Origin of the sequence: Endozoicomonas sp. ALD040, from assembly GCF_049275945.1 — a bacterium.
In the GTDB taxonomy this organism is placed as follows: Bacteria; Pseudomonadota; Gammaproteobacteria; order Pseudomonadales; family Endozoicomonadaceae; genus Endozoicomonas_A.
Window position 1 is genome coordinate 6,601,236 of record NZ_CP184829.1, and the last position, 230,686, is coordinate 6,831,921.

General features: G+C 48.1%; 184 protein-coding genes, 10 tRNA genes, 1 other RNA gene, 1 pseudogene and 1 CRISPR repeat array (2 of these 197 only partly in view). Of the genes and pseudogenes, 78 read left to right on the plus strand and 118 right to left on the minus strand.

Going from position 1 to position 230,686, the window contains the following annotated elements:
- Both ACOJUN_RS24255 and ACOJUN_RS24260 read right to left on the minus strand, forming a co-directional pair.
- Positions 1 to 719, minus strand: the 5' end (the start) of a protein-coding gene (locus tag ACOJUN_RS24255; protein ID WP_422134410.1) for an F-box/WD repeat-containing protein. The gene continues 1,093 nt to the left of window position 1, outside the view; only the first 719 of its 1,812 coding nucleotides appear in the window; the start codon lies at positions 717 to 719; its stop codon lies off the left edge, out of view.
- A gap of 262 nt (positions 720 to 981) precedes the next feature.
- A complete protein-coding gene (locus ACOJUN_RS24260) occupies positions 982 to 1,302 on the minus strand; it encodes a WD40 repeat domain-containing protein (protein WP_422134411.1) in 321 nt (106 codons plus the stop codon).
- Between the two features lie 226 nt (positions 1,303 to 1,528).
- Here ACOJUN_RS24260 and ACOJUN_RS24265 point away from each other — a divergent pair, with 226 nt between their 5' ends.
- Positions 1,529 to 2,713: an RING finger domain-containing protein gene (locus ACOJUN_RS24265; RefSeq protein WP_422134412.1), complete on the plus strand. Its 1,185-nt coding sequence runs from the start codon at positions 1,529 to 1,531 to the stop codon at positions 2,711 to 2,713.
- A 78-nt stretch (positions 2,714 to 2,791) separates the two neighbouring features.
- Here the strand turns inward: ACOJUN_RS24265 and ACOJUN_RS24270 are convergent, their stop codons facing one another.
- The 6 genes from ACOJUN_RS24270 to ACOJUN_RS24295 all read right to left on the minus strand — a co-directional run bounded on the left by ACOJUN_RS24270 (position 2,792) and on the right by ACOJUN_RS24295 (position 9,358).
- The gene (locus tag ACOJUN_RS24270) at positions 2,792 to 3,850 is read right to left on the minus strand and encodes a ShET2/EspL2 family type III secretion system effector toxin (RefSeq protein ID WP_422134413.1); all 1,059 of its coding nucleotides are present in this window, start codon (positions 3,848 to 3,850) and stop codon (positions 2,792 to 2,794) included.
- Between the two features lie 415 nt (positions 3,851 to 4,265).
- Positions 4,266 to 4,520 carry a hypothetical protein gene (locus ACOJUN_RS24275; protein ID WP_422134414.1) on the minus strand — a complete coding sequence of 85 codons (255 nt, stop codon included), beginning with the start codon at positions 4,518 to 4,520 and terminating at the stop codon, positions 4,266 to 4,268.
- A complete protein-coding gene (locus ACOJUN_RS24280; RefSeq protein WP_422134415.1) occupies positions 4,495 to 5,367 on the minus strand; it encodes a hypothetical protein in 873 nt (290 codons plus the stop codon). Before ACOJUN_RS24280 ends, ACOJUN_RS24275 begins: the two co-directional genes overlap by 26 nt.
- A 162-nt stretch (positions 5,368 to 5,529) precedes the next feature.
- Positions 5,530 to 8,166 carry an aminopeptidase N gene (pepN, locus tag ACOJUN_RS24285; protein ID WP_422134416.1) on the minus strand — a complete coding sequence of 879 codons (2,637 nt, stop codon included), beginning with the start codon at positions 8,164 to 8,166 and terminating at the stop codon, positions 5,530 to 5,532.
- Positions 8,167 to 8,253: 87 nt separating this feature from the next.
- Positions 8,254 to 9,093, minus strand: coding sequence for a DUF2797 domain-containing protein (locus tag ACOJUN_RS24290; RefSeq protein ID WP_422134417.1), 840 nt, complete (start codon positions 9,091 to 9,093; stop codon positions 8,254 to 8,256).
- A 10-nt stretch (positions 9,094 to 9,103) separates the two neighbouring features.
- Positions 9,104 to 9,358 (minus strand): DUF1315 family protein, encoded by a 255-nt coding sequence (locus ACOJUN_RS24295; RefSeq protein WP_422134418.1) that lies wholly within the window; start codon positions 9,356 to 9,358, stop codon positions 9,104 to 9,106.
- A gap of 269 nt (positions 9,359 to 9,627) precedes the next feature.
- Between ACOJUN_RS24295 and ACOJUN_RS24300 the strand changes: the two genes are divergently transcribed.
- Positions 9,628 to 11,394, plus strand: a complete 1,767-nt coding sequence (locus ACOJUN_RS24300; RefSeq protein ID WP_422134419.1) for a trans-sulfuration enzyme family protein — start codon at positions 9,628 to 9,630, stop codon at positions 11,392 to 11,394.
- A 142-nt stretch (positions 11,395 to 11,536) separates the two neighbouring features.
- Here the strand turns inward: ACOJUN_RS24300 and rhuM are convergent, their stop codons facing one another.
- Both rhuM and ACOJUN_RS24310 read right to left on the minus strand, forming a co-directional pair.
- Positions 11,537 to 12,511 (minus strand): RhuM family protein, encoded by a 975-nt coding sequence (gene rhuM, locus ACOJUN_RS24305; protein WP_422134420.1) that lies wholly within the window; start codon positions 12,509 to 12,511, stop codon positions 11,537 to 11,539.
- A 362-nt stretch (positions 12,512 to 12,873) separates the two neighbouring features.
- Positions 12,874 to 13,113: a hypothetical protein gene (locus ACOJUN_RS24310; protein WP_422134421.1), complete on the minus strand. Its 240-nt coding sequence runs from the start codon at positions 13,111 to 13,113 to the stop codon at positions 12,874 to 12,876.
- Between the two features lie 275 nt (positions 13,114 to 13,388).
- Between ACOJUN_RS24310 and ACOJUN_RS24315 the strand changes: the two genes are divergently transcribed.
- A complete protein-coding gene (locus ACOJUN_RS24315; RefSeq protein ID WP_422134422.1) occupies positions 13,389 to 13,856 on the plus strand; it encodes a hypothetical protein in 468 nt (155 codons plus the stop codon).
- Positions 13,857 to 14,162: 306 nt separating this feature from the next.
- Here ACOJUN_RS24315 and ACOJUN_RS24320 read toward each other — a convergent pair whose 3' ends face one another.
- Both ACOJUN_RS24320 and ACOJUN_RS24325 read right to left on the minus strand, forming a co-directional pair.
- The gene (locus ACOJUN_RS24320) at positions 14,163 to 15,032 is read right to left on the minus strand and encodes a rhomboid family intramembrane serine protease (protein WP_422134423.1); all 870 of its coding nucleotides are present in this window, start codon (positions 15,030 to 15,032) and stop codon (positions 14,163 to 14,165) included.
- A 45-nt stretch (positions 15,033 to 15,077) separates the two neighbouring features.
- Entirely contained in the window at positions 15,078 to 15,962 is an 885-nt protein-coding gene (locus ACOJUN_RS24325; protein WP_422134424.1) for an NAD(+) kinase, read from the minus strand.
- A 208-nt stretch (positions 15,963 to 16,170) separates the two neighbouring features.
- Between ACOJUN_RS24325 and ACOJUN_RS24330 the strand changes: the two genes are divergently transcribed.
- Together ACOJUN_RS24330 and ACOJUN_RS24335 are read left to right on the plus strand one after the other, a co-directional pair.
- Positions 16,171 to 17,100, plus strand: a complete 930-nt coding sequence (locus ACOJUN_RS24330; RefSeq protein WP_422134425.1) for a DUF1853 family protein — start codon at positions 16,171 to 16,173, stop codon at positions 17,098 to 17,100.
- 105 nt (positions 17,101 to 17,205) lie between these two features.
- On the plus strand, positions 17,206 to 17,715 hold the full coding sequence (locus ACOJUN_RS24335) for a DUF2780 domain-containing protein (protein ID WP_422134426.1): 510 nt from the start codon (positions 17,206 to 17,208) through the stop codon (positions 17,713 to 17,715).
- Here the strand turns inward: ACOJUN_RS24335 and ACOJUN_RS24340 are convergent.
- Positions 17,708 to 18,631 carry a 1-aminocyclopropane-1-carboxylate deaminase/D-cysteine desulfhydrase gene (locus tag ACOJUN_RS24340; protein ID WP_422134427.1) on the minus strand — a complete coding sequence of 308 codons (924 nt, stop codon included), beginning with the start codon at positions 18,629 to 18,631 and terminating at the stop codon, positions 17,708 to 17,710. The two genes, ACOJUN_RS24335 and ACOJUN_RS24340, sit on opposite strands and share 8 nt — an antisense overlap.
- A gap of 127 nt (positions 18,632 to 18,758) precedes the next feature.
- On the opposite strand from ACOJUN_RS24340, the gene ACOJUN_RS24345 reads away from it, so the two are divergent.
- The 6 genes from ACOJUN_RS24345 to ACOJUN_RS24370 all read left to right on the plus strand — a co-directional run bounded on the left by ACOJUN_RS24345 (position 18,759) and on the right by ACOJUN_RS24370 (position 23,194).
- Entirely contained in the window at positions 18,759 to 19,193 is a 435-nt protein-coding gene (locus tag ACOJUN_RS24345) for an RNA recognition motif domain-containing protein (protein ID WP_422134428.1), read from the plus strand.
- A 632-nt stretch (positions 19,194 to 19,825) separates the two neighbouring features.
- The gene (locus tag ACOJUN_RS24350; RefSeq protein ID WP_422134429.1) at positions 19,826 to 20,194 is read left to right on the plus strand and encodes a hypothetical protein; all 369 of its coding nucleotides are present in this window, start codon (positions 19,826 to 19,828) and stop codon (positions 20,192 to 20,194) included.
- Between the two features lie 137 nt (positions 20,195 to 20,331).
- On the plus strand, positions 20,332 to 20,544 hold the full coding sequence (locus tag ACOJUN_RS24355; RefSeq protein ID WP_422134430.1) for a hypothetical protein: 213 nt from the start codon (positions 20,332 to 20,334) through the stop codon (positions 20,542 to 20,544).
- A gap of 152 nt (positions 20,545 to 20,696) precedes the next feature.
- Positions 20,697 to 21,596, plus strand: a complete 900-nt coding sequence (locus ACOJUN_RS24360; RefSeq protein WP_422134431.1) for a GIY-YIG nuclease family protein — start codon at positions 20,697 to 20,699, stop codon at positions 21,594 to 21,596.
- Between the two features lie 213 nt (positions 21,597 to 21,809).
- The gene (locus ACOJUN_RS24365) at positions 21,810 to 22,715 is read left to right on the plus strand and encodes a nuclease-related domain-containing protein (protein WP_422134432.1); all 906 of its coding nucleotides are present in this window, start codon (positions 21,810 to 21,812) and stop codon (positions 22,713 to 22,715) included.
- A gap of 14 nt (positions 22,716 to 22,729) precedes the next feature.
- A complete protein-coding gene (locus ACOJUN_RS24370) occupies positions 22,730 to 23,194 on the plus strand; it encodes a hypothetical protein (RefSeq protein WP_422134433.1) in 465 nt (154 codons plus the stop codon).
- 339 nt (positions 23,195 to 23,533) lie between these two features.
- Here the strand turns inward: ACOJUN_RS24370 and ACOJUN_RS24375 are convergent, their stop codons facing one another.
- Entirely contained in the window at positions 23,534 to 23,932 is a 399-nt protein-coding gene (locus ACOJUN_RS24375; protein ID WP_422134434.1) for a hypothetical protein, read from the minus strand.
- A 50-nt stretch (positions 23,933 to 23,982) separates the two neighbouring features.
- On the opposite strand from ACOJUN_RS24375, the gene ACOJUN_RS24380 reads away from it, so the two are divergent.
- Positions 23,983 to 24,366, plus strand: coding sequence for a DUF2237 family protein (locus ACOJUN_RS24380; RefSeq protein ID WP_422134435.1), 384 nt, complete (start codon positions 23,983 to 23,985; stop codon positions 24,364 to 24,366).
- Here ACOJUN_RS24380 and ACOJUN_RS24385 read toward each other — a convergent pair.
- Both ACOJUN_RS24385 and ACOJUN_RS24390 read right to left on the minus strand, forming a co-directional pair.
- Complete coding sequence (locus ACOJUN_RS24385) at positions 24,363 to 24,527, minus strand: hypothetical protein (protein WP_422134436.1); 165 nt, start codon at positions 24,525 to 24,527, stop codon at positions 24,363 to 24,365. The genes ACOJUN_RS24380 and ACOJUN_RS24385 overlap by 4 nt on opposite strands.
- Positions 24,499 to 26,004, minus strand: a pseudogene (locus tag ACOJUN_RS24390) (phage terminase large subunit family protein). Before ACOJUN_RS24390 ends, ACOJUN_RS24385 begins: the two are co-directional and overlap by 29 nt.
- Before the next feature lie 74 nt (positions 26,005 to 26,078).
- On the opposite strand from ACOJUN_RS24390, the gene ACOJUN_RS24395 reads away from it, so the two are divergent.
- Positions 26,079 to 26,333 carry a type II toxin-antitoxin system Phd/YefM family antitoxin gene (locus ACOJUN_RS24395; protein ID WP_422134437.1) on the plus strand — a complete coding sequence of 85 codons (255 nt, stop codon included), beginning with the start codon at positions 26,079 to 26,081 and terminating at the stop codon, positions 26,331 to 26,333.
- A 230-nt stretch (positions 26,334 to 26,563) separates the two neighbouring features.
- On the opposite strand, the gene ACOJUN_RS24400 is transcribed toward ACOJUN_RS24395, so the two are convergent.
- From ACOJUN_RS24400 to ACOJUN_RS24435, 8 genes are all read right to left on the minus strand, one after another.
- Positions 26,564 to 26,640: transfer RNA gene (locus ACOJUN_RS24400), tRNA-Asp, on the minus strand.
- Between the two features lie 49 nt (positions 26,641 to 26,689).
- Positions 26,690 to 26,765: transfer RNA gene (locus ACOJUN_RS24405), tRNA-Val, on the minus strand.
- Between the two features lie 70 nt (positions 26,766 to 26,835).
- Positions 26,836 to 26,912 (minus strand) — tRNA-Asp (locus tag ACOJUN_RS24410).
- 49 nt (positions 26,913 to 26,961) lie between these two features.
- Positions 26,962 to 27,037, minus strand: a tRNA-Val gene (locus ACOJUN_RS24415).
- 70 nt (positions 27,038 to 27,107) lie between these two features.
- Positions 27,108 to 27,184, minus strand: a tRNA-Asp gene (locus ACOJUN_RS24420).
- Positions 27,185 to 27,232: 48 nt separating this feature from the next.
- A tRNA-Val gene (locus tag ACOJUN_RS24425) sits at positions 27,233 to 27,308 on the minus strand.
- 127 nt (positions 27,309 to 27,435) lie between these two features.
- Positions 27,436 to 27,512: transfer RNA gene (locus tag ACOJUN_RS24430), tRNA-Asp, on the minus strand.
- A 47-nt stretch (positions 27,513 to 27,559) separates the two neighbouring features.
- Positions 27,560 to 27,635: transfer RNA gene (locus ACOJUN_RS24435), tRNA-Val, on the minus strand.
- 254 nt (positions 27,636 to 27,889) lie between these two features.
- Between ACOJUN_RS24435 and rdgC the strand changes: the two genes are divergently transcribed.
- On the plus strand, positions 27,890 to 28,813 hold the full coding sequence (gene rdgC / locus ACOJUN_RS24440) for a recombination-associated protein RdgC (RefSeq protein WP_422134438.1): 924 nt from the start codon (positions 27,890 to 27,892) through the stop codon (positions 28,811 to 28,813).
- A 77-nt stretch (positions 28,814 to 28,890) separates the two neighbouring features.
- Here the strand turns inward: rdgC and ACOJUN_RS24445 are convergent, their stop codons facing one another.
- From ACOJUN_RS24445 to dapA, 4 genes are all read right to left on the minus strand, one after another.
- Positions 28,891 to 29,751 (minus strand): tetratricopeptide repeat protein, encoded by an 861-nt coding sequence (locus ACOJUN_RS24445; protein ID WP_422134439.1) that lies wholly within the window; start codon positions 29,749 to 29,751, stop codon positions 28,891 to 28,893.
- Between the two features lie 472 nt (positions 29,752 to 30,223).
- Positions 30,224 to 31,327, minus strand: coding sequence for a phosphoribosylaminoimidazolesuccinocarboxamide synthase (locus tag ACOJUN_RS24450; protein ID WP_422134440.1), 1,104 nt, complete (start codon positions 31,325 to 31,327; stop codon positions 30,224 to 30,226).
- A 135-nt stretch (positions 31,328 to 31,462) separates the two neighbouring features.
- The gene (bamC, locus tag ACOJUN_RS24455) at positions 31,463 to 32,605 is read right to left on the minus strand and encodes an outer membrane protein assembly factor BamC (protein ID WP_422134441.1); all 1,143 of its coding nucleotides are present in this window, start codon (positions 32,603 to 32,605) and stop codon (positions 31,463 to 31,465) included.
- A 113-nt stretch (positions 32,606 to 32,718) separates the two neighbouring features.
- Positions 32,719 to 33,594, minus strand: a complete 876-nt coding sequence (gene dapA / locus ACOJUN_RS24460; protein WP_422134442.1) for a 4-hydroxy-tetrahydrodipicolinate synthase — start codon at positions 33,592 to 33,594, stop codon at positions 32,719 to 32,721.
- A 286-nt stretch (positions 33,595 to 33,880) separates the two neighbouring features.
- Here dapA and ACOJUN_RS24465 point away from each other — a divergent pair, with 286 nt between their 5' ends.
- Positions 33,881 to 34,348, plus strand: coding sequence for a peroxiredoxin (locus ACOJUN_RS24465; protein WP_422134443.1), 468 nt, complete (start codon positions 33,881 to 33,883; stop codon positions 34,346 to 34,348).
- A 90-nt stretch (positions 34,349 to 34,438) separates the two neighbouring features.
- On the opposite strand, the gene ACOJUN_RS24470 is transcribed toward ACOJUN_RS24465, so the two are convergent.
- Positions 34,439 to 35,506, minus strand: a complete 1,068-nt coding sequence (locus ACOJUN_RS24470; RefSeq protein ID WP_422134444.1) for an AI-2E family transporter — start codon at positions 35,504 to 35,506, stop codon at positions 34,439 to 34,441.
- An 80-nt stretch (positions 35,507 to 35,586) separates the two neighbouring features.
- The gene (locus ACOJUN_RS24475; RefSeq protein ID WP_422134445.1) at positions 35,587 to 35,829 is read right to left on the minus strand and encodes a sulfurtransferase TusA family protein; all 243 of its coding nucleotides are present in this window, start codon (positions 35,827 to 35,829) and stop codon (positions 35,587 to 35,589) included.
- Positions 35,830 to 36,216: 387 nt separating this feature from the next.
- Here ACOJUN_RS24475 and ACOJUN_RS24480 point away from each other — a divergent pair, with 387 nt between their 5' ends.
- On the plus strand, positions 36,217 to 37,671 hold the full coding sequence (locus ACOJUN_RS24480) for a M48 family metalloprotease (RefSeq protein ID WP_422134446.1): 1,455 nt from the start codon (positions 36,217 to 36,219) through the stop codon (positions 37,669 to 37,671).
- 33 nt (positions 37,672 to 37,704) lie between these two features.
- Here ACOJUN_RS24480 and nadA read toward each other — a convergent pair whose 3' ends face one another.
- Positions 37,705 to 38,751 (minus strand): quinolinate synthase NadA, encoded by a 1,047-nt coding sequence (gene nadA, locus ACOJUN_RS24485; RefSeq protein ID WP_422134447.1) that lies wholly within the window; start codon positions 38,749 to 38,751, stop codon positions 37,705 to 37,707.
- Between the two features lie 101 nt (positions 38,752 to 38,852).
- Positions 38,853 to 38,928, minus strand: a tRNA-Lys gene (locus ACOJUN_RS24490).
- A gap of 234 nt (positions 38,929 to 39,162) precedes the next feature.
- On the opposite strand from ACOJUN_RS24490, the gene ACOJUN_RS24495 reads away from it, so the two are divergent.
- Positions 39,163 to 40,524, plus strand: a complete 1,362-nt coding sequence (locus ACOJUN_RS24495; protein WP_422134448.1) for an esterase-like activity of phytase family protein — start codon at positions 39,163 to 39,165, stop codon at positions 40,522 to 40,524.
- A gap of 90 nt (positions 40,525 to 40,614) precedes the next feature.
- Here the strand turns inward: ACOJUN_RS24495 and queC are convergent, their stop codons facing one another.
- The 11 genes from queC to ruvB all read right to left on the minus strand — a co-directional run bounded on the left by queC (position 40,615) and on the right by ruvB (position 49,711).
- Entirely contained in the window at positions 40,615 to 41,292 is a 678-nt protein-coding gene (gene queC / locus ACOJUN_RS24500; protein WP_422134449.1) for a 7-cyano-7-deazaguanine synthase QueC, read from the minus strand.
- 171 nt (positions 41,293 to 41,463) lie between these two features.
- A complete protein-coding gene (gene queE / locus ACOJUN_RS24505; RefSeq protein ID WP_422134450.1) occupies positions 41,464 to 42,114 on the minus strand; it encodes a 7-carboxy-7-deazaguanine synthase QueE in 651 nt (216 codons plus the stop codon).
- Positions 42,115 to 42,282: 168 nt separating this feature from the next.
- On the minus strand, positions 42,283 to 43,080 hold the full coding sequence (gene ybgF, locus ACOJUN_RS24510; RefSeq protein ID WP_422134451.1) for a tol-pal system protein YbgF: 798 nt from the start codon (positions 43,078 to 43,080) through the stop codon (positions 42,283 to 42,285).
- 119 nt (positions 43,081 to 43,199) lie between these two features.
- Positions 43,200 to 43,760: an OmpA family protein gene (locus tag ACOJUN_RS24515; protein WP_422134452.1), complete on the minus strand. Its 561-nt coding sequence runs from the start codon at positions 43,758 to 43,760 to the stop codon at positions 43,200 to 43,202.
- A 288-nt stretch (positions 43,761 to 44,048) separates the two neighbouring features.
- Complete coding sequence (gene tolB, locus ACOJUN_RS24520; RefSeq protein ID WP_422134453.1) at positions 44,049 to 45,518, minus strand: Tol-Pal system beta propeller repeat protein TolB; 1,470 nt, start codon at positions 45,516 to 45,518, stop codon at positions 44,049 to 44,051.
- Positions 45,515 to 46,336 carry an energy transducer TonB gene (locus ACOJUN_RS24525; protein ID WP_422134454.1) on the minus strand — a complete coding sequence of 274 codons (822 nt, stop codon included), beginning with the start codon at positions 46,334 to 46,336 and terminating at the stop codon, positions 45,515 to 45,517. The genes tolB and ACOJUN_RS24525 overlap by 4 nt, the downstream gene beginning before the upstream one ends.
- A gap of 79 nt (positions 46,337 to 46,415) precedes the next feature.
- Positions 46,416 to 46,862 carry a protein TolR gene (gene tolR / locus ACOJUN_RS24530; protein WP_422134455.1) on the minus strand — a complete coding sequence of 149 codons (447 nt, stop codon included), beginning with the start codon at positions 46,860 to 46,862 and terminating at the stop codon, positions 46,416 to 46,418.
- Positions 46,863 to 46,881: 19 nt separating this feature from the next.
- Positions 46,882 to 47,556: a protein TolQ gene (gene tolQ, locus ACOJUN_RS24535; RefSeq protein ID WP_422134456.1), complete on the minus strand. Its 675-nt coding sequence runs from the start codon at positions 47,554 to 47,556 to the stop codon at positions 46,882 to 46,884.
- A gap of 142 nt (positions 47,557 to 47,698) precedes the next feature.
- Entirely contained in the window at positions 47,699 to 48,112 is a 414-nt protein-coding gene (gene ybgC / locus ACOJUN_RS24540) for a tol-pal system-associated acyl-CoA thioesterase (protein WP_422134457.1), read from the minus strand.
- A gap of 63 nt (positions 48,113 to 48,175) precedes the next feature.
- A complete protein-coding gene (locus tag ACOJUN_RS24545; RefSeq protein WP_422134458.1) occupies positions 48,176 to 48,634 on the minus strand; it encodes a hypothetical protein in 459 nt (152 codons plus the stop codon).
- 66 nt (positions 48,635 to 48,700) lie between these two features.
- Positions 48,701 to 49,711: a Holliday junction branch migration DNA helicase RuvB gene (gene ruvB / locus ACOJUN_RS24550; RefSeq protein WP_422134459.1), complete on the minus strand. Its 1,011-nt coding sequence runs from the start codon at positions 49,709 to 49,711 to the stop codon at positions 48,701 to 48,703.
- 224 nt (positions 49,712 to 49,935) lie between these two features.
- On the opposite strand from ruvB, the gene rarD reads away from it, so the two are divergent.
- Positions 49,936 to 50,811: an EamA family transporter RarD gene (gene rarD, locus ACOJUN_RS24555; RefSeq protein ID WP_422134460.1), complete on the plus strand. Its 876-nt coding sequence runs from the start codon at positions 49,936 to 49,938 to the stop codon at positions 50,809 to 50,811.
- Positions 50,812 to 50,874: 63 nt separating this feature from the next.
- Here the strand turns inward: rarD and ruvA are convergent, their stop codons facing one another.
- A complete protein-coding gene (gene ruvA / locus ACOJUN_RS24560; RefSeq protein ID WP_422134461.1) occupies positions 50,875 to 51,486 on the minus strand; it encodes a Holliday junction branch migration protein RuvA in 612 nt (203 codons plus the stop codon).
- A 138-nt stretch (positions 51,487 to 51,624) separates the two neighbouring features.
- On the opposite strand from ruvA, the gene ACOJUN_RS24565 reads away from it, so the two are divergent.
- Positions 51,625 to 52,170, plus strand: a complete 546-nt coding sequence (locus ACOJUN_RS24565) for a carboxymuconolactone decarboxylase family protein (protein ID WP_422134462.1) — start codon at positions 51,625 to 51,627, stop codon at positions 52,168 to 52,170.
- On the opposite strand, the gene ruvC is transcribed toward ACOJUN_RS24565, so the two are convergent.
- A complete protein-coding gene (ruvC, locus tag ACOJUN_RS24570; RefSeq protein WP_317142327.1) occupies positions 52,167 to 52,694 on the minus strand; it encodes a crossover junction endodeoxyribonuclease RuvC in 528 nt (175 codons plus the stop codon). The two genes, ACOJUN_RS24565 and ruvC, sit on opposite strands and share 4 nt — an antisense overlap.
- Positions 52,695 to 53,034: 340 nt before the next feature.
- Here ruvC and ACOJUN_RS24575 point away from each other — a divergent pair, with 340 nt between their 5' ends.
- Positions 53,035 to 53,220 carry a hypothetical protein gene (locus ACOJUN_RS24575; RefSeq protein WP_422134463.1) on the plus strand — a complete coding sequence of 62 codons (186 nt, stop codon included), beginning with the start codon at positions 53,035 to 53,037 and terminating at the stop codon, positions 53,218 to 53,220.
- On the opposite strand, the gene ACOJUN_RS24580 is transcribed toward ACOJUN_RS24575, so the two are convergent.
- The 5 genes from ACOJUN_RS24580 to ACOJUN_RS24600 form a co-directional block, all read right to left on the minus strand.
- Positions 53,217 to 53,963 (minus strand): YebC/PmpR family DNA-binding transcriptional regulator, encoded by a 747-nt coding sequence (locus tag ACOJUN_RS24580; protein ID WP_422134464.1) that lies wholly within the window; start codon positions 53,961 to 53,963, stop codon positions 53,217 to 53,219. The genes ACOJUN_RS24575 and ACOJUN_RS24580 overlap by 4 nt on opposite strands.
- Before the next feature lie 98 nt (positions 53,964 to 54,061).
- Positions 54,062 to 55,843, minus strand: coding sequence for an aspartate--tRNA ligase (gene aspS, locus ACOJUN_RS24585; RefSeq protein WP_422134465.1), 1,782 nt, complete (start codon positions 55,841 to 55,843; stop codon positions 54,062 to 54,064).
- A 122-nt stretch (positions 55,844 to 55,965) separates the two neighbouring features.
- On the minus strand, positions 55,966 to 56,226 hold the full coding sequence (locus ACOJUN_RS24590; protein WP_422134466.1) for an FmdB family zinc ribbon protein: 261 nt from the start codon (positions 56,224 to 56,226) through the stop codon (positions 55,966 to 55,968).
- A 177-nt stretch (positions 56,227 to 56,403) separates the two neighbouring features.
- Complete coding sequence (locus ACOJUN_RS24595) at positions 56,404 to 57,900, minus strand: hypothetical protein (RefSeq protein WP_422134467.1); 1,497 nt, start codon at positions 57,898 to 57,900, stop codon at positions 56,404 to 56,406.
- Between the two features lie 2 nt (positions 57,901 to 57,902).
- Positions 57,903 to 58,388 (minus strand): hypothetical protein, encoded by a 486-nt coding sequence (locus tag ACOJUN_RS24600; RefSeq protein ID WP_422134468.1) that lies wholly within the window; start codon positions 58,386 to 58,388, stop codon positions 57,903 to 57,905.
- 687 nt (positions 58,389 to 59,075) lie between these two features.
- Here ACOJUN_RS24600 and ACOJUN_RS24605 point away from each other — a divergent pair.
- Complete coding sequence (locus ACOJUN_RS24605) at positions 59,076 to 60,299, plus strand: OprD family outer membrane porin (RefSeq protein ID WP_422134469.1); 1,224 nt, start codon at positions 59,076 to 59,078, stop codon at positions 60,297 to 60,299.
- Positions 60,300 to 60,497: 198 nt separating this feature from the next.
- On the opposite strand, the gene ACOJUN_RS24610 is transcribed toward ACOJUN_RS24605, so the two are convergent.
- Positions 60,498 to 60,839 (minus strand): HU family DNA-binding protein, encoded by a 342-nt coding sequence (locus ACOJUN_RS24610; protein WP_317142335.1) that lies wholly within the window; start codon positions 60,837 to 60,839, stop codon positions 60,498 to 60,500.
- A 532-nt stretch (positions 60,840 to 61,371) separates the two neighbouring features.
- On the opposite strand from ACOJUN_RS24610, the gene ACOJUN_RS24615 reads away from it, so the two are divergent.
- Entirely contained in the window at positions 61,372 to 61,965 is a 594-nt protein-coding gene (locus ACOJUN_RS24615) for a cold-shock protein (protein WP_422134470.1), read from the plus strand.
- Positions 61,966 to 62,023: 58 nt separating this feature from the next.
- On the opposite strand, the gene ACOJUN_RS24620 is transcribed toward ACOJUN_RS24615, so the two are convergent.
- Positions 62,024 to 62,242: a SlyX family protein gene (locus ACOJUN_RS24620; protein WP_422134471.1), complete on the minus strand. Its 219-nt coding sequence runs from the start codon at positions 62,240 to 62,242 to the stop codon at positions 62,024 to 62,026.
- Positions 62,239 to 62,655: an HIT domain-containing protein gene (locus ACOJUN_RS24625; protein ID WP_422134472.1), complete on the minus strand. Its 417-nt coding sequence runs from the start codon at positions 62,653 to 62,655 to the stop codon at positions 62,239 to 62,241. Before ACOJUN_RS24625 ends, ACOJUN_RS24620 begins: the two co-directional genes overlap by 4 nt.
- A gap of 157 nt (positions 62,656 to 62,812) precedes the next feature.
- Between ACOJUN_RS24625 and ACOJUN_RS24630 the strand changes: the two genes are divergently transcribed.
- A complete protein-coding gene (locus tag ACOJUN_RS24630; RefSeq protein ID WP_422134473.1) occupies positions 62,813 to 64,528 on the plus strand; it encodes a proline--tRNA ligase in 1,716 nt (571 codons plus the stop codon).
- A gap of 103 nt (positions 64,529 to 64,631) precedes the next feature.
- Positions 64,632 to 65,132 carry a lytic transglycosylase domain-containing protein gene (locus tag ACOJUN_RS24635; protein WP_422134474.1) on the plus strand — a complete coding sequence of 167 codons (501 nt, stop codon included), beginning with the start codon at positions 64,632 to 64,634 and terminating at the stop codon, positions 65,130 to 65,132.
- A 32-nt stretch (positions 65,133 to 65,164) separates the two neighbouring features.
- Here ACOJUN_RS24635 and ACOJUN_RS24640 read toward each other — a convergent pair whose 3' ends face one another.
- The 3 genes from ACOJUN_RS24640 to ACOJUN_RS24650 all read right to left on the minus strand — a co-directional run bounded on the left by ACOJUN_RS24640 (position 65,165) and on the right by ACOJUN_RS24650 (position 67,402).
- Positions 65,165 to 65,437: an acylphosphatase gene (locus ACOJUN_RS24640; RefSeq protein ID WP_422134475.1), complete on the minus strand. Its 273-nt coding sequence runs from the start codon at positions 65,435 to 65,437 to the stop codon at positions 65,165 to 65,167.
- On the minus strand, positions 65,430 to 65,903 hold the full coding sequence (locus ACOJUN_RS24645; RefSeq protein WP_422134476.1) for a TlpA family protein disulfide reductase: 474 nt from the start codon (positions 65,901 to 65,903) through the stop codon (positions 65,430 to 65,432). Before ACOJUN_RS24645 ends, ACOJUN_RS24640 begins: the two co-directional genes overlap by 8 nt.
- Before the next feature lie 242 nt (positions 65,904 to 66,145).
- Positions 66,146 to 67,402: a YihY family inner membrane protein gene (locus ACOJUN_RS24650; protein WP_422134477.1), complete on the minus strand. Its 1,257-nt coding sequence runs from the start codon at positions 67,400 to 67,402 to the stop codon at positions 66,146 to 66,148.
- 396 nt (positions 67,403 to 67,798) lie between these two features.
- On the opposite strand from ACOJUN_RS24650, the gene arsC reads away from it, so the two are divergent.
- Positions 67,799 to 68,143, plus strand: a complete 345-nt coding sequence (arsC, locus tag ACOJUN_RS24655; RefSeq protein ID WP_422134478.1) for an arsenate reductase (glutaredoxin) — start codon at positions 67,799 to 67,801, stop codon at positions 68,141 to 68,143.
- A gap of 2 nt (positions 68,144 to 68,145) precedes the next feature.
- Positions 68,146 to 68,514 (plus strand): DUF2069 domain-containing protein, encoded by a 369-nt coding sequence (locus ACOJUN_RS24660; protein ID WP_422134479.1) that lies wholly within the window; start codon positions 68,146 to 68,148, stop codon positions 68,512 to 68,514.
- Between the two features lie 82 nt (positions 68,515 to 68,596).
- Here the strand turns inward: ACOJUN_RS24660 and ACOJUN_RS24665 are convergent, their stop codons facing one another.
- From ACOJUN_RS24665 to ACOJUN_RS24685, 5 genes are all read right to left on the minus strand, one after another.
- A complete protein-coding gene (locus ACOJUN_RS24665) occupies positions 68,597 to 70,654 on the minus strand; it encodes a hypothetical protein (protein ID WP_422134480.1) in 2,058 nt (685 codons plus the stop codon).
- 14 nt (positions 70,655 to 70,668) lie between these two features.
- Complete coding sequence (hda, locus tag ACOJUN_RS24670; RefSeq protein WP_422134481.1) at positions 70,669 to 71,385, minus strand: DnaA regulatory inactivator Hda; 717 nt, start codon at positions 71,383 to 71,385, stop codon at positions 70,669 to 70,671.
- On the minus strand, positions 71,385 to 71,525 hold the full coding sequence (locus ACOJUN_RS24675) for a hypothetical protein (protein ID WP_422134482.1): 141 nt from the start codon (positions 71,523 to 71,525) through the stop codon (positions 71,385 to 71,387). The genes hda and ACOJUN_RS24675 overlap by 1 nt, the downstream gene beginning before the upstream one ends.
- Positions 71,526 to 71,591: 66 nt before the next feature.
- Positions 71,592 to 72,659: an AI-2E family transporter gene (locus tag ACOJUN_RS24680; RefSeq protein ID WP_422134483.1), complete on the minus strand. Its 1,068-nt coding sequence runs from the start codon at positions 72,657 to 72,659 to the stop codon at positions 71,592 to 71,594.
- A gap of 77 nt (positions 72,660 to 72,736) precedes the next feature.
- Positions 72,737 to 73,810 (minus strand): DUF2066 domain-containing protein, encoded by a 1,074-nt coding sequence (locus tag ACOJUN_RS24685; RefSeq protein ID WP_422134484.1) that lies wholly within the window; start codon positions 73,808 to 73,810, stop codon positions 72,737 to 72,739.
- A gap of 327 nt (positions 73,811 to 74,137) precedes the next feature.
- Between ACOJUN_RS24685 and purM the strand changes: the two genes are divergently transcribed.
- The 8 genes from purM (at position 74,138) to ACOJUN_RS24725 (ending at position 84,335) form a co-directional block, all read left to right on the plus strand.
- A complete protein-coding gene (gene purM, locus ACOJUN_RS24690; RefSeq protein WP_422134485.1) occupies positions 74,138 to 75,193 on the plus strand; it encodes a phosphoribosylformylglycinamidine cyclo-ligase in 1,056 nt (351 codons plus the stop codon).
- Positions 75,194 to 75,599: 406 nt separating this feature from the next.
- Positions 75,600 to 76,265 (plus strand): phosphoribosylglycinamide formyltransferase, encoded by a 666-nt coding sequence (gene purN, locus ACOJUN_RS24695; protein WP_422134486.1) that lies wholly within the window; start codon positions 75,600 to 75,602, stop codon positions 76,263 to 76,265.
- 123 nt (positions 76,266 to 76,388) lie between these two features.
- Positions 76,389 to 77,141, plus strand: coding sequence for a DUF3108 domain-containing protein (locus ACOJUN_RS24700; protein WP_422134487.1), 753 nt, complete (start codon positions 76,389 to 76,391; stop codon positions 77,139 to 77,141).
- A 162-nt stretch (positions 77,142 to 77,303) separates the two neighbouring features.
- The gene (gloA, locus tag ACOJUN_RS24705) at positions 77,304 to 77,711 is read left to right on the plus strand and encodes a lactoylglutathione lyase (RefSeq protein ID WP_422134488.1); all 408 of its coding nucleotides are present in this window, start codon (positions 77,304 to 77,306) and stop codon (positions 77,709 to 77,711) included.
- Positions 77,712 to 77,740: 29 nt separating this feature from the next.
- Positions 77,741 to 78,916, plus strand: a complete 1,176-nt coding sequence (mltC, locus tag ACOJUN_RS24710) for a membrane-bound lytic murein transglycosylase MltC (protein ID WP_422134489.1) — start codon at positions 77,741 to 77,743, stop codon at positions 78,914 to 78,916.
- 98 nt (positions 78,917 to 79,014) lie between these two features.
- Positions 79,015 to 80,319 (plus strand): hypothetical protein, encoded by a 1,305-nt coding sequence (locus ACOJUN_RS24715; protein ID WP_422134490.1) that lies wholly within the window; start codon positions 79,015 to 79,017, stop codon positions 80,317 to 80,319.
- Between the two features lie 101 nt (positions 80,320 to 80,420).
- A complete protein-coding gene (locus tag ACOJUN_RS24720) occupies positions 80,421 to 81,716 on the plus strand; it encodes a hypothetical protein (protein ID WP_422134491.1) in 1,296 nt (431 codons plus the stop codon).
- 48 nt (positions 81,717 to 81,764) lie between these two features.
- Positions 81,765 to 84,335, plus strand: coding sequence for a hypothetical protein (locus ACOJUN_RS24725; RefSeq protein WP_422134492.1), 2,571 nt, complete (start codon positions 81,765 to 81,767; stop codon positions 84,333 to 84,335).
- Between the two features lie 256 nt (positions 84,336 to 84,591).
- Here ACOJUN_RS24725 and ACOJUN_RS24730 read toward each other — a convergent pair whose 3' ends face one another.
- Positions 84,592 to 85,806, minus strand: a complete 1,215-nt coding sequence (locus ACOJUN_RS24730) for an argininosuccinate synthase (protein ID WP_422134493.1) — start codon at positions 85,804 to 85,806, stop codon at positions 84,592 to 84,594.
- Between the two features lie 556 nt (positions 85,807 to 86,362).
- Between ACOJUN_RS24730 and pyrC the strand changes: the two genes are divergently transcribed.
- On the plus strand, positions 86,363 to 87,415 hold the full coding sequence (gene pyrC / locus ACOJUN_RS24735) for a dihydroorotase (protein ID WP_422134494.1): 1,053 nt from the start codon (positions 86,363 to 86,365) through the stop codon (positions 87,413 to 87,415).
- Positions 87,416 to 87,507: 92 nt separating this feature from the next.
- Positions 87,508 to 88,107 carry a ribonuclease T gene (gene rnt / locus ACOJUN_RS24740; protein WP_317146564.1) on the plus strand — a complete coding sequence of 200 codons (600 nt, stop codon included), beginning with the start codon at positions 87,508 to 87,510 and terminating at the stop codon, positions 88,105 to 88,107.
- Between the two features lie 127 nt (positions 88,108 to 88,234).
- On the opposite strand, the gene ACOJUN_RS24745 is transcribed toward rnt, so the two are convergent.
- The 5 genes from ACOJUN_RS24745 to clpB form a co-directional block, all read right to left on the minus strand.
- Entirely contained in the window at positions 88,235 to 89,467 is a 1,233-nt protein-coding gene (locus ACOJUN_RS24745; RefSeq protein ID WP_422134495.1) for a hypothetical protein, read from the minus strand.
- Between the two features lie 835 nt (positions 89,468 to 90,302).
- Positions 90,303 to 92,027 carry a hypothetical protein gene (locus tag ACOJUN_RS24750; protein WP_422134496.1) on the minus strand — a complete coding sequence of 575 codons (1,725 nt, stop codon included), beginning with the start codon at positions 92,025 to 92,027 and terminating at the stop codon, positions 90,303 to 90,305.
- 337 nt (positions 92,028 to 92,364) lie between these two features.
- Positions 92,365 to 94,104, minus strand: a complete 1,740-nt coding sequence (locus ACOJUN_RS24755) for a hypothetical protein (RefSeq protein ID WP_422134497.1) — start codon at positions 94,102 to 94,104, stop codon at positions 92,365 to 92,367.
- 284 nt (positions 94,105 to 94,388) lie between these two features.
- The gene (locus ACOJUN_RS24760) at positions 94,389 to 95,192 is read right to left on the minus strand and encodes a Cof-type HAD-IIB family hydrolase (RefSeq protein ID WP_422134498.1); all 804 of its coding nucleotides are present in this window, start codon (positions 95,190 to 95,192) and stop codon (positions 94,389 to 94,391) included.
- Between the two features lie 243 nt (positions 95,193 to 95,435).
- The gene (gene clpB, locus ACOJUN_RS24765) at positions 95,436 to 98,006 is read right to left on the minus strand and encodes an ATP-dependent chaperone ClpB (RefSeq protein ID WP_422134499.1); all 2,571 of its coding nucleotides are present in this window, start codon (positions 98,004 to 98,006) and stop codon (positions 95,436 to 95,438) included.
- Between the two features lie 287 nt (positions 98,007 to 98,293).
- Between clpB and ACOJUN_RS24770 the strand changes: the two genes are divergently transcribed.
- A complete protein-coding gene (locus tag ACOJUN_RS24770; protein WP_422134500.1) occupies positions 98,294 to 98,932 on the plus strand; it encodes a hypothetical protein in 639 nt (212 codons plus the stop codon).
- 100 nt (positions 98,933 to 99,032) lie between these two features.
- Here ACOJUN_RS24770 and ACOJUN_RS24775 read toward each other — a convergent pair whose 3' ends face one another.
- Entirely contained in the window at positions 99,033 to 99,572 is a 540-nt protein-coding gene (locus tag ACOJUN_RS24775; RefSeq protein ID WP_422134501.1) for an MOSC domain-containing protein, read from the minus strand.
- A gap of 215 nt (positions 99,573 to 99,787) precedes the next feature.
- Here ACOJUN_RS24775 and ACOJUN_RS24780 point away from each other — a divergent pair, with 215 nt between their 5' ends.
- The gene (locus tag ACOJUN_RS24780; RefSeq protein WP_422134502.1) at positions 99,788 to 101,428 is read left to right on the plus strand and encodes an alkaline phosphatase D family protein; all 1,641 of its coding nucleotides are present in this window, start codon (positions 99,788 to 99,790) and stop codon (positions 101,426 to 101,428) included.
- Positions 101,429 to 101,470: 42 nt separating this feature from the next.
- Here ACOJUN_RS24780 and pgeF read toward each other — a convergent pair whose 3' ends face one another.
- Complete coding sequence (pgeF, locus tag ACOJUN_RS24785) at positions 101,471 to 102,211, minus strand: peptidoglycan editing factor PgeF (RefSeq protein WP_422134503.1); 741 nt, start codon at positions 102,209 to 102,211, stop codon at positions 101,471 to 101,473.
- A 64-nt stretch (positions 102,212 to 102,275) separates the two neighbouring features.
- A complete protein-coding gene (rluD, locus tag ACOJUN_RS24790) occupies positions 102,276 to 103,232 on the minus strand; it encodes a 23S rRNA pseudouridine(1911/1915/1917) synthase RluD (RefSeq protein WP_422134504.1) in 957 nt (318 codons plus the stop codon).
- A gap of 346 nt (positions 103,233 to 103,578) precedes the next feature.
- On the opposite strand from rluD, the gene ACOJUN_RS24795 reads away from it, so the two are divergent.
- Together ACOJUN_RS24795 and yacG are read left to right on the plus strand one after the other, a co-directional pair.
- Positions 103,579 to 104,499: an outer membrane protein assembly factor BamD gene (locus ACOJUN_RS24795; RefSeq protein WP_422134505.1), complete on the plus strand. Its 921-nt coding sequence runs from the start codon at positions 103,579 to 103,581 to the stop codon at positions 104,497 to 104,499.
- Between the two features lie 52 nt (positions 104,500 to 104,551).
- Positions 104,552 to 104,749: a DNA gyrase inhibitor YacG gene (yacG, locus tag ACOJUN_RS24800; RefSeq protein ID WP_422134506.1), complete on the plus strand. Its 198-nt coding sequence runs from the start codon at positions 104,552 to 104,554 to the stop codon at positions 104,747 to 104,749.
- Here yacG and ACOJUN_RS24805 read toward each other — a convergent pair.
- The 24 genes from ACOJUN_RS24805 to rsmI form a co-directional block, all read right to left on the minus strand.
- Complete coding sequence (locus ACOJUN_RS24805) at positions 104,738 to 105,958, minus strand: hypothetical protein (protein WP_422134507.1); 1,221 nt, start codon at positions 105,956 to 105,958, stop codon at positions 104,738 to 104,740. The two genes, yacG and ACOJUN_RS24805, sit on opposite strands and share 12 nt — an antisense overlap.
- Positions 105,959 to 106,009: 51 nt before the next feature.
- The gene (locus tag ACOJUN_RS24810; protein ID WP_422134508.1) at positions 106,010 to 106,990 is read right to left on the minus strand and encodes a Nudix family hydrolase; all 981 of its coding nucleotides are present in this window, start codon (positions 106,988 to 106,990) and stop codon (positions 106,010 to 106,012) included.
- Positions 106,991 to 107,007: 17 nt separating this feature from the next.
- Positions 107,008 to 108,225 (minus strand): bifunctional glutamate N-acetyltransferase/amino-acid acetyltransferase ArgJ, encoded by a 1,218-nt coding sequence (gene argJ / locus ACOJUN_RS24815; protein ID WP_422134509.1) that lies wholly within the window; start codon positions 108,223 to 108,225, stop codon positions 107,008 to 107,010.
- A 179-nt stretch (positions 108,226 to 108,404) separates the two neighbouring features.
- Positions 108,405 to 109,682, minus strand: a complete 1,278-nt coding sequence (aroA, locus tag ACOJUN_RS24820) for a 3-phosphoshikimate 1-carboxyvinyltransferase (protein WP_422134510.1) — start codon at positions 109,680 to 109,682, stop codon at positions 108,405 to 108,407.
- Between the two features lie 136 nt (positions 109,683 to 109,818).
- Positions 109,819 to 112,548: a preprotein translocase subunit SecA gene (gene secA, locus ACOJUN_RS24825; protein WP_422134511.1), complete on the minus strand. Its 2,730-nt coding sequence runs from the start codon at positions 112,546 to 112,548 to the stop codon at positions 109,819 to 109,821.
- A gap of 448 nt (positions 112,549 to 112,996) precedes the next feature.
- A complete protein-coding gene (locus ACOJUN_RS24830) occupies positions 112,997 to 113,932 on the minus strand; it encodes a M23 family metallopeptidase (RefSeq protein WP_422134512.1) in 936 nt (311 codons plus the stop codon).
- A 348-nt stretch (positions 113,933 to 114,280) separates the two neighbouring features.
- Positions 114,281 to 115,195 carry a UDP-3-O-acyl-N-acetylglucosamine deacetylase gene (gene lpxC / locus ACOJUN_RS24835; protein WP_422134513.1) on the minus strand — a complete coding sequence of 305 codons (915 nt, stop codon included), beginning with the start codon at positions 115,193 to 115,195 and terminating at the stop codon, positions 114,281 to 114,283.
- A gap of 93 nt (positions 115,196 to 115,288) precedes the next feature.
- Positions 115,289 to 116,482: a cell division protein FtsZ gene (gene ftsZ / locus ACOJUN_RS24840; protein ID WP_422134514.1), complete on the minus strand. Its 1,194-nt coding sequence runs from the start codon at positions 116,480 to 116,482 to the stop codon at positions 115,289 to 115,291.
- Positions 116,483 to 116,656: 174 nt separating this feature from the next.
- Positions 116,657 to 117,895, minus strand: coding sequence for a cell division protein FtsA (gene ftsA, locus ACOJUN_RS24845; RefSeq protein ID WP_422137126.1), 1,239 nt, complete (start codon positions 117,893 to 117,895; stop codon positions 116,657 to 116,659).
- 97 nt (positions 117,896 to 117,992) lie between these two features.
- Positions 117,993 to 118,766, minus strand: a complete 774-nt coding sequence (locus ACOJUN_RS24850) for a cell division protein FtsQ/DivIB (protein ID WP_422134515.1) — start codon at positions 118,764 to 118,766, stop codon at positions 117,993 to 117,995.
- Positions 118,738 to 119,763, minus strand: coding sequence for a D-alanine--D-alanine ligase (locus ACOJUN_RS24855; protein ID WP_422134516.1), 1,026 nt, complete (start codon positions 119,761 to 119,763; stop codon positions 118,738 to 118,740). Before ACOJUN_RS24855 ends, ACOJUN_RS24850 begins: the two co-directional genes overlap by 29 nt.
- Positions 119,764 to 119,765: 2 nt before the next feature.
- A complete protein-coding gene (murC, locus tag ACOJUN_RS24860) occupies positions 119,766 to 121,238 on the minus strand; it encodes a UDP-N-acetylmuramate--L-alanine ligase (RefSeq protein ID WP_422134517.1) in 1,473 nt (490 codons plus the stop codon).
- The gene (murG, locus tag ACOJUN_RS24865) at positions 121,228 to 122,316 is read right to left on the minus strand and encodes an undecaprenyldiphospho-muramoylpentapeptide beta-N-acetylglucosaminyltransferase (RefSeq protein WP_422134518.1); all 1,089 of its coding nucleotides are present in this window, start codon (positions 122,314 to 122,316) and stop codon (positions 121,228 to 121,230) included. Before murG ends, murC begins: the two co-directional genes overlap by 11 nt.
- Complete coding sequence (ftsW, locus tag ACOJUN_RS24870; protein WP_422134519.1) at positions 122,313 to 123,500, minus strand: putative lipid II flippase FtsW; 1,188 nt, start codon at positions 123,498 to 123,500, stop codon at positions 122,313 to 122,315. The genes murG and ftsW overlap by 4 nt, the downstream gene beginning before the upstream one ends.
- Positions 123,497 to 124,852: a UDP-N-acetylmuramoyl-L-alanine--D-glutamate ligase gene (gene murD, locus ACOJUN_RS24875; protein ID WP_422134520.1), complete on the minus strand. Its 1,356-nt coding sequence runs from the start codon at positions 124,850 to 124,852 to the stop codon at positions 123,497 to 123,499. Before murD ends, ftsW begins: the two co-directional genes overlap by 4 nt.
- Positions 124,853 to 124,879: 27 nt before the next feature.
- On the minus strand, positions 124,880 to 125,962 hold the full coding sequence (gene mraY / locus ACOJUN_RS24880; RefSeq protein WP_422134521.1) for a phospho-N-acetylmuramoyl-pentapeptide-transferase: 1,083 nt from the start codon (positions 125,960 to 125,962) through the stop codon (positions 124,880 to 124,882).
- Positions 125,962 to 127,419 (minus strand): UDP-N-acetylmuramoyl-tripeptide--D-alanyl-D-alanine ligase, encoded by a 1,458-nt coding sequence (locus ACOJUN_RS24885; RefSeq protein WP_422134522.1) that lies wholly within the window; start codon positions 127,417 to 127,419, stop codon positions 125,962 to 125,964. The genes mraY and ACOJUN_RS24885 overlap by 1 nt, the downstream gene beginning before the upstream one ends.
- Complete coding sequence (locus tag ACOJUN_RS24890) at positions 127,416 to 128,927, minus strand: UDP-N-acetylmuramoyl-L-alanyl-D-glutamate--2,6-diaminopimelate ligase (protein WP_422134523.1); 1,512 nt, start codon at positions 128,925 to 128,927, stop codon at positions 127,416 to 127,418. Before ACOJUN_RS24890 ends, ACOJUN_RS24885 begins: the two co-directional genes overlap by 4 nt.
- Before the next feature lie 11 nt (positions 128,928 to 128,938).
- Positions 128,939 to 130,720, minus strand: a complete 1,782-nt coding sequence (locus ACOJUN_RS24895) for a peptidoglycan D,D-transpeptidase FtsI family protein (protein ID WP_422134524.1) — start codon at positions 130,718 to 130,720, stop codon at positions 128,939 to 128,941.
- On the minus strand, positions 130,717 to 131,013 hold the full coding sequence (ftsL, locus tag ACOJUN_RS24900; RefSeq protein WP_422134525.1) for a cell division protein FtsL: 297 nt from the start codon (positions 131,011 to 131,013) through the stop codon (positions 130,717 to 130,719). The genes ACOJUN_RS24895 and ftsL overlap by 4 nt, the downstream gene beginning before the upstream one ends.
- 13 nt (positions 131,014 to 131,026) lie before the next feature.
- Positions 131,027 to 131,959, minus strand: coding sequence for a 16S rRNA (cytosine(1402)-N(4))-methyltransferase RsmH (rsmH, locus tag ACOJUN_RS24905; RefSeq protein WP_422134526.1), 933 nt, complete (start codon positions 131,957 to 131,959; stop codon positions 131,027 to 131,029).
- Positions 131,960 to 131,983: 24 nt separating this feature from the next.
- Positions 131,984 to 132,439 (minus strand): division/cell wall cluster transcriptional repressor MraZ, encoded by a 456-nt coding sequence (mraZ, locus tag ACOJUN_RS24910; protein WP_422134527.1) that lies wholly within the window; start codon positions 132,437 to 132,439, stop codon positions 131,984 to 131,986.
- A gap of 435 nt (positions 132,440 to 132,874) precedes the next feature.
- An RNA gene (gene rnpB / locus ACOJUN_RS24915) (RNase P RNA component class A) lies at positions 132,875 to 133,253 on the minus strand.
- Between the two features lie 79 nt (positions 133,254 to 133,332).
- Positions 133,333 to 134,169, minus strand: a complete 837-nt coding sequence (rsmI, locus tag ACOJUN_RS24920; RefSeq protein WP_422134528.1) for a 16S rRNA (cytidine(1402)-2'-O)-methyltransferase — start codon at positions 134,167 to 134,169, stop codon at positions 133,333 to 133,335.
- A gap of 210 nt (positions 134,170 to 134,379) precedes the next feature.
- On the opposite strand from rsmI, the gene ACOJUN_RS24925 reads away from it, so the two are divergent.
- From ACOJUN_RS24925 to ACOJUN_RS24945, 5 genes are all read left to right on the plus strand, one after another.
- A complete protein-coding gene (locus tag ACOJUN_RS24925) occupies positions 134,380 to 136,254 on the plus strand; it encodes a penicillin-binding protein activator (RefSeq protein ID WP_422134529.1) in 1,875 nt (624 codons plus the stop codon).
- Positions 136,226 to 136,612: a YraN family protein gene (locus ACOJUN_RS24930; protein WP_422134530.1), complete on the plus strand. Its 387-nt coding sequence runs from the start codon at positions 136,226 to 136,228 to the stop codon at positions 136,610 to 136,612. Before ACOJUN_RS24925 ends, ACOJUN_RS24930 begins: the two co-directional genes overlap by 29 nt.
- Positions 136,613 to 136,848: 236 nt before the next feature.
- Positions 136,849 to 137,433 carry a phosphoheptose isomerase gene (locus ACOJUN_RS24935; protein ID WP_422134531.1) on the plus strand — a complete coding sequence of 195 codons (585 nt, stop codon included), beginning with the start codon at positions 136,849 to 136,851 and terminating at the stop codon, positions 137,431 to 137,433.
- A 71-nt stretch (positions 137,434 to 137,504) separates the two neighbouring features.
- The gene (locus tag ACOJUN_RS24940) at positions 137,505 to 138,077 is read left to right on the plus strand and encodes a BON domain-containing protein (RefSeq protein WP_422134532.1); all 573 of its coding nucleotides are present in this window, start codon (positions 137,505 to 137,507) and stop codon (positions 138,075 to 138,077) included.
- Between the two features lie 137 nt (positions 138,078 to 138,214).
- Complete coding sequence (locus ACOJUN_RS24945) at positions 138,215 to 138,817, plus strand: glutamine amidotransferase-related protein (RefSeq protein WP_422134533.1); 603 nt, start codon at positions 138,215 to 138,217, stop codon at positions 138,815 to 138,817.
- Between the two features lie 326 nt (positions 138,818 to 139,143).
- On the opposite strand, the gene ACOJUN_RS24950 is transcribed toward ACOJUN_RS24945, so the two are convergent.
- The 8 genes from ACOJUN_RS24950 to ACOJUN_RS24985 all read right to left on the minus strand — a co-directional run bounded on the left by ACOJUN_RS24950 (position 139,144) and on the right by ACOJUN_RS24985 (position 147,453).
- Positions 139,144 to 139,746, minus strand: coding sequence for an NADPH-dependent FMN reductase (locus ACOJUN_RS24950; protein ID WP_422134534.1), 603 nt, complete (start codon positions 139,744 to 139,746; stop codon positions 139,144 to 139,146).
- Positions 139,747 to 140,006: 260 nt separating this feature from the next.
- A complete protein-coding gene (locus ACOJUN_RS24955) occupies positions 140,007 to 140,471 on the minus strand; it encodes a ClpXP protease specificity-enhancing factor (RefSeq protein WP_422134535.1) in 465 nt (154 codons plus the stop codon).
- 326 nt (positions 140,472 to 140,797) lie between these two features.
- Complete coding sequence (locus ACOJUN_RS24960; protein ID WP_422134536.1) at positions 140,798 to 141,433, minus strand: glutathione S-transferase N-terminal domain-containing protein; 636 nt, start codon at positions 141,431 to 141,433, stop codon at positions 140,798 to 140,800.
- 286 nt (positions 141,434 to 141,719) lie between these two features.
- Complete coding sequence (locus ACOJUN_RS24965; RefSeq protein WP_422134537.1) at positions 141,720 to 142,538, minus strand: MetQ/NlpA family ABC transporter substrate-binding protein; 819 nt, start codon at positions 142,536 to 142,538, stop codon at positions 141,720 to 141,722.
- 79 nt (positions 142,539 to 142,617) lie between these two features.
- The gene (locus ACOJUN_RS24970; protein WP_422134538.1) at positions 142,618 to 143,274 is read right to left on the minus strand and encodes a methionine ABC transporter permease; all 657 of its coding nucleotides are present in this window, start codon (positions 143,272 to 143,274) and stop codon (positions 142,618 to 142,620) included.
- Positions 143,264 to 144,295, minus strand: coding sequence for a methionine ABC transporter ATP-binding protein (locus tag ACOJUN_RS24975; RefSeq protein WP_422137127.1), 1,032 nt, complete (start codon positions 144,293 to 144,295; stop codon positions 143,264 to 143,266). Before ACOJUN_RS24975 ends, ACOJUN_RS24970 begins: the two co-directional genes overlap by 11 nt.
- Before the next feature lie 382 nt (positions 144,296 to 144,677).
- Entirely contained in the window at positions 144,678 to 145,400 is a 723-nt protein-coding gene (locus ACOJUN_RS24980) for a sulfite exporter TauE/SafE family protein (RefSeq protein WP_422134539.1), read from the minus strand.
- Between the two features lie 268 nt (positions 145,401 to 145,668).
- The gene (locus tag ACOJUN_RS24985) at positions 145,669 to 147,453 is read right to left on the minus strand and encodes a hypothetical protein (protein WP_422134540.1); all 1,785 of its coding nucleotides are present in this window, start codon (positions 147,451 to 147,453) and stop codon (positions 145,669 to 145,671) included.
- A gap of 211 nt (positions 147,454 to 147,664) precedes the next feature.
- On the opposite strand from ACOJUN_RS24985, the gene ACOJUN_RS24990 reads away from it, so the two are divergent.
- Both ACOJUN_RS24990 and ACOJUN_RS24995 read left to right on the plus strand, forming a co-directional pair.
- Positions 147,665 to 148,144 carry a GNAT family N-acetyltransferase gene (locus ACOJUN_RS24990; RefSeq protein WP_422134541.1) on the plus strand — a complete coding sequence of 160 codons (480 nt, stop codon included), beginning with the start codon at positions 147,665 to 147,667 and terminating at the stop codon, positions 148,142 to 148,144.
- Positions 148,145 to 148,173: 29 nt separating this feature from the next.
- Positions 148,174 to 149,025, plus strand: a complete 852-nt coding sequence (locus tag ACOJUN_RS24995; protein WP_422134542.1) for a S1 RNA-binding domain-containing protein — start codon at positions 148,174 to 148,176, stop codon at positions 149,023 to 149,025.
- Here ACOJUN_RS24995 and mmsB read toward each other — a convergent pair whose 3' ends face one another.
- Positions 149,026 to 149,925, minus strand: a complete 900-nt coding sequence (gene mmsB, locus ACOJUN_RS25000; protein WP_422134543.1) for a 3-hydroxyisobutyrate dehydrogenase — start codon at positions 149,923 to 149,925, stop codon at positions 149,026 to 149,028.
- Between the two features lie 422 nt (positions 149,926 to 150,347).
- Between mmsB and hpaR the strand changes: the two genes are divergently transcribed.
- The 9 genes from hpaR to ACOJUN_RS25045 all read left to right on the plus strand — a co-directional run bounded on the left by hpaR (position 150,348) and on the right by ACOJUN_RS25045 (position 166,033).
- On the plus strand, positions 150,348 to 150,770 hold the full coding sequence (gene hpaR / locus ACOJUN_RS25005) for a homoprotocatechuate degradation operon regulator HpaR (protein WP_422134544.1): 423 nt from the start codon (positions 150,348 to 150,350) through the stop codon (positions 150,768 to 150,770).
- 233 nt (positions 150,771 to 151,003) lie between these two features.
- Complete coding sequence (locus tag ACOJUN_RS25010) at positions 151,004 to 151,435, plus strand: cupin domain-containing protein (protein WP_422134545.1); 432 nt, start codon at positions 151,004 to 151,006, stop codon at positions 151,433 to 151,435.
- A 276-nt stretch (positions 151,436 to 151,711) separates the two neighbouring features.
- Positions 151,712 to 153,238: a Na+/H+ antiporter NhaC family protein gene (locus tag ACOJUN_RS25015; protein ID WP_422134546.1), complete on the plus strand. Its 1,527-nt coding sequence runs from the start codon at positions 151,712 to 151,714 to the stop codon at positions 153,236 to 153,238.
- Positions 153,239 to 154,179: 941 nt separating this feature from the next.
- The gene (gene hutG, locus ACOJUN_RS25020; RefSeq protein ID WP_422134547.1) at positions 154,180 to 155,154 is read left to right on the plus strand and encodes a formimidoylglutamase; all 975 of its coding nucleotides are present in this window, start codon (positions 154,180 to 154,182) and stop codon (positions 155,152 to 155,154) included.
- Positions 155,155 to 155,253: 99 nt separating this feature from the next.
- Positions 155,254 to 156,360, plus strand: coding sequence for an acyl-CoA desaturase (locus tag ACOJUN_RS25025; protein ID WP_422134548.1), 1,107 nt, complete (start codon positions 155,254 to 155,256; stop codon positions 156,358 to 156,360).
- Between the two features lie 483 nt (positions 156,361 to 156,843).
- Positions 156,844 to 162,042: a hypothetical protein gene (locus ACOJUN_RS25030; protein ID WP_422134549.1), complete on the plus strand. Its 5,199-nt coding sequence runs from the start codon at positions 156,844 to 156,846 to the stop codon at positions 162,040 to 162,042.
- Between the two features lie 81 nt (positions 162,043 to 162,123).
- Complete coding sequence (locus ACOJUN_RS25035; RefSeq protein ID WP_422134550.1) at positions 162,124 to 165,420, plus strand: PAS domain S-box protein; 3,297 nt, start codon at positions 162,124 to 162,126, stop codon at positions 165,418 to 165,420.
- 71 nt (positions 165,421 to 165,491) lie between these two features.
- Complete coding sequence (locus ACOJUN_RS25040; protein ID WP_422134551.1) at positions 165,492 to 165,830, plus strand: hypothetical protein; 339 nt, start codon at positions 165,492 to 165,494, stop codon at positions 165,828 to 165,830.
- A 126-nt stretch (positions 165,831 to 165,956) separates the two neighbouring features.
- Positions 165,957 to 166,033, plus strand: a tRNA-Pro gene (locus ACOJUN_RS25045).
- 13 nt (positions 166,034 to 166,046) lie between these two features.
- Here the strand turns inward: ACOJUN_RS25045 and ACOJUN_RS25050 are convergent.
- Positions 166,047 to 166,577 (minus strand): hypothetical protein, encoded by a 531-nt coding sequence (locus ACOJUN_RS25050; protein WP_422134552.1) that lies wholly within the window; start codon positions 166,575 to 166,577, stop codon positions 166,047 to 166,049.
- Between the two features lie 661 nt (positions 166,578 to 167,238).
- Between ACOJUN_RS25050 and ACOJUN_RS25055 the strand changes: the two genes are divergently transcribed.
- The 4 genes from ACOJUN_RS25055 (at position 167,239) to ACOJUN_RS25070 (ending at position 175,307) form a co-directional block, all read left to right on the plus strand.
- Positions 167,239 to 169,098: a tetratricopeptide repeat protein gene (locus ACOJUN_RS25055; RefSeq protein WP_422134553.1), complete on the plus strand. Its 1,860-nt coding sequence runs from the start codon at positions 167,239 to 167,241 to the stop codon at positions 169,096 to 169,098.
- Positions 169,099 to 169,288: 190 nt separating this feature from the next.
- A complete protein-coding gene (locus ACOJUN_RS25060) occupies positions 169,289 to 171,526 on the plus strand; it encodes a hypothetical protein (protein ID WP_422134554.1) in 2,238 nt (745 codons plus the stop codon).
- 54 nt (positions 171,527 to 171,580) lie between these two features.
- A complete protein-coding gene (locus ACOJUN_RS25065; RefSeq protein WP_422134555.1) occupies positions 171,581 to 173,824 on the plus strand; it encodes a PABP-interacting PAM2 motif-containing protein in 2,244 nt (747 codons plus the stop codon).
- 223 nt (positions 173,825 to 174,047) lie between these two features.
- Entirely contained in the window at positions 174,048 to 175,307 is a 1,260-nt protein-coding gene (locus tag ACOJUN_RS25070) for a hypothetical protein (protein WP_422134556.1), read from the plus strand.
- A gap of 454 nt (positions 175,308 to 175,761) precedes the next feature.
- Here the strand turns inward: ACOJUN_RS25070 and ACOJUN_RS25075 are convergent, their stop codons facing one another.
- The 9 genes from ACOJUN_RS25075 to casA form a co-directional block, all read right to left on the minus strand.
- Positions 175,762 to 177,279, minus strand: a complete 1,518-nt coding sequence (locus ACOJUN_RS25075) for an IS1182 family transposase (protein ID WP_422132798.1) — start codon at positions 177,277 to 177,279, stop codon at positions 175,762 to 175,764.
- A 208-nt stretch (positions 177,280 to 177,487) separates the two neighbouring features.
- Positions 177,488 to 178,678 carry a Fic family protein gene (locus tag ACOJUN_RS25080; RefSeq protein ID WP_422134557.1) on the minus strand — a complete coding sequence of 397 codons (1,191 nt, stop codon included), beginning with the start codon at positions 178,676 to 178,678 and terminating at the stop codon, positions 177,488 to 177,490.
- A 413-nt stretch (positions 178,679 to 179,091) separates the two neighbouring features.
- Positions 179,092 to 181,744: a CRISPR direct-repeat array (repeat unit 29 nt; unit sequence CGGTTCATCCCTGCGGGCGCAGGGAACAC).
- Between the two features lie 107 nt (positions 181,745 to 181,851).
- Positions 181,852 to 182,139 carry a type I-E CRISPR-associated endoribonuclease Cas2e gene (gene cas2e, locus ACOJUN_RS25085; RefSeq protein ID WP_422134558.1) on the minus strand — a complete coding sequence of 96 codons (288 nt, stop codon included), beginning with the start codon at positions 182,137 to 182,139 and terminating at the stop codon, positions 181,852 to 181,854.
- A gap of 1 nt (position 182,140) precedes the next feature.
- A complete protein-coding gene (cas1e, locus tag ACOJUN_RS25090) occupies positions 182,141 to 183,061 on the minus strand; it encodes a type I-E CRISPR-associated endonuclease Cas1e (RefSeq protein ID WP_422134559.1) in 921 nt (306 codons plus the stop codon).
- Positions 183,062 to 183,092: 31 nt separating this feature from the next.
- Positions 183,093 to 183,713: a type I-E CRISPR-associated protein Cas6/Cse3/CasE gene (cas6e, locus tag ACOJUN_RS25095; protein WP_422134560.1), complete on the minus strand. Its 621-nt coding sequence runs from the start codon at positions 183,711 to 183,713 to the stop codon at positions 183,093 to 183,095.
- The gene (gene cas5e / locus ACOJUN_RS25100; protein WP_422134561.1) at positions 183,700 to 184,365 is read right to left on the minus strand and encodes a type I-E CRISPR-associated protein Cas5/CasD; all 666 of its coding nucleotides are present in this window, start codon (positions 184,363 to 184,365) and stop codon (positions 183,700 to 183,702) included. Before cas5e ends, cas6e begins: the two co-directional genes overlap by 14 nt.
- Positions 184,366 to 184,367: 2 nt before the next feature.
- Entirely contained in the window at positions 184,368 to 185,459 is a 1,092-nt protein-coding gene (gene cas7e, locus ACOJUN_RS25105) for a type I-E CRISPR-associated protein Cas7/Cse4/CasC (RefSeq protein ID WP_422134562.1), read from the minus strand.
- Between the two features lie 39 nt (positions 185,460 to 185,498).
- On the minus strand, positions 185,499 to 185,948 hold the full coding sequence (gene casB / locus ACOJUN_RS25110) for a type I-E CRISPR-associated protein Cse2/CasB (RefSeq protein ID WP_422134563.1): 450 nt from the start codon (positions 185,946 to 185,948) through the stop codon (positions 185,499 to 185,501).
- Positions 185,949 to 187,511: a type I-E CRISPR-associated protein Cse1/CasA gene (gene casA, locus ACOJUN_RS25115; RefSeq protein WP_422134564.1), complete on the minus strand. Its 1,563-nt coding sequence runs from the start codon at positions 187,509 to 187,511 to the stop codon at positions 185,949 to 185,951. It abuts the gene before it with no gap.
- Here casA and ACOJUN_RS25120 point away from each other — a divergent pair.
- Entirely contained in the window at positions 187,436 to 187,648 is a 213-nt protein-coding gene (locus ACOJUN_RS25120; protein WP_422137148.1) for a hypothetical protein, read from the plus strand. The two genes, casA and ACOJUN_RS25120, sit on opposite strands and share 76 nt — an antisense overlap.
- Positions 187,649 to 187,710: 62 nt before the next feature.
- Here ACOJUN_RS25120 and ACOJUN_RS25125 read toward each other — a convergent pair whose 3' ends face one another.
- From ACOJUN_RS25125 to cas3, 3 genes are all read right to left on the minus strand, one after another.
- Positions 187,711 to 188,403: an HNH endonuclease gene (locus ACOJUN_RS25125; RefSeq protein WP_422134565.1), complete on the minus strand. Its 693-nt coding sequence runs from the start codon at positions 188,401 to 188,403 to the stop codon at positions 187,711 to 187,713.
- A 3-nt stretch (positions 188,404 to 188,406) separates the two neighbouring features.
- Positions 188,407 to 189,780 (minus strand): AAA family ATPase, encoded by a 1,374-nt coding sequence (locus tag ACOJUN_RS25130; protein WP_422134566.1) that lies wholly within the window; start codon positions 189,778 to 189,780, stop codon positions 188,407 to 188,409.
- Between the two features lie 368 nt (positions 189,781 to 190,148).
- Complete coding sequence (gene cas3 / locus ACOJUN_RS25135) at positions 190,149 to 192,845, minus strand: CRISPR-associated helicase/endonuclease Cas3 (RefSeq protein WP_422134567.1); 2,697 nt, start codon at positions 192,843 to 192,845, stop codon at positions 190,149 to 190,151.
- A 406-nt stretch (positions 192,846 to 193,251) separates the two neighbouring features.
- Between cas3 and ACOJUN_RS25140 the strand changes: the two genes are divergently transcribed.
- Complete coding sequence (locus tag ACOJUN_RS25140) at positions 193,252 to 194,115, plus strand: hypothetical protein (protein ID WP_422134568.1); 864 nt, start codon at positions 193,252 to 193,254, stop codon at positions 194,113 to 194,115.
- 104 nt (positions 194,116 to 194,219) lie between these two features.
- Here ACOJUN_RS25140 and ACOJUN_RS25145 read toward each other — a convergent pair whose 3' ends face one another.
- Entirely contained in the window at positions 194,220 to 196,118 is a 1,899-nt protein-coding gene (locus tag ACOJUN_RS25145; RefSeq protein WP_422134569.1) for an amidohydrolase, read from the minus strand.
- Between the two features lie 153 nt (positions 196,119 to 196,271).
- On the opposite strand from ACOJUN_RS25145, the gene ACOJUN_RS25150 reads away from it, so the two are divergent.
- From ACOJUN_RS25150 to ACOJUN_RS25205, 12 genes are all read left to right on the plus strand, one after another.
- Positions 196,272 to 197,162, plus strand: coding sequence for a LysR family transcriptional regulator (locus tag ACOJUN_RS25150; protein WP_422134570.1), 891 nt, complete (start codon positions 196,272 to 196,274; stop codon positions 197,160 to 197,162).
- A 119-nt stretch (positions 197,163 to 197,281) separates the two neighbouring features.
- Positions 197,282 to 199,828, plus strand: coding sequence for a hypothetical protein (locus ACOJUN_RS25155; RefSeq protein WP_422134571.1), 2,547 nt, complete (start codon positions 197,282 to 197,284; stop codon positions 199,826 to 199,828).
- A 20-nt stretch (positions 199,829 to 199,848) separates the two neighbouring features.
- Complete coding sequence (locus ACOJUN_RS25160; RefSeq protein WP_422134572.1) at positions 199,849 to 200,010, plus strand: hypothetical protein; 162 nt, start codon at positions 199,849 to 199,851, stop codon at positions 200,008 to 200,010.
- Between the two features lie 7 nt (positions 200,011 to 200,017).
- Positions 200,018 to 202,645, plus strand: a complete 2,628-nt coding sequence (locus ACOJUN_RS25165; protein ID WP_422134573.1) for a PABP-interacting PAM2 motif-containing protein — start codon at positions 200,018 to 200,020, stop codon at positions 202,643 to 202,645.
- 188 nt (positions 202,646 to 202,833) lie between these two features.
- Positions 202,834 to 205,329 (plus strand): PABP-interacting PAM2 motif-containing protein, encoded by a 2,496-nt coding sequence (locus tag ACOJUN_RS25170; protein ID WP_422134574.1) that lies wholly within the window; start codon positions 202,834 to 202,836, stop codon positions 205,327 to 205,329.
- 15 nt (positions 205,330 to 205,344) lie between these two features.
- Entirely contained in the window at positions 205,345 to 205,506 is a 162-nt protein-coding gene (locus tag ACOJUN_RS25175) for a hypothetical protein (protein ID WP_422134575.1), read from the plus strand.
- 7 nt (positions 205,507 to 205,513) lie between these two features.
- Positions 205,514 to 208,333, plus strand: coding sequence for a hypothetical protein (locus tag ACOJUN_RS25180; RefSeq protein ID WP_422134576.1), 2,820 nt, complete (start codon positions 205,514 to 205,516; stop codon positions 208,331 to 208,333).
- 42 nt (positions 208,334 to 208,375) lie between these two features.
- Complete coding sequence (locus ACOJUN_RS25185) at positions 208,376 to 210,634, plus strand: hypothetical protein (RefSeq protein WP_422134577.1); 2,259 nt, start codon at positions 208,376 to 208,378, stop codon at positions 210,632 to 210,634.
- A gap of 235 nt (positions 210,635 to 210,869) precedes the next feature.
- Complete coding sequence (locus ACOJUN_RS25190; protein ID WP_422134578.1) at positions 210,870 to 213,311, plus strand: tetratricopeptide repeat protein; 2,442 nt, start codon at positions 210,870 to 210,872, stop codon at positions 213,309 to 213,311.
- Between the two features lie 78 nt (positions 213,312 to 213,389).
- Positions 213,390 to 215,858 (plus strand): tetratricopeptide repeat protein, encoded by a 2,469-nt coding sequence (locus ACOJUN_RS25195; RefSeq protein ID WP_422134579.1) that lies wholly within the window; start codon positions 213,390 to 213,392, stop codon positions 215,856 to 215,858.
- A gap of 79 nt (positions 215,859 to 215,937) precedes the next feature.
- On the plus strand, positions 215,938 to 218,400 hold the full coding sequence (locus ACOJUN_RS25200; protein WP_422134580.1) for a tetratricopeptide repeat protein: 2,463 nt from the start codon (positions 215,938 to 215,940) through the stop codon (positions 218,398 to 218,400).
- Between the two features lie 233 nt (positions 218,401 to 218,633).
- A complete protein-coding gene (locus ACOJUN_RS25205) occupies positions 218,634 to 221,099 on the plus strand; it encodes a tetratricopeptide repeat protein (RefSeq protein ID WP_422134581.1) in 2,466 nt (821 codons plus the stop codon).
- 45 nt (positions 221,100 to 221,144) lie between these two features.
- Here the strand turns inward: ACOJUN_RS25205 and ACOJUN_RS25210 are convergent, their stop codons facing one another.
- Positions 221,145 to 221,279, minus strand: a complete 135-nt coding sequence (locus tag ACOJUN_RS25210; RefSeq protein WP_422132603.1) for a hypothetical protein — start codon at positions 221,277 to 221,279, stop codon at positions 221,145 to 221,147.
- A gap of 356 nt (positions 221,280 to 221,635) precedes the next feature.
- Between ACOJUN_RS25210 and ACOJUN_RS25215 the strand changes: the two genes are divergently transcribed.
- From ACOJUN_RS25215 to ACOJUN_RS25230, 4 genes are all read left to right on the plus strand, one after another.
- On the plus strand, positions 221,636 to 224,224 hold the full coding sequence (locus ACOJUN_RS25215; protein ID WP_422134582.1) for a tetratricopeptide repeat protein: 2,589 nt from the start codon (positions 221,636 to 221,638) through the stop codon (positions 224,222 to 224,224).
- Between the two features lie 69 nt (positions 224,225 to 224,293).
- Positions 224,294 to 226,759: a hypothetical protein gene (locus ACOJUN_RS25220; RefSeq protein WP_422134583.1), complete on the plus strand. Its 2,466-nt coding sequence runs from the start codon at positions 224,294 to 224,296 to the stop codon at positions 226,757 to 226,759.
- A gap of 234 nt (positions 226,760 to 226,993) precedes the next feature.
- Positions 226,994 to 229,270, plus strand: a complete 2,277-nt coding sequence (locus ACOJUN_RS25225) for a tetratricopeptide repeat protein (protein WP_422134584.1) — start codon at positions 226,994 to 226,996, stop codon at positions 229,268 to 229,270.
- Between the two features lie 67 nt (positions 229,271 to 229,337).
- A protein-coding gene (locus ACOJUN_RS25230; RefSeq protein ID WP_422134585.1) for a hypothetical protein crosses the window boundary here: on the plus strand, positions 229,338 to 230,686 show its 5' portion. 787 nt of this gene lie beyond the right edge of the window; only the first 1,349 of its 2,136 coding nucleotides appear in the window; its start codon is at positions 229,338 to 229,340; its stop codon lies beyond the right edge, outside the window.

Sequence of the window (230,686 nt, forward strand, 5' to 3'; positions counted from 1 at the left end):
GCCGTTTCATCGACACTGATGGTCACCAAGTGCTTGCCATTGGCACTAAAGACGGCTGATATGAGACCGTTTTCATGGGAAAGGGTGAGTCTTTGCTCCCAAGACCCATCGCCCTTCTGAGCAATGATTTTCACCTCGCCATTTATACTGCTGGTGAGCCAATGGCGGCCATCGGTGCTAAATTCGATTCGGTTCGGACTGCCATTATGAGCAATGACCGCTTGTGTATCCAAATAATACTTTTTGTATTGAGACATCAGTCTAGCTTTGTTGAAATGGAACAAAGCAGGAAAATAAACTTTCTCCCGGTGATTGATGAGTGATTCAACTAACGCTTCATCTTTCGTAAAGGGTCGCAGCCAATTACGGAGTTGTTCTTTATCCTTTGTCGGAAGGATTTTCTTTAATTGATCCTGGTGTTGTAAAGAAAACCGGCGATACCATGCCTTTTCCAAGGAATGATCGTCTTTAATAAGATTGTTAAAGTGAGTAGATACCTGTTGTAAACCGATAATATCCCGAAACTCCAACAAACGAAAAATTTTAATTTGTAATTCTTCGGGCAAAGAGTGCAATGAAACTGTTTTCTCAATGTCCTTATCAGGTAGAGCGATGGATCTGCCCGCACTAACACCCGATGGCTCGCTCTCTATTGGAGTGTCCACAGGCTGTAGCGAGAGTGAAGCGACTGTGCTGGAAATGTTAGCGTTAGAGTCCATGCTGGGTTTCTCCTGAGTTACTATCTCCCCGGTTAAAGAGGGCATTCAAAATTGATGCTGTAAATTGGATTCGATTTTGAAATAAAAGTTCCATTAAAAAACTCAAAATACAATCACCACTCCCCCCAAGAAAAATCAGGAAATCTAGTTTCAAGAAGCTTATTATCCAACAGCACAGTTTTTCGCAATAAAGAATATAAGGAAGCACAATATAAAGATTCTGCGTTTACATACGAAAAAGTTGTCTACGCTCATTCAACCATCAATCCTTCTTGCGTAGTTCAGTGATTCTCACCTTGTTATCTCGACTGACGGTCACCACATTGCGGCTATCGGCGCTGAAGCTGGCTGCGGTGAATTCTGTCTTTTTTTGAATGGCGGCTTTTTGCAGCCATGAGCCATTGGCCTGCAGGCCATAAATTTTTACGACACCATCGATACTGGCGGTCACCACATGGCAAGCATCGGCACTGAAGCTGGCAGAGAGAACCTTATCCTGGTGGACAATGTTGGCTTTTAGTTTCCATGATCCATCGGTCTGCAGGCTACTGATTTTCGCCGTGCCATCATCACTGACGATCACAGTCCTTTGGAACCACTTGATGACCTTTTCTTCGACACACTGCCTCAAAAAAGAAAAATTGTATTTTTCATCAACGAAAACAGCCAGTTAGAAGCATTTTGGCTGCATGCCCCCCCCAACTGTCGGCCATACCTCTATTAGAACGAAACCTTCTGTATGCCCGGTTAGGAACTTTTTCTTGTGAAAATAGTCATAAAATTAACCAATTAGATAAGTGAGGTACAACATGAATAACATCAGCACTGGCACAGAGCCCAAATACGCTATGCCTGAGACTAAAGCCCATACTTCGGAATCAACGTCTCCAGCTAATAATGCAAACTTTAAGGGGCACCAACTTCAAGCTACAAAGTCATCTCGGCGAGTAGAAGCTGCTCTTCAAGGTAAGTGCAGTATATGCCTGGATCTTTTCACCAATACTGAAATCAAACCATTATCCTTGTTGCCATGCTTCCATGTGTACCATTCAGAATGCGTTACTAAATTAAACAAACAGTCCTGTCCTGAGTGCAGGGATCATGCCAGTCCTTCAACGATTAAAATTTACCAAAATAGCACATCATTAAGAGAAGATTTGCCACTGGAATGCGCTGAAAACCTTTGTTCTGTGGTAGGTGCCAATGCCTCGATTAGCTCCGGCAAGAAAGCGCTCTGCCCTTATCCTCTTGCAACTTTCCCATATCAAGCGGCAGAAAACTTTCTGGAGAACAACCATGCTCCAATTATTGAATGGCTCCGTGAGTCATTTGCTGAAAAAAAGTACAAAGCCACTCATGTGCATTATGATGAAAAATATTGCGTAACAACCCGATTAGTACACCTTCACGAGAAACCAGCGATTGTGCTTTTTATGCAGCTCAAACCCAACGAGCCCGAGGGCGAATTCTCCTATTGGGCTGAAGATATTAACAAAGCGAAAACTCCAGAAGCTGCTTTCACAAATCTTCTGGAAGACATGCGAACCGATTTATTATTTATCAGCCTGAAAAAAACGCATCCAGCCATTTTTGACCTCAGCACAGATCTATACATCTATCATTATGATTTATGGAAATACAACGCTATTTTCATCAATGACGAACATAACTCCGTGCCTCTTCGCACCATTTTCGATCCATCTACTAAATCTTTTAGCTGGGATAGATTGAAACAGGAGCTGGAAAAAAAGGGTTTTGAATATAAGAAGTTATTCGAAACAACCCCTTCTGAAAAATTTTTAGCATTTAATCAATCATCTCGGATGGGAGCTTTTGAGAGGTGGGAGGTTGATACTGTCGACGATTTTCATTCCAATAGCCGGGGAGAAACTGCAGTCCCAGATTGTATCACGCCCAGCTCTCAACGCCCTGTTAGTGAAAGCAGGTCAGAAATTCCCTCTGGGGATTTGGATACCGATAGTTTCTTATTCTGATCTGAAGAAGCTTAACCGGGTGACACCCGATCACCACGAATTAACTCAGGTGATTGGGTGCATTACCTGCAGAGTGATCTATCTAAAGCCACCCATTTTCCACCGTGGTATTTCGGGATAATGTCCAATTGCTATTTGTATATGACGACTCATCACATTGGGCGAGGCACCAAAGCACTGAACATCACATTGATTAGAAAATCTCTTAAAATCATCAATATTAATCAGTGCTCCGTGAGAGAGGAAGCTGGTTTGAAGATCGTCGCCGGTAATGTGTGCAGCCAAATCTGGCTCCGAGAGAAGGATTGTTCTGTGCATGAGTGTAGCGTTAGGGTCATAAAAAATAACCTTCATGCATCCATCCTGTTTCTTTAATCTCAAGGCCATTGCGTGGTCAATTGTGCCATCGTTTTGTGAACGAAAATAAAAGTTCTTTTCAGCGCCAGCCGACATATTCCAATATTTTTTTACCAGCCCTGTAAGAGCCTCAGAAAACTTTCCCTCAAGGAAATAATATCCATCAGCAAATATTCCATATTTAGAGTAGTTTACTACTTCGTATGGAAAATTAGATGTATTTGCAAAGGTTGACTGTATTTTTTCTGAGGTATTTATTCTTTCAAAAGTATCTTTCCCACGGCCAAATACATTTTTGCCATAAGCCCAGGCAAAATGTCGGCAGACTATTTTTTCTCCAGGTGCTCTAATGTCATTGTCAGACCGGCAGAATTGACCATTGAGGTTTTTTCGAAACCAGGAATCATCAGAGTTATACATAGGAATTGGAACGATAGAACCATTCTGTTTGAAAACAAGTTTAACCTCAAGACTTCGCCCTATTTCATGCAGTTGTTTTATCTTGTTGAAAACATAGCAAGTTGATCTCTCGCAGGCCAGCGGAATGTTAATGTTATAAGCACTTAATGGTTTGTGGAGTGCTTCAGTAAACCATGCATCAGGGTATTCTTTCATCAGCTTTGTGGTGAGACAACCCAAAGCACTGACAGAATAACCACCAAAACATGCCTTAATGCCATTAACAAGGGATGTTATAGCCCTGACTGGCATCAAGGATTCTGAATGTCTGTGCCAGGAATGTGAAAGTGCCGACTGAACACCAAGATTAATCTGATCCATTTCATGATATTCCTTTCATTATCAACAATCATGATCAATTTTCTTAAACCTATAAGTACCTAACCAGTTGGTTTCGCATATTCTGGACGGCGGCTTTTTCCACCCTTCTGCGTTCCAACTCTGGTTGCGTAGCTATGGCTACGCGCCCATCGTTGCGCCTTGAAGGATGAAAAAATCCACTCGCCAGAATATGCGAAACCAACTGACCAGGTACTTAGAGTTCAAACTTGCCAGTAAGTTCAAATTAAATGAAAAATCAAATAACACCCAGTGTTTACCTGAAACCCAACTCAAAACAAACCTCTATAAATCGCCAAAAAATTTATAATTACCTTATAAATCTTTGGATAATATCAAGTGCCTGTATAGTTACTTATCTGAAACAAAAGTACTATTTTCCGAATACTTATTTCCACTATCCCCTTAATACAGCATGAGTCTCATGCCCAGGATCTATCATTAAATGATTACTCTTCAGTGAGCCACCAAAACTCCGGATATCACTTTCATCATAAGATTTCTTCCTATCATCAATATTCATAAGCACTCCATAAGAGAGGAAGCTGGCTTGAAGATCTTCACCGGCGATATATGCAGCCAAACCTGGTTCCGAGAGAAGGAATGTTTTGTGCCTGAGTGTGGCGTTAGGGTCGTAAAAAATAACCTTCATGCATCCATTCTGCTTCTTTAATCTCAGGGCCATTGAGTGAGAAAATCTTCCATGTTCTCGGGAACGGAAAAAAAAAATTCTTTTCATCACTGTCCGACATATTCCAGTACTTTTCTACCAGCCCTGTAAGAGCTTCTGCAAACTTGCCTTTATGAAAATAATACAAGTCAGCAAAACAGGCTCTCTTAGTCATTTGACCATCTGCCAATCTAACTGGAAGATAGTATGACTCTCTTAATGGATCATCAGCTGTATTTGCAAAGGTTAACTGTATTTTTTCTGGGGTATTTATTATTTCAAAATCCTTCCGCCGACCAAAGACTCTTCTGGCATAAGCCCAAGCGAAATGACGGCAGGCTATCTCTTTCCCTGGTGCTATGGTGTCATTATCAGAGCGATGGACTTGAAAATTAAGGTTTGTGGGGAACTGGGAATTGTCGGAGTCATAGATGGGGATTGGAACACTAATACCATCCTCCTGGAAGGCAAGTTTAACCTGAAGACTTCGCCCTTGATCATGCAGCTGATTTACCTTGTTTTTAACATAGTGAGTTGATCCCTCGCAGGCTAGCGGGATGTTAATATTATAAGCACTTAATGGTTTATGGAGTGCTTTAGTAAACCATGCATCAGGATGCTCTTTCATCAGTTTTGTGTTGGTAGAGTGCAAAATGCTGACAGAATAACCACCAAAACATGCCTTGATGCCATTAACAAGGGATGTTATAGCCCTGACTGACATCAAGGATTCTGAATGATTGTGCCACGAATGTGAAAGTGCCGACAGAACACCTAATTTGATTTGATCCATTGCGCGCCCCCCCCCCTTCTTTTTTTTAGTTACCATGATCCATTTGCTCACTATATATATAGAGCACTAAAGTGCTAATAAGTTCCGCAGCTGTTGCTCTGTTCAGGAAAAAGTGAAGATTGTTGTCGCAGGCAGGGTGTCCGTTAAATGGGTTCCACCCTGCTTCCAACTCGGCAGCAGGGTAGAAAGAGGTAGAGATCACAAACTCTTGGTGACTACTTCATAAATATCGGTAGACAGATCAGGTACTGCCTTGATCCGCTCCAGCGCTTTTCTCATGCGTTCCCTTATAGCTGGCTGGTATTTCTTCCAGCGTGTCAATGGCGTCATCAGACGAGAAGCGATTTGCGGGTTCTGTTTATCAAGGGTGATGACCCAGTCTGCCAGGAACTCATAGCCTTCGCCTGTGCCAGAATGAAACTGCTTCATATTCCCGCTGGCAAATCCGCCCAATAAAGCTCTCAGCTTATTCGGGCTGGTGCGGTCAAAAGATTCATGCTCCTGAAGTGACCTTAGATGCTCCAGAGTGCCCAGAGACGGGCTGCTGCTTTGCAGCATAAACCAGCTGTCCATGACCACTGCGTCATCTTTATAACGATCCAGATAGTCATTGAGCAGAGAATCAATGGTTTCCCGACTCTGAAAACTGGAATTAATGACGGCGCCCATGGCTGCACGCAGGTCGGTCATATTGCTGGCATTCTTGTACTGATCTTCAGCCAGTTGTTGCAGACTGTCGTCTTCCAGTTCAACCAGGTAGCCGAGGCAGATATTTCTCAGGGTACGTTTGGCAATATCTCCGGCTTGCGGGCGATACTCACCCTTCAGGTGCAGAGTTTGATAAAGCTCCAGCAGTTTATCTTTGTGAGCCTCGGCAATGGCTTTGCGAACACGACTTCTGGATTCACAGATCTGCAGAGGGTGAATTTCTTCCGCCTGCTCAGCCAGACTCGCTTCAGAGGGCAGTTTCAACATTTCTGCTTTAACCGCCTTGTCCAGCTCTTCATCGGCGAGCACGACACCGAAAGCATCAACCAGTCTTGAGTCAATCGCGGTTTCTTTGTCCTTCAGCAGTCCGTCGACCAGATCTTCAATAACCGCAGTGGCCAGACGCTGACCTGCATCCCAACGATTGTAACTATCGCTGTCGTACTTCATCAGGAAAACCAGATCTTCACGACGGTAATCGTATTTGACACGAACGGGCGCAGAGAAGTTTCTCAGAATAGACGGCAATGGATTTTCAGTCAGTCCTTCGAATGTCCAGGTGTCTTCAGCCGCTGTAACATGCAGAACCCGTTCAGTCTCACCGGCTTCGTTCAGTGGCAGGGCTTTGCCATCCTTGTCCAGCAGGGCAACAGCCACAGGAATATGAAAAGGCAGCTTAGTCTCCTGACCCGGAGTGGCCGGACAACTCTGGGCTATTGTCAGAGTGTACCGACCTGACGCCTGATCAAAGCTGTCGGTCACAGAAACAACCGGCGTTCCCGCCTGGTTATACCAATGACGAAACTGACCGAGGTCAACGCCGGAAGCCTCTTCCATGGCTTTGACAAAGTCTTCACAGGTCGCTGCTTCACCGTCAAAACGGTCAAAGTACAGGTCTGAACCTTTGCGGAAATGGTCTTTACCGACAATGGTCTGAATCATCCGAACCACTTCACAACCCTTTTCGTAAACGGTCAGGGTGTAAAAGTTGGAGATCTCGATAAATGACTGCGGGCGTATAGGATGAGCCATGGGGCCTGCATCTTCAGCAAACTGTGCCGTCTTCATTATCGCAGCGTCTGCAATCCGCTTGACGCCCCGTGAATTCATATCTGCTGAGAATTCAGCGTCACGGAATACAGTGAAGCCTTCTTTAAGGCTCAGCTGAAACCAGTCACGACAGGTGACTCTGTTGCCAGACCAATTATGGAAATACTCATGGGCAACAATCGCTTCTATACGCTGGTAACTGGCGTCAGTGGCCGTATCGGGGCTTGCCAGTACGCAGGAAGAATTGAAAATGTTCAAACCCTTGTTTTCCATCGCCCCCATGTTGAAATGATCTACCGCTACGATCATGAAGATATCCAGATCGTATTCACGACCATACACCTCTTCGTCCCACTTCATGGACTTTTTCAGAGAAAGCATGGCGTGGTCGCATTTGTCGATATTGTGAGACTCGGTGAAAATACGCAGTGCTACTTCCCTGCCGTTCATGGTGGTGAAACTATCTTCCACCATTTCCAGATCACCGCCTACCAGGGCAAACAGATAGCTGGGCTTTTTGAACGGGTCTTTCCAGGTCACCCAGTGTCGTCCACCTTCAAACTCGCCACGGGCAATATCATTACCATTGGACAGCAGTACCGGGTAACGGCCTCTGTCGGCAATCACCTTGGTAGTGAATTTGGACATAACATCCGGACGATCCAGATAGTAGGTAATTTTGCGGAAGCCTTCTGCTTCGCATTGGGTGCAGAACATGCCGTTGGATTTATACAGTCCTTCCAGAGAAGTGTTTTCCTGAGGACGAATACGGGTCACAACCGTCAGAGAGAATGAGAGACGGGTGACCGGTACAGTCAGGCTTTCAGAACCGAGGATGTACTGATCAGAGGTCAGTTCGGAACCGTCAATAAAGACACTGACCAGCTCCAGGTCGATACCAACCAGAGTCAGGTCGGGGGTATCTTGTCCACGATCTTCATTTCGGCGCAAGCCGAGTACCGAGGTCACCAGTGCGTGATCTTCGAACAGGTCGAAGGTCAGGTCGGTGGTATCAATCCAATAATCCGGAGCCTGATAATCTTTCAGGTAAATAGCTCTGGGTTGGGCGTCTTTCATTTTCAACCTTCCTTTACCATGGTCGTGCTTTTGTTGTTAGAGCTTTTGGCTCAATTTGCGCAGAGGTATGTTTCCTCTCCATGCCGATCAGGCTGCAACTGATACGTTGACTTGATAAGAAGTGTGCTTGCGAATATTGATAACACCGGTATCAAGGATCAGGTATTGCCCCTTAATACCCATCAGTACGCCTTCAATAAGCGGTTTTTTATCAAAGGACATGGAAGTCACTTTGACAGGATATTGCTCGACGGGATAGCGAATATCAACGACTTCCGGATCGGCCACCGGTGTTATGGCCTGTAATCCAAACTGTTCCTGAAGCGCTTCCAGCCGTGAAGCGTTCATCTCCAGCAGATCACTGGCCTGTGTTTTGAGATCCAGAGGTTCTGCCGTCCCTTTCAACATGGCACGCCAGTTTGTTCGATCATTCACAAAGGCCTTGAACAGGGTTTCGATTAAACCAGACTGCTGTCGTGTAGAGACTCTGACAAAAGGCAGGGCCTGGGTCGCCCCCTGATCCACCCAGCGGGTGGGTACCTGAGTTGCGCGGGTGATACCGACCTTCAGACCCGAGGAGTTGGCGAGATAGACGACATGATCGGTCATGCAGAACTTTTCACCCCAGGCGGCATCCCGACAGGTGCCTTCATGATAATGACACTTTTCGGGGCTCATAATACAGCTGTCACACTGGGGCAGCTTTTTGAAACAGGGATAACAGAAGCCCTGACTGAAACTTTTCCTGGTCTTGCGGCCACAGTGGCAGCAGTTGATCTCGCCCTGGTATTCAAGGGTCAGTTTTTTTCCCATCAGTTCATTCAGGGGCAGTCGATCATCGCCCAAAGGCAGCTGGTACTCCACCGGCTGGCCTTCTTTCAGTAGCGATTCCATTTTGCGCAGTGCGCCACTCAGAGGTTGAGTCAAGTTCTATACCTCAGTCTTTAAAGCGCAGAATGGTGGTTTCAGACGCATCCTGTCCGGATGCACTTTTGCAATTCACAGGCATGTAACCAATGCGCTCTTCTTCAGGCAGGTTGCCGTGCTCCCAGGCGATCAGAGCCTCCAGGATGCCTTCTCTCTGGTCCGGTGTCAGCATGTCACCATTGGGCCAGCGGCTCAGCTCCAGCGACTGTTTCATGTTCTGGTAAATTTCTGGCGTCATCTGGGCCAGAAAGTCTTTAAGCTGCATCAAATCCACTTATCCTCATCTGAATAGTTCCTGGTGGACAGTTAGCAATCCAGGAAAAGAATTTTGCCTTTCAGGCTTTTTAGCCCGTTACAAGGCAAAACAAATATGGAAGGATAATACTATCAAATCGCCACAAGCGAAAAAACGCAGTCTGCATCACCTTACCGGGATGTTTGCTGTAATTCCCGATAAAAAAAGCCTTAAGTGGAAAGTGCCACTAGCTCTGTATCACGAAGTCGGGGCATTTTCTTAATAAAGAGGACACACTCATGAATAACCAGATTCCTGTTATGCAGCGTTTGTCACCCATTCGCAACACTACCCGGGCTCAGGATGCCGATGCACTGGCCGCTGAGCAGCTTCAACATTTTGGTATTCAACCTGACACGCCCTTTGGCCAATCTTTACTCAGTGCCGCCAGCAGTCTTTACCAGGCAGGTTCCGATATCAGCCAGTTCGAGAGCCTTTGTCAGGCCATAGCCTCACTGCCTGAGTCGGACAAAATCAGCCACTTTAATGCCAAAAAGTTTCTCTGTTTCCAGCTGGCCAAGCTGATCGACATGCTGCAACCCAGCATGAAGCAGGATTATCATGCCCTGGGAATGGATGTCAGCAGCCGGGTTGTCAAAGGTGACTACCCTCTGTTTGCCAATGTCGGCGCCCTGTTCTCGGCCACGCCCGCCGTGGTAAAGACTGCCACTTATCTCTATGCCTGTACCGAGTGGGTCGAAGATGCCTTTAACGGCAAGGAAAGCACTCACCCGATTTACAGCCGCCTGCTCAACCCGACATCGATCTCTCTGGCCAACACCCTGACCGCTCTGGAAGCAGGAGAAAATGCCGGTGACTACATGACCTGGAACTTCAACAGCGGTATGGCTGCGATTGATGCCCTGCTGGCAAACCAGCTCAGGCATGGCGACATTCTGCTCAGTTCCCGCAATGTTTATGGCGGTACTTTCCAGCTGATGCAGGATTTCTATGCCCGCCCTGACCGCATGGCCGTCAAGCTGGAATGGTTTGACGGATTTTCTGGCGAAGCATTCAGTGAGAAACTCAAGCAGGTCGAAGAGAAATATAAGTCAGCCCTGAAAGATGGCAAAAAAATCCTGGTTTATCTGGAATCCCCCTGCAATCCCCACGGCAATGTGATTGATGTCGCCAGCATCTGTAAAAAAAGTCATGAGAAAGGTTATCTGGTGGCTCTCGATTCAACTCTGGCCACGCCCTTCCTTCATCGCCCACTGCGCAATAAGGACAAGAGCAAGCGACCTGACTGGGTCATCCACAGTTACACCAAAGACATCTCCGGCTCTGGCAGCGCCACCGCAGGTGGTATCGTTGCTGAAAGCCGTCGTATGTTCCTGCCCAAGAACACTGAGCATGAAGGCGTAAGCTGGCATGAAACCCTGTTCTGGGACGTGTACTACATCAAGGGCGCTTTCCTGGATGCCGATAAATCTCTGGACATTATCAATGGTCTGAAAACCCTGGAAAACCGAATGCTATCCAAGTGCATTAATACTCTGGTGTTCAGTCACTATCTTAATGCCCACGACCAGATCCAGGTCAACAGCCATGCCCTGAGCAGCCACCCTAACTCAGACTTGCGGGAACAGCAGCTCTATCTCGGCCTGCCCAGCCCGCTGTTCAGTATTGATATGGAGAAAGCCCGGATTCCGAGAGAAGCTTTCATCCGTTTCTTTGATGCCCTGGAACCGGCTTTTGGTCATATGGTCAGCCTTGGTCAGAGCAATACTTTGGTACTCTGTCCGGCCTTAACGTCTCATTCAGAAATGGACGAATCCGCCCAGAGAGAGGCGGGCATTTTTCTGACCACTATTCGTGTCGCCATGGGCGATGAAAACCCGAGAGATCTGATAAGACAGTTCAAGGCGTGTGCAAAACTTCATCTGGACCCGGTGATGCCGGGATTCTCCGAACAGTTTATGTCAGACGAAGAACTGGATAAAACGATACGGGAGACCCATCTGGATGTGCATTCCAGACATCTGGAATTTATGAGCAAAGAATAAAGACGACGATTCACTTATATCTGAAGGAACAGAGAACAAAGCTGGATGAAAGGGCCATAATGGATTCTTTTCATCCTGTTCCTGAACTGTTGAAGCAGCGTGGAGTATTGACAGATTCAGTTGAAAGTGAAGTCATTTATAGTCAGGCTGCCTCAGGAGTCAGCATGTTCATAATCAAGCGTATCAGGATATCTTTTTGTTTCGGGTCTGACTCTGCAACCAACAGAGTCAACGCTGCAAGACCTGTGTCGTTAATCACTGGTTGGTCATCCTCGTTCATAAGGCGACCATTGCGATACAGAAAGTCTACAAACAGGAAAGCACCGCTGCGCTTGTTACCATCCACAAACGGGTGGTTTTTTACCACAAAATAGAGCAAGTGCGCTGCTTTGCTCTCTACGGTTGGGTAGGCAGGTTCACCGAAAGTCGTCTGCTCAAGATTTCCCAGTAATGCGCCCAAACCATCATCCCTGTTTTTTGCAAACAGCTCTGTGGCCTCCCCTCGCTGAATTAATTGCTTTTTCAGTTCATTTAATGATGCCATGGCCTGATGCTCATCGACCAGGGTGCCTCCGGGCTGACCTGCCGGTTCGTTCAACAAGCCCTCATCGTAGCGTTGCAGCCAGAGAAAGGTCTGAGTATACCGGCTGACAATTTCAACCAGCCCCCTGCCCGCCTCTGCTTCCAGTTCCGGCGTTGCTGCTGCTTTGCGAATCAGCGCTAAAGCAGCTTCCAACTCTTTGGCGTTTTCTTCAAAACGTTGCTGGTTGATGGAGAAACCGTGAGTAAGGTGATCATTCAGAGCTTTTGTAGCCCACTGCCTGAACTGAGTGCCTTTTTTAGAGTTGACTCTATAACCAATAGAAATAATGGCATCGAGATTGTAATACTCCACCTGATACGTTTTACCGTCGTTGGCAGTTGTTGCATTTTTTGCAACTACTTGCTCACGTACCAGTTCCTCATCATGAAAAATATTACGCAAATGGCGCGAAATCACCGATTTATCTCTATCAAACAGGTCTGCCATCTGATTCAGGCTTAGCCAGACGGTTTTCTCGGAAAGCTTGACTTGTATATTGCCGTTACCAGCCTGGTAGATTAATAGTTCACTCATTGTTTGTCCCAAATTTATTATTCAATGCGTGATCAAGAATAGCCTTTGATGACGCCAAGGTACCTGCCATTTTATTCTCAACAAACTTTTACCTGCTGCAACCTTTGGTTTTTGACAGAAATAAACACTTGTTCTTGTTGTTAGTCTACTTTGCACAAACAGAAAGAAAAGATGTCTGGATAATGATGGTAAAAACACTTTCTACGGTGCTTCTATTATTGCTGCTTTCGCTGTCTGTTATTTGTCAGGCCGAAAAGCTGACAAGACGTTTTATTGTCGAGTTTGCACCGCATCAGGGGACAGGTTCTCCGGATCGGGTCTTTTCCATAAAGCATAATCTGAATACATTGCCGGTCAGGCTGCTAGTGCAGCCAAGCCTTGATATCCATACAGCCCACTCGTTCCGATACTCTGAGGTCGTCATTCCCGCGAAGGCGGGAATCCAGCGCCAACAGCGGGTCTCTGCCTTCTCGCGGATGAAAAGGCCAGGGGGGCACCGGGCAGTATGGTTCTGGTGGTGAGTCTGTGTGGATTCCCGCCTTCGCGGGAATGACGGGAGTGAGGCCGGAAATGACGGGAGGGGAACCAGGCTTTTGCGACACCCTCTGTTGCGTGGGAACGAGGGGTGTATGGATATCAGAGCTTAGTTGCACTAGGAGCCTGACCGAGAATAGCGCCCGTAGCGAGGACGGCAGAAAATTGAGGATGAAAATTCGGTTTTGTGAGGAGAATAGCGAGCTATTTGACGAACAAAAGCGTATTTTCAGACCAATTTGCTGCCGCCGCAGTAGGGCGGTCTATTCTCGGTCAGGCTGCTAGCAAAAACACCAGAGTGTCCTAGAATACTCACTGTCGTTATACGGCAGTAGGTTCGATTATGTTGAAGCCAAAGACAAGCCAAAGCTTTCTACCCGCGCTATTGGTAGCTGTGTTCTTGCTCTCTGCCCCGGATGCTTCTTCCGATGGTTTCGGGCACATAGAATTCTTACAGAAAATCGGGACCGATAAAGATGTTTACATAGCTAAGCCAGTGCAGGATCCATCGGATGCATGCGTTGATTATGTCTCACCGGCCTCTGTGCAGACGGTTCCGGGTTATGAGAACGGACAAACTATGAATATTCATTACGTTGATACGGGGATCTGTGACAGGTCTTGGGCTTCCGTGCTGTTCAAGGTAAAAAGTGAAAATCATTTTGGAAGATCAGCCCAACTTTTGTGGTTTAAAGATTTGCATCAGGATCCCTATGCAACGATAGGCGAAGATGCAGATCCAGACGGATTGTTATGGATTGACAATAGCGATAGCAGCAAGATTAAAGTCTGGGTCAGTTATGATCACTAGACCGAGAATAGCGCCCGTCTAGGCGACCCCGTAGCGAGGACGGCAGAAACACGATGGTCCTGCCCACTTTGCAGAGGGGACCTGTCATCATTGGCACAATCACCGGATTTTGTAGCGGGCATGGAGGCACAGCAGGACTTGGCAGATTCTTATAACGAGACCCTGGGTATCAGTTCCTCGCAAACGACTTATTTCGGGGAGGTATCAGAAACAATCATCGAACCTGCAGCTTCTTTCACCAGCCTTCTGCATTCGAGCTCTGCCGACGGCAACCGACAGCACCCAGGCCAGCCCCCTCCTTAACCATTAAGTCTTAATTCTGGACTTGAACATCAAAGCGGCCAGCCCACCCAATAAAGCCCCGGATACCAGTCCTCCGAGGTGTGCAGCGTTTGCCATCTGTCCCAGCAATGGCCCCAGAACACCGGTATAACCAATCACCAGCCAGACAAGCATAAAGCCGTAGATCGCCGGTGGCAGTCCCATATAAAAACTTTTGTCAAGCCTTTCACGTACCATGCTGTAACCCATCAGACCGTACACCACACCGGAAAGGCCACCAAACAGCACAGACCCCTCTGACATGGCATATTGGGCAAAATTTGACAGAACCCCGGTCAGCAAAACCAGCCCCAGCAGATGGATACCGCCCTGATGCATTTCGATTCTGCCACCCAGCACATAGAACATCAGGGCATTGAACACCAGATGCAGAATCCCGAAATGAATGAAGATCGGAGTGATCAGACGCCAGTATTGATGACTCTCCAGAGTATGTTCCAGAGTGGCATAATAGATGTAGCCATTAGCTAGCTTGAAGTCTACGAAGGTGAAACTGGAAATAGCCTGAATATTCTCGCCCAGATGAGTCAGGACAGCCACCACCAGACAAATCGCAAGAATCAGGAAGGTGAAGGGAAAGCGTTTCCAGGGAATGTTTTTGAAAAAGTTTCCCACTTCAGGTCCTCTTCGGGGAGGCGCCACTTCCAGCTCAAGTTCTCCGGACTGCCAGTCTCGGTAAAACTTTTCTACCGCTTCTCCCTGCTGCTCATTCTGGGTCCACAGTACCTGTTTCCCGGATTCCTCGGTAATTCTGTGGGGCACTCCCTGCCGGTAAAGAAAGTAGGACAATGCACTCAAATCCTTATGTGCAGAAAGCTCAAGCGCCCTATACATAGTCAACTCTTGTAATGCTCAAACAGGTAATTGTAGACAAAAATGTCACTCTGCATCCTCATTGGGATACCATCTTAATTTGGATCGACAGGCTTCGTAAAAATTGTGATTTAAAGGATGCAACAATCTCAGACTTTGCTTCTTTTTACGAATCAGGATGACATCATCAGGCATCAGCTCGATATCCACCTGCCCGTCAAAGCTGATGCGTGGATGGATTTCATTGCCTTCATGAATCACAAGCTTCAACTGACTGTTACCATCCACAACCAGGGGCCGGTTAGTCAACATATGAGGATACATGGGGACCAGCACAATAGCATCCAGCTTTGGATGCATGATGGGTCCACCACCCGACAGAGCATAAGCTGTTGAGCCTGTAGGCGTTGCCATAATCAGACCGTCAGAACGCTGGCGATAGACAAACTGGTCTTCAATAAACAATTCAAACTCTATGATCTTGGTGGACACCCCCGGATGCAGCACCACATCATTGAGAGCATCGCCACAACCAATGGTTTGACCCTGGCGCTCAACCTTGGCTTCCAGCAGAAACCGCTTCTCCATTCGGTAATGGCCATTGAGCATTTCGCCAATACAGGTTTCCAGCTCATCGGGTGAAACATCGGTCAGAAAGCCCAAACGTCCAAGGTTGACACCCACTACCGGAACATCATGGACAGAAAGCTCTCTGCCTGCTCCTAATAAACTGCCGTCACCTCCGATGACTACCACCAGATCACAGGTTTTACCCATGCTCGCCCGGTCGCAGACCTGAAAACCATGCCCCGGCAAAAGGCCCGACAATTGCTCATCCAGAGATACAGTCACTCCCTGCAACTGCAGAAAATCGGTCAGACGCTTCAAGGTGTCTTCGATATGGGCCTTACCCTGACGCCCGGTAATCCCAACCTGCTTGAATTCTTCCATCGGTCTAAATCACTTATCGTTGGTGAATTTATCCTGCCTGGATGACACCACACCCAGGATTGGGTGACCGTTGTTATCCTTTGAATGTAAACACACTGATTTGAATCTGTTACTCTTATTCATCACCTGTCGGCTTCTCACAGTCGGCAATGATCAGCCATCATTTTATTATTCAAAGCCATCGTTCGGACACCATGAACTGCCAAAAATGATTCGCCTCTCTCATCAGCAGATAGCCCGGGATGTGCAATGGTTACTCAGCAGCCCTTCCATCATTAACCCTGATTATGATGCGAGGTTTATCTGCCCGGCAACCTGCCCGGTGCATAATGCCCAGATTACAGGCTCTGGCTATTCAGAGCTAGTAGAGATTCTGCGTCAGCGACGGAGTCATCTGCTGGGTATCTATTATGAATCACTCTGGCAATACATCCTCAGACATTCAGAAAACTATCAGCTGATTGCCTGCAATCTTCAGATTCAGAATAATCACCAGACACTGGGTGAGTTCGACCTGATTCTCAAGTCCCTCAAGGACGAGGTTTTTATTCACCGGGAACTCGCCGTCAAGTACTACCTGGGTCTTCCCTCCCACACTCACTCGGCCAGCCCATGGCACCACTGGATTGGACCAGGTCTGCACGACCGCATGGACAAGAAGCTCAACCATATGTTGCACCATCAGATTACGCTTTCACAGACGCTGGCTGGACAACGTGCACTCAACGCTCTGGATATCTCAGGGATAGAGACGGAAATACTTTTTCAGGGATACCTTTTTTATCCGGTCACAGGCATCTGCCCACCCCCTGAAGATTGCTCTGTTTATCATCCGAGAGGACACTGGCTACCCTTTAATCAGCTGTCGTCCTGGCTGGAACTCGAGGAAGGCGAAGTCTGCTACCTGCCTCTGCCAAAATCGCTCTGGCTATCGTCCTACAGAGGCCTGTCTGATGCAGCGACTCATCTCTCCGGAGACGAACTGATCAAGCGCATGCAACTGCAACTATCCAACAGTGCCCGCCCTCAAATGGTGGTTCGATGCCATAAAAAAGAGGGTGAACTGTGTGAAAACAGTCGTTTTTTTGTGGTGCCCGATGACTGGGAAGCCAGGGCGAGAATAGCCGCCAAAATATAAACGACTCTTGTTAACCAATCATTTTTATATAACAATTTGTAACAACTATTTATCGGCATTGATAAATAATTAAAAGGATTACTTTTGCTAATAGGGTATTGTTTTATGAAACGCCGGAGCTTCTTCATCAACCGTTTCTGCAGTAAGCTGTTCTTCATTCTTGCCACTCTTTTTGTTCTGCAATCACCGGCAAGTCATGCCATGGGGTTGATTGATACCCTGACCAGCCAACTAAATGTCAGCAAGTTCCAGGCCGAAGGAGGTGCAGGCGCCCTTCTTCAGTTAGCCAACTCCCAATTATCAAAAGAAGACTTCAGTGTAATCAAGGAAGCTCTACCGGAAACATCGGACTTATTAAAGGCAGCTCCGCAAGTGACCCCTGACAAAAACTCATCGTCGCTGTTAGGCAGTACCAGTTTACTGGGCCATTTCGACACCCTGAGTCAGCAGTTTACAAAACTGGGTCTGAAGGACGAGATGATTTCAAAGTTTTCAACCATACTGATCGATTATCTCAAGGCTAGCCCCAGTGGCGAAGCCGCCGGGCTGTTAAGTTCGGCTCTTCCTTCAGGGTTAACCGATACTGTGGGCTCGCTGATTAATAAATTCAAGTAGCCCACTCCCTGAAGCCACGACGCCCCTGGAGGCCGCCGGTATGAATGAGCAGCAGCCTGCTGATCCCCGACAGTCCTCCCGACCGGGCCATCTTTTTCAGAGCGAAAAATAGTTTACCCGTATAAACAGGGTCCAGAGGGACTCCGGTTTCCCGCTCGAATTCCAGAATAAACTGAATAAGACCGGGGGTGGTTTTGCCATAGCCGCCACAATGGTAATCGAGCTCAAGATTCCATCGTGTTGCGACCGGGGAGAGATACTGCTGAATATCATCCTTCAGAAAGCCTGCTCCCCTGAGCACGGCAACCCCCCTCACGCGGGTGTCACTGCCTGCACTGCGAATAATGCCGGCCATGGTGGCTCCGGTACCACAGGCGAGCCAGATCTCATCATATTCCGAAGCCCGGATGGAGCCTGCGTCAAGAATATCCTCACATCCCCTGACACCCTCTTCGCCCGAGCCTCCTTCGGGAACAATCATCAGCTGATCCAGGGAGAGCGACAGTTGTTTTAAAAGCGCCTGCTGATATTCAGTCTCGTATCGCTTCTTATAGTCAGCACGACTGACATAGATCAGTCTCATACCCCAGCATTCTGCATCCTGCAACATGGCAGAAGGTTTAGCCGGTTTCTCACCGCGAATAATGCCTATTGTCTGAAAGCCAAAACGATAACCTGCCGCCGCCATAGCATGAAGATGATTAGACCAGGCGCCACCAAAACTTAAAAGTGTTCTGATCTTTCTTGAATGCGCTTCAATGAGAAAGTATTTAAGCTTGAACCACTTGTTACCGCTGATTAGCGGATCAACTTGATCAAGGCGAAGGATATCAACAGCAATAGGGCAATTACCTACGAGATAAGTATTTATTCTTTCAACAGGTACACTATTACCAATAAGATTTAAAAAACACATAACCCTGTTTGCTCTTCTGGTTTAACTCTGAGTAAACGAAGATGGCGTAATATGCCAGTGATACAAACGATATCAGTAATAAATAATAAATATAACAAGCCTTCATTCCACTGATCTACGTGCTACAATGGAATCTCACTTAAACATTGTACTCTTACCTGATACCCGAAAAGACAGTGTCTCCAACGACACTTGGTGCTTTGAAAGGTCGCAGAAAAGCAGCTACAGCGTCCCCGGAGATAGAGGAAAAATGGCAAACAAACTGTTCGTTGGTAACCTGGCCTTCGCCGCAACAGAACAAGATCTGGAAGAGGCTTTTGGTGCCTTCGGCGAAATCGAGGAGGCGAAAATTATCCTTGATCGTGAAACCGGTCGTTCTCGTGGCTTTGCTTTCGTAACTTTCAGTTCCGCAGATGCTGCAGAAGCAGCTCTTGCTCTGGATGGTCAGGATGTGGCGGGTCGCAGCATCCGCGTCAGTATCGCAACCGAACGTCCCCGCAACAACAACGGCGGCGCTCGTCGTGGCTTTGGTGGTAATCGTGAAGGCGGTCGTCGCTTTTGACAAAAAGCACGTTCCGCTTCCAAAAAAGCTGGTTCAGTACTAGCTTTTTTTTCGCCTGAAACCTGGCCATCTGTGAATAAAAAAAACGACTACCCAAAGATAATCGTTTTTATGTATGGCGGTGGGTGGGGAACCGTTTGCAGAATTTTCTGATAACAGCCATATTTCAAATTTTTATAAATAGATCCACTGAAATATCAGTAGTTGGTGTATAGCGTACCAACGTTCAAAGTTATAAAATCTTCATCCCAGTCAACAACATCAAATGCCACGTCAATGAGCCGAAACGAGCGCAACGTTCAATTTTACGATTTCTATCTCACAGCACGGGATGTGAGCCTGAAAGGTGTTAAGTTCCCCTGCTCTGTTGATTTTTTGACCCTTGCCACCCACTGGCAAGAGTTAAGTGAAAAAAATAGGACGTCCATATAAAGGAAAAAAATAAAAAATGTTAGTTTGTCAAATATAAGGGTGTCCAATTATTTCAGTTAAGAATCATCCATGCAGTATGGCATCACACCAGCTTTCCTATTGTCGCCCCCTTTCTCGATGAAAATAACTGCCTGACACCGGATGCTTATGTTCCAGCTTCTGATAAATCACACCCGCTCTACCATGCAATAGAGTACCTATTGAAAGGGGTAGAGCTGGAACTACCACCAGGCGTTAGTTTCAGAGATAAAAAAGGAAATCTGCGAACCGCTGCCCGCATTCGCTGGTGGGATGAACAAGCGATTCATTGGTCAAATGCAACCATCGGGACAGGACAAGCAGAATTGCCGAACACTCCACTGCCCGAACAAAGTTATCGCTACACGGATACAGTACCGTTATTTGTCGGGCATTACTGGATGAGTGGACAGCCCGGGCCAATGAGTGACCAGGTTGCCTGTGTTGACTACAGCGTTGCACGCCCTGGGGGAAGACTGGTGGCTTATCGTTGGTCGGGTGAGCAGAAGCTTATTCAGGATAACTTTACTTGGATAGACAGAAATCAATAATAACCAAATGTTATGCATGAGCGCTCTTGATATTGCTTACAACCATTGAAAGAAACAGGTCGGGAATCTGTTCTCAGAAATCATATGTGGCGTTATTGAAGAAAAATAACCGTCGGCTGCTGTAAGGAACTTTTATTATGGATTTGGAATTGATGTTTAATTTACTCGCCTGGGGATTCTTTCTCTCTGGGTGTTACTTTGCCTTTAAACTTATCATTGGTGGCATCATCAGGCTTGCCGATCAGGAGCTGACCTTTGGGTATGTCATCAAATACTGTCTTTTGACTGGGTTATTTTTTGTTTTTGGGCTGACCTCGTTTTTTCTGGGTATAGGCTCTGGGAGTTGGTAGCTGAGAATTCTGCTCAAACAACCGCTTGTACGACATATCACGTGCTACCGTGATTGATGACAGTAGAATCCAATTGTTTACTTTTGGTATTGTTACCTCCGGCAAACAAAGACTTGAAATCACCGGTTTAAAATGACCTCTCGATTAAGCTTATGCAACCAGCCACAATCAAACTCTTCCTCGTCAAGGGCAGCCCAACAGGCCTTCGTACCGCAGAGATCTCAAACTGGACCGGCAAGGCCATTGCTGGCCCCCGCAGTGATCTTGATGACTTTCTGAGCCGCCCAGAACTTAAAAGTCCGGGAGTTTATCTGCTCTCTGGTATTGATGCAGATTCAAACGAGCCTGTGATCTACATTGGTGAAGCAGAGGACGTTTCCAGTCGTCTTAAGCAGCACGCCAAAAATGAAAATAAGGACTACTGGGTTCATACATCAGCGTTCGTCAGCAAAGACGATAACCTGACCAAAGCTCATATTCGTTACATTGAAGGAAAGCTGATCCAACAGGCCCACAACAGCAAGCGAGTGGTTGTGATGAACAGTGCCTCCAGTGGTTCTTCACTGCCTGAAGCCGATCGTGCTGAGATGGATGTTTACATAGAAAGGATGCTGCAATTATTACCCGTACTGGGCATTCACCACCTAACATCCACCAGCCTTTCTCCTGAAAAACCCAAGCTTCTTAACCCTGACAAACCTTCTGATGCTTCTAACCAGATACTCTTATGCAAAGTGAAAGGAAAGCTCACAGCAACAGGAAAGCGATCAGAAGGCGGGTTCACTATTTTCCAAGGGTCTCAAGCGGTAGAGCAAGCGGTTGACTCCTGCCCAGAAAGAATAATCAAGTTTAGATCAAAGCTCATTGAAAAAGGCATACTGGCTCTTGATGACAGCTGTTATATTTTTACTGAGGACTATGAATTCACCAGCCCCAGTGCAGCTGCCGCCATAATCAGAGGTCAAAGCACCAATGGTTTAACTGCCTGGAGAACAGATGATAATCGCACGTTGAAAGACTTGGAAAGGGAGCCTGCGTACAAGTCTCTCTAACTGCGCCGGACCCGGCGCAGTATCTTTTATCTCAACATACTAAATAAATACAAAAAGTTTCACGGCAGGCTGACCCTTATTAAGGGCTCTGTTGCATTTATTGCTTGAAGCCAGCGGTTTGAAACTCTACTTGATAAAACAACCTGACTTGATTGATTATGGTTAAGGAGGCTCTGTCAACCAATTCTTATAGGGAGCCTGACGAGGTAGCTTATGAAAGGACTGTTAAAATTTGGCCTGTTCGGCTTTTTGTTTGTTTTATTTGTAGCTGTTATTGCTCAAGACTCTCTAGGCTCTATGCTGCTTACTCTGTACCTTGGCGCCTTCATGTGGCTATTTCTTATTGTTGCTGCGGCAAAAGCCATTGTATCTTTCTTCAGGACATTTTTCTCAAAGATGGACAAGAAAATTGCACCTGACGAGATTGAACAAAACCAAAGCAGTCAGCAAAATTATGATGTTAGTGATTATCATCCTAAGCATGGCTACGATAGAAGTAGCTCAGACTTACCAGCATCACAAGTCACAGTAGAGTCTGAGTTTGAAGAGATTAAAACGCCGTTTAACGATCACAAAGATGCCGGAAACTTTGGCGAGGCCAAAGTAAGAGCAGTGCTCTCGGAGTTAAAGGGAAAAGTGATCTATGGCTTTATTGGTAGCCAGAATATTTTTTATGCTGGTAAGAATTTTGAGATTGATTTTGTCATAAGTGTGCCAGGAGTCGGTTTTATTATGGCAGAGGTCAAATATCACTCTGGCCAGATTTTTTGTGACAACACGCCGATGTGGAGGCAGATCAAAACCAACGGTTCAACCTACGATTATAAAAATGCTTCAAAGCAGGTCATTAGAACCCGGGGGTTATTCAAAAGGTTGCTGACAGATCATGATATGAACAAATGGCCAATAAAAACGGTGGTAATCTATGCCCATAAAAATGCGGTAATCTATCCGGCAATGAGTCCGGACAACCCGCAAACCGACGTGGTTAAGCTGGAAAACCTGGAGTCGTGGATCAAAAATCTGCCAAAAAACGAACAAATCAGCATGACCAGAGATGAACATAAGCAAATAGAGGCACTTATAGAAAGGCATCACCGTGAATACGAAGCAGCGTAGAGGGAAAATAAAAAATGAAAAACAAGAAATTCCTGATTTTGGTGAATGTGGCATTGTTGATCCTTGGCGGACCTGTGGCGCTGATTTTAGGCGGCATTGCCAGTGCGCTGCTCTATAAAATGGCTGATTCACCTACAGAAGGAACTGATTTTTCAGGTAGTAGCAGTGGCTTCGATCGTTCAGTCAGAGACAGTGGTTTTGACGATGACTCGTTTGCTCATAGCAGCTTAGATTCATTGTCGTCTTCTTTGTTTGAGAACGATAACGCCATTGACTCCTCATCCATGCATAGCTTTAATGATGACGTTTTTTCCAGAGGCCCTACCATAAATCCTGCCACGGGTTTACCGATGATGGACGACAGCATTGGCGGCATTGATGTAGGTGGAAGCCTGTATGGTACGGATACGCATGACTCTTTTAGTTCTTCATACGATGACAGTTTCAGTTTGGGGGGAGGAATAAACAATGGCTGGTAATTATAAATTTACGAAAACCTGAGTTGAGCCTTGGTGCCTGATGTGCTCAAACCACCACCTAATGATGCATTAAATCCGGCGCAGACCCCTTTACCTCCTGAATAAAAGCCTTCTGCCCACTAACACAGTCACAATCCACCCCTGAGCTGGGCCTGGCTAGTCCTGTTGCCGTTGTTGGCTGTAATCTATTTATAACCTTGCTACCTTCAGGAATCATTGATTTTAACCGTTACCAGTGTTGATTCGGATGATCCAAAAGTTATATCAAACCGGGGACATGCATAGAAAATATTGAGATACTCGATAATAGAAGACGGCGGCAACTTCTAAGTTGCCATTTTAGAGCCTGCAATGACTTTGATCCCGGCTTTTGGTCAGTGTGTAGTCAACGCCTACTACCAAAGTGGTACTCAGACTGTCCTTAACCGTAATGGTCTTGGTCAGGTCAGGCATTTTATCGAACGGGATCAGTTCATCAGCCACACCAAAAGACGTGTGGGGTTCATCGGTAACTGCCGTAAAGTCGTGGGCAGTGAGGCTGGCAGAAATAGACGAGATCCGGCTGATAGTGTTTCGGTTACCGCCACCGCCCAAGTAGTTTTTCAGTTCCTTTTTATCTTCTTCAAAACTGAACTTGAACTCGCTGACGTTACCAACGGGCAGCAGAGGCGCGCTGCCATCGGCAGGTTTGAGGTAGATGCTTCCGGCACCAATAAAACTACGATCTATCCTAGACATGGTTTTTCTCCTATCTTGTAGGCCATGGGTTAATCACGGGAGGGTTTTACATGTTAGAAATGCTGTTTGAACAGCTCAATGTGCTTGGTAGACAGTTAGAGGTTTGTTGTCAGAGTCCAATGACTGGCTTCTTTCGGAACGGATATTGCCATACCTGTCCACAGGACTCCGGCAGTCATACGGTCTGCGCCCGGATGACCGATGAGTTCCTGCAATTTTCCCTGTCCAAAGGTAACGACCTCATCACACCTAATCCTGCGTTTGGCTTTCCCGGCCTGAAAGCCGGTGACCGTTGGTGTCTGTGCGTAAGTCGCTGGGTGGAGGCTCATAAGGCAGGTGTTGCCCCGCCGGTTTACCTGGCTGCGACCAATATGGCAGCGCTTGAAATGGTTGACTTGGCGACGCTGGAGCAGATGGCATTGGATTGCTATTAAACGACGACTTCAATGTGTAGCTGCAAGTCAGCAAACGAAAGATGGGCATTGCTTGGGGCAATATCAAACCGGGTTTCACTGAAGCTGATATTTCGGGCTTCTGGAGTGAAGCGTTGCCCAGTGGTGAATAGCTCACGGATAGCAGTATCGGTGCCAACCAATGTCAGGTAAACCCCTTTCTTGTTTTTTCGTTTTGGGAAATGTGGCGATAGGTTTGCCAGCCAGAGATGAACCCTTAACTGGAATTGCCCAATCGGCTCCTTGCTTACGACAGAAAGCGTACACCTCATCGGTGTAGTGACCACCAGAGTCTATGCAGAACTGAGCTACATTCATTTTGGTGCCATCCTGCCGGGTGTAAGTTTTATACAGCATATCCGCCAGGGCATCCCATATTGGCTGACGGGATAAGTCACCATAAAGCCGCAAATAATCAATAGACCAGCTTTCCTCTCCAGCTCCCCAACCCGTCACTTCAAACTCAAAACGCTCATCCTGGACATCAAAGCCAACCGTCAGCATCTCCACCCACCAGGACAGCTCTGCCGGGTAATGTTCCCGTCACTGGTAGAGCAAGGTATGCTCTACCGTTCCACCTCTTTCCGTCCATGTCTCACCAAGTACCGTATTGGTCCAGTCCTTGAATTGTACCGAGTTACTTTTGGCGGCAAGAAAGTCCTCTACCGCATTTTGCCAGCTGTACCAGCCATTAGGGCTGTAGAGCGAACTCAGGTGAAAACCGGCTACCTTGCTACTCTTTTCAGTTTCAGCCTGCCAATGGCCATTAGTGAGCAGTTTAGGTTTGTCTTTTTCATAATGCTTGTGGCCACACTGTACACACTCAAACCGAGTGGTTGCCGGGTCATGGTTATCAAAGATGATCTGGGCCCAGACGATCGGTTGGTAGTGTCCACAGCTATTGCAGGGAACCAGATAGCGTCGTTTATCACTGCTTTCATAAGCCGCTTCAATCTTGCTGGTTTCTGCAATATTGGGCGTACTGACCATCAATATTTTACGGTTACGGCTAAAAGTGGCTGTTCGCTTGATCGCCAGATTGATAGGACTGCCTTCGCCATCCACGTCATCGTCGTAGGCATCCACCTCATCCATAAACAGAAAGCGGGCAGGCATCGAGCGCAACCCTGCCGCTGAGTTGGCTCCGGTAAAGATCAGCACACCATTGGGAAACTCTTTGGTCAGCAATGTATTGCCACTGTCACGGCTCCGTGGATCTTTTACCTTCTCCCGAAGATCAGGCATTTCATCGATCATCGGAGCAATGCGCTGCTTGGAGGTTCGCTTTGCCATATCCAGCGTGGGCAGCACATACATCATCGGACCCGGCGTATGGTCAATCACATAGCCCAGCCAGTTATTGCCACATTCAGTGCCGCCCACCTGGGCACCTTTCATAAATACCACCTGCTCAACAGGTGACGATGGTGAGAGACAATCCATGATCTCTTTCAGATACGGTGTGCGGGAAGTTCGCCAGCGTCCTGCTTCTTTGGTGGCTTTTGCTGGAAGAATCCGCTTTTGATCAGCCCGTTCGGAAACGGTCAGGCGATTGTCTGGTCTCAGCCCTTTGAAGAAGCCTTCAAAATATGGGCTTTTGACTGACAGGCTATTAACCATTTAAACAACCTTTGAAGAAACCTATTAATAGGTCTATTATTTGATCTTTTAATGAACCGTAAAAGGAGCTTGCTATGGCCTCAGTCCATCCTATTCTCGCTGACGTCAGTGCCGGGATATCCGAACTAAAAAAGAACCCGATGGCCGTTCTGAAAGAAGCCAATGGTGAAACCGTGGCCATCCTGAATCGCAATCAACCCGTGTTTTATGCGGTACCAGCCCATCTTTATGAAGCCATGCTCGATGCTTTGGACGACCTGGAACTCGCTGCCATCGTCGAAGAACGCAAAAATGATGAGAGGATTCGGGTAAATATTGATGACCTATGAGCTGGATTTTTCTGCACTGGCGTGGAAAGAATGACAGAAACTCAACTCCACGGTGAGAGAACAGTTCAAAGCCAAGCTGCATAAACGCTTGGAGAACCCCAGAGTCCCGAAAGATAAGCTGTCCGGCTAAAGGTGGGGGATGAAAACTCGGGCAGGAGTGAAAAAACCGTATTTTTTAGGGCTAAACAACGAAAAAAACCTAGCGACAAAAATCACTAGGTTCTTGAATATGGCGGACCGGACGGGACTCGAACCCGCGACCTCCGGCGTGACAGGCCGGCATTCTAACCAACTGAACTACCGGTCCGCGTTCTTTTTAATAAAGAACAGTATTTAATCACTGCTCTCTATAAATCTGGTGGGTGATGACGGGATCGAACCGCCGACCCTCTGCTTGTAAGGCAGATGCTCTCCCAGCTGAGCTAATCACCCTGATCTGAAGCTTTTGGCTTCAGAAATCGATTGCGCCTGTCGTGCAATCTTTGCTTTCAATCAAGAAACCTGGCGGACCGGACGGGACTCGAACCCGCGACCTCCGGCGTGACAGGCCGGCATTCTAACCAACTGAACTACCGGTCCGCATTCTCTTTAATAAAGAACAGTATTTAATCACTGTTCTCTATAAATCTGGTGGGTGATGACGGGATCGAACCGCCGACCCTCTGCTTGTAAGGCAGATGCTCTCCCAGCTGAGCTAATCACCCTGATCTGAAGCTTTTCGCTTCAGAGATCGATTGCGCCTGTCGTACAATCTTTGCTTTCAATCAAGAAACCTGGCGGACCGGACGGGACTCGAACCCGCGACCTCCGGCGTGACAGGCCGGCATTCTAACCAACTGAACTACCGGTCCGCATTCATTTAATAAAGAGCACATTTAATCACTGCTCTCTATAAAAACTGGTGGGTGATGACGGGATCGAACCGCCGACCCTCTGCTTGTAAGGCAGATGCTCTCCCAGCTGAGCTAATCACCCAAAGTATTTTTTAACGACCCCTGGCTGACGAGTCGGTACCGACTATACATGAAGACATTTGTCGTTCAAGTCCTGATTGAGAGAAGTAATGAAAAAGAAATCATCGACTACTGCATCCTGAATCAGATGGCGGACCGGACGGGACTCGAACCCGCGACCTCCGGCGTGACAGGCCGGCATTCTAACCAACTGAACTACCGGTCCGCTATACAGCTCAATTAACCTGCCACTTTGCGTCTTAACATTCAAAGTGGTGGGTGATGACGGGATCGAACCGCCGACCCTCTGCTTGTAAGGCAGATGCTCTCCCAGCTGAGCTAATCACCCTTCGGTCATGGCCGTGTGTCTCTCAACAACGCGGCGCATTATAAGCAGCGAACCGAACCTCACGCAACCGCCTTTAGACACTTTTTTTATAAGTATCGATAACATAGCATTGCAAAAGGATATTGAGGCTACGAGAAACCTTCCCGGTTAAAGCAGCTTTATGAATACTCAATACCGAAAACAACACACATTCTCTCACTTAGCGTAAGCCTGATGCGTATAATGCAGGCACTCAATTTTGCATGGACTCAATCATGTGGTTTAAAAACCTGATTTTCTATCGTTTCACCAAACCCATTGCATGGAACAGTGAAGAGCTGGAAGAAAAGCTCTCTGAAAAACGCTTTCGTGGCTGCAACAGTCAGGACATCAGCTCTTATGGCTGGGTGCCACCTTTGGGTCGCCATGGAGATATGCTGACTCACACCAGTGGTGATTTTGTCATGATCTGCGCCAAGAAAGAGGAAAAGATTCTTCCCGCCAGTGTTATCAAAGATGCCCTGGAAGAAAAAATAGAAACGATAGAACAGGAAGAACAACGGGAAGTGTTCAGTAAGGAAAAAAAAGCGCTCAAGGACGACATTATGATGGAGCTGCTGCCCAGAGCTTTCACCAAACATCAGAAAACGTTCGCTTACATAGATACAAGAGAGGGCTGGCTGGTTGTGGACGCTTCTTCTTTCAAGAAAGCAGAAGAACTGACCAGCTGTCTGAGAGAATGCCTCGGTAGCCTGCCGGTTATTAACCCCCCCTTAAAGAACCTGCCCTCAGCGTCCATGACACAATGGCTTTCAGAAAACCCTGCTGTCCCAGCCCCCTTTATTCTGGGTGACGAATGCGACCTGCGAGAGCCTGGTGATGAGGGTGGGCAAATCAATGTCCGTCGGCAGGCATTGATCACAGAAGAAATTCAGGCTCACCTGGAGGGCGGCATGCAGGTGAGCAAATTGTCCCTGCAATGGGATGAAGCACAAACTTTTGTGCTCAGTGATGATCTGATTGTACGAAAGCTGAAGTTCACTGAAGTGATCCAGGATCAACTGGACGAAGTAGAAGCAGAAACTGCGGCGGAACAATTCGATGCCGATTTCGCAGTCATGAGCCTTTCCCTGAGAAAGCTGATCAATGACCTGGCAGAGGCGCTAGGCGGACTTACAGAAGGGACAACTGAATCTTAAGCGACGGTTCAGGTAAGAAAACCCGCCACCGGGCTTCCCTTCACAGGAAGCCCAACTCATACCAACTCACTAATCCGTCAATGCATCAACCCAAACAGCTTGCCACGATAACGCTTGGCCAATGGGTCTCCAGCCCCCAGCTGATCAAAAACCTTTAGCATTAGCAGTCTGGCTCCGTCTTCACGGAAGGTACGGTCTGTTCTGACAATCAACAGAAGGTTTTCCAGGGCCTGCTCATTGTCATCGGCAATCACCTGACGGATAGCAAGCTGATAACGAGCCTCATGATCGTTTTCATCATCATGAAGGCGAGCTTCCAGTTCTGCCATTTGCGGTGCCCGGACCACCATCTCATAGAAAGCCAGCTTCGCCCTGGGCTGGGCAATGCCTGCGGCATCGGCAGGCAGTGCAGCCATCAAGGCTTTGGCATCGTCAACACGATCCAGTTCCAGCAGAAGGTTAACCTGAAGTACCTGAAGCGCCTGATTTTCGGGCTCTTCCTGTAAAATCTGCTGCAACAGCAGCAGCGCCTGCTCGTGCTGCCCCTCGTCAATCAACTGATCGACCTGCAAACGGATACGCTCCACAGGGCTCATTGTCAAAGGATCCAGCACTTCTTTCAGAGCCACCTCAGTCTGTAAACCGGACAACACCTGCACAGGTTGTCCCTGATGGAAGAAAACCAGTGTCGGGACACTGCGGACACCCAGCTGAGCCATTAACTGCTGACCCAGAGGTTGATCTGCATCCAGTTTGGCCAACAAAAACTTACCCTGATAGCTCTCTACCAGATTGGCCAGAATCGGTAGCTGACTTTTGCAGGGCTCACACCACTCAGCCCAGATATCCAGTAGCACCGGTCGCTGGGCCGACTGTTCAACTAATACTTCTCGAACATTTTCTTCTGTCAGATCAACAATATTCGGCAATTCATTCATACTCAGATTCTCTAGCCGCCTCGTCAGGAGCGCAGCATTCTTTAATAAAAAGTTGTCATAAAGGGCATTAAAGGCAGCTCATATGACTTGTTAGTGAAGCATTACTGCAATCTTACCCACAAAATCTGTGGATAACTTTGTGGAAGAACCTGCCAAATCATTCAGAAAGACTGATTCTTACTGCCTCACATACAAATCGATCACTTTTTGATCAATTATTTTTCTTTAATTTTCAACAAGTTACAACTCATCCTTATAAAATCAATTACTTAGACCCGATGCGTTTTTTTGACGTCAAGGGCTTGACATTTGTGCATAAAAAACAGATGACGTAAGCCTTATTCAGATCATCTATTGAAAAAAGAGGGCAAATTACCGTCATACCGCAGGTTTTCGCTAATAACCAATCGCTATTAAGCGGCCAACCCCCGTCAACCGGCTCAAACGACTGAAGAACGCCCGACTAAAACCTTTAATCAATCAAACCATATTGATCCTTGAGAATGGCTACAATTTCGGCTTTGGGGCTGTCTGAGAGTTGAACAGGCTCGCCTGTAATGCGCTCAGCAATATCCAGATAGGTTCTGGATACAGCCATCATAATGGATTGAGGCAGCTCGTTTTCTTCGGCCAGGGCCCGTCGCTCGTGCATCCTGTCCTTGTTGAGCAGAATGTCAGGGTCAGGAAAATAATTCAGCAACTGTTGGCGAAAACCTTCCTTGGAGTTTTCCACCACCTTACCCACTCTGTATGACGCACCGTCCCAGATTCTGGATGAATCCGGTGTTCCTACTTCATCCATGTAAATTAGCCTGTCCTGACCACTGGCAGTGGCGACATACCCAAACTCAAACTTGGTATCCACAAACACCTGATCCAGCTTGCCAAGGGCTTCGGAAATGACATCAAAGCCTTCTTTAAGAAGCCTTTCATAACGATCAATATCTTCAGGCTTGTGAAAGTTAAAAGACCTGTAATTTGCCTCAAGGTCAGCACGAGTGATATTAACATCATCCACCTCCGGCACACCGGGAATCCCTTTCAGAATACCCTTGGTGGAAGGTGTTATCAGCAAATCCGGTAATTTCTGATCCTTCTCAAGACCATCCGGAAGCCGGATACCACAGAAATCACGCTCACCCTTGCTGTAGGCACGCCACATGGATCCTGTAATGTATTGACGACAGATCGCTTCAATCATCACTGGCCGGGCTTTTTGAACGATCCAGACGAAGGGATGGGGAATATCCAGTATGTGGCTGTCAGCCAGCCCCGATTCCCTGAACAATTTGAACCAGTGATTGGAGATCGCATTCAGGGCAGCCCCTTTTCCGGGTACACCCTGCATGTTTCCTTCACCCTTCCAGATGCAGTCAAAGGCACTCATCCGGTCAGAAATCACCATGATAGCCAGAGGCGTATCACCGGCTACATCATAGCCCTTTTCCCTGATCAGACGACGGCTGTCCGCCTCTGTCAACCAATAAACAGAGCGGACCTTACCTGAGTGCACGGGAAGCTCTGTTCGAATAGGAAGGTCGTTATTTACGGCCAGTACTTTATCAGCAAAGCTCATTGCCAACATCCTGCATTCTACTAATGGACAATCAACTGAAGCGAATAAGAGCCGCTCCATGGAACTGTTTCGTTGCCTGGCAAACAAAACAAAAAAGCCAGTCATGGAGACTGGCTTTTACAATGCGATTCTACCCTATTTGAGGTTTTCCTTAACAAGATTCAGCAACTTACGACTGATCTCGGCAGGTGCTGAGGTATTGGCATCCTTTTCTACCGAGACCCTGACGACCCCATTCAATTCTGAAACTCTCATTAACAGAACATCCTTGGGTGCCTCTTTCTTTTCATCGCCGCCAAACCAACCACTGAACCAGCCACTGGATTCTTTGTCTTTTTTGACCACTCCTTCAGGATCTACCTGCAGGTAGAAAATACCTGCGGAGCGGTTCTTATCGGTCACATCCACCCCAGCCTGTTGCAGTGCAGCATCAACAGCAGACCAGCTACGGGCATAGGAGAGCTGATCCATTCTCAGTAGCGGATTACCAGCACCGTCCTGCTCCATAACAGCCAGGTTGCCCAGATTCAGATCCTGAGCCAGATAAGAGACGGATTTTTCACTGCCATCACGCACCATGAACAGCAGCAGTTCATTCAATATACTGTCAACCATCTTCTGACTGCGCCCAGCAAAGTTGTTCCACCCTGGCTCAGTGGTGATTCTCTGGCCTTCTTCAGGAACGGCGCGAGACTTGATCTTCAAACGCACCTCAGAGGAATCTGGTTTCACACCCTGGCGCACTTCGAACTGGAAACGATCTTCAACAGGACCGGTCACCTCAGCACCCATCAACTTACTGAAGGCACGGGAGACATAACCTTTTTCCGGGTCTTTGCCCAGATCAGTCCACTCTGTTTCAAGAACGCCCTGTTTGACATCCCGGGATCTGGCCGGAATGTTGTTTTCTTCCAGGAAAGCCAGAACTTTTGGCCAGACTTCACCGGGCGAATGCCCCACCAGCAACCACTCTTCATCACCTGCCCTTTCGATGGTATAGACGCCACCTGCTTCCTGAGTCAGGCGCTGGTCAGGTCTGGGCACATCAAAATCGGATTCCAGTTGCGAGTGGTCCGCAGAAATGGGCGGAATAGACAAGGATTCCACCATGGGCTCTGCATTCATCTGCTCAGGTATTTCCAGCGACCTGGTCACCCGTGCCTGAGTATAATCACCGGATTTATCCCGGAAATAACCCTCCTTGCCGAATGGATTGGAACAACCTGCCAGTGCCAGAGCACAGGCCATAACCGGCAAGGTTTTCATCACTCGCGACATACGATCTCCATTCTGAAAAGCTCCATAACAATCCCCCGGATGATACCTTCGTTTCCCGGGTTCAGTCATAATCAGGTGCCGGGATCAGGCTCAACGCCTGGTCCCTTGAATAATTAAATCAGTTCAGCCTGCTTCAAGGCTTCACGTAGAACCGGGTGGCAACCTTCGGACAAGGGCGTCAGTGGCAGGCGTATGCCCTCTCCAATCAGTCCCATTTCCGACAACGCCCATTTCACAGGAATCGGATTCGCCTCAACAAACAGATTCTGATGCAATCCGTCCAGTTTAGCGTTAATCGCCTCGGCTGTAGCGCGATCTCCATTAAGAGCCGCTACACACATTTCATGCATTTTCCGAGGAGCCAGATTATTGGTTACAGAAATAACACCGTTAGCGCCCTGCAACATCATCTCCATGCCGGTAGCGTCATCACCGGAGTATATAGCAAAGTCATTACCGCACAGTTCACGAATCTGGATGCCACGCTCGACAATGCCGGTGGCTTCTTTTATACCCACGATATTTTCGTGACCGGAAAGACGCGCCACAGTTTCAGGCAACATATCCACGGCGGTACGACCGGGTACATTATAGAGAATCTGAGGAATGGCCACAGAGTCAGCAATGGTTTTATAATGCAGGTACAAACCTTCCTGGGTTGGCTTGTTGTAATAAGGAGTCACCAGCAGGCAGGCATCAGCTCCCAGGATTTTTGCCTCTGCTGTCAATAAAACAGCTTCCTGGGTAGAATTTCCTCCGGTACCGGCAATCACCGGAATACGGCCACTAACCTGTCTGACAATCCGTTTAATCACTTCGCAGTGTTCTTGCACGGTCAGAGTAGCAGATTCTCCGGTAGTACCCACTGCCACGATGCCATCAGTACCTTCCTCTATATGAAATTCAACCAGTTTCTGGAGACGTTCCCAGTCCGGCTCTCCATCGTCCTGCATCGGGGTCACAAGCGCTACAAGGCTACCGGTAATCATCTATCCACTCCAAGAGATCAGTCATAAGCTGTGCATAATGTTACTGACGCGCACCGGCATTAACAAGAGCAGCGTTGACATTCTGCCCGACTCAGTCCAGCTTTATAGACCATTGTCAGTCATTCGCACTATGCTACAGGCTCGCTGCATCTGAAAACAATCTGTTGATCTGGCCGTTTTTGTGGCTGAATATAAAATTCTGACATCTATTAAAGCCAGCTGAAGCAGAGACAACCGTTTACTATTCAGACTTACTATCAAAGACAAGAGAATCGAAGGAAGAACAATGAGTTTTACCCTAGGCCAACCCGTTACGGAATTCACCGCCCAGGCAACCAATAACACCACCGTCACCCTGTCCGAACTGAAAGGCAAGAAGGTCGTCATCTATTTCTACCCCAAAGACAACACTCCGGGCTGCATCAGTGAAGGCCAGACTTTCCGGGATCTGTTCCAGGAATTTCAGGAAGCTGACACCCTGATTTTCGGTGTCTCCCGTGACAGCCTGAAATCTCACGAAAATTTCAAGGCTAAACATGAGTTCCCGTTCGAGCTGATCTCCGATCCGGACGAAGAACTCTGCAAACTGTTTGATGTCATCAAGTTAAAGAATATGTACGGCAAAGAGTACATGGGAATTGAGCGCAGCACGTTCCTCATTGATCGTGAGGGCACCCTGCAACACGAGTGGCGTAAGGTACGGATCAAAAACCATGTAGAAGACGTTCTACAGGCTACTCAGGCACTGGGTTAATCATCCAAACGGGCCATCTATCCGTGATGGCCCTCAAAGAAATATTCCAATGATAATCAGATGGACCGGTTTCGTTGTATTGATGAAAAGCTAGCTGACCTTTTCCACATCATGCACACTGGGCCAGGCATTCATCACTGCCTTTAGCAGGGTCGCCAGCGGAATAGCAAAGAATATTCCCCAGAAGCCCCAGACTCCCCCAAACACCAGAACCGCAACAATAATAGCAACTGGGTGCAGGTTAACCGCCTCGGAAAACAGCAGGGGAACCAGAACATTGCCATCCAGAGCCTGAATGATGCCGTACACAATCATCAGCATCATGAACTCATGTCCCACACCCCATTGAAACAGACCAATCAGGGCAATAGGAATGGTAACCACAGTGGCACCGATATAGGGAACCACTACTGAAAAGCCCACCAGCACAGACAGCAGAACGGCATAGTTCAACCCCAGCCAGGCAAAAGCCACAAAACTGACTCCACCAACAATCAAAATTTCAATAACCTTACCCCGTATGTAGTTGGCAATCTGGTCATTCATTTCGTCCGCCACCTGAATAATCAGGCGACGCCGCATAGGTAAGCGGTTACCAATCCAGCCGAGCAGTTCAGTTTTATCCTTAAGAAAAAAGAATACCAGGATGGGCACCAGAATCAGATAAACTAGGATACCCAGGGCACCAGGCAACCTGGAGATAGAGAACGACAACGCCCAGGGTCCGAACTTGGCCAGATGCATATTGATAGCACTACTGAGAGCCGCTGTCTGGGATTCCGAAATAAAGGCTGGATAGAGCTCTGGCAATTCTTTCAGAATCATCTGTCCCTGCCTCACCATATTCGGCAGCTCATTCAGTAAGCCGGTGACTTGCTGCCAGATCAATGGAATCAACAGGAATATTGAAATAAGCAGAACCGCCATAAAGAGAGTGAAAATGAGGCTGACGGCCAGGAGATGGGGTACCCCCCATTTTTCGAGTAAGTTCACCACACCTTGCATCAAAAATGCCAATACCATTGCCGCCAGCAGCGGGGCCAACATATTCCCCATAAAGATGATGACCAAAAACCCGGTCACCAGCATCAACAGTAGCACCAGAGCCTCATGATCTGACAGGTAACGGTTCAGCCAATCCCTGATGATATCCAGCATATTTTCTTCCTTATGACTTACTCAGAAAACTGACCAGGTTGTCTATTGTCAGTCAGGCTCGGGATATTAACAATCCGATCTTATTTATGCTCGAGAGTAAAGATAAATACCCCTGAAGCTTCATCACTGGCCAACAGTTTATGACCACTGATGCAGGCAAAGCTGGCAAAATCCCGAACCGAGCCCGGATCTGTGGCCTGAATCCGCAACACTTCGCCCTGATCCATTTTACTGAGCGCCTGCTTGGCTTTGAGCAGAGGGAGCGGACAACTCATTCCCTTCAGATCCAGTTCAACATCCACTTCTATCATAATGAAACTCATTCTCCCTCAGCGAAGCTGAAATTCAGCTGTACAGGAACTCTGCTGCCAATGTTATGCTGCACTGACTGATAATTAATAAACCAGTAAAGCGCTTACAGTGTAAAAATGTTTCCAAGTGCCATGCATACACTTGCCCAAAAACGGCAGGCAAGTTGTTACCACACCCGACTCTCACTAAAAGGCTCTGGTGCAAACGTCGCTGACCTGTAGAATAGAGAGATGACTGCTCTTTCCATCGCCAGAAGTTGCCAGTCATGATAAACGCACTACCGGCCTCACCCGAAAGGTAAGGAGGCCGTAAAATACTATGTTTTTTTTCACGGCTGTTTGAGCCAGCACCTCTATGACGATACAGTGTACCGCAGATTATACGAGTATGGATATTCTATGAAGCAACCGGGTTTCCTGATGGCAGCCCTGCTAAGCACCTGGCTCGGAACTTCTTCCGCAGTGGTAAGCGCGGCCCCAATTGAACTGCCCAGACTGGGGGACAGCACCTCCGCAGTCGTCTCGCCTCAACAGGAGTATGAGCTGGGACAGACTTATCTGAAATATATACGTAGCCGAACCCGTACGGTGAGTGACCCCGAGGTCAAGGAATACCTCGAAAGACTCACCTATCGCCTGGCTGAATTCAGTGAGATTAAAGATCACCGATTAAACACCATAGTGATAGACAGTAGCGTATTGAACGCTTTTGCAGCACCGGGCGGAATCATCGGCGTCAACTCCGGACTGTTCTTCAACGCGGACACAGAAGCTCAATTTGCTGCCGTACTCGCTCACGAATTAGCACACCTGAGCCAGCGCCATTACGCCCGAAATGTTGAAGACGCCAAAAACAAGAGCCTGCCGACCGCTGCCGCTGTTCTTGCATCGGTTGTCCTGATGGCAACAGCAGGAACTGAAGTAGGTGCCGCAGCACTATCAACAACGATGGCCGGCATCCAGTCCAGTCGTTTGCGCTTCAGCAGACAATTTGAGCGCGAAGCAGACAATATTGGCATTCTGACTCTTGCCAGGGCGGGCTTTGATCCTCAGGCCATGCCTGAAATATTTGAGAACATGAACAAGTCCAGGCGTTATCAAAGCAGACCTCCGGAGTTTCTACTGACGCACCCTGTTACCGACAACCGTATTTCAGACTCCAGAGCCAGAGCTGCACAATTGCCTTCCAAGGGTTCCCAGGGCAGCAGCCTTGATTATTCTTTAATTCGAATGAGACTGTTCGTACTCAGCACCGAAGATCCGGCCCGTTACGCACATCAGTTACAGAAGGAGCTGGAGTCCAGTCATACCAGCTCGGAAGACATTACCCGCTATGGTCTTGCACTGGCGAGCATTGAAGCACGAGATTACAAAACAGCAGAAAAAGAACTGACTGCGCTGCTGAAGAAACACCCTCGCAACCTGCATTTGATTATGGCTCAGGCCAGACTCGAATCAGTTACCGGAAAATCCGATGAAGCGATTAAACGACTGGATGCGGCGCTTTCAATTCATCTGGATAACTATCCGTTGATGGCGACCAAAGCGGATATTCTGATTCAGGCAAAAAAATTCAGCGAAGCCAGAGACCTTCTCCTGAAACTGAGTCGCAGTCGACCCGACGACCCGGATATCTGGTATGAACTGGCGGAAGCCCAGGGTCAGTCCGATGACATTCTGGGCTTACACCAGGCTCGGGCAGAGTACTTCTTCTTAACAGGCAATCTTGACGATGCCATCAAGCACCTTCAGTTTGCTCGAAAAATGGTGGGAGATAATTACGCCCTGAGAGCCAAGATCGACAAAAAGTTAAACGACATATTCGAATATCGTAAGAAACTCGAAAAAAGCTGATCAGAAAAGGCCGTCATTGTCGGCGGCCATACCTCAGGCTGATAGTGATGCCGTGAAGTCGAGCATACGATTCAGAGGAATCAGAGACTTCTCTCGCAACTCATCATCGACATTCACCAGATTCAACTTGCCTGGTTTTTCCAGACACTGAACCAGTGCTTCCAGAGAGTTCATTGCCATCCACGGACAATGGGCACAACTCTTGCAGGTAGCACCGCTACCCGCAGTTGGAGCTTCTACAAAAGACTTGTCTGGGGAAGCCTGTTGCATTTTGTAGAAAATACCTCGATCCGTTGCCACGATAAAGGTTGAGTTTGGCATTTCCTGAGAGGCTTTCAGCAATTGGCTGGTAGAACCAACGACGTCTGCCACCTGGACAACAGAGTCTGGTGATTCAGGGTGCACAAGAATCGCAGCATCCGGGTAAACCCGTTTGAGGTCTTCAATACCCCTGGCCTTGAACTCTTCATGAACGATACAGCTACTGTTCCAGAGCAGCATGTCTGCCCCGGTGTTCTTTTGGATGTAACTGCCCAGATATTTATCCGGCCCCCAGATGATTTTTTTACCCTGATCCATCAGATGCTCAACGATGTCCACAGCACAACTGGAAGTCACAACCCAGTCAGCCCGTGCTTTTACCGCCGCAGATGTATTGGCATAGACAACCACTTCACGATCGGGGTGCTGATCACAAAAAGCCGAAAACTCATCGACCGGACAGCCAAGATCAAGAGAGCACTCTGCCTCCAGCGTTGGCATCAGAACACGTTTTTGAGGGCTGAGAATCTTGGAAGTCTCACCCATAAAGCGAACGCCAGCAACGACCAGAGTATCCGCAAAGTGATCACGTCCAAAGCGAGCCATTTCCAGGGAGTCCGCTACATAACCACCGGTTTCTTCGGCCAGCGCCTGAACGACAGGGTCAGTGTAATAATGAGCAACAAGAACAGCGTTTTCCTGTTCCAGAAGCTCTCGCACTTTCTGCTTCAGTGCTTGCTCTTTTGCTTCGTCCAGGCCCTGAACGGGTGCGCTACCGAGATGCTCCTGAACAAATGCTCTATCACTAAGTACACTCATAAAAATTGTTCTGAAAGTCTCTAGAAGACATTATTAGGCAAATCCACGCGATTTTAACACAAATGAAAGATTCAGACAGCCGGGAAAAAGAGAAGAGGAGTTGGTGGGTCGTGTAGGATTCGAACCTACGACCAATTGGTTAAAAGCCAACTGCTCTACCAACTGAGCCAACGACCCGACGCGGCGCCATATTACTCAGTCGGTTAAATCTTCCAAGTTTTTTCTTCAGCCTTCCCTGCCTGTCAGGTATCAGGCGCTAACGCATCTGTTTAGTCACTGAATACTCATCTGCGAATGATTCCAACCCTGAAGTATTCCACTAAAACTGACCAGTTGACCCTCCGGTAACGTCCTGAATTTAGACTAGGATTATACCAGTTTCTATAAACCTCCTTTAACTAAGGTAGCCTCATGTCATCCAAAGGATTATGGCCTCTCTCCCTTTTTTTTACCTACGCTTTGTTATCCTCTGAAGCTGCCATTGCCAGCCAGAACGGAGTAATGCTTCTCGGCAGTAAAAAGCTGGATTACAGTGAAGATCAGCCAATCCTGGGAATTTCTTCCATCCGTTACGACAAAGCCTACAATCAATTCATTCTGCTTTCAGATGATACCGGGGCCATTCCCAACTATTACAACAAAAACGGCTTGCCCCGATACTATCTCATCCCGGAAGAAACCCTGATTACCAGGAAAGGCATTCCAAAAAGCAAAGGTACTTTCTTGCAAGAGTCTGGCAGACGGGTCAGAGAAGTTGTCATTGAACCTAATGACTCTGTTTTTTGGACAACCCATGGGCATATTGATACAGAAGGCTTTGACTTTCTTGGCGACAGTGCTTTTCTGGTCGCTTCGGAACAAAACGCGACCTTTCTGTTCAACCTGGTCTGCCCCTGGATTCGATTCCCTGGATGGAATATTCACAGCTCTCTTCTGAAAGTAGGAAGAGACGGATCTCTTCTGGGCGCATACCAATACCCCAGAGAATTTTCCAATATCGGCTGGCGCTTTGACTGGAAGATACCTCACTGGGTACCCGGCATCTATGACACTCAGTTCAACTGGCACAGTGAAGACCCCAATAAAAAGGGGGTCAAGCGAAACCGGGGCTTCGAAACTGTCATCCATCTTCCGGGAACCCCTGATTATCTTGCTATATCTGAACAGGGGATTCTTCAGGATGAACAACATCATAAAGGCCCTGTACCTGGTCGGGTATTGCGTTTCTCAATGGCTGAAGCGGTCCATCAGGTTTCAGCTTCTGTGAAACCAGACATTCAATACCACTATCAGCCCACTTCTGTTCCTGCAGAGCTTTACAACCCCGAGGTAGACGTCATTGTACAGAGCATCAGCGACGCCCAGGCCGTCAACAATCACCAGTTTCTTGTCATCGAAAAAAATTTCATCAGGAAAGCCGACAGAAAAACCGTAAACTATACATACACGGAAGTTTATCTGGTTGATCTGGATAACCCTCTTCCCCCAACCCAGGGCAATAAATGCACCTGTCCAGAAGAGCAACCGAAAGAGACTGCTAATACGTCTCTGCCTTTACTGAGAAAGAAGCTTCTGCTGAGCACCCGGGATTTTGAAAAAACCTTCCCGGACTTTAAAAGAATCAATATCGAAGGGGTGACGATTGGACCTCACGGGACTGACGACAGCAGGCTACTGGTTCTGGTTGGCGATAATGGTGCCAATTTTCCCAAGCCAAGAAGCACTGATGTTATCTTCTTCAGAGTGCCTGAAAAACTGTTCAAGATGCAATAGATCTCCTGACTGCCGTACTCAGGACTGGCTTGAGAACGGCAGTATGAACTTGAACAGACCTGCAAACGTTCAGCGGTCAGGTTGGATCACTCAAGATTCTACATAAGGCGTTGGGTCGGCGACAGAGGCTTCGGCAAAGCCCTTTTTACGATAGCGGCAGCTGTCACAGACACCACAGGCGCGACCTTGTTCGTCAGCCTGATAACAAGAAACGGTCATCCCGTAATCAACCCCCAGACGACTGCCTTCCTTTATGATCTCAGCCTTGGTCAGCTCCAGCAGTGGAGCGCGGATATGAAAGTGATCCCCTTCAACTCCCGCTTTGGTGGCCAGGTTAGCCATTTTCTCGAAAGCCTCGAGGTACTCAGGACGACAATCCGGATAGCCGGAATAATCTACATCATTAGCGCCAATGAAAATGTCCCGGGCACCGAGAATTTCAGCCCAACCCAGTGCCAGAGAAAGAAATACAGTATTTCGTGCTGGTACATAAGTTACAGGGATACCCTCGCCCAGATCCTCAGGGACATCAATATCATCATCTGTCAAAGCAGAGCCACCAAGATCACGCAAGTCCAGTTTCAGGGTTTTATGATCCCTGGCACCCAATGCCTCAGAAACACGAATAGAGGCTTCGAGTTCTGCTCTGTGTCGCTGACCGTAATCAAAGCTGACGGTATAGCACTCATATCCCTGATCTCTGGCAATGGCGAGTACTGTGGAAGAATCCAGACCACCGGACAGTAAAATGACTGCTTTTTTTGTCATGCTCTTTATTCCTATTTTTCTTCGCTCATGGCCTGCTTTTCTATAAATGCGGCCAAGTCGAGGGTTACAGCGACGCTCGCGACAATCGACGATCCAGCGCTGACCAGACTGTTATAAAACGCTTACGAGTTAACTTAAATAGCTTGCAGCCTACCTGATTAGGATTTTGACTCAAACACCGGCTTTGTCGCCCCAGATCACGCGATGTAATTGCACCTGAAACCGAACCGGAAGCTTGTCTGAGATGATCCAGTCAGCCAGCCGATCAGGAGCCAACTGGTCGTTGACGGGAGAAAACAGTACATCTGACACCCGGCCCGCAAGGTTGTACTGCAACATTTTACTGACCGACCACTCATAATCTTCCCGATTGGCAATGACGAACTTAACCTGGTCATTAGCGGTAAGGTGTTCAATATTCTCGTACAGATTCCTGTGACTTTCACCAGATGCCGGTGGCTTGAGGTCGAGCACTTTGACCACTCGCTCATCCACCAGGGAAACATCCAGAGCACCACTGGTTTCCAATGATACTTCATAGCCTTTGTCTACCAGCTGCTCAAGCAGAGGCAGACAATTTGGCTGCCCAAGAGGTTCACCGCCTGTTACACAGACATATTTAGCGCCATAGTCGTCTACCTCCTTTATGATCTCGTCGAGAGACATACGGGTGCCACCGTGAAATGAGTACTCGGTATCACACCAGACACAACGAAGTGGACAGCCCGTCAGACGGACAAACACTGTAGGCAGGCCCGAGGTACGGGACTCTCCCTGCAGGGAGTGAAAAATTTCAGTAATTCTGAGGGTATCAGCAGTCATTGAGCTCTCACCAGACATTCAGGTCGGCAATACTAGGAGCCCATCCTACTTAAGTCAATTTTGGTTTAACTGCCCGAGCAGAATGCAAGATCCCCTCAAGGGAGAAAACAGGAAATGGATGAAATACCCAAACAGAGTCGACGCCCACCCGGAGGCAGGCAGAATTAATCAGGAATCGGACATATTCCTGAGATAGGTATCTGACAATCGGGCAGCAGCACTGCCGGGGTATTGACTGATCACTGATTCAAGTTGTTTCCTGGCAGCGTCTTTTTCGCCTTGCAAATCAAGAATACGACCCAGCTTGTAGGTAGCGTCAGATACTTTCGGACTGTCCGGATAATTGTCAATCAGAGACTGAAAGTCGCCCAGAGCTTCCTTGTATTTGCCCTGAGCCATCTGAACTTCACCTAACCAGTATTGGGCATTATCCGAAAACTGACCTTTGGGATAGTCTTTCAACAACTTTTTCAAGGCCGTAATAGCCTCATCAAAACGCTTGTCCTTGATCAGGGAGAAAGCAGCCTGATAAGCAGCTTCCTCGCGGGCACCAGTCTCAGACACTGAAGGCTTGTTACCGATAGCAGGTAAAGTCACCGGGGAGTTTGAAGCGCCTCCTGCGGCAGCAGGCGCCTCACCAGAAGAGTCACCCAGACGAGAAATGCGCTGATCAAGATCCAGGTAACGCTCCCGGTTCTCTTTCTGCAGCTGCCTGATCTGATAAGCCTGCTCTTCCAACTGCCCTCTGAGGGTCATGGTCTCCTGACGAAGCTCATCCAACAAGTTCAATAAGTGGGCAGTACCTCCTGCCGATGATGCCACTGAAGTCGATTCACGAGTTTGTGAACTCTTGACAGAATAAGCATTTCCAGAAGGCTGGGAGTCCACCACCGGCACCTCTGCCTGAACATAAGAGGCCAGGCCGACAACAACAAAAGCAGAGCAAACAGATCGTTTCAGAGGCATTCAGTCTCATTCCCTGTCGGGCAGCCATGAGTCTGAAATGCTGCCCACCCAAGGGCTTTGCACCAGTGAATGGGCCATGGCTGCATTATGAAATCAATATTTTTCTAAAACTATGGCCATCAGTTGATCACAATGTGAGCACGACGGTTCATAGCCCAGGCAGTTGCATTGTGAGCCGGGTCCAGAGGCTTCTCAAAACCAAAGCTAATCACTTCAATGCGGCTTGGAGATACACCCTTGCTGACCAGGTAGTTCTTAACTGCATTAGCACGACGCTCGCCCAGAGCCAGGTTATATGTGCGAGTTCCGCGCTCATCCGTATTACCCTGAATGGTGATTTTCTTGCCACGGCCTTCAGAGGAATTCAGATAAATAGCCTGTACGTCCAGAGCCTTATAATCGCTCTCTTTCAGCTTAGAGCTGTCAAAAGCAAAGTGATAAGTTTTATGCGCCAGCAATTGTTCGATCTCTTCAGGGGTAGCCTGAATCTCACCGCTATCAATTACGGCTTGAACAGCAGGGCTATAAGCAGGGAAGGTTTCAATCACAACTTCTTCAGTCGCGAAGTCAGTGTTAGATTCAACATCAGAAGTACTCTGACCACCTGTAGAGGCACAACCAGCCAGCCAGAGTGCAGTGGCAGTGAGTGCGGTGGCTTTGACAAAATTGGCAAAACGCATGACAAGCTCCAATTGTTCGTTCAATGTTGGTAAATCAAAATCAATGTATTGATTGATGCAGTACAGTATCAGAACTGCAGACTCCGGACTAGCCCGAATACCAAGGGGGTCAGCTGAACTTGCAACTTCTTCGGCCTGAAATCCGGAAAGAGCGTCCAGCGCTACAGATGAATTTGATTGAATAAATTAACTATTCGCACAAGACCATTTGAAGAGCTGGCTCACTCTACTGAATTTTATGCTCGAATGCCAAGTTCGACTGACTCCAGCGAACCAATCCAACCCGATTTAGCGCTGTGTAGCTATTGATGGCCCCCAAACCGGCTCTCTGACATCTCCCTCCGCCGATGGCAAGCGATATTTTACCCGACCATCCGCTGTAACAATGCCAAGCTCCCCGTTTTTGCCTCCCGATACCGCATAGATTAGACGACGGCCCCCAGGGGAAACACTGGGCGAATCTTCCAACCGGGCAGACGTAAGCTGACGCAGTCGTCCAGTATCAAGATCCAGAATGGCGATGTTAAATTCTGTGGCTCCCTGACCTTTATGGACTAGTGCCAGAGATTTACCATCAGGGAATACTTTAGCACGGGCATTGAATTTACCAGTAAACGTCAGCCGTTTAGGTTTGCCTTCAGCAACCACAGTACCGTTCGACAACCTGTCAAGACCGATCTGATAAATCTGGGCACTGCCTCCCCGGTTAGATGTAAAGATCAGACTTTTCCCATCTGGCATCCAGTCTGGCTCAGTATCAATCGAGAAATGTGATGTAATCTGACTGAGTTTGTCAGTGGCCAGATCCATCACATAAATGTCCGGATTCTGCTCCTTGGACAGAACCAGTGCCAACTGCCTGCCATCAGGAGAAAATACCGGAGAGCTGTTCAACCCTTTGAAGTCAGTTATCTTCTGACGTTTACCGGTAGCCAGTTCCTGAATATAGATAGCCGGACGACCGGTTTCAAAAGAAGCATAGGCAACACGACTGCCGTCGGGTGACCAGCTCGGTGACAGTATAGGCTCTCTTGAACGAAGTATCTCGCGCTGGCGCTGACCATCGGCATCGGCATAGTTTAGACTGTAATCCGTATGTTCAGCACTTTTACGATCAGCAGTGACATACATGATTCGGGTCGAGAAATCGCCGGGAATACCGGTGATCTTTTCGTATATCGCATCACTGATATGATGAGCCAACCCGCGCAGCTGACTTTCATCGCCTCGAACCCTGCCTTTCATAATGCTTTTCTGGCGAACAATATCAAACAGCTGATAGTCCACTTCAAACGTATTGCCTTCCTGTTTAACCTCTCCGGTAACCAGGTAGGAAGCACCCAGTATATTCCAGTCACGGTAAACAACATCTTTGGCACTGGATGGAAAGCTGAGCATATCCTTTCTGGGCAAAGCTGCAAACAGGCCGCTGAAATGAAGGTTATCTTCTACAACAGAAGCCATATCTTCGGGCAGAATTTTCTTACCATTCCAGCTGAAGGGTGGTACTGCCACCTTGACGGCCTTGTCATTACCCTGGGTTACTTCGATTGTGAGAATGGCCTGAGCACTCTGCATTGATAACAGCAGGGCAACAAACAGAGATGAGACCAAAACGCTCCTACTTCGGAACCATGAAAATATTGCAGAAGAGATTAATAGGTAAACACGACGACAGGTGTCTTCCCTGAAGACAGTCTGCTTACTTTTAAAGCTGCCCGACAATCCGGCAGAAAACCATTGCAGTTGTTGCTTCATCTCACCAGATCCTCTGGCCTGAACCTAAAGTTAATGCGCTTGAATTTATTATCGAACACACGCCGTTCCAGCTTTTTCAATTCAGGAAAAGGCGCCGCCCTCTGTATCGCCTGTACGACAGAACGATCATAGGCATCATTACCACTGCCTTCAAGCAACCTTACTTCCAGCAAGTCACCAAAAGGCGACAGACTGAGCTGAACCAGAGCCACCATATTGTTACGGGCACTGGGCGGTCGGTTCCAGTTCCGGGCAATAAGGTTTTTCAGCAGTTCGGAGTAGTAAGCTACTTCTCCAGCCTCTTGTTCTGCCTGCTCGGCAGCAACTGCCTGAGCCTGTTCACGGGCAACCCGCTCCTGCTCAAGCTGTCTGAGTAACGCTTCCTGTTGCTTTTTCTTCCTGTTTTCTTCAGCCAGACGCTGCTGTCGCTCTTGTTCTTTACGAGCTGCTTTTTCCTTTTTTGCTTTCTCTTTGGCTGCATGCTCTTTTTTCAGAGCCAGCTCTTTCTGTTTTTTAATTTCTGCCTGTCGGCGGGCTTCTTCTTTGCGCTTCTGAGCAGCAAGCTCACGAGCTTTTTGTGCCGAGTTGTCTACAACAGGCTTGGGCGCTGGCGGTATTGGCTTTGGCTGGGCAATTTCAACGACACTGGCTTTGATACTTTTTGGCGCTACAATCCTCAACTCATCTGCAGTTGACCAGTCCCAGGACACCAGACCCAGTATCAGAACGTGCAGCAGTAAGGAAAACACCACTGCAAACCCGTAACCCTGAAAAAGCTTATGATTCAATAAAGCACCGATCAATGGAATTTTCTTCATTACAGCCCTGCGTTCCACAACACCATGATCATGATTTGTTCTGACTGACAGTCAAACCAGGGGATAACACTTTCTATCATCAGCGCTTCGTCCGTTCATTGAGCAACGCAGGATCTGTAATCAATCCCACATCATTAACACCTACTCCCTGTAATCTGGCCATCAGCTCAACCACTGAGCCATAGTCAACTTTACGATCCCCCTTTATCAACACCCGGGTCTCGGGACTGGCAGAAAGAACCTTACCTACCTTCTCACTGATTTCATCCATTCCTTTGGCACTTTCCTGATGACCGCCCAGATCAATAAAGAACTTGCCATCGGACTGGACAGAGATAATCAGAGTCTTGGCATCATCAGGCAGTGGCATCGGATTACTGGTTGCCTTCGGAAGTTCTACCTTTACCCCCTGAGTCAGCATCGGGGCACTGACCATAAAGGCCACCAGCATGACCATCATGATGTCGATAAACGGCACCATGTTGATTTCTGACATCGGCTTGCGCCGGGTTCTGGATCGAGCCATGATTTTTTTACTCGCTCCCTTAGCCTGCACTGTGACGACTGTGAACCTTACGATGAAGAATACTGGAAAATTCATCCGCAAAGGTCTCGTAGTTCGACAGCAGGGCTTCCACTCTGGATGCGTAACGGTTATAAGCTACCACCGCAGGAATCGCAGCTACCAGACCAACCGCTGTCGTCATCAGGGCTTCAGCAATACCAGGAGCAACCGATGCCAGAGTGGCCTGCTGCACATTTGCCAGCCCACGGAAAGAGTTCATAATGCCGACTACGGTACCGAACAGACCAACATAAGGACAGGTCGAACCGACACTGGCCAGAAAGGGCAGATGCGTTTCCAGTTTTTCCTGCTCACGGGAGATGGCCACTCTCATGGCTCTCTGTGTGGCTTCCATGACAGCATCAGCCTCTCCAGTACCCTGAGAACGCATGCGGGAAAACTCACTAAAGCCTGAACGGAAAACCAATTCCAGACCACCCAGGTCTTCTTCTTTGTCCAGCTCTTTATAGAGCTGGGTCAGATCCATCCCCGACCAGAAGCGATCTTCAAAGGCCGTCATATTGCGTTGAGCGGAACGAATGAGTACGCCACGCTGAACGATCATCACCCAGGAAACAACAGATGCCACCACCAGCAGTATCAGCACCAGTAAAACGATCCAACTGGCATTGCCTACCAGTGACCAAATGGACATGCTATCTGCCACTGAAAACCTCGCTTTTAATTTGATTAATACTTGTTAGAGAAATGATCATCGACAATCATTCTGGAATCGGGCCAGACGCTGTGACTGCATTTTCATGATAAACAGGCAGTTATGGATAGTACCACCAATCTCAGGGCGAATTGCTGTCAGGACTTAATTTATTCCGTAAGGATTCTGTAATCGCTGTGGGTTTTCTGCTCTGACTGTTCAGGCAAGCCACCACAAACCGACCTTCACATATCAAAAGACCTTCACGAAAACACTGTTGCAGAAAAACCATCCTGGCTTTACCCATACTTTCAACTGCGACAGTCACGTTAAGAGAGTCATCCAACCGGGCAATGTGTTTGAACTGAACAGAAGCATCAACCACTACCAGCTGCTTCTTTTCCTTCAACAACTTCTGGTGGTCATAACCGGTAGTTCGCAGATATTCGGTTCTGGCTCGCTCCATAAACTTCAGGTAATTGACGTGATATACGATGCCGCCGGCATCGGTATCTTCATAATAGACTCGAATGGGAATAGAAAAGGTATCAGTCACAGAGCAGTACACATAACATTAAACCAGATCAGAGACTGCCAGAGACGCCGATACCCTGGCAAGTTAATAACACGATGAACGACCACAATGAGGGAAATTATGAGGCGGAGGATAGGAGCCTTTATTGAGTTTTTCCTCATCCAGTCTCTGCTTGTTCAGGCGTTGTTCCTGCTCTGTTCTGCGTTGCAGCAAATCAGGAGCTGGAACGGGTTTGTGCAAACGTTTCAAGGCTTGGGTGGCTTCCGGAATCCCCCATCGAGCCGCCATGGAGTAACGCTCAACAGCCTGGGCTAAGGAAGCTGTTGTACCCACTCCCTGCTCGAAGCAGACTCCGGCATGATACAGATCAATCGGCAGCTGGCTGGAACCATGAAGCACCTGCGAGCAACTTGCCGCCGAGACAGAGAAAGGTGCAGAGTAGAACCCTGGACGCATTGGCGTCGCTTCCGTAGTAATAGTCTGACAACCACTCAGAGCAGTGAGCGACAGAACAAATAGACAGTAGATTCCTAAAATTCTCATGAGCATCAGCGTTTCCTTAGCCACTCGTTTTTCAAAAGAACGATCCAGATATTAAACCGGAAAGACTTATTCTTCTATCCGGTAGTCAAGCCCAAAATGCAAGTATGCGTGCTTGGTGACCATCCGCCCTCTGGGGGTTCTCATCATATAGCCCTGTTGAATAAGATAAGGCTCCAGGACATCTTCGATGGTATCCCTCTCCTCACTGATGGCAGCCGCCAGACTGTCTACCCCGACCGGCCCACCATCAAACTTTTCGATCATGGCCAACAGCAGCCGTCTGTCCATATGATCAAAACCGCTGGCATCAACATCCAGCATATTCAATGCGGCATCGGCCGTCTCCTTGTGGATCACACCATTCCCCTTTACTTCGGCAAAATCACGCACCCTTCTCAGCAATCGGTTGGCAATTCTGGGCGTTCCTCTGGAGCGTCGGGCAATCTCTCCTGCACCTTCCTTATCAATCCCCACCCCGAGAATTCCGGCAGAACGTTCTACGATATAAGTCAGGTCCTCAATATTATAAAACTCCAGCCTCTGTACAATACCAAAACGATCCCGGAGCGGAGACGTCAGCAGACCCGCCCTGGTTGTCGCTCCCACCAAGGTAAAGGGAGGCAGGTCCAGCTTGATAGATCGCGCAGCAGGGCCTTCACCGATCATGATGTCCAGCTGATAATCTTCCATCGCCGGATACAATACTTCTTCCACTACCGGACTGAGGCGGTGAATTTCATCAATAAACAGAATGTCATTGGGCTCAAGATTGGTCAGAAGAGCTGCCAGGTCACCCGCTTTTTCCAGCACCGGGCCAGAAGTCGTTCGAATATTGCTGCCCATCTCATTGGCAAGGATGTGGGAAAGCGTGGTTTTACCCAGCCCCGGAGGTCCGAATATAAGGGTATGATCAAGGGCATCATTACGAAGTCTTGCAGCCTGGATAAAAATTTCCATCTGCTCCCTGACTTTTGGCTGTCCCACATAATCAGCCAGTTTTACCGGGCGAATAGCCCGATCCAGCACCTCTTCCAGAGGGCGTTCTGAGGAGGATATCAATCGATCTGCTTCAATCATGTTCTAGCTCGTCTACCATTACTCTCAGCGTACCATCTCCAGTCTGTTAAAAAAATAATCCAGCTTTGGGAACAAAACGCTACATTTAATCGTCCAAGCACTCTGAACGTAAAAAGAGCACTTGCGAGCACTTAGCTGCCCGGGGGTGCATTACCTTTTAAACTTCGGAGTCATCGGACTCCTATACTCTCTGTTTTAAATTCTGATTAAAGGAAGTACTCAGAATGAATACACATTTGGTTTCTGGAAAAGGCCTGACTAACTCGGTCATGGCCTCCGTGATGTTCGGGCTTGTGCCCATTTATGTACAGTTTATTAAGCTGTCCGGAAATACCCTGTTCTGGAACAGGGTCATTTTCAGCGCTCTCTGCCTGACAATGGTCTGCTATCGCATGGACCGGCTCCGGGGCTTCAGGGCGGTTTTTCTCTGCCGGAAAACTGTGCTGATGCTATCCCTGGGTGGTTTGATTGTTGGCTTTCAGTGGTGGCTGTTTGTCTGGGGCCCCGTGAATGATAAAACACAGGATCTCTCCCTTGGCTATTTTTTGCTGCCACTCACCCTGGCATTAACCGGCAAGCTGGTATTTAACGAGAGACTGAACAAGGCTCATTACTTTGCCATGGGGTCCGCGTCATTAGGCGTGCTTGCCATGATTTGGCAACAGGGCTCATTACCCTGGGTCAGCCTGGCAGTGGCCGGACTTTATCCGGTGTATTTCATCATCCGTAAACCTTTGCAGGTCGATACCTTGCCAGCCCTGCTTTTTGAGCACCTGTTGTTCCTTCCGGCTGGTATTTTCATACTGATGAGTGATCAGAGTTTTATGCAAAACCTGACCCATTCCGTCACTCTTTGGTATCTGCTGCCAGGTCTGGGGCTACTCTGCAGCCTGTCACTGATCTGCTACATCAACGCCTCCAGGCATCTGTCTGTCAGTTTGTTTGGCCTGTTGAGCTACCTGGAGCCTGCTTTGATATTTGTGGTGGCTGTCACCGTTCTCGGAGAAGTCTTCACCTTACAGCAGTGGCTCAGCTATAGCTTTATCTGGCTGGCAACGGCAGCCATCTGCGTTGACTCGGTCAGGAAGTTCATCCGGTAAACTACAAAGCAGACAAGCAGGTGAGACTCAATCGTCTCACCTTTTAAATAAGACGCGGTGTTATCAGATCATACTTTTCAGAGCCTGACGAATCAGCTCTTCACTGGTCATGCCATCCTTGAGCAACTTACCAATGACTTTGCCGGCTTCCTGGGGTTTATAACCCAGAGCCACCAGAGCACTGACGGCTTCCTGTTCAATATCTTTTGCTTCGGCAGCCATTTCGCCACCGGCAACCAGAGGCTTACCTTCCAGCAGAGGTGCTGACTGCCAACGATCCAGCTTATCTTTCATTTCAACAATCAGCCGCTCGGCTGTTTTTTTACCCACACCCGGCAACTTCACCAAAGTGGCACTATCACCTTCCTGCACACAGCGCACAAAAGCATCAGCTTCTATACCGGACAACAGGGTCAGTCCGAGCTTGGGACCAACCCCATTGACCTTGATCAGAGTTCTAAACAACTCCCGCTCATCACGATTGCTAAAACCGTATAGGAGCTGAGCATCTTCGCGCACTACAAAGTGGGTATATAACACGACCTCCTGACCAACGTCCGGCAGTTTATAAAAAACCGACATCGGAGCTTCCACTTCATACCCGATACCATGGGTCTCTATCAGCAAATGAGGGGGCTGTTTGTCAGCCAGAAGGCCCCGAATTCTTCCAATCATCCTGTTTTCCAAATCTTTTATTTTCTGACTATAAGGTCAGAACGCCTAACAATACGACGAGGGCGTAGAACTCCTGAGAATTGTCACTCTCTAATCACTAAGAGAAGTTCAATTCGATGATCTGAAGGAGCTGCCCCCTTGAAGAAACTTCGCACATTTCTGGGATCACTCTGGCAGATCCTGCCCGAGGCTGGCCTGGCCAGTGAATACCACCCAGCTGTATCCGGTGGCCCTATTCCCATCCCTTTCATCAAGTCACAAAAATCTTTGTTAAAGGAAGATTTCCCGGGACGCCCGGCAAACTCACCTGAGCTTGATAAGCCTGCTCGCAGCTTCATCAGTTATATACAAGGCTACAGCAGCCTCCCGATGAGAGATCGCGCTCTGGTTGCCCTGAGAAGTGCGTACATTTGCAATACCAGACACCTGATCCCGGATATTGCTCAATGTGCACTGGATACGGGACTGAAAGCCAGTGATGTACAAATGGTTTCCCGTGGCCATCTGGCACCGGGCTGGGACAACAAACAACGCCTGTTACTGAAAACCACTGAAGAACTCTACAAAGAACAGATCATAAGTCCGGAGAACTGGAAAGAACTGAAGAAAATCTACACGCCACAACAGATCCTGGATCTGGTGTTTTGCATTGCTTCCTTTCACCTTTGTGTCCACCCAAACTAAGACTGCCCCGTAAGACGACGACGTCGAGTACCCGTAGCACCCGCCATCCTGACCAGACTGGAACGAGTATGAGCATGACAAAGAGCAACCGCCAGAGCGTCCGCAGCATCGGCCTGAGGGGTATCATTCAAGTCAAGGATCGACTTCACCATGTGCTTTACCTGGTACTTATCCGCAGAGCCTTTACCAACCACAGCCTGCTTGACCTGCCGGGCAGAGTATTCCGACACCTCAATATTGTGATTAACCACAGCCACAATGGCCGCAGCCCTGGCCTGACCCAGTTTCAGTGCCGAATCAGCATTTCTGGACATAAACACTTGCTCCACACCAACGGACTGCGGGATGTAACGTTCGATCAAAGTGCTGATGCCTTCATAAATCTGCTGCAAGCGCTCAGGTAGAGGCGCCTCCCGGATGCGAATACAACCGGACGCCACATAATGTGTTTTATTGCCTACTTCTTCAATTAATCCATAGCCGGTAATTCTTGAGCCCGGATCTATCCCCATCAGGATGGCCATTCAGAATGTATTCTCAAGTCAGATGTCGCTATTTTCAATGACAGCGTTTGATGCCCCCCGGGGTCAATGAGTGTGACAGCTTCTGCCAAAAAAATCTGACAGGCGAGGGTTCAAGGTCATGGTTATGTCAAAAGGATACTGTACACCCATACAATATACCAGCGGTGCCGGTGGGTATCAGAAACTTACAATTCAAGAACACTGAATTACCAAATTTGCCTGTGAGTAACGATAGAAGCAGCTTAGTATTTCTCTGGTAATACTTTCGTGGCGAGAACCGCAAAGATCATTGTTCTTGCTCAAGACTGTTTTACTCCACAAGATGATCCGGAAACGATTAATGTCCGACCTGCTAAAAACATTAATGATTATCACAGGCATCATTATTCTATTGTTTATGCTGCTGGTAGGCTTCAATGTCTGGGCGTTCACAGATGTTCCAGCCGGGCTGGTATCTCCGGAACAGAAACAAAAAAACCCCGACACTTTCGTTATCGAGGCTCTTCACACCGACAGAACAACTTAGTCCAGCTGCGCCATCACTTCGGCAGGAATGTCAGCGTTAGTGTAAACATTTTGCACATCGTCCAGGTCTTCGAGACGATCCACCAGCTTCATGATTTTTTCCGCACCGTCTTTGTCCAGTTCAGTCCGGGTAGAAGCGATCATCGCTACTTCGCCGCCCGCTGGTTTCAAACCTGCAGCTTCAATAGCTTCTTTTACCGCCATGAACTCAGTCCACTCAGTGACCACTTCAATGGAGCCATCGTCGTTAGTCAGTACATCTTCGGCACCGGCTTCCAGAGCAGCTTCCATGACAGTGTCTTCATCCAGACCCGGTTCGAAGAAGATTTGCCCCTTACGCTCAAACAGGTAGGCTACAGAACCGTCAGTACCCAGATTACCACCATGCTTGGAGAAAGCATGGCGTACTTCTGCAACGGTACGGTTACGGTTGTCTGTCAGACATTCCACCAGCACCGCGATACCGCCAGCACCATAACCTTCGTAGGTCACTTCTTCCATGTTGGAATCGTCATCACCACCGGCACCACGAGCAATCGCCCTGTTGATGGTGTCACGGGTCATATTGGCACCCAGAGCCTTGTCAACCACCTGACGCAGCTTGGGGTTATCCTCGATATTCCCACCGCCCTGCTTGGCCGCCACCACCAACTCACGAATGATCTTGGTGAAGATTTTGCCACGCTTGGCGTCCTGAGCCGCCTTACGGTGTTTGATATTGGCCCATTTACTATGACCTGCCATAGAAAATACCCTTTATCTCTTCTTGAACAGGCCGGTAAAAACCGGCCTCAGCAATTTATAAAATGGTCGCAGACGTTTTCTGGAACAGCCGCAGACGCTCAGTGACTGGTTGCAGACGCCGGATCACGACGAATACGGATATTCAGATCGCGTAGCTGGGTAGCATCCACTTCGCCCGGAGCCTGAGTCAGCAGACAGGCTGCGGACTGAGTTTTCGGGAAGGCAATAACGTCACGAATATTATCGGTCCCGCACAGCAGCATAACCAGACGGTCAAGCCCAAACGCCAGACCACCATGGGGAGGCGCACCGTATTTAAGAGCGTCCAGCAGGAAGCCAAACTTTTCCTGCTGCTCTTCTTCCTCAATTTTCAGGATACGAAATACTGTCTGCTGCATTTCCTGGTTGTGAATACGAACAGAACCACCACCGACTTCATAGCCATTGATAACCATGTCATAGGCACGGGAAAGCGCTTCAGCAGGATTTGCTTCAAGCTCTTCAGGTGAAGTCGTTGGCGCTGTGAATGGATGGTGCAGCGCGGTCAGTTCACCGTCGTCTGTTTCTTCAAACATTGGAAAGTCAACAACCCACAGTGGCGCCCACTCTTTCGTATACAAATTCAGGTCAGCACCGACCTTACAACGCAATGCACCCAGAGCTTCGTTGACTACCTTCTCTTTGTCTGCACCAAAGAAGACGATATCGCCATTGCTGGCATCCAGACGCTTCATAATCTTCATGGTGACATCGTCGCCCAGGAACTTGATGATCGGAGACTGAAGACCGTTTGCGCCGTTTTCGATTTCATTGACCTTGATCCAGGCCAGACCCTTGGCACCGTAGATGCTGACAAACCGGGTGTAGTCATCAATCTGCTTACGGGAAAGTTCAGCTCCACCGGGTACTTTCAGTGCGGCTACACGCCCCTTCGGATCTTCAGCCGGTCCTTTGAAGACCTTGAATTCAACTCCGGCCATCAAATCAGCAACGTCCACCAGTTCCAGAGGGATACGCAGGTCTGGCTTATCAGAACCATAAAGGTTCATGGCTTGTGCAAAAGTCATGTGCGGGAATTCACCCAGTTCAACACCACCTACCTTTTTAAAAGTGGTCTTAACCAGGTCTTCAGCCATACCCATGATCCTGGACTCGTCCATGAAGGAGGTTTCGATATCGATCTGAGTAAATTCTGGTTGACGGTCAGCACGCAGATCTTCGTCACGGAAGCATTTTACAATTTGATAGTAACGATCAAAACCTGCCACCATCAGCATTTGCTTGAACAGCTGGGGAGACTGTGGCAGCGCAAAGAACTTACCTTCGTGAGTTCGACTGGGTACCAGGTAATCGCGGGCACCTTCCGGGGTCGCACGGGTCAGAACAGGGGTTTCAACATCCAGATAACCCTGCTCATCCATAAAGCTGCGAACAGCACTGGTCAGCTTGCTGCGAAGGATCATTTTTTCCTGCATTTCCGGACGACGCAGGTCAATAACACGGTTTTTCAGACGAACTTCTTCACCTACATCGGTGTAGCCTTCGATCTGGAAAGGCGGTGTCTGGGCTTCATTCAGGATTTCTACCTGCTTACCCAACACCTCAATTTCACCGGTGCCCATATTGGTGTTTACAGTGCCTTGGGGACGGGGGCGTACAAATCCGGTGATTTTCAGCACATATTCACTGCGTGCTTTATCAGCGAGAGCAAACGCCTCTTCGGTGTCAGGATCAATAACAACCTGGGCGATACCTTCACGGTCTCGCATATCCAGGAAGATCACACCACCATGGTCGCGACGTCGGTGTACCCATCCACACAGGGTAACCTCATGCCCGTCATGGGAGAGATTCAGTTCGCCGCAATAATGGCTGCGCATAACATACCTCGAAACTGGGGGGCTGTTCAGGTTCAGCACAGAATTATCTGAAATTTTGTGCCTGAATTTATGGTTTTGAGTCACTCCGGGTGAAGCACAACCTCAGCGCTCAAATGACCGAATTATTCACTGGCGGCTGCAGCGCCGCCCGAGCCCTTGGCAGGGCCCTGATTATCATTGCAGGACAGATTCTTCTTATTGCCACTCTTGAAGTCTGTTTCATACCAGCCGCCACCTTTCAGCCTGAAGGCCGGGGCACTCAACAGTTTTTTCAATTCAGGCTCACCACAGACACCACAGTCAGTCAGAGGTGCATCGCTGAACGCCTGAATCACTTCCTGCACACCACCGCAACTTCCGCACTGATATTCGTAGATCGGCATTGAATCTGTCTATCCTTTGTTTGCCATTGTCAGAACTGGGGCATTATACCTGAACCCTTGATTTTCACCAGATAGTGTCCAGACCAATAATCAGAAAATAGAGACGGGATCAGGGATATTTTCGATGACTGTGCAGACTTTACGAAAGACGAGGAAGGGAGCCCCTCCCCGTTGCTCTCAAACTCGATTACTTTTGCTGATTTGAACAGCTGCCTCCTGCTGCTTTTCCAGCGACTCAGCGACTTCCAGTAGAATCGACTCAAAATCCTGCAGATGCTCAGCAACACTCTTGCGTTGAGCATCCACATTCTCAGCCACTTCATCGAGGTGATCTTCTTTCACATCCTGAGTTTCCTGACCTTCTTCCAGCTTTGATTCCATCCAGAGGCGGGCAAAAACCTGAGGACTGCTTGCACCTTCAAAACTGAGATTATCACCCCGGTGAGTCTCCGCTGCAGGGTTGACTGCATCCTCCAGCGCCTTTTCTGAGGGGACGCTATGCAAAGCAATAGCGAACCCTTCTTCCACTGCAGGAGAGTTTCTTGCCTGAGGTTTATCGTCAAGGAGCTGAACAGCACTTCTCAGCTCTGCAGGGTCAGAGGGAGAGAATACCTGTTGCAGAGTCTCCAGATCCTCAGTGGCAAGAAACTGATTAGCACCCTCCTCAAGCTCAATCCGGTCATCCTCTGACCGGATTTCACCTTCTTTGTGCTCTTTATCCAGCGACTTTACTCCGTCCTCGCTCTGCTCCCTTCTTCTGAACTCCCTTACCTGCTCTTTCTGAGCCCTCTGTTCGAGCTCTTTTACGGCTTGCACACCTTCTTCACCGGTTTTCATAGCAGCAGGATCGAACCGCTGACGAATTCGCCCCAGCAGACTGTTAACACGCACAAACTCTGACGTCACTGTGTTCAGCTGTCTGTTAGCTCTGAGTAATGCGGCATGATCTGCGGTATTACTGGCTTCCAATGTCTTCATCTGCTGGCTCAGAGCACTGATTTCTGTGGCAACACCTGCAATTTGATAGTCGAGCGCTGTAATTTCATTCATCAACCGGTTTATTTGACCACCGCTGCTATTGTTACCGGCTTGATTGGACTGAGCACTGGCCAATTCAGCCTCTTTCAGGGTTTTATGAAGATTTTTGCTGGCCAGGAGTTCTGCATAGACTTCCCGCTGAGCCGCTATGTCATTTAAATCCCTGGTTCTGGATCGAATAGTTTCTCTCAGATTAAGGGCATTGACTGCACTATCCTCCCTCCTGCTTTGCTGATAGACCCGATTGCTGAAATTCTGATCGATAGAAGCAGCACTCACCATAGCCTGAGCATCACTGATCATCCCTTTAACAATAAGAATGAGTGACTGAGTGTCACTAATATCTATATCCTCAGGATTGAAGCGACGATTGAATTCATGCACTGCTGCCCTGAAGCCATCCAGTCTGGCGTCAAAAGCTTTTTGGAGAAAGTCACGACTGTCGGCATTGGAGACGCCTGGCTGATCTGGACTGACACTGACCGCCTGACCGCTATTGCTATTTTGCGAGCTGGAAATCGAATTCGAATTACTGAATCCCTGGCTCACCTGCGCCTGTGCTGGAGTTTGAGATACCTGCCCACTCTGTTGCACAGGAGTCTGGGATATTCCGGAATTGGGATCGACTGGATTCATAGTCACTTCCTCCCTGAAGGTTCTATAAGATAGTGCTTTAGTTGTTTGGCCTGCTTTCGCTCTTCTTCCCACCCTTTGGATGATTTCAGAATTTTCGCTGCATTTGATAGTGCTTTCACCGCCAATTTTCGATTTTTCAGACGAATAAAGCACTCCGTCATACAAATTGAAGGACGAGGATCTTCATTATCCAACCTTTCGGCATAACTCAGTGCGGGGATTGCAGCTGCATCCTGGCTTAAATGATGAAGCGCCAACCCTATTCCCAGATAGTAACGAGAACTGCGATGATCCAGAAGAGCCAGATAACGGAAGACTTTAAGAGCTTCTGCATAGTGACCAATACCAAAATGACTGAATCCAAGCTGATAGATGGCTTCCATCTGCCCCTGATCCAGCCCTCTTAATTCACGTATCGTTCCGCCCCGTCTTAAATAAGTCAGCCAAAGGTCTTTTCCTGCTTCAGCATTTTGCTGCAAGCTGTTCATATTTCATCCCTGAAAAACAAATGATCTCAATTCATTATAAACATTCATTTTTTTCTGACTTTCATTCATTAATCCTGTCAAACCAACAAAAAGAAATTAAAAGAACTAATTTTTATTCATTAAGATAATTTGCAAAATATCAGATCGCTGTTTTACTCAATTACTCATATTGCCTAAACACTTAATCAAAAAGGGCTGGGCCTGATAATTTCAAGTTTCATGTCTTCTTACGTTTGAAACTTGTCGTTATAACTACGATGAGTGCTGCTCTGATGTTGGCATTCGCTTAGCTGGCAAGTCGGCTGATGGAGATAGTTGTGGCATATTAGGTCTGGAAAATATCATAGGCGTTGCCAGAATTGAGCAAGACTCTGTTCATGTCCGGTTCTGCGGCACTTCTATGAGTACGAGGACATGACTGTTATTCACCTCGATGTCGGTTATACAGTCGGTGCCTTTAGGGGCGGGATTGCTGGATAGCTTTATCATACAAGGATGCGGCCCCGCTAAACGCTTGTACAAAAGATGTGAGATTTTTCTAAACCCTGTTGCATCCTGTTAAGGATTGTATAAGAATCACTCTTAGCCCTATGGGGAGGTTTCGCAGTACATTCCGTCCGAGCAGTACAAGGATTTTTGAAACCAGGGCTAGAACACACATCGAATGCAGCAAGGAGCTGAACACTAATGAAACTCGCACAAATCAGTGCACTGAGTGCTGCCATTTTTATGGCTACCTCTGCTCAGGCTAACGCCTTCCTGGACGAATCAAGCCTGAATCTGGAGTTGCGCAACTTCTATCAAACCAAAACCAAGGATGACGGCTCGACCGACTCCTCCAACTCTCAGTGGGCTCAAGGCGTTCGTCTTGACTTCTCCTCTGGCTACTTTCAGAACATAGTCGGACTGGACCTGGGTGGTTACTACTCTCTGAAGCTTGGCGCTTCCGATATTGACGGTTTTGTTGGCAACCCTGGCTTGCTCAGAGTGGATAGCGACGGCGATTCCCACAGCTACGGCAAAACATCCTACGCAATTAAATTCAATCTTGCTGACATGGGTGTAGCGAAATACGGACGCATGTTCCTGGACACACCTCTGGTCAACGACTCTGACAGCCGTGTTCTGCCAAGCCTGAGCGAAGGTTTCTATGCAGACATCACCTTATCCGGCTTGTCTGCTCATACAGCCTGGATTACGAAAGGCAATGGTAAAACCGAGTCAGGCTTTGAAGATTACGAGGTAGGCGACGACAGTGAAGCAGTAATGACACTGGGTGGCGCCTACGACTTTGGTAACGGTCTGGAATTAAGCGCAGACTATGCCAGCCAGAGCAACTATGCCAAGAAATACTTGGGCGAAGCCAGCTTCTCTACAGAAGTTGAAGGTGTTGAAGTGGGTGTGGCTGGTCAGTACGGGCAAGTCGAACTTACTGGCGACAGCAAGCCAGCGACTGGAGACAAGAGTCAGTACACTTATGGACTGAAAGTGGCCGCTGGTGTAGGCCATGCCGACTTTGGCATTGCGTACACAAAAGTTGAAAGCACAGACTTGGGCGCATACAAAATTGGCTGGGCTGGCGGTGACGATGACACCGGTTACTTTGGCTATAACTCTATCCAGATCTCTGACTTCAACAGCAATGGCCAAAAAGCCTGGGGCTTCTCTGCAGGATATGATTTTGAAGGCGTCGTTGACGGCCTGAGTGTCAAGGGTATTTACGTCATGGGTGAAGTTAAGTCTGAGGACGAAACTGAATACAACCTGGACATCAATTATGCAATTCCTCAGGTTGAGGGTCTGACTGCCCGCCTGAGATACGCAAATAATACTGTTGAAGCCAAAGGTGCAGACGATGTTGTCAAGACCGACACACGTGTCATCCTGAAGTACAACGTCGCTGTATTCTGATCTAATCATCAGAAGAGCAACCTTATGAAGCCTCTGCACATGCAGGGGCTTTTTTATTGCCGAAAGCAGCAAACCGACTTAAACAGCACCCCATCAAAAGGCAATCATTGCTAAACAAATACATCAGACACTAAAAAGGGAGGCTGAATACCTCCCTTGAAGGACTGAGAAGAACTCAAAGAGTCAACACCAGCGTCATCACGAAGCGGCGTATTCCTTAAGCTTTTTCAAAGGACGCACCTTGACCTGAATACTGGCCGGCTTGGCGGGCACATCCATTAACTCGCCAGGCTTGAATGGATTGGGTACGCCTTTCTTGGCTTTCTGAGCAGGTTTTTTCCTGGTCACGATCTTGAGCAGTCCCGGAAGAGTGAACTCGCCACAGCCCCGCTTCTTGATATGACGTTCTACCAGTATTCCCAACTCTTCCAGCACAGCGCCCACTTCTTTCCGACTCAAACCGGTACTCTCTGAAATATCAGCAAGAATCTGGGTTTTACTGTACTTATCCTTGATAGCTGTGGCTTTCTTCGCTGCCATACAATTACTCTCCTGATGGATTTTCCCTGTAGGTTACCTTCCGCACCAGCGGATTGTGATCTGCCACTTCACCAGGCTGATTTAATGTTTCACGAGGCAAGTCCGAAAAATCGGACATTAAACTTCCCTAACCTCAGAGAGCCTGCAAAACCAGACTTTTGAAACACCTGAAATCACTATAACAAGTGATTTTTTACAGTGGTAGTCTTTTTTACACCCTTTTAAGCATTGCCATAGCCCTCTATATAAGGGGCATAGAAAGAGTTTGAGATAGAGGCACAATGACGTTACATTAATCCTTACAGCAGTGTTACGCTGTGGCTTTTTGTTGCCCGTTTGTTTGCGCGCTGAATTGACCGCATTACTGATTTCAAAGCATTCCCATAATTTCGGGAGGCAGTCACTTCATAGAGAGCTTGCAGCAAGGAGCTTTATTGATGTTTTACCGGTTTAAGGCGCTTTTTAATGCAGTAATGCCTGAAATCGGCATATTTTTACAGTCACACACATAACAACCAAAAGGACTCAGCACTTGAAACATCTTAAATTTATCCACATGATCTTAGGCATCCTTTCACTGGCAGCATTAATTGTGGAGGGGTCTGTCCTCAATGTGCTGCTGGGTGGCGCACTGGCTATCGCCTCAGCTACCATGCTGCTGCTCACTGCCGCACTGATTCACCTCTGCCTTGGCTGCTATCTGACAGTCTATCGTGGCAAGAAATCCTTTTTGCAGGCAATGGCTTCAGTTATGCTGATTGCAGCGACTGCACTCAGTGGCTGGGCAATATTTTCTCACCAGACACCTGAGATTCCATCCTCACTACTCCTTGTTGCCGGGGTTCTGCTGCACGTCGTAATCAACCTGAGATCCTTCAACCCCACAAGCCCAATGGAAATCGTAGATTCCGATAGAGAAACAGGCACCGTCAAGTGGTTCAACGTTTCAAAGGGCTTCGGCTTTATTACCCGGGATAGTGGTGAAGATGTCTTCGTCCACTACCGCACGATACGTGGAGAGGGTCACCGGACACTGTCTGAAGGGCAAAGGGTAGAATTTATCGTGGTGGAAAAAGATAAGGGACTGCAGGCAGAAGACGTGATTGCTGCACCCAAAGGCCGCTAACATCAATACTTTTAATGAATGGGGCTCTTTCCGGCCCCGTTCAGGCTTCTGACCCTTATTAATAATGAGGAGGAGCAGTCTCCTTCTGTTCTTCCAACCGAGAGCTGGCCATAGCCATTAATTGCTTCTTCAGCTGAATCATTTCCTGCTTCAAACGATCAATCTCCTGCTGCTGACGGGTGACCACCTCATTAAGCTGGGCAACGGTATCTTCCTGAAAACTGAGCTGGGTCTGCAGCTCAATCAATTCCTCTTTCATTTCACTCCCCCCACTCATTCAAAGCAGCTGAATAATGATTCCAGCTTCTTTTTGATCTCAGCGACCTGCGCCTGCCCGTATGGCTTGGCTGGCAACCTGCCCCAAACAGGGTTTGGCCAGGCAACATCACTTTCATAACGGACAATATGATGAACATGCAACTGTTTCACAACATTACCCAGAGACGCTACATTCATTTTATCCGCCTCAAAGACATCATTCAGAATGGCTGCCGTCAATGACGACTCACAGGCCAGCTGTAGCTGCTGCTCTTCATCAAGATGAAAAGCTTCATAAACCCCTGCCACCCTGGGTACCAGAATAAACCAGGGATACTGACTGTCATTCATCAGCAAAACCCGGCAGAGGGGCAGATCCCCCATGACAAAGCAGTCCTTATCCAGCCTCTTATCCAGCTGAAATTCGCTCATAATTACTCCGATTAAGCCGAGTTGCCAGTAATAATTTGCAGCACTATAGCTAACCTGCCGGTGAAATTCGACTGTGATTCACTCAGTAGCCATGACGTCTCTGCACAACCGTAGTAATATGCCACTTTTGCGTTTTGATAATCGGATAACTGAGCACATGCGTACTAGTCAATCCTTGATCTCCACCCTCAAGGAAACACCTTCTGATGCCGTCGTCGTCAGCCATCAGCTGATGCTGCGAGCAGGCATGATCCGTAAACTGGCATCCGGTCTCTACAGCTGGATGCCGATGGGTCTGCGCGTTCTCCAGAAGGTAGAGAACATTGTTCGTGAAGAGATGAACCGCTCTGGCGCACAGGAAGTCCTGCTGCCTGCCGTGCAACCGGCTGAACTCTGGCAGGAAACCGGACGTTGGGATCAATTTGGCCCCGAACTGCTTAGATTTAAAGACCGTCATCAGCGCGATTTCGTCATTGGTCCTACTCATGAAGAAGTCATCACCGATATGGTTCGAGACACTATCAGCAGCTACAAACAGCTGCCCATGAATTTGTACCAGATCCAAACCAAATTCCGTGATGAAATCCGCCCCCGTTTTGGCCTGATGCGTGGTCGAGAGTTCATTATGAAGGATGCCTATTCATTCCATTCCAATGACCAATGCCTCGGTCGTGAATACGAAAACATGCACGATACCTACAACCGTATCTTTACTCGTCTGGGCCTCAATTTCAGGGCTGTAGAAGCGGATACGGGCTCCATCGGTGGCAGCGCCTCACACGAAATTCATGTCCTGGCCGAATCTGGAGAAGACGCCATCGTCTTCAGCAACCAGAGCGAATACGCAGCCAACATTGAAAAAGCAGAAGCTCTGGCACCTTCTCACGAGAGAGCAGCTCCGTCTGAAGAAATACGCCTGGTTGATACCCCCGAAGCAAAAACCATTGCAGACCTGGTTGCGCAATTTGATCTACCCATTGAGAAGACGGTCAAGACTCTGATTGTTGCAGCAGACGAAGAATCAGAAGCGGACTTTGTTGCCCTGATGGTTCGTGGCGATCATGAACTGAATGAAATAAAAGCGGAAAAACTGCCTGAAGTTGCAGCACCTCTGCGCTTTGCAACAGAAGAAGAGATCAAGCCCGTCATGGGAGCCGGACCCGGCTCTCTGGGCCCTGTTGGCATCAGTATCCCATGTATTGTTGACCGCACAGTTGCGGTCATGTCTGACTTTGGGGCTGGCGCCAACACAGATGGCAAACATCAATTAGGTATCAACTGGGAGAGAGACGCATCTTTCGACCGCATCGCCGATTTGAGAAATATTGTAGAAGGCGATCCCAGCCCATGCGGTAAGGGCACCCTGGAAATCAAGCGCGGCATCGAAGTGGGCCATATTTTCCAACTGGGCACCAAATACTCTGAGTCAATGAACGCAACCGTTCTGGATGAAAACGGAAAAGCCGTGACTATGGCAATGGGTTGCTACGGGCTGGGCGTTTCCCGGGTCGTCGCAGCCGCCATTGAGCAAAATCATGACGATCGGGGAATCATCTGGCCCGCAAGCATTGCGCCTTTCCAGATCGCCATTATTGGTTTGAAGATTGAGAAGTCTGAAGCCGTTCGGGAAGCCGCCGAGAACCTCTATAAGGAACTGACTGAAGCGGGCTACGACGTCCTTCTGGATGATCGTAAAGCCAGTCCGGGCGTCAAGTTTGCCGACATGGAACTGATCGGTATTCCACACCGGGTGGTCCTGAGTGATAGAGGGCTGGCAAACGGTCAGGTAGAATACAAATATCGCAGGGCAGCAGATCGCGAAGACGTGGCACTCAGTGAAATTTCCGACTTTCTTAAGGAACGTCTGGCCTGAACCGTTTATCAAACGGCCGTCGTTTTATAATAAAAACAGCCTGATTACAGGTTTCACCCTCGCACTTTTGTTGACTCCGACAACCGGCTGGAGTCAGCAAAAAGTGGATGAAGGGCTTCGGATCTATCTTGAAGAGGCTCTCAGCAGCACTGAGAGCTTTTCAGATCGTTTCGAGGCAGAAGTCTGGCTGGTCGATATGTCCAGCCGGCTAACGCCGTTCATGAAACATCAGAGTCCTCGACAGCGCCTGGAGCTGCTCAAAAAAATTCACAAAAAGGCCACTGCCGCTAAACTCTCCCCCGAACTGGTGCTGGCATTAATTCAGACAGAATCCTCTTTTGACCGATTTGCTGTTTCTTCTGCCGGAGCCCAGGGCCTTATGCAGGTTATGCCATTCTGGAAAGACGTCATTGGCCGCCCACAAGATAACCTGACCGACGTAGAGACCAACCTGAAATATGGTAGCCATATTCTCAGTTATTATCTGGAAAAGGAAAAAGGCAACCTGACCCGGGCATTAGCCCGTTACAATGGCAGCCTTGGCAAAACCTGGTACCCGGAGCGAGTGTATAAAAACTGGGATCGTCACTGGCGCAATGACTGAGATGTACTTCATAAAACTATGTCGGCACCTGATCAGCCCGTAGTAAATTCGGAAAACTCCTGTTCAGGTTCGAGGGAAACACTAACGCCAGTAACTCGAGCCATGGGAGGACCGCTTTGCAGCCAGGCTTCCAGCTTGTCCAGCTCTCTCTCTTCACCACACATTAAAACTTCAACCCTCCCGTCTGGCAAATTCTTTGCCCATCCGGTAATCCCCAGCTTTCTGGCCTCTTGCTGGGTTGAGCCGCGATACCAGACGCCCTGCACCCTCCCCTCAACCATTGCACGTCTGCACTGATTAGCCATTTTCATCAACCATATTCATCAATACCCGGATGCTCTCTTCAAGGCTTTCCTTTGTCTGAGGCCCATACAATATTTCTATCAGTTTTCCCTGTGGATTAACAATCATGGTCGCAGGCAATACCTGAGGACTTCTGGTCTCCAGCAACACCAATGGACTCTCGGTAATAACAGGAAACCGAATACCCATATTTCTGGCTTTTTTTATCAGTTCTTTTCCCTGACTGTCATCAAAATCATACCCCAGAACCTGAACCTTTCCGTCACTGGCCAGGGCATTCAGCTCCGGAATCTCTTCACGACAGGGCCCACACCAGTGGGCCCAGATGTTTATAGCAGTCCACCGACCCTTATCATCTTTGAGAAAAACGCCTTTTCCCTGAGTATCTGTCAAATCCGGTTTAGAGCAGGCAGACAGAAACAGAGTGGTCAGTACCAACGGAAAGAAGCGGAAAAAAAATTGTCGCATTAGCCTCAGACCCTGTGATGAGTTTGTTCTGATTCTAGCTGGAATATCTCATAAAGTCGCACGGAAGCCTGTTGGAGCGAGACTGCAACACAAAAATAATGGCAATAACAGACATCAAGGATTCAAAACAACGGGCAAGACTGGTAACACCTGTTACGAAAGCCTGATGATCAGCTTGCGGCTGTGCATGGAACCTAAACGATCACATTCATTAAATGAAATTTTGACTGAGGTCAGTATTTTCAGGATTCAGTAAAGAGGTCATCCAAAGGGCAATCGAGTACAACCCGCTGCTGTTCATTCAACTGTTTCAGTCGATCAACCAGTTGACCATACCATACAGGCTTATCCTGAGTCACAACAGACTCCAGCTGCTGATCCGATGGATATGACCAGGGGAGCTGCTGGCAAAGGTTATTGAGTTCCAGATGTCTGAGATCCCTGGCCAGTATCATTTCACCCAGATCATTTTTACTGACCACTCCCTCCTCCAACAGGCAGCTGGTGTAAAGCTCCCAATCCTCAAGAGAGAGATTCCATCCCGACTGGTGCAGCTGTTCGAGCTTGAAACTCAATCCTTTTTGAAACTGCTCATTAAATCCGTTCAGGATCACCAGAACACCCATTAAAGGTGGAAGCGCCTCGTTCCGGGTCTGGTTGGATAAAGCGAAACTCCTGACCAGTACGGCACCAAAAAGAACCAGTATCCAACTTAAATAAATCCAAAGCAGGAACACGGGAACGGCCGCAAAAGCACCATAGATCAATTGATACGACGGTGACAGAGTAATAAACAGAGCAAAACCACTCTTTGCCATTTCAAGCAAAAAAGCTACGATCAGCGCTCCTGTAAAAGCGTGACGAAAAGGTACATATCGATTGGGTACAGCCATATAGAGTAAAGTAAAAACAATGCTGCTCAACAGAATGGGAGTTAAACGTAAGAGCCACTGATCAACCCCAAGATAGGCAGTGGTATCAGCTATCAGCTTAAGGGACGCCAGATAAGATGTCAGCACAAAACCAACACCGAGCAGGAAGGGCCCCATGCTCAGAATCGCCCAGTAGAGCAGGAAGCCGGCAATTCCCCGGCGAACCCTGTCTACCTGCCAGATCTGATTAATGGCACCATCAATGGTCCTGAGCATCATGAATGCCGTGACCACCAGGAAGGCAACGCCCAAGCCAGTCAACTTTCGAGCCTGCTGGGAAAAGCTGGAAAGATAAGATTGGATCTGCTCGCCCGCTGTCGGAACAAAGTGACTGAATATAAAACTCTGAACCATCTCGCCAACCCCCTGGAAAGAAGGAATAGCCGATAACATGCTATAAGTAACCGTCATCATCGGCACCACAGCAAACAGTGTCGTATAAGTCAGAGCAGCGGCGTTATTGAGGCAACGGTGCTTAAAGAAAGTATCAGAGACAGACAGGAAATAGGCACGGAGCCACTGAACATATTGAGCCTGTGAAGAAGTGGAAAAAAGCGAGTCTGGCATAACGAATCCCTGATATTGAAAAGAGCCTGACCCGAGGACTTTTAGCCAGGCTCCAGCTCAGAGAAGCGTATCAGTTCTTATGCCCCGGAGGAAAGCCATTCAGTATCCCCTCAACTGCGGCATTAATTTTTTCACTCCGCTCTTCGGGTGTGGCACTCTTGGAAAGGGTTTATTGTTAGATCTGCGTCCACCAGCCAGCTCTGACAGTAATCGGTGGAGAATTATAGGGTTGATTTGGTTAGAAGTGTGTGAATTTACAGAATATTTGCGGGCTACATGACTTCAATTGCACCGAACCCCATTCAACGATAATCTTCCCATCACAGAAATAATACTTCAGGCACCAGCCTGTCGAAACAACTGCCTGTTATGAAAATAGTTCGAGAGCAAAGCCATATGAGCGTTACGATTTACCATAACCCCCGCTGCTCAAAGTCCAGACAGACTTTGGCCCTGATCGAAGCAAAAGGTATCAGCCCTGAGGTAGTGCTTTACCTGGATACCCCGCCCAGCGAAGCCGCTTTGACTGACATTCTGAAACAACTCGGTAAGAGCCCCGAAGAACTGATGCGCAAGGGCGAACAGGAGTACAAGGACCACATCAAAGGCCAGGAACTTTCAGAGCAGCAGCAAATTGCAAAAATGATTGCCTACCCCAAAATGATTGAAAGACCCATCGTCGTAAGCAACGGTCGGGCGCGTGTCGGTCGCCCGCCAGAATCCGTTCTGGAGATCCTTTAATCGTGGACCTGAATCAAAAAGCCAGGCTATGCTATCGGCTGAGCCTGCTACTCTACTTCTGCCTGCTAGCTTCGCAGATCGCAAAAGTGCTCTGGCTGCACCCACCTCAAAATTCGCTATGGATGATTGCGTCTTTCACGATTGTTCCACTGTTGCTACCTCTTTACGGGTTGATCAGGCGACAGCCAAGGGCATCGGCCTGGTTATGCTTCATTCTCTGTTTTTACTTTATCAGCGGTGTGCTTGACGCCTGGTTTATCAAAAACTCCATACATGGATGGCTGATTACCGCATTCAGCAGTGCGCTGTTTGTATCTGCCATGATGTTTACCCGCTGGCAGGGGCAGTTAAACAATCAGCCCGCTGACTGAACCTTTCCCAGAAAGACCGACCTTTTTCTTCTCAAAAAAAAGCTCCTGCGTTGGCAAGAGCTTTATTTTTCGTCAACCGATTCTAATAGGACAGCTGAACTTCGATGGCTGAACCGGCCTCTTCCACCGTTGAGGGTGGACTGCTGATGATACGTTTCTCGCTGACACCTTCATTCCGCAGAAAATCATAAACCAGATTAAGACGGTCAGTGGCCAGCTTATTCATTTTTTCCTGATTCGCTGGCCAGTTTATCAACAGCCATTGCTCTGCCTCTTTGATACGCTTGCTCTGACTGGCATCACCCACTTCGGGTAATTTTCGATTGTGGGCCCTGAGATACATTTGCTCAATCAAATGCCCTCTGACGTCAGCCGGAATCTCTGTCACCTCTCCCGGCTTTGTTTGATGGATGGCCGAATAGAGTTCAACCAGATCGGACTCAAGCTCTGCCCTGGAGAGACTGGGCCAATCTTTATTCTTGCTGGCTATTGCTTTCAGAGACAGACTGAGTTCAGGCCTTATTCTGAGCACTCGACCCCAGCCCTTCAATTGTGTTTTGTCGTTTTCTGTCAACACAGCCTTACCCGACGGCATCTGTATATCACCGGATAAAATTGGCTTGATACCGGCCTGGCTGGAAAGGTACTGCAGGGGCTGTTCCAGCACACGCTCCCATGCCTCCCTCGTAGCTTCCGCTGCCGCAACCTGCGGCGACAGCTCGTCGCGATTCGTAACGTCTATGGAAATGATGGACTGAGGGTTAGCCATCAAAGCTTTCACGTGATTGATATCCAGCTCAGGCTTGACAGGCTTGCCTGTAAGCTTTGAAAAAGTCAACTTGCCCTTGCTGCCTCCTCCTGCAGAGGAAGTAAGATTAAGGTTAACACGACTTCCGGCCAGATCATATCCGGCAACAGACCGATCTGAAACAGGCAGCAAAGACAAATCCACATCCCTGGCAGCAATGTTAAGTCTCGAGGTTACTGCATTCTTCAGATCGACACTGCCTTTCATAGAGAGTGGAACACGCTCAAGCCATTGCCCATTGAGCTGAAAGGTGAATTGTTCCGGATTCATCACTGCCAGCTCCACCCGACTGTTACTGAATAGTTTACGATTCTGCTTTTGGGATGACTGGACAGCGCCATTGAATTCGATATTTTTTACGGTGAATGGTACAGAACCATCAGCGGATAATGAACGATTAAGCGTTTTTGCGACTTGCTCCAAAGGACTGCCATTGATCGTCAACAAGCCACCCCTGAATGAAAGGTCTTCGACAAAAGCTTTCCGGGATCTGAATTGGAAACCCTCTGCAAATAATTCTTTCCAGCCCAGATCAAGACCGGAGTTCAAATCACGATATTCACCCTCCAGCACTTTCGCCGTGCCAGTCAGTTCCACCCCGTGATCCTCGGACCATTCAACAGATAAGTCTGTCGAAAGGCGGCCTTCCAGCGAACAATTTGAACATTCAAGAAAGTTCTGGCTGACAACATCAGCCAGTGGAAGCTCATCAATGGATAACTGACCAGACAGTGCCAGTTTCTTTAAATCAATAATACCACCCAGTGACCACTTGATGTGACTTGAATCCCTGACAACTTCAACATCTATTTGATCAGGACGATAGGTTTTCAGCTCCATTTTACTGAAATCAATACTGACCACTTTACTGGAACCGGTCTGTTCGGAGTTCACTACCCTCATCGATCCGTCTTCGAAGACAAACTGCTCCGTTTCCCTGAGAAATTGATAAAGGTTGGGCATGGGTGGTTTCTGACCGATGATCGCCAGATCAATAAAAATTCCGGGCTTTTTAAAGTCGATTCGATCCAGGTCAATGGCTTGTTTCCACAGGGAAGTCCAGGCAACATTGACAACCATAGATTCTGACTTAAGAGTAATTCCGGGCGAGATTCTGAGCTCCGGATTGGTGAGCAGGAATTTACCGGATAAGAAAGAGTACTCTTTCTTAACGGGAAGGACTTCAACCCCGGTTTGATTTTCTATTTGCTGGAGCAGCTGGTCTGTATACCGACCAGGAACCATTAGCATCACTGAAATCAGAAACAGCAGAATGGCCAGAATAACAACGACAAAGAGCACAAACCGGATAGCCGGCTTCTGGGTTTGCATACTTCTTCTCTTGATTACCAATTCATGACTTGTTTGACGAAGGGTATGGTCAACTTCCTTTTGGCCCTCAATGAAGCACTGTCCAGCTTCTGCAGCATCTTGAATAAATGCCCCATATCCCTGTTACTGCGGTATATGATATACCGGGCCACATCTTCATTCATATCCAGCCCGCGCAGGTGAGCCCGAAGCTGCAATGCCGACACTTTGTCCCTGTCGCTGAGAGGCTGAACCTGAAACACCAGGCCCCAGCTTAGTCTCGAGACCAGGTCAGGCAACAGGATAGAAAGTCTTTTGGGTGGGCAATCAGCCGCCACCAGCAGGCGAGTCCGGGAATCCCTGAGGCGATTGAACAGATCAAAAAGACCTTCTTCCCACTCTGGTATGCCTGCTACAGCATTCACATCATCAACACACACCAGTTGCAGTCTTTCCATGCCCTCCAGCAGCTTTGAAGGATAGTGAACAAGCTCTTTCATAGGCAGATAGATACTACGACCTTTTCTGCGATCAACCTGATGACAGGCAGCCTGAAGAAGATGACTGCAACCAACGCCGGGAGCTCCGTAGAGATAGATAAACTGTTCTGAGTCTATCCCACTGACCTGCTGATCCATATCCAGCATGTTGACCAGCGCAGCATTATCTCCGCTGAAAAAATTTTCAAAGGTGGCATCGTCCCTGATCTGAACACTGAGCGGTAATTGCACAGGCTGGCTCATATACGACATTAAATAGCCTTGAGCGGGAAATGCCGCTCAACCTTAACAATGGATAGACATTCCGAACCCTCTGTTGCAGCATTTGTATTGAAAAATGCCAGCTTCAGCGGGTTGATTGAATCTGCAAGAGACAGCTGCAACAAAATCATTTCACTTATCCCTCGTCTGAATGGCATGGCAAAATGAATTTCTGTTCGCTGCGGGCATAGATCACCTTACTCCCTCGGCTCACCAGCATTATACAGGTGGCTCGCCTTATAATTTCGATGCAGATGACGCAAGAGTACCATAATAATGGCTGCTAATGGCAGTGCTATTAGCATCCCGACGAAGCCCAGAATCTGCCCACCTGCCATCAGCGCAAAGATTACAGCCACCGGATGCAAACCAATCCGGTCACCCACCAGATAAGGTGTCAACACCCACCCCTCAAGAGCCTGTCCCAGGGCAAACACACCGGTCACCAAAAGTAACGGCAGGTAGCTGTCAAATTGAAAAATAGCCACTATGATGGCTGTGGTGAAACCAACCACAAACCCCATATAAGGAATGATACTGACCAGCCCCGCCAGTAGTCCGATCAACAACGCAAACTGCAGGCCTACCGCCCAGAGTCCTATACCGTAGATCAACCCCAGGGCCAGCATGACCATAAGTTGACCCTTGAGGAAAGCACCCAAGACTTCATCGCATTCACTGGCCAGTTCAACCACAATAGGTTCAAGGTTGACAGGTAGCATCAGACGGATATGTTCCATCATATGATCCCAGTCGCGCAAGAGGTAAAAAGTCACAACCGGAACCAGGAACAGATTCACAAGAAAACCTATTACTGCCAGACTCGAGCTGGTGACTGAACGACCCAGCTGAGCCAGAAGCCCACCAGCTTTTTGCCACTCACCCGCCATCGCCTTGACCAGATGACTGATATCAAACCACTCAGGGTCCAGACCAGTGTATTCAACCAGTTTTGGGATGGCATTGATTCTGAGCCACTCTTCCCAGACCGGAAGCAACTGCATAAGGGTTTTAACTTGCTGGAATAATGCCGGTACCAGAATGAGCAGCATCAGTACCAGAAAAGTAAAAATCACCAGAAAAACCAGTGCCACCGAAAGTGACCGGGAGAGCTTCAGTCTTTCCAAACGATCAACCAGCGGATCGCCTAAATAGGCAAGCACAGCACTGATCGCAAAGGGTGTCATGACCGCCCCGACAAAATTAATCAGCACTACGCCAACCAATACGATGCCTGCTAGCATCCACTGTTGCTGTCTGGTCATTTTCTTCCTTCTATTGCAACTCGCCTTGCAGGGTGCATGCAAAAAACGCACTCCGGAATTTAATATCTGACTTCCTGTCAGCCTCCCAGCCAACGGTATTGCAACGTCTGGTTGACCTCATCAGTACCAGTCGCTCTCATCTTTCGTCCCAGGGCAATAGCATCCGATAATTGACTAAGCGTACCATCAATTAACAGCTCCAATTGAATTTTATTACCGCCGACCTTGACTGCCATCACATCCCTCACCGCCGTCAAACCTTTCAGGTATTTAATTAATCCTGCATAGTCCTGTGTGCTGTCAATACCCTCCACTTCCAGCATCGGATTGACACTGCTGCCACCAGAGATGACTGCATAGTGCCGGGAGAGGGAATTACCAATAAGATCAGCAATAGCCAGAGCCAGTCCTTCTGCAGAGAGGTCCTGGACTGTGGCATCAAACTGCTGATTTTTGAAGAGAAGAACCAGGCGGCCATTATAGCGTCCGCGCACTTCACTCAGACGCCCCCCTAATACAGCCTCAGAGCCATATCTTCTTGACGCCTGAGCCAACTTGTCCGAAAACAGTCCCCAGACATCAACATCAGAAATCGCAGCACTGTCTTCAAAGTCCATAAGAGGGAGAGTCACAGGCAATGAGCGGGCAGCCATAACATGCTCCAGATTATTCACCAGAGGTGAGTCTGCCAATTCTCTCAGAATCTGCCTGCCTCCCTGCTTTTCAATGGCTAACCAGACAATGGTATCTGGTCGGTTGGAACCCCAGATCCCCAAATCATTTTCTCGCAGCAGTCGATTAACTGCCGCTTCATTAAAACGCACCTGAAGAAAAAGTTGCTGTCCTGACTCGGTATCACGGCGTTCATAACCAAAACTCCGAACCAGCGCAGAGGCATTCTTAAGTGACTGTAACACCCCCTCATTACTGAGGGTACTGCGCTGCCCGGTTACTTTAACCAGGACCTCAGACAGAGCCCGCTTAATGGCTGTTTCCCTTTCCTCATTACCCTGGCTGGTGACAGGTACACCGACACGATAAAGTCCGCTCATCTCTGCAGCAGGCAGCTGAAAAGACAACAGGGCCAAAAGAAGGGTGAATATCAGTCTGGAAAGGGGGAACAATCGTTCCAGCTTGCATGCTTTATACATAATGTCCGGAATCAAAAACAGGCACTCTTCGTGAACAAACCGTCATAAACATCAATACAGCCAAAGGCCGGTTTACAGATGACAGCGACTTCCGACAAGACTGCTTATCTTTGTAAAGAGTACTAATTACCCAGACGAAACGCCCGGAGCCGAGTATCCCTTCATTTTGCCATAACTTTCCGGTTTTGTAGAAAATCTTTCTTAAACATCAGGAGGCCGACCATAAAACCTGAGCAATAGCAGGCGGCTTTATGAATTTTTCGGGTTACGTTAGAATGCGCGCTCTGATCAATCCACTTTAGATTCCACGGTGCGGATACATCTCCGATGAGCAAAAGCGACCGCGATACAAATTCCCCTGTTTCTTCCCTGAGCTATAAAGACGCAGGTGTCGACATCCAGGCAGGCAACGCCCTGGTTGATCGTATCAAGCATGTAGCCAAAGCCACCTCACGTCCCGAAGTCATGGGCGGCCTGGGAGGCTTCGGTGCCCTGTGCCAGATACCATCAGGTTATAAAGAGCCGGTTCTGGTTGCCGGCACTGATGGTGTAGGCACCAAGCTGAAACTGGCTATGGATCTGGGCAGGCACGATACCATTGGTATTGATCTGGTGGCCATGTGCGTCAACGACCTGCTGGTTTCTGGTGCCGAGCCCCTGTTCTTCCTGGATTACTACGCAACCGGAAAACTCAATATTGACGTTGCTGAGCAGGTCGTTACCGGTATTGGTGCAGGCTGTGAACAAGCTGGCTGCGCACTTATTGGTGGTGAGACCGCAGAAATGCCCGGTATGTATCAGGGCGAAGACTATGACCTGGCGGGCTTCTGCACTGGTGTCGTTGAAAAGTCCAATATCATTGATGGCAGCAAAGTTGCCGCCGGCGATGCTCTGATTGGCCTGAAATCCAGCGGCCCGCACTCTAACGGATACTCCCTGATCCGCAAGGTTCTGGAAGTCAGCCAGTCAGACCTGAGCAGTGAAGTTGATGGCAAGCCACTGACTGAAGCCCTGATGGCTCCAACCCGAATCTACGTCAAACCCTTACTACAGCTCCAGAAAGAACTGCCAGTCCATGCCATGGCACATATTACCGGCGGCGGTCTGACTGAAAACCTGCCAAGGGTTATTCCTGAAGGCTGTGTCGCCGTCATTAACACCAAAAGCTGGGAAATCCCGGAAGTTTTCAAACATCTGCAGCAAGCGGGCAACATTGCCCAGTCAGAAATGTACCTGACCTTCAACTGCGGTGTTGGCATGGTGGTCTGTGTTCCTCAATTACAGGCTGAACAGGCCGTAGCCAGACTGAATGAACTGGGTGAAGAGGCCTTCATCATCGGTCATATGGAATCAGGTTCTGGTGACAAAGTCGTTTACCGTTAAGGTAAAAAAAGGCTTGATCAACATTTTCCTAGGAGCCTGTCGGACTTGAGCGTCCGTAGCGAGGATTGCGAGAAATTGAGGATAAAAATTTCTGATTCCGAGGAGAATAGCGAGCTATTTGACGAGGGAGCAGGAATTTTTAGACCAATTTATCGCGACCGCAGTAGGACAGTCTTAAGTCCGACAGGCTCCTAGGAGCCTGACCGAGAATAGCGCCCGTAGCGAGGACGGCAGAAAATTGAGGATGAAAATTCGGTTTTGTGAGGAGAATAGCGAGCTATTTGACGAACAAAAGCGGATTTTCAGACCAATTTGCTGCCACCGCAGTAGGGCAGTCTATTCTCGGTCAGGCTCCTAGTGTTCTTCAAGCCTTTTACCAAAGCAGATAAAAATCTTGAGAGCGGAAATGACGGATAACCATCGAGTCGTCGTATTGCTATCGGGCAGTGGTACCACTTTACAGGCCATTCTTGATCAGCAGAAACAGTATTGCTATCAGGTGGTCGGGGTGCTCAGCAACCGTCCTGATGCCTATGGCCTGGAGAGAGCCCGGAAAGCGGGGCTTGACACCTTTAGCCTTGACCACAAAGGTTTCTCAAGCCGGGAATCATTTGATCTTGAGCTGGTGCAACGTATTGATGAGTTTAAACCTGACCTGGTTGTACTTGCAGGCTATATGCGCATACTCAGCCGTGCTTTTGTTAAGCGCTATCAGGGAAAACTGATCAATATACACCCTTCCCTGCTCCCCAGGCATAAAGGTTTGAATACCTATCAGTCAGCACTGGATGCCGGTGACAAAGAGCATGGAACATCGGTTCACTATGTCACGGAAGAGCTGGACAGTGGTTCTGTTGTGATGCAGGCGACGCTGGATATCACTGATGTTGATACAGCGAAGACGCTTGAACAGAGAGTCAAGGTCATGGAACACCACCTTTATCCCAAGGCTATAGACTGGATTGTTTCTGGCCGGATAACAATCCAGAACGATGCCATATTACTTGACAAAAAGCCGCTTGGCCCTCAAGGATATCGTATATCTGAAAAAAGTATCGCCACGGCAAACTGATTCCGTTTTAGACTTTTCTTGTTGATTCGAGCATTAAAAACGGTTTCATTGATGAGTGGCCATAAGCTGTGAATACCTCGCTGTTCCTGGCAGGAGGTATTCCCTTAAAAAGGAATTATCCTGATGACCCCTTTCAAGACCGTCTCAGCCATTTTGGCTTCTGGCCTTTTGATCGCCAGCACTCCTTCCATTGCACAACCCACAGAAGCTACGTTAAAGCCATTCACAGCGGAGTATAAAGCGGAAGTTTCCGGTATCAGTGGCTCAGGTACACGCAGTCTGAAAAAAGAGGGCGACCAGTGGGTTCTGGATTTTGGGGCCAGTGCATCGGTCATCATTGCTTCCATCAGTCTGGATGAAACCAGTCGCTTCAATCTACAAAAGGGTCAGGCACTTCCCCAGGATTACCAGTACGAGCGAAAGGGAATAGGTAGCAAACCGGCTAAAACTGCCCGATTTGACTGGAAATCCATGGAAGCCTCCTGGCAGCAGGCTGAGAAACAATCAAAGATCTCATTTAAATCTGGCGCCCAGGACCCTCTCTCATACCAGCTTCAACTTCGGCTGGACTTGAAGGCTGGAAAAAAAGAGCTGGTTTACCCGATTGTTGAGGATGATGAAGTCTACGAGAGGCGGTTTGTGATTGAAGCCGATGAAATACTGAATACACCCGCCGGCCCACTCAATACGACCCGTGTAAAAGTGGTTCGCGAAGATAAAGACCGCGAGACCTGGATCTGGTTTGCCAAAGACTGGGATTATGTTCTTGTGCAACTGCATCAGAAAGAAAACGGCTCAGACTATCTGATTCAGTTCAAAGGTGGTGAACTGGATGGCAAAACGATTAAAGGAATTACTCCCAAGCCATCCAAATAGATCTTGCGGGGGATCTCAGCCAGTCCCGATACAAAGGCTTCATAAAAGACTATCTGGTTTTGTGTTACGGATATAACGAACCCGCTGTTTGTTGCTTCGGGTTTCCGATAAAATGGCGGCTTCTGTTGCAACACTCCTTTACCTCAATGTCAGGAGCTTTCCGTGAGACTTCTCCACACTATGCTTCGAGTGGGCGACCTTGATCGCTCCATTGCTTTTTATACTGATATCCTGGGTATGAAACTGCTTCGAAAGCACGATAACGAGCAATACAAATACACTCTGGCTTTTGTTGGCTATGCCGATGAATCAGAACAGGCCGTTATTGAACTGACGTATAACTGGGGTACCAGTGACTATGACCCTGGTACGGGTTTTGGTCATATAGCCATTGGCTTTGATGATATCTATGCAACCTGTGAGAGCATCCGTGCCAACGGTGGCAAGATCACCCGTGAACCGGGTCCGGTCAAGGGCGGAACGACAGAGATCGCCTTTGTAGAAGACCCCGATGGCTACAAAATCGAAATGATCCAGAACAAAAGCGCATCCCGGGGACTTCAGGGATAAGGAAAAAACACAGGGAAGTGAACCAGTCAATGCCAGACAATCCTGAAAAACCTTCCGATACCTCTAGCAAAAAGACTCTGAGAATAGCTGCCCTCTGCCTGATGTTCCCTCTGCTTTCAGGCTGCTCCAGTCATTCAGCTGTTAACTATGCGACTGATGTTGTGGTTCGAGAGTTGGGTGGACCTGCAGCTGAAGTCTACTCAACGGTTAAGGCCGTCAAGAGTATCCAGAAAGATGTAATCGCCTTTGAAGCCCTGGTCAGGATTCTGTCAACAGAGGCCCGTGTTAACTGGGGTGACGAAAAAAGTGCCAGCAGGAAGGAATACGTCAAATACACCAACCATTACCGCACCCGGGTATTTGTTAACTTCGAACAGGGCAAGGTTCACGTTGAAACGCTGGATAGAGAAGACCTGAAACAAGCGATTATTGTCAGCCTGCTGACGCCTTACAATCCTGATGAAGTTGACCTGTTCAGCGACAAAGCCGTCCCCATCGGGGAAGAGCCCATGCTTTATGGACAGGTCGTGGACCATCAGGGGCAGCCCATACGCTGGGAGTGGCGGGCCAGTCAGTTTGCCGACTACCTGATCGACCATCAGTTAACCACTCGTGCCAGCAGCAAGGGTACCGTTTACTCTGTTGATCTTGATCTGGTTGGCGACCATATGATCAAAAGACAGTATCAATACGCCGGTATCGTTCGACAGATGTCGCAAAGATACAAGATTAAGGAAAGTTTGATCTATGCGATCATGAGGACAGAGAGCAGTTTCAACCCCTACGCGGTGAGCCATGCTAATGCCTACGGTCTTATGCAGATTATCCCATCAACGGCAGGAAGAGATGTTTTCAAGCTGGTCAAACGTCGCAGTGGACAGCCCAGCAGACACTATCTTTTCAACCCGTTTAACAATATTGATGCAGGCACCGCTTATCTGCACCTTCTTGAAACCCGCTATCTGAAAAATGTCAGAGATCCACTGGTAAAGCATTACGCTATTATCTCTGCCTACAACGGTGGAACAGGCAATGTTTTGAAAACCTTCCATTCCAATCGCACCCGGGCTATAGAAATCCTCAATGAGATGGAACCAGAAGAAGCGTATTGGTCTCTCACCCGCAAACACCCCAGACAGGAATCAAGAAACTATCTGAAAAAAGTCACCAAAGCTCAGAAAGACTTTTACAACGGTGATGTCTGAATTTAGTTTTTGACGGCAAAACACGCTTACTTTCTTGAATTGCCACTGCCCTGCTCTACCTTTCCTTATTCCAAAATCAGTAATGTACGAATCGAATAATGAAACGATCGTTTTTTGCGAAATTCCTGTTGCTGCTTTTCTCTTTGTCTGCCACCTGTCAGGCAGACTCGTTAAGAAGACGTTTTGCTGTCGAGCATAAACAGAGCACTCAGAGCTTTTCTGTTACGCGCAGCCTGAATTCGTTGCTGGACAATCGGAAGCACCTTCCCGACACAAAAGGCTATACAGTTTTATTGCCGCCTGATGACAAACCACACAAAGCTGGGGGTTACGGGCTACCAATGACCTTTATTGAGTCCATTTCCTGGCCATTACTTTACGCCACCAACGTGCTGCTTGCATACGAACTGATCCAGACCACCAGGGACCCTGCCCTGAGAGGCAAACCTTATTCATGGATACCTGAAGAAGTATTTGTCGCTGTCGGCTGGCTTTTAAAAAGTTACTGGAACCCCGATTCATTGCTGTTTAACCCGAGGGATCAACTGAGTCGGGATGATCCGTTTACGATCAACACTATGACGCTCCCCGGAGAAAACAAACAACAAAGTGACCAACAACAAAGCAACAAACAAAATCCGCCATCAGAATCATCTGGCCAGCAAGCCTCAGGGACAACCAGCCATGTCAGAGGCTCTGTCACCAACACCCTGTCGTCTGGCTCTAACGATGGTAATGAGAGCCCTGAACAAGACCAGCATACGTTGGGTTTAGATTGTTTCGTCAATTCCTGTCATGGTGTTTGTAAACTCCGACAATCATCCAATAGTAGTGAGCTAGCTGAACATCCCCTTAAACCAGAGACCCATGAGGCTGTCGCAAAAGTCGCGAGCAAAGCAGGTGTGCTTGTCTCACAAATCATAAAGCACATTAATCGATTAATATTTAATCACACGTTAAACGATGTGCATGCCAACGCGAATTCCCCTTCTCCGGATATTCAGACATTTGAGAATGCCATCGAGATACTTGAATTACTTGACCCTTCCGATATTTCAACAGACTTGGAACCGTTTAGTCTCTATCCAGAGATTGATTTCTATAATGCCTATCACCTCAATCATGCCTATGGTGATAGCGATAGCGATGACGATATCGATGGCTATGCTTATTATCACGTCTATTACAGAGGCAAGATGCTGTTCGCTATAATACGCACTGCAAATAAAACAAGCTTTTCATCTGCTCTTACATGTGGGATTTCAGTAAGCATTAAAACCGAAGTCTTATTTAATGAATTATATTATGCACCTGATGGCCCGGGTTACCAATCTGCAAAAAGGGAATTTGAGGAACAAAGGAAAAAACAGAGCAGTCAGGTAAACTGCAAACAACTCCTGTGAATGTTCAGGTGCATAAGAAGGCTGATGATCAAGACAGCTCTATTCCAAAGCGTTGCAATGGACAACACAGCAGGAATTTCCAACTATAAAACCAGTAACACATGGATCGAACATTGAAACAAACGTTCTTTGCTGCACTGATGTTGTTGCTTTCGCCTTTGTCTACCATCTGTCAGGCAGAGTCGTTAATAAGACATTTTGTTGTCGAGCATAAACAGAACACTCAGAGCTTTTCTGTTAAGCGCAGCCTTATTTCATTGCCGGACAATCGGAAGCACCTTCCCGACACAAATGTCTACGCAGTTTTTTTGCCGCCTGATGACAAACCACACAAACTTGGCGTTTACGGGCTACCAATGACCTTTATTGAGTCTATTTCATGGCCATTGCTTTACGCCTCTAACGTGCTGGTTGCATACGAATGGGCCCTGAACACCAGGAACCCTGCCCTGAGGGGCAAAACTTATTCATGGATACCTGAAGAAGTGTTTGTCGCTGTCGGCTGGCTTTTAAAAAGCTATTGGACCCCCGATTCATTGCTGTTTAACCCAATGGATCAACTGAGTCGGGATGACCCGTTTACGATCACCACTATGACGCTCCCAGGACAAAACAAACAACAAAGCAACCAACAAAACCCACCATCAGAATCATCGGGTCGGCAAGCCCAAGGGGCAACCCGCCATGTTACAGGTTCTATCAAAAGACTATTGTCGTCTTTATGTAACAAAGATAAAGAAGACCCTGAACAAGACCAGCATACTTTAGGTTTGGAGTGTTACGTCGATTCCTGTCATGGCGTTTGTAAACTCCGACAGGCATCCAATAGTAGTGAGGAAGAGAAGCTGAGTTCCACAGAAAGTTCGACAGGACAAAAGGCGAAAAAAAACAGGTTACAGGAAGTAGACGAGTATTCTGAGTCACTTGCTAACGCCGTGCCTGACATCGAAATTGATGAATCAAACACAACAGCAGATGACATTGTTTCAGAAATCATAGAGCACATGAATACGTTAATAACTATTCTCATTGAAAACGATGCGCATTATAAAGTCGAATCCCCTACCCCGGATATTCAGGTATTCAGGAATGCCATTGAATTACTTGAACATCTTGACCCTTCCGATATTTCACAAGGTCCGGAAGTGACTGACTCAAATTGTAACTACTCAATCCATGATGGCTATAGCGATACTTGGTATCTCGTCTACTACAGGGGTAAGGTGTTATTCACAGTAACACAAACTGGCAGTGAAGATAGATTTGAAGGTCACTGGACGTCTGGGGAGTCAGCAAGGATTAAAACCGAAGACTTATTTAATGAACTCTATTATGCTCCTGATGCTCCCGGTTATCAATTTGCAAAAAGTGAATTTGAGAAATGTAGAAAAGAATAACCTGTATCGACAACTTGAGAGAAACCCAGAGCCCCGGAGCTGGAGCATGTGAACCTGGTTTTTTGCAACACTCTATTTCATAGGGTGATCTATTTTTTCTTCCTGAAACCGGATAGCAAGGATAGAATTATTAAACACCCACTCTTTGTAGCACCATTTTTGCTGTTCCTGTCATTGCCTGCCATCTGTCAGGCCAAACCACTGACAAAACCTTTGCTGGTCGAGTTTGAACAGCATACAGGCTTTCAAAAACAGAGCCTCTCTATAAAGCTTGAACGGCACAGCTCATCATCAGACATCACCGACTCAAGCGGCTATGCAGAAGCAGGTTCACCGCCCGATGACAAACCACAGAGACCCGATGGTGATGGGGTAAAAACGCCCCTTATTGAGTCGATTTCCTGGCCATTGCTTTTCGCCACTCATATGTTGGTTGATTACAAACTGATCCTGACCATCAAAAAGACTCCCTTGAGATCCCCTTTTTCACGGCTATCTCCAGAAGTGCTTGCATTAGTCGATTGGCTTTTGCAAAGCTATTGGAGCGCCGATTCACCACTGTTTAACGCCATAGAACAACAAGCGCCGAGTCATGATCATCCGCATCAGGCCATTACTGTAACGTTTGGCTCCGGACACGACCAACATCAATACCAGCCGTCAGAATCGTCCAACCAGCAAGCTCCGCAAGCCAACACCCGCACTGCAGGCTCTTTTATTGCCCCTCAGAATACTGACTATCGGGGCGGTAACCGAGGCCCTCATCAAGACTCACATACTTTGGGTTTAAATTGTTTCATCCATCCCTGTCATGGCGTTTGTCAATTCCGACCATTATCCGATCCCGGGGGGCGCGCAGAACGGACGCTGGATATCGAAGAAGTTTCGATAGCCGAAAATAGCTTTTGCTCTCATTTGGTCAATGGATACTGTTTTATTTGCATGGACTATTTTGATCCTCCAAACACTACATATTCTCAAAACAACTCAATTTTCAGGTTATTGGGTAATTGCCCTGACACTCCAGTATTTGATTCTGATAAAGTATTTAAGACAGAGGCGCATGACATTGATGTCAACCCGGCTAATAACTGCAACCCTATAGACGGGGTCGCCCTGGACGAGGTCGCCCTGAATGGGTTCGCTTTAGACTCAATGAGCGCAGGGGCTGCCTATACAAATGCATCTACCGGACCAGTCAGTGATGATCTGGCAATACCAGAGAATGATTGCCTTGCTCTCGAAGCCACTGCCCATTGCCAAAAGGCTCTGTCGGGTCACAAAAGCAAGCACCACCACAGGCAATTCATCTGTAACAAGATCGTGGCCTCAGAGGATGGTTATCTGCGGCCATGCGCAAAGATCTTCAAAAACTCTCCAACTCTGTCGACTCACAAAAGCAAATTTCACACCGGGCAAAAAACCTGTGACGTGACCCTGGTCAGGGAGGATGGCCAGCCTGGTCCATGCGGGACGGTCTGCAAGAACGCTCAAGACCTGTCGGAACACAAAAACAGATGCCACTCTGGGCAACAAATCTGTGACACGATCGTGGCCGTAGAGGATGGTCAGCTGCAGCCTTGCGGAAGAGTCTTGTTACATGCTCGCTCCCTGCGGGAACACAAAAGAACATACCACCGCGTGGAAAAAACCTGTGACGTAACCCTGGTCGGGGAAGATGGCCAGCCGCAGCCGTGCGGGACGCTCTGTAAAAGTGTTCAAGTCTTGTCAGATCACAAAAGAAGTCACCATACCGGGCAACAAACCTGTGGCGAAACCCTGGTCGGAGAGAACGGCCAGCCTGATTCCTGTGGGACGGTCTGCAAAAACCCTCAAGACTCATCGGGTCACAGAAACAAATACGACTATCAGCAAAAAATCTGTGACGCGATCGTGGCTGGAAAAGATGGTCAGCCGCTACCATGCGGTAAGGTCTGCTTACATGCTCGCACCCTGCGGGATCACAAAAAAAGAAACCACGGCGTGCAAAAAATCTGTGACGTAACCACGGTCGGGGAAGATGGCCAGCCGCAGCCATGCGGGGTGCTCTGTAAAAGTGTTCAAGTCTTGTCAGAACACAAAAGAAGACGCCATACCGGGCAAAAAACCTGTGCCGAAATCGTGGTCGGAGAGGATGGCCAGACGCGACCATGCGGAAGGATCTACAAGAACGGTAAAGCCCTGTCAGATCACAAAGCCGGATATCACACCGGACAAAAAACCTGTAATGTAGCAGTGCCCGGGGAAGATGGTCGGCTGCGGCCATGTGCAACGGTCTGCAGGAATTCTCGAGCCCTCACGGATCACAAAAAAATAAAACACACCGGGCAACAGACCTGTGACGTAAAAGTGACCAGGAAGGATGGCCAGCCTCAGCTATGCGGGACGGTCTGCAAGAATCCTAAAGCCCTGTCGGATCATAAAAGAAGAGAACACACCGGGCAACAAACCTGTTACGAAAAGATGATTGGGAAAGATGGCCAACTGCGACCATGCGGAAAGATCTGTGACAATGCTCAAGCACTTTGTTGTCATAAAAGAATGCATCGAAAACGCAAACATGTTGATGTGTTCAATAACGATGAATTCAGCAATCCAGAAGGTAAAATGCACAAGTAACGGCCTGATCTAGCCCTTTCGAGGCTGTCGCAAAAGTGCCGCGCTTCGCTGATACCGCGTTAAAAAGTGGCTCAAAATGCTCATTTACTCGCTGTAAACTGCGCTTTTTTGCCACTTTTTGCCTTATCTCAGCCTTGCTCGCACTCTTGCGACAGCCTCTGGAGCATGGGAACCAAAGCTTTAGAAAGCTTTAGAACACCCGAAGTAGGGGGCGGGTAATGAACTGAGTTCAAAAAGCAACATTTTACTCACTCAATTAACCAGGATTACGCCCCTTATTGGCAGCAATTCTCAGCCTCAATGCATTCAGCTTGATAAAGCCTTCAGCATCTGCCTGATCATAAGCACCGGCATCATCTTCAAAGGTGGCAATATTCTCATCAAACAGGGAGTCATCAGACTGACGACCAACAACCGTTACATTACCTTTATAGAGTTTCAGACGTACGACACCATTCACGCAACCCTGACTTTCATCAATCATCTTCTGAAGCATCTCACGCTCGGGAGACCACCAGTAGCCGTTGTAAATCAGTTTCGCATACTTGGGCATCAGTTCGTCTTTCAGGTGTGCCACTTCACGATCAAGAGTAATGGACTCAATTGCCCTGTGCGCTTTCAGCATGATGGTTCCACCCGGAGTCTCGTAGCAACCACGGGACTTCATACCGACATAACGATTCTCAACGATGTCCAGACGACCCACACCATTCTCTCCACCCACCTTGTTCAGGTAAGTCAAAACGTTTGCGGGTGTCATTTCCTGACCGTCGATAGCAACGATATCACCTTTCTTATAGGTCAGCTCAATATACAGTGGCTGATCCGGGGCATTTTCCGGAGCTACACTCCAGCGCCACATATCCTCTTCGGCTTCAGCCCATGGATCTTCCAGGATGCCACCTTCGTATGAAATGTGCAGCAAGTTGGCATCCATAGAATAAGGAGACTTACCTTTCTTCTTTTCAACCTGTATACCGTGCTCTTCACAATAGGCCAGCAGTTTTTCACGGGAATTCAGATCCCACTCACGCCACGGAGCTATTACCTGTACACCTGGCTTCAGAGCATAAGCGCCCAGTTCAAAACGCACCTGGTCATTACCCTTGCCGGTAGCACCATGGGAGATAGCATCGGCTCCCGTCTCATTGGCAATTTCAATCAAACGCTTGGAAATAAGAGGACGGGCAATAGAAGTACCCAGCAGGTACTCGCCTTCATAGATGGTATTGGCCCGGAACATCGGAAACACAAAATCCCGAACAAACTCTTCACGCAAATCTTCGATATAGATCTCTTTGATGCCCAGTGCCTCTGCTTTGGCCCTGGCAGGCTCAACTTCTTCACCCTGACCCAGATCCGCAGTAAATGTAACAACTTCGCACTGATAAGTATCTTCCAGCCATTTGGCAATGACTGAGGTATCCAGTCCACCCGAATAGGCCAGTACCACTTTTTTGATCTCTTTCACCGTGCACTCCCAATTCCCGATACGGTAAACCTGATTGATTGAAGAGTATTGATGATCCAAAATTGAAAATCAATATTTATTCAAAAAACCTACATATTAATTCAATATTCCCATTTTTTATGGCTACCTCTTAACTCTGAAAGCCCGATGTGGAAATTACCCAACCGACTTCCGATAGCCACAGAGCGGACACCATTATTCTCGAATGCTTCCCTATTTTCCAGACCGGGGAATCTCAAAAGCACTTCACCTGAACTGATAAAGACCGAAAATGTGCAAACAACTGAAAATCAACGCCTTTGAAGTCCTGCAAATTGATCGAAGGGCATGCTCTGAACGGCAAATATTACTACCAAGCCTGCATGATTTTAGATACGATGCTAGCCCGGTGAAGGGGGTCTCCTGAACTCTCCAATCTACTCCATTTTATTCACGTGCTTTTTTGATCATCCCGTGCTGTATTTAGCGGACTCAAGATAAAAACACGATTAAACTGTTGCTATTTAGCAGTCAACCTTTCTTTTCCGGAACAGGTACTCTTCAGAAGATGACGCAAATGCCCATAGCGAAAGAAAAGCTCTCCCTGACACGTCCTGATGACTGGCATATCCACCTGAGAGACGACGCAGCCCTGGCTGAAACAGTGCGTTCAGCAGCCAGAAACTTTACCCGGGCTATTGTCATGCCTAATCTGCGTCCACCGGTACTGGACGCCGATGATGCTGCCGCTTACAAGGCCCGAATCCTTGAGCATGCGCCTGCTGGTAGTCAGTTTGAACCACTGATGACACTTTACCTGACGGATAACACCACCCCCGAAATGGTTCGTGAAGCCAAGGCCAGAGGCGATGTCAAAGCTCTGAAGCTCTATCCAGCCGGAGCGACCACCAACTCTGACTCAGGTGTCACTGATATCAACAATATTGAGGAAAGTCTGAAGACCATGGCTGAGGTTGGCCTGCTGCTGCTGGTACATGCTGAAGTCACTGACAAAGACATTGATATCTTCGATCGTGAAAAAGTTTTCATTGATCGTTACCTGCGAGACATTACTCTTCGGCACCCTGACCTGAAAGTGGTCATGGAACACATCACCACCGCTGATGCGGTCGAATTTGTCAAAAGCAGCCACAGCAATGTCGCCGCCACGATTACTGCACACCACCTGCTTTACAATCGCAACGATATGCTGGCAGGAGGCATTCGCCCCCATTATTACTGCCTGCCAATCCTGAAGCGTAATAGCCACCAGCAGGCCTTACTGGAAGCCGCAACCAGTGGCAATCCGAAATTTTTCCTTGGCACCGACTCTGCACCTCATACGGTAGATGCAAAAGAAACCTCCTGTGGCTGTGCAGGTTGCTATACCGCACCGGCAGCTCTGGAATTGTATGCTGAAGCCTTTGAGAGCATGAATGCACTGGATAAACTGGAAGGATTTGCCAGCCACTTTGGTCCGGATTTTTACGGTCTACCCAGAAACCAGGCTTCTGTAACCCTGATTAAAGAAGAATGGCAATTGCCAGAGTCTATCCCCCTGGGCGACAATCAGGTGATTCCTCTGCGTGCAGGCGAAACCCTGAACTGGCGTTTACAAACCCAGGACTAACACTGAAGACCGGAAAGTCAGTCCTCAGAAGGCTGACTTTCCACTGACTCTGAATGAATTAAGGAGATTCCGTGGTCGATGATAGCCATTTGATGGCCAACCGCTTTCGTGGTTTTTTGCCTGTTGTGGTGGATGTAGAAACCGGAGGTTTCAATTCCGCCACCGATGCCCTGCTGGAAATTGCAGCTGTGGTCATTGAAATGGATGAAAGCGGCTATGTGCACCCCGGTAAGCCTCAGTCTTTCCATATCAAACCATTTGAAGGCGCCAATATTGAACAGGCGGCGATAGAGTTTATCGGTATTGATCCCTTCCACCCGCTTCGCATTGCCACAGAAGAAGAGCAGGCACTGAACGGTATCTTCAAAACAGTGCGCAAGGAAGTTAAAAAACAGGGTTGTAACCGGGCAGTGCTGGTGGGTCATAATGCATCATTTGACCTTGGCTTTCTGATGGCCGCAGCAGAGCGCTGTGATATCAAACGCAACCCTTTTCATCCCTTCTCCTGCTTTGATACAGCCACCCTGTCCGGACTGGCATACGGGCAGACCGTGCTGGCCAGAGCCTGCGAGGCCGCAGAGATTCATTTCGACAAGGGTGAAGCCCACTCTGCCCGTTATGACACAGAGAAAACTGCCGAGCTATTTTGCTCTATCGTCAACCGCTGGAAGGATCTGGGCGGCTGGTTATAAAGAGGCTTATAAATCGTTTCCGGAATTTTGAGAGAGTGGCTTATGGCAACCACTCGACCAAATTATCAGGGCTGAGTTAATCTCATGATGTGAATAGTCGTTGATGGCGAAATTCCGGATATTCCGTTTACTCTTCCTGCCCGGGCTGGTTGATTTCCAGCAACTCAATATTCATTTTCATCCACAGCAGAGTAGCAGCCAGGTTAATGTTGCTATTGCAGACTCCCCCATTGCCGGACAACAAGCCCCGTGTTGCATCAACTACCTGGTCCACCTCTTTTTGTCGTTCTTCAGGGAATTTCTCAAGCAACCGTTTTAGACGCTGCTGCCCTTGGGTCAGGTGTGCAAACCTCTGGGGAAACTGAAGCAACTGATAAAATTTAAACAAATCCGGTTCCAGCCCAGACACCTCCCAAGCCCGGAGCGCCATAATAATAAGGATGTTCAGGTCATGGGTATCAAATGCCGGTTTATCTGCTGCGTCTGTAAAATATTTAATCTCCCCATTGAGTCGCAATCGACCAAGTTGTTCGGCATCCACCTGATACATTATTTGCAAAAAAAACTTCACCATATTGTCATTACTAAGGGGGGCTTTGTCCGCATAATAACCGTTACCAGCTAACATGGGGGCTTCCAACAATGTTGCGAGATCGTGTAGCATGAATGACTCACAGCCAAAGCCACTCGCCTGACGCTCAGGCAGGAAATAAAACCGGGAGTCAGTAAAACCATGATATTTTAACGCCAGTGTTAAAGCTAAAGTGACAAAATGCGCCAAGTTCGAATAAACTTGATCTTCGTAGTAACGCTTAAAAACACTTAAACTATCAACAACAAAAACGCGATGACGCCCTTCAGTATTTTTTCGAATAGAAAAAACGTTAACATGGCCTGTTTGCTCCTGAAAAATAAAGTTTTTAGTCTCACCTATTGCCATCAATGGCAGCTGGGTTATAAACAACCCAACCAGTTGGTGAAGACACTGAGGGAAGCCAATGTAAGTTTGCATAAGCTTCAGAGTTAACGGGCTAGCAACATCCAGAATCGTGTCAATTAATAACTCTTTGGGCATCCCTTCAGGTAAAACAAGCTGCGGAAACGCACGTCCGGCAAATAATCTGATTAAATTTTCTGGCAGGCTTTCTAGCTTGGGGTATTCAATTAAAACGTGTAGCATTTCACCTTTTTCCAGCTTCCCCGGAAAATGATGCTTAAGCAGACTCAGAATCGCTTTCCAACGGTATCCAGCGCTCTCCAGGGAACCCTTCTCCTTCAAAAGATTGGGGGATTTGGCATACAGTCTTTCCAATTCTGCATTAAAGTCATCAATATTTTTTTTCTGATCCATTGTTTTCAATGACTTTTCAGCAGCCTTGAGTATTTCTTTCAGTTTTTCAAGATGCCTGACATGACCCTCATCGTTACCGGAAGCCGATGCTGATGCAGCACCAGAGCCTGAGGAACCTGAAGAGCCAGAACTGCCTTGCCCTTTATCGCTTTGCTTTTTGCTTTGTTGCTCTTGCTGCGGTGGTGGAGATTTACCGTCGGTTTTAGACTGTTCCTTGTTTTCGTTGCCATAACGGTTTAATTGGAATGGATAGCCAGTAAACGTCGTACCTTTATTCGGCTGCAGCCAACCCCTTTCTGAGATAGGCAAACTGATTATCGAACCTTTTTTCCTCTTATGTAACAGCAACAGCGGGGCAACGTTAGATTTTGGTAGACGAATGGGAGGCAAGAAAGAAGAAAGAATTGCATCGATGCTGTAGCCGGAAACGAATGATGAAGTGAGAGGAACTGAAGCCTGACTACTACACGACAAAAGCAGGACAGGCAGAATAAAAACGATAGTCATAAAATACCGGAGCTTCAAGAAAAGATAAAAAGATCATTCTAGAAAAGAAACTCAGATTTTGCAGACTCCATGATATTTAAATCGTTCGAGAAATTCATTCAGGTTAAAAATGAGTACAATTTGAGTATTTACCCCACTATCACCAGCGGAATCTGAGATGTCCAGTCTCAGAGTTAGCTAAAAGACGACTTTGGACACCTGAGTGGCAGGTGAAGCGTTACCGGATTTTTTGAGAGAGTTGATTATGGCAACCGCTCAAACAAGTCATCAAGGCTGAGTTAATTTCATGGTATAAAATTGATCATTGCCATTGATGGCGAATTTCCTGAAATCTTTTTTATTTTTCCTGCCCAGGAGGGTTCATATCCAGTAACTCAATATTCATTTTCATCCACAGCAGAATAGCGGCCAGATTAGTGTTGTTATTGCAGATTCCACCTCTGACGGACAACAAGCCCCGTGTTTCATCAACTACCTGGTCAACCTCTTTTTGTCGTTCTTCAGGGAATTTCTCAAGCAATCGCTTCAGTCGCTCCTGCCCTTGGGTCAGATGTGCAAACCTCTGGGGAAACTGAAGCAGCTGATAAAATTTAAACAAATCTGGTTCCAGACCCGTTGTAGTCCAGGTATGGAGCGACATAAGAATAAGGGTGTTCAGGTCATGCGTAGCAATTGCAGGTTTATCTGCTGTGTCCGTAAATGACTTAATCTCCCCATTGATTCGCAATCGACCGAGTTGCTCACCTTCCGGATCATACGTTATGTTCAAAAAAAACCTGAACATATTGTCATTAGTAAGAGGTTCTTTGTCCGAATAATAACCGTTACCAGCCAACATGGGGAATTCCAACAACGTTTTCAGGTCGTGCAACATGAATGACTCACTGCCAAGGTTAGGACCTTGACGTTCAGGCAGGAAGTAAAACCGGGAATCAGTAAAGCCATGATATTTTAACGCCAGTGCCAAAACTGAAGTGACAAAATGTGCCAGGGGCGAATAAATTTGACCTTCGTCGTAGCGCTTAAAAACACTTAAACTATCAACGACAAAAACACGATAACGCCCTTTAGCATTTTTCCGGATAAAAAAAACGTTAATGTGACTCGTATGGTCCTGAAAAATAAACTTTTTAGATTCACCTTTTGCCATTAGCGGTAGCTGGGTTATAAATAACCTAAGCAGCTGTTGAAGACACTGAGGATGGCCCAGATGAGTTTGCATATACCATAGAGTTATCGGATTGACAGAATTCACAATGAAGTGAACTAACGTCTCTTTGGGCACCTCCTGAGGTAATTCAGTTTCCGGGAGCACTTCTCTGGCAAGTAATCTGATTAATTCTTCTGGCTGGCCCTCAATATCGGGATATTCGAGTAAAACGTGCGACATTTCACCTTCTTCCAGCTTGTCGGAAAAATGATGCTTAAGCAATCTCAGAATCGCTTTCCAGCTGTATTTCCTGCTCACCAGTGACCCCTTTTCCTCGAGAAGATCAGGGGATGCCGAATACAATCTTTTCAATTCTGCAATAAAGCCATCAATATTTTTTTTCTGATCCATTGTTTTCAATGACTTTTCAGCGGCTTTGAGGATTTCTTTCAGTTTTTCAAGATGCCTGGCACGACTCTCATCGTTACCGGAAGCTGATGCTGATGCAGCACCGGAGCCTGAAGAGCCAGAAGAACCCTGCTCTTTATCACTTTGCTTTTTGCTTTGTTGCTTTTGCTGCGGTGGCGAAGATTTACCGTCGGTTTTAGACTGTTCCTTGTTTTCGTTGCCATAACGGTTTAATTGGAATGGATAGCCAGTAAACGTCGTACCTTTATTCGGCTGCAACCCATCCCTTTCAGAGACAGGCAAACTGATTATTGAACCTTTTTTACTCTTTTTTAACAGCAACAGAGTAGCAACGTTAGATTTTGGTAGACGAATGGGATCAGGTAAGAAAGAAGAAAGAATTGCATCGACACGGTCGCCGGAAACGAATGATGACGTGAGAGGAACTGAAGCCTGACTACTACACGACAAAAGCAGGACAGGCAGAATAAAGACGATAGTCATAAAATACCGGAGCTTCAAGTAAAGATAAAAGGATCATTCTAGAAAAGAAACTCAGATTTTGCTGACTCCATGATATTTAAATCGTTCGAAAAATTCACTCAGGTTAAAAATGAGTACAATTTGAGTATTTATCCCACTATCACAAGCAGAATCTGAGATGTCCAGTCTCAGAGTTAGCTAAAAGACGACTTTGGACACCTGAGTGGCAGGTGAAGCGGTACCGGATTTTTTGTGAGAGCTGCTTATGGCCACTACTTGAACAAATCACGAAGGTTGAGTTAATTTCATGCTATGAAATTGATCATAACCGATGATGGTGAACTTACGGATATCTTGTTTATTCTTCCTGCCCGGGACGGTTGTTCATTTCCAGCAACTCAATGTTCATTTTCATCCACAGCAGGGTAGCAGCCAGATTAGCATTGTTATTGCAGACTCCATCATCGCCAGACAACAAGCCCCGTGTTTCATCAACTACCTGTTCCACCTCTTTTTGCCGTTCTTCAGGGAATTTCTCAAGCAATCGCTTTAGTCGCTGCTGCCCTTGGGTCAGATGTGCAAACCTCTGAGGAAACTGACGCAACTGATAAAATTTAAACAAATCTGGTTCCAGCCCCATTGTAACCCAGGTTTGCAACGACATAATAATAAGGGTGCTTAGGTCATGTGCATTAAGTTCAGGTTTATCTGCTGTGTCCGTAAAATACTTAATCTCCCCATTGACTCGCAATCGACCGAGTTGCTCAGCACTCTCGTCAAATGTTATTTGCAACGAAAACATGGCTACTTTGTCATTAGGAATAGGTTCTTTATCCGCATAATAACCGTTACCAGTCACCATAGGGGATTGCAACAATGTTTCCAGGTCGTGCAGCATGAATGATTCAGAGCCAAAGTCACCAGCCTGACGTTGAGACAGGAAGTAAAATCGGGAATCAGTAAAGCCATGATATTTTAAAGCCAGTGCCAAAGCGAAAATGACAAAATGTGGTAGAGATGAATAGACCTGATCTTCGTAGCAACGCTTAACAACACTTAAACCATCAACGACAAAAACACGATAACGTCCTTTAGCATTTTTCCGGATAGAAAAAACACTAACTTGCCCCCCTGTATGATCCTGAAAAATAAACTCTTTAGATTCACCCGTTGCCACTAAAGACAGCTGGGTTATAAATAGCCCAATCAGCTGCTGAAGACAATAGGGGTAGCCCAGATGAGCTTGTATATACCTCAGGATTGACGGGCTGGCAGCATCCACAATGCTGTCAACTAACAACTGTTTGGGCAAACTTTCAGCTAATGCAGGTTCTGTCAGCTTCTGTCTGGCAAAAAATCTGATCACTTCTTCTGGCAGGCTCGCTAGACCAGGATATTCAAGTAAAACGTGTGACATTTCACCTTTTTCCATCTTGTTGGGAAAATGAAGCTTAAGCAACCTCAAAATCGCTTTCCAACGGTGTTCACCACTCTCCAGGGAGCCCTTCTCCTTCAAAATATCGGGGGATTCCGCATACAATCTTTTCAATTCTGCATGAAACTCATCAATATTTTTTTTCTGATCCATTGTTTTCAATGACTTTTCAGCGGCTTTGAGGATTTCTTTCAGTTTTTCAAGATGCCTGGCATGACTCTCATCGTTACCGGAAGCTGATGCTGATGCGGCACCAGAGCCTGATGAGCCAGAAGAGCCAGAACCGCCCTGCCCTTTCTCGCTTTGCTTTTTGCTTTGTTGCTCTTGCTGCGGTGGCGGAGATTTACCCCCGGTTTTAGACTGTTCCTTGTTTTCATTGCCATAACGGTTTAATTCGAATGGATAGCCAGTAAACGTTGTACCTTTATTCGGCTGCAGCCGATCCCTTTCAGAGACAGGCAAACTGATTATCGAGCCTTTTTTACCCTTTTGTAACAGCAACAGCTGGGCAACGTCAGATTTTGGTAGACGAATGGGATCAGGTAAGAAAGAAGCAAGAATTGCTTCGACACTGTCGCCGGAAACGAAAGATGAAGCGAGAGGAACTGAAGCCTGACTACTACACGACAAAAGCAAGATAGGCACAATAAAAACAAAAGTCATGAGATACCTGAGCTTGAAATAGAAATGAAGAAATTATTCTAGACAAGAAACTCAGATTTACCTGACTCCGGGATATTTAAATCGTTCGAGAAATTTGCTCGCGTTAGAAATGAACACAATTTGAGCATTTACCGCAATATCACAAGTGGAACTTGAGATTCCAGTCAGAGCTAGCCAAAACATGACTTTTGATAATGATTTTCAGTGCTTTTTGGCTGTTTCGAAAGAATTTCGTAAAGGCATTGATTAATGCTCACCGGGACACCGGTGAGCTTGTTCGCAACTCAATTCAGGTAATGATTTTCGAGGTATTGAGCCACAGCATCATCATTGCATTGGCCAATCACCTGATGATCAGGCAGTTTCGCTTTCAAACGCTCTGTCGCATTCCCCATAACCAGTCCTTTGCCTACCACCTGTAACATCTCAACGTCGTTCATGCCGTCACCAAAAGCTACTGCGTCTTTGGGCTCCAGACCTTTGAGTTTCATGACTTCTTCCAGAGCTGCACCTTTGCTCACCGCTGGCGCCATGATTTCAAGGCAGGTATCCAGAGAGAAAGCCATATTCACCGAGTCACCAAAGGCTTCATGAATATCCCGCTCAAGATCAAGCAACTCATCATGCTTTTTGGCTACAAAGAACACTTTGATAATCTTGTCGACAGGAATCGTATCCAGATCCTGCACAGTGTAGCTGAAGCCTGTGTCTTTATGAAACTCCAACAAGCTTTCATGATGCTGCTCGACATACCACTTATCTTCGCTGTACACACTCAAAAAAACGGTATCACTGTATTGACGGCCAAGCGCAATTAAGGGCTGAATAAACCTGGGATTAAGATCATGACTGACAATCGTCTCTCCCTTGGGGTTGTGTGCTCGTGCGCCATTAGAAGTAATGGTGAACATATCGATGTCCAGCTGTGCTCTTATCTCTTCAACATCCAGGTAATGTCTGCCCGTGGCAAAAACAAAACGGATTCCCTGATTGCTTAAACGACGAATAACTTCTTTGGTGCGAGGTGCCAGCTGGTGCTGGTCATTAAGAAGGGTACCATCAAGGTCTGAGACAACAACGGGATACATGTATACCTCATAAGAGAGTACGTTTTATCTGTATCCTGATGCTATTTCATGACACAGTGATGAACAGACAAAACAGGTGGCTTAGCCCCTGTAATTATGCACACTTGTCTCACTTTATGGCAATAGGCGCATCTACGAAAGTTAATGAGCTAACTATCCCCAGACTGCTACACGCAGAGGGGTTAACCCTGAAGGAATAACAAAAAAAGGAAGCCGCTGGATAGCGGCCTCGACTGAAGAGCATTACTCAAACGTAATCTCACCCTCTGTAAGTATTGCCTTGATGACATCACCGGGAGAGTACTGACCTGACAGTATGGATTCTGCCAGAGGATTCTCGATACTGCGCTGTATGGCCCGTTTCAACGGACGGGCTCCGTACACAGGATCAAAGCCCACTTCAGCCAGTTTTTTCATTGCTTCATCAGAAACTTCCAGGGACAGACTATTTTCCGCAAGACGTTTGTTCAGTCGGCTTAACTGAATAGCCGCAATGCCTTCTATCTGACTCTCTGTCAGGGGATGAAAGACCACCAGCTCATCGACACGGTTGACAAATTCAGGCCTGAAGTGAGCTCCCACTACATCTATAAGCGTTGATTTCAATGCTTCAAAATCTTCACCCTGCATGGTCTGAATAACATCAGAGCCGAGGTTGGAAGTCATGACAATCACAGTATTTTTAAAGTCTACCGTTCTTCCCTGGCCATCAGTTAAACGACCATCCTCCAATACCTGCAAGAGAATATTGAAAACGTCCGGGTGAGCCTTTTCTACTTCATCCATCAACACCACCGAATAGGGTTTACGGCGAACAGCCTCTGTCAGATAACCCCCTTCTTCATACCCCACGTAGCCGGGAGGCGCTCCCAGCAGGCGGGCAACAGAGTGTTTTTCCATAAACTCGGACATATCGATGCGAACAATAGCGTCTTCTGTATCAAACAGAAATGCCGCCAGCGCTTTGCAAAGTTCTGTCTTACCCACACCGGTTGGCCCAAGAAACATGAAGGAGCCATTAGGTCGGTTGGGATCGGCCAGGCCTGCTCTTGAGCGGCGTACAGCGTTAGAAACAGCAACTACTGCTTCGTCTTGACCAATTACACGACCATGAAGTGCGTCTTCCATCTTCAAGAGCTTTTCACGCTCACCTTCCAGCATTTTGGAAACAGGTATTCCAGTCCAGCGAGAGACCACTTCAGCAATTTCTTCATCCGTGACCCGGTTGCGAAGCAGCTTGGTTTCTCCACCTGACTTGGCAGCATCCGCTTCAGCCAGCTTCTTTTCCAGCTCGGGAAGCTGGCCATACTGAATTTCTGACATTTTGGCGAGATCACCAGAACGCTGTGCAGCTTCCAGGGCAATGAGTAATTGCTCACGCTCCTCCCGTAACTTCTGAGACCCCTGAAGGACGACTTTCTCGGCCTTCCAAATGTCTTCAAGGTCTGAGTACTCTCTCTCAAGGCGGCCCACTTCTGTATCCAAGAGTACCAGCCTCTCTTTGGATGCGTTGTCGTCTTCTTTTTTAAGTGCTTCCCGTTCGATTTTCAGTTGAATCAGACGACGCTCCAGGCGATCCATTTCTTCTGGCTTGGAATCCATCTCCATCCGTATACGACTGGCTGACTCATCAATCAGATCGATGGCCTTATCGGGCAGTTGCCTGTCAGTGATGTAGCGCTGGGAGAGTTTTACGGCAGCGACAATGGCCGGGTCGGTAATGTCAACACCGTGGTGGGCCTCATAACGCTCTTTCAGACCACGCAAGATAGCAATAGTGTCTTCTTCTGTAGGCTCATCCACCAGTACTTTCTGGAATCGACGCTCCAGCGCTGCGTCTTTTTCGATATATTGCCGGTATTCATCCAGTGTCGTCGCTCCAACACAATGGAGTTCACCCCGGGCCAGAGCGGGTTTAAGCATATTACCGGCGTCCATGGCACCTTCTGCCTTACCGGCACCTACCATAGTGTGGAGCTCATCAATAAACAGGATGATCTGCCCTTCCTGTTTGGACAGCTCATTGAGTACCGACTTCAGGCGCTCCTCGAATTCACCCCTGAATTTGGCCCCGGCAATCAACGACCCCATATCAAGCGACAAAAGCCTTTTACCCTTGATACCGTCAGGCACTTCACCATTGATAATTCTTTGAGCCAGCCCTTCCACAATGGCAGTTTTACCAATACCGGGCTCGCCAATAATCACCGGATTATTTTTGGTACGGCGTTGCAGCACCTGAACAATGCGTCTTATCTCATCGTCCCGGCCAATGACAGGGTCCAGCTTGCCTGCTTCAGCACGCTCAGTTAGATCAATGGTGTAGGTGGCCAGAGCATTGCGATTATCTTCAGCATTGGGATCATTGACGGATTCGCCTCCCCTGAGATTGTTGATGGCATTTTCCAGAGCCTGCTGACTCACCCCCTGCCCTTTCAGGACACGGGAAACTGACGAACTCCCGTCCATCATCACCAGAAGGACAGTTTCACTGGAAATAAACTGATCCCCCCTTTTCTGAGCCTGTTTATCGGCCAGATTAAGCAAGCGAATGGTTTCCTGTGACGGTTGAATATCGCCGGTTGGATTATTAATGACTGAAACCTGATCAAGCAGCTTCTCGAGCTCATCAGCCAGCTGCTGCAAATTAAAGCCCACTTGACTCAAAAGAGGCTTGATAGAACCACCCCGCTGATTAAGCAGCGCCATTAACAGGTGGACAGGTTCTATCTGATTGTGATCCTTACCAACAGCCAGTGACTGAGCATCTGACAATGCGGACTGCAGCTTACTGGTCAGTCTGTCTGCTCGCATAGTGAGTTCTCCCGCGTTTTATTACTTGCCGATAGGGCTGCTTCTGTAATCCTATATTGCGGCAGAATCGATCTTTTCAAGAGCTGGCTTTCCTGCCCCCCGTGAACTGGCTAATATCCTGATGTCTGCTAGATTGAGAGGTTTTGATTTAATCCGAGATAGTCTTCAATATTATGAAAAAGTTATGGAACCCAAACAATAAAGAACGTCAGCCAGTCCCATCTAATCCGTTGTATGCAAGGTTTTTTCTGACATCTTCATTTCTATTCGCCCTTTCTTTTCAGGCAATGGCAACCTCCCCCAACCCGGAAGATAGTCTCGTTGTCATTTACGATGGCTTTTCTTCGACCGGCTTTTGTCTTGGCGTTGTAACAGGAGAGAAAGAGGTCACCACTTCAGTTCCTTGCGCAAAACACGGTGGATTTGGCAATTACACCATCTACAGAAGCCCGCAGGAACTCAGTTATTGGGAAGGTTTCAATCAACATGACTGGCAATCAGGTAGAAGCCCAAAAAAAAACATTGATGAGAAACAGATAGTAACGATCATTTTAGAAGAGCACCCGGAAAATAAAAGCATTGCCAAAGTTTCCAAACAGGCAACCCCAATCTGGTGGACGCCTCTCTGGAAGTGTCTTGCAATGACCGGAGACTGGAATGATGTTCACTGGCAATGGCAAAAGCGTTGGTTAAAACCTAACATCACCAGACAATCCTACATACTCTCCCTGAACAATCACCTGCCTGCAAGTTTGCGGCACTGGTACTTCAATAACACTGTTGCAATATTTGACCAGGATGGCGCACTGGCAGGCTTTTCCTATTGTCCAGAGGCCGCCTACAGCACCTCTTCAGATAAGTTCAGGGTATACTCGGTTGACTATCGATCAGGAATAATTAAAAAATATCAAGAGCTCTATCGCTGAACCCAAACCGGTATAGCTGGACGTCGAGACAGGTTGCCATCAGTCTTCAACAGGATCAAAACCATTGTCTGTGTTCAAGGGCAGCGTGATTGTGACCTTTTCAGAACCGGGTCTTGAACAGCAGAGCATGATGAAGGCCATCCTGAACGGCGTGAAAGAAAAATACAGGTGGGTAGTTTTTGACAGAAGTGTGTGCTTTCAGCATGGCCAGAAGCGGGGTCAAGCCAATCCCGCCCGCAAACAAAACGACAGGTTTTGGGTTGCCACGAGCAAGGGTAAACTGACCCAGGGGAGATGACACGCGCAAGCTGTCTCCGACCGCCAGAGTCTCGTGCATGTAGGCACTTCTGGGTCGGCTGGGGGCGACCTCGTCCAGTCCGTCTATGATAAGATTTTCGGCAAAACGACCCTTTGGCCAGTCTTCATCGTTGCCACCCAGACGATCTTTCCAGTAATCATAAGTGGTTGTTGAAACGGCGTAGATGTGATCGTTATGAACTGCCACCTCATTGCCCTCAATACCACTGGCATGAACCTTTACCGAACCCCGCACTTCAGACTTCAGGTAAGCCGTTGTGACATCGTGGCCACGTATTTTATGACGCTTCGTTTTACCAATGCAGATCGCAGTGAGTTTCATTTTTTAAGCCAGCCCTGCTACGAAATCTCGTCAGCCATGAATCACTCGAAACAGACATTCGACAACAGATCAGATCAACGGCTTTGGTTTTTGATTAACAACCCATTTTGATTTTTGCTCTTTCTCAGACTTTGTCAACAAACCTTCTTCATACTGACACATTGCGCTTTTATCCTGCCATGACAATTTTAAAAAACACCTGTCATGGATTGAATATGGCTATAACAAGAAGACGTTTCTTTCAGGGAGCCGCCCTGGGGATTGCTACATTGCCGTTGCTCAAGACGTTTGCGAGCAGCCACCAACCTTTTCAGCACGGAGTAGCCAGTGGCGATCCTCTGGCTGATAGAGTGATCCTCTGGACCCGGATCACACCCGATGCAGACCCGGACTTTCAACAGGCTATCGTTCCCTATTCCTGGGCAATGGCCCTTGACCCGCAGATGAACCAGATAGTCCGGTCCGGCGAAGGCGTTACCGGACCACATGTTGACTACACCGTTAAGGTTGATGCAGACAGTCTGGTGTCTGGCACTGTTTACTACTACCGATTCTTTTCCAATGGAAAACCTTCGCCGGTGGCCAGAACACGAACCTTGCCAGAAGGCCACCTGAACAGTCTGCGACTGGCATTCTGCTCCTGCTCCAACTACCCGGCGGGCTACTTTAACGTCTACCGGGAAATAGCCCGAAGACCTGATTTGGATGCCGTACTGCACCTTGGAGACTACATCTATGAGTATGGTCCTGGTGGTTATGGGACAAACAACGGCCTTGGCCGGAACCCGATTCCTGCGAAAGAAATAACAGTACTTCAGGACTACCGACAACGCTACGCCCAGTATCGATCCGATCCGGATTTGCAGGAAGTTCACCGTCAGCATCCTTTCATCTGCGTCTGGGACGATCATGAATCCGCCAATGACTCATGGCAAGGTGGAGCTCAAAACCATAACCTGGGTGAAGGAGCCTGGGAATCACGCCGCAATGATTCAATTCAGGCTTACTTTGAATGGATGCCTATCAGAGAGAGTGGCATTGTTGACCAGTTTGGACAAAGAACCATTTATCGAAGGTTCCGCTTTGGTGACCTGATGGATCTCTTTATGCTGGATACCCGACTGACTGGCAGAGACCGGCAGGCTCTGCCATTGAATGCCAAAGCCGCTAAAGATCCATCAAGAAGCCTGTTGGGAGCAGATCAGGAACAATGGTTGCATAATGGCTTAAGTCAATCCATGAATGAAGGGGTTCGCTGGCGGGCACTGGGACAGCAGGTCATGATGTCACAGCTCACTCTCAATCCGGACCTTCCTATCCTTATGGATCAATGGGATGGTTATCAGGCATCCCGACAGCGTCTGTTTGATCATATTCAAAATCAGGGCATTAATAACTTGATGGTACTGACCGGTGATACTCACAGCTCGTGGGCATTTGATCTGGCACCTGAACCGCGCTTCCCTCACTACGGACGGATTTCAGGTTTTGGCGCACTGGGTGGAGAATTTGGAACCCCCGCAGTTACATCCGGATTTTCTGAAAAGACGGGTCTTGCCAAAATAGCGTCAGCGGCCCTTGACGGTGCTCTGCCAAACCTTAAATGGACCAACCAGAGCGAGAAAGGCTATGTGCTGCTGGATATCACTCATAGTCGAACGAAAGCCCACTGGTATCATGTAGACACTGTTGCCAGCAGAAACTACAACCACTACCTGAAGAGAGTTTATAAGCAGAATGATGATGCCAATCATATCCACAGATCCTGGTCAGAAAGCGCTCCCGCAGAGTCACCTGCACCAGCGCCTGATCTGGCCAATTTATTTGAAGGACTGAGGCAGCGCTATTACAGCTAGCTGTCAATGACAGGAAGAACTCTCATTGAGAGCTCTTCCTGCTTATTCAATCCAGACCGCTGTGGCTAAACGTCCGGACTGGACGCCATCCCTTCGGTAAGAGAACCAACGGTCATTTTCCTTATAAGTACAGAAATTGCCGCCACTAACTTCTGTTACACCCAATTTATGTAACCGAAGCCTTGCCAGTTCATAGAGATCCCCATACCAGCGATCACCCTGACCGGGAATAAAAGCCGTTTCCATTTGCGGATCAGAATTCAGGAAAGCGTCGCGAACTTCAGGTCCCACTTCAAAATGAGACTGACTGATAGCTGGACCCAACCAGGCCATCACCTGGCCAGGCTCATCGCCCATAGCTTTAACTGTGGCTTCCAGTACACCAGCCTGAAGCCCTTTCCAACCGGCGTGAGAAACGGCAACACGGGTGCCGGACGAGTTGCAAAAAATAACCGGAAGACAATCTGCAGTTAAGACGGCACAGGGTAACCCCTGCTTATCTGTCCAAACCGCATCACCTTCTCTTTCTGAGTTATCCGGCTGGGCCGTTATTACATCAGTACCATGAACCTGTTTGAGCCACTGCGGCCTGTACCGCCATTGATAATGGTCGTCGAGCAATGCTCTGTTTTTTGCTACCACATCAGGATCATCACCAGACCGCAGCCCCAGATTGAAGCTGCTGAAAGCTCCCTGACTGTACCCGCCGGTTCTGAGGGTGACAAAAGCCCTGACACCTTCTGGCGCAGACCAGTCCGGGAGCAGGTAACGATCTTCAGACATGTTCAGTTCTCTCTATTGCAACGCCCTGGGAGCATGAGTTCACTCATAAAACAGCAAATCCTGCTCAGGACTCTTTAACATCTTCTTTTAATACTTCCAGAAGCGCTGAAAAGTCATCCGGTAAGGGCGCTTCCCACTCCATGTAGTCATCGGACACCGGGTGCATAAGACCCAGCTTTCTGGCGTGAAGCGCCTGATGTTTGAAGCTCCTCAGAGTCTCTTCCAGGATGGCAGAACACCCCTTGGGAATTCTCAGACGGCCAGCATACAGATCATCCCCTACCAGCGGGAAGCGAATATAGCTCATATGCACTCTGATCTGGTGAGTTCTGCCCGTTTCCAGTTTACAGCGGACATGGGTATGAGCATTAAACTTCTTCAGAACCCGGTAATGAGTTACAGAGGCTTTGCCACCGGGCACCACCGCCATACGAAGACGATGGGTCGGGTGACGGGCAATGGGTTCATTAACCGTCCCGCCCGCCGTCATAACACCTTGAGTCACGGCCTCATACTCTCGACTGACACTTCGGTCCTGAAGCTGAGCCACCAGATCGGTATGAGCGGCCAGAGTTTTGGCTACCACCATCAGTCCTGAAGTATCTTTATCCAGACGGTGCACGATTCCGGCCCTGGGTACAGAGGCTATCTCCGGATAATGATATAACAAGCCATTCAACAAGGTACCTGAGTAATTTCCTGCCGCAGGATGAACGACCAGTCCCACCGGTTTATTAATGACCAGAATGGCATCATCTTCGTAAATGATATTCAATGGAATATCTTCAGGTTCCCAACGTTCTTCATCATCGACTTCAACGCTGAGAGTCAGCTTCTCGCCACCGACCAGCTTGTCTTTAGGCTTTTTCTTCTGGCCATCCACTCGCAGATCGCCATTCTTGATCCACTCCTGAAGGCGTGCCCTGGAAAAGTCCGGAAAGCAGCTGGCTGCAATCTGGTCCAGTCTCTTGCTCCCCAGTTCATCAGGTACGACGACCTGCTGATTGATCCGCTCACTCATTAACTACTTCTCAAGTAACAGGAGCCTGAGCGGGCATTATTCCCGACCCTGCTCCCGGACAAAAAATCTCAGCCGCCGAAGGCCAGATGCTGCACCGGAACAGGTTAATAAAAATTTCCAACCTCCCGAAAGCAGTTGAATGATTATTAATAGAACCAGTTTCTTTTCGTTTTACAGCGGACTGTGTTTAAATTAGTTGATCAAAGGCGGGTAGTTTATCACATCATCAGGTCTGGCTGAGCTATGCTCAAAACTTTATCGGCCTGCCTCCCTGTTATAAGTTCAGGGGAGGCCTGTACACCCTATTTCCTCACAATCATGCCGGAGTACGGAAACTGTAAATACCATGACAATACTGAAAACCACATATTCGCGCCTGATATTTCTGATCCTTGCTGCGGTGGTTCTGGCAGGATGCTCATCAAGCCCCGAAAAAAAGACGCTTCCGGAATCCCTGACTGAGGCCGAACTCTACCAGATGGCCAACCAGTCCCTGAATAACCAGAGTTATACAAAGGCTGTAGAGTATCTGCGGACACTGGAGTCACGCTACCCCTTCGGCTCTTTTGCAGAACAGGCTCAGCTGGACCTGGTTTATGCCTATTTCATGAATGTAGAGCCTGAAGCCGCCAGAGCAGCAGCGGATCGTTTCCTTCGCCTGCACCCGCAGCACCCCAATGCAGACTATGCCTATTATATGAAAGGTCTGGCTTCTAACACGGCCTCCATGGGTCTCATCGAGCGCTACCTGCCATTAGACAACACAAAGCGTGATCCTGGTCAGGCTCGCCAATCCTTCAATGAGTTTCGTGAATTGCTGACGCGCTACCCGGACAGCAAATACGCACCAGATGCCCGTCAGCGGATGGTAGCCCTGAGAAATCGTCTGGCTGATTATGAGATTCATGCAGCCAATTACTACCTGAAACGCAAAGCCTATGTAGCGGCTGTGAACCGTGGCAAGTATGTTGTTGAAAATATGCAGAAGACCCCGGCGGTAGAACCCGCACTGGGTATCATGGTGGAAGGTTATCAGCGACTGGGCCTGATAGAGCCCGCGAATGAAACCCTTGAGGTCTTAAAGCTGAATTTCCCGAATTCGAATCTACTCAATGAACAGGGTGAATTCATCGGCTACCAGTCCTTCGGTGATGTCGATCCCTCGCTGCTTTATACCGTGACCTTTGGCCTGCTGGGTGATTCAGGTATTGAAAAGCAGAAAGCGCAGACCCCGGTTGCTCCCCAACCTCCCGGGAACAAACAGTAATTCCCTGTGGCTTCCAGCAGGAGGCCACTCCACCTTCTGGTTTAGTAATTCAATGCCAACAACTGTGAAGTGCCCGAAATGCGGCAAAAAAGTAGAATGGAAGAAAGAAAACGGGTTTCGACCCTTCTGCTCTCAACGATGCAAGCTGATTGATCTTGGAGCCTGGGCGAATGAAGAGCGTTCGATACCCGGAAACCCTGCTTTCGATGATCTGATGACCAGCGACATTGATGACCATTTAAAGCACTGATGAGCCCCCACCAGCTCCTGGTTTCACAGGCCAGGATCTCAGGTTCAACAGGGCTTCTGCCTGAGAGCGTTTGAACTTGAGGACTTGATACATTACCTCACGAAGCTCTGGCTGGTGCATATGTTCAGCCAGCTCGCTCAACTGCTGATCCGACAGTCTGGTAATTCTCTCCAAAGCTAACTTTATCGATCTTCCCACTTGCTCTGGCGGCATCTGCTCAACCATTGTCAATAGTGTCTTCTTACCTCGATATTGAAACCTGTGCAATTTTGAAGGACGCAAAAGCCTCTGGCTAAATTCATCAATGGAACAGTTCCTGGGGAGGGAAAATCGATTATAAAAGGACATACCGAAATCAATACTGACTAACTTACCAGTCAGCAGCTCGTCATCTTCGGCATGCTTGAAGAGGAAATTATCAAGTTTCAGATAGTCCTGATCGCCCAGAAGAAATCGCCTCATGACAAGATTGGTAACCGGGTTATGATCATCAGTAAACTGACAAATAGAAGGGAATAATGTTTGTTGAAAGAAGGTATTGCCAGGGTAGAAGCCTTTCAGGTCTTTAGAAGCTACACAATGATCCTGATTTTTTTCGTCCAGACTGTAGCGATGAATGTACTCTTGCCCGTAACCCATCACTTGTTTGTAGGCTTCGGCAGCAAGGCACTCCCTTTGGGCCAACACTTTTCGATCATCATAAAAACGGGCTTTGTAAGATTTTCCAGTGATCAGGTGGATCACTTTTTGCAGCAACCGTTTAAACTTTTCAGCACCCGATTCATACCCGAGTGTTTTGACATGCCAAAACTCTTCCTTTTTTCCAGCTTTAGTAGAATCTGATTCTCTCCCGGCCCCTCTCGAATCTGTTTTGATCCGCATGAACCGGTGATCAACAACTCCCCGGTAGACCTGTCCGGGGAGCTCCTCCCAATATTCACCAAAGGGCCTGTCATTAATGGATGGAAGAATATTTCTGCCAACCTGCCCGGTCTCTTCGAAATAAGCAACCGCCCGATCCTGAACAGGACGCTGCCCCAGCATTGAGGCCTCTTCATCCAGCCCTTCGGTACCAGGCAGATTCCCCAGTGAACCTACTGTTCTACCCAGTGAGTCACTGCCAGCAGTTGACGGGGATTGGAATGTTGAATCAGCGGGCAAAACTGATGTTGATTTGTTGCCACCAGGTCCGATATTAGAGTGAGACATTTGCTTCCCTGCAAGAAGTCTTTAATCTTAAATTAAGACTAGTATACGGCCTCAATAAGTTTGCGACCAGAAAGCACCGATGGCAGCCAACCCCTGGGCTCCCCGGTCTATGAACTGCTCCTGATCAGCAAGCTGCATCCCCCCCAACCAGAACACAGGCAATGGGCAACGCTCTGTCAGCTCTGCAGCTTTTTCCATTCCTAAGGTTTCACAGCCCGGATGCGCCTGTGTCGACATAACCGGAGAGAGTGTTACAAAATCGACACCCAGTGATACCGCCCGATCGATTTGTTCCTGATTATGACAGGAAGCTGCCAGCCACTGACCAGAACGAGAAGCACTTCGCCAATCAACACCCTCCTGCTGAAGCTGTTTCGAGGTAAGATGGATACCGTCACACCAGCTATTGGCCAGTAGTTCAGGCTCACCTTTAAGAAGCAAGCTGGCCCCGGTTTCCCGACAAAGGTGATGCAGCTCTCTGGCTAAATGCTGATAGGTTCCTTTATCCAGCCATGGAGCCCGAAACTGTATCAGCTCTACTCCCTGCTCAAGCTGGTAACTCACTTTTTCCAGAAGCTCAGCAGCCACATCAAACTTACCGGTGATCATATAGCGATTTGGTAACAGGACTGCCGTAACGATGGGACCATTAGCCGGAGGAAAGTTCAGCTCGGGTAACTCTTTCAGATCGACCCATCGGATCTCCTGACCCTCATTACCACGAGGCTGGCCAATGATATCGTTCGCCCACCAGGTATCGAGACAGACAGACCTGTCCGGGTAATCATGCCGAATCGAAATCAACTTTCGGAACTGATTTGCCTCAACATCCAGTTCTTCCTTAAGTTCACGATTCAAGGCTGCCGTAACGAACTCTCCCTCTTCCACCTTGCCACCCGGAAACTCCCAGTAGCCACCCATGTGCTTATCATTCGGTCGCCGTGCTATAAGAATTCGTCCATCATCCCCGCGAATAACTGCCACCGCAACATGCACCACCTTCCTGACACTCGCCTGATTTTCTGAAGACATCACCTACTGCCCTGTTTTCAAGTTCGATATTCAGCATTGATTCGAACATACTCATGGGAAAGATCAGTAGTCCAGAGTGTTTCCGTGATAGTACCTGCCCCCAGCTGAACACGGATCAGTATCTCTTCCTGATTCATTACACGCTCACCTTCCGCTTCGGTGTAAGAGCAGGCAACACCCCCATCTTGCACAATGCAAACGTCGTCTAGCCAGATGGAAACCTTATCAATCTTTAGCTCTTCGATCTCAGCTCTTCCCACCGCAGCAAGAATCCTGCCCCAGTTCGGATCACTGGCAAATAATGCAGTCTTGACGAGTGGAGAGTGGGCAATGGTATAAGCAACTTCAAGGGCATCAACGACACTGCTCGCCTGTTCAACCTGAATGGTTACAAACTTGGTAGCGCCTTCTCCATCTCTGACAATAGCCTGTGCGAGTGTCATAGCTACCTCTTCAACAGCCTCTTTCAGAGCTTGGTACAAAGGCCCCTGAGACTGCATTATGGATTCATTTCCGGCCTTGCCCGTGGCTACCAGCATGCAGCAATCATTGGTGGAAGTATCACCATCTACTGAAATTCTATTGAACGACAAATTAACAGCATCAGACAGAAGGCTTTGTAAAACAGTCTCATCTACGGAAACATCTGTGGCCATAAAAGCCAGCATGGTGGCCATATTCGGCTTGATCATGCCCGACCCTTTGCTGATTCCCGTTACCGTGTAACGTTTACCGTCAACTTCAAACTGTCGGCTGGCACCTTTGGGGCGGGTATCGGTCGTCAGTATGCCTTCTCCGGCTCTGTGCCAGCCATCTTCACTCAAATCCGAGAAAGCAGTGGGCAGGCCAGAAACAATTTTGCCAACAGGGAGAGGCTCGCCAATCACACCGGTTGAAAAAGGCAGCACCTGATCTTCCTGCACCCTGGCAAATTCAGCCAATGCACGACAGACCTCGGTGGCATCCGCCATTCCCTGTTCACCGGTACCCGCATTAGCATTGCCAGTATTAATAACAAAATACTCAGGCAAACGGTTAATGCGACGCCTGGCCAGATGGACCGGAGCAGCACAAAAACGGTTTAGAGTGAAAACACCGGCAACAGAAGCACCCTGATCCCAGTTCATAATCACAAGATCCTTACGATCCTGCTTCCTGATACCTGCCTCTGCTGTCCCCAGACGAAAGCCTTTTACTGGATGCACTTCCGGCCAGCTTCCTGATCCTACTGCCATGGTTTCTCCATCTCCTCTTTTTTCATTCCAATTCGCTGCCCACGCCATCCCTTCAACCCGGCTACCCCCCGGGTTGAATAATCCTGATAACGGACACAGAGAATCGGGCCAGAGAGCATTGATTCAACTGACCCTATGCGAAATACACTTATAGCTAACCATTTACATTTTGTTATTCATTATCCAACGATTTTTTCAAATATCTCAAAATAAGTCGGGAAGGTCTTTGAGGTGCAGCCAGGATCATTGATGGTAATTGGACTGCCACCGAATGCCGCCAGGGAAAAACACATGGCCATTCTGTGATCATCATAGGTATCAATGACTGCAGACTGAATCTGCTCAGGGGGATTAATCACAATGTAATCTTCACCTTCTTCAACTTCAGCTCCCACTTTACGAAGCTCGGTCGCCATCGCTGAAAGCCGGTCAGTCTCTTTGACCCGCCAGTTGTAAATATTTCGAATAGCCGTCTGGCCCCTGGCAAACAGAGCAGTAGTAGCAATGGTCATGGCTGCGTCTGGGATATGGTTCAGATCAATATCCACACCTTTAAGCTCACCTTTTTCTACTTCAATCCAGTTGTCACTCCAGGTGACTTTAGCGCCCATTTGCTCCAGTACTTCAGCAAATCGGGCATCGCCCTGCACACTGGCATTACCGGTTCCATGAACTTTCAGCTTACCTCCGATTGCTGCAGCTGCCAGAAAGTAAGAAGCCGAGGAAGCATCTCCTTCTACCATAATTTCACCCGGGGATCGGTAAGCCTGCCCCCCTTCTACGACGAAGTTCTGGTATTCATTATTCTGGACATTAACACCAAAGCGCTCCATAACCGAGAGAGTGATATCGATATAGGGTTTGGAAACCAGTTCACCTTCAATCGTGATGACCGTTTTATCTGATGCTAATGGTGCTGCCATGAGCATTGCTGTCAGAAACTGACTGGAGATATCTCCCCTGATGCTGACTTCTCCTCCCTTCAGGCCCGAACCAAGGACTTTCAGAGGTGGAAAGTTTTTCTCACCCAAGTACACGATGTTTGCACCGGCCTGCTCAAGACAGGAAGTCAGATCGCCGATAGGTCGCTCATACATTCGGGGTTCACCCGTCAGGGTGTATTCTCCTTGCCCCAGGCACAAGGCTGCCGTCAATGGCCTCATGGCAGTGCCGGCGTTTCCCAAAAACAGAGTCAGGCTTTCACCAGAACCGAGCGGGCCAGCCAGTCCGATGACTTTGCAAACTGTATTGTTATCTGACAGTCGATACTGGACACCCATTGCTTTCAGAGCCTTCAGCATATAGCGAACGTCATCGCTATCCAGAAGATTGGTGATGGTGGTTGTACCCTCTGCCAGTGCAGCAAGCAGTAAAATACGGTTGGACAGGCTTTTTGAGCCAGGAATAGAGACTTCCCCTTGCACGCGGGAAATGGGCTTTAAAACAAGTTGCTCCATTGGACTTCTTAACTGGCCGAATGATAGTAAAAATTAATTATACCCCAATGCATCGATAAATCAGCCGGTTTAAAACAGTCCATAAAAGAAAACAGGCCGCGAAGCGGCCTGTTTTCTTTAAAATAACGGGTCAATATCAAACTATTTTACCGTGACACTGTTTATACTTCTTGCCGGAGCCACAGGGACAGGGTTCATTTCGGCCGACTTTGCGACTTTCTCGAACGAAAGGTTCGGTTACACCTTCTGGCAGTTCACCTTCTTTCCCTGAATGATCTTCCATAACATGCGCCTGCTCATGCTGAAACTGCATACGACGAATCAGTTCCTGACGACGCTGCTCCTCCATTTCCTCGGTTTTGTCATCCTGCTGAACCTGAACATGAGAAAGGATACGAATGGTGTCCGTTTTGATATCTTCCAGCATGGACTGGAACAACTCAAAGGCTTCACGTTTGTATTCCTGCTTGGGGTTCTTCTGGGCATAACCTCTTAAGTGGATGCCCTGACGCAGGTGATCCATGGTCGCAAGGTGTTCTTTCCACTTGTCATCCAGTACACGCAACAGGATATGTTTCTCGAAGTTCCTCAGGGACTCGCCACCCGCCAGTTCTTCTTTCTGCTTGTAGTTGGAGATGACCTCAGCCAGAATCTTCTCTCTCAGACCTTCTTCTTCCAGCTTGTCATCTTCATCCAGCCACTTCTGGATCGGCAAATGGATAGCCAGTTCAGCCCCAAGCTTCTGCTCGAGACCTTTCACATCCCATTGCTCTTCAAGACTCTCGCGTGGGATGTGCTGGGAAATGACATCGTTGACCACTTCAGATCTCATGCTATCAATGCTGGATTGCACGTTTTCAGAATTCAGAAGCTCATCACGCTGTTTGTAGACCACTCTGCGCTGATCATTGGCGACGTCATCATATTCCAGCAACTGCTTTCGAATATCGAAGTTACGACCCTCAACCTTGCGCTGGGCTTTTTCAATCGCATTGGTGACCATTCGGTGCTCGATAGCTTCACCTTTTTCCATACCCAGTGCTTTCATAAAGTTCTTCACCCGGTCAGAGGCAAAGATACGCATCAGGTTATCTTCCAGAGACAGGTAAAAACGGGAAGAACCCGGGTCCCCCTGACGACCGGACCGGCCACGCAGCTGATTATCGATACGGCGGGATTCATGACGTTCAGTACCGATAATATGCAGACCACCGGCTGCCAGAACGGCCTTGTGGCGCTTCTGCCATTCAGACTTGATCTGGTCTTCCTGCTGCTGATCTGGATTTTTAACGGCTGATAGCTCGGCCTCCCAGCTACCACCCAAGGTTATGTCAGTTCCACGACCCGCCATGTTGGTAGCAATGGTAATAGCACCCGGACGCCCCGCCTGGGCAATGATCTCGGCCTCCTTCTCGTGAAATTTGGCGTTAAGAACATTGTGAGGGATCCTGGCCTTATTCAAGGCATTGGACAAGAGTTCGGAAGCGTCAATAGATGCAGTACCCACCAAAACAGGACGCCCCTGCTGAACGGTTTCCTTGATGTCTGCAATGATCGCTTCGTACTTTTCTTCAATGGTCAGATAAACCAGATCGTTACCATCCTCACGTACCATTGGTTTATGGGTCGGGACAACAATAACGTCCAGACCATAAATCTGGCGAAGCTCGAAAGCTTCTGTATCCGCTGTACCGGTCATACCAGAAAGCTTTTCGTAGAGTCGGAAGTAGTTCTGGAAGGTTGTCGAGGCCAGGGTCTGACTCTCAGCCTGAATATTCAGTCCTTCCTTAGCCTCCAGTGCCTGATGCAGACCTTCAGAGAGACGACGGCCCGGCATGGTTCTTCCCGTGTGTTCATCAACCAGCAGCACTTCGCCGTCGGCCACAATGTACTCAACATTTCGCATGAACAGGACATGAGCTTTCAACGCTGCATTCACATGATGAAGCATATTCAGGTTATGGGCAGAATAGAGACTCTCTCCTTCAGGCAGGAGTCCCAGCTTCTGCAATTGCTCTTCAATAAACAAATGGCCGATCTCGGTCAGCTCAACCTGACGGGTCTTTTCATCCAGCAGGTAATGACCGGTTGGCTCTTCACCTTCTCCGAGTTCTTCTTCCTGTTTTTTCAGCTGAGGAGCCAGTTTGTTCATCTGTTTGTAGAGTTCAGAGGAATCTTCCGCCGGACCGGAAATAATGAGTGGCGTTCGGGCTTCATCAATCAGGATGGAGTCCACTTCGTCGACAACAGCATAGTGCAATTCACGCTGAAACTTATCTTCCTTGCGAAACGCCATATTGTCACGAAGATAATCGAAGCCAAACTCATTGTTGGTTCCGTAGGTAATGTCAGCTTGATAAGCAGCCCTTTTCTCTTCAGGAGACTGCTGGGGAACGACTACTCCGACTGTCAGGCCAAGAAACTCATAAAGAGCACTCATCCACTGGGCGTCTCGACGAGCAAGATAGTCATTAACGGTAACAACATGAACACCCTTACCTGTGATGGCATTCAGGTAAACAGGCAGTGTCGCCATCAGTGTCTTACCTTCACCGGTTCTCATCTCGGCGATGCGACCTTCGTGAAGAGTAATGCCACCGATCAGCTGGACATCAAAATGTCTCATGCCCATGCTGCGTTTACTGCCCTCTCTGACGACAGCAAAGGCCTCGGGCAACAAGTCATCAAGATTTTCGCCTTGCTGATAGCGATCCTTGAGGGACTGAGTCCGCCCCCTGAGCTCTTCATCATTGAGACCAGACAGTTGATCTTCCAGAGCATTGATCTGTTTGACCAGCTTGCCCATGCGTTTCAGCTGGCGATCATTCCGGCTGCCGATAATTTTTTTGACTAACGAAGCTAACATAGATTGGTTACAGTCTCACTCTGATTCCGGGGCTGCCTCTCTTGCCGACAATCCCGGGTGGGCAGACAAGCTTAAGAACAGCCAAATATTCTATGACAATCACACAAAAGTCTCATCCATATTAGCTATAAATCTGGCCCTTAATGTTTTATAAGCCATAAACGTAAAGCTTAAGATGGTTTTTTTATTGACTGACGTCAACGCCAGACGTTTGCAACAATCTGGATTAAAGGCAGAAAAATCCAAACCTTACAGACATTTACACTCATCAGTAAAGGATATAGGGACTGGAAAGAAGTCTTTCAAGGGAAGAGCGCTACTTTTTCGCTGACAACTCGCAGGATCAGCACTGAATAATCGGGCAGTGAGATTCATCGAAAAAACAAGTCATGAAAAAGGATCGGAAATACCAGCAATATGAGGAGCGCTTTGTTCTTGTCAGGAAAGATCACTTGCTTGCCCGATAAATGTAGCGCTGTGGATCCACATGCTTACCATTGCGAATCACTTCAAAGTGAACATGCGGCCCTGTTGAACGACCTGTGCTTCCTACTTTAGCAATAACCTGACCTCGAGTAACGATGTCGCCCACCTTGACTTCGTTGGAATAATTGTGCGCATATCGTGTCACATAGCCATTAACATGGTTAACCTCAACCATAAGCCCATAGCCAGAGCGATCACCTGACCAGGTCACGACACCGGCAGCCACAGCAATAATGTCAGAACCATTTACAGCGGCCATATCAATACCTGAATGCCAGGATAATTTTCCGGTAAAAGGATCTGCTCTCTGACCAAAACGAGAAGAAAGCCAACCTTTCTTGACAGGAAGCCCTGCCACAAAGACATCATTACTCATGGTCCTGTTAGAGACCAGGCTGGTCAGAATATCAAACTGCTGCTCTCTGCTGTCTATCTGCTCAGAAAGTTGATCAATAGCATCAATAAGCGGGGGCATTGAATAGATAGATTCATTGGAAGGCAGCGCTTCCGGGCCACCAATAGCCGGCACTTCATCGAAGAAAAACTCGCCATCATCCAGTTTCGCAGCAATGGTTAGTCTCTCGCCAACAGCATCCAGTCGGGTAATCCGCCCTTGTAACTCTGCCAGACGAATGGTCAGGGCATCAATTTGACGTTCTGCAGCAAGACGAACATTTTCAACTTCTTTTCTCTGTCCGCTCAGGACTGTCCGCCATTCTTGCAGGCCCTCTTCAGTCAGGACAACGCCAGATTTCGAATTGAGGAAAAGATAGGTAATACCTCCACCCAGCATCATGCAGAGAAAAACCGCCGAAAAAGCAGCCAGTGCCAGCCGCTTGCTTGTGACTCTGAACGATTGTGTTCGAGAGTGATCTTGCTTTACAACAATGACTTTCATTCTAGGAAGCCCTGTACTCCCAATGATTCAACCTTATTAACTCATTATCATGGAAATCACTGCTCATCACCCGGGCTTCAATGCAAAAGGCGTTAGAGCGTCATATCCACATCCTGTCTTGAAACAGGATAGCGCTATTCAGTCATGAAGAATCGACACAACCATGTCAGCAATATTTGACCCTGGTAAAAAAGTCACTTTGCTGTCGTTCTCCCACATTCTTGTTTTCTTCACTCTTGATGGTTTTCAGATTCAGGTAAATCTTTAAAAACCAGATGCCTCATTTAACCAGCATAGATTCCAAAAAAGGTCGCTTCTGCGACCTTCAATGAAAGGTGACTATATGAGTTAAGCAGTAACCGCAGCCGGCTTAAGGTAGGAAATCGGTGCCACTTCAGTATCCTCAAATGTCACTACTTCCCAGGCTTTTTCATTCTCCAGCAGAGAACGGACCAGCTTATTGTTTAATTCGTGTCCGGACTTGTAGCCAACGAACTGGCCAACCAGACTATTACCTAATAGGTACAGATCACCGATGGCGTCCAGAATCTTGTGTTTAACCAGCTCATCATGGTAGCGCAATCCGTCTTCGTTCAGAATACGGTAGTCATCAACCACTACAACGTTGTCAACACTGCCTCCCAAAGCCAGATTCTGTGAACGCAGATACTCAACGTCACGCATGAATCCGAAGGTACGGGCACGGCTGACTTCTTTTACGAAAGAAGTACTGGAAAAATCAATCTCAGAGGTCTGTGAACGACCTTTGAAAACAGGGTGGTCAAAATAGATAGTAAAACTGACTTTGAAGCCGTCATAAGGCTTGAAAGTAGCTGTTTTCTCACCATCAGTGACGGCCACTTCTTTCTTGATACGGATAAATTTCTTGGCTGCCTCCTGCTCCTGAATACCAGCAGACTGGATAAGGAAAACAAAAGGTCCCGCGCTACCGTCCATGATCGGAACTTCATGGGCGCTCAATTCGACATAAGCATTGTCGATTCCCAGACCAGCCATTGCCGAAAGCAGGTGTTCAACGGTGTCTACCCGAACACCGTCTTTCTGCAAAGAGGTACACAGGGTAGTTTCTCCGACATTTTCTGCACGAGCAGGAATTTCCACCACAGGATCAAGATCTGTGCGACAGAAGATAATGCCGGTATCGACGGGAGCCGGCTTAAGAGTCAAATAGACCTTTTCACCGGAATGTAACCCCACTCCCGTAGCTCGAATAATATTTTTCAGGGTACGCTGTCTGATCATGATAACGCTATTCCGCGACCTCAAAGGCCCCTGTTATTTGAATTCAACGACTTATTGTAACAAAAGTTACACATGACACAACCGGTCATTGATTCAATCAGCCTGTCGGCGCAAAAACGCCGGTACATCCAGGTAATCCACATTGTCAGTTGATGGTGCTTGCCTGCGGGGCTTTTCAGCTTCCTCTACCTCGGGCTGTTCAGCTGCTTTTTTGCGAACATGAGGAGGAATATCAAGCTCCTTGAGGTTCAGGGTACCGTCTGGACGGGTCGCCCTTGGCTTGGAACCATCAACCACCTTAAGGGACTGTTCCTGCTTTTCGTCGCTGTCTCCCAGACCAGTGGCAACAACAGTCACTCTTAATTCATCCGTCATTTCCGGATCGATAACTGTACCTACTACAGTGGTGGCATTATCGGAAGCAAATTCACGAACAGTGTCACCCACTTCATGAAATTCACCCACAGAAAGATCGAGACCAGCAGTAATATTAACCAACACTCCGCGAGCCCCCTGAAGGTTGACGTCTTCCAGGAGAGGACTTCGGATAGCTCGCTCGGCCGCTTCAATCGCTCTGTTGCTGCCTGTGGCTGAACCTGTACCCATCATAGCCATGCCCATTTCAGACATAACAGTCCGGACGTCAGCAAAGTCAACATTAATCAGGCCGTCACGGGTAATCAATTCTGAAATACCCTGAACTGCGCCCAGCAGTACGTCATTTGCTGCACCAAAAGCGTTCAGCAAACTGACATCACGACCCAAAACAGGCAGAAGATTCTCATTAGGAATACAGACCAGGGAGTCTACGCTCTCTTTTAACTGATTCAGCCCCTCTTCAGCCACTGTCATTCTGCGGCGACCTTCAAAAGAAAACGGCTTGGTCACCACCGCTACGGTCAGAGCCCCCATCTCTCTGGCAATTTCAGCCACAACCGGAGCAGCACCGGTACCTGTACCTCCTCCCATACCGGCAGTGATGAAAACCATGTCAGAGCCCGCCAACACTTCAGAAATACGGTCTCTGTCTTCCATCGCTGCATCACGACCGACCTCCGGATTTGCTCCAGCCCCGAGGCCACGAGTAATATTGGCTCCCAGTTGCAGATGGGTATGAGCCTGAAGGTGCTGTTTTTTCAGAGCCTGGGCATCCGTATTAGCACAGATAAACTCAACACCTTCCAGCCGACTGTTCAACATGTGGCAGACTGCATTACCGCCACCGCCACCTACGCCTACAACCTTTATCACCGCTTCCTGCGGAACATTATCCACCAGTTCAAACATGGCTCTCTCCTTTCTGTCACCGTAAACAGGATATTTTCTGAATATTAAATGCCATTAAACTTCAATCACTTTCCTGCAGGAACACCCTGCATGCAGTGTGCTCCTGTTTAGCCAATGACAATCAGCCATTGCCTTCTGCAGGATTAATTCTGTTGATTGCTAACCAACCCTCAATCAGAATTGACCTTGAAACCATTTTTTAAGCCGATTGAACAGACTTTCTTCCTGTCTGCTGAAACTGGCCGTTTCCCTTCGCCCTTCCTGTTGAGCTTTCAAACCATAGTGAAGCAGGCCGACACCTGTTGCATAAATAGGATTACAAACGACATCTGTCAACCCCTGAATGGCCTGAGGCATGCCGAGCCTGACCGGCATGTGAAAAATTTCTTCTGCCAGATCTACGGCACCCTCCATTTTGGACGTACCACCCGTCAGCACGATACCGGCCGGAATGAGATCTTCAAAACCACTTCGTCTCAATTCCGCCTGAATCAGTGTAAACAGCTCGTCGTACCTTGGCTCAACCACCTCTGCCAGCGACTGTCGAGACAGTTCTCTGGCTGCCCTGTCTCCAACACTCGGAACCTTGATCATATCTTCAGCACGCGCCAGTTGGGTAAGAGCGCAGGCATATTTGATCTTAAGTTCTTCAGCATGCTGAGTGGGTGTTCTCAGAGCCATGGCAATATCATTGGTGACCTGATCACCCGCTATAGGAATAACTGCCGTATGTCGTATGGCTCCCTCAGTGAAGATAGCAATATCGGTGGTGCCACCTCCAATATCAACCATGCACACACCGAGCTCTTTCTCATCTTCTGAAAGCACTGAATAGCTCGAAGCCAACTGCTCCAGAATAATGTCGTCTACTTCAAGACCACATCGTTTAATACAGTTCTCAATATTCTGCGCTGCATTGACAGCACAGGTCACCAGATGCACTTTCGCTTCCAGACGCACTCCTGACATGCCCAATGGTTCCTTCACACCTTCCTGGGTATCAATCACATATTCCTGAGGCAAAATATGAAGAATTCGCTGATCTGCCGGAATAGCAACAGCCTGGGCGGCATCAATCACCCTGTCAATATCGGCACTGGTAACCTCTCTCTCCCTGATAGCAACAATTCCGTGGGAGTTCAGGCTGCGTATATGATTACCTGCGATGCCGGCGTAAACGGAGTGAATCTGACAACCGGCCATCAACTCAGCCTCTTCCACAGCCCTTTTTATGGCATGGACTGTAGAGTCAATATTGACAACAACACCACGCTTCAGACCCCGTGAGGTATGTGAGCCGATCCCGATCACTTCCAGCTGGCCATCTGCGGTTATCTCACCGACGATCGCTACAACTTTGGAAGTTCCAATGTCGAGTCCGACTATTAAATTTCCGTTATCTGCCGCTGTCATGGCATCTATCATCCCAAACCACTCTGACCAAAATAGTCAGTGCGCCGAACCCACTACTCCAGTGTTGCCACGAAAACGCATAATGACGTTTTCATGACTATTTCCAGGCCACCGAAGCCCCATTCAAATAGCGCAAGTCAACGCGCTTTACATCCTGCCAGCGATCATCGAGCCTTGCATAATACAACCTGATAAAACGCTGCAATCTTTCCATTCTGCGATCACGCCCGAGATTGACATCAACGTGATCTACTTTCAGCCACCAGGAATCCGTTGTACTGAGCCGCAACTCTCTAACGGCAACTCCCAGGGGCCTGATCACCTGACTAAACGCCAGGTATTGCTGCATTACATCCTGAGAACGATCCTCCACCCCTGACAGCTTTGGCAGCTTACTGAAGGCCTCCAGAGATCCCGGTCTGAAAACTTCTCCGTCTTCATCAATCAAACCGTCATCCTGCCAACGGGCAATCGGTTTTCGCTCTTCCAGACTGACGATCAGAGTATCCGGCCACTCACGTCGCAGACTGGCTTCCCTTACCCAGGGCATATCCAGGACAGCCCTTCTCATCTCTTCCAGGTCAAGGTAAAAAAACCGATTGACCAACCAGGGGGCCAGCTGTTTTTCAACATCACCACGTTCCAGATAATTGAACGTAGAACGCACTTCCACCCGTGCTATCGGCTGATTAACCCACATCATCAATGTCGGCCAAATCCAGAGCAAAGACACGGCCAGAACACAGATGGCAGTCAATCCTGACCAGCGTCTCCACGATCCAGGCCGAGCCAGCTTTTTCTCTATTCCCCGACTTGCCCCACGACCGCGCCTGCCAGAGTCGTCAGGTGGCTTCTGATTCAGTTTGAACAAGCTCTTTGCTTCTCTTTATTCCAGCCTCTTTCTGACGAGCCGGTATCAGGGACGACTTCAGAATCTCCAGAACCAATGCTTCAAAACTCAAACCCACTGACTTTCCGGCCATAGGAACAAGACTCGTTTCAGTCATACCAGGTACGGTATTTGCCTCAAGTAGCCAGAAGCGTCCTCTTTCGTCCTGCATAAAGTCGACTCGACCCCAGCCAGAGCAGCCCAGCGTTTCAAAAGCGGTCAGTGCCAGAGCCTGAAGTTCTTGCTCCTTGCTTTCAGACAGACCACTGGGTAAGTGGTATTGAGTATTTCCTGAAACATATTTAGCGTCATAGTCATAAAAAGACTCTGCCGATTCGATTCGAATAGCAGGCAAGGGCTGACTATTCAGAATCGCGACCGTATATTCAGGACCATCAATAAACTGTTCCACCAGCACAGAACCACCGTATTTTGAAGCCTGCTCCCAGGCTGGCAGCAGATCCTGCTCCCGATCAACCCTGGTAATCCCCACGCTGGAGCCTTCCAGACTGGGCTTTACAAAAGCCGGCAATATCTCTGCACAGCAATCAAGGTTTTCAGCCTGCTCAATCAGCATAAAGTCCGGGGTGGGTAAACCAACCGCTTGCCAGAGCAGTTTGCTTCTGTATTTGTCCATGGCCAATGCTGAAGACATAATGTCACTGCCCGCATAAGGAATATCCATTTGATCAAGCAGTCCCTGCACCGTACCATCCTCACCGCGGGGACCATGCAAAGCAATAAAAACGCGATCAGGCTTCTGTTCCACCAGCTGTGAGACCAGCCCCTCGATTGGATCAATAAGACAACAATCTATGCCACTGGTTTTCAGGGCTTCAAAGATTCGTTTACCGGATGCAAGACTTACTTCCCGCTCAGCTGAACAACCACCCAGTAATACCGCGACTTTACCGAATACTCTTTTTAGCTCATAACTGTCTGCATCAATGGCAACTTGACCCTGGTCCTGGCTATACATCTTTAAGCTACCTTTCCGTCCTGAATTATATCGTCCAGTTTTTCACCCAGCTCTGTTGTCAGTCTCACAGCCAAAGCACCGATATCTCCGGCCCCCTGGGTCAAAACCAGGTCATTGTCTTCAACAACACCTTGCAAAACAGTACTAACTTCATCAGGACTGGAGATAAAGATAGGCTCCAGCTGGCCTCTTTGACGAATACTTCGACAGAGGCTTCGTGTATCTGCACCCGGAATCGGCTCTTCTCCTGCCGGATAGACTTCCATCAAAAGTAAGACATCCACCTGGGACAGCACCTCAACGAAATCTTCGTAAAGATCCCGGGTTCTCGAATAGCGGTGTGGCTGATAAACCATAACCAGCCGCCTGTCTGGCCATCCAGCGCGGATAGCCTTGATCGTTGCCGCCACCTCTGTCGGGTGGTGCCCATAATCATCAACGAGCATCATCTGGGCAGACTCAGTCTGAAAGTACCCCTGCACCTGGAATCGTCTGCCAACACCCTGGAACTGCCTGAGTCCTTCACAGATCACTTCATCAGGCATTCCTTCATCCGATGCAACTATAAAAGTGGCAAGTGCATTGAGAACATTGTGACGACCTGGAATATTCAGCTCAACTTTTACCTTTTTATTGCCTTTAGATTTCCGCTCCAGCTCAAAAGAGGTCTTCATACCCTTTTGCTGAATATTAACAGCCCGGAAATCGGCCCCCTCACTTTCACCATAAGTAATAACTTGTCGTTTAATTAATGGTAACAGTTCTTTTACCACAGGGCAGTCTGTACAGACCACAGCCAGACCATAAAATGGCAGGTTGTGAAGAAAACTCACAAAGGTTTTCTTTAACTTGTCAAAGCTTCCTTCATAGGTAGCCATATGATCTGCATCAATGTTGGTGACAATAGAAACCATCGGTTGCAGATGCAGGAAAGATGCATCTGACTCATCCGCTTCTGCCACGAGGTAGCGACTGCCTCCCAGCTTGGCATTGGTACCGGCTGAATTCAGACGACCGCCAATCACAAAAGTAGGATCCAGACCACCATAACCCAACACCGAGGCCAACAGACTGGTCGTGGTAGTCTTGCCGTGGGTGCCTGCCACTGCGATACCATGACGGTAGCGCATCAGTTCCGCCAGCATCTCAGCTCTGGGGACTACGGGTACACGCAGCTCTCTTGCCGTAACCACTTCCGGATTCTCCGAAGCGACTGCTGTAGAAGTGACCACTACATCCGCCCCCTCAACATTCGCAGCTTTATGACCAATAAAGACTTTAATTCCCTGATCTTCCAAACGTTGGGTTACCGGTGAGCGTTGAATATCTGATCCAGAGATCTGATACCCCTGGTTCTTAAGCACTTCTGCGATGCCGCACATGCCCGAACCACCTATGCCAACAAAATGAATATTTTTTATACGACGCATTTCAGGTATAGGAGCCACAGGAAAAATAGGCTTATTAGCGGGCATGAGCCACCTCCAGACAATGATCAACTACTTCCACAGCCGCCATAGGCCTGGCGACACTGCCTGCAGCCCTGGCCATAGTCACCAGCTGCTCAGGATTGCCCACAAAATTCTCTAACATATTGATCAGACAGGTTTCGCTCAGTTCTTTCTGCTGCACCATCATGGCGGCCCCCTGATTAACCAGGTACTGACCATTGACCGTTTGATGATCATCAACAGCATGGGGATAAGGCACCAGCAGGGCCGCTCTTCGGGCCATCGCCAGCTCTGAAACGGTGAGGGCTCCAGAGCGACAAATCACCAGATCAGCCCACTCATAGGCACCAGCCATATCATCGATAAAGGGTTCTACGCGCCCCTCCACACCCAAAGCACGATAAGACTCACGGGTAGCATCGAGATTATTTCTGCCAGTTTGATGCCAAACCTCGAAGCGACCTTTAAACCGGGTGAGTACTTTTGGAACCAGCTCGTTGATGGCTACAGCGCCACTACTGCCACCAACCACCAACAGCCTTAGAGCCCTGCCATTCAGTTGGGAAGGTAAATCCGGATTTGCAATATCGGCTCTCACCGGATTACCGGTCAGAATAAATTTGCCAGAGCCACTCTCTGGACCAAAAGCACCGGGAAAAGCCAACAATACTTTGCGGGCAACTCTTGATAAAACCTTGTTCGTGAAGCCTGCAATCGCATTCTGCTCGTGAACCACCAGGGGAACACCCGACAAACGTGCGGCCACCCCACCCGGTCCTGTTGCAAAGCCACCCATTCCCAGAACACACACAGGCTTGCAGCTTCGAATCACTTTCAAGGCACGAAACAGTGAAACAGCGAGCTTCCAGGGCGCTTTTAGTAAAAAGCTCAAGCCTTTACCTCTCAATCCGGTGACCGGGATAAAGCTGATTTCAAATCCGTGGCGCGGCACCAGTTCAGCTTCCATACTGTTGGCCGTACCCAACCAGTGAATAGTGTAGCCACGCCTCTCAAGTTCTCTGGCAGTGGCCAGCGCCGGGAAAATATGCCCACCGGTACCACCCGCCATTATTAAAACAGTAGGTTTGTCAGTAGTACTCATGACACTCCCCTGCTTTTATTATCTGTTGTGACATTAAACTGCCGTCGTTCATAATCAATCCGCAGCAACAATCCAAAAGCCAGGCAGTTTATCAACAGGCTACTACCCCCATAACTGATCAGAGGCAACGCCAAACCTTTTGTGGGCAGCAACCCGGTATTTACAGCAATATTGATCAACGCCTGACTGCTATACAACAAGCCGATTCCATAGGCAACGTAGCCATGAAACAGTAGTTTTTTTGCTTCTGCCCGGTAACCGATTTGCAGCGCTCTCCAGGAAATAAACAGAATCAGAGTCAGGACAGAGACTGCTCCAAGGACACCAAACTCTTCAGCCAGAACGGCAAAGACAAAATCTGTATGAGCTTCCGGTAAATAGAACAGCTTTTGCAGACTATTACCCAATCCCTCACCAAACCATTCACCTCGCCCAAAAGCAATCAGGGACTGAGTCAACTGATAGCCACTACCAAAAGCATTGGCCCAGGGGTCCATATAAGAAGCCAGGCGTGCCATGCGATAAGGTTCAAAAACAATCAGGGCGGCAATAGACCCAACCAGCACCAGGAACAGAATAACGAATTGCCAGAGTCTGGCGCCTGCCAGAAAAATCATTCCCATGGAAGCGCCCATCAACACCACAAGCGCTCCAAGGTCTGGCTCCATCAGCAACAGTAGAGATGAGACAAAAAGAATAGTCATAGGCTTGAAAAAGCCTGTCCATCTGGTTCTGACTTCCTCCAACCGACGCACCAGGTAGGCCGCAAGGTAAACGACAATCATCAATTTGGCCGCTTCTGATGCCTGCAGATTGAAAAAGCCCAGAGGAATCCAGCGAACACTGCCATTGACCTCCCGACCCACAACCAACACAGCCAGCAGCAGCCCCAGACCACCAAAAAGTGAAAGCCAGCTGTATTTCTCAATAGTTGTCACCGGAACCATCAAAATGACACCCATCAGCGACAGTCCGACGAAAACAAAAAAAGCCTGCTTGATGAGGATATAAAACGGATTGGAATAAAGACTGCCCGCCACTTCCATAGAAGCGGAACTGACCATAATCAAACCAATCACAAGAAGTCCCAGCACAGCACCCAGCAGCGGCAGATCAAGAACACTGCCACGGCGGCCTGTAAAAGGCGATCTTATTTCGCTGAGAAACTTCTGGTGTAGAGTCATGCAAGACGCTCCCTGACCAGAGTCATAAAGCTATCGCCACGCTGCTCGAAACTTTCGAACATATCAAAACTGGCACAAGCGGGAGCCAGCAGGACAGCATCACCGCTTTCACTGACCTCGAAGGCACGATCTATTGCAGCAGCAAGACCCTCAGCATATTGAACCGGGATAACGCCATTGACGGCTTTATCGATATCAGGTGCGTCACGCCCTATCAGCACAAGCTCACGACCAAACTTTTGTAATGGCTGTTTCAGCTGATTAAAATCTGCCCCCTTGCCGTCCCCACCGGCAATGAGAACAATTTTTCCGGTCAGGGTCTCACCCAGACCTTCAATGGCCGCAACCGATGCACCGACATTGGTGGCTTTGGAATCATTAATCCAGACCACACCGTTTTTTTCCGCTACCCATTGGCATCGATGAGAAAGACCTGTGAAGCGGCTCAGAGTCTTCAGCATGGGTGTCATCGGGATACCCACTGACTCACCCAGGGCCAGGGCAGCCAGTGCATTCAATTGATTGTGACGACCCGGCAACTTCATGACCGCTGTATTGATGAGTCTTTCGACACCTTTACAAAGCCACATACCTTCTTCATCCCCGATCAGGCCATAGTCGTGTAAATCAGGCTTGCCGGAAGTAAACGCTGTTGCGGGAGTAGCCTGGGGAAGAAGAGGCACAGTCAGAGCATCCTGCTTGTTGTATACCGCATGTATACAACCACGGTATATACGCTGCTTTGCCTTATGGTAGTCCATCATGGTCTCATAACGATCCATATGATCAGGACTGATATTCAGTACCGTCGCGGCGGCTGCACGTAAAGAATGAGTGGTTTCCAGCTGGAAGCTGGACAATTCCAGGATATAGAGATCGACATTTTCTTTCTCAAGAAGCTCAAGAGCTGGAGTACCAATATTGCCACCCACAGCAACACCCAAACCGGCCTCTTGAGCCATCTCTCCCAGCAGAGTTGTGACCGTGCTCTTGCCGTTAGAGCCAGTTATGGCAACGACAGGTTTATTCACCTCGCGACAGAACAGCTCAATATCACCAACGGCTTCAACACCTCTACTTACAGCCTCAGCAATCTCAGGAGTAGCCAGAGCAATACCGGGACTGAGAATCAACTCATCGGCTCCATTCAGCCACTGAGTGTTCAATCCACCCAGATGGACAGGAACATTCGGAAAAGCAGTTTTGAGTTCGTCTATACCTGGCGGGTTATTCCGGGTATCCATCACTTTAAATGGGCGTTGTCTTTCAGCAAGATATCGCACACAGGACATTCCGGTCTTGCCGAGTCCTACGACTACCCTTGTACGATTTGAGCTTATCAGTGCTGACACGCGGATTTTTTTCCCGAGCAAAGTGTGTTAACGAATCTTCAGTGACGCAAGACCAATCAGGACCAGAATCAGGGTAATAATCCAGAAGCGGACAATCACCCGGGGCTCAGGCCAACCCTTCAATTCAAAATGATGGTGCAGTGGAGCCATACGGAATATTCTGCGCCCGGTGAGCTTGAACGAAGCCACCTGGAGAATCACCGATACCGTCTCCATCACAAAAACCCCCCCCATAATGACCAGCACAATTTCCTGACGCACAATGACCGCCAGTACACCTAATGCTGCTCCGAGAGCCAAAGCACCTACATCCCCCATAAAAACCTGTGCGGGATAGGTATTAAACCAGAGAAACGCCAGACCCGCGCCACCGATAGCGGCACAAAAAACCACCAACTCTCCCGAGCCAGGCACAAAAGGAATGAGCAGGTACTGGGCAAAATTCACATGACCGCTGGCATAAGCAAAAACTGCCAGTGCAGAAGCCACCAGAACGGTAGGCATGATCGCCAGACCATCCAGACCATCTGTCAGATTCACAGCATTACTGCAACCGACAATGGTCAGGTAAGCCAGTACAATAAAAAAGGGCCCAAGATCAATGACGATATTTTTGAAGAAAGGTACAATCAGACTGGTCTCTACCGGTGAATTAGCCGTAGCGTAAAGGAAGACAGCTGCTCCCAATCCAGCGACCGACTGCCAGAAAAACTTCCAGCGCGCTGGCAGGCCCCTTGAATTTTTTTCCACCACCTTACGGTAGTCGTCCACCCAGCCAACAATTCCGAATACCGCTGTTACCAGTAAAACTACCCAGATATAGCGATTGCTCAGATTGGCCCATAGTAGCGTACTGACTGCAATACAAACCAGAATCAATGCCCCACCCATAGTCGGGGTTCCAGCCTTGCTGAGGTGAGATTGTGGACCATCATCACGCACTGCCTGACCAATCTGGTGGTAGCTCAGCCGACGAATCATATAGGGCCCGAGACAGAGCCCCATTCCCAATGCAGTAAGCACACCCAGAATAGCTCTGAGTGTGAGGTATTTAAAAACGGCAAAGCCGTGATAGTATTGCGTTAGAAATTCCGCAAGCCAGAGCAGCATCAGCAGCGCTCTCCCTTAAATTCTGATCCCACCAGGGATCTGACTACATCCAACATTTTCATTCCATTCGATCCCTTGACGAGAACCGTGATGGGACAATCCGCCTGTTGCTCTCTGAACGCCTGTATCCGACTTTTTACCCAGTTCGAGAGAGCCTCTTTATCATTTAAATGTTTTGCCTTCATGCCTCGTTGAGCCCCGCGAAGTTCACGACTGAATGCATCAACAGAGGCGACAGTCGCCTCACCATAGGCAGCAAAACAATCAATATGCCGGGTAGCAGCATACTCACCTACATCAACATGCCGGGCTTCACTCACCTCACCAAGATCCAGCATGTCTCCCAGTACCATGATGGTTTTACCCTCGCAGTCTGCCAGCTGGTCGATGGCAGCGAGAGTGGCAATCGGACTGGCGTTATAACTTTCGTCGATGACCAGAAGGCCCTCCGACAGGGGGTAACGAGTCCCTCTTTGTTGATAAGGCCGGGCATTTTCCAGTCCACTGACAATAATGTCCAGCCCTAGTCCGACGGCAGACGCTGCTGCGGCCACACAACAGGCATTCTGAACCTGATGTTTTCCCCAGAAAGACAAATTGACGATCGACTGTTTTTCAACCCCTTCCCTTACAATATGCAGCCTGAAGCTCATACCTTCAGACGTTGAAGACACCTCTGAGGCAAACACATCGGCTTCTCGCTTATTCAGACTGAAGGACAACACTTTTCGATCAGGCTGTCTCAAAGCCCTCTGTTTCCAGCGTTGAAAGCTGGGATCATCTAAATTCAGTACGGCAATACCATTTTTTTTGAGACCGTCGAGAATAAAACCCTTCTCATGAATAACGCCCTCAAGCGTTAACAAATCTTTGAGATGGTTCTCTGAGGCATTGGTAATGATGGCAACATCCGGTTCGGTCAGGCGAGTGATGTAATCAATCTCTCCAGGGGAACTGGTTCCTAACTCAATCACTGCATGCTGCTGATCTGCTTCCAGCCTGAACAGGGTCAGAGGCACACCATAAGCGTTATTTAAATTCCCCCGGGTTGCCAGAACCTTACCAACCTGCTCGAAGACAGAGGCCAGCATCTCTTTGACCGATGTCTTGCCACAGGTTCCTGTTACTGCCACGACAGGGCCATGAAAACACTCACGATTAAACTGCCCCAGTCGTCCCAGTGCCTGATCAGTGTCCTGGACCTGAATCTGGGGAATTCCCAGACCTGGAACTGGCACCTGAACCACGACCGCCGCAGCGCCTGCAACCTCAGCCTGATCCGCATAGGCATGACCATCAAACCGAGGGCCCTTGATGGCGACAAAAAGATTACCTTGCTCGAGGGTTCTGGTATCAATGCTTATACCGGTTATAGTGGTATCAGCACCAGAATCCCCCCTCAGAAGAATGCCCTGAAGCTCATGGGTTATTTCAGAAAGGGTAAATGGACGAATCATATTACCCTCTCACTGGCTGAACACGTTGATGGCTGCCAGAGATTCAAGGCTTTTGCAGCTTCTTCACTGTCATCAAAGTGATGCCTGACGCCGTTAACCTCCTGATAATCCTCGTGTCCTTTGCCTGCGATAACAACAATATCGCCGACAGCAGCCTTGTTGACAGCCTGTCGAATAGCCTCTGCGCGATTGATGACAGATGTCACTGGCCTACCTGCCAGATCTACTCCCGTCAGTGTATCTCTGATTATTTCTTCAGGATCTTCACTTCTGGGATTATCACTGGTCACGACCACTTCATCTGCACCCTCGATAGCAGCTCGGGCCATAAGCGGCCTCTTACCCCGATCACGATCACCACCGCAACCAAAGACACAAATTAATTTTGCAGCGCCGTGCTCTCTCAACGCTTTCAGGACACTCACCAGGGCATCCGGAGTATGAGCATAATCCACCACAACCACCGGTTTCTGATCACCACCCAACCTTTGCATTCTCCCCGGCACCGTGCTCAGTTGAGGCACTTTTTCAAGCACTCGCTCCAGGGAATAGCCCTGACAGCATACCGCCCCGATAACAGCCAAAAGATTTTCGAGACTGAAACGACCCAGCTGAGACGTCCTCAACTGCCCTTTACCCCAGGGCGTATCAAGATCAGCCTTGACTCCACCTGCATCCAGGCGGATATTTCGAGCCTTAATATCCGCCAGATCAGAGGCCGTAGAGAAAGTAAAAACTTCAGTATCACCGGAACAACTGGACAGCATCAGTTCGCTGTAGTCATCATCCCGATTAATCACCGCTTTTTTGACACGACCGTTGGCAAAAAGCAGAGCCTTGGCTTTTGCATAAGCGTCCATCGTTTTGTGATAATCAAGATGATCACGACTGATATTTGTAAAAACGCCTACTTCAAACGCTAATTGATCTGCGCGCCCCTGATGCAGCCCATGAGAAGAAACCTCCATGGCCATGGAAGACACATCTCTGCTCACCAGTTCAGCCATAAAGCCCTGTGTCGATACAGGGTCTGAAGTAGTATTCAGACAGGGTTCCAGCTCAGTTGGAAGACCTTTACCCAGGGTTCCCATCACCGCACAAGGCTCACCCAGAAGAGAGAGTAGCTGCGCTGCATACCAACAGGTTGAGGTTTTGCCATTGGTTCCTGTCACGCCAATCAGCTTCAGCTTTGTGGACGGCTGTCGATAGAATCGATCGGCAAGAAAGCTAATGTGCGTTTTTAAGTTTTCGATAAAAATAACAGGTTTACCGACCAGAAATTCAGTCTCAGAAAATGACTCCCCACTTGAATCAACCAGCACTGCAGAGGCGCCCGCCTCCAAGGCCGCACCAATAAACGCCCGACCGTCAGAACTCAGCCCTGGCACAGCCAGAAACAGCTCACCCCCGATCAGCTTGCGGCTGTCGAGGGTCAGTCCTGTGAGGGTCTTGTCTTCATCCAGTGGAGGATGATTCAGCTCCGCCAGCACTTCATTTAAAGACGTCATTTGACACGAGGTCATGTTCCATCCTGTTTCATTTTCATAACTCCGGTCTGCTCCAGACCGGGTCTTTTAGCTGTCAGTACCTTTTCTTCACTGGGTCTGACACCCAGCATCCGCAAAGCCTGACCATTGACCCTGGAAAACACCGGACCGGCTATGACGCCACCGTAGTAATCCTGACCAGCCGGGTCATCAATAATGACAACAGTAGCAATGCGAGGATTTCCCACAGGAGCCACACCGGCAAAGAGACCCACGTAACGATCTTCAAGGTAGCCACTGCCACCCACTTTTTTAACCGTTCCCGTTTTGCCACCCACATTGTAGGACTTGACGGCACCGCGCCAACCAGTCCCTCCTTTACCCACCACTTTGCCAAGCATTTCCATAACATCGTGTGCTACATCTTCATCCATAACCCGAACACCATCAGGTGCCACATCACGCTTGATCAGTGATGCTGGCCTGAGTAAGCCACCAGACCCCAGCACAGAATAGGCTTGCGCCAGCTGTAATGGCGTGACTGTCAAGCCATAACCAAAGGACAGGGTAGCCACTTCAATGTCGCTCCAGCGATCCTTGTAAGGGAGAAACCCAGCCCTCTCTCCGGGAAAACCCGTTCCCGGGCTCTGCCCGATACCCACGCGGCGCAGCAGATCTACAACCTTATCGACACCGATATCCAGTGCCATCTTGCTCACGCCGATATTGCTGGACTTTTTCAAAACAGTTTCGACATCAATGGTTCCAAACCCCCTGACATCCTTAACCGCATTTTGTCCAACACGCATGTAGCCAACGCCGGTTTTAATCCGGGTATAGCGATCATACTTGCCGGTCTCCATGGCTGCCGCGACAGTAAAAGGCTTGAGAGTAGAGCCCGGCTCCACCAGGTCAGTCATCACCCGGTTTCTCATTCGGTAAGGCTGAAGCCCGGTACGATTATTCGGGTTGTAGGACGGCTGATTGACCATAGCCAGAATCTCTCCGGTCTGGACATCCATCATCACCAGCGAGCCCGCTGTGGCTTTGGCCTTTTCTACAGCACTTTTCAGCTCACGATAAGCCATATACTGGAGCCTGGAATCAATACTGAGCATCAATTCCTTACCGGGTTGGGCGCTTTTCACGAGTTCGGCCTCTCTGGCAAGGCGACCCCGGCGATCTTTCAGCAGCCTGCGAGTTCCCTCGGAGCCGGTTAACCAATGATCATATCCCAGCTCCAGCCCTTCCTGACCTTTATCATCAATACCGGTAATGCCCACCAGATGCGACGTCACTTCACCCATAGGGTAGTAACGTCGCTGTTCGTCAAGAATATGCACGCCGGGCACTTTCAGAGCTTCGACTTTCTCACTCTGCTCCGGTGTCATCTGACGTTTAAGATAGATAAATTCCTTTGCTGCGTTGCTTGTTACCTTTTTTGCCAGCCAGCTTTCATCAACCTTGAGCGCAAATGCCAGCTTATGCCAGTGCTCTGGTGCCTTGATCAAGTCCTGAGGGTCAGCCCATACGGTCATCACAGGGGCACTTACCGCCAAAATCTTACCGTTTCGATCAAATATGACGCCCCGATGAGCCGGTATGGACTCATGGCGAACAGCGCGTTTATCACCTTCGCTCTGAAGAAAATGACGATTTAAAACCTGAAGATCTACGAGACGATAACCAATCACCAGGCCAGCCATTATAAACAAGATCTGCAAAAGCTTTACTCGCCAGCGGTAAGGCAGAGCCTTTTCCTCGCCAGCCTGTTTTTTCCTGCTGGCACTGGCCGGTCTTGCTGCAGTCTTCACGGCATCACCATTTTTATACTTCCAGCATCAGGCACTTCCATGTTCAATTCATCCCTTGCAATTCTTTCCACTCGCCCCGGACTGGTCAGGGAACTGTGCTCCAGAAGCAACTTCCCCCATTCAACCTGGGCTTTGTTTCTCTGCTCAAACGCCTGTTGAAGTTCATTGTGAAGCAGTCTGTTTTCATGCTTGACAAAGCTCACAGCCACCCCTGACACAAGAACACAGGCCAGCAACATCACACTGACTAAACCAGATTTGCGAAACAAAGCCTGCAGCGGTTGTCTGTCCATTTTTACAGCCTTGTCAGATTAGCTTCTCAGCAATTCGCATGACGGCACTCCTCGCTCTTGGATTAGCTTTGACCTCTTGCTCGCCGGGCTTGATCGCTTTACCGACGGGCCGCATTCGTTTGTTAAGCTGATCTTCCGTCACCGGAATCCAGCGCGGCAACTCATCGCCTCTGGACTGTTTTCTGATAAACCTTTTGGCAATCCTGTCTTCCAGTGAGTGAAAACTGATAACCACCAGACGCCCACCTGGTTTGAGCTCTTCCAATGCAGCATCCAGACAATCCACCAGATCATCCAGTTCGCGATTGATATGGATGCGGATGGCCTGAAAAGCACGGGTAGCCGGATGCTTGTTCTTCTCTCTGGAAGGACTGGCAGAAGCAATAATTCCTGCCAGACGTTTCGTGGTCGTAATAGGCTCTCCTTCCCTTTCCCTGACGATAGCCCGGGCAATTCTGCGCGAAAAACGATCTTCGCCGAGTTCCCAGATCACCTTGCTGATTTCTTGCTCTTGCGCACGATTAATCCAGTCAGCTGCACTTTCTCCCTGCGTGGTATTCATCCGCATATCCAACGGACCATCCTGCATGAAGCTGAAACCTCGCTCGGCGTTGTCCAACTGCGGCGAAGAAACCCCCAGATCAAGCAGAACACCTTCTACTTTCTGACCATCAAGGGCCTCTTCCAAATCAGCAAAAGAGCCATGATAAATGGAAAAACGGCTATCCGTTTCAGCCAGCTCCCGGGCTGCAGCGATCGCTCTCGGGTCCTTGTCGATGCCTACCAACCTGCCTCTGTCAGACAGCTTTTCCAGGACTGCACGACTGTGACCGCCACGACCAAATGTCCCGTCGACATAGAGCCCGTCAGGATCTGTAACCAAAGCTTCAACCGCTTCTTCTAGCAGCACAGTAATATGCTGATCTGATTGCTCTTGCAATGTCATCTATCTTGTCCGGACAAATACCCATCAGAGGGACAAAGACTGGAGCTCAGCCGGCACTTCAGCGGACCCACTGGCTTCGTGAAGATAATCATCTCGTCTCTGGTTCCAGCAGGCTTCATCCCACAGTTCAAATTTTTTGCCTTGTCCCAGCAAAATGCAGCGCTTATCCATACCCGCATAATCCCTGAGCAAGGGAGGCACTAAAACTCGTCCACTGCCATCCATATCAATGTCGGTAGCGTGACCAATAAGAAGTCTTTGTATTCGGCGTGTCATCGGATGAAAACTGGGCAGGGCTTCAATCTTTGCCTGAATAGCCTCCCACTCATCCTGTGGATAAATCAGGAGACAGGGCTCATCGGTATCAATGGTCGCCACCAGACTGCCCTCACAACGATCTTTCAACACCTGCCGATAACGGGTAGGTATTGCAAGACGCCCTTTGGCATCGAGGTTGATGGCATTAACCCCACGAAACAAACCGCTTCCCTCTAGTCAATTCAGCCAGAATGGCAGGCCACAGTCCGAAGAGAAAACGTGTTAACCGACATCCCTTTTCTCCACGTAATGCACACTTAACTCCACATTTATCCACTTTACTCCACTGAAGCACACTATAGAAACCTGAAAAACCCACGTCAAGGTCAGAATCTGTCTTATGGGTCAAATAATTGACTCCTCCAGAGACCTCACACACAGTGCCCTGCATTAAAAAAGTGCATAAAAATGAGCAGCTTGAAGAGGAGAGCTGTTTAAGCCCATGAAGCAGGAAAAGCGCCCGAAAAAAATTGTAAAAATTTCAGACAATTGACGATTTTGATACCCAAAGCACCAACGATCTGCTGACCGGTCAGTGACACCTGAAAAAGCCGTTTCCGGTTAGATTCGGGTAATGGATAGCGGAAGAAAAAGTAAATCTCGAGTTGGCCTGTAAGCCGGGTTCTGTCCAACCTGAAGACAGGTCTGGGCAATCATTCATCTGGGATGCCTGTCACCAGACACCTCAAGCAACCTACCCGAATCCAGTGCGGGTCACACCTTCAGGATTCCTATTTGGTCTTGCTCCAGGCGGGGTTTACCATGCCGTGAACTGTTACCAGTCACGCGGTGCGCTCTTACCACACCCTTTCACCCTTACCGGTCACCGCATGGTGACTTAGGCGGTCTGCTCTCTGCTGCACTTTCCGTAGGCTCTCGCCCCCCAGGCGTTACCTGGCGCCGTACCCTTTGGAGCCCGGACTTTCCTCCACCAGATACTGAAACAGTAACTGACAGCGACTGCCCGGCCAACTCGAGGCGGCGAATACTACCGAATGATTCCCCTCACTGCAATTCGTTCATTTCACAAACTTATTATCTGAATCAATTACAACTTATTTCATTGCGAGTGACAGCTCATAGAGCTGCTTCTTGCGATACCCGGAAACATCAGCAATCACGGCAGCGGCTTTTTTAGCGGGCAACTCCTGCAGCAGCCGTTGCAGTAATTTAGCGGTTTCAGGATCAACAGCCTCTTGCTTCTGCTCCTCAGCCCCCTCTACCAAAACCACAAACTCGCCACGACACTGATTGGAGTCTTCCTGCAGTATTTTCTCCAACGCTTCTACCTTGCCCGCCAGCACCGTCTCAAATGTTTTGGTCAACTCCCTGGCCAACACAACGTACCGGTCTCCACCCAACACTTCCCGAAAATCAGCAAGGCTATCCAGAATTCGGTGAGTAGATTCGTACACAGCCCATGTATTGGTCATCGCACCCAGCGCTTCGAGCCTTTTCTTCCTACCAGAGGATTTGGCCGGTAGAAAGCCTTCAAAGTAGAACCTGTCTGTTGGCAAACCACTGACCGAGAGAGCCGCCACAAGCGCACAGGCACCTGGCACAGGCACCACTTTAATACCCTGCTCCCTGACCATTCGCACCAATACAAAACCCGGGTCTGAAATCAGGGGCGTTCCGGCATCACTGATTAATGCCACAGAATCACCCTGCTGCAATCGAGCCAGCAACACCTCTACCTGATGCCGTTCATTATGCTCATGACAGGGAATCATGGGGGTATCGATCCCGAAGTGATTGAGTAACTTGCGACTGTGTCGGGTATCTTCCGCCGCAATCACTGACACCTGCTTCAGCACCTCAATGGCTCTTGGTGTCATATCATCGAGATTACCAATGGGGGTCGAAACAACAAAAAGTGCACTTTCAGACATATCCTGCCAGCCAGTTTATCCAGTATGAAGGTCGTTCATAGCAAGGGAAGTATTAAGAATCAAACGACCATGAGTTTACTCTTATCATATCGTCGTTGACAGAATCCTTAGCTAACTGATTTCTCAAACCACGTCCATCAGGCTGACGCAATGACCCTGTTGAGGTAGAATAGGGAGATCAAAAACAGTTCGGTCGTTGACTCCGATTTTATGAGCCAGAACCTTTCCAAACGCATTCTCATCAATACACTGCTGATCAGCGCAGTGCTTACGGGGTGCTCATTACAGCCCAGCAAAGTTGCTGAACTGCCTGCACCCACCCACGAACTGGCCCCGGAAGGAGCAGACCAACTGCTGGAACGAGCCGAACGCAGCTCATTTCCGGAGAGCGCAAGACTCAAAATCAAGGCCGCCGGGCAATTGATCAACAACCAGATGGGCAGAGCAAAAACCATTCTGGACAGCCTGAATTATGAAGAGCTACCCGAGACTCTGAAAGCAGAAGTGGCCGTGGCAAGAGCCCGCATTGCTGAGCAGGCAGGGCAGAACCGGGAAATATTTGTCTGGCTGGATCGAGCTGTCGTCATTAACAGCAGCAATACCGGGCTTCTGGATCAAAGCCATATCCTCAAAGCACGCGCGTATAACCGCTTCGGGGAGTACGTTGCAGCGCTGGATGAATGGAGCATGCTGTCCAACATAAGTGAACTCGACCAACAACCCAAAAGCCGCAACGCCTTCTGGGAAACCCTGCTTAACGCACCTGAAGAGCGCCTGATCAGCCTGGACAGTCAGACTAACAACAAAACCATGAAAGGCTGGCTGCAACTTGCCCTGATTTACCGCCCGGGCAAATCCGTGAGCGAGCAACTGGCCGACTTGAGCCACTGGCGAACTCGCTGGCCTGGCCACCCTGCAACAACCTACCTGCCGAAAGACATCAGTGCGCTTCAGACAGCCAACACTCAGCAGCCCGACAAAATTGCTCTTCTTCTTCCTGTCAGCGGCCCACTGGCCTCTGCAGGCAGAGCCATTCGCGACGGCTTTCTCGCTGCTTATCACCAGAATCTTGCTGATGAGACCCTACCCGAAGTGAGCATATTGGACACTCACGGCAAGAACGTTGTCGAGCTGGCTAACCAAGCCAAAAATGAAGGTGCCAAACTGATCATCGGTCCTTTGGATAAAACTAACGTCGGCCTGTTAAAAGAAAATACGCCCGACAACCTTACAATTCTTGCACTGAACAACCTCGAAGACAGCAGGAGCAACCCCGGACAAAAGAACAGCTTCTTCGAGTACGGTCTATCCATCGAAGATGAAGGCAGAGCTGTGGCCCGTCGCGGCGTTCTGGATGGACACCATCGTGTACTGATACTTCGCCCGGAGACTTCATGGGGTGACAGAGCCACCAACAGCTTTGTGTCCGAATGGACAAAACTCGGTGGCGAGGTGGCCGGTGTTACTAAATTCAACAACAAGACCGAATTCAGCCAACTGGCTGGTCAGGCGCTGCTGGTTGACGAAAGCCAGAAACGTGCCAAAGAGTTGAGCAGAGTTCTGAGAGAGCCACTGGGCTTTACTCCCCGCAGAAGACACGATATTGACATGATCTACATGCCTTCCCACCCCAAGGAAGCTCGCCAGCTCAAGCCTGCCCTCTCTTACCAGTTCGCTGGCAAGCTGCCTGTTTATGCCACTTCCAGCGCATACTCCGGTAGAGTCGACCCTGGCAGAGATCAGGATCTGAACAACCTCAGAATCCCTGTAATGACCTGGTACCTGCCTGGCCAGAAAAGCAGTCTCGAGTCCAATATAAAAGCCACCTGGAGCAGCTCAAAAGGCCAGTATGGCAGTCTTTACGCCATGGGAGCTGACGCTTTTAAGTTGTATCCCCGCCTGCAACAACTTGCCAGTCTGCCAGGCAGTCGTCTGGAAGGACTGACAGGCATGCTTAGCATTAACAACAAACACCATGTGGTGAGGGAGCTTTCCTGGCAAATCTTCCGGGATGGTCGACTGAGAGCACTGCCTGTTTCGATTCAAAGGAAAGCTGATGTTCTGGCAATTAAAGCTTCTCAATAATAAGGGGCTTTGCGCAGAAAACCGGGCTTTGGAATACCTCAAAGCCCGGGGCATGAAGCTGGTCAATAGAAACTATGCCTGCAAAGCAGGAGAGATAGATCTGATCATGCTCGAAAAAGAAACACTGGTTTTTGTAGAAGTCCGATTCAGATCACAGTCACAATTTGGTTCAGCTGCCGAGTCCATTACCTACCGCAAGCAAAATAAAATCAGAAAAGCAGCCAATCACTTTCTCGCCCTGCACTCGAACCACCAGCACAGGCTTTGCCGCTTCGATGCACTTTTGCTCAAAAATGCATCCATCCATGATGACGCAAACTCCGAAAAGCCTATAGAATGGATCAAAGGTATTTTTTAAACCTGTATGCAACCTGACAACTGATAAAATGCGTAAACATCACTCGCTCTTAACTTCCCCAATGGATGATGGTATTTAAAAGGGGTAATGAAAAAAAAATCACGGTAAACTAACTGATCTATTAAGTACCTGGCTAGCCATGAACTCATGAGGCTTTCACGGTTTTCTAATGCCCATAGCGAAAGAAAATGCCAGTTGCGAAACGCACGGCGTCGAACTATTCGGGATTTTGAGACATGCATGAGCGCATTACACAACATTTTTCAGACAGCATTGACGCCAAAATTCGTGCCGCTGACTGTTTGCCTCCCCTGATCGCCCAGGCATCCGAGCTTATGGTGCAAACCCTTCTTAACGAAGGAAAAATCCTGGCCTGCGGAAACGGCGGCTCCGCAGGAGATGCCCAGCATTTTGTTTCCGCGCTGCTCAATCGTTATGAACGAGAAAGACCTTCATTACCAGCCATGTCTCTGTGCGCCGACAATTTGATATTAAGCTCAATCGCTAATGACACCAGCTTTCACGAAGTTTTCTCAAAACAAATCAGGGCACTGGGGCAACAAGGCGACATTCTTTTAGCGATCTCGACATCGGGCAATTGTCCCAATATCGTTCAAGCTATTCAGGCCGCTCATGATCGCGATATCCAGGTCATTGCCCTGACGGGTAAAAGCGGTGGCGATATGGCGAGATTACTGCATCCGGAAGATATTGAAATCCGGGTTCCGGATAATAGCTCTCCACGTATTCGGGAAGTTCATAAACTGGTCGTTCATTGCCTGTGTGACCTGGTCGATGAGTTCCTGTTTTCCGGAGAGTAAGTCTCGATGAAAGACTATTTTGACTATAAGACTGACTACGTTTAATTCATCCCCCACCAGGAGGTAACAAGGTGAAGCGTTTAAACGCTCTGATTTTAACTAGCTCACTCTTTCTGCTGGGGGGCTGTGCGACCATTGTCGGCAGCGTCAATGAAGACCCCATCCGAACAGACCCCACTGAACGCTCATGGGGCAACTTGATAGACGACCAGACCATCGAAACCATAGCCGCCGTTAACATTAATAAAGCCGATGAACGGTTTAAAGACAGCCGGATTAAAATCGTCAGCTTCAATGGCACCGTGCTTTTAATCGGACAGGTATCCAGTAATGAACTTAAGCGCCTTGCAGAAGAAACCGCCGGGAATGTGAAAGAAGTTGACAAGGTCTACAACGAACTCACTCTGGGCAGTAATGCCAGCCTGCTTGAACAGAGCAATGACTCCTGGCTGACCACCAAGGTGAAAGCGAACCTGATCCAGAGTGAAGAAGTTTCTGCAGACCGCATCAAGATCAATACAGAAAAAGGCACTGTCTACCTGATGGGACTGACTACTCCCAGACAGGCACAGGCAGCAGTGGATATTGCCAGAAACACTGGCGGTGTTCAGAAAATAGTCAAAGTCTTTGAATATATTCAGTAATCGAATGAGGGGAAAGCCTTGCGCCTTGCTCCCTCTTCCTTTATTTCTTCCCAGTGACATCTTCAGCGCAATAGGGAGTTAGAAAGTTCAATTGGTATAAAGCCCCTGATAAACGCTCATCCTTATTTCCCGAGAGTATGATGAATCAGATCAAAACCAACCAGGTCATCGTTATTGATTGCGGCAGTAACACAACTCCCGAGATAAAAAAGACCCTTTCCAGTCTGGGTACAGCTTCCAAAACTATTGCTTTGAAAAGCGCCAATCAATTCAATTTCAAACAGGCAACAGCCGTCATTATTTCCGGCGGTCCATTCCTGTTTACTGACAGCCCTGAGAAAACAGAGGCGTTAATGCAACAATTTGAATTCCTTCGGGAACCTCTCCCACCCACCCTCGGTATATGCCTTGGTCATCAGGCAATCGCCCTGATACATGGTGGCCAAGTCTTCAGGGGACAGGAAAGACGAGATCAAGACAGCATCATTATTCTTGAAAAGCATGGCCTTTTTGAAGACCTTCCAGCACTCCCTCTCTTTAAAGAGGATCATTGCGAGGGCATTCAGGCAGGAGCGAACACAAGGATCCTGGCAGAGTCGGAGTTTTACGACGTAGAAGCGATCAGCATCAATGACCGCCCGATACTTGGCGTACAGTTTCACCCTGAAGTGTCCGGCGATAACGGCAAGCAGCTTTTTTTAAACTTTATGAGATGGGCGTCCAAGCAGAATAAAGGCTAGTGAGTTCAACCAAGAGACTACTGCAGAGTTCCGAAAAAGAATCCATAAGATTCATACGAGGAGCGTCTTTCGTCGTAATTGAACGACTATCTTTGGTAACAGGGCTTGATCGTCCGATCAGGAGAACGATGATAGCCAGAATGAGAAGCAGACTGCTGCGCTTCATAAAACACTCCTGTATAACCATGACCATAGCTTAGAAAAGGATTTCAGACCTGCAACCAAAAATCCGGGATTTCTCAGCCTATCAAGCGCACATTTTCAGACGAGAGAATAACCACCGAAGAGGAGGGGGAAGAGCGCAATGAACGCACTCTGAATGAAACTCACATACCGTTCCGGAAAGTCTTGTGATCAATAACACCGCTTTCACGCACACCTTTCAACGCAAGTGCATACTCTTTCAGGACAACAAGACTGTAATCCATACGCTCTTGCATTTGGCGATCAGCTTCTGCATCTTCACCCGTCATAACAGAAGCCACATTTCGTACAATAAGGTGATCTGGAATGTAGCAGAGACGACAATTTTTATAGCTGCTTGAGCGCAACTCCATAACGGGATAAGAACCGCCCTGCTCAGCAGACACAGCTGTGATCAGGCCTGGCTTATGTCCTAACTGCTGCGCCCCGAAGATCAGGAAAAAGTTTTTCAGACCTGAAGGAACCATGCCATTCCACTCCGGCGACACCACTATAATCGCATCACTGTCGTTTAATCTGGCTTTCCAGGGAGCCAAAAGGGACTTCCACTCTTTATTGCCAGAAAAGATGGACTCATCCCACAATGGCAGAGGATTTTCTGCCAGATCAAGAATATCTACCTGATCAAACAGCGCCAGTGCCTGTGCACGCAGTTTGAGCACATGACTGATACGAGCACTCTGGGATTCCTTACGGTGGCTTCCGCTAATAATAGCCAGGTTCATCAACACCTCTTCTAATACCAATCGAACTTTCTAACTCCCTGTTGGGCTGAAGATTTGAGCCTTAATCCTGCGTTGGCGACGTCGCCATAGCTAAGGCTATGACGCCTCACGCTCATCACGGGAGTTAGAAAGCACGACTGGTATAACTATTCCGATTACCAAACACCGGGAAATAATAACCAGAACACCCTGCTAAAGCGAAGCCAGCCTGGTCAGAAAAACCAAACCAAAAAATAAACCGCAGAGTTTTAAGCCCCGACTTACTTAACAACTTTCAGATTCGGCTTGCCAGGCTTACGGGGAGTTTTTTCGGACCGCTCTTCTTTTTCAACGGAGGCTTCCTGAGACTCCGGACCCGACACAGCCTCCAGCTCAAAATGAGGAGACACATGCTCTTCCGACTCGGCAACAGGCTCAACTTCAAATACCATACCCTGACCGTTCTCACGGGCATAGATGGCCATCAACGATTCAACAGGAACCACTATGGTCAATGCCTCACCACCAAAGCGACCATCAAAGGTAATAACATCATTTCCCATATGCATGGCACGCACTGCTGCCGGGGAAATATTGAGGACTATTTGATTATCCTTAACATACTCTCTGGGCACCTCTACCCCTTTACGGGCAGTATCCACCAGAATGTATGGGGTGCAGTCATTTTCAAGAATCCAGTCGTAGATTGCTCTGGCAATATAAGGGCGACTGCTGGTCATTGTCATAATATGTCTCCATCCAGACTAACTCCCGACAACTGTCTGACCCAGGAGCCATCAATAGCCACTATAGAAGAAGTCACCTGACCCTCTCCGTGGATAAGGGTTTCGAAAAGCAGCAAGCAAAGCAGGTCACTTTTTAACACCGTATCGGCGAAGTGCACCATTTTTGCGACAGCCCCTGAAACAGAGAAAACACTTCTAATCTGCCAAGAGCATCGGCTGCCTGGAACAATCGTCTGACAGTCAAAGATTCGAAGATACTCTCAGCTCATGGCTGCTTGGCCAGATTATTTAGCCCTGGCAGCCAGACTGCCAGGGTCTAGTTCAAATCAAAGAGTTTCACGCATCTCTTTTTCAATTTCAGACAGGCTTTCTTTGAAGGATTCGCGCTCGAACAAACGTTCAGCATAATCCAGGATCGCCTGCCCCTGCTTGGGCAGTTCAATGCCCATCGCGGGAAGCCTCCAGAGAATTGGGGCTACACAGCAGTCCACCAGGGTGAACTCATCACTCATAAAGAATGGCTTTTCAGCAAAAATAGGCGCTACGGACAACAGGCTTTCACGAAGCTCTTTACGAGCACGGGCCGCAGGCGTCTCTTTGGTTTTTGGATCCGTAATAGCATCTACCAGGCTGCACCAATCTTTCTGGATGCGGTGCATCATCAGACGGCTCTGGGCACGGCTGACCGGATAAACCGGCAACAGTGGTGGATGAGGAAAACGCTCATCCAGATACTCCATCATGACGCTCGGCTCATAAAGCACCAGCTCACGATCAACCAGAGTTGGAAGACTATTATACGGGTTGAGATCAGACAGTTCCTGAGGCAGATTTTCAGGGTTCACATCCTGAATATCTACCGCGACCCCTTTTTCGGCCAGAACAATACGAACCCTGTGACAGTAGTGGTCAGATGGATCCGAGAAAAAAATCATGGATGACTTTTTGGCAACTACAGCCATGAAGTACCCCCGCCTCATGCAAAGGAAAAGAGCTCCCGAGCGAGCCAGCTTACTCATTCGATCCCATAATTCGGATGAGCAGCGCTGACTTGACGGGCCGACACAAGAAAATAACGGGTTATCTTAGCAAACTTTACGCCCTGCGGAATAGGCACCACGGAAACTTTCGTAAAACAAGAGCAAATAACCCAGAGAACAACCCTAAAAATCCGAACAAACAAGCTAAAGCCCTCTGAAATCAGCGGGCTTTCTCACAAGCTACTCAAGATCTTTTGAGGAAAACAAATTACTTCCAGCCAGGAACTGCACTGCCTTTAAACAACTCCCTGGCTTTTTCTTCCACTGCCGGAGTATGGTAAGACTCAACCAGAGTCTGAATGCGAGGATCCCCTTTATTATCCTCACGTGCCACAATCAGATTGACATAAGGTGAGTCCTTACCTTCAACCAGCAGTGCATCTCGCCCTGGCAGCAGACCTGCAGGCACAGAGTAGGTTGAATTGATGAAAGCCAGGTCAACATCATCCAGAGAGCGAGGCAGTTGGGCAGCATCCAACTCAATGAACTGAAGGTTTTTAGGATTTTCAACAATATCAGCCGGTGTCGCTTCAAGATTACTGACGTCTTTGAGTTTAATGAAGCCCCTGTTATCCAGCAGGATCAGTGTACGGCCTTCATTACTTGGATCGTTTGGAATAGCCACTTTGGCTCCATCTTTGAGCTCGCTGATATCCTTGATTTTTCTGGAGTATGCGCCAATCGGATACACAAAAGTATTACCTACAGCCGCCAGCTTGAAACCACGATCACGAATCATGCTGTCCAGATAAGGTCTGTGCTGGAAGGCATTAGCATCAATAGAACCATCTGCCAGAGCCACATTGGGAGAGACGTAATCAGAAAATTCGACCAATTCAACATCCACTCCATGATCTTTTTTAGCAATGTCAGCGGCCACTTTCATAACGTCAGCCTCCGGACCTGCCATAACGCCTACCTTCAAAGGACCTTCCGGGGAATTCTCAGAGCCACACCCCGCCAGCAGGACACTGGCGACCATAAGCACTGCGCCTGCAAGTGCTTTTAATTTATTGACTGCAAACATTCTTCACTTCTCCATTCAACCAGTTCGGGACAAAGCACTGAAACAACCTGTCCCATGCAATGGTTTAATTCACAAACACTCAGCGAGTTCTGTCGTAATAATTTTGCAAACGGTCGCCAATGCTCTGTATCAACTGAACCAGCACAATAAGCACCACCACAGTGGCGAGCATGATGACGCCATCAAAACGCTGGTAGCCATAGCGGATACCCAGGTCACCAAGACCACCACCGCCAATGGCTCCCGCCATGGCCGAATAACTGACCAGGGTCACCAGAGTAATGGTCATACCATTAATCAGCCCGGGACGTGCTTCGGGCAACAATACCCGACTGACAATCTGCAAAGGCGTTGCGCCCATGGATTGGGCTGCCTCCACCAGTCCAGAAGGCACCTCATTGATAGCACCTTCAGCAATACGGGCAACAAAAGGGATAGCTGCCAGGGTCAGCGGCACAATCGCGGCCGTTGTCCCGATAGAGGTTCCTACCAGCAGGCGAGTCAGAGGAATAATCGCTACCAGCAGTATAATAAACGGCACAGAACGTGTAGCGTTAACGACGGCACCCAGCACTGAGTTTAAAGCTGCATTTTCTTTAATACGTCCGGGCTTGGTAATATATAGCAACACACCCAACGGAATACCAAAGAGGAAACTGAGTCCGCCAGAAACTACTGTCATGTAAAGGGTTTCCCAAAGCGCCTTCCCCAGGAGAAGCCAGGAATCAGCTGACATAGCCCACTACCTCCACCTGCACATTGTCTTTAAGAAATTTCATGGAAGCCTCAACGTCTGACTCCTCGCCCATAATTTCTACCATCAGAAACCCCATGGACTTACCATGAACGGTTTCAATGTCAGCTTGCAGAATGACAAAATCAGTACCAAACCGCTTCGCCGCCCGGGTAATCAGGGGCTCCACTACCCGCTGCCCGACAAAGGTAATCCGCACAACCGGCCTTGAGCCTTCTTTTGGCTCTGATTGAAAACGACTTTCCACTTCAGCCGCCGGCTTTTCGTGGATAGCACTGCGGACAAACTCTCTCGCCAGTTCCGTTTCTGGATTCAGGAAAAAAGATTCGACATCATTTTCTTCTATCAGCTGACCATGACTTAGTATCGCAACCCGATCACAAATGGTTTTAACAACATCCATCTCGTGAGTAATAATCAACACAGTGATTTTCAACTCACGATTAATATCCTTCAAAAGTGCCAGAATCGATCGCGTAGTCTGAGGATCCAGTGCCGAGGTAGCTTCATCACACAGGAGAACTCTGGGCTTGCTGGCCAGGGCACGGGCAATAGCCACCCTCTGTTTCTGCCCTCCTGAAAGCTGGGATGGATAGCTGTCCCGCTTTTCTTTCAAACCGGTCAAATCCAGCAGAGGAGCCACCGCCGTTTCTATTTCAGGCTTACTGGCACCGGCCAATTCCAGTGGCAGAGCAATATTCTGATAAACCGTTCGGCTCGACAGTAGATTGAAGTGCTGGAAAATCATCCCTATATTGTGACGAGCCAGGCGCAGGCCCTTTCCGGCCAGATGAGTAAGATCCTGACCGTCCACTATGACCTGACCCGAGCTGGGGTGCTCCAACATATTGACACAGCGAATCAGCGTACTCTTGCCAGCACCACTTGAGCCAATCACACCGTAGATTGACCCTTCCGGGACACTGAGATTAATGTCATCCAGAGCCCTGACCTCCTTGCCTCCTGCTTTAAACACCTTGGTAAGGTTTTTCAGTTCTATCATCATCACTCCTGCCTGATTCAGATACAATCAGTGCATGACTGCCTGAGTTATACTCAGTGAGTTCAATCAGTTCTTCTGCCTTGGCGGGTTGCGTGAGAGCTGGTTATAAATACCTGATCAGGTATCTACTGCCCACTCGAAAGTTTCAGCCTTCAGGTCGATTAAACGACCTCTTTTTCAAGGGCAAAAAAAAACCACCCTGTGCTAAACAGAGTGGTTTTTCATGAATTCGTTCATAAACCCTTCTTTTAGCGGTATTTCTATAGCGCCCGCAAGCCAAGACAAATCAGCGCATCCCTAGGATCGTAATAGACACCAAAACTAAAGTCAACCAGCCGCTACCAGCAGAGCACGCAGGCTCTGCATGACCTGAAAAGATCGATTATCGAACACCGGAAGCAATAGCACTGACACCGGCAATGCTGCAAAGAACCAGCAAGGCATGGCGAATCATTCTTTGATCAATCCGGTGAGATAGATGGGAAGCAATTTTACTCCCCAACAATACGGGTGGAACCAGCATCAGGGCATCCTTAAAGTCATCGAGCCCCACCATGCCACCTGCTGATAAAAATATCAGTGAGATCGCACTGCTGAAAACAAAATAAATGGACATGCTGGCCCGAATTTTGTCCCCGGTTTCATTCTGCATGACCAGAGCTATCGGAGGTCCGCCAATAGATGATGTTGTACCCGTGATGCCAGAAATAACACCGGCAACAAACAAACTGGACCTGGTTGCCCGGACTTTTACAGAAAACAGACTCACAATGACAGCCATAAGAACAGCCACACCTATAAAAAGGCTCATATGCTCTCTGGAGGCCACTACCAGAAGATAAGCTCCCAGCAGTGAGCCCGGAACTCTGCCAGCCACAGCATACTTCATCTCTGCCAGATCCAGTGCCCCCCGATACTTTCTGACCGTCAACAGAGACAGCAACATTGCCATGCAGATCAGAGTGCCCGGCACCAGAGATGGCGCAACAACAAAAAGAATGGGAGCGGCTACCACTGCCATACCAAAACCAATCATGCCCTGGATCAAAGCTCCCAGGAAAACAACGACCATGGCTATTAATTGCGGGTATAGGCTCAGATCCATAACATCACAGAAATATCAAATATATCGAAAGGGGATATAAATATAACCGTTTGTTATGTACAGAATCCACTGTCATTTATACCCATAAGGGGTTTAGCACGACAGTAGACGTTTACCATCCAAACAACTGCCTGTATGAAAGTCACCGGGTCAGGCGCTGACCGTACCAGATGTTTTAATTGATTGTACGTTCAATCAAAAAAAATCAACAAATTGCATAATTTCATTTATTCATTAATCAAGCTCGGAGTTTGGAATATGCACTCCATTAAACGAGTCCTGAGCCTGGAATATGCACTCCATTTTTCATTGTTTCCCGAAGAAAAATTGGCCATTGCGACTGATCCAGTTTAACCGATGGATTCAGCGGTTCAATCAACTTTTTACTTCTGGCCAGGTATTTCTGTTTCTCTTCTTTTGAGAGATGCTTTTTGGAACCAGAACTTATTTCCGAATCAATCTTGCGGCAGAAATGATTATACAACTCCAGGGGATTAGACAAATTACCGGAAATCATCGGAATAATGCACTGACCGACAATACCAGCATCGGTTTCACTCAGTAACTCACTCCAGGGTTTTCCCGAACCGCTGTTCAATTGAAGCAGAATATTTGACAAGTGCTCTCTGCATCGTTCTTTATCATAATTATACGAACTTATATCCCACGTTGGTTTATGGGTATCCAGATCTTCAAGGTTAAATGCAAACTGGCCCAGGGCTTTTCTGGTCCGTTTCAGATATTCGAGTGTATTTTTTATACTGACCACCTCTTCACTCTTCTGCCAATCGTTTTTCATTCTGCCTCGTTGTTTCTGTAGCTGGTTGGAAATAGAGTGTTCAAATTCTTCTTCCCGCTGCTGAAAAAGCCGGGTTACCCTGTAGTACTCATTGTTGAAGGATGCTTTGATCTTTCTCACAACATCGGCAATGGCAATGATTAAATGGATATCCGCATTTTTTAACATACTGGCTCGCACTGCATGATAAAAATCATGCTGCATAAACTCGAGAATCCATTGAGCAACTATGTGGTCAGCAGTTTTTGGCAAAGGGTGACCAGGAAACGGAATAGCCATGTCTCTGAAACCTTTCAACCCGCCGGTTCTGATATCTTCAAGCGAACTGGCCCCGATCACTGGATTGATTTTATGGGCTTCTTCCTGACAAAAACTGTCAATAAAAGCCTGTCGCAACGTGATGGATGGGCATATCACCCAACCAGTCCACCACCAGTCAACTAATAAAACGTTGAAGCTTCTGTTTGACAGGACTTTATACATCGTACGCAGCCCTTTGTCTTTATCTGAGGAATCCGGATACGTGCAGCTCCAGAAACTTGCCTCAACCGGAGGTGCTTTTTCAAGCAAACGCTTCATTTTCTCGATGATGGAACTCACATCAAAAGAAGAACCGTTAAAAAACCACTTTGACCTTTCTAGTGAAAGCGCAATGATGCCCCAGTTGGCTTCATTAGCGTTTCTGTTACCGTCAAACAGCTTGTGATGAACAATTTCAAATGATTTTATATTCCGGATACCTTCCAGGTAAACGCCCTGCAGGGTGACCAGGGTTGCAAATTCATTGCCGCTGATTTTCTTTTCCCGAAATGCACGGAGCGCTGCATAGGCAAAGGTATCAGTTTTAAAAAAGCTGAGGTGTTCATCAGTGATTTGTTCTGGCTTGCGACAACACTGGACAATTTGTTTGAGATGATCTTTGGTAATGGCATTAACCTTTTCCATGATCAATGATTGTTGGTCTGTCTTAATTCTGCGAACAACTTCTTTAAACGCCTTTGCATGGTCATCAGTGCCTGGTAAATCCAGGGGGTTTGAAGATATTCCTTTAACGTCTCTGTCCTTCAAATCCGTTGGAGGACTTGCTGAATATCTCTGGTTACCGGGCAACACAGCATCATCACTCGTGCAGCCAACACATCTGAATGCGCCGGTGATGGTGCGCCAGATAGCACCAACGCGACTTGGCGCAGTATTTTCAGGCCTTAAAGACGCCGGGTATCCGCTTGCCCCGGCTACACAGGAAGGGGTCATAATTCTAACCTCCATGTTAGATTTCTCGCTAATCGTTATAATTTTGACCCGGTAGAGAATAAAAAGTTCCGGGCCATAAGCCACAGAAGTTACTCTTCACTGTTACTTGATAAGATGACTCGGAACCCTGTCAGACTGCTATCCATTCAAGGCCCGTTATGCAAGAATACTTTTCCTGATTGTTTAGCTTTATCTACCAGAAGTCATTTTCATGCCCGATATTTTCGTAGCCGATTATTCAAACCCTGATCATGGTCAGGCCATTATTGAATTGCTCGAGCACTACGCCAGAGACCCGATGGGTGGAGGAATGCCACTAAGCAGCTTCACCAGAGAACATCTGATTCAGGAACTGTCAAAACGTCCTTTCACATTTTCGGTACTTTGTCTGGTTGATGGACAACCAGCCGCTCTGGCCAACTGTCTGGAAGGATTTTCTACTTTTGCCTGCAAACCTCTGATCAATATCCATGATGTGGTCGTTAATGAGTCATTCAGAGGTCAAAGCCTTTGCAGAAAACTTTTCGAAAAAATTGAACAGATCGCCAGAGAAAAAGAGTGCTGCAAAATCACGCTGGAAGTTGTGGAAGGGAATCATGTAGCACAGGCTGCTTACCGAAAGCTTGGCTTCTCGGGTTTCGAACTGGATGAACAGCTCGGACACGCCCTGTTCTGGGAGAAAAAACTCTGACTTCTCACCTTTCGCTCAAAGGCACAGATATGTCCGGAAAATACGTTAAAGTTGGCCAGAAAAATCGCCTGAAAGTCGTCGGTAAAGCAGGCTTCGGCGTATTTCTGGATGGCAGACAGTTTGATGAAATCCTGCTACCCAAAAGGCATGCCCCTGCAGACTGCAATATTGGAGATGAACTGGATGTCTTTGTCTACCTTGACTCCGACGACCATTTGATCGCAACGACAGAAACACCACTGGCCTGTGTTGGTGAGTTTGCAGCGCTGAAAGTCAAAGAAGTCAATCCGATTGGAGCCTTTCTGGACTGGAATCTGGGCAAGGATCTGCTGGTCCCCTTTCGTGAACAAAAAACCCGTATGCGCGAAGGTGGACACTATGTTGTCTATCTCTACCAGGACGAAGAAACAAGACGCATCGTAGGATCCTCAAGGCTGCATAAGTTCATTGATCGCTCAGCAGGAGAGTACCAGAACAGCCAACCTGTATCCCTTTTGATTTACGATAAAACCGACCTTGGCTATATGGCCATTATCAATAACAGACACCAGGGACTGCTTTTCAGCCAGGAAGCAAACGACTCAGTCAAACCGGGTGATAAAGTACAGGGTTATATCAAGCGTATCAGACCGGATGGAAAAATAGACCTCTGTCTGAAAAAGCCCGGCTTTGATCAACAGGCGCTGGACTCTCTCAGTCAACAGATTATGGACAAACTGGCAGTTGCCGGAGGTTTTCTTCCTATGAACGATAAAACCGATCCTGCTGAAATCAAACGGGTCTTCGGAGCCAGCAAACGTGCCTTTAAAATGGCACTGGGTGGGCTGTACAAGCAGCGTCTTATTAAAATTGAAACATCCGGTATCCGCAGCAACCAATGATTAACTTTCTGGCTGCAAGCTTTCTATGGCCCGGAAGATACTGGAAAAATCTTTCTTGCCCATTCCCTCGGAAACATGGCGGTTATAAAGCTCATAAGCAAGGCCACCCAAAGGGGTCATAGCCTCACTGCTAGTGGCAGCCGCCATTGCCAACCCAAGATCTTTCAACATCAGCTCGCTCATAAATCCCGGCTCATAATTCCTGGAGGCCGGAGCGTTTTCCATCAGACCAGGACATGGATTATAAACCTCCAGTACCCAGTTTTTTCCTGAACTGGCCAGCATGATGTTGGAAAGTACCTCTGGGTCAAGGCCATTTTTGGTTCCAAGATTAAGCGCCTCCGAGGTACCAATCATTGAGATGGACAACAACATGTTATTGCAGGCTTTGGCCACTTGACCAGCTCCTGGCCCACCGGCCAGAAAAACATTCTTACCCATGTCCAGAAGTATCGGTTTCACCTTTTCAAACACTTCAGGGTCGGCGGCTCCGCACATAAACGACAGAGTACCTTCAGTCGCACCAGCAACGCCACCGGACACAGGCGCATCAATCATTGACCTCCCTCTCCCGGCAGCAGCAGCCGATAACTTTCTGGCGGTGTCCGCATCAATAGTACTGGTGTCGACAAGAATGGCAGAAGTCGGAGCGGAATCCAGCAAACCCTGATCCAGGTAGAGACTTTCTACATGCTTACTGGCGGGCAACATAGAAATAACAAACCCGGCTCCGGAACATGCCTGCTCTGCACTGGCTGCTGCTCTTGCTCCCAGAGTGGCCAGAGAACTCACTGCCTCGGGAACAAGGTCAAATACACTCACATCGTGACCGCCCCTGATCAGATTAGCCGCCATGGGCGCTCCCATATTACCAAGACCGATAAAGGCTACCGTTGCCATGATCAGCACTCCCGGGTGTTTGTTGTTGTCATGTCAGCGCAATCAAAAAGAGTGATACCCATATAATATGCAGGATTCCGATTGAAACTAAAACCCAGGTATTTAACGACCTGAAGTCTGCTTCAATATATCAGTATCGTCCAGAACTGCACACCCATTGATTATTTTTCACACTATCAGGCCAGGAGCCTGTACTTCAGAATATACTCATCCGCACGTGTACAATCCTGTATATTTCCGACACCCCCCATGAAAGCGAACACTCCGGCCACATCCCCCCTTTAGAGAAACGACTATGATTACCTGTAGATTTTTTCGAGTACGGATAAATACGGTGTAATTAATTACATCATTGTCTTGATTATCCTGAACAAGATGCACACAATCCGCCAATCATAGTTATTAGCTGTAAACTGAACACGATGCGCAAGTACGAAGATTCTCTACCACTCAAATTGCTTAAGGCCAGAGAGGCTGCCATGAGCTTCTTCCGTCCCATGCTGCAAGAACACTCCATTACCGAACAGCAATGGCGTGTGATGCGGGTTCTGAACGACACCGACGAGATGGAGACCAAACAGCTGGCTGATGCCTGCTGCATTCTGAGCCCGAGTCTGACAGGCATTATCCAGCGTCTTGAGCAACAGGATTATGTCAGCCGCCGCAAATCATCAGAAGACCATAGACGTATTTTGGTCAAAGCTACTCCTAAAGCCAGGAAACTGTTGGACGAGATGACCCCTATGGTGGAAAACAGTTATAGCCGTCTAACCGAGGGTTTAAGTCAGGAAAAAATGGAGCGACTGAAAGAACTGCTTGATGAAGTCAGTCTGTTGACCAACTGAGATCTGTTATTTTAATTTTATGATCGGCAGGATATCGGCTGAATAAGCCTGTCAGTTATGTCCTTAGGGCTACAAATCCCCCCCTGTCGATATCGCACTGATCAATATCAACAAATAGACTACTGTGCCTGCATAAGGATAATTAAAACTGCCACCCCCCCCTGCACCTGAACAGGTCAGAATTCATCTTTATTTGATGTAAAATTATTAAACTTCCCCAGAGTAAAATCATAATGAAAACCGTTTTCAGAAGCGCGGTTCTATTTCTGACTCTTGGTAGTTCTTTCACTTTTTCTGCTGGGCGAGTCTTTACTGAAGTGCTGGCTCACAGCACAAGCAGCTGGGATGGTACCCTTCTGAAAAGTGTCATCCTTGAGAACCCTGAAGTCCGTGTACTGCGTATTACCATCGCCCCACGCTCAAGACTGCCCATTCACAAGCACCCTGTTATCAATGCAGGCTACCTGGTTAAAGGTGAATTAACGGTGATTCGATTGTCTGATGGCAAGCAACTGAACTTGAAAGCCGGTGATGCGCTGGTTGAGATGGTAGATGAGTGGCATTACGGAGTGAACACATCGGATGAGCCTGCAGAAATCGTTGTTGTTTATGCCGGTGATGAAGGCCAGGCTATAACGGTGTTTAAAGAAGAAGAAGAACAATAACCTGTGAGTTCTCGCGCTGAAGCAGCCGCTGCCTGCAAACCACTCAAATGACGATCCTCCGGCAGCACGACGTTTCTTGCACTGATTGACCCGATTCCGCAACCGGCCAGAGCGATCGCTTCTGCCGCCCCCTGTAAGCTGAACACAAGAGCCACACCAGAAATTATGCCAGAAAAGTTTCTCGATAGACGAACCCGGCTAAGGTCTAAACTGAGCAGGCTATTGCACTTATTGCTTGAATCCATCTGAGCTCTTTTAGCAAAAAAGGTATAGTCAATGAAGAATTATAATGTTTTTGCGTTGATAATCTTTGTGTTAGGGGTTTTGGCTGCAGTTAATGTTAGCCACAAATATGAAGGCAATCACGAATTGCTCGAGCCGACTTTTCATTATGGCTTTTGGTCGCTTCTTCCCGGATTAGTAACAATAGCCTTGTGCCTGATCACCAGAGAGCCACTAACAGCCTTATTGGGTGGCATCATTGTTGGTGCAATTATGCTCGGTCAATACGATTTGACTGACAAAGTGATTATTCCCAACCTGGCTAAAAAAGGCACTGCATCAATACTATTGTTGTATTTATGGCTTCTTGGCGGCCTCTTGGGGGTTTGGTCCAAAACGGGCGCTGCACAGGCATTTGCCACCTTTATGACCAAACACTTTGTAAAGGGTGAACGTTCCGCAAAAATAGTCGCCTGGCTACTGGGTGTTCTCTTTTTCCAGGGGGGGACAATAAGTACCGTACTGGTAGGTACTACTATACGTCCAATTGCTGATAAAGCGAAAGTCAGCCATGAAGAAATGAGTTACATTGTCGACTCAACGGCTTCTCCGATTGCTTCTGTACTGGCATTCAACGCGTGGCCTACTTACGTGCAGGCATTAATTTTTGTGCCCGGTGTATCATTTCTGGCAACGGAAGCGGATCGTTTAGCTTTTTTCTTTAGCAGTGTGCCTTTCAGCTTTTATAGTATTTTGGCCGTTACCGGAACACTTTTACTGTGTCTGAATATTACTTGTTTTTCCGGTTCCCTCATGAAAAAGGCACATAGAAGGGCTCTGGAAACCGGTCAGCTGGACGCTCCAGGTGCAACACCCCTCAGCACCACCGAACTACAAACACCGAAAGTCCCCGAAAATTACAGGCCGAATGTTCTGGAATTCATTATTCCTCTGGTCAGTCTGATTGCTATCGCTGTCTTAACGTTCATCTACCTGGGCACTCCAAAAGTTAACTGGGCCTTCGGAGTCGCTTTATTGCTCTCTGCTTCCATTGCCATCGCTAAAGGTATGTCATTAACCCATGTCGTTGAAGGTTTTGGTGATGGGTTAAAAGGTGTGGTGGTTGCTTCGGTCATCCTGATGCTTGCGGTGATCATTGGCAGTATCAGCAAGGAAGTTGGCGGAGGATCATATGTCGTGTCGCTACTCGGCGAGCAGCTTCCCTATTGGTTATTGCCGGTAATTTTACAGCTGATGACTATGATCATTGCCTTTTCAACGGGTACCAGCTGGGGAACCTATGCAATCACCTTCCCCCTTACCATGCCTCTTGCCTGGGCCATCGCGCAATCACAGTCATTAGCAAATCCAAAGCTGTTTATGATGGTATGTTTCGCCACAGTATTGAACGGAAGTGTGTTCGGAGATCAATGTTCACCTATATCTGACACAACCATATTAAGCTCGATGACCACTGGCTGTGACCTGATGGATCATGTTAAGTCTCAGATCATTCCGGCAATATTTGCTGCTTCACTAGCGGCTTGTTTATGGACAGCAACCGCCTATTTTTTTGCATAAGTCTTTTACAGTCAGCAAAGCAACCCTGCAGAGAGCTCATGCGTCGAAATCCGGCAGGTAAACGTTCATTCCAGGCGCTCATCAACCTAGCTGTCGAACTTGAGCGACCGTAGCGAGGATTGCGAGAAATTTTTAGACCAATTTATCGCAACCGCACGACTGCATGGATGCAGGAGCTAGAGAAACACAGGAGCAGTTACCGCGTAGGGCAGTCTATTCTCGGTCAGGCTCCTAGCAATTCAGGTGTGTTAGATGAGTTTAAGAAAGCTCTTTTTGGCATCAGTTTTTCTCATATCATTACCTGTATACGCATACCAGGTCTACAAAGTTACGTCTCCCTTATCTTATGAATCATGTTCTTGTGAGACGGCAACCATTTTTAAACTGGATGATCTGCATTTTATGGCACACAGGTGTGGTGGGAGGTATCTGAGCACACGGATTAAGATCGAAAGCTTCGATGTTGAAGCTCAAACGCTTCGAATTCGTATTGGTTCCGTTTGGTATAAAGTTGCAATTCTTGGACAGGAATCAAAATGACCGTAGTAATGTACGACTGTCTCCTTCCGACAATCCGGGTGTGTCAGATGAGTTTGAAGTTACAATTCTTGAAGATTGTTTAATGTGAGAGCCGTGAAGAAGGCACGAAATCAGTGGAGAACAGCGCCACAGTTGCTACATTATTGCGAGTAGCTTTTTATTTTCTGAACAAACCACGACTCCCTCCAGTTGAAAAACCTCGAGAGTCAGACATACCCATGGTGCTGGTAGCCTGCCTCTTCGGAGAAAAACTTTCGCTCGCGCTTCGTAACGGTGAAACCAGATGATGCCGGGAGCCTGAGACAAAAACAGCTTTGAACCGGTATTACCGCCTCCCCGGATCACTGAATGCTGCTGAAGCCCTAAGGGGCGGTATTTCACAGTAAGAGTGCCTACTTCTCATGTCTGAGTTAAAACCTGTAGAACCCGAAATCTGGAACGGATGGGTAGATTACGATGGCGACCCGCAGCAGACACAACGCTGGCACCAGAAGATTAAACCCTTCTCAGAACACTCAGGCTCCAGCGGCCTGGCATTGCTGGGGCTCGCCTGTGATGAAGGCGTCAGGCGCAATCATGGCAGGGTGGGTGCCGCCAATGGCCCGGACCTGATTCGAAAATGCCTCGCCAATCTCCCCTGGAACCGGGACGATGGACTTTATGAGCTGGGTAACGTCCACTGTCAGGATGGCGATCTGGAGGGTGCACAGAATCAATTCAGTCAAACACTGGTGAAAGCCCTCATGGAAGGCTTGCTGCCTGTTGGTCTGGGGGGGGGACACGAAATAGCCTGGGGAAGCTTTAAAGGTCTGGCAGACTTTCTGACCCAGGATCACAAGACCCCCAAAGGATTGAATATTGGCGTGATCAATTTTAATGCCCACTTTGATCTGAGAAAGCCAGAGAAAGGCGCCAGTTCCGGAACCCCCTTCTGGCAGATGGCTCAGTTCTGCGAGCATCAGAATCTCGATTTTCACTGTCTGTGTCTTGGTATCAGCCGCAGCAGTAACATTCAGGCGTTGTTCGAACGGGCCGATGCGCTCAATGTGGCTTACATCACCGATGATCAGATTCATCGGGATAACCTCGATTTTCTGATCGAAGAACTCACTTGTTTCACCTCTATGGTGGATCATGTTTATTTAACCATTGATCTGGATGCCTTTCCCTCTTACCAGGCTCCGGGGGTCAGTGCTCCGGCTGTAAGGGGCATTCCACTGGACCTGACAGCAACCCTTCTGCAGACCATCAAGGACTGCGCAAAAGTCAGGGTAATGGATATTGCTGAATACAACCCTGAATTTGATCAAGACCTGCGCACAGCCAGACTGGCTGCCTGGTTGATTAATCAACTCACCGATCAACCCAACGAATAAAAAGTATGCACCAGGGATCACAGCGACTATTACGCCTTAACAGCTTGGCAACATTGTGCGAGAATCAAGACTCCTAGACAAAGACTTTATGAGCGCATAATGGAGAAACCCCGTCGCATTTGGGTGACCACGTTACTTTTTTCGCTAACGTTTTTTGCCATGGTCACCCTTGTTCCCTGGTACGGTATTACCCATGGTTTTGAACTCCGTGAATGGATCGTTGCCGGCTTAATCCTGATGTTTAATGGCACTGCTATCACTGCTGGCTACCATCGCCTCTGGTCTCACAAGGCCTATGAAGCTCACTGGTCAGTGCGCCTCTGGTTTGCAATCTGGGGTGCCATGGCGATTCAGAACAGCATCATGAACTGGGCTTCTGGTCATCGCCGCCACCACGCCTTTGTCGACGATCACGACAAAGACCCCTACTCTGCAAGTCGTGGTTTCTGGTTCTCCCACATTGGCTGGATGCTTCGTGACTATGACCCAAAAGCCGGTGATTTTTCTAATATCAAGGACCTGCAAAGAGACCCCATTGTAGTCTGGCAGCATAAATACTATGTGCCACTGGTACTGTTGATGAACCTGTTTATACCAACACTGGCAGGATTGCTGATGGGCGATATTATTGCCATGCTTCTTCTGGGCGGGGTATTGAGACTGGTGCTGAGTCATCACTTCACTTTCTTTATCAACTCTCTGGCTCATATCTGGGGCAAGCGCCCTTACACCGATAAAAATACCGCCCGGGATAACGGCATCCTGGCTCTGGTGACCTGGGGTGAGGGTTATCACAACTACCACCATATTTTTCAGTATGATTACCGCAACGGCATACGCTGGTGGCATTTTGATCCCACCAAGTGGCTGATCTTCGGCTTCTCGAAAATCGGCCTGACTGGCAAACTGAAGCGGGTCAGTGATTATCGGATTGAAAAAGCCCGGATCGATATGCAGTACAAATATGCCAGCCAGAAACTGACATGCCAGATTGCCCTGCAAAAGCTGGAAGAACAGTATGAACTGGTGAGCAGCACCTGGCATGACTGGAACAAACTTCGTCAGAAGTGGGTTGAACACAAAGCCCGGGAGCTGAAACAGAACTGGGAAAGCTCAGAGCTTCATAAGCAATATGAAGAGATGAAATCGTCCATGCAGGAACAGCAAAAACGCTGGCAACTGGCTCGTGCAGGTCTGTTAACCTGATCATCAAAATATACCAGTGCCAACCAGGCGTTAGCTCGCGCCAGGTTTGTTGAAGCAGAGTGCCACAATCTTCGCCACAACCTTCGACAAGCCCGGTGCACTGACACCTCACCACTATCCGGGACACTTTCCAACCTCTCTTCAAAGCCCTTGCAGGCTTCGGTCCTCCATAAACCATTTCCATCCAGACTGCCAAAGGTGGCTAAGCTCCCGATAAGAAGCTACGGACGGAGAATTCCGTGAGTTTCGTTAAAGTATTTAAAAGTTTGCTAAAAAGTCACTTGAGTAACGAACCAAAAAATAAATTAAACATTTACAATCCTATTCGGTGAAAGACTGGTCTAATCTGGAGTGTTCATAAATATAAATTTTTGACCGTTCAAGGATACACGTGGCATTAGGTAGCAGAACCGAAGGGAAACTTTCTAAAGGCAAGCTAAAGGCCAGGCATCAATAAATAACGACTGAACTATCTGCGGTAAATTGACTAAATTATTTTCGGGATCCATGGCTATTCTGGGAAAGATCACGGTTTATGTGCTCTTCCTTAACCTGTTTCTGTCCCGTAATTATTGGAACAAATATACCAAATTCGTAGTTTTCCTTCTTTTCTCTTCGACGTTAGCTTCAGCTTCCTCGGGCAGCCTTCTGGAAAATGTCGAACAGGTCAAAAAGTATGAACATTATTTCAAAATGCTGGGAGATATTGCCCAGAGTTCGAGAGAGACCTCTACCACCCGTAATCAATATTGGCGGGTGCATATACTGCGCTCTCGTATTGATCGCACAGAATATATGCTCATCGACCCTGAACTGAGTTCTACTCCTGTGGGTAGCCCTTTGCTGGGATCACCCAAGTCTCCTGACGCTTTCGAACTTCATTCCTTGTCTGCAAGCAACCCATTTTTGGGTAGCAGCCAACACTTTATTTCCTGGCGCATTGACTACCAGAACCATACTCTGGTCAATGGCCCGCCATTTCAAAGAATGGGACTTTCTACCTTCAGGCAACTGAGTGCGAGCGGAAGTCCCATTACGTTTAATCTGGACGATGAGACTTTGCTCAGTGTCAGAATGAGGGTACAGAACCACAGAACCGGAGACCCCAGGCCCAAGCAGAGAACGTTTATTCTTGTGCCCTATGATGCAACTCACACTGCAGCCATGCTCAAGCCAGAACACAAACCCGACCAAACCTTTTTCTGTCACTACATCAACAGTCAAAACTCAACCTGTGAGGTCTGCGTAGAGTTTGAGACTCAGGAAGACGAAAAGAGCATCCATGACCTGAGGACAGCGAGCCACTTTTATGACCCGAGAAGCATTTTCAATAATCCTGTTGAGCAAGAATTATCAGGCGCTCCCTATACTTCCACACTCAGAGATGTTGACTATCAGAGGTTCCTTCAGGTCTTTGAACAAAATATCCATGCTGAATTCCTTAATGTCGAGGACGAAATGAGCGTAGACGTTTCATCAGCATACAAGTCTATAGGACATGCCGATGCCCGAGTGATTGGAAGAGGCCAGTTTTCTGTTGTTTTTACCCTCGATGTTCTGCCCGGCCTGGCTTTGCGACGTTTCCCCGGTTACACGAACAAGAGGGACGCTGACAATTTTCTGCTAACCCACGAAGCAGCACTGAAGCTTTACAAGGAATTGGGTGTCAACCTCGAGCCCACCCGGCTTCTGAGGATCAGAGCCAGAGAGGGTTTTACCATCTACATGATCCAGCGTCACCTGAAAAAAGATGAACTGGCCCAAAATTTCATCGAAGGTTTGCTGGACTTTGGCCCTGATGAAATTGCCATGTCAATCAAATCCCAGGGCAGCATTGGTGAAGTTCACGAGATGGGATACGCAGAAGCGGTTAGCCGCATTCTGCATGCTGTAATCGCCGCCATCTATAAAAACCTGGTTAAACTGGGCAACGAAGATTGTGCCCACAGAATCTGCTGCGATGCCAAACCCGATAACTTTGCCGTTGGCTTTTCATACCGTAAGGAGTGGAAAAGAAACAACCTATACCTTCGTGACGTGATCACTCAGGCTGATCTAACGGATTTTCATCCCTGCTCTCTAGTGTTATTTGATCAATTGCTTTTCGATGGCGGCCCTGAAGCTGCATTGCTCACCTACATCCTGGGCTACAACCCCTACCAGGGGTATCAAGAGAAGATTAAAAACTGGGCTGATGCCAAACAGCTGATTGTTAAATCGCTGGCAAACATTGCCTATCACGCCGGCGATATGGCGTATGAGATCATGCCAGAGCTGGTAGACCGAACGCGTGTGATGCTTCTGGATGAGTGGCAATCCAGCCCGGAACTCAGTCGACGTTATATGGACTACCTGCGTCAGGGCCCCGTTCCACAGTTTGATGCCGGTAAACTGCCATTGGACCGACTGTTCTTTGATCCCGATGAAATTACGGCTGAGAGTGTGATTCAGTATCGAAACAATAGCTCGAGAAATAATCTCAAGCTAAAGCTTCACCACTACCTTTTAAAACTGACCAGAGAGATGCGACCTGAACAGTTCAATCATCAGCTCTATCTACCCGTTGACTATCAACAGGACTGGTGGTTGCGTATCGTGGACAAAAAATACCGGGATGATTTTTCAAAAGCGCTGGAAAGTCGCTTCTCTGAACTGGAAGCCAATCAGACGAATGATAGTGAGCCCAGTAAGGTGGCCAGCGACTTTCTGAGAACACTGGTCAATTCGGTAGCGGCCGACCGCACATTGGTCGATGAAGCAAAATTAAGCCGACTTATCAACTGGCATATAATGGTCGGCAGGATACCCGAGCATGAGCAAGAACAAAGAAAAAAACATGAAGGCGAGTTAAAAAGAATCGAAAGAGACTACCTCATTCGAAGAGTCAACCACTTTTACTCAAGTCGACTCCAAAGCCTGCATAGGAATCAATGGCCAGGCTTGCCGGCTAATAAATTATTTGAATTACAAGCGGTTCGTGCCAATGAAATTTATGAAGACAGCCTGAAAGCTTTCAAAAAGGGATTCAGCAAACTACAACAACTTTTTTGGTCGCACCTGGTAAACCGTCACCAGCCACCCCTGTCAAAAGGCGAGCAGAAACAGCTTGATACCATCAAAAAAGATGAGTGGATACAACAGGTCAATCAGAAGTATTCAGAAAAAATACAAGCCACCCTGTACCGCGCACTAGGAGAGCAAGCTTTCGAAGATAAAATACCGCTATTGGCCAACGACTCCCTGCTTGAGGTACTCATCCGGGAAATTTTATCCGATCCCCGTATTCCTCTGTTTACTGATGAATGCGCTTCTGCCACAGAGCAGGAACGGGATTATATGGTCATCGATGAACCGGACAATGCGCCTGTAAAAAGAAGCAGTTCTCCTGTCAGCCAACAATCAAAACGGGTAGAGCTGACACAGCCGTCCCCGGCCAGTGAATTACTGACAACAGGAAACGGGGCCATTAGCCTTAGCCGAAAAGGCCTTGCCGAGCTGATGAAAAAATGGGGTGTTTACCCTATGGACGTCGTGCAGGCGGAAGCCACGACCTTTCCTGAGGCCTATAGCCGACTGAAATCCCAGAGCTGGGCCAAAGCGTTGAATAATCTTAATACTTCCTTTCCCATTTCTGCGGTTTACCCACTGCCGGAAACCGTCAGATTGCGTTTAAGACCCCGGGTTTATGAACGTCACTACCTGGCCAGAGAGCTCAGACTAATATCCAGCCATGACAAAGTGCAATTTCCAAGTTACACCCACAGGGACACGCTGATTCAAGCGATCAAGGAAGTCATGGAGCATAGAAATCAGAGTCGCGAGCCAAAACCTCTGGTGATTATTGACTTTTCCTCATCTATTGATGAAACGATATCCGGTGCCACCTATCACTCCGCACCTCCACCCTCACCGCCCAGAATCATCGTGATTCAGTCAAGCCCTAGTCCTCACGAGTCCGAAAAATTGAGTCAGGTTAAACAGGTGAGCATCCCCCTTGCACAATTAAACCAATGGATTGTTGAGAACAGAAATTACGACTATCTCCTCAGGATTTTAAGTGTTAGCGATGAAGATCGATGGTTCACCCTCAAACTGCCTGAATCCGTCAAAAGTAAAAGAGACAGAAGAAAAACTCTCACCGATAACCAGATGTTGCGGGATCAATTACCCCCCCCCCTGACTTCGCAGTCGTTCCACCCTTTTAAGCGAACCAAACCGGAAAACCTTCCCCTGACCCCCCATGAATACATAGAGCTGGAACAACGGGGAGTCACGGAATTATCACTGGCAGAACTGACCCGGCTCAGAGCCCGGCAGGCTGCATTACAGGCGAACCTGAATCAGCTGGAACAAGAGGCTGTCAATGCCCTGAAATCACAACGATGGCAAACTGTAAACGTAGCTCCAGACCACTTCTGCCTCTACAACAGCCTGGTTCACTTGTTGAATATGAGGCCTGAAACTGCCAGTAAGCTCATTGACCATATCATCGCCCTGCTGAGAAAACTGGTATTAACCCGACCTGATGGCATGAATTCTCAAATTATTGCCGGCCTGTTTCGAAACATTATCTTTCTGGCTTTAAAAAACAATGTAATCAGCCATCATCTTCTGTTCCAGCTGAGACACCTGCTCTTTAATGATACTCCCCTGCTCAAGAATACGCTCAAAGGATTCCTGAGCCATCTGCCCAGACACCTTCGTGAACATCTGCCTGCGAGCTACCAGGAGACCCTGGACACACTCGACACCATGGATAGCGATGAACTATGGTCCCTCTTGAATCAGCTGATCACCCATTCAGGTAACAATACCGCTCTTGATCTATTGTTAGCGGACCTGATTAACCAATTAGCGGTTTTTGCCGGTCAAACCCAACAAATACAACTGATTAATGACCTGGTTCAGCATCTGAGCAACCAATGGCATCAGGATGGCTCCAGGTTAACGCCTTATATTTTGTTTCTCGGACTGGGAGCCCAGGCCCTTGACGATCTCATGGACAACCCCACTCAGGCTGGCTTACAGATGCTTCAGGGTCTTACGCCTATTCAGCCGGGACAACATATGTGGGGGGATAACAATGTCGTAGAACACCTTCTGATGCCTTTGCTACGCGCAGCGAATACGCCGCTGAACGTCATGATTGTTACTCCTGCCGTTCACAACTTTCAAAACCCGCTGGGTGCCATGTTTATACCGGCAATGGCTGGCAACCCCGCCCTTGGGGCGATGCCGGTGCCCAGCCATGACTCCTCGCAGATCGCAGAATGGCTTGATGATCGGGGCACCATCACACTGTTCCATGGCAATCTGCAAGCGCCACTGATCGCAGATAATTTCATAAACGCTGGCAATCACTGGCAGCCTGTTGTGCGAACACCGCAACCGAAGACATTAGCTCCAGCGGTAAGCCTTAAAACGAAGGACTCCTCTTCTGAACAACAGCCTGTTATCTCTCTCCTTGACATAAAAACCGAGCCTGAATCCCCGCCTCCCCTGTCCGCATTAGGGAGCGATTACTCTGACAATGATGGCATTGAGATCCCTGAAGATTACCTGCCCGGGGACTATGGAAGTCTGATGGCAACAAGGGCACCCAGTGTACTTGAAGGAATTTACTGGGTTCGCTGGCTGGTGATTATTATGACTCTGGTCGTACATAACGTCTCAGACGGATGATGGAAACGAAACATTTAGCCGCCAACTTCATCTCCCTTGGCTATTCTGAACAGGTTGCTAAGATTTTGCTTGAGGCAGGGCGTGGTCAAACCCTCTATTCGAAAAAAAATCATTCTTTTCACCGTAGTGCCCGTCACACTCTTCTATAACCTGCTGAGTGCCTTGCACATCTATACCTCTTTCAAGGAGTCCTCCCATGAGATAGAGATACAGATGCGCAACAACATTGTGCACTTTGCCCGTACCCTCGATGCCTACACTCAGGAGATCATGTCCCAGGCTAAAGCCCAGATTCGTTTATTACAGACTGAAAGCTACCCGACCTACCCGTTGCTACACAGTATTCTCGCTTCCAGCCCCTTCCTGACCAGAGTCTGCTGGATTGACACTAAAAATATAGCGACTTCAGCGTGTATCAATAAACGCAAAAACAAGGCAGAACCCACCCAACTGCCCGCAATGCCGCCCACCGAACTGGGCAGCAACTGGCTGCAGCTGCTCAAACAGAATGACTACTGGAGCAAGCTCTATCGGGATGCCAAAACCGGCAAGAGACTGGTCAGTTTTATTGTCCCGAGCTCTCAAAAGGGCGATGGGCATCTGCTTAAACTGGATGTTGATATCAATCGTATGGTTCACGATGTCATCAATCCAAAGCTGTTTGAAGGACGCAATATCGGGATCAACCTCTGGAAATTCAATATGGTCGACCGCAGCGGTGACTACCTCTACAGCGACAGCATTCAGGCGAACCGCTTTGGCCATAAAAACCTGCGCCAGACCGGTGAAGTTTATGGTATCGAAGGGTTCGGCAACAAGATCGAGGAGTGGATTGATTCCGGGCGGGCCGAGACCTTCCGGGCCTGGCTGCCAAACCCTCAGTATCAAAAAGAATACTGGTTCTTCGGTGCCCCGGTGTCTTCTTCCCAGTGGTGGCTCTATACCTCAGTCAGTCGACAACATGCTCTCCAGGGAGTGCTCGACATAGCCTTGCTGGACATTGCTATTATGCTGATCTCCCTGCTCTTGATTCTGGGTGGCATCTGCTATGCCTCCAAAAAAATCACCAACCCCCTGATTACCCTGAAATCCTGCATGGATAACTTTATCGAGCATCATAAGCTTGTTGAACTGCCCGACACCCACTCCAGGGACGAAGCCGGCTCCCTGGCCCGTTCATTTGTAAAACTGACTCAGTGGCTTGATGCCAGGGACCTTGCCCTGCACCAGGCCAGAGCCAACAATATGGGGCATATCGTTCAGGGGTTGAAAGGACGCTACTTTTATTTCCAGCTCAACACTGACGGCAAAATTGTTCATATCAGTCGTTCGGTGAAATCGGTCCTGGGCTATCGCAGTGAAGAGTTTTCCGGCCCACTGGAGAACTTTTTGAGTCACGATCCGGGCAATTGCAACTACAAAGTCAATTTTGAGAAAGCACTGAGAGGAGAGCCGGTAGAAGCTTTTGAACTGGATATCCAGAATAAACAGGGACAGTCCCGAAGGATTGAACTGTTCTGGAACGCCATGACTTCCGGACAGCAAAGAGTGATTGAAGGACTGGCCAATGATGTCACTGAACGGGTTAGTGATACCCTTAAATTCAAGGCTTTGCTGGATTCTGCACCAGATGCCATGATCATCCTGAATCCGGATGGCATTATCGTCATGGTCAATACCAGAGCTGTCGAACTACTGGGCTTCCTTCGCGATGACCTTATCAATATGCCCCTTTCTCTGCTTGTTCCTCCTCAATCCCGGGAGAACCATCCTTTGATCAGCCCTCTGCTAGAAAGAGCCTGGAAGCGAACACAACTGTTTCGTCGGGAGACAGAAGCCGTTGACCGACGTGGGCGCACCTTTCCAGCAGAGTTAACCAGTAATCCACTGATTACCCGCGACGGTATTCTTATATACGTTGTCATCCGGGATATCACGGAAAGCAAACAGATTGAGCTGGCCCTGCTGAGAGCAAGGGACGAAGCGATTACCGCCAGTCGCTCAAAAAGCCTGTTCCTGTCGTGCATGAGTCATGAGTTACGAACACCATTGAATGGTGTCATTGGCTATGCGCAGGTGTTACAGCGGTCAGGAGGACTGAACCCCGGACAGCACCGGAAGCTGGCCATTCTTGAGCGGTGTGGCCAGCATCTGCTAACCCTGATTAACGACATTCTTGATCTTACTAAAATTGAGACTCAGGGTGTGGACCTGCACCCGGTATCAATTAACCTCAGACGGTTGCTGTTGGAAACCCGGGAGTTTTTTGTCCCAAGGGCAGAGTATAAAGATTTACAGTTAATATTGACCATTGATGAGCAGGTTCCGGAGTGGATAGAAGTTGATGATGTCAAGCTAAGGCAAATTTTGACCAACCTTCTGGGCAACGCCATTAAATATACCGAAGAAGGCTCCGTTGAAATCCGCATTGATTCGGTGGATGAACGACTCTGCTTTTCAGTGAAAGATACCGGCGTAGGCATTGATCCGGATAATTTTGAAATTATCTTTGACCCCTTCAGACAGTTGGATGAAAGCCTGAAGTCAGGAGGCACCGGATTGGGTCTGGCTATTAGTCGCCACCTGGTTAAAGCCATGGGAGATGACCTGACTGTTACCAGCCATGTCGGCCAGGGTAGCAGCTTCAGGTTTTCGATCCCGTTGAAAGAAGTTCCGGCGCTGGATACCGATAATGTTTTTTCTTCCGACCAGGTGGAACTGATACTGGCTGACAATCAGACCTACACCGCACTGATTGTTGATGATCTGGAAATAAACCGTGACCTGCTTAAAGTCATCATGGAAGAAGCCGGCTTCAAAACCCTGCAGGCCAGTGATGGACTGGAAGCTCTGGCTCGCCTGGAAATCCAGAAACCGGAGCTGGTTATGATGGACATCAGAATGCCCAAAATGGATGGAATGGAAGCACTCAAACATATCCGTCTGAATCCCGAGCTGAAAAACCTGAAAGTGATCGCTGTGACCGCCAGCGCAGGCTCTGACATCCAGACAAGACTCAAGCAGGCAGGATTTGACGGCGTGCTGGCCAAACCCTTCAAGGTGAATTACCTGCTACAAGTAGTGGCCAGCCTTTTGAATCTGGATATCAGGAAGTCTCGCGTAGCCGCCGATAAAGCAGAAGTTTCTGAACTGCCGCAACTGGATGAGACTCATAAAAAAGCATTGCTGAGAAAGGTCTCCCGGGTGCTTGAATTCGGTGATATACAAGAACTGACGTCCATAACGGATGAGTTCAAAGAAGCACATTTGCAGACCTATTGCCAGTACCTTCTGCAAATTGCCGAGGCCTGTGATGTGGACGAGCTGGAAAAGTTCTACGAGCAACTGCAGAGCCAGTCTTCAGAGAGCCCGGTCTGAAGGTGCAAATCACTACAACAGAGCTCAGTATTAACCTATACTGCGCCATTATTAATCCCATCGAGTAACCCATGAATTCAACTTCAATTATTCAGGAAATTCAGGCCAAACTGACTCTCACCCTGAAAGACATCTACACATTGGCACTCAATGCCGATGAACAGCTGGAGATTCTGCAAAAACAAGAGAAAGGCAACTTTTCTGCCATTTTTCAGAAGGACTCAGGCTTCAGTGCCTCCGCTAACCGTTTTCTGCCCTATCTGATCGAATTAAATGACGAAATTGAAAGTCTGCCCATTATGGAACCTGAAAACCAGAGAGCCACGATTGAGGGCATTATGAAGAAAATGAGAATGATGCACGAAGTACTGGCCAGATTTCATAGCATCAAAGACGAAACCCTGCACTGAGCAGAGGACGGGCTGCCGACACGCGGCTGGAGCGAATCCGTCGCAGATACCCCTTGCAAAATAAGGTCGACAGGTTAATATACGGCTTCGTCAGCGGGGCACTTTCAGAAACCCCAAAGCGAAAGTCGGAGCGTAGCGCAGCCTGGTAGCGCACCACAATGGGGTTGTGGGGGTCGGAGGTTCGAATCCTCTCGCTCCGACCAGTTTTTCCGGACACTATTCCACGTTTGTTTGTGAGCTTGAACCATCAGAGCGATTTACTCTTTGACGAACTGTGTTATCAGGCACACATTCTTCATAGGATGGTGGAGGATTCTCTAAGTCTTCATCGATGTAGTCCCGCTGAGGTTGAAAAGCAACTACTGCATTTCGAATAGCTTCAGATTCTAATCGATCAAGTTCCTTAAAAAACTCTTTCCCGATCGAGTGACTTATCTGAGAGCCAGCTAACCACCCAGCTGCGGTTGCGACCGCAATCCCTAAATTACTACATGACATATATTTCGCAACAGAAAAACAGAAAGCGGAAACAGTCAATGGAGGGATTAACGCCATTCGTTGTTGTATATAAAACTTTCCATCATTGGAGTATTTATTATACTGATCAACATCCCAGAAAATATTTCTGATGGATAATTTTTTTACGGACCTCGTCAGGAATTGACCAACACTTGAACCCGTTTCTGGTTCTGCCTGTGTGCCTTGATCAGCAATTGGATGACCGGCTGCTTGATTATTTATATTCATCTCAAGGTACCTCCTTTTTCTAAACTATGAATCGTTCAAATTACTTTATCTTTAAAGAGAATCAGTTTCCCTGACATTTGCGATAGTGCAACTGACAAAATCCATTGGATATTTGGGATTGATAATCTGTCGAAAGAATTAAATTTGCTTCCCATAAATTAAGACCATAAAAATAAATGATAGTTCCATTCTCTGCATTTTCAGATTCAAATAATTCATTATTCCTGACCGGTCCGCTTTCAACCCCACCAACAAGTGATCAAACTGACGAGCAGCTTTTTTCATGATGCCCAGGAAAGCATGCCAATAAAGATAGCCGTGTTGAATAACTGTGAACTTTTATGTCCATTGACTGTCGAAAAGCACAGATTTCCACGAAGATTAGATTGCTATGAGTTATGGATTAACGCCTACCATCGCTTTGGCCGGTGAGGTACCAGGACCTTCACAGCATTACGCGCCAGATTCTGATACTGATAAGACGGCAACAAAGAGCCCATCGTCCTTGAATCCGGAGGCTGCTCCATTTATTCCACGGACTCAACCGTCTCAATGCGCTCTTCAACGTAGGAACACGCCCTCAGATATTAAAGTTCGGCAAGCAAAAGCACACTCAAGGCTTTCTCCTCAGAGGCTTCACCCCCGGGAAAAAAAGGCACCCTTGACCATTCAAGCAAGGATTGATGAGGCTTTCACGGCACTGAATCGCCAACGTTTCAGCGATGCAGAAGCAGTATTCAGTGCCATCTTGCAAGAAAAAAGGCTGAGTCCGTTCAACTACAAAAACGTAACCATAGGGCTTGCAAGATCGCTAAAAGAACAAAGCCGTGAAAAACAGGAAAAAGCATGCTCCCTTTTGGAACAACTCAGACAGAAAGGATCAGTCAATGAATTCGGGGCTTCAAGCATTCATAACCTCGATCTGACCCTGAGCCGCTGTGAACAGGGACTTGGGCAACACCTTAAGGCTGAAGCACGGCTATTGGCTCTGAGAAACAAAAAGCACGATGACGATGAGGAAACCCTGTGCGAGCCTGGTGGCAATTTCGAAATTGATATTGCTGCAGCCAGACACTGGCAGATTATGAGCAAATACAAGTTGACCGACACGCTATTACTGAAAATGAAAGCAGCGCTGAATGACAGCTTGCATACAGACACATTCAGTTCCGATGTCAACAAACTGCATAAATATATACGCATCGTCAATTTGGCTCTGGCGCGAAACTGGCAGCTGACAGGGAAACATAAAGCCTGTGAAAGACTATTGCTGAACATGAGTGGCAAGAACCCCAATGGCAGTGAGGAAAGCCTCTGCAAACCCTGTAAAGATCATGAAATCAACCTGGCTCTGGTGCGACACTGGCAGGTAATGGGCAAATATAAACTGGCTGAAAGACTGCTGCTTAACATGGGTGGAGAGCATCCCGATGATAGTAAGGAAACCCCACGCAAGGCCCGTAAACATGATGACATTAATCTGGCTCTGGTGCGTCTGTGGCACGTGATGGAAAAACATGAACAGGCCGAAAGACTGCTACTTAACTTGAGTGGCAAGAACCCCGATGGCAATGAGGAAAGCCTCTGCACCCCCTGTAAAGATCATGAAATCAACCTGACTCTGGCGCGACACTGGCAGGCAATGGGCAAATATAAACTGGCTGAAAGACTGCTGCTTAACATGAGTAGAAACAACCCGGGTAGCCGTATGGAGAGCCACTTCAAAACCTCTGCTCATTATGTTACCGGATTGGCTCTGATAAGACTTTGGCAGGAGATTGGCGAATACGAACAGTCTGAAAGACTGCTGCTGAAAATGGCTGGCAAGCACCCCGGTGACGATGAGTTCAGCCTGTGCAAGCCCTCCGGGCATTATGATATTGACCTGGCTCTGGTGCGATGCTGGGAGATGGTGGGTAATCATAAACTGGCTGAAAGACTGCTGCTGAATATGATTGGCAAGCACCCTGATGCCTCTGAGGAAGTCCTGTGCAAGCCCTCTGGGCTTCATAACGTCGATCTGGCTCTGGCAAGACAATGGCAAAGAGCGGGTAAATATGAACAGGCTGAGAAACTGCTAAGGCGCTGCGATGAATTATATCATTCGAATGAATGCGAATTAACTCTATTGGTCGTACTTGCTCGACAGGCAGAGTTCATGGAAATGATTGCCGGTTATCCAGAAAATGCCAACACATTGTTGGCTACCTCAATCCATTATTTCATTCTGGCTTGTCAGCAGATAATGAACGATGGCCCGGAGTCAGGACAGGACAACCTCAATAAGGCCCTGAGGTCAGTGCAAGCAATAATAGAGATGCACTCTCCAAATGCGGGCGCTTTTTCACAAAAAGCCCATTGTCTCAGAATGATGGGTGCCCGTGAGAAAGAATGGAAGTATTGGTTTGATAAATCAGGACACCACGACAGCTCCCGGGCGCAGAAGAATAAAACTGATTATTGGCGGAGCATCGAAGCCAGTGCTCTTCAAAAAGTGCGTAGCTCCATGGGGCAAACATGAACGCAAATTATCACAAGCAATTCAAGGCCTTTTGAGAAAAGGACCTGTTTACCCTGACACCCGGCCCGGATTATTTGTCACCACTATTTATGCCCTCCATGCACTGATTCAAGAGTCAAAGGCCGGATAACCATGAACTTTCATGTCCGCTCGCTGTCCAAAGGCAAAGATTTCCATGGAAGTTATAGCTATGAGTCACGGTTTAACCCCAATCAACACCACAGCCGATACAAGCACGAGCCCTGCAGATTCCACAACATCAAAGCCAAAATCTACATTGAACCCTGAGGCGCCAGCATTTATTCCACGTACTCAGAGTACTCAGCAACATTGGAATCCACCCGCCAATATCAGAGACCGGCAAGCAACTGCAAGCCAGGACCTTTCTACGCCGACGTTTCAACAACACAGAAAAAAACATCATAACGCTTATTCAGGCATGATTGATGATGCTTACAAAGAACTCAGAAAACACAAATTCACAACGGCAGAAAAAGCATTTCGGACCCTCCTCAAAAACTCTGAGGAGACACTGAGTCAATTTCAGCGCCATTCTGTACTGATGGGGCTTGCAAGGTCGCTAAAAGAACAAACCCAAGAAAAACAGTTAGAAGCCTGTTCTCTTCTGGAAGAACTCAGATCAAATGGAACATTCTCTCAATCCGGAGCTTCGACCATACCCTACCTTGAGCTGACCCTGAGCCAATGCGAACAGACGCTGGGAAGGTACCTCAAGGCTGAAACACGACTTTTAATTCTGAGCAACAAAAAGCCCAATGCCAACGAGTGGGCACTGTGTCAGCCTTCCGGGGATTATAACGTTGATATTGCACTGGCCCGGCTATGGGAGATTATGAACAAACGCAAGCTGGCTGAAACACTGCTACTGAAAATCCTGGCAGAACTGACTCAAAGACTTCAGTCACGTCTATCCGCTCGCGCTGCCAATAAATTTTGCAAATACCTCCACGACGCAAATATGACTCTGGTACTACTCTGGGAGCGGATGGGCAAACAGCAAGGGGCTGAAAACCTGCTTCTGGAGATGAGTGGCAAGCCCCCCAATGCCAGCGAAGACATTCTATGCAGGCCCTGTGAGCATCTGGACATCAACCTGAGCCTGGTGCAAATATGGGAGGTAATGGGCAAATATAAACTGGCGGAAAAACTGCTGTTGAATATGAGTGGCAAGCGCGCCGATGCCAATGAGGACCGTCTGTGTCAGCCCACAAAGCATGACATTGATCTGGTACTGGTACGACTCTGGCAGTTGATGGACAAACATAAACTGGCTGAAAAACTGCTGCTGAAAATGGCTGGCAAGGATCCTGAAGCCAGTGAGGAAGTCCTGTGCAGCCCCTGTGAGCATGAAAACCTCAATCTGCCCCTGGCACGACACTGGGAGGTGATGGGCAAATATAAACTGGCTGAAAAACTGCTGCTGAACGTCAGTGGCAAGCACCCTGATGCCAGTGAGAAACACCTCTGCAAAATCTCTGGAAAGTTTGCTATTGATCTGGCTCTGGCAATACTCTGGCGAGTGATGGGCAACATTGAATGGAGTGAAAAACTGTTGCTGAACATCAGTGGCAAGGACCCTGATGCCAATGCGGAAGTCCTTTGCAGGCCCACAGGAGATCATAAAATTGACCTGGCTCTGATGCGACTCTGGGAGATGACAGATGGCAAACATGAATGGGCTGAAAGACTGCTGCTTAACATGAGTGGCAAGCCCCCTGACGCCACTGAGGAAGCCCTGTGCAAGCCTTGTGGAAATAAAGAAATTGATCTGGCTCTGGCGCGACTCTGGGAGATGACAGAGAGCACACATGAACGGGCTGAAAGACTGCTGCTGAACATGAGTAACAAGAGCCCTGATGCCAGTGAGGAAGACCTGTGCAAGCCCTCCGGGAATCATGATATTGATCTGGCTCTGGCGCGTCACTGGAAAGCAGTGGGCAAAATTCAACGGGTCAGGAAACTGATTGAACGTTGCAGTGGACTCTATCATTCGCTTGAATGTGAATTGTTACTGTTGAACTTCCATGTCGGGCAAGCAGGATTTATGGAAATGATTACCCGGTATCCGAAAAATGCCAATACACTGCTGACGACTTCGATCCATTATTTCATCCTGGCATGTGAGCAGATAACAGAGGGTGGCCCGGAATCAGGAAAAGATACTCTCAAAACAGCTCTTGAGTTCGCAGAATCAGCATTGCAGAAGTGTCCCACAAATGCGGGCGCGGTGTCGCAAAAAGCGCACTGTCTGAGAATGATGAGCGCCGATCAGCAAGTATGGAAAGGATTGTTCCAAAGAGCCCGTCGCCTTGAACCCAGTCGAGAGCATAAAGATAAAACCGATCATTGGCGAAGTGCAGAAACCGCAGCTCTTCGGAAGGTGCGAGGTCGCGCAGAGTTAAAATGAACTTCTGTCCCTGTGAACAGTCAAAGAGCATGTTTCCATGAGAGTTATATCGCTATGAATCACGGACTAACTCCAACCAGCGCCACAGCCAATACAAGTTCGGCCCTTGCAGATTCCATAACATCAAAGCCACAATCTAAATTGAACCCCGAGGCGCCAGCGTTCATTCCACGTGTTCAGAGTGCTGAGCAACATTGGAATTCACCCGCAAATATCAGAGACCGGCATACAACGGTAAACCAGAAACCTTCTTCCCTGAGGTCTCAACAACTCAGTCAGAAGAAAGGTCCTGGCCCTTATTCAGACATGATTGATAATGCTTACCAAGAATTCAAAGACCGCAAATACGCAACGGCAGAAAAAGCGTTTCGTACCATCTTGAAAAACTGTATGGAGTCACTGAATCAATACCAGCGACATGAGGTACTGCTGGGGCTTGCAAGGTCGCTAAAAGAACAAAACCGCGAAAAACAGTTAGAAGCCTGCTCTCTTCTGGAAGAGCTCAGATCAAATGAAACATTCTATCCATTCGGAGCGTCGACCGTTACCCATCTTGAGCTGACCCTGAGCCAATGCGAACAGGCGCTGGGGAGGCACCTCAGGGCTGAAAAACGACTTTTAATGCTGAGCAACAAAAAGCCTCAAGCCAACGAGAGGGCACTGTGTGAGCCCTCTGGCAACTACACCGTTGATATTGCCCTGGCCCTGCTATGGGAGACTATGAACAAAATCAAGCTGGCCGATGGACTGCTACTAAAAGTCGTGGCAGAGCTGACTCAAAAGCGTCGGTCGTGCCCATCCGCCAACGCTAAAAAAAAATTGGGTAAATTCCTCCATAACGCCAATATTGCTCTGGTGCGACTCTTACAGGCGCAGGGCAAACATGAACAGAGTGAAAAACTGCTGCTGGAAATGAGTAACAAGCACCCCAATGCCAGTGAAGACACTCTGTGCAGGCCCTGTGAGGATCATGTCACCAACCTGTCCCTGGTGCGAATTTGGGAAATAATGGGCAAATACAAACTGGCTGAAAAACTGCTGCTGAACATGAGTGGCAAGCGCATCAATGCCGATGAGGACAGTCTGTGTCAGACCACCAAGCATGACACCGATCTGGCACTGGTGCGACTCTGGCAGTTGATGGACAAAAATAAACTGGCTGAAAAGCTACTGCTGAACATGAGTGGCAAACACCCTGATGCCAGTGAGGAAGTCCTGTGCAGCCCCTGTGAGAATGACGACATCAATATGACCCTGGCACGACACTGGGAGGTGATGGGCAAATATAAACTGGCTGAAACACTGCTGCTGAACATGAGTGGCAAGCACCCTGATGCCAGTGAGGAAGTCCTGTGCAAGGTCTCTGGAAAATATCTTGTTGATATGGCTCTGGCAATACTCTGGCGAATAATGGACAAGGATAAATGCTGTGAAAAACTGTTGCTGAACATGAGTGGCAAGCACCCTGATGCCGATACAGAAGTCCTTTGCAAGCCCTCTGGAAATCATAAAGTTGACCTGACTCTGGCACGCCTATGGGAGACGATAGATGGCAAACATGAATGGGCGGAAAGACTGCTGCTGAACATGAGTAACAAGCCCTCTGATGCCACTGAGGAAGTCCTGTGCAAACCCTCTGGAAATAACGAGACTGATCTGGCTCTGGTACGACTCTGGGAGCTGATGGAAGGCAATAAACATAAATGGGCTGAAAGACTGCTGCTGAACATGAGTGGCAAGTGCCCTGATGCCAGTGAGGAAGAGCTGTGCAAACCCTCCGGGCATCATGATATTGATCTTACTCTGGCACATCACTGGGAAATAGTGGGCAAATCTCAACAGGCCATGAGACTGATTGAGAGTTGTTGTCAACTCTATCATTCAACTGAATGTGAATTGTCACTCTTGAACTTTCATCTCGGGCAAGCAGGATTTATGGACATGATTGCCCGGTATCCGAAAAATACCAACACACTGTTGTTGACTTCGATCCATTATTTCATCCTGGCACGTGAGCAAATAATAAAGAGTGGCCCTGAATCAGGAAGTGATAGCCTCAAACACGCTCTTGAGCTTGTAGAATCAGCATTGGCGAAGAGCCCCACAAATGCAAGCGCGGTGTCACAAAAAGCGCATTGTCTCAGAATGATGGGTGCCAGTGAGCAAGTATGGAAAGCATTGTTCAGTAGAGCCCGATCCCTTGAACCCATCCGGCAACATAAAGATAAAACCGATCATTGGCGAATCAAAGAAGCCGTTGCCCTGGCTAAGATGAAAAGTCTCACAAAGCAAACATGAACCTCTGTCCCCGCTGATTATCTGGAGGTATGAGTTTTATAGCTCCTCCGACTCATGGTGATAACGAGCTTCATCGCCTTTTGTCTTGCTGATTTTTGACCAGGCAACGAATCCGCTACCCCGCTCATAAGAAAAAAAATCTGACAAGATAAATAGATAAACATGAACTTTCACAACCGTTTACTGTCCAACAGATTAACTTTTCCATGGAAGTTCTATTGATATGAGGTATGTAATAAAACCAAAAACTGGCGCTGCGGCCAGTAGTGCAACAAAAACAACAAAAAAGAGCCGATCCAATTTAAACCCGGAATCTTCATCAATTAATGAGCGTGTTCATGAACATTCGAACAGATCCTCAAATACCAGAGTCCAGCAAAGTGCCAGGCCCTCTTACCCTGAAGCCACCAGAGAGAGGATCGATAAAGCTTTCGAAGAACTAAAAAAACAAAATTTCACAAATGCAGAAAAAGTGTTCCAGATCATATTAAACGAAGATCAGGACATACTGAGTCTGTTCCACTACCAAAACATAGTCATTGGGCTGGCAAGGTCACTAAAAGAGCAAACCCGCAAAAAACAGATAGAAGCCTGCTCTCTTCTGGAAGAACTCAGGTTGACTGGATCATTCACTGAGTTCGGGGCTTCGACCATTCATAACCTTGATCTGACCCTGAGTCGTTGTGAAGAGGCACTTGGAGAGTACTTTAACGCTGAAGCACGACTGTTAGCATTGAGAAACATAAAGCCCAATGCCAATGACAGGGCCCTGTGCGAACCTTCAGGGAATTTCAACGCAGATATTACTATTGCACGACTTTGGCAGTCTATGGACAAACACACACTGGCTGAAACACTTCTTCTGAACATAAATACAGAGCTGACCAGAAGGTTGCGGTCAAAACCACACGCTCCCTCTGTGCAAAGACTGAGTAAGCACATCCCTACCGTTAATATGGCTCTGGTGCGAATATGGCAAGTGATGAGCAAATATGAGCAGGCTGAAAGACTGCTACTAAAAATGAGTGACAGGCACGAAAATGCAAGTGAAGACAGCGAACCCTCCGGGCATCATGACATCGATCTGAAACTGGTGCGACACTGGGGGCTAGTGGGCAAATATCAACTGGCTGAAAGGCTGCTGTTCAACATGAGCGGCAAGCAAGCCAATGCCAGTGAAGACATTCTGTGCACCCCCTCTGAACAGAGTGACACTGATCTGGCTCTGGTGAGACTCTGGTCACTGATGGGCAAACATCAACAGACTGAGAGACTTCTGCTGAACATGAGCGGCAAGCAACTCAGTGCCAGTGAAGACATTCTGTGCATCCCCTCTGAAAACCGTGACATTGATCTGGCTCTGATCAATCTCTGGCGAGTGATGGGTAAACATGAACTGGCTGAAAGGCTGCTGAAACGATGCAGTGAATTGTATCAGTTGGATGAATGTGAATTGGAGCAGTTGAAGCTATCTCCTGGCTGATCAGCAGAGCCCTTTTTAAGGTGCATGACATAAGAGCAAATATAAACGTGTCATTCTGAGAGGTATGGCGGTTCACCCCTGCAGGCACAGGGAACACTTTTTCATACCTCTCGAACTAGCAGCCTGTCGGACTTAAGCGTCCGTAGCGAGGATTGCAAGAAATTGAGGATAAAAATCTCTGTTTCTGAGGAGAATAGCGAGCTATTTGACGAAGAAACAGAGATTTTTAGACCAATTTATTGCAACCGCACGACTGCATGGATGCAGGAGCTAGAGCAACGCAGGAGCAGTTGCCGTGTAGGACAGTCTTAAGTCCGACAGGCTGCTAGGAGCCTGACCGAGAATAGCGCAACCAGACCAACAGAAGTTTTCCCAAATCTTAAAATGAGCAAAAAATATCCAATTATTAGTGGGATTTTGCTCATTTTTGCATATTTATGCCTTCTCACAGCCTCTATGCTGCCTTTTTAGCCTCTTTCAAATCTTCGAGACGGATTGACCTCGTGGAAGCCGCTTTTACAAATTTTTTGATATTATGCGCAGTGCATACCAGTGAAAATTCCGCTGAAACTTTTTCTTTGCCGCGGAGACTGAACCCTCGGAAACCAGATTCTTTTATCTGTCCAAATGGTGGCTCCGCAATAACTTTACGACGCTCATATATGGCTTTCGCACCGGCTGTCTCCATTTTCTTATTCATAGCCTGACGTGCTTTTTCAAACTTATCGGTACGGATAACCCTGCCAGCCTCTTTCTTTGAATCACTGCAATTCCGACGATAAGGGCATTCCCTGCATACCGTCTTGTTTGCCCGGTAGCTTTTTCTTTTGCTTTTGCTGGCCGGGTTCGTTACCAGCTTTTCCCCTGCCGGACAGATAAATACATCAGCTTCGGAATCATACGCAAAATCCGCTTTGACAAACTTCCTGTCAGAGCTTTCAAGGTCGTCAGCGGCAGGCTTCTCCGCCTTGTCGGTTGCGATATAGGCATCAATCTCATGTCGCTCGACTGTATGTAAGTTTGACCCTGAAAAGTAACCATTATCCATACTCCACTTATCTACAGCCGCGCCATCAGTGGCTCCTGATAATGCCCTCAGCGCCGGCTCCACTTCCTGTACATCGTTGGCGTGTTGGCTGACATGCTGGCCAACAATGATCTGGTTATCGGAATCAACTGTAATTTGAGCATTGTAGCTGTACTCACAATACCCCTTCTTGCTCATCACGCGGGCATCGTGATCTGCAAAACTGATCTGCTTTTTGTCGTCTATTGGTTTGTCTGGATTTAAAGCTTTTTCACGTTCTTCAAGTGCTTTCTTGGCCTCTTTGATTTTTTTCAGGCGCTCTTCTTTAAACTGGAGGTCTTCAGGAATGCTGTAACCATTGGTTGCTTTGTAGGCGTCATCTTCTTCCTGATCACACTGACTGGCTTTTTTGATCAGCTCATCCACTTCGGCACTGAGTTCTGCCTCTTTCGCTTTGAGCCTCCCGTAGCTCATGGCCTTGTGTTTTGAGCTGTTGGCTTTGAACTTGGAGCCGTCCAGGCTGATATGACCCAGTGATGCCATTTTGAGTTCAATGGCCAGTTTGACTGACTGTTTGAAGCAGTCATGGAAAAACGACAGATTATCCTTACGAAAGTCACCAAGAACCCTGAAATTCGGGCAGTTCATTTGTGAGATATACATGAACGCCAAGTCTTGTCGACACCGTCGCTCAATCTCACGGGAACTGAAAACACCATGGCTGTACGCGTAGATCAGAATAGCGACAATGAGCTTTGGAGGGTATGCGTGCTGACCAAGGTGGTGATATTTTTTTTCGACTTCAGACGTATTAATGTTCTGAAAAATGCTTTCATAAATAAAACAATCATGATCTTTGGGAAGCAAATCGAAAACGTTGGTTGGGAACAGCAGATGCTGATCAAACTCAACAGGACTGTCCTTAAACTTTGGTGGTGGTGACATTTGGCATAATCAGAGTTGGTTTAAGGCTTATCATAACAGATAAGCCTATTCTCGGTCAGGCTCCTAGCAGCCAATGCCAATTAAGCGTCATAACCAGTAGCAACAGGCTGTTTTATTCCTAAGATGCTCTAACCGCCCAATCATTTAGCCATGGTCGTACGGTTAACAGAAGCACTTTAGCGGCGGTTACGCTTACACGTGCAATGATTTACCACAATCTTGGGAACAGGATATCCACTGAGTTTGGAGACAAAGAGAGAGATACTGGCTTTCTGGGAGGGGCGCTGACCAAACGCTCATCGACCATTTGAGATAAAATAGTTCTTATTGTTCTCTCTCCAAGATTGAACATTCCTTGTATCTCAGTTCTTTCTAATTCGCCTGTTCTTGTTGTCAGCAGTTCTTTATATATTGTCTTAACTTCAGGCCTCATTTTTGGAAGATGGCTACCACCCAAGCCTGTTATAGCCTGCCTGTTTCTCATTTCAAAATAAATATCTACTCGCTCAACCAAGCGTTTAGGGTCGAGTAGTTCATAAAAGAACTTAACTTGATCCAATGCGGTTTCAATAAAATAGGTCGTGAATTTTAATAAGCCTCTATCTGATAGCATCCCTCTGCCATCACTTGAACCCTGTCGCTCCATGTCAGCTGCTGCAAGAGCTTGGTAATAAGAGTCAACATCCCTGCCAAAACCACGGCTAATCGACCACAAACCATACCCACCAAGGTTGGCACAGTGTTTCATATAGTTATCTGTGAATAGCCTGCCCACTCTACCATTTCCATCCATAAAGGGGTGAATCCACATTAGTCTGTGGTGTGAGGCAGCGGCAGCAAAAATGCGGTTGGTCCCAAAAATCCTATCTGGGCTGTAAGCGTTCGAAAACCAGTTTAGAAGGCGTGTGAGTTCTTGGTATTCGGGAGCAATATGTTTTCCTACATGAAAATCTCTTGTGCGAAACTTACCAGGTTGAATGTTGATTTTCTCACCGGTTTCTTCGTTGTCAATCTCAAGAAATTTCTTAGGCATCCCTTCATAAAAGGATCTGTGAAGTTCTTTTAAAAAATCAACAGTGCAAATTTCATTTCTATCTAACGACTTTTGATTTAAATATTTTTGAACTTCAATATGATGCTTTATTTCAAATAAATCATCTTTTAAATCTTTTTCTTTGTTTAATTGTGCCTTTAGTATTTCTGCTGGCTGAGTTGGATTTCCTTCTATGCGGTTACTGTAGAAAGAGTTTACAACTCTAAGCATAAATTTGAGCGACTCTCTGAGAGATTCAGGTATATGGGCATTGAGTGCTGCATCAAGTTGCATCAGCTCAACCGCAGCATCTTGTAGCTCCCCTGGAGCACTATCCTGAAGTAAAAATGGTGCTATAGAAGTCATTTTTGCCGATCTTTTTGCCGATCTTTTTTCCAATCTAGCATAGCTAAACAAAGGGTTTTATGGATATTTTCCATTATTTTTTGCCGGTTTTTGATAGAGTAAAAATTCCGGAATAGAGGCTTGCCAATGATCGAACCAAGAAGGGGCACCGCTTTGGGGTAACCTACTTACTTAACGCATTAAAAGCAAACTCTCTCACGTGCCAGTGGATCAGCCAATCAGGAAGGCAGACTTGAATCTGAGACTCCATAAAAAACATGATCAGCGACGTATATGAAGAATAACACCACCAAACCACTCAAATTCGAATTGCCAGTTTAAGGTCGCTGGAGGCTTGATAATCACAACTGGGATATTAACTCTAAGTTTACGTTTCCAGTTTAAGAAATATTTGGACACCTTTAGTTTTAGTGCGGTTCATCCCTGCGGGCGCAGGGAACACGACTTTCAGGTTAGTGGGAAGAGGTTTTCTGCCGGTTCATCCCTGCGGGCGCAGGGAACACGAGTCACCCCCTCCGCCACCGCCTTTAGATTACGGTTCATCCCTGCGGGCGCAGGGAACACGATAAATATTGTCCTCTTTCAGCTTCAAATTACGGTTCATCCCTGCGGGCGCAGGGAACACTTTCGGCTTCCGAATTTGGAGATGTGCCAACACGGTTCATCCCTGCGGGCGCAGGGAACACTGACCGTACTAATGCAATAGCATGGAGATATGCGGTTCATCCCTGCGGGCGCAGGGAACACCAATGCATCTGAGACTAATGACAACCTCTGTTCGGTTCATCCCTGCGGGCGCAGGGAACACAAAAAAGGAGGCGCAAAGCGCCGACTCTTGGACGGTTCATCCCTGCGGGCGCAGGGAACACCTCATTTTCACATTGTTGTACCTAGTCGTCAGCGGTTCATCCCTGCGGGCGCAGGGAACACACCTTCCGCCAGATATTACACCTCTACGCTGGCGGTTCATCCCTGCGGGCGCAGGGAACACGGGAAGTTGTAGCGTTTGGCCAGAGCGATCAACGGTTCATCCCTGCGGGCGCAGGGAACACCTGCAAACTGATATTTCTTGTTGCTGCATGGACGGTTCATCCCTGCGGGCGCAGGGAACACCAAACCCAAAATTGCGGGAACCGGCATTATTCCGGTTCATCCCTGCGGGCGCAGGGAACACGCCAATTCTATCTGACTGGCTTTAAGATCAATCGGTTCATCCCTGCGGGCGCAGGGAACACCAGAGTAAATAATCCAACACTGGGAACCATAGCGGTTCATCCCTGCGGGCGCAGGGAACACGTGGCTGGATTTCGGGCTGTATTTGAGCACGTTCGGTTCATCCCTGCGGGCGCAGGGAACACAAATCCAGCCCGTGCAAAAACACATCGATGCGCGGTTCATCCCTGCGGGCGCAGGGAACACGCAATATCGAATTCAGAATTAAGAGTATCCAGCGGTTCATCCCTGCGGGCGCAGGGAACACAACGCTTTTACAACTCGAGTCCATTCTAAAGTCGGTTCATCCCTGCGGGCGCAGGGAACACTTAAGTAGCGTTTTTTTCTGCTTGAAAAGCAGCGGTTCATCCCTGCGGGCGCAGGGAACACTTGCACGTCGAGACTCAAGAGAATCCTTAACCCGGTTCATCCCTGCGGGCGCAGGGAACACTCCTTATGTAGAATTTCCCAATGCCATAGATCCGGTTCATCCCTGCGGGCGCAGGGAACACATCTCCAGGAAGGCAGAAAGGTTGCTACCAATCGGTTCATCCCTGCGGGCGCAGGGAACACCGAGACAATATTTACACCTGATCGGACGATGGCGGTTCATCCCTGCGGGCGCAGGGAACACTCTATTAGTATTAGATACTCCTGCATCATAGGCGGTTCATCCCTGCGGGCGCAGGGAACACCATCAAGTCTCGCAGCTCTTCTGTAGAGGGTGCGGTTCATCCCTGCGGGCGCAGGGAACACTTCGATGCAATGCTGGCCGGTGTGCTGTTCAGCGGTTCATCCCTGCGGGCGCAGGGAACACAAGGCCTGATATTTGGGCAGCAGCTCGTCACGCGGTTCATCCCTGCGGGCGCAGGGAACACAACCTCATCACGATGGCACACCCCACTGGCACCGGTTCATCCCTGCGGGCGCAGGGAACACGCGTTAAGTCATGCCCTGAAAAGCGGCAAGGGCGGTTCATCCCTGCGGGCGCAGGGAACACACGGATGAAGAAATTCTGGGTTTCCCAGAACGCGGTTCATCCCTGCGGGCGCAGGGAACACGACAGCTACGGCCCACTTGCCCGAACAGGAATCGGTTCATCCCTGCGGGCGCAGGGAACACTAAAAATCTCCGATTTTTGTAGCCGATGAAATCGGTTCATCCCTGCGGGCGCAGGGAACACATAGTTACTATACAGATTTGCAGAACGTACCTCGGTTCATCCCTGCGGGCGCAGGGAACACGTCGGCAGGAACGTCTGCCATGGTGTCGTAGCCGGTTCATCCCTGCGGGCGCAGGGAACACCTCCGATTTTTGTAGCCGCTGAAAATCTTTTGCGGTTCATCCCTGCGGGCGCAGGGAACACCGTATCAAGTCGCTTTAGATAATACAGAATTCCGGTTCATCCCTGCGGGCGCAGGGAACACGCTGTGAATGAAAAAATAGCACTGTTGAAAGGCGGTTCATCCCTGCGGGCGCAGGGAACACGTCGTAAGCGTATCAATAAAGAAGATGATGACCGGTTCATCCCTGCGGGCGCAGGGAACACCACAAGCCGTTTGATACTGGTACAATAGTTAGCGGTTCATCCCTGCGGGCGCAGGGAACACATATTTGTATTTGGTGCCCGAAGGCGTTTTGACGGTTCATCCCTGCGGGCGCAGGGAACACTCTAATCGGCTGGAGTTCAGCATCAGTTAACTCGGTTCATCCCTGCGGGCGCAGGGAACACCTCAGGTACATGCTGAAACGCTATTTCCAGTGCGGTTCATCCCTGCGGGCGCAGGGAACACATCCCCGCCCCTATGTTGATCGTTTTAAATCCCGGTTCATCCCTGCGGGCGCAGGGAACACACTAAAAAAATACACCATTAAATCAAAAGGTTACAAGACCTAAAATTTCCACCAGCGAATTCATCAAAAAATCACTGTAAATATTCCATTGTTAAAGAACGGATTAATTACTCTCCCGATTGAAAAAGAACCAGCCTTAAACCATCTTCTTCAATAGGTATTCTTCTGTTCGTGCCGTAAGTTTGAAAATCAAATCCGGATTCTGTGTTGGTGGCCCAGGCCATGGCCACGTTGCCATCTTCAGCCAGCGCATTTATTTGCTCCCATATCATTTCCCTGATTCTCATAGATACATCTCCAACGTATACGCCAGCTCGAATTTCCAGAAGCCAGACGGCCAACCTTCCTCTTAATCTTGGTGGTACATTTTCAGTCACCACAACCAACATACTCATTTCAACTGCTCCTATGACCTGTGTCACCAAGAGAAACAGGCTCAGGAATCGCCGGTGGCTGTGAATCTTCTGGCGGTGGAGGTGGCGTAATTTCTCCTGCCGCCAGAATCTCTTCAATAGTGGGTATGATCTTTTTTAGTAGTCGTGTTTTACGAAAACTGTCGCGACAGGTAATACGTACATCCCTGTCTGGGTTATGAGTACCCTTGGCAGCAATCTGAAACGCGACAGGCACTACTGTTTCAAATTTGAACAGATCAGCAATGTCATACACAAATGCTTTGGGCTTACCAGAATGAATAAATCCAATGGCTGGTGCATAACCCGCCGCTAACACCGCCGCCTCAGTAACGCCATAAAGACAGGCTGTAGCAGCACTTAAACATTTGTTGATGGTGTCACCTGACGCCCAATCCTTTGGGTCATAACTTCGCCCCTTCCATTCCACACCATATTGTTTTGCCATTAGCTGATACGTTTTTCTGACCCTTGCACCTTCTATACCTCGCAGTTGATCCACTGAACGGCGAGAAGGGGCTGGTTCGCCAAAACGAAATTCGAACATCTTGCGAACGACTTTCAGTCTCAGTTCTTCATCCAGAGCCAGTTTTGCCTGATAAAGCAATTTATCTGACCTTGCTCCACCCGGCTGTCCGGCAGAATAAAGTCGTACACCGGACTCACCCGTCCAAATCAAGAGTGTCCCGGTCGTTGCCGCAAGTTTGACAGCAGCATGTGATACTCGTGTACCCGGCTCGAGCATAATACAAACGACAGAACCCACAGGGATATGTTTTCTGTCACCGTTGACTTCATCAACTACAACAAAAGCGCCATCACGGACATCTATTCGGCCTTTGCTGACAAATATCATGGACAGCCGGTCTTTGATTGGGATGGGTTTTAGTGAGATAAACGACATCTAATCTCTCTGTTATCGTTAGATTTCAGACTTAACAGGCAGCCAGACTCATCAGCCCCATGCCAAAGGATTTTGCAGGCCCTATGCCTTCAGCCACAGCCTTCTGTAATGCTGATGGTTCGACCACCAGTAATACACCCTCAAACAGCACCGGCTGCACCTTGCCACTGCGCATTTCCCGTGTTTTACGAAAGTAAATTGGATTTTCCTGCACTATATTGACTGCCTGTAAGCGGGCTCCAGCCCGTTTGAGTTTACTTTTCAGCCATTGCTGCTGCTCTTCTTCTCTGAACAAAGGTACTCTGACCGAACGAATATGTGTTCTACCGTTACGAGTTACCGTACCTTTACGCTCATCCTTAACCGCCTTAACCGGATTACATCGCAGCCGAAACCGCAGTTGCTGACCTTCCTGGAATTTGTAATTAACTGCTTTGGTCGCCAGACAACGAGCATGCTCACTGCCATCAGCTGGTTTTGAGAGTGATTGCATTAAGACCTGAGCCCCGGTTGCACGACTCCAGCTTTCTACACGAAACAGAAAGGTACGGTTGTCATCCGGTCGATCAGGAAACAATTGCCATAAAGCCCGGTGAAGTTCGTAAGCATTATTACTCTTTGCGGGGGAAATATGCACTTTAGCCAGATACATCACATCCCTCCTCTTTCGTCAGCACCTGCACATGGACTCTCCGATTAGCAAACTGCCTTGGCTGTTCAGTGATGGGGACATCCCTGAGCTGAAGCTGGCGGCTGCCTGATTTTTCTTCGTTGTAGACCGTACCGGCTACAGGTTCAATTTCTATGAGTGCGGCTAGCGCATCTTCGGCTTCAATCATATTTTCAAACAAGGGTCGAACCAATGGACAGCTGCGTCGGCCCAGTACCGGAGTGAAGATGGGTTTGCGAACGGCTTGCTGCAATTGTTGCAGAGAGATACTGGCTTCTGCCAGATTCCAGATGGCAACAGTGTATTTGGCATCCTGCCAATACTCACGCCAGGTCTGAATGGTCTGATGGCTTTTCAGCCCCTGATAATCCTCCCGTGCATCCTTAACGGTGTGATAGTCAGTCATTTTTATCGGCCTGTGTTTGCCCTGATCAATACGCACTGCAAAGCCGACACTCGTCGCCAGTTGGCGCTGCCTTTCAAAGTCTTCACGGTCAATACCAAGGCAGGCTCCCAGAAGCCCCAACAAGGCACTGCGCCCCGGAAAAGCCTCCGATGGTCGCAATCCTTCAAAGCTGTGTTTACCCCAGCTTTGCAAAGGACCTTCCAGCTTCAGAATCAAATACTGTCGCATAATTAGTCCTCACCATTGTTTTGAACCCATTGCTTCAGTACGGATAAGGACTCAACAGCATTAATACCTTGAGGAACTTCAACATCTTCAAGCACAAATTCGGCACAGCTATCATCCAGATCAAACCTTACTGTCAGTTTTTTCCAATAGTCATGGAGTTCCTTTATAGAAGGACGGCGGAAACCATCTCCTTTTTCCTTCACAGGACTTTCAAAGGCGTTGGCCAGTGACAGTGGCTGGTCAGAAAAACTAACCAGTGCCAGATCAGCCAGATTATGGGCAGCAAAACTTTGTTGTTTGGCAGAAGGCACTTCAGTAGCAAGCATATGCAATACATGGGCAGCAATTTCCAGCGCCTGTTCACGGGAAGCGTCACCCAGATTTTTTTGTAACTGCTGAAGGTTCAGGCTGGCATAACGATAAAAAACGCCAGAGGAAAATTCCTGGGTATCCAGGTGGCCCGATCCCATTTCCTGCAAATCATCAACGGCAGTGAACCAATCGATATCAGCATCAACTGCATGGGTGGTGATGGAATGGGCCACAGCAAGGGCACCGTCCACTTTGCCTACCGCACTCATCAGCCCTGAAGTCGCCATCCGCCCAGACAGAGCGATATCCACCGCTTGTCCCACAGCTTGTCGGAATCCCTGACTGTCTTTTTCAATCAGCTTTTGCAGTTTTTTTTCATCCAGCCCTTCATTTTCAGGGGATTGAATCTGTTCACATACATAAGCAATTTCTTCCACAACCCAGGGAGCAACGGCATCACCTTTGGTGCTCGTTTCGATGTCTTTTTTACCGGATACCCAGGCCAAAGCCTTTTTGATTAAATCCGGTGCAAATCGCTCTTTTAACTGTTCAACAACAAAATCCTGATATTCTCCCAGCTGTTTTGTCCGCTGGCTGGGGTTACCAAGATGCTCCCGATAATAATCACTTTTACGCAGGGTTCGCTTCAAACTCTGGCTGGAAACACGCACCCGCCGTTTACCACCGAAAATAGCCGACTTCTGCATATTCATGTCATCCCGGTTAAGGCAGGATGGGCTATGGGAAATCAGGATATGAAAGTTAATGAAGTTCTTATTCATAAGATTGTCCTTTTAAATGTCGTGTAAAAAGAAAATGATTCAGGAGGATTCTTTCTGATGCAGAAAGAAAGTTTCCAGCAATTTTTGCTTTTGTTCAGGATTATTCCAGCGCAGCAGCAACCAGGCTGTTTGATAAAAGTCGACCACTGGGTTTACCTGTTGCAATAACCTCCGCAACTGAATCAGATCATTAGGTTCCTGTGAACGAATGATCACGAACAGGCGCTTTTCTCTGACACCTGCCACAGCCAGAGCTTTACCCAGTGAATCACCACCAACCTGATGTTGCAGATATGGCAGACAGTAAACCAACCGCCGGATATTTTTATGGCTGGCATAACCGCGTGTTAACCGGTAAAAGGCGGGAACTTCAATGAGAGCATCGGGTGTCGAAACCCTGCGTAACTCGGCTTTATTACCAGCACTCAAATCGACATAACGATTCCACAGCTGGATGAAATCCTGAGACTTTTTGTTAGAAGGTTGCATTTAATTCTCCTCTGTCACCACAGCCTGAAGTTCAGCCAGTGATTTATTCAGGCTGCGCCGGGCCAATGCCAGTGCTTTGAGCATTTTGGGTTCCTGCCGGTAGGGTTTTGTGAGCTGATCAAACAATTCCAATACTGTTTGTTTTAATTGAACGCGCAGGCAATCTATAGTGGGTAGTGGCTCCTTGAAATTGATATCAGCAAAGGAGTCCCGAACCCACTGTTCTGTTTGTTGGAAGTAGAGGTCGTCACCCGACTGGCAGAGATTAACACCAGAGCCTTTGATCTCTTTGTTTTTATCTTTAATACCTTCTGAAAAGAGATAGAGCGCCTTGCGCAAAGCCGTTTTGTAAGCCAGACCTGTCTTTATGATATAGTGGATCACCTCGCCGTGTTCAGCCCAGCCATCCGCCAGACTGAAAAACTCGTGGCGCCGTTCCAGTACCGTTGCCTGATTGTTTCTATAACCGCCGATAACAAATCGTAAGTGCTTCTGCTTGATCAACCCGTCATCCCTGATCTGTAACAGTACAGGAGCAGGAATTTGTCCTTCTTTACTGGATTCCATTGCCACAACCAGACGGCTTAGTTGAGTCCAGCCAGGTGCGGTGGTGGTAAACGACGGAAACTTTTCTTCTTTTTTGCCTTTGACAATCTTGAAGGTTCGGGCTGACAGTGGATGCGGCCAGTTACCCTCCACTGTGTAATTAAATTTGGCTTTATTAAAACCCTTATACAACGGAGCAGTGACATTACAGACACTGCAGCAACCTGTGTCTTCAGCAGGCAAGAGTTCAAAATGTGCGGGTTGCCACAGTAGACCGCGGGCAAGACCGATGTTCGTTGCTCGAATTTTTTCTCCTGCTTTGACAGGATCAACATAGTTTGGAGCTTGTTGTGCAGTAGCCTGATACCAGGGCATAACAATATTACTCAAACGCTCCTGATGCAGCACATTCAACCATATTGTTCTACGCAGATCAGGCTCGGTAATTAGTTGCGTAACAGGCTCGGTAATCAGTTGCGTAATTGGAGTGCTACCGCGCAGGCTTCCCTTGAAGCCACCGCCCATACTGGGACAGTTGTTAGCCATGTTAAACAAGGCGATCGCCGTACAGCTACCACAGAGTCCTTCCGCCAATCCATGAGGATTAACAAAGGGTTTATTGGTTCCATCTGCTACACCTGCCAGCAGCTTATCCATTGGGGTCGATTTACTCGCCTTAACCCCACGGATTTGCATAAAGGGTGTAACTGGGTGATTCAGATCAAACCAGTCCTTTTTATCCTTCACCCCCTTCAGAAACTCATCGGTAGACAAAGGCTTTTTGAGCCGGGCCAGCAGTTCCTTTCGATCGGCTGGTGTAAAGCAAACCTGAGTTATGGCTACCAATAGCTGAACGCCAGCCAGCTCCAGATCATCGCGGGGCAAGCAGAGTTTACCTTTTTTCTCCCCACATAAGAGTTGCTGATAGGTGACCCAGAGCCGTGTTCCTTCGTAATGAAGGGGAATCCACGCTTGGTCAAGTAATGAAAATGGCTTCAATTTTTCATGCCTCTCCAAATGACAACCAGTGTAAAAACCAAGGTTTGCGCAGCAAGCCCATGGTCATTGAAGAGTTCAAAATCGTAACGCCTGCTTCAAGCCAGCCCAACAACCACAACAACCTGCTACAGGATGAAGATCATAATAAAGCCTAGATGATATTATTCAAGTAGTTCGTTTATATAAAACATCAGAGCGATCAGATGGTTTAAAGCTGTTATATCTGACCGCCTGGCCTTAATACAGGATGACCATCTGTATCAAAACAACTTTGAGCAGTACCCGGTAAAGCACGAATCAGACGATTGAGCATATCACTGTCATTCGCAAACACAGTCATCCAGATGCTCCAGTAAGCATGACCAACAGCCGTTTCAACCACCTGATCCCTGAAGTCTTCATTGTCATTGCGCTGCAACCGTTGCCTGGCTCGCTGGGCAATATGCCAGACTTCTCTTCTCTGTTGCCAGCGACGATCAGAAGCTGTTGCTTGCAAAGGCGTTTTATCCAGGCCAGTTAGTCGGATAGTTCGCATAGCATTTTCTCTTTCAGCGTCAGAGAGTGACTGATTCGGGCGAACAACCCCGTCCTCTGAGTACTCAAAAGCTCTGAAAGTATTATCTGCATCAGGCCAGAAGCAGCTGTTTATAAGCGGATCATGATCACCCTTGGTTGAATTGCAATTCGTACAACCCAGCAGAAAGTTTGACCAGGACAACGCCGAATCTTTGTGATGTTTTTTCGACAGAACATGCTCAACTGCCAAAGATGCGTCAAGCTTCATTTCACAATAAGAGCAATAACCACCCAGTCTTTCAATTAAATCTCTTCGGGCATTTTGGTATTGACTGAATTGCTTTGGATTTCCGTTCGCATCCAGAGGCTCAGCCCCCTTATCCACTGGCCTCATGAATTACTCCTCAACAGCTTTTCCTTTGCTCAGACCGGCTGCGGCTCGCTCCATCTCAAGAAAGGCATGGTAAGCCACATTATCACTAAAGGGTGCACTCAGCTCGTCCAGCTCCTGCTTTAACTGCTCTTTTTCTTCCTTTGAGGCACCGTTCGCTTGCTGAAGCAACGTGTAATATTTTTTAGCGGTATCATTCATTGCCTGCCAACGCTGACTCCGAGAAGGCACCTCAACACCCATCACCCTTTCCACAATATCTTCAACACTCTGATCACTGAATGGCTCAGTTGGTGCAGGTGACGCTGTTTCAGAGCTTTCATCCGTGGGCAGAACAGAGTTTAAGTCAATCACTTCACCGGGTCGTAAAGATTGAATGATAAAAGGAGAGTGAGTAGTAACAATAAACTGCACTTTCGGGAATGCTTCCCGCAGATCATTTAATACCCGACGTTGCCATTTGGGATGCAGATGTAAATCGACTTCATCAATCAGCACAATACCGGGAGTTTCTAATGGGGCTCTATCCATCAGATGAGGATTCAGGCGACCCGCTCTGTGTGCTATATCTGCCACTATAGCCAGAGTATTACGATAACCATCACTCAGATTATCGAAGCTGAATAGCTGTCCGTTTTCCAGCTCAATCATCAGCTGTTGCAGTTCAATATCAAAATAAAAGTACCTGCACTCAGGTATACAATATTGAATCGACTTACGAACCGCTTCAAGCACGCCGAATTTTTTACCCTTCTGGAACGAAGCCTGCTCCAACTGAGCAAACCATCTAAGAAACAACTTGTGGCTGGAAGCTGGATCAAGGCAATCACGATAGCCTGCCGATCTGGATTCAGGCTTCGTCAGCTTTACAGCTTGTTTAATATGCCAGAGACGGCCAGTGCCGTAATAGCCAAAAACAGGCAACAGGACTTCTTCGCCTTTTTCCATCCTGGCTCTGGTATCTTTCCCCACTTTGGCAATGTTCTTTGCCAGGATACGGGTGGTTTTACCTTTCTCGGATTTCAGTTCCCGAGTCCAGTGCAGGTCTTCAAGAAGAGATGAATCATTACTACTGGCTAACTCGGTCAGAGAGGCACGACAAGAAAGCGAAACCCCTTCGTCCCACTGCGGCTCAAGAGTGACCGTATCACCCAGATTGATCTGCTTTAGCCGTACCTCTTCCTTACGGATATGCCGCCCTACACCAGCTTTAAAATCCAGCAGATAACTCCCCATCATAATGGACAGAGCATCAAGAATGGCGCTTTTACCGGTTGCATTATCACCAATGAGAACTGAGACATTCGTATCAGTATTAAACTTGAAGACCGAGTCCTCAAACTTCCGAAAGTTTTTGAGCCTGAGCTCGCGTATCTTCATACATTCACCTGAACCTGTGAACCCTTGTCAGACCTTGCTAAACAATGGCTCTGGATAAACCAGAGACCTCAATCATAACCCTTAACAACCCTTTGTGCTCGTGTGTCTAATAAACTCACAAAGGTTACTGACTTTAGTGAAAAATGTATTTAGTTCTGTATGCAGGTCAGACTAAGGAAAGATGATATAAACCCCTGAGGTAACAGGACTTCCGACAATCAGCGATTCTACAATATCTTTCTGATAACAACTCCACCAAAAAGAGCCGATGTTATATAATGGAAGTTCCCTCTCACAGAGGGATGAACCATAGTTTGTTTAAATAAAGCTCAGTTCACTACCCTGTTCCCCGCGCCCGCGGGGATGCCTCATTTTTTTATGCGCTGAAAACCAGCCTCTGCAGAATAGCTGTACTCTGTCTCCCCCCAATACCCTCGGTAGCCTTGTTCGTCGGCTTTCATTTCCAGCCATATTAATCCGCCATCATCCATATCGGGCAACTGCCCTTCATTTTTGTTCCAACCGGCTGGTATTCCAAGACTGTTAAGGCTAATTTTTTCAAAACGGTTACTTTTATCCAACTCATCAACCACCGAACCATCCAGTAGGCAACGTTCACCCTTAGCATTGGAAATAACTGGAACCAATGTCAGATTCATTTCACCGTCACGGGTAACTGCAGAAATTTTATCATCAGTGTCTGCCAGCGTATTCATCGCGGATTTAATTAATACTTTTGCGCCCATACGTTGGCTTTGCTGATGACCAGCAAAATCTTGATGAGATTTCATAACCCAATCAGGCTCACTCCCCCAATCTTCTTTATCATAAACCGACTCAATCCATTTCCGGTATGCATCAGGAAATTCAACGATATTTCCTGAGTCAACCAATAACTGTTGAGTTCGCCAAAGTATACGACTATCACCGTATATAAGCTCATGCAGCTGATAATCTTCAGATTCCGGAGGCACCAACACAGTACAGAGAGGTTGATCAAATCCGTCAGGACGATTGTGCTTGTTTTGATGTCGATGCAGCCGACCCCAGCGCTGGAATAACAGGTCGATGGGACAAAGTTGACTGATCATCCAGTCCATATCAGCATCAATAGAGCACTCAAAAACCTGAGTACTGACCAATATATGCCCTTGCTGTCGCTTACCATCGGGGCCAAACAGATCAAGGACTTTGTCCTCTTTCTTCTGACGATCAGCAAACACAAAGCGAGAGTGAAACAGAATCAGCTGGTCTTCACTCAGTCGCCCAGCTGCTTTTTCCCGTAACTGTCTTAGAGACTGCTGTGCTACATCAACAAGATTGCAGATAAAACAGACCTGAGCCCCTTGCTCTGCGGCAGTAATCATTTGCTCCAACAAGTCATCATCAGGCAACAACTCGGATACGGTTTGCAGTTCGATATTGACATGCGTTTTGGTGGGCTGCTGTCGGGTGTCTAGAGAGAAGTATTGCTGCTTATGCCCATAGCAGGTTATCAACGGATAAGGTGCATCAACGGGGTTTTCAAAATGGCTGGGCACTGTGTTTCCTGCCCATGCCTCCATGAGTTGCCGCTTCTGATAATCCGGCAAGGTTGCAGACAACAAAATGGCCGATCCGCCCGCAGTCCGCTGCTGTTTCAATGCTTCCTCCAAAAGGCCGTACATATAGGCATCATAAGCATGCACCTCATCGATGATGAGAACACTGCGCCCAATACCAAACCCACGAACAAACTTGTGTCGCACCGGCAACACTGAAGCGAGCACCTGATCTACGGTACAAATGCCGATTTGTCCTAAAAAAACTCTTTTTTTACTTTCGGCCAGCCATTGCGCGCATTGAACTCTGGCTTCCTTTTCCCCCTGTGCAGGGTGCGAATTGGCTGCTTGTTTGAGATCGATAAAATCCTGCTGAAATCCAGCCCGACCATGAGATAACACCGCATTGATTTCCCCCTTAAAAATAATGAGTGCGGCCTTTTCAATACGCCCCAACATAGCATTGGCTGTTGCCTGAGTCGGCAGTGCGAAGACAATACTATCGGCAAGATTCTGTTGGATTAATTGCCAGGCATGAGCCAGCGCAGCTTCTGTTTTTCCTGAACCGGTTGAGGCCTCTATTAATGTTAAGCTTTCAGTGAGCGGTAGCTGATCCACCAGACACTGAACTTGTCGCGGCTGATACCCTTTCTCAAGCAAGTTCTGAATAGTAGGATTGTCACGAGTTTGATAACCAATAATCCCTGCTCGATGAAGCAAACGTCTGGCGATCGTCAGACGCGATTCAAACCACTCCTGAAGATCACCTGTCGGCTGGCTTTGAAATTCAAAATCACCCTCATCACTGGCTGAACCCAGCCAGTCAGAAACCGAACAAAAACCAGCCAGCAAAGTGCCATCAGCCAGAACTGGCGGGTCATCTTCCAGTGTCAGCCCGGCGGGTTTTAAAAATAGAGACTCAAGTGCTTTCAACCAATCCTGTCGAGCCTGTTGCAGTGATTCCAACCCCCGGGCACTGACCATACCCGGTGAAAAACCAAAGCTGCAGTCATCTTTGTCGGAGTTATCTGCCAGGGTTCCATGATGCCCTGCAACCGGTCCAAGCCAACTAAACCACGCTCGCCAGCTTTCGTTTTCGTCATCATCACAAAAAATATAACTGTCATCCTGCTCACCTGCAAAACGATCCTGCCAGTCTTGATACAACCAATAAACACCGGCGGGCCCGTGATAATAATCATTAATGTTTTCTTGAAGAAAGTCAGGCTTAAAGCAATTTGTCTCAGGATTAACCTGCCGCCAGACATCCTTTGCTTTTAATTGAAAACGGATATCAAATTTGCCCAGGTCGTGTAAGGCAATAAAAAAAAGTAGCCAGGCCCGAGTCTGTTGATCTGGCAGGCCACTTTGATGACAAAACTGACGGCGGAGTGACGCAGATGCTTGCCACCAAACCTTCGCAACCGCAGCCACATCCAAACAGTGATAAACCAACAAATGATAACTGGCATTATCACCTTCAGATTGATTACCTGCTTTGCCCCAATAGTTATAGAAAGACATGCCTGCTTCCACTTTCTGACAAGAGTTTCACATTATAGGGGCAGGCTATATGAGTAACATGATAAACATCAACAGTTCATAACCTTTCAACCCCAACTCCCACTGTAGTTTTTGAAAGCAAGTGAACAGGCTGCACGTTTGTTATGGTCAATAGGGCATTGACTTAACAACGAACCCACTGTTTTTTTAGGTTCGGGGTCTGACAAAACAAACATGAGCCTGAAAACCAGACGACAAGCCCAGCCTTTCCTAATACCCCCACCGAATTCGCAGATTAAGAATCTTACCCAATCTACACCTTCTGACTTTTATCATCGTCTACTCTTTAAAGCTGTCGGTCAGTGTAGCAATTTACACGCGCTAATGACTTTAGCTCGCTTCATGATTTTACTTTGGTGTTGTCATTATGTTTCGTCTGGCTTTTTATCATTATTATCAGCTCTTCAAGTTGTTGGCACTGGCTTTTGTCTCTCTGCTCATGCAGGTGAGTGGCTCCTGTGCTGACGAATGTTCGGGTCATAAAGACCCGGGGGCAGCGACTGAATGTAACCCGTCAAGCGCCCCTTCGGTATCAAAAGACAAGGTTGAACCGGAACCTGGGTATTCTTTTGTGGGCAGTGAGTATGTGGGATTCTTTATAAAAGGCTCCGTTCCCCGGGACAAGGCTATTGAGCTGGCCGGTGAGGCTTTTCAATTCGTGTCGTCGGCAGACTCACCGGAACGAGTAAGCTGCGCTATGCTGGTGGTCACCATTAACATTGATAGCGCCTTCAAGATTCCATTGCCTAACTTCTTTCAATTAGTTTACACCGAGGCTATCTGGATGCTGGAACTCAGCAAAGGCTCATATCTGGCAATCAAAGCACATACTGATTCATTGAAAATGAAATATGTTCTCAAATATTTCGACAAATACAATACATCTTATGGCTCAATGACTGTCAAAAAAGTAAATGGGAACGACACTTTTTCTCTGCGTTCAGAGGAGGGTCTTTTATTTTCAGCCACCTTTGGCGAATCAACAGAGAGTGATGATACATCGCTAATAGAGAATTTATGGACAAGAAGCGCTAATGGTGACTATTACAAGATTCCATGGGGGACTGCCAAACCTTCTGAGGCCTATTCCATAAAATGTCAGGTAGACGACAACCTTGACAAAAGTATCTTTGCAGACGTCATCTGGGACAATACTGCACAGCTCTACATGAAACGCAAACATGAATGTTCCATGGCGATTTCCGCTGAATTACCACTATTGTCCGATTAAGCCTGCGCCAAATCGGCTTAAATACCAGGCAGGGGAATACCCTTACCCGCTCGCGCAGGGCACCCGGTACAGCAGCCTGGTGATATTGGAGCCTTATGGTTCAGTTAATGCTCTACCACTCCCAGCGCACTGCGCTGCATCTCAATACTGGTGGTGCAGAAATCCCCTGAACCATCTCTGGCTGAAAGCCTATTAATTACTCTCACTGCCTTGTGGGAGCGAAAGGTCATATCCAGACCGGCATTACTGTGTTTAACCGGCGCAGGCTCTCCCCGGTAGACTGTGGCTGAGACGGTGATCTTGTTCAGATCTTTCGGATCGACTTCAAACGGGCTCTCGTCCAATACAGTGAAGTTGGCGTACTTCCCGACATCAATGGTGCCAATCTGGTTTTCTAAGCGGGCAGTATAGGCCGCGTTGATAGTGATGGCCTTGAGTGCTTCTTCGACACTGATCCGCTCCAGAGGCCCAAGTGTTCTACTGCCGGATAAGCCTAAGCGGTTAACTGCTGCCCAAGCCAGGCTCAGTGGCTGCGCCGGTGCCATGGGTGCATCAGAGTGTAGGGAAAGTACACCGCCTGCATCAATGAACGATTGGCCACGGGACATGGTTTCCGCCCGCTCTTTCCCGATTCCGTGCACGCTATAAAGCTCACCCAGTATGTGGGTGTAGTAAGGATTAACGCTGAAGTTGGCGCCCTGGTCAACGGCTCGGGTAATATCGTCTTTGCCGGTAAAGCCCAGGTGGTGGTATCCGGTTCGGTGATCTTCTCTGGGCGCTTCATTGTTTAGCGTTTCAACAATATCGATAGCGGTTTCAAACCCGAGGTCACCATTTGCATGGACAATAACCGTGTAATCGTCGTACCAGTAAGGCCTCATGCTGTCTTCGAGTTCTTCCGGTTTTTGGATCCATTCGCCTTTGTGGCCATCGGTATAGCCATCTTTCATATGCATTAACTGGCTATACATTGCCCCGTCAGAAAATAATTTGACGTACTTTGGCAGCCAATTGATTTGGTCAGATTCTTTGTAGGTCCGGGTTTGTTGTTCTGCCATGGCTTTGCCTTTTTCGGCATCATTTTGCGATAGCATGTAGGTGAAATTGCCTGCCGGAATCAACCAGTAGTCCATCGGAAAGGTATCATTGGTCAAGACATCCACCATTTCGTTATACATCTGCGCAGAGAGCAGGACACCCGGGTCAATCACCGTGGTGATACCACCTGAATGGACATAGTCTTTGGTGCGTTTAACCCCTTTGGCAAATCGTCCCGAGTCAAAGAAATACATAAAGAGCTCGTTCATGATCGCTTTCAGACCCGTCTCGTAGGCATGACCTTTATCCCAATTAAGCTGGGATATTTGTTTTTTCTTCCAATCCGTTTCCTTCCAGCCCAGCATCTTAAGGGCAGCATCGTTAAAATAAACCTCGTGAAAGCTACGGTGCCATACAATGATTGGCCGGGTTTCGGAGAGCTTATTCAAGGCCTTTTTGCTCATGTTCTGACCATGAAAATAGTTGTGATATCCCCAGGTAATAAGAGGTTCGTCCTCAGGCAGAGACTGTTCCAGTCGAGTAAGCTGGTCAAAGTAGGCTTTCTCATTTTGGACACCATTCACATACCCCCAGGGGAATGCCCAGTCTGCGGGGGTGATGAAATCCATACTCAGTAACATACTGCTCATCCAGATATGCATATGAGGCTCGACAAAACCCGGCAGAATCGTTTTATCGATGTATTGTGTATCTACCACCAGATTACTTTCGTTTTTGTAGGCTTCTATCAACGCTTCCTGATGGCCGATATTGATAACCTTCCCGTCCTGAACTGCAATGGCGGTGGGTTTGTCTTTAATGGTCTCTGAGAGGGTAATGATGTCATTGGAGACAAATACAGTGATGGGGCTGGTAACAGACTCATCTGGACCCCCTCCGATTGAGCACCCTGCCAGGATGGATAAGGACACAGTTAATGCGGAAACTTTGAAGATATTTTTCATATTACAAACCGTCAATGAAAAAGGCAGAGCATCCCCGGGTTAACCACTCCACCAAAAGGCAAGATGCAAAAAATAGCAATATTAAACGGCCATGATAAATGCATTATGATGGGCAATTACATTCATTTTTTATGGGCAGCAGGAGAAAGATAAATGTTCTCATACGAGCACTTAGCCGCATTTTGCGCCACGTTTGAAGAAGCCAGCTACAGCAAAGCAGCAAAGAAACTGCACAAAGACAGAACCACCATTCGTGAGCAAGTGAAGGCGTTAGAAGACAGTTTTGCAATCCGTTTGTTTGCCATTGAGGGAAAGAAAGCCGTGGCAACAAACGAAGCTGATGCCCTCTATCGTCAAGCAAAGGTGCTGGTTAAAAACAGTAATCTTCTCTATCGCCGAATGATCGACAGCTACAAACAGGCACTTGAATCTCTGATTGTTTACCATGACAACCTGGTACCCAATAGCTTGATAAGAGTGGTTAATCAATCAGTCAGGGATCAGTTTCCGATGTTGCGCCTGCATTGGTTGCATCGAAACCGGGATGAGACGCTGGACGCGTTAGTGAGCAACCAGCATTGTGTTGCCATTATGCAAAGCCGGCTTAGAAACATGCCTGAGCGTACCTTCAGTTTTATTAATCTGGGTACCAGTGAACACGGTTTTTATTGTCATCCTGAGCACGCACTGGCAAAGCGAGATTGTATTCAAATGGATGAGCTTGAACTGGCCACGCAATACTTAAGCGAAAACCACCATAATAGTAATCCTGAACTTTATTCCATTTCTACCCATGTATGCTTAGTGAGTAATAATGATGTACTACTGACTCTACTGCTTGAAGACGGGTGGGCGATCCTGGAGCACTCTTTAGCTGCGCCTTTGTTGCAAAGTGGTCAGTTGGTGCAACTCAATGTTAATGAACTGGCTAACGCGCTTCGGGTACATTTATCATTTTATTGTCCTCCGGAATTAGAACGTTATCCGGAAGTTGCAGCTGTTAAATCTGCATTACAGGTATTTGCCAAGAGTAATTTCCGCTAGTTGCAAGGTACTCACACTCCAGAGAAATAGCGGAATCAAGAACTCCGGACTGGATAACCATGAACTTTTATGCCTGTTTACTGTCGAATGGCATAGATTTCTTTGGATGTTCTATTGCTATGAGTTACGGATTACCAACAACAACCCATGCCGCCAGTTCAAGTACCACTTCGACATCGCAACCATCACGGTATTATTCGTCAGGTTCAAGTACCGATAATGCACCAAAGCGTAAATCTGACTTAAACCCGGAAGCTCGACCGTTTATGCCACGTGCTCAAGGTGTTCAGGAATGTACGAACACACCTCCAGATATCGGGCGCCGACAAGCGACTGAATACCCAACGTTTACTCCCCGGAGGTTTGGCCAAAGAGCAAATAGCTCTCGCCCTGAAGCTACTCAACGAGCGATTAAAGAAAAGATCAGTAGCGGTTTCGATACATTAAAAGGTAAGGACTTCATAAATGCAGAAGCAACATTCCGGGCCATCTTAAACGAAAACCAGGGCAAGCTGACCCTGTTAGAAGAGCAGAACACAACCATAGGGCTTGCAAGATCGCTAAAAGAGCAAACTTATGAAAAAAAGAGAGAAGCCTGCGATCTTCTGGAAAAACTCAGGTTGAAAGGAAAGCTCACCGCGCTCAAGGCTTCAACCATTAAAAACCTTGATCTGACCCTGAGTCAATGTGAAATGGCACTTGGAAGGTACCTTGATGCTGAAGCACGACTTTTGAGACTGAGAAACATAAATCCCGATGCTGATGAGGCGAGCCTCTGTCAGCCTTCTGACAATTTTGACGCTGATATGGCTAATAGCAAGCTGTGGCAGGTTATGGAAAAACACACACTGACTGAAACATTGCTGCTCAACATGCGATCAGTGTTGACTATTAATTTACGGTCGGTCCGATCCGCTTACGCCTTACAAAAACTGCATAAAAACCTCCATACAGTTAATATGACTCTGGCAATATTCTGGCAGGAGAGAGGTAAAAATGAATGGGCTGAAGGTCTGCTGTTGAGCATGATTGGTATAGCCCCCAATGGCAGTGAGGAGTTCCTGCACCGTCCCTGTCATCATGACATTAAACTGGCGCTGGCAAGACTCTGGAACGTGATGGACAAAAATTATCAATCTGAAAGACTGCTGCTGAGCCTGAGTAACAAGCCTCCTTATGCCAGTGAGGAGATTATTTGCACCCCCTCTGATCATCGTAAAATTGATCTGGCTCTGGTGCGGCTTTGGCAGAAGATGGGTAGATATGATCGGGCTGAGAGACTGCTGCTGAATATGAGTGGCAAGCACCTTGGTATGAGTTCGGACATCCTTTGCAGGCCATGTGGGCAACATGTCATTGATCTGGCTCTGCTGCGTCTCTGGCAGGATATGGACAAACATGAACTGTCTGAAAGACTGCTGCTGAACATGAGCCACAAGCATCCCGATGACAGTGAAGACACCCTGTGCAAGCCCTTTGGAAATCATGTTATCGACATCACTCTGGCACGACATTGGGAGCTGGCGGGCAAATATAACCTCACTGAAAGACTGCTGCTCAACATGTGTGGTATAGACCCAAATGCCAGTGAAGACACCCTTTGCACTCCTGGTGAGAATCAGGAAATTGACCTCACCCGTATGCGACTCTGGCAGCTGATGGGCAAATATGAATGGTCTGAGAGACTGATACTGAATATGAGAGGCAAGCCCCCCAATGCCGATGAAGACACCCTTTGCTCGCCTTCCGGGAATCATAGCATTGACGTGTGTCAGGCACGAATCTGGCAAAATATGAACAAATATGAACTGTCTGAGAGGCTGCTGTTGAACATAAGTCACAAGCATCCCAATGCCGATGAAGACAGGCTCTGCACGCCTTCCGGGAATCATGAAGCTGATCTGGCCCTGGTTCGACTCTGGGAGATAACGGGAAAAAATAAATTAGCTGAAAGCCTGCTGCTGAACATGAGAGGTACTCACCTCTATGCCACTGAGGAAGAACGATGCAGCCCCTGTGGAAATCTGGAACTAGACCTGACTATAACGCGACATTGGGAGGAAACAGACAAACTGTACCTGTCTGAAAGACTCTTGCTGAACATGAGTAGCAAGCATCCCGATGACAGTGACGATCGTCTGTGCATGCCTTGCGGGTATCATCATATAGATCTGGCACTGGTACGACTCTGGCAGAGAATCGGCAAATATGAATGGGCAAAAGAACTGATCACACGCTGCTGTGATATATACTCTTCGAGTGAGTGTGAATTAGCACTGTTGAGATTATCTGCCGGGCAAGCAGGATTTTTGGAAATGATCAGCAGGCAACCGGAGAATGCCAATACCCTGCTGACTTGCTCGATCCATTATTTCAGACTGGCATGTGAGCAAATAACAGAGGACGTCCCGGGGTCAGTAAAAGATAACTTAAACAAGGCGCTCGAGCTTGTTGAATCAGCATTGGCAAAGTTCCCCCCAAGTGCAGGCGCTTGTTCGCAAAAAGCGCATTGTCTCAGAATGATGGGTGCCAGCGAGAAAGAATGGAAGGAATGGTTCCAAAAAGCCAACCTCCTTGACCCCAACCGATTACAAAAGAGTAAAACTGATTTTTGGCGAAGCAAAGAATCCGCTGCTCTTCAGAAGTTATGGGATCTCAAAGAGTAAACAGACATTTTTGAACCTTTATGCCTGATGACTCAGGCCAGCCTGCCGGGCAAGAAGGATTTATGGACATGATGAGTCGCTATCCGGAAAGTGCGAACCTTGCAGGCTCTCAATATAGACGAACAACCATGAACTTTAATGAGCGTTTGCTGTCCAAGGAGCACAGTTTTACAAAAATGTAATAGTTCTATGGCATATGGACCAACACCGACGACCGGCACTGCGGTCAGTTCCAGCGCTCCGGCAGCAACACCTGAAGCGAGTAAATCTTCCTTAAACCCGAATGCAGAACCGTTTATTCCACGCTCTGAACAGGTTAAGCAAAGTCCGGACACACCCTTATCTGTCAGATACCCACAAACGACTGCAGGCCAGAACATCACTCCTCAGACGTTTCAAAAACAGAGGATAAAAAATTATTCCAAAGAAACTGCAATGAAGGTTAATAACGCTTACGAAGCACTAAAAAAACAAAATTTCATAAAAGCAGAAGAAATATTCCGGACCCTCTTAAGCGAAAACCAGGGCATACAAAGTCAGTTCGGCTATCAAGACATAATCATAGGGCTTGCAAGGTCGCTAAAAGAGCAAACGGTTAACAAACAGATAGAAGCCTGCAATATTCTGAATCAACTCAGATCAGAAGGACCGCTTAATGCATTTGGGGCTTCGACCATTCATAACCTTGATCTGACCCTGAGCCTTTGTGAAGAGAAAATTGGTTTGCAACTGAACGCGGAAGCACGACTTTTGATGTTGAGAAACAAAAGGCTCAATGATAATGAAAATGCCCTGTGTGCGATTTCTGACAATTTTGACGCAGACATTAACATGGCCCGAATATGGCAATTTTTACACAAATGGTCGCTGTCTGAAAAACTCCTGTTGAGCATAAGAGCAGCGCTGATTAATAGCCTGCTGTTGAATCCATACGATGTAGAAAAATTGCGCAGACACCTCCATCTCGTAAATTTGGCTCTGATTCGACTCTGGCAGCTTATGCAAAAATTCCAACTGTCTGAGGGCCTGCTGCTGGAAATGATGGGCAAACATCCCGATGACAGTGAGGACATTCTCTGCAAGCCCTCCGCCCATGATGACATCAACCTGGCTCTGGTGCGTCTCTGGCAGGATATGGGGAAACATAAACAGTCCGAAAGACTGCTGCTGAAAATGAGCAAAAAGCATCCTGAGGACACTGAGGACATTCTCTGTCGGCCCTCTGGGGATCATGACATTGACCTGGCTCTGGCAAGATTATGGATAATTATGGGCAAACATAAGCTGGCTGAAAGACTGCTGCTGAGCACTTGTGGCAAGCACCCCGATGAGAGTTGGGACTACCTCTGCAAGCCCTCCGGGCATCATGTTATTGATCTGGCTCAGGTACGCCTCTGGCAGGAAATGGACAAACATGAACTGTCTGAAAGACTGCTGCTGAACATGTGCCACAAGCATCCTCATGACAGTGCAGACAGCCTGTGTAAGCCCACTGGGCATCCTATTATCGACATCGCTCTGGTGCGACATTGGGAGCTGGAGGGCAAATATCAACTGGCTGAAAGACTGCTGCTTAACCTGTGTGGCACACACCCGGATGCCAGTGAAGACAGCCTTTGCAAACCTTGTGGGAATCAGGAAATTGATCTGGCCCGGATGCGACTCGGGCAGCTAATGGGCAAACATGAACGCTCTGAAAGGCTGCTACTGAATATGATTGGCCTGCACCCCAATGCCGATGAAGACAGCCTGTGCAGGCCTTCAGGGAATCATGACATTGATATGGCCCGGGTGCGAGTCTGGCAAGTTATCGGCAAAGATGAACTGTCCGAGAGGCTGCTGCTGAATATGATTGGCCTGCAGCCCGATGCCGATGAAGACAGCCTGTGCAAACCTTCCGGGAATCATGAGATTGATCTGGCTCGGGTGCGACTCTGGCAAGATAAGAGCAAATATGAACTGTCTGAGAGGCTGCTGCTGAACATGAGTGGTAAGTACTTATGTGCCAGTGAGGAGGAACTCTGCAGGCCCTGTGGAAATCATCTCACTGACCTGTCCCTGGCGCGACTTTGGGAGTTCATGAACAAAGATTACCTGACTGAAAGACTGTTACTGAACATGAGTGGCAAGCACCCCAATGCCGACGAAAGCAGCCTGTGCAAACCTTGCGGGAATCATCTCATAGACCTGTCTCTGGCGCGACTTTGGGAGTTCATGGATAAAAATTATCTGGCCGAAAAGCTATTGCTGAACATGAGTAGCAAGCACCCCGATGACAGTGACGATCGTCTGTGCATGCCTTGCGGGAATCATCATATAGATCTGGCACTGGTAAGACTCTGGCAGAGAATCGGCAAATATGAATGGGCAAAAGAACTGATCACACGCTGCTGTGATGTATACCCTTCGAGTGAGTGTGAATTAGCACTGTTGAGATTATCTGCCGGGCAAGCAGGATTTTTGGAAATGATCAGCAGGCACCCGGAGAATGCTAATACCCTGCTGACTTGCTCGATCCATTATTTCAGGCTGGCATGTGAGCAAATAACAGAGGGCGTCCCGGAGTCAGGAAAAGATAACTTAAACAAGGCGCTCGAGCTTGTTGAATCAGCATTGGAAAAGTACTCCCCGAGTGCAGGCGCTTGTTCGCAAAAAGCGCATTGTCTCAGAATGATGGGGGCCAGGGAGAAAGAATGGAAGGAATGGTTCCAAAAAGCCAACTTCCTTGAACCCAACCGATTGCAGAGGAGTAAAACTGATTTTTGGCGAAGCAAAGAAGCCGCTGCCCTTCAGAAGTTATCGAATCTCAAAGAGTAAACAGACATCCTTGAATCTTTATGCCTGATGACTCAGGCCTATCTGCCGGACAAGAATGATTTATGGGTATGATGAGCCGCTATCCGAAAAGTGCGAATACCTTGCAGGCTCTCAATATAGACGAACAACCATGAACTTTAATGTCCGTTTGCTGTCCAAGGAGCACAGTTTTACAGAGATGTATTGCAATGACATACGGACCAACATCAACCAACAGCGCCACGGTCAGTTCCAGCGCTCCGACATTTACGACACCCCAAGCGAGTAAATCTTCCTTAAACCCGAATGCAGAACCCTTTATTCCACGCTCTGAACAGGTTAAGCAAGGTCCGCAAGCACCCCTATCTGTCAGATACCCACAAACGACTGCAGTCCAGAACATCGCTCCTCATACGTTTCAAAAACAGAGGATAAAAGATTATTCCGATGAAACTGCAATGAAGGTTGGTAAGGCCTACGAAGCACTAAAAAAACAAGATTTCATAAAAGCAGAAGAAATATTCCGGACCCTCTTAAGCGAAAACCAGGGCATACAAAGTCAGTTCGGCTATCAAGACATAATCATAGGGCTTGCAAGGTCGCTAAAAGAGCAAACGGTTAACAAACAGATAGAAGCCTGCAATATTCTGAATCAACTCAGATCAGAAAGACCGATTAATGCATTTGGGGCTTCGACTATTCATAACCTTGATCTTACCCTGAGCCTTTGTGAAGAGAAAATTGGTTTGCAACTGAACGCGGAAGCACGACTTTTGATGTTGAGAAACAAAAGGCTTAATGATAATGAAAATGCCCTGTGTGCGCTTTCTGGCAATTTTGACGCAGATATTGCTATGGCCCGGGTATGGCAACATTTACACAAATACTCGCTGTCTGAAAAACTCCTGCTGAACATGAGAGCAGAGCTGATTAATAGCCTGCTGTTGAATCCATACGATGTACAAAAATTGCACAGACACCTCCATCTCGTTAATTTGGCTCTGGTGTTTCTCTGGCAGGATATGGGTAAACATAAACAGGCCGAAACACTGCTGCTGAAAATGAGCAAAAAGCATCCTGAGGACACTGAGGTCATTCTCTGCCGACCCTCTGGGGATCATGACATTGACCTGGCTCTGGCAAGATTATGGATAATTATTGGCAAACATAAGCTGGCTGAAAGATTGCTGCTGAGCACTTGTGGCAAGCAGCCCGATGAGAGTTGGGAGTACCTGTGCAAGCCCTCCGGGCATCATGTTATTGATCTGGCTCTGGTACGCCTCTGGCAGGAAATAGACAAACATGAACTGTCTGGAAGACTGCTGCTGAACCTGTGCCACAAGCATCCTCATGACAGTGAGGACAGCCTGTGCAAGCCCTCTGGGTATCCTATTATCGACATCACTCTGGTGCGACATTGGGAGCTGGAGGGCAAATATCAACTGGCTGAGAGACTGCTGCTTAACCTGTGTGGCACGCACCCGGATGCCAGTGAAGACAGCCTTTGCAAACCTTGTGGGAATCAGGAAATTGATCTGGCCCGGATGCGACTCGGGCAGCTAATGGGCAAACATGAACGGTCTGAAAGGCTGCTACTGAATATGATTGGCCTGCACCCCAATGCCGATGAAGACAGCCTGTGCGAGCCTTCAGGGAATCATGACATTGATATGGCTCGGGTGCGACTCTGGCAAGGTATCAGCAAACATGAACTGTCCGAGAGGCTGCTGCTGAATATGATTGGCCTGCAGCCCGATGCCGATGAAGACACCCTGTGCAAACCTTCCGGGAATCATGACATTGATCTGGCTCGGGTACGACTCTGGCAAAATATGAGCAAATATGAACTGTCTGAGAGGCTGCTGCTGAACATGAGTGGTAAGTACTTATGTGCCAGTGAGGAGGAACTCTGCAGGCCCTGTGGAAATCATCTCACTGACCTCTCCCTGGCACGACTTTGGGAGTTCATGGACAAACATTACCTGACTGAAAGGCTGTTACTGAACATGAGTGGCAAGCCCCCCGATGCCGACGAAGGCAGCCTGTGCAAACCTTGCGGGAATCATTTCATTGACCTGGCTCTGGCGCGACTTTGGGAGTTAATGGACAAGCATTATCTGGCCGAAAAGCTATTGCTGAACATGAGTAGCAAGCACCCCGATGACAGTGACGATCGTCTGTGCATGCCTTGCGGGAATTATCTTATAGATCAGACACTGGTTCGACTCTGGCAGAGAACCGGCAAATATGAATGGGCTAAAGAACTGATCACACGCTGCTGTGATGTATACCCTTCGAGTGAGTGTGAATTAGCACTGTTGAGTTTATCTGCCGGGCAAGCAGGATTTTTGGAAATGATCAGCAGGTATCCGGAGAATGCTAATACCCTGCTGACTTGCTCGATCCATTATTTCAGACTGGCATGTGAGCAAATAACAGAGGGCGTCCCGGGGTCAGGAAAAGATAACTTAAACAAGGCGCTCGGGCTTGTTGAATCAGCATTGGAAAAGTACCCCCCCAGTGCAGGCGCTTATTCGCAAAAAGCGCATTGTCTCAGAATGATGGGTGCCAGCGAGAAAGAATGGAAGCAATGGTTCCAAAAAGCCAACTTCCTTAACTCCAACCGATTGCATAGGAGTAAAACTGATTTTTGGCGAAGCAAAGAATCCTCTGCTCTTCAAAAGTTACGGGATCTCAAAGAGTAAACAGACACCCCTGATATGCCTGATAACTTAAGCCCATCTGCCGGGCAAGAAGGATTTATGGAAATGATGAGCCGCTATCCGGAAAGTGCAAACCTTGCAGGCTCTCAATATAGACGAACAACCATGAACTTTAATGTCCGTTTGCTGTCCAAGGAGCACCGTTTTACAAAAATGTAATAGTTCTATGGCATATGGACCAACACCGACGACCGGCACTGCGGTCAGTTCCAGCGCTCCGGCAGCAACGCCTGAAGCGAATAAATCTTCCTTAAATCCGAATGCAGAACCGTTTATTCCACGCTCTGAACAGGTTAAGCAAAGTCCGGACACACCCTTATCTGTCAGATACCCACAAACGACTGCAGGCCAGAACATTCCTCCTCAGACGTTTCAAAAACAGAGGAGGAAAAATTATTCCAAAGAAACTGCAATGAAGGTTGATAACGCTTACGAAGCACTAAAAAAACAAAATTTCATAAAAGCAGAAGAAATATTCCGGACCCTCTTAAGCGAAAACCAGGGCATAGAAAACCAGTTCGGTTATCGAGACATAATCATAGGGCTTGCAAGGTCGCTAAAAGAGCAAACAGTTAACAAACAGATAGAAGCCTGCAATATTCTGAAACAACTCAGATCAAAAGGACCGCTTAATGCATTTGGGGCTTCAACCATTCATAACCTTGATCTGACCCTGAGCCTTTGTGAAGAGAAAATTGGTTTGCAACTGAACGCAGAAGCACGACTTTTGACGTTGAGACACAAAAGGCTCAATGATAATGAAAATGCCCTGTGTGCGCTTTCTGGCAATTTTGACGCAGATATTACTATGGCCCTGGTATGGCAACATTTACACAAATACTCACTGTCTGAAAAACTCCTGCTGAACATGAGAGCAGGGCTGATTAATAGCCTGCTGTTGAATCCATATGATGTAAAAAACTTGCGCAGAAAACTCCACACCGTAAATTTGACTCTGGCTCGACTCTGGCAGCATCTGGAAAAATTCCAACTGTCTGAGAGCCTGCTGCTGGATATGATGGGCAAACATCCCGATGACAGTGAGGACATTCTCTGCAAGCCCTCCGCCCATGATGACATCAACCTGGCTCTGGTGCGTCTCTGGCAGGATATGGGTAAACACAAACAGGCCGAAAGACTGCTGCTGAAAATGAGCAAAAAGCATCCTGAGGACACTGAGCACATTCTCTGCAGGCCCACAGGAGATCATAACATTGACCTGGCTCTGGCAAGACTATGGATCATTATGGGCAAACATAAGCTGGCTGAAAGACTGCTGCTGAGCACTTGTGGCAAGCACCCCGATGAGAGTTGTGACTACCTGTGCAAGCCCTCCGGAAATCATATTATTGATCTGGCTCAGGTTCGCCTCTGGCAGGATATGGACAAACATGAACTGTCTGGAAGACTGCTGCTAAACATGAGCCACAAGCATCCTCATGACAGTGAAGACAGCCTTTGCAAGCCCTCTGGGCATCCTATTATCGACCTCACTCTGGTGCGACATTGGGAGCTGGCGGGCAAATATCAACTGGCTGAAAGACTGCTCCTTAACCTGTGCGGCACGCACCCGGATGCCAGTGAAGACAGCCTTTGCAAACCTTGTGGGAATCAGGAAATTGACCTGACCCGGATCCGACTCGGGCAGCTAATGGGCAAACATGAACGCTCTGAAAGGCTGCTACTGAACATGATTGGCCTACATCCCAATGCCGATGAAGACAGCCTGTGCAGGCCTTCAGGAAATCATGACATTGATATGGCTCGGGTGCGACTCTGGCTACGTATCGGTAAAAATAAACTGTCCGAGAGGCTACTGCTGAATATGATTGGCATGCAGCACAATGGCGATGAAGACAATGCCGATGAAGACGATGCCGATGAAGACACCCTGTGCAAACCTTCCGGGAATCAAGACATCGACCTGGCTCGGGTGCGACTCTGGCAAAATACGAGCAAATATCAACTGTCTGAGAAGTTGCTGCTGAACATGAGTGGTAAGTACTTTTGTGCCTGTGAGGAAGAACTGTGCAGGCCCTGTGGAAATCATGCCGTTGACCTGTCCCTGGCGAGACACTGGGAGTTAATGGACAAATATTACCTGACTGAAAAGCTGTTACTGAACGTGAGTGGCAAGCATCCCGATGCCGATGAAGGCAGCCTCTGCAAACCTTGCGGTAATCATCTCATTGACCTGGCTCTGGCGCGACTTTGGGAGTCAATGGACAAATATTACCTGACTGAAAGACTGTTACTGAACATGAGTGGCAAGCACCCCAATGCCAGCGAAGACAGCCTGTGCAAACCTTGCGGGAATCATTTCATTGACCTGGCTCTGGCGCGACTTTGGGAGTTAATGGACAAACATTATCTGGCCGAAAGGCTATTGCTGAACATGAGTAACAAGCACCCCGATGACAGTGACGACCATCTGTGCATGCCTTGCGGGAATAATGTTATAGATCTGACACTGGTACGACACTGGCAGAGAATTGGCAAATATGAATGGGCTAAAGAACTGATCACACGCTGCTGTGATTTATACCCTTCGAGTGAGTGTGAATTATCACTGTTGAGCTTATCTGCCGGGCAAGCAGGATTTTTGGCAATGATCAGCAGGTATCCGGAGAGTGCTAATACCCTGCTGACTTGCTCGATCCATTATTTCAGACTGGCATGTGAGCAAATAGCAGAGGACGTCCCGGGGTCAGGAAAAGATAACTTAAACAAGGCGCTAGAGCTTGTTGAATCAGCATTAGAAAAGTACCCCCCGAGTGCAGGCGCTTTTTCGCAAAAAGCGCATTGTCTCAGAATGATGGGTGCCAGCGAGAAAGAATGGAAGCAATGGTTCCAAAAAACCAACTTCCTTGACCCCAACCGATTGCAGAGGAGTAAAACTGATTTTTGGCGAAACAGGGAAGCCGCTGCCCTTCAGAAGTTATCAATCTCAAAGAATAAAAAAACTTCTTTGAACCTTTATGACTGATGACTGTCCAACAGCATAGATTTTCAAGGAATCTACATCATTATGAGTTACGGGCCAACACCTTCAACCAGCGCTCCAGCCAGTTCGGGCACTGAGACATCGCAATCGCCTCAATATTGTGCGCCAGTTTCCTATGCCGATGCGGCAAAAAAGCCTCCATCTACCTCAAATCGGCAAGCTAAACCTCTCAATCCACCGACTCAACTTCCAGAAGGTGTTCGTCAACATTCGAACAGACCCTCAAGGCAAGCAACTGCATACCAGAGTTCTACTCCCCGGACCTTTCAGGCGAAGACCTGCCCTCCTGAGGCGCTTAAAAAAGCGATCGATAGCGCTTTCGCGATGCTCAACAATCAAAATTTCACAGCTGCAGAAAAAGCATTCCGGGCCATCTTAAACGGCAAACATGGCATACCGAACCGGTTCGACAAGCAGGAAGCAACCATAGGGCTTGCAAGATCTCTAAATGAGCAAACCCGCGAAAAACAGATAGAAGCCTGCTCTATTCTGGAAGAACTCAGGTTAGATGGAAAACTTAACAGGTTCGGAGCTTCGACCATTAGTCACCTTGATCTGTGCCTGAGCCTCTGTGAAGAAGCACTTGGAAGATACCTTGATGCCGAAACCCGACTGTTGAGACTGAGAAAAAAAATGCGCGATGCCAATGAGAGAGTCCTGTGCGAACCTTCTCACTATTATGCCGCAGATATTAGTAATGCACGACTGTGGCAGCTTATGGGCAAATACACTCTGGCTGAAACATTGTTACTGAACTTAAAGACAGAACTGACTAAAAACCTGCAGTCAAAACCGTATTCTCCTGCTATATCAAAACTGCGTAAATACCTCGATACCGTCAACATGACCCTGATGCGACTCTGGCAGTTGATGGACAAACATCAAAAGGCTGAACTTCTGATGCTCGGCATCATTGGCAAGCACCCCGATGACGATGAGGACGTCCTCTGCAGGCGATCTGATCGTAAAGACGTTGATCTGGCTCTGACGTTTATCTGGCGGGGGTTGGGCAAGCGTGGGCGCGCTGAGAAGCTGCTGCTGAACATGAGTCGCAAGCATCCCGATGACAGTGAGGAGATTCTGTGTCGCCCCACTGGCCATCGTGCCATTGACATGGCTCTGGTGCGAACCTGGGAAGAAATGGACAAACTTGAGCTGGCTGAAAAGCTACTGCTGAACATGAGTGGAAAGCGCCCCGGTGACAGCGAGGAAGAACTGTGCAAGCCCTGTGGGCATCATGACATTGATCTCTCTCTGGCACTAGTCTGGCAGAGGAAATACAAATATATACGAACTGAAAAGCTACTGCTGAACATGAGTGGAAAGCACCCCGGTGACGGCGAGGAAGCACTGTGCAAGCTCTCTGAGAATCGCGAAATTAACCTGGCTCTGGTTCGATTTTGGGAACTGAAGGGCAAATATGAACTGGCTGAAAAGCTGCTGTTGAACATGAGTCGCAAGCATCCCGGCGCCAGTGATGAGATCCTGTGCAAGCCCTGCTGGCAGCTGGAAATTGATCTGACACTGGTGCGACACTGGGGGATCTCGGGCAAATATCACCTCTCTGAAAGACTGCTGCTTAACATGAGTGGCAAGGACCCCCATGACAGTGAGGAGATCCTTTGCAAGCCTTGTGGAAATCATGATATTGATCTGGCGCTGGCGATGCTCTGGGAGATGATGGATAAACCTGAACAGACTGAAAGACTGTTGCTGAACATGGGTGGTAAGCAGCCCGGTGACGACGAAGACAGCCTGTGCAAGCCCTCTGGCAATCATGAGATTGACCTGACTCTGGCACGCTGCTGGGAGAATACAGGCAAATTTGGACGGGCTAAAAGACTGCTTGAGCGTGGCTGTGAATTCTATCATTCGATTGAATTTGAACTCTCAATATTAAAGTTACCTACCGGGCAAGAAGGATTTATGGAAATGATCAGTCGCTATCCGGAAAGTGCCAATACTTTGCTGGCTAACTCGGTCCATTATTTCAGCCTGGCTTGTGAGCAGATCATTCAGGATGACCCGGAGTCAGGACAAGATAACCTTCATAAGGCTCTGGAATTTGTGGAATCGGCACTGAAAAAATACCCACCGAGTGCGGGAGCTTTTTCCCAAAAAGCGCACTGTCTCAGAATGCTGGGGAAAAGTGAGCAAGAATGGAGGGAATGGTTTGATAGAGCGAGAGCCTTTGACTTCAGACGGGCACAGAGGGCTAAAACTCATTTTTGGCGAAACAGGGAGGCCGCTGCCCTTCAGAAGTTATCGAATCTCAAAGAATAAAAAAACATCCTTGAACCTTTATGACTGATGACTGTCCAATAAGTACCTAACCAGTTGGTTTCGCATATTCTGGACGGCGGCTTTTTCCATCCTTCTGCGTTCCAACTCTGGTTGCGTAGCTATGGCTACGCGCCCGTCGTTGCGCCTTGAAGGATGAAAAAATCCACTCGCCAGAATATGCGAAACCAACTGGCCAGGTACTTTAAGCATAGATTTTCAGGGAATCCACATCATTATGAGTTACGGGCCAACACCTATAGCCAGCGTTCCAGCCAGTTCGAGCACTACGACGTCGCAATCGTCCCAGTATTGTGCGCCAGTTTCCTATGCCGATGCGGCAAAAAAACGTCCTTCTAATTCAAGTCGGGAAGTTAAACCTCTCAATCCACCAACTCAACTTCCAGAAGGTGTTCGTCAACATTCGACCAATCCCTCAGATATTTCAGGTCGGCAGGCATCTGCCTGCCAGCCTGCCAAGACATCTCAGCCATCACGGTATTGTGCGTCAGGTTCCTATGCCGATGCGTTAAAAGGGCGTAGATCTACCTTAAATCCGAACACTGAAACGTTTATTCCACATTCGCAACTTCCCCATGGTGGTCATCAACATTCGAACAGACCCTCAAGGCCAGCAACTGCATACCAGAGTTCTACTCCCCGGACGTTTCAGACATGCCCTCCTGAAGCTCTTAAAAAAGCGATCAATAGCGCTTTCGCAATGCTCAACAATCAAAATTTCACAGATGCAGAAAAAGCATTCTGGACCATCTTAAACGGCAAACATGGCATACCGAATCGGTTCGACAAGCAGGAAGCAACCATCGGGCTTGCAAGATCTCTAAAAGAGCAAACCCACGAAAAACAGATGGAAGCCTGCTCTATTCTGGAAGAACTCAGGTTAGATGGAAAACTTACCAGGTTCGGAGCTTCGACCATTAATAACCTTGATCTGTGCCTGAGCCTCTGTGAAGAAGCACTTGGAAGACACCTTGATGCCGAAACTCGACTGTTGAGACTGAGAAGAAAAAGGCGCGATGCCGATGAGAGAGCCCTGTGCGAACCCTCTAGCTATTATGTCGCAGATATTAGTAATGCACGACTGTGGCAGCTTATGGGCAAATACACTCAGGCTGAAACACTGTTCCTGAACATAAAAAAAGAACTGATCAAAAACCTGCAGTCGAAACCCTATTCTCCTGCTACATCAAAACTTCGTAAACACCTCGATACCGTCAACATGGCCCTGATGCGACTCTGGCAGTTGATGGACAAACATCAAAAGGCTGAACTTCTGATGCTCGGCATCATTGGCAAGCGCCCCGATGACGATGAGGACATACTCTGCAGGCCATCTGATCATAAAGACGTTGATCTGGCTCTGACGTTTATCTGGCGGGCGTTGGGCAAGCGTGAGCGGGCTGAGAGGCTGCTGCTGAACATGAGTCGCAAGCATCCCGATGACAGTGAGGAGATTCTGTGTAGCCCCACTGGCCATCGTGCCATTGACATGGCTCTGGTGCGAACCTGGGATGAAATGGACAAACTTGAGCTGGCTGAAAAGCTACTGCTGAGCATGAGTGGAAAGCGCCCCGGTGACAGCGAGGAAGAACTGTGCAAGCTCTGTGGGCATCATGACATTGATCTCTCTCTGGCACTGGTCTGGGAGAGGAAATTCAAATATATACGAACTGAAAAGCTACTGCTGAACATGAGTGGAAAGCGCTCCGGTGACAGCGAGGAAGCACTGTGCAAGCTCAGTGGGAATCGTGAAATTGACCTGGCTCTGGTTCGATTTTGGGAGCTGACGGGCAAATATGAACTGGCTGAAAAGCTGCTGCTGAACATGAGTCGCAAGCATCCCGGCGCCACTGAAGAGATTCTGTGCAAGCCCTGCTGGCAGCTGGAAATAGATCTGGCACTGGTGCAATACTGGGAGGCCTCGGGCAAATATCGCCTCTCTGAAAGACTGCTGCTTAACATGAGTGGCAAGGACCCCGATGACAGTGAGGAGATCCTTTGCAAGCCTTGTGGAAATCATGATATTGATCTGGCTCTGGTGATGCTCTGGGAGATGATGGATAAACCTGAACAGACTGAAAGACTGCTGCTGAATATGAGTGGTAAGCACCCCGGTGACGACGAAGACAGCCTGTGCAAGCCCTCTGGCAATCATGAGATTGACCTGACTCTGGCACGCTGCTGGGAGAATGCAGGCAAATTTGGACGGGCTAAAAGACTGCTTGAGCGTGGCTGTGAATTCTATCATTCGATTGAATTTGAACTCACACTATTAAAGTTACCTACCGGGCAAGAAGGATTTATGGAAATGATTAGCCACTATCCGGAAAGTACCAATACCTTACTGGCTAACTCGGTCCATTATTTCAACCTGGCTTGTAAGCAGATCATTCAGGATGACCCGGAGTCAGGACAAGATAACCTTCATAAGGCTCTGGAATTTGTGGAATCAGCACTGAAGAAATACCCTCCGAGTGCGGGAGCTTATTCGCAAAAAGCGCACTGTCTCAGAATGCTGGGGAAAAATGAGCACGAATGGAAGGAATGGTTTGATAGAGCGAGAGCCTTTGACTCCAGCCGGGCATACAGGGCTAAAAATCATTTTTGGCGAAACAGGGAGGCCGCTGCCCTTCAGAAGTTATCGAACTCCAAAGAATAAAAAAACTTCCTTGAACCTTTATGACTGATGACTGTCCAACATGTCAGCAGCATAGATTTTCAGGGAATCTACATCATTATGAGTTACGGGCCAACACCTTCAGCCAGCGCTCCAGCCAGTTCGAGCACTTCAACATCGCAATCGTCTCCATATTGTGCATCAGGTTCCTATGCCGATGCGGTAAAAAGACGTCTATCCACCTCAAATCGGGAAATAAAATCTCTTACTCAACCGGTTCAACTTCCACAAGTTGTTCATCAACGTTCCACCTGTCCCTCAGATATTTCGGGTCGGCAGGCATCTGCCTGCCAGCCTGCTACGACATTGCAACCGTCAGGGTATTCTGCGTCAGGTTCAGATACCGGTGCATCAAAAGGGCGTAAATTTACCTTAAATCCAAACGCTGAAACGTTTATTCCACGTTCGCAACGTCCTCATGGTGGTCATCAACATTTGAACAGTCCCTCAAATACTCCAGACTGGCCAGCAACTGCATACCAGAGTTCTACTCCCCGGACCTTTCACCCAGAGGCGAAGACCTGCCATCCTGAAACTCTTAAAAAAGAGATCAAAAGCGCTTTAGCAATGCTCGACAATCATAATTTCACAGGTGCAGAAAAAGCATTCCGGGCCATCTTACACAGCAAGCATGGCATACCGAATCCGTTCGACAAGCAGACAGTAACCATAGGGCTTGCAAGATCGCTAAAAGAGCAAACCCGCGAAAAACAGATGGAAGCCTGCTCTATTCTGGAAGAACTCAGGTTAGATGGAACACTCGACAGGTTCGGAGCTTCGAGCATTGGTAACCTTGATCTGAACCTGAGCCTTTGTGAAGAGGCACTTGGAAGATACTTTGATGCCGAAACCCGACTGTTAAGACTGAGAAGAAAAAGACGCGATGCCGATGAGAGAGCCCTGTGCGAACCCTCTCGCTATTATACCGCAGATATAACTCATGCCCGACTGTGGCAGTCTACGGGCAAATACACTCTGTCTGAAACATTGTTACTGAACATAAAAACAGAACTGATTAAAAACCTGCAGTCAAAAGCCCACTCTACCGCTACATCAAAACTGCGTAATCACCTCAATACCGTCAATACGGCCCTGATGCGACTCTGGCAGTTGATTGGCAAACATCAAAAGGCTGAACTTCTGATGCTCGAAATCACTGGCAAGCGCCCCGATGACGATGAAGACATACTCTGCAGGCCATCTGATCATAAAAACATCGATCTGGCTCTGACGTTTATCTGGCGGGCGTTGGGCAAGCGAGAGCGGGCTGAGAGGCTGCTGCTGAACATGAGTCGCAAGCATCCCGATGACAGTGAGGAGATTCTCTGTAGACCCACTGGCGATCGTGCCATTGACATGGCTCTGGCGCGAACCTGGGAAGAAGAAATGGACAAACTTGAGCTGGCTGAAAAGCTATTGCTGAACATGAGCGGAAAGCGCCCCGGTGACAGCGAGGAAGAACTGTGCAAGCTCTGTGGGCATCATGACATTGATCTCTCTCTGGCGGTATTCTGGCAGAGGATGTACAAATATATGCGAACTGAAAAGCTACTGCTGAACATGAGTGGAAAGCGCCCCGGTGACAGCGAGGAAGCACTGTGCAAGCCCTGTGGGAATAGTGAAATTGACCTGGCTCTGGTGCGATTTTGGGAGCTGACGGGAAAATATAAACTGGCTGAAAAGCTGCTGCTGAACGTGAGTCACAAGCATCCCGGCGCCAGTGAAGAGATCCTGTGCAAGCCCTGCTGGCAGCAGGAAATTGATCTGACCCTGGTGCGATACTGGGAGGTCCTGGGCAAATATCACCTCTCTGAAAGACTGCTGCTTAACATGAGTGGCAAGGACCCTGATGGCAGTGAGGAGATCCTTTGCAAGCCTTGTGGAAACCATGATTTTGATCTGGCTCTGGCGGTGCTCTGGGAGAATATGGATAAACCTGAACGGACTGAAAGACTGCTGCTGAACATAAGTGGTAAGCACCCCGATGACGACGAAGACAGCCTTTGCAAGCCCTCTGGCAATCATGACATTGACCTGATTCTGGCACGCTGCTGGGAGATTACAGGCAAACATGAACGGGCTATAAATCTGGTTGAGCGTGGCTGTGAATTCTATCATTCGAGTGAATTTGAACTCACACTGTTAAAGTTTTCTACCGGGCAAGAAGAATTTATGGAAATGATTAGCCACTATCCGGAAAGTGCCAATACCTTGCTGGCTAACTCGATCCATTATTTCAGCCTGGCTTGTCAGCAGATCATTCAGGACACCCCGGAGTCAGGGCAAGATAACCTTCATAAGGCTCTGGAATTTGTGGAATCAGCACTGAAGAAATACCCACCAAGTGCGGGAGCTTATTCGCAAAAAGCGCACTGTCTCAGAATGCTGGGGAAAAATGAGCAAAAATGGAAGGAATGGTTTGCTAGAGCGAGAGCCTTTGACTCCAGCCGGACATACAGGTCTAAAACTCATTTTTGGCGAAACAGGGAAGCCGCAGCCCTTCAGAAGTTGTCGAATTCCAAAGAATAAAAAAACCTCCTTGAACCTTTATGCCTGATGACTGTCCAACATTTCCAACAGCATAGATTTTCAGAGAATCTCCATCATTATGAGTTACGGGCCAACACCTACAACCAGTGCTCCAGTGAGTTCGAGCATCAGGACATCGCAATCGTCTCAATATTGTGCGCCGGGTTCCTATGCCGATGCGGCAAAAAAGTCTCTAACTACCTCAGGCCGGGAAACTAAATCTCTTACTCAACCGGCTCAACTTCCACAAGTTGTTCATCACCGTTCCACCAATCCCTCAGATATTTCGGGTCGGCAGGCATCTGCCTGCCAGCCTGCTACGACACTACAACCGTCAGGGTATTGTGCGTCAGGTTCAGATACCGGTGCATCAAAAGGGCATAAATTTACCTTAAATCCAAACGCTGAAACGTTTATTCCACGTTCGCAACTTCATCATGGTCATCAGCATTCGAACAGACCCTCAAATACTCCAGACTGGCCAGCAACTGCATACCAGAGTTCTACTCCCCGGACGTTTAACCCGGAGGCGGAGACCTGCCCTCCTGGAGCGGTTAAAAAAGAGATCAAAAGCACTTTCGCAATCCTCAAAAATCAAAATTTCATAGATGCAGAAAAAGCATTCCGGACCATCTTAAACGGCAAGTATGGTATACCGAATCGGTTCGAGAAGCAGGAAGCAACCATAGGGCTTGCAAGATCTCTAAAAGAGCAAACCTGCGAAAAACAGATGGAAGCCTGCTCTATTCTGGAAGAACTCAGGTTAGATGGAACACTCAACAGGTTCGGGGCTTCGACCATTAACAACCTTGATCTGACCCTGAGCCTTTGTGAAGAAGCACTTGGAAGACACCTTGATGCCGAAACCCGGCTGTTGAGACTGAGAAGAAAATGGCGCGATGCCGATAAGAAAGCCCTGTGCAAACCTTCCCGCTATTATGACGCAGATATTACTCATGCACGACTGTGGCAGTCTATGGGCAAATACACTCTGGCTGAAACACTGTTACAGAACATAAAAACAGAACTGATTAAAAACCTGCAGTCAAAACCCTACTCTCCTGCTATAGCACAACTGCCTAAATACCTCGATACCGTCAATATAGCCCTGGGGCGACTCTGGCAGTTGCTGGACAAACATCAAAAGGCAGAACTTCTGATGCTCGACATCATTGGCAAGCGCCCCGATGACGATGAGGACATACTCTGCAGGCAATCTGATCATAAAGACGTTGATCTGGCTCTGACGGTTATCTGGCGGGCGTTGGGCAAGCATGAACGGGCTGAGAGGCTGCTGCTGATCATGAGTCGCAAGCATCCCGATGACAGTGAGGAGATTCTGTGTAGCCCCACTGGCCATCGTGCCATTGACATGACTCTGGTGCGAACCTGGGATGAAATGGACAAATTTGAGCTGGCTGAAAAGCTACTGCTGAACATGAGTGGAAAGCGCCCCGGAGACAGCGAGGAAGAACTGTGCAAGCCCTGTGGGCATCATGACACTGATCTCACTCTGGCACTACTCTGGCAGAAGAAATACAACTATATACGAACTGAAAAGCTACTGCTTAATATGAGTGGAAAGCGCCCCGGTGACAGCGAGGAAGCACTGTGCAAGCTCTGTGGAAATCGTGAAATTGACCTGGCTCTGGTGCGATTTTGGGGGCTGGTGGGCAAATATAAACTGGCCGAAAAGCTGCTGCTGAACATGAGTCGCAAGCATCCCGGCGCCAGTGAAGAGATCCTGTGCAAACCCTGCTGGCAGCAGGAAATTGATCTGACACTGGTGCGATACTGGGAGGCCTTGGGCAAATATCACCTCTCTGAAAGACTGCTGCTTAACATGAGTGGCAAGGACCCCGATGACAGTGAGGAGAGCCTTTGCAAGCCTTGTGGAAACAATGATTTTGATCTGGCTCTGGCGATGCTCTGGGAGATGATGGAAAAACCTGAACGGACTGAAAGACTGCTGCTGAACCTGAGTGGTAAGCACCCCGATGACGACGAAGACAGCCTTTGCAAGCCCTCTGGCAATCATGACATTGACCTGACTCTGGCACGCTGCTGGGAGATTACAGGCAAACTAGGACGGGCTAAAAGACTGGTTGAGCGTGGCTGTGAATTCTATCATTCGAATGAATTTGAACTCACACTGTTAAAATTATCTGTCGGGCAAGAAGGATTTATGGAAATGATTAGCCGCTATCCGGAAAGTGCCAATACCTTGCTGGCTAACTCGATCCATTATTTCAGCCTGGCTTGTGAGCAGATCATTCAGGATAACCCTGAGTCAGGACAAGATAACCTTCATAAGGCTCTGGAATTTGTGGAATCAGCACTGACAAAGTACCCACCGAGTGCGGGAGTTTATTCCCAAAAAGCGCACTGTCTCAGAATGCTGGGAAAAAGTGAGCAAGAATGGAGGGAATGGTTTGATAGAGCGGAAGCCTTTGACTCCAGCCGGACATACAGGGCGAAAACTCATTTTTGGCGAAACAGGGAGGCCGCTGCCCTGCAGAAGTTATCGAATCTCAAAGAATAAAAAAACTTCCTTGAACCTTTATGACTGATGACTGTCCAATAAGTACCTAACCAGTTGGTTTCGCATATTCTGGACGGCGGCTTTTTCCATCCTTCTGCGTTCCAACTCTGGTTGCGTAGCTATGGCTACGCGCCCGTCGTTGCGCCTTGAAGGATGAAAAAATCCACTCGCCAGAATATGCGAAACCAACTGGCCAGGTACTGAGCATAGATTTTCAGGGAATCTACATCATTATGAGTTACGGGCCAACACCTACAACCAGCGCTCCAGCCAGTTCGAGCACTGCGACATCGCAATCGTCTCAATATTGTGTGTCTGGCTCCTATGCCGATGCGGTTAGAAAACGTCTATCTACCTCTAATCGGGAAACTAAATCTCTTACTCAACCTGCTCAACTTCCACGAGGTGTTCGTCAACATTCGACCAATCCCTCAAATATTTCGGGTCGGCAGGCATCTGTCTGCCAGCCTGCTAAGACATCTCAGCCGTCACAGTATTGTGCGTCAGGTTCAGATACCGGTGCATCAAAAGGGCGTAGATCTACCTTAAATCCGAAAGCTGAAAGGTTTATTCCACGTTCGCAACGTCCTCATGGTGGTCATCAACATTCGAACAGTCCCTCAAATATTCCAGACTGGCCAGCAACTGCATACCAAAGCGCTACTCCCCTGAAGTTTCACCCAGAGGCGAGGGCCTGCCCTCCTGAAATTCTTAAAAAAAAGATCAAAAGCGCTTTCGCAATGCTCAACAATCAAAATTTCACAGATGCAGAAAAAGCATTCCGGGCCCTCTTAAACGGCAAGCATGGCATACCGAATCGGTGCGAAAAGCAGGAAGCAACCATAGGGCTTGCAAGATCTCTAAAAGAGCAAACCTGCGAAAAACAGATGGAAGCCTGCTCTATTCTGGAAGAACTCAGGTTAGATGAAAAACTTACCAGGTTCGGGGCTTCGACCATTAATAACCTTGATCTGACCCTGAGCCTTTGTGAAGAAGCACTTGGAAGACACCTTGATGCCGAAACTCGACTGTTGAGACTGAGAAGAAAATGGCGCGATGCCGACATGAGAGCCCTGTGTGAACCTTCTCGCTATTATGCCGCAGATATTAGTAATGCACGACTGTGGCAGTCTATGGGCAAATACACTCTGGCTGAAACACTATTACTGAACATAAAAACAGAACTGATTAAAAACCTGCAGTCAAAACCTTACTCTCCTGCTACAGCACAACTGCCTAAATACCTCCATACCGTCAATATGACCCTGGGGCGACTCTGGCAGTTGCTGGACAAACATCAAAAGGCAGAGCTCCTGATGCTCGACATCATTGGCAAGCGCCCCGATGACGATGAGGACATACTCTGCAGGCAATCTGATCATAGAGACGTTGATCTGACCCTGACGTTTATCTGGCGGGCGTTGGGCAAGCAAGAGCGGGCTGAGAGGCTGCTGCTGAACATGAGTCGCAAGCATCCCGATGACAGTGAGGAGATTCTGTGTAGCCCCACTGGCCATCGTGCCATTGACATGACTCTGGTGCGAACCTGGGATGAAATGGACAAATTTGAGCTGGCTGAAAAGCTACTGCTGAACATGAGTGGAAAGCGCCCGGGTGACAGCGAGGAAGAACTTTGCAAGCTCTGTGGGCATCATGACACTGATCTCACTCTGGCACTACTCTGGCAGAGGAAATGCAACTATATACGAACTGAAAAGCTACTGCTGAACATGAGTGGAAAGCGCCCCGGCGACAGCGAGGAAGCACTGTGCAAGCCCTGTGGGAATCGTGAAATTGACATGGCTCTGATGCGATATTGGGAGCTGACGGGCAAATATAAACTGGCTGAAAAGCTGCTGCTGAACATGATTCGCAAGCATCCCGGCGCCAGTGAAGAGATCCTGTGCAAGCCCTGCTGGCAGCTGGAAATTGATCTGACACTGGTACGACACTGGCAGGTCTCGGGCAAATATCACCTCTCTGAAAGACTGCTACTTAACATGAGTGGCAAGGACCCTGATGGCAGTGAGGAGAGCCTTTGCAAGCCTTGTGGAAATTATGATATTGATCTGGGTCTGGCGACGCTCTGGGTGATGATGGATAAACCTGAACGGGCTGAAAGACTGCTGCTGAACATAAGTGGTAGGCACCCCGGTGACGACGAAGACAGCCTGTGCAAGCCCTTTGGCAATCATGACATTGACCTGACTCTGGCACGCTGCTGGGAGATTACAGGCAAACTTGGACGGGCTAAAAGACTGGTTGAGCGTGGCTGTGAATTCTATCATTCGAATGAATTTGAACTCACACTGTTAAAATTATCTGTCGGGCAAGAAGGATTTATGGAAATGATTAGCCGCTATCCGGAAAGTGCCAATACCTTGCTGGCTAACTCGATCCATTATTTCAGCCTGGCTTGTGAGCAGATCATTCAGGATAACCCTGAGTCAGGACAAGATAACCTTCATAAGGCTCTGGAATTTGTGGAATCAGCACTGACAAAGTACCCACCGAGTGCAGGAGTTTATTCCCAAAAAGCGCACTGTCTCAGAATGCTGGGAAAAAGTGAGCAAGAATGGAGGGAATGGTTTGATAGAGCGGAAGCCTTTGACTCCAGCCGGACATACAGGGCGAAAACTCATTTTTGGCGAAACAGGGAGGCCGCTGCCCTTCAGAAGCTATCGAATCTCAAAGAATAAAAAATATCCTTGAACCTTTATGACTGATGACTGTCGAATAAGTACCTAGTGCAGCCAAGCCTTGATATCCATACAGGCCACTCGTTCCGATACTCTGAGGTCGTCATTCCCGCGAAGGCGGGAATCCAGCGCCAACAGCGGGTCTCTGCCTTCTCGCGGATGAAAAGGCCAGGGGGACACCGGGCAGTATGGTTCTGGTGATGAGTCTGTGTGGATTCCCGCCTTCGCGGGAATGACGGGAGTGAGGCCGGAAATGACGGGAGGGGAACGGGTTTTGCGACACCCTCTGTTGCGTGGGAACGAGGGGTGTATGGATATCAGAGCTTAGCTGCACTAGGAGCCTGACCGAGAATAGACTGCCCTACTGCGGCGGCAGCAAATTGGTCTGAAAATCCGCTTTTGTTCGTCAAATAGCTCGCTATTCTCCTCACAAAACCGAATTTTCATCCTCAATTTTCTGCCGTCCTCGCTACGGGCGCTATTCTCGGTCAGGCTCCTAGGTACTTAGCATAGATTTTCAGGGAATCTACATCATTATGAGTTACGGGCCAACACCTACAACCAGCGCTCCAGCCAGTTCGAGCTGTACGACATCGCAATCGTCTCCATATTGCGCGTCAGGTTCCTATGCCGATGCGGCAAGAAACCGTCAATCCACCTCAAATCGGGAAATAAAATCTCTTACTCAATCGGCTCAACTTCCACAAGTTGTTCATCAACGTTCCACCAGTCCCTCAGATATTTCAGGTCGGCAGGCATCTGCCTGCCAGCCTGCTACGACATCTCAGCCGTCAGGGTACTGTGCGTCAGGCTCAGATACCGGTGCATCAAAAGGGCGTAGATCTACCTTAAATCCGAACGCTAAAACGTTTATTCCACGTTCACAACTTCCTCATGGTGGTCATCAAGATTCGAACAGACCCTCAAGGCCAGCAACTGCAGACCAGAGTTCTACTCTCCAGACCTTTCACCCAGAGGCGAAGACCTGCCCTCCTGAAGTTTTTAAAAAAGAGATCAAAAGCGCTTACGCAATGCTCAACAATCAAAATTTCATAGATGCAGAAAAAGCATTCCGGACCCTCTTAAACGGCAAGCATGGCATACCGAGTCGCTTCGACAAGCAGGAAGCAACCATAGGGCTTGCAAGATCTCTAAGAGAGCAAACCCACGAAAAACAGCTGGAAGCCTGCTCTATTTTGGAAGAGCTCAGGTTAGATGGAAAACTTACCAGGTTAGGAGCCTCGACCATTAGTAACCTTGATCTGTGCCTGAGCCTCTGTGAAGAAGCACTTGGAAGACACCTTGATGCCGAAACCCGACTGTTGAGACTGAGAAAAAAAATGCGCAATGCCAATGAGAGAGCCCTGTGCGAACCTTCTCACTATTATGCCGCAGATATCAGTAATGCACGACTTTGGCAGCTTATGGGCAAATACACTCTGGCTGAAACATTGTTACTGAACTTAAAGACAGAACTGATTAAAAACCTGCAGTCAAAACCCTATTCTCCTGCGACATCAAAACTGCGTAGACACCTCGATACCGTCAACATGGCCCTGATGCGACTCTGGCAGTTGATGGGCAAACATCAAAAGGCTGAACTTCTGATGCTCGACCTCATTGGCAAGCGCCCCGATGACGATGAGGACATACTCTGCAGGCAATCTGATCATAAAGACGTTGATCTGGCTCTGACGTTTATCTGGCGGGCGTTGGGCAAGCATAAGCGGGCTGAGAGACTGCTGCTGAACATGAGTCGCAAGCATCCCGATGACAGTGAAGAGATTCTGTGTCGCCCCACTGGCCATCGTGCCATTGACATGGCTCTGATGCGCACCTGGGATGAAATGAACAAACCTGAGCTGGCTGAAAAGCTACTGCTGAACATGAGTGGAAAGCGCCCCGGTGACAGCGAGGAAGAACTTTGCAAGCCCTGTGGGCATCATGACATTGATCTCTCTCTGGCACTAATCTGGCAGAGGAAATACAAATATATACGAACTGAAAAGCTACTGCTGAGCATGAGTGGAAAGCGCCCCGGTGACAGCGAGGAAGAACTGTGCAAGCCCTGCGGGCATCATGACATTGATCTCTCTCTGGCACTACTCTGGCAAAGGATATACAAATATATACGAACTGAAAAGCTACTGCTGAACATGAGTGGAAAGCGCCCCGGTGACAGCGAGGAAGAATTGTGCAAGCTCTGTGGGAATCGTGAAAGTGACCTGGCTCTGGTTCGATTTTGGGAGCTGACGGGCAGATATACACTGGCTGAAAAGCTGCTGCTGAACATGAGTCGCAAGCATCCCGACGCCAGTGAAGAGATTCTGTGCAAACCCTGCTGGCAGCATGACATTGATCTGGCTCTGGTGCGATGCTGGCAGCTTACAGGCAAATATAAACTTTCTGAAAGACTGCTGTTGAATATGATTGGCTGGCAACCCAATGACAGTGAGGAGATCCCGGGCAAGTCCGGTGGTCATGATGTTCTTTACCTGGCTCTCGCACGGCTCTGGGAGATGATGGATAAACCTGAACGGACTGAAAGACTGCTGCTGAACATAAGTGGTAAGCACCCCGGTGACGACGAAGACAGCCTGTGCAAGCCCTCTGGCAATCACGACATTGACCTGACTCTGGCACGCTGCTGGGAGAATACCGGCAAACTTGGACGGGCTGAAAGGCTGCTTAAGCGTGGCTGTGAATTTTATCATTCGAATGAATTTGAACTCACACTATTAAAGTTATTAACCGGGCAAGAAGGATTTATGGAAATGGTTAGCTACTATCCGGAAAGTGCCAATACCTTGGTGGCTAAATCGATCCATTATTTCAGTCTGGCTTGTGAGCAGATCATTCAGGATAACCCTGAGTCAGGACAAGATAACCTTCATAAGGCTCTGGAATTTGTGGAATTGGCACTGAAAAAGTACCCACCGATTGCGGGAGCTTTTTCCCAAAAAGCGCACTGTCTCAGAATGCTGGGGAAAAGTGAGCAAGAATGGAGGGAATGGTTTGATAGAGCGGAAGCCTCTGACTCCAGCCGGACATACAGGGCTAAAACTCATTTATGGCGAAACAGGGAAGCCGCTGCCCTTCAGAAGTTATCGAATCTCAAAGAATAAAAAACGCCCTTGAACCTTTATGACTGATGACTGTCCAACAGCCTAGATTTTCAGGGAATCTCCATCATTATGAGTTACGGGCCAACACCAACAACCAGCACTCCAGTGAGTTCGAGCACTACGACATCGCACTCGTCTCCATATTGTGCGTCAGGTTCCTATGCCGATGCGGCAAAAAAACGTCCATCTAGCTCAAATCAGCAAGCTAAATCTCTCAATCCACCGGCTCAACTTCCACAAGTTGTTCATCAACGTTCGACCAGTCCCTCAAATATTTCAGGTCGGCAGGCATCTGCCTGCCAGCCTGCTACGACATCGCAACCGTCACGGTATTGTGCATCAGGTTCCTATGCCGATGCGGCAAAAAAGCCGCCATCTGCCCCAAATCGGGAAGCTAAACCTCTTGCTCCACGCGCTCAACTGGCAAAGGGTGTTCATCAACATTCGAACAAATCCTCAAATATTTCAGGCCAGCAGGCATCAGCTTACCAAAGGTCTACCCCCAGGACGCTTTATCCAGAGGCAAAGACCCCCTCTCCTGCAGCTATTAGAAAAGAGATCAATAGTGCTTTCGCAATACTGAGACATCAAAATTTCACAGACGCAGAAAAAGCATTTCGAGTCATCTTAAAGAAATACCAAGGCAATCTGAGTCCATTCAACAAACAGAACACGACCATAGGGCTTGCAAGAGCGCTGAAAGAACAGACCAACGAAAAACAGTTAGAAGCCTACTCTCTTCTGGAAGCGCTCAGATTGGATGGAACATGCAATAAGTTTGGCGCTTCGACCATTCACAACCTTGATCTGAACCTGAGCCTCTGTGAAGAGGCACTTGGATGGCACTTTGCCGCCGAAACACGACTTTTGAGGCTCAGACGGAAAAGCACCAATGCCTATGAGAAGACCCTGTGCAAGCCTTCTGGCTATTATGCTGCAGATATTACTAATGCCAGACTGTGGCAGTCTATGGGCAAACACAGGCTGGCTGAAACACTCCTCCTGAAAATAAAAGAGGAGTTGATTAAAAAGCTGCAGTCGAAACCGGACTCTCCTGCGGCACAAAAACTGCGTAAATACCTCGGTAAGGTCAATATGGCCCTGGCGCGACTCTGGCAGCTGATGGAGAAATATCAACTGGCTGAAAACCTCTTGCTGGACATGAGCGGCAAGCACCCCGATGACTATATGGACATTCTCTGCAAGCCCACCAAGTGTGAAGACATTGACCTGGCTCTGTCGGTACTCTGGCGGTTAATGGGCAAATATGAACAGTCTGAGAGACTGCTGCTGAACATGAGTAACAAACGTCCCGATGACAGTGAGGACACTCTCTGCAAACCTTCCGGGAATCATGACATTGACCTGGCTCTGGTGCGACTCTGGGAAGAAACGCGTAAACATGAGCTGGCTGAAAAACTGCTGCTACTCATGATTGGCAAGCACCCCAATGACAGTGTGAAGGTTCTGTGTAAGCCCTTTGGGAAAGCTAACATTGACCTGGCCCTGGTGCGGCTCTGGCAGATAATGGGCAAATTTAAACAGTCTTCAGAACTTCTGCTGAACATGTGCGGTTCGCGACCCGGTGCCAGTGAGGAAGAAATGTGCATGCCCTCCGGGCATTGTGACACTGACCTGACCCGGGCTCGATTCTGGCAGATGGAGGGCAGACACAACCTGGCTGAAAGGCTGCTGCTGAACATGGGTGGCAAGCATCCCGGTGCCAGTGAAGAGATTCTCTGCAAGCCCTGCTGGCAGCAGGAAATTGATCTGACACTGATGCGACACTGGGAGGTCACGGGCAAATATCACCTCTCTGAAAGGCTGCTGCTGAACATGAGTGGCAAGGACCCCGATGGCAGTAAGGAGATCCTTTGCAAGCCCTGTGGGAATCATGATTTTGATCTGGCTCAGGCGATGCTCTGGGAGATCATGGATAAACCCGAATGGACTGTACTCCTGCTACTGAACATGAGCAGCAAGCACGCCAATGACACTGAAGACAGCCTGTGCAAACCCTCTGGCAATCATAACGTTGATATGGCTCTGGCACGCTTTTGGGGGAGGATAGGCAAACATGAACAGGCTGAAAGACTGCTTAAGCAAGGCTGTAAATTATATCATTCGAATGAATTTGAACAGGCACTACTCAGCCAATCTGCCGGGCAAGAAGGATTTATGGAAATGATTAGCCACTATCCGGAAACGATCAATACCCTGTTGGCTACCTCGATCCATTATTTCAACCTGGCTTGCAAGCAAATAATCGATACAGGTCCAGAGTCAGGACAAGATAACCTTCATAAGGCTCTGGAAATTGTGGAATCGGCACTGAAGAAATACCCTCCCAGTGCGGGAGCTTTTTCACAAAAAGCGCACTGTCTCAGAATGCTGGGGAAAAATGAGCAAGAATGGAGGGAATGGTTTGATAGAGCGGAAGCCTTCGACGTCAGCCGGGCATACAGGGCAAAAACTCATTTTTGGCGAAGCAGGGAAGCCGCTGCCCTCCAGAAGTTATCGAATCTCAAAGAATAAAAAAAACATCCTTGAACTTTTATGCCTGATGATTGTCCAATAAGCACCTAACCAGTTGGTTTCGCATATTCTGGACGGCGGCTTTTTCCATCCTTCTGCGTTCCAACTCTGGTTGCGTAGCTATGGCTACGCGCCCATCGTTGCGCCTTGAAGGATGAAAAAATCCACTCGCCAGAATATGCGAAACCAACTGGTCAGGTACTTAGCATAGATTTTCAGGGAATCTATATCATTATGAGTTACGGGCCAACACCTACAACTAACGCTCCAGCGAGTTCGGGCACTAAGACATCGCAATTATCTCAATATTGTGCGTCAGGTTCAGATACCGGTGCAGCAAAAGGGCGTGAATTTACCTTAAATCCAAACGCTGAAACGTTTATTCCACGTTCACAACTTCCTCATCGTGGTCATCAACATTGGCACAGACCCTCAAATATTCAAGACCGGCCAGTAACTTCATGCCAGCGCCCTACTCCCCGGACGTTTCACCCAGAGGCGAAGACCTACTCTCCTGTAGCCCTTAGAAAAGAGATCAATAGCGCTTTCGCAATGCTCAACAATCAAAATTTCATTGATGCAGAAAAAAAATTCCGGGTCATCTTAAACAGCATACATGGCATACCGGATCCATTCGAAAAGCGGAACGTAACCGTAGGGCTTGCAAGATCGCTAAAAGAGCAAACCTGCGAAAAACAGTTGGAAGCCTGCTCTATTCTGGAAGAACTCAGGTTAGATGGAACACTCAACAGGTTCGGGGCTTCGACCATTTATAACCTTGATCTGACCCTGAGCCTCTGTGAAGAGGCACTTGGAAGACACTTTGATGCCGAAACCCGACTGTTGAGGCTGAGAAAAAAAAGGCTCGATGCCGATGAGAGAACCCTGTGCGAACCTTCTCGCTATTATGCCGCAGATATTAATAATGCCCGACTGTGGCAGTCTATGGGCAAATACACTCTGGCTGAAACACTGTTCCTGAACATAAAAAAAGAACTGATTAAAAAGCTGCAGTCAAATCCCTATTCTCCTGATACATCAAAACTGCGTAAATACCTCGATACCGTCAATATAGCCCTGGTGCGACTCTGGCAGTTTATGGACAAACATCAAGAGGCTGAACTCCTGATGCTCGGAATCATTGGCAAGCGCCCCGATGACCATGAGGACGTACTCTGCAGGCAATCTGATCGTAAAGACGTTGATCTGGCTCTGACGTTTATCTGGCGGGCGTTGGGCCAGCATGAGCGGGCTGAGAGGCTGCTGCTGAACATCAGTCGCAAGCATCCCGATGACAGTGAGGAGATTCTCTGTCGCCCCACTGGCGATCCTGCCATTGACATAGCTCTGGTGCGAATCTGGGAAGAATTGGACAAATTTGAGCTGGCTGAAAAGCTGCTGCTGAACATAAGTGGCAAGAGACCCGACGACAATGAGGAGCTCCTGTGTGAACCCTTTGGGCATCATGATATTGATCTCGGTCTGGCACTGCGCTGGCAGAGGAAATACAAATATATACGAGCTGAAAAACTACTGCTCAACATGAGTGGAAAGCGCCCCGGTGACAGCGAGGAAGAACTGTGCAAGCTCTCTGGGAATCGTGAAATTGATTTGGCTCTGGCACGACATTGGGAGCTGACGGGCAGATATAAACTGGCTGAAAAGCTGCTTCTGAACATCTGTGGCATGCACCCCAATGCCAGTATAGACAGCCTGTGCAGCTCCTGTGGGAACATGGAAAATGACCTCGCTCGGGTGAGACTCTGGGAAATGATGGGCAAACATGAATGGTCTGAAAAGCTGATGCTGAACATGATTGGCATGCCCCCCGGAGCTATTGTGGAAGAGCTGTGCAAACCATTTGGGCATCATGACATTGACCTGACTCGGGCGCGACTCTGGCAGGAAATGAAGAAATTTGAACTGTCTGAAAGGCTGCTGCTGAACATGAGTGGCAAGCACTTCAATGCCGATGAAGACAGCCTGTGCAAACCTTCCGGGAATCAACAGATTGACCTGACTTTGGTAAGACTATGGGACACTACGGGCAAATGTGAACAGGCTGAAAGACTGACCAGGCGTTGCTGTGAGTTATATCATTCGAATGAATGGCAATTAACCCTGTTGTGCTTATCTACCGGGAAAGCGGGATTTCTGGAAATGATCAGCCGCTGTCCGGAAAGTGTCAATACTCTGGTGGCTACCTCGATCCATTATTTCACCCTGGCTTGTGACCAGATAAAAAAAGACGGCCCGGAGTCTGCAAAGGAGAACCTTGAAAAGGCGCTTGAGCAGGTTGAATCAGCGTTGCAAAAGTACCCTCCGAATGCGGGAGCTTATTCACAAAAAGCCCATTGTCTCAGGATGCTGGGTCGAAGTAAGCAACAATGGAGAGAATGTTTTGCTAGAGCGCAAGCCCTTGACTACAGCCGAAACCAAAAGGGGAAAGCCGATTTTTGGCGGAGGCACGAATACATTGCTCTTGAGATAGTAAGAGGTCTCACAGGTTAGATGGCCTTGTACTTTATTACGTCCACTGCCTGTCAAAAAGTGTAAGTTTCAGGGAATTAATGAGGCTATGAATTACGGATTACCAATAACAACCAGTTTCGCGACCCGTTCGTGCACCGCAACCGTTGCCACACCTCAACCGCTGCAATATTGTGCCTCAGGTTCAAATGCTAACACTGAAACAACAAAGCCTCCGTTTAAATTAAACCCGAAAGCGCCAGCGTTTATTCCACGGATGCAACCTGATCAACCTGTTCAGAAAGATCCGGGCGTACCCTCAAATATCCTGGACCGGCGAGCAAAGGCATACCAGTGTATGTCTCCCCGAACGTTTCAGCAAAGGGTGAATAAATCCTGTCCTGAAACGGCTAAAAGGATCGATAGCGCTTTCAAACTATTAAAAAAACAAGATTACATAAATGCAGAAGCAGCATTCCGGACCATCTTGCAAGATGAACAACTGAATGAATTCGATCACCAGAGAACCGTCATAGGGCTTGCAAGATCGCTGAAAGAACAAACCTCGGAAAAGAAGAAAGAAGCCCTTACTCGTCTGGAAGAACTCAGGGTGAATGGTACGTTCACCGAGTCTGGAGCTTCAACCATTCGTAACCTTGATCTGACCATGAGCCTCTGCGAACAGGCACTTGGACGGTTCCATGATGCGCAAGCACGACTTTTAAGGTTGAGAAACAAAAAGCCCGATGCAGACGCGGAGACACTTTGCCAGCACTCTGGCTATTTTGACGTTGATATCGCTAATGCACGACTATGGCAGCATATGAGAAAATACCAGCTGGCTGAAAAACTGCTGTTGGGCATGAAAGCAGGGCTGATTGAAAAGCTGCAGTCGGACCCACACGCTGGCATAGTGGAAAGGCTGCATAATTACCTCGATAGTGTAAATATAGCTCTGGTGCGATACTGGCAAGAGGTGTGCCAATATGATCGGGCCGAAGATCTGCTGCTAAACATGGGTGGCAAACACCTGGCTGAAAGTATCGAAACCCTGTGCAAGCCCTCTGGGCATCATGACATAGACCTGGTACGACACTGGCAGGTGATGGGCAAATATGAATGGGCTGAAAAACTGCTGCTCAACATGATTGGCAAAGACTCCAAAGACAGTATCGAGATCCTCTGTACAGCCTCTGAGCACCCCGAACTCGATCTGTCTCTGGCGCTTCTCTGGCATGCGACAGGCAGACTTCAACTGAGTGAAAAACTGCTGCTCAATATGATTTCCAGGCACCCTGATGACGCTGAGGAGATCCTGTGCAAGGCCTCTGGAAAACATGAGATTGATCTGGCTCTTGTACGACTCTGGCAGGAGATGGGCGAATATCAAAGGGCTGAAATACTGCTGTTAAACCTGAGTCTCAAACACCCCGATGAGAGAGAGGAGTCCTTGTGTCA

Coding starts and splice junctions, on each gene's coding strand:
- aspS (WP_422134465.1), bottom strand. CDS start 55,843: ATGCGCAGCCATTATTGCGGCGAACTGAATCTCTCCCATGACGGGCAT.
- cas5e (WP_422134561.1), bottom strand. CDS start 184,365: ATGCGACAGTATTTGATTCTGAAGCTGGAAGGTCCTTTGCAAAGCTGG.
- ACOJUN_RS24990 (WP_422134541.1), top strand. CDS start 147,665: ATGCCCGATATTTTCGTAGCCGATTATTCAAACCCTGATCATGGTCAG.
- ACOJUN_RS24345 (WP_422134428.1), top strand. CDS start 18,759: ATGGAATCTCACTTAAACATTGTACTCTTACCTGATACCCGAAAAGAC.
- ACOJUN_RS25140 (WP_422134568.1), top strand. CDS start 193,252: ATGTTTCGTCTGGCTTTTTATCATTATTATCAGCTCTTCAAGTTGTTG.
- ftsA (WP_422137126.1), bottom strand. CDS start 117,895: ATGACAGCGGCAGATAACGGAAATTTAATAGTCGGACTCGACATTGGA.
- ACOJUN_RS25150 (WP_422134570.1), top strand. CDS start 196,272: ATGTTCTCATACGAGCACTTAGCCGCATTTTGCGCCACGTTTGAAGAA.
- ACOJUN_RS25060 (WP_422134554.1), top strand. CDS start 169,289: ATGAGTCACGGTTTAACCCCAATCAACACCACAGCCGATACAAGCACG.
- ACOJUN_RS24810 (WP_422134508.1), bottom strand. CDS start 106,990: ATGTCTTCAGAAAATCAGGCGAGTGTCAGGAAGGTGGTGCATGTTGCG.
- ACOJUN_RS24360 (WP_422134431.1), top strand. CDS start 20,697: ATGCAACCAGCCACAATCAAACTCTTCCTCGTCAAGGGCAGCCCAACA.
- ACOJUN_RS24470 (WP_422134444.1), bottom strand. CDS start 35,506: ATGCTGGATATCATCAGGGATTGGCTGAACCGTTACCTGTCAGATCAT.
- hpaR (WP_422134544.1), top strand. CDS start 150,348: ATGCGCAAGTACGAAGATTCTCTACCACTCAAATTGCTTAAGGCCAGA.
- ACOJUN_RS25125 (WP_422134565.1), bottom strand. CDS start 188,403: ATGAGGCCAGTGGATAAGGGGGCTGAGCCTCTGGATGCGAACGGAAAT.
- argJ (WP_422134509.1), bottom strand. CDS start 108,225: ATGGCAGTAGGATCAGGAAGCTGGCCGGAAGTGCATCCAGTAAAAGGC.
- ACOJUN_RS25165 (WP_422134573.1), top strand. CDS start 200,018: ATGGCATATGGACCAACACCGACGACCGGCACTGCGGTCAGTTCCAGC.
- ACOJUN_RS24680 (WP_422134483.1), bottom strand. CDS start 72,659: ATGACCAGACAGCAACAGTGGATGCTAGCAGGCATCGTATTGGTTGGC.
- ACOJUN_RS25185 (WP_422134577.1), top strand. CDS start 208,376: ATGAGTTACGGGCCAACACCTTCAACCAGCGCTCCAGCCAGTTCGGGC.
- ACOJUN_RS24335 (WP_422134426.1), top strand. CDS start 17,206: ATGAAACGCCGGAGCTTCTTCATCAACCGTTTCTGCAGTAAGCTGTTC.
- ACOJUN_RS24380 (WP_422134435.1), top strand. CDS start 23,983: ATGTTAGAAATGCTGTTTGAACAGCTCAATGTGCTTGGTAGACAGTTA.
- ACOJUN_RS24340 (WP_422134427.1), bottom strand. CDS start 18,631: ATGTGTTTTTTAAATCTTATTGGTAATAGTGTACCTGTTGAAAGAATA.
- tolB (WP_422134453.1), bottom strand. CDS start 45,518: ATGAAGCAACAACTGCAATGGTTTTCTGCCGGATTGTCGGGCAGCTTT.
- ACOJUN_RS24945 (WP_422134533.1), top strand. CDS start 138,215: ATGATGAATCAGATCAAAACCAACCAGGTCATCGTTATTGATTGCGGC.
- ftsW (WP_422134519.1), bottom strand. CDS start 123,500: ATGACTCTACACCAGAAGTTTCTCAGCGAAATAAGATCGCCTTTTACA.
- ACOJUN_RS24985 (WP_422134540.1), bottom strand. CDS start 147,453: ATGACCCCTTCCTGTGTAGCCGGGGCAAGCGGATACCCGGCGTCTTTA.
- ACOJUN_RS24275 (WP_422134414.1), bottom strand. CDS start 4,520: ATGAAGGTTATTTTTTACGACCCTAACGCCACACTCAGGCACAAAACA.
- ACOJUN_RS24580 (WP_422134464.1), bottom strand. CDS start 53,963: ATGGCAGGTCATAGTAAATGGGCCAATATCAAACACCGTAAGGCGGCT.
- ACOJUN_RS24925 (WP_422134529.1), top strand. CDS start 134,380: ATGAGCCAGAACCTTTCCAAACGCATTCTCATCAATACACTGCTGATC.
- rhuM (WP_422134420.1), bottom strand. CDS start 12,511: ATGAGTGAACTATTAATCTACCAGGCTGGTAACGGCAATATACAAGTC.
- ACOJUN_RS24315 (WP_422134422.1), top strand. CDS start 13,389: ATGTTGAAGCCAAAGACAAGCCAAAGCTTTCTACCCGCGCTATTGGTA.
- tolQ (WP_422134456.1), bottom strand. CDS start 47,556: ATGTCCATTTGGTCACTGGTAGGCAATGCCAGTTGGATCGTTTTACTG.
- ACOJUN_RS24465 (WP_422134443.1), top strand. CDS start 33,881: ATGAGTTTTACCCTAGGCCAACCCGTTACGGAATTCACCGCCCAGGCA.
- ACOJUN_RS24770 (WP_422134500.1), top strand. CDS start 98,294: ATGGCAACCTCCCCCAACCCGGAAGATAGTCTCGTTGTCATTTACGAT.
- ACOJUN_RS24330 (WP_422134425.1), top strand. CDS start 16,171: ATGATTCGCCTCTCTCATCAGCAGATAGCCCGGGATGTGCAATGGTTA.
- ACOJUN_RS25215 (WP_422134582.1), top strand. CDS start 221,636: ATGAGTTACGGGCCAACACCTACAACCAGCGCTCCAGCCAGTTCGAGC.
- cas2e (WP_422134558.1), bottom strand. CDS start 182,139: ATGAGTATGTTGGTTGTGGTGACTGAAAATGTACCACCAAGATTAAGA.
- ACOJUN_RS24760 (WP_422134498.1), bottom strand. CDS start 95,192: ATGTATCCCGTTGTTGTCTCAGACCTTGATGGTACCCTTCTTAATGAC.
- ACOJUN_RS25170 (WP_422134574.1), top strand. CDS start 202,834: ATGACATACGGACCAACATCAACCAACAGCGCCACGGTCAGTTCCAGC.
- rarD (WP_422134460.1), top strand. CDS start 49,936: ATGAATACACATTTGGTTTCTGGAAAAGGCCTGACTAACTCGGTCATG.
- ACOJUN_RS24625 (WP_422134472.1), bottom strand. CDS start 62,655: ATGAGCGAATTTCAGCTGGATAAGAGGCTGGATAAGGACTGCTTTGTC.
- ACOJUN_RS24395 (WP_422134437.1), top strand. CDS start 26,079: ATGGCCTCAGTCCATCCTATTCTCGCTGACGTCAGTGCCGGGATATCC.
- ACOJUN_RS24970 (WP_422134538.1), bottom strand. CDS start 143,274: ATGTCAGCTGATTCCTGGCTTCTCCTGGGGAAGGCGCTTTGGGAAACC.
- ACOJUN_RS24830 (WP_422134512.1), bottom strand. CDS start 113,932: ATGAAAGTCATTGTTGTAAAGCAAGATCACTCTCGAACACAATCGTTC.
- ACOJUN_RS24950 (WP_422134534.1), bottom strand. CDS start 139,746: ATGAACCTGGCTATTATTAGCGGAAGCCACCGTAAGGAATCCCAGAGT.
- tolR (WP_422134455.1), bottom strand. CDS start 46,862: ATGGCTCGATCCAGAACCCGGCGCAAGCCGATGTCAGAAATCAACATG.
- ACOJUN_RS24605 (WP_422134469.1), top strand. CDS start 59,076: ATGAAACTCGCACAAATCAGTGCACTGAGTGCTGCCATTTTTATGGCT.
- ACOJUN_RS24700 (WP_422134487.1), top strand. CDS start 76,389: ATGACCCCTTTCAAGACCGTCTCAGCCATTTTGGCTTCTGGCCTTTTG.
- ACOJUN_RS24780 (WP_422134502.1), top strand. CDS start 99,788: ATGGCTATAACAAGAAGACGTTTCTTTCAGGGAGCCGCCCTGGGGATT.
- ACOJUN_RS24525 (WP_422134454.1), bottom strand. CDS start 46,336: ATGAAGAAAATTCCATTGATCGGTGCTTTATTGAATCATAAGCTTTTT.
- ftsZ (WP_422134514.1), bottom strand. CDS start 116,482: ATGTTTGAACTGGTGGATAATGTTCCGCAGGAAGCGGTGATAAAGGTT.
- ftsL (WP_422134525.1), bottom strand. CDS start 131,013: ATGGACAGACAACCGCTGCAGGCTTTGTTTCGCAAATCTGGTTTAGTC.
- pyrC (WP_422134494.1), top strand. CDS start 86,363: ATGCCCATAGCGAAAGAAAAGCTCTCCCTGACACGTCCTGATGACTGG.
- ACOJUN_RS24280 (WP_422134415.1), bottom strand. CDS start 5,367: ATGGTAACTAAAAAAAAGAAGGGGGGGGGGCGCGCAATGGATCAAATC.
- ACOJUN_RS24610 (WP_317142335.1), bottom strand. CDS start 60,839: ATGGCAGCGAAGAAAGCCACAGCTATCAAGGATAAGTACAGTAAAACC.
- ACOJUN_RS24595 (WP_422134467.1), bottom strand. CDS start 57,900: ATGAATCCAGTCGATCCCAATTCCGGAATATCCCAGACTCCTGTGCAA.
- ACOJUN_RS25180 (WP_422134576.1), top strand. CDS start 205,514: ATGGCATATGGACCAACACCGACGACCGGCACTGCGGTCAGTTCCAGC.
- ACOJUN_RS24515 (WP_422134452.1), bottom strand. CDS start 43,760: ATGCGTTTTGCCAATTTTGTCAAAGCCACCGCACTCACTGCCACTGCA.
- hda (WP_422134481.1), bottom strand. CDS start 71,385: ATGTCGTATATGAGCCAGCCTGTGCAATTACCGCTCAGTGTTCAGATC.
- purM (WP_422134485.1), top strand. CDS start 74,138: ATGAGCAAAAGCGACCGCGATACAAATTCCCCTGTTTCTTCCCTGAGC.
- yacG (WP_422134506.1), top strand. CDS start 104,552: ATGCCAACAACTGTGAAGTGCCCGAAATGCGGCAAAAAAGTAGAATGG.
- queE (WP_422134450.1), bottom strand. CDS start 42,114: ATGACTGCTGATACCCTCAGAATTACTGAAATTTTTCACTCCCTGCAG.
- ACOJUN_RS24320 (WP_422134423.1), bottom strand. CDS start 15,032: ATGTATAGGGCGCTTGAGCTTTCTGCACATAAGGATTTGAGTGCATTG.
- ACOJUN_RS25155 (WP_422134571.1), top strand. CDS start 197,282: ATGAGTTACGGATTACCAACAACAACCCATGCCGCCAGTTCAAGTACC.
- rsmI (WP_422134528.1), bottom strand. CDS start 134,169: ATGTCTGAAAGTGCACTTTTTGTTGTTTCGACCCCCATTGGTAATCTC.
- ACOJUN_RS24370 (WP_422134433.1), top strand. CDS start 22,730: ATGAAAAACAAGAAATTCCTGATTTTGGTGAATGTGGCATTGTTGATC.
- ACOJUN_RS24650 (WP_422134477.1), bottom strand. CDS start 67,402: ATGCCAGACTCGCTTTTTTCCACTTCTTCACAGGCTCAATATGTTCAG.
- ACOJUN_RS24775 (WP_422134501.1), bottom strand. CDS start 99,572: ATGAAACTCACTGCGATCTGCATTGGTAAAACGAAGCGTCATAAAATA.
- ACOJUN_RS24665 (WP_422134480.1), bottom strand. CDS start 70,654: ATGCAAACCCAGAAGCCGGCTATCCGGTTTGTGCTCTTTGTCGTTGTT.
- cas7e (WP_422134562.1), bottom strand. CDS start 185,459: ATGAATAAGAACTTCATTAACTTTCATATCCTGATTTCCCATAGCCCA.
- ruvB (WP_422134459.1), bottom strand. CDS start 49,711: ATGATTGAAGCAGATCGATTGATATCCTCCTCAGAACGCCCTCTGGAA.
- casB (WP_422134563.1), bottom strand. CDS start 185,948: ATGCAACCTTCTAACAAAAAGTCTCAGGATTTCATCCAGCTGTGGAAT.
- rnt (WP_317146564.1), top strand. CDS start 87,508: ATGGCCAACCGCTTTCGTGGTTTTTTGCCTGTTGTGGTGGATGTAGAA.
- ACOJUN_RS24575 (WP_422134463.1), top strand. CDS start 53,035: ATGTCCGACCTGCTAAAAACATTAATGATTATCACAGGCATCATTATT.
- ACOJUN_RS25040 (WP_422134551.1), top strand. CDS start 165,492: ATGAATTCAACTTCAATTATTCAGGAAATTCAGGCCAAACTGACTCTC.
- bamC (WP_422134441.1), bottom strand. CDS start 32,605: ATGTCGCGAGTGATGAAAACCTTGCCGGTTATGGCCTGTGCTCTGGCA.
- ACOJUN_RS24755 (WP_422134497.1), bottom strand. CDS start 94,104: ATGACTTTTGTTTTTATTGTGCCTATCTTGCTTTTGTCGTGTAGTAGT.
- rdgC (WP_422134438.1), top strand. CDS start 27,890: ATGTGGTTTAAAAACCTGATTTTCTATCGTTTCACCAAACCCATTGCA.
- murG (WP_422134518.1), bottom strand. CDS start 122,316: ATGAGTACTACTGACAAACCTACTGTTTTAATAATGGCGGGTGGTACC.
- ACOJUN_RS25080 (WP_422134557.1), bottom strand. CDS start 178,678: ATGACTTCTATAGCACCATTTTTACTTCAGGATAGTGCTCCAGGGGAG.
- ACOJUN_RS24750 (WP_422134496.1), bottom strand. CDS start 92,027: ATGACTATCGTCTTTATTCTGCCTGTCCTGCTTTTGTCGTGTAGTAGT.
- purN (WP_422134486.1), top strand. CDS start 75,600: ATGACGGATAACCATCGAGTCGTCGTATTGCTATCGGGCAGTGGTACC.
- ACOJUN_RS25175 (WP_422134575.1), top strand. CDS start 205,345: ATGCCTGATAACTTAAGCCCATCTGCCGGGCAAGAAGGATTTATGGAA.
- ACOJUN_RS24965 (WP_422134537.1), bottom strand. CDS start 142,538: ATGTTTGCAGTCAATAAATTAAAAGCACTTGCAGGCGCAGTGCTTATG.
- cas1e (WP_422134559.1), bottom strand. CDS start 183,061: ATGTCGTTTATCTCACTAAAACCCATCCCAATCAAAGACCGGCTGTCC.
- ACOJUN_RS24720 (WP_422134491.1), top strand. CDS start 80,421: ATGGATCGAACATTGAAACAAACGTTCTTTGCTGCACTGATGTTGTTG.
- ACOJUN_RS24355 (WP_422134430.1), top strand. CDS start 20,332: ATGGATTTGGAATTGATGTTTAATTTACTCGCCTGGGGATTCTTTCTC.
- lpxC (WP_422134513.1), bottom strand. CDS start 115,195: ATGATCAGACAGCGTACCCTGAAAAATATTATTCGAGCTACGGGAGTG.
- cas6e (WP_422134560.1), bottom strand. CDS start 183,713: ATGTATCTGGCTAAAGTGCATATTTCCCCCGCAAAGAGTAATAATGCT.
- mltC (WP_422134489.1), top strand. CDS start 77,741: ATGCCAGACAATCCTGAAAAACCTTCCGATACCTCTAGCAAAAAGACT.
- ACOJUN_RS25225 (WP_422134584.1), top strand. CDS start 226,994: ATGAGTTACGGGCCAACACCTACAACTAACGCTCCAGCGAGTTCGGGC.
- ACOJUN_RS24855 (WP_422134516.1), bottom strand. CDS start 119,763: ATGTATAGCCAGGACCAGGGTCAAGTTGCCATTGATGCAGACAGTTAT.
- ACOJUN_RS24365 (WP_422134432.1), top strand. CDS start 21,810: ATGAAAGGACTGTTAAAATTTGGCCTGTTCGGCTTTTTGTTTGTTTTA.
- ACOJUN_RS24645 (WP_422134476.1), bottom strand. CDS start 65,903: ATGCGACAATTTTTTTTCCGCTTCTTTCCGTTGGTACTGACCACTCTG.
- ACOJUN_RS25220 (WP_422134583.1), top strand. CDS start 224,294: ATGAGTTACGGGCCAACACCAACAACCAGCACTCCAGTGAGTTCGAGC.
- rluD (WP_422134504.1), bottom strand. CDS start 103,232: ATGAGTGAGCGGATCAATCAGCAGGTCGTCGTACCTGATGAACTGGGG.
- ybgF (WP_422134451.1), bottom strand. CDS start 43,080: ATGCCTCTGAAACGATCTGTTTGCTCTGCTTTTGTTGTTGTCGGCCTG.
- ACOJUN_RS24600 (WP_422134468.1), bottom strand. CDS start 58,388: ATGAACAGCTTGCAGCAAAATGCTGAAGCAGGAAAAGACCTTTGGCTG.
- rsmH (WP_422134526.1), bottom strand. CDS start 131,959: ATGACATTGCAAGAGCAATCAGATCAGCATATTACTGTGCTGCTAGAA.
- aroA (WP_422134510.1), bottom strand. CDS start 109,682: ATGGAGCAACTTGTTTTAAAGCCCATTTCCCGCGTGCAAGGGGAAGTC.
- ACOJUN_RS25160 (WP_422134572.1), top strand. CDS start 199,849: ATGCCTGATGACTCAGGCCAGCCTGCCGGGCAAGAAGGATTTATGGAC.
- ACOJUN_RS25205 (WP_422134581.1), top strand. CDS start 218,634: ATGAGTTACGGGCCAACACCTACAACCAGCGCTCCAGCCAGTTCGAGC.
- ACOJUN_RS24445 (WP_422134439.1), bottom strand. CDS start 29,751: ATGAATGAATTGCCGAATATTGTTGATCTGACAGAAGAAAATGTTCGA.
- ACOJUN_RS24935 (WP_422134531.1), top strand. CDS start 136,849: ATGCATGAGCGCATTACACAACATTTTTCAGACAGCATTGACGCCAAA.
- ACOJUN_RS24640 (WP_422134475.1), bottom strand. CDS start 65,437: ATGGCTAATCAGTGCAGACGTGCAATGGTTGAGGGGAGGGTGCAGGGC.
- ACOJUN_RS24975 (WP_422137127.1), bottom strand. CDS start 144,295: ATGATAGAACTGAAAAACCTTACCAAGGTGTTTAAAGCAGGAGGCAAG.
- ACOJUN_RS25075 (WP_422132798.1), bottom strand. CDS start 177,279: ATGTCACCACCACCAAAGTTTAAGGACAGTCCTGTTGAGTTTGATCAG.
- arsC (WP_422134478.1), top strand. CDS start 67,799: ATGAGCGTTACGATTTACCATAACCCCCGCTGCTCAAAGTCCAGACAG.
- ACOJUN_RS24715 (WP_422134490.1), top strand. CDS start 79,015: ATGAAACGATCGTTTTTTGCGAAATTCCTGTTGCTGCTTTTCTCTTTG.
- ACOJUN_RS25070 (WP_422134556.1), top strand. CDS start 174,048: ATGAGGTATGTAATAAAACCAAAAACTGGCGCTGCGGCCAGTAGTGCA.
- ACOJUN_RS24325 (WP_422134424.1), bottom strand. CDS start 15,962: ATGGAAGAATTCAAGCAGGTTGGGATTACCGGGCGTCAGGGTAAGGCC.
- ACOJUN_RS25010 (WP_422134545.1), top strand. CDS start 151,004: ATGAAAACCGTTTTCAGAAGCGCGGTTCTATTTCTGACTCTTGGTAGT.
- queC (WP_422134449.1), bottom strand. CDS start 41,292: ATGACAAAAAAAGCAGTCATTTTACTGTCCGGTGGTCTGGATTCTTCC.
- mraY (WP_422134521.1), bottom strand. CDS start 125,962: ATGCTGCTCTGGCTTGCGGAATTTCTAACGCAATACTATCACGGCTTT.
- ruvC (WP_317142327.1), bottom strand. CDS start 52,694: ATGGCCATCCTGATGGGGATAGATCCGGGCTCAAGAATTACCGGCTAT.
- pgeF (WP_422134503.1), bottom strand. CDS start 102,211: ATGTCTGAAGATCGTTACCTGCTCCCGGACTGGTCTGCGCCAGAAGGT.
- ACOJUN_RS24300 (WP_422134419.1), top strand. CDS start 9,628: ATGAATAACCAGATTCCTGTTATGCAGCGTTTGTCACCCATTCGCAAC.
- ACOJUN_RS24955 (WP_422134535.1), bottom strand. CDS start 140,471: ATGACAATGACCAGCAGTCGCCCTTATATTGCCAGAGCAATCTACGAC.
- clpB (WP_422134499.1), bottom strand. CDS start 98,006: ATGCGAGCAGACAGACTGACCAGTAAGCTGCAGTCCGCATTGTCAGAT.
- murC (WP_422134517.1), bottom strand. CDS start 121,238: ATGCCCGCTAATAAGCCTATTTTTCCTGTGGCTCCTATACCTGAAATG.
- ACOJUN_RS24980 (WP_422134539.1), bottom strand. CDS start 145,400: ATGGATCTGAGCCTATACCCGCAATTAATAGCCATGGTCGTTGTTTTC.
- ACOJUN_RS24960 (WP_422134536.1), bottom strand. CDS start 141,433: ATGGCTGTAGTTGCCAAAAAGTCATCCATGATTTTTTTCTCGGATCCA.
- ACOJUN_RS25065 (WP_422134555.1), top strand. CDS start 171,581: ATGAATCACGGACTAACTCCAACCAGCGCCACAGCCAATACAAGTTCG.
- ACOJUN_RS25195 (WP_422134579.1), top strand. CDS start 213,390: ATGAGTTACGGGCCAACACCTTCAGCCAGCGCTCCAGCCAGTTCGAGC.
- ACOJUN_RS24545 (WP_422134458.1), bottom strand. CDS start 48,634: ATGAGAATTTTAGGAATCTACTGTCTATTTGTTCTGTCGCTCACTGCT.
- ACOJUN_RS24675 (WP_422134482.1), bottom strand. CDS start 71,525: ATGATTTTGTTGCAGCTGTCTCTTGCAGATTCAATCAACCCGCTGAAG.
- ACOJUN_RS24630 (WP_422134473.1), top strand. CDS start 62,813: ATGCGTACTAGTCAATCCTTGATCTCCACCCTCAAGGAAACACCTTCT.
- ACOJUN_RS24995 (WP_422134542.1), top strand. CDS start 148,174: ATGTCCGGAAAATACGTTAAAGTTGGCCAGAAAAATCGCCTGAAAGTC.
- ACOJUN_RS25145 (WP_422134569.1), bottom strand. CDS start 196,118: ATGAAAAATATCTTCAAAGTTTCCGCATTAACTGTGTCCTTATCCATC.
- ACOJUN_RS24620 (WP_422134471.1), bottom strand. CDS start 62,242: ATGAGTGGGGGGAGTGAAATGAAAGAGGAATTGATTGAGCTGCAGACC.
- ACOJUN_RS25015 (WP_422134546.1), top strand. CDS start 151,712: ATGAAGAATTATAATGTTTTTGCGTTGATAATCTTTGTGTTAGGGGTT.
- ACOJUN_RS24475 (WP_422134445.1), bottom strand. CDS start 35,829: ATGAGTTTCATTATGATAGAAGTGGATGTTGAACTGGATCTGAAGGGA.
- ACOJUN_RS24590 (WP_422134466.1), bottom strand. CDS start 56,226: ATGCCGATCTACGAATATCAGTGCGGAAGTTGCGGTGGTGTGCAGGAA.
- ACOJUN_RS24265 (WP_422134412.1), top strand. CDS start 1,529: ATGAATAACATCAGCACTGGCACAGAGCCCAAATACGCTATGCCTGAG.
- ruvA (WP_422134461.1), bottom strand. CDS start 51,486: ATGATTGGAAGAATTCGGGGCCTTCTGGCTGACAAACAGCCCCCTCAT.
- ACOJUN_RS24495 (WP_422134448.1), top strand. CDS start 39,163: ATGTCATCCAAAGGATTATGGCCTCTCTCCCTTTTTTTTACCTACGCT.
- ACOJUN_RS24480 (WP_422134446.1), top strand. CDS start 36,217: ATGAAGCAACCGGGTTTCCTGATGGCAGCCCTGCTAAGCACCTGGCTC.
- dapA (WP_422134442.1), bottom strand. CDS start 33,594: ATGATTACCGGTAGCCTTGTAGCGCTTGTGACCCCGATGCAGGACGAT.
- ACOJUN_RS24450 (WP_422134440.1), bottom strand. CDS start 31,327: ATGAGCTTTGCTGATAAAGTACTGGCCGTAAATAACGACCTTCCTATT.
- ACOJUN_RS24375 (WP_422134434.1), bottom strand. CDS start 23,932: ATGTCTAGGATAGATCGTAGTTTTATTGGTGCCGGAAGCATCTACCTC.
- ACOJUN_RS25190 (WP_422134578.1), top strand. CDS start 210,870: ATGAGTTACGGGCCAACACCTATAGCCAGCGTTCCAGCCAGTTCGAGC.
- nadA (WP_422134447.1), bottom strand. CDS start 38,751: ATGAGTGTACTTAGTGATAGAGCATTTGTTCAGGAGCATCTCGGTAGC.
- secA (WP_422134511.1), bottom strand. CDS start 112,548: ATGTTAGCTTCGTTAGTCAAAAAAATTATCGGCAGCCGGAATGATCGC.
- ACOJUN_RS24890 (WP_422134523.1), bottom strand. CDS start 128,927: ATGACGTCTTTAAATGAAGTGCTGGCGGAGCTGAATCATCCTCCACTG.
- ACOJUN_RS24885 (WP_422134522.1), bottom strand. CDS start 127,419: ATGATTCGTCCATTTACCCTTTCTGAAATAACCCATGAGCTTCAGGGC.
- ACOJUN_RS25050 (WP_422134552.1), bottom strand. CDS start 166,577: ATGAATATAAATAATCAAGCAGCCGGTCATCCAATTGCTGATCAAGGC.
- ACOJUN_RS25200 (WP_422134580.1), top strand. CDS start 215,938: ATGAGTTACGGGCCAACACCTACAACCAGTGCTCCAGTGAGTTCGAGC.
- ACOJUN_RS24295 (WP_422134418.1), bottom strand. CDS start 9,358: ATGCAGCTTAAAGACTTTCTGGCCCAGATGACGCCAGAAATTTACCAG.
- ACOJUN_RS24930 (WP_422134530.1), top strand. CDS start 136,226: ATGTTCTGGCAATTAAAGCTTCTCAATAATAAGGGGCTTTGCGCAGAA.
- ACOJUN_RS24685 (WP_422134484.1), bottom strand. CDS start 73,810: ATGTATAAAGCATGCAAGCTGGAACGATTGTTCCCCCTTTCCAGACTG.
- hutG (WP_422134547.1), top strand. CDS start 154,180: ATGTCTGAGTTAAAACCTGTAGAACCCGAAATCTGGAACGGATGGGTA.
- ACOJUN_RS24270 (WP_422134413.1), bottom strand. CDS start 3,850: ATGGATCAGATTAATCTTGGTGTTCAGTCGGCACTTTCACATTCCTGG.
- ACOJUN_RS24805 (WP_422134507.1), bottom strand. CDS start 105,958: ATGTCTCACTCTAATATCGGACCTGGTGGCAACAAATCAACATCAGTT.
- cas3 (WP_422134567.1), bottom strand. CDS start 192,845: ATGTCTTTCTATAACTATTGGGGCAAAGCAGGTAATCAATCTGAAGGT.
- ACOJUN_RS24795 (WP_422134505.1), top strand. CDS start 103,579: ATGACAATACTGAAAACCACATATTCGCGCCTGATATTTCTGATCCTT.
- pepN (WP_422134416.1), bottom strand. CDS start 8,166: ATGAAAGACGCCCAACCCAGAGCTATTTACCTGAAAGATTATCAGGCT.
- mmsB (WP_422134543.1), bottom strand. CDS start 149,925: ATGGCAACGGTAGCCTTTATCGGTCTTGGTAATATGGGAGCGCCCATG.
- ACOJUN_RS25025 (WP_422134548.1), top strand. CDS start 155,254: ATGGAGAAACCCCGTCGCATTTGGGTGACCACGTTACTTTTTTCGCTA.
- ACOJUN_RS25130 (WP_422134566.1), bottom strand. CDS start 189,780: ATGAAGATACGCGAGCTCAGGCTCAAAAACTTTCGGAAGTTTGAGGAC.